The organism is Paraburkholderia sacchari (assembly GCF_000785435.2).
GTDB classification, from domain to species: domain Bacteria; phylum Pseudomonadota; class Gammaproteobacteria; order Burkholderiales; family Burkholderiaceae; genus Paraburkholderia; species Paraburkholderia sacchari.
In genome coordinates this window covers 1,197,256-1,427,941 of record NZ_JTDB02000001.1, presented here as the reverse complement: position 1 = coordinate 1,427,941, position 230,686 = coordinate 1,197,256, and the positions used below count along the sequence as shown (strand labels likewise).

Annotated in this window: 202 protein-coding genes, 4 pseudogenes and 1 riboswitch (1 of these 207 cut by a window edge); of the genes and pseudogenes, 107 read left to right on the top strand and 99 right to left on the bottom strand. The window is 65.1% G+C overall.

Annotated elements, in window-relative coordinates; genetic code table 11:
• Positions 1-11 precede the first annotated feature (11 nt).
• Both NH14_RS06360 and NH14_RS06355 read left to right on the top strand, forming a co-directional pair.
• Complete coding sequence (locus NH14_RS06360; protein WP_035533809.1) at positions 12-689, top strand: response regulator; 678 nt, start codon at positions 12-14, stop codon at positions 687-689.
• A gap of 21 nt (positions 690-710) precedes the next feature.
• A complete protein-coding gene (locus NH14_RS06355; protein ID WP_035533808.1) occupies positions 711-2,096 on the top strand; it encodes a sensor histidine kinase in 1,386 nt (461 codons plus the stop codon).
• Positions 2,097-2,130: 34 nt separating this feature from the next.
• On the opposite strand, the gene NH14_RS06350 is transcribed toward NH14_RS06355, so the two are convergent.
• Positions 2,131-2,751, bottom strand: a complete 621-nt coding sequence (locus tag NH14_RS06350) for an alpha/beta fold hydrolase (protein WP_035533807.1) — start codon at positions 2,749-2,751, stop codon at positions 2,131-2,133.
• A 329-nt stretch (positions 2,752-3,080) separates the two neighbouring features.
• On the opposite strand from NH14_RS06350, the gene hutC reads away from it, so the two are divergent.
• The 6 genes from hutC to hutG all read left to right on the top strand — a co-directional run bounded on the left by hutC (position 3,081) and on the right by hutG (position 10,005).
• Entirely contained in the window at positions 3,081-3,794 is a 714-nt protein-coding gene (gene hutC / locus NH14_RS06345) for a histidine utilization transcriptional repressor HutC (RefSeq protein ID WP_035533901.1), read from the top strand.
• Between the two features lie 265 nt (positions 3,795-4,059).
• A complete protein-coding gene (gene hutU / locus NH14_RS06340; RefSeq protein WP_168727132.1) occupies positions 4,060-5,748 on the top strand; it encodes a urocanate hydratase in 1,689 nt (562 codons plus the stop codon).
• Entirely contained in the window at positions 5,745-6,446 is a 702-nt protein-coding gene (locus NH14_RS06335; RefSeq protein ID WP_052148181.1) for a HutD/Ves family protein, read from the top strand. Before hutU ends, NH14_RS06335 begins: the two co-directional genes overlap by 4 nt.
• Positions 6,447-6,482: 36 nt before the next feature.
• Positions 6,483-7,709, top strand: a complete 1,227-nt coding sequence (gene hutI / locus NH14_RS06330) for an imidazolonepropionase (protein ID WP_035529174.1) — start codon at positions 6,483-6,485, stop codon at positions 7,707-7,709.
• Positions 7,710-7,744: 35 nt separating this feature from the next.
• Positions 7,745-9,145: a formimidoylglutamate deiminase gene (locus NH14_RS06325; protein WP_035529170.1), complete on the top strand. Its 1,401-nt coding sequence runs from the start codon at positions 7,745-7,747 to the stop codon at positions 9,143-9,145.
• 50 nt (positions 9,146-9,195) lie between these two features.
• Positions 9,196-10,005 carry an N-formylglutamate deformylase gene (gene hutG, locus NH14_RS06320; RefSeq protein WP_035529168.1) on the top strand — a complete coding sequence of 270 codons (810 nt, stop codon included), beginning with the start codon at positions 9,196-9,198 and terminating at the stop codon, positions 10,003-10,005.
• Between the two features lie 135 nt (positions 10,006-10,140).
• On the opposite strand, the gene NH14_RS06315 is transcribed toward hutG, so the two are convergent.
• Complete coding sequence (locus NH14_RS06315) at positions 10,141-11,037, bottom strand: LysR substrate-binding domain-containing protein (RefSeq protein ID WP_035529166.1); 897 nt, start codon at positions 11,035-11,037, stop codon at positions 10,141-10,143.
• A gap of 113 nt (positions 11,038-11,150) precedes the next feature.
• Between NH14_RS06315 and NH14_RS06310 the strand changes: the two genes are divergently transcribed.
• A complete protein-coding gene (locus tag NH14_RS06310) occupies positions 11,151-12,788 on the top strand; it encodes a gamma-glutamyltransferase family protein (RefSeq protein ID WP_035529163.1) in 1,638 nt (545 codons plus the stop codon).
• A gap of 31 nt (positions 12,789-12,819) precedes the next feature.
• Here the strand turns inward: NH14_RS06310 and NH14_RS06305 are convergent.
• Positions 12,820-13,125 (bottom strand): annotated as a pseudogene (locus NH14_RS06305) (NAD(P)-dependent oxidoreductase); the annotation flags it as partial.
• A gap of 226 nt (positions 13,126-13,351) precedes the next feature.
• Between NH14_RS06305 and NH14_RS06300 the strand changes: the two are divergent.
• The 4 genes from NH14_RS06300 (at position 13,352) to NH14_RS06285 (ending at position 16,977) form a co-directional block, all read left to right on the top strand.
• Positions 13,352-14,542, top strand: coding sequence for a CaiB/BaiF CoA transferase family protein (locus NH14_RS06300; RefSeq protein WP_035529157.1), 1,191 nt, complete (start codon positions 13,352-13,354; stop codon positions 14,540-14,542).
• A gap of 15 nt (positions 14,543-14,557) precedes the next feature.
• Positions 14,558-15,526 (top strand): hydroxymethylglutaryl-CoA lyase, encoded by a 969-nt coding sequence (locus NH14_RS06295; protein WP_035529154.1) that lies wholly within the window; start codon positions 14,558-14,560, stop codon positions 15,524-15,526.
• 10 nt (positions 15,527-15,536) lie between these two features.
• A complete protein-coding gene (locus tag NH14_RS06290; protein WP_035529152.1) occupies positions 15,537-15,920 on the top strand; it encodes a VOC family protein in 384 nt (127 codons plus the stop codon).
• A gap of 148 nt (positions 15,921-16,068) precedes the next feature.
• Complete coding sequence (locus NH14_RS06285) at positions 16,069-16,977, top strand: LysR family transcriptional regulator (protein WP_035529150.1); 909 nt, start codon at positions 16,069-16,071, stop codon at positions 16,975-16,977.
• A gap of 76 nt (positions 16,978-17,053) precedes the next feature.
• Here the strand turns inward: NH14_RS06285 and NH14_RS06280 are convergent, their stop codons facing one another.
• Positions 17,054-18,502 (bottom strand): MFS transporter, encoded by a 1,449-nt coding sequence (locus tag NH14_RS06280; RefSeq protein WP_035529147.1) that lies wholly within the window; start codon positions 18,500-18,502, stop codon positions 17,054-17,056.
• A 338-nt stretch (positions 18,503-18,840) separates the two neighbouring features.
• Between NH14_RS06280 and NH14_RS06275 the strand changes: the two genes are divergently transcribed.
• The 5 genes from NH14_RS06275 to NH14_RS06255 are packed head-to-tail and all read left to right on the top strand — an operon-like array spanning position 18,841 to position 26,902.
• Entirely contained in the window at positions 18,841-20,127 is a 1,287-nt protein-coding gene (locus NH14_RS06275; protein ID WP_084225641.1) for a TolC family protein, read from the top strand.
• Between the two features lie 10 nt (positions 20,128-20,137).
• Positions 20,138-21,604 (top strand): efflux RND transporter periplasmic adaptor subunit, encoded by a 1,467-nt coding sequence (locus tag NH14_RS06270; protein WP_035529145.1) that lies wholly within the window; start codon positions 20,138-20,140, stop codon positions 21,602-21,604.
• Between the two features lie 6 nt (positions 21,605-21,610).
• Entirely contained in the window at positions 21,611-24,820 is a 3,210-nt protein-coding gene (locus NH14_RS06265) for an efflux RND transporter permease subunit (protein WP_035529142.1), read from the top strand.
• Positions 24,821-24,827: 7 nt separating this feature from the next.
• Positions 24,828-25,511 (top strand): heavy metal response regulator transcription factor IrlR, encoded by a 684-nt coding sequence (irlR, locus tag NH14_RS06260; protein ID WP_035529139.1) that lies wholly within the window; start codon positions 24,828-24,830, stop codon positions 25,509-25,511.
• A complete protein-coding gene (locus NH14_RS06255; protein ID WP_035529135.1) occupies positions 25,508-26,902 on the top strand; it encodes a heavy metal sensor histidine kinase in 1,395 nt (464 codons plus the stop codon). Before irlR ends, NH14_RS06255 begins: the two co-directional genes overlap by 4 nt.
• Positions 26,903-27,022: 120 nt before the next feature.
• Here the strand turns inward: NH14_RS06255 and NH14_RS06250 are convergent, their stop codons facing one another.
• Positions 27,023-27,304, bottom strand: a complete 282-nt coding sequence (locus tag NH14_RS06250) for a DUF4148 domain-containing protein (RefSeq protein WP_035529132.1) — start codon at positions 27,302-27,304, stop codon at positions 27,023-27,025.
• A 336-nt stretch (positions 27,305-27,640) separates the two neighbouring features.
• Here NH14_RS06250 and NH14_RS06245 point away from each other — a divergent pair, with 336 nt between their 5' ends.
• From NH14_RS06245 to NH14_RS06235, 3 genes are read left to right on the top strand one after another with little or no spacing between them, the layout of a single operon-like run.
• Positions 27,641-30,505: a xanthine dehydrogenase family protein molybdopterin-binding subunit gene (locus tag NH14_RS06245; protein WP_035529131.1), complete on the top strand. Its 2,865-nt coding sequence runs from the start codon at positions 27,641-27,643 to the stop codon at positions 30,503-30,505.
• Complete coding sequence (locus tag NH14_RS06240; protein WP_035529130.1) at positions 30,502-31,170, top strand: (2Fe-2S)-binding protein; 669 nt, start codon at positions 30,502-30,504, stop codon at positions 31,168-31,170. Before NH14_RS06245 ends, NH14_RS06240 begins: the two co-directional genes overlap by 4 nt.
• On the top strand, positions 31,167-32,423 hold the full coding sequence (locus tag NH14_RS06235) for a cytochrome c (protein WP_035529127.1): 1,257 nt from the start codon (positions 31,167-31,169) through the stop codon (positions 32,421-32,423). The genes NH14_RS06240 and NH14_RS06235 overlap by 4 nt, the downstream gene beginning before the upstream one ends.
• Positions 32,424-32,539: 116 nt before the next feature.
• On the opposite strand, the gene NH14_RS06230 is transcribed toward NH14_RS06235, so the two are convergent.
• The 4 genes from NH14_RS06230 to NH14_RS06215 are packed head-to-tail and all read right to left on the bottom strand — an operon-like array spanning position 32,540 to position 36,822.
• Positions 32,540-33,292: an aspartate/glutamate racemase family protein gene (locus NH14_RS06230; RefSeq protein ID WP_035529123.1), complete on the bottom strand. Its 753-nt coding sequence runs from the start codon at positions 33,290-33,292 to the stop codon at positions 32,540-32,542.
• Between the two features lie 26 nt (positions 33,293-33,318).
• Positions 33,319-34,734 carry a dihydropyrimidinase gene (gene hydA, locus NH14_RS06225; protein ID WP_035529120.1) on the bottom strand — a complete coding sequence of 472 codons (1,416 nt, stop codon included), beginning with the start codon at positions 34,732-34,734 and terminating at the stop codon, positions 33,319-33,321.
• A 22-nt stretch (positions 34,735-34,756) separates the two neighbouring features.
• Entirely contained in the window at positions 34,757-35,485 is a 729-nt protein-coding gene (locus NH14_RS06220; RefSeq protein WP_035529117.1) for a maleate cis-trans isomerase family protein, read from the bottom strand.
• A gap of 41 nt (positions 35,486-35,526) precedes the next feature.
• A complete protein-coding gene (locus NH14_RS06215; protein WP_035529115.1) occupies positions 35,527-36,822 on the bottom strand; it encodes an MFS transporter in 1,296 nt (431 codons plus the stop codon).
• Between the two features lie 236 nt (positions 36,823-37,058).
• Between NH14_RS06215 and NH14_RS06210 the strand changes: the two genes are divergently transcribed.
• Positions 37,059-37,769, top strand: coding sequence for a GntR family transcriptional regulator (locus NH14_RS06210; protein ID WP_052148180.1), 711 nt, complete (start codon positions 37,059-37,061; stop codon positions 37,767-37,769).
• A gap of 31 nt (positions 37,770-37,800) precedes the next feature.
• On the opposite strand, the gene NH14_RS06205 is transcribed toward NH14_RS06210, so the two are convergent.
• Complete coding sequence (locus NH14_RS06205; RefSeq protein ID WP_035529113.1) at positions 37,801-38,220, bottom strand: DUF3830 family protein; 420 nt, start codon at positions 38,218-38,220, stop codon at positions 37,801-37,803.
• 131 nt (positions 38,221-38,351) lie between these two features.
• Here NH14_RS06205 and NH14_RS06200 point away from each other — a divergent pair, with 131 nt between their 5' ends.
• Positions 38,352-39,056: an NnrU family protein gene (locus NH14_RS06200; protein ID WP_035529111.1), complete on the top strand. Its 705-nt coding sequence runs from the start codon at positions 38,352-38,354 to the stop codon at positions 39,054-39,056.
• Positions 39,057-39,157: 101 nt separating this feature from the next.
• On the opposite strand, the gene NH14_RS06195 is transcribed toward NH14_RS06200, so the two are convergent.
• From NH14_RS06195 to NH14_RS06180, 4 genes are all read right to left on the bottom strand, one after another.
• Entirely contained in the window at positions 39,158-40,426 is a 1,269-nt protein-coding gene (locus NH14_RS06195; protein ID WP_084225639.1) for a serine hydrolase domain-containing protein, read from the bottom strand.
• 14 nt (positions 40,427-40,440) lie between these two features.
• Positions 40,441-41,649, bottom strand: coding sequence for a serine hydrolase domain-containing protein (locus tag NH14_RS06190; RefSeq protein WP_035529110.1), 1,209 nt, complete (start codon positions 41,647-41,649; stop codon positions 40,441-40,443).
• 51 nt (positions 41,650-41,700) lie between these two features.
• The gene (locus NH14_RS06185; protein ID WP_035529108.1) at positions 41,701-42,429 is read right to left on the bottom strand and encodes a maleate cis-trans isomerase family protein; all 729 of its coding nucleotides are present in this window, start codon (positions 42,427-42,429) and stop codon (positions 41,701-41,703) included.
• A gap of 66 nt (positions 42,430-42,495) precedes the next feature.
• Positions 42,496-43,794, bottom strand: coding sequence for an MFS transporter (locus tag NH14_RS06180; protein ID WP_035529106.1), 1,299 nt, complete (start codon positions 43,792-43,794; stop codon positions 42,496-42,498).
• A gap of 207 nt (positions 43,795-44,001) precedes the next feature.
• Here NH14_RS06180 and NH14_RS06175 point away from each other — a divergent pair, with 207 nt between their 5' ends.
• Positions 44,002-44,679, top strand: a complete 678-nt coding sequence (locus NH14_RS06175; RefSeq protein WP_035529104.1) for a GntR family transcriptional regulator — start codon at positions 44,002-44,004, stop codon at positions 44,677-44,679.
• Here NH14_RS06175 and NH14_RS06170 read toward each other — a convergent pair.
• A complete protein-coding gene (locus NH14_RS06170) occupies positions 44,660-44,914 on the bottom strand; it encodes a hypothetical protein (protein ID WP_035529101.1) in 255 nt (84 codons plus the stop codon). The genes NH14_RS06175 and NH14_RS06170 overlap by 20 nt on opposite strands.
• A 182-nt stretch (positions 44,915-45,096) precedes the next feature.
• Between NH14_RS06170 and NH14_RS06165 the strand changes: the two genes are divergently transcribed.
• Positions 45,097-45,366: a MoaD/ThiS family protein gene (locus NH14_RS06165; RefSeq protein ID WP_035529267.1), complete on the top strand. Its 270-nt coding sequence runs from the start codon at positions 45,097-45,099 to the stop codon at positions 45,364-45,366.
• Positions 45,367-45,390: 24 nt separating this feature from the next.
• Positions 45,391-46,518, top strand: coding sequence for a WD40/YVTN/BNR-like repeat-containing protein (locus NH14_RS06160; protein WP_035529098.1), 1,128 nt, complete (start codon positions 45,391-45,393; stop codon positions 46,516-46,518).
• Between the two features lie 111 nt (positions 46,519-46,629).
• Here NH14_RS06160 and NH14_RS06155 read toward each other — a convergent pair whose 3' ends face one another.
• The 3 genes from NH14_RS06155 to NH14_RS06145 form a co-directional block, all read right to left on the bottom strand.
• A complete protein-coding gene (locus tag NH14_RS06155; protein WP_035529095.1) occupies positions 46,630-47,727 on the bottom strand; it encodes a branched-chain amino acid aminotransferase in 1,098 nt (365 codons plus the stop codon).
• Positions 47,728-47,824: 97 nt separating this feature from the next.
• Positions 47,825-49,105 (bottom strand): MFS transporter, encoded by a 1,281-nt coding sequence (locus tag NH14_RS06150; protein ID WP_035529093.1) that lies wholly within the window; start codon positions 49,103-49,105, stop codon positions 47,825-47,827.
• A gap of 17 nt (positions 49,106-49,122) precedes the next feature.
• Entirely contained in the window at positions 49,123-50,601 is a 1,479-nt protein-coding gene (locus tag NH14_RS06145; RefSeq protein ID WP_052148179.1) for a M20 family metallopeptidase, read from the bottom strand.
• Between the two features lie 145 nt (positions 50,602-50,746).
• On the opposite strand from NH14_RS06145, the gene NH14_RS06140 reads away from it, so the two are divergent.
• From NH14_RS06140 to NH14_RS06125, 4 genes are all read left to right on the top strand, one after another.
• Positions 50,747-51,652, top strand: coding sequence for a LysR family transcriptional regulator (locus tag NH14_RS06140; RefSeq protein WP_035529092.1), 906 nt, complete (start codon positions 50,747-50,749; stop codon positions 51,650-51,652).
• 81 nt (positions 51,653-51,733) lie between these two features.
• Positions 51,734-52,438: an SDR family oxidoreductase gene (locus NH14_RS06135; RefSeq protein WP_035529090.1), complete on the top strand. Its 705-nt coding sequence runs from the start codon at positions 51,734-51,736 to the stop codon at positions 52,436-52,438.
• 173 nt (positions 52,439-52,611) lie between these two features.
• Complete coding sequence (locus NH14_RS06130) at positions 52,612-53,256, top strand: DUF1326 domain-containing protein (protein ID WP_035529089.1); 645 nt, start codon at positions 52,612-52,614, stop codon at positions 53,254-53,256.
• A complete protein-coding gene (locus NH14_RS06125) occupies positions 53,253-54,053 on the top strand; it encodes a DUF2182 domain-containing protein (protein WP_035529088.1) in 801 nt (266 codons plus the stop codon). Before NH14_RS06130 ends, NH14_RS06125 begins: the two co-directional genes overlap by 4 nt.
• A gap of 18 nt (positions 54,054-54,071) precedes the next feature.
• Here NH14_RS06125 and NH14_RS06120 read toward each other — a convergent pair whose 3' ends face one another.
• Together NH14_RS06120 and NH14_RS06115 are read right to left on the bottom strand one after the other, a co-directional pair.
• Positions 54,072-54,482 carry a response regulator gene (locus NH14_RS06120; RefSeq protein ID WP_035529086.1) on the bottom strand — a complete coding sequence of 137 codons (411 nt, stop codon included), beginning with the start codon at positions 54,480-54,482 and terminating at the stop codon, positions 54,072-54,074.
• Positions 54,483-54,649: 167 nt separating this feature from the next.
• Positions 54,650-55,297 (bottom strand): response regulator, encoded by a 648-nt coding sequence (locus tag NH14_RS06115; protein ID WP_035529083.1) that lies wholly within the window; start codon positions 55,295-55,297, stop codon positions 54,650-54,652.
• Positions 55,298-55,476: 179 nt separating this feature from the next.
• Between NH14_RS06115 and NH14_RS06110 the strand changes: the two genes are divergently transcribed.
• Entirely contained in the window at positions 55,477-57,081 is a 1,605-nt protein-coding gene (locus NH14_RS06110; RefSeq protein WP_035529082.1) for a sensor histidine kinase, read from the top strand.
• Here NH14_RS06110 and flhC read toward each other — a convergent pair.
• Complete coding sequence (gene flhC, locus NH14_RS06105) at positions 57,038-57,610, bottom strand: flagellar transcriptional regulator FlhC (protein WP_035529081.1); 573 nt, start codon at positions 57,608-57,610, stop codon at positions 57,038-57,040. The genes NH14_RS06110 and flhC overlap by 44 nt on opposite strands.
• A gap of 17 nt (positions 57,611-57,627) precedes the next feature.
• Positions 57,628-57,945, bottom strand: coding sequence for a flagellar transcriptional regulator FlhD (flhD, locus tag NH14_RS06100; protein WP_035529079.1), 318 nt, complete (start codon positions 57,943-57,945; stop codon positions 57,628-57,630).
• Between the two features lie 338 nt (positions 57,946-58,283).
• Here flhD and NH14_RS33395 point away from each other — a divergent pair, with 338 nt between their 5' ends.
• Both NH14_RS33395 and NH14_RS06090 read left to right on the top strand, forming a co-directional pair.
• Positions 58,284-58,712: a hypothetical protein gene (locus tag NH14_RS33395; RefSeq protein WP_237179516.1), complete on the top strand. Its 429-nt coding sequence runs from the start codon at positions 58,284-58,286 to the stop codon at positions 58,710-58,712.
• Between the two features lie 364 nt (positions 58,713-59,076).
• Positions 59,077-59,373, top strand: a pseudogene (locus NH14_RS06090) (helix-turn-helix domain-containing protein); the annotation flags it as partial.
• A 171-nt stretch (positions 59,374-59,544) separates the two neighbouring features.
• Here NH14_RS06090 and NH14_RS06085 read toward each other — a convergent pair.
• From NH14_RS06085 to NH14_RS06070, 4 genes are all read right to left on the bottom strand, one after another.
• Positions 59,545-60,822: an SUMF1/EgtB/PvdO family nonheme iron enzyme gene (locus NH14_RS06085; protein WP_035529072.1), complete on the bottom strand. Its 1,278-nt coding sequence runs from the start codon at positions 60,820-60,822 to the stop codon at positions 59,545-59,547.
• 164 nt (positions 60,823-60,986) lie between these two features.
• Entirely contained in the window at positions 60,987-61,739 is a 753-nt protein-coding gene (locus NH14_RS06080) for a helix-turn-helix domain-containing protein (protein WP_084225635.1), read from the bottom strand.
• A gap of 236 nt (positions 61,740-61,975) precedes the next feature.
• Positions 61,976-62,446, bottom strand: coding sequence for a universal stress protein (locus NH14_RS06075; RefSeq protein ID WP_035529068.1), 471 nt, complete (start codon positions 62,444-62,446; stop codon positions 61,976-61,978).
• Positions 62,447-63,012: 566 nt separating this feature from the next.
• Positions 63,013-63,603 carry an acyl-homoserine-lactone synthase gene (locus NH14_RS06070; protein WP_035529066.1) on the bottom strand — a complete coding sequence of 197 codons (591 nt, stop codon included), beginning with the start codon at positions 63,601-63,603 and terminating at the stop codon, positions 63,013-63,015.
• Positions 63,604-63,772: 169 nt separating this feature from the next.
• On the opposite strand from NH14_RS06070, the gene NH14_RS06065 reads away from it, so the two are divergent.
• Positions 63,773-64,090 carry a helix-turn-helix domain-containing protein gene (locus tag NH14_RS06065; protein ID WP_035529064.1) on the top strand — a complete coding sequence of 106 codons (318 nt, stop codon included), beginning with the start codon at positions 63,773-63,775 and terminating at the stop codon, positions 64,088-64,090.
• Here NH14_RS06065 and NH14_RS06060 read toward each other — a convergent pair.
• Positions 64,074-64,778, bottom strand: coding sequence for a helix-turn-helix transcriptional regulator (locus NH14_RS06060; protein WP_035529062.1), 705 nt, complete (start codon positions 64,776-64,778; stop codon positions 64,074-64,076). The two genes, NH14_RS06065 and NH14_RS06060, sit on opposite strands and share 17 nt — an antisense overlap.
• 518 nt (positions 64,779-65,296) lie before the next feature.
• Positions 65,297-65,611 carry a DUF3005 domain-containing protein gene (locus NH14_RS06055; protein WP_052148178.1) on the bottom strand — a complete coding sequence of 105 codons (315 nt, stop codon included), beginning with the start codon at positions 65,609-65,611 and terminating at the stop codon, positions 65,297-65,299.
• Positions 65,612-65,930: 319 nt separating this feature from the next.
• Between NH14_RS06055 and NH14_RS06050 the strand changes: the two genes are divergently transcribed.
• Together NH14_RS06050 and epsC are read left to right on the top strand one after the other, a co-directional pair.
• Positions 65,931-66,164, top strand: a complete 234-nt coding sequence (locus NH14_RS06050; RefSeq protein ID WP_035529061.1) for a hypothetical protein — start codon at positions 65,931-65,933, stop codon at positions 66,162-66,164.
• Positions 66,165-66,256: 92 nt separating this feature from the next.
• Positions 66,257-67,180, top strand: coding sequence for a serine O-acetyltransferase EpsC (gene epsC / locus NH14_RS06045; RefSeq protein ID WP_035529059.1), 924 nt, complete (start codon positions 66,257-66,259; stop codon positions 67,178-67,180).
• A gap of 61 nt (positions 67,181-67,241) precedes the next feature.
• Here epsC and folE read toward each other — a convergent pair whose 3' ends face one another.
• Both folE and NH14_RS06035 read right to left on the bottom strand, forming a co-directional pair.
• Positions 67,242-67,892 (bottom strand): GTP cyclohydrolase I FolE, encoded by a 651-nt coding sequence (gene folE / locus NH14_RS06040; protein ID WP_035529058.1) that lies wholly within the window; start codon positions 67,890-67,892, stop codon positions 67,242-67,244.
• Positions 67,893-68,013: 121 nt separating this feature from the next.
• A complete protein-coding gene (locus tag NH14_RS06035; RefSeq protein WP_035529056.1) occupies positions 68,014-68,937 on the bottom strand; it encodes a LysR family transcriptional regulator in 924 nt (307 codons plus the stop codon).
• A gap of 258 nt (positions 68,938-69,195) precedes the next feature.
• Here NH14_RS06035 and NH14_RS06030 point away from each other — a divergent pair, with 258 nt between their 5' ends.
• The 5 genes from NH14_RS06030 to pcaC all read left to right on the top strand — a co-directional run bounded on the left by NH14_RS06030 (position 69,196) and on the right by pcaC (position 73,281).
• Entirely contained in the window at positions 69,196-69,897 is a 702-nt protein-coding gene (locus tag NH14_RS06030; RefSeq protein WP_035529054.1) for a 3-oxoacid CoA-transferase subunit A, read from the top strand.
• Positions 69,898-69,912: 15 nt separating this feature from the next.
• The gene (locus NH14_RS06025; RefSeq protein ID WP_035529051.1) at positions 69,913-70,572 is read left to right on the top strand and encodes a 3-oxoacid CoA-transferase subunit B; all 660 of its coding nucleotides are present in this window, start codon (positions 69,913-69,915) and stop codon (positions 70,570-70,572) included.
• Positions 70,573-70,689: 117 nt separating this feature from the next.
• Positions 70,690-72,069, top strand: a complete 1,380-nt coding sequence (locus NH14_RS06020; RefSeq protein ID WP_035529049.1) for a 3-carboxy-cis,cis-muconate cycloisomerase — start codon at positions 70,690-70,692, stop codon at positions 72,067-72,069.
• Positions 72,070-72,073: 4 nt separating this feature from the next.
• Positions 72,074-72,865, top strand: coding sequence for a 3-oxoadipate enol-lactonase (gene pcaD / locus NH14_RS06015; protein ID WP_035529047.1), 792 nt, complete (start codon positions 72,074-72,076; stop codon positions 72,863-72,865).
• The gene (pcaC, locus tag NH14_RS06010) at positions 72,862-73,281 is read left to right on the top strand and encodes a 4-carboxymuconolactone decarboxylase (protein WP_035529044.1); all 420 of its coding nucleotides are present in this window, start codon (positions 72,862-72,864) and stop codon (positions 73,279-73,281) included. The genes pcaD and pcaC overlap by 4 nt, the downstream gene beginning before the upstream one ends.
• Positions 73,282-73,326: 45 nt before the next feature.
• On the opposite strand, the gene NH14_RS06005 is transcribed toward pcaC, so the two are convergent.
• Positions 73,327-73,575, bottom strand: coding sequence for a hypothetical protein (locus NH14_RS06005; RefSeq protein WP_035529041.1), 249 nt, complete (start codon positions 73,573-73,575; stop codon positions 73,327-73,329).
• Positions 73,576-73,769: 194 nt separating this feature from the next.
• Entirely contained in the window at positions 73,770-75,098 is a 1,329-nt protein-coding gene (gene aptA, locus NH14_RS06000) for an omega-aminotransferase AptA (protein ID WP_035529036.1), read from the bottom strand.
• 206 nt (positions 75,099-75,304) lie between these two features.
• On the opposite strand from aptA, the gene NH14_RS05995 reads away from it, so the two are divergent.
• Entirely contained in the window at positions 75,305-76,720 is a 1,416-nt protein-coding gene (locus NH14_RS05995) for an aminotransferase-like domain-containing protein (RefSeq protein WP_035529034.1), read from the top strand.
• Positions 76,721-76,757: 37 nt separating this feature from the next.
• Here NH14_RS05995 and NH14_RS05990 read toward each other — a convergent pair whose 3' ends face one another.
• Entirely contained in the window at positions 76,758-78,185 is a 1,428-nt protein-coding gene (locus NH14_RS05990) for an aminotransferase-like domain-containing protein (RefSeq protein WP_035529033.1), read from the bottom strand.
• A gap of 362 nt (positions 78,186-78,547) precedes the next feature.
• Between NH14_RS05990 and NH14_RS05985 the strand changes: the two genes are divergently transcribed.
• The 3 genes from NH14_RS05985 to NH14_RS05975 are packed head-to-tail and all read left to right on the top strand — an operon-like array spanning position 78,548 to position 82,329.
• Positions 78,548-79,888, top strand: a complete 1,341-nt coding sequence (locus NH14_RS05985; protein ID WP_237179561.1) for an amino acid permease — start codon at positions 78,548-78,550, stop codon at positions 79,886-79,888.
• Between the two features lie 2 nt (positions 79,889-79,890).
• Entirely contained in the window at positions 79,891-81,123 is a 1,233-nt protein-coding gene (locus tag NH14_RS05980) for an NAD(P)/FAD-dependent oxidoreductase (protein ID WP_035529031.1), read from the top strand.
• Between the two features lie 60 nt (positions 81,124-81,183).
• Positions 81,184-82,329, top strand: a complete 1,146-nt coding sequence (locus NH14_RS05975; protein WP_035529258.1) for a branched-chain amino acid ABC transporter substrate-binding protein — start codon at positions 81,184-81,186, stop codon at positions 82,327-82,329.
• A gap of 25 nt (positions 82,330-82,354) precedes the next feature.
• Here NH14_RS05975 and NH14_RS05970 read toward each other — a convergent pair whose 3' ends face one another.
• Positions 82,355-82,972, bottom strand: a complete 618-nt coding sequence (locus tag NH14_RS05970; protein ID WP_035529029.1) for a LysE family translocator — start codon at positions 82,970-82,972, stop codon at positions 82,355-82,357.
• A gap of 225 nt (positions 82,973-83,197) precedes the next feature.
• Between NH14_RS05970 and NH14_RS05965 the strand changes: the two genes are divergently transcribed.
• Positions 83,198-83,998, top strand: a complete 801-nt coding sequence (locus NH14_RS05965) for a hypothetical protein (protein WP_035529027.1) — start codon at positions 83,198-83,200, stop codon at positions 83,996-83,998.
• A 44-nt stretch (positions 83,999-84,042) separates the two neighbouring features.
• On the opposite strand, the gene NH14_RS05960 is transcribed toward NH14_RS05965, so the two are convergent.
• Entirely contained in the window at positions 84,043-84,975 is a 933-nt protein-coding gene (locus NH14_RS05960; RefSeq protein WP_035529257.1) for a hypothetical protein, read from the bottom strand.
• A gap of 347 nt (positions 84,976-85,322) precedes the next feature.
• Here NH14_RS05960 and NH14_RS05955 point away from each other — a divergent pair, with 347 nt between their 5' ends.
• On the top strand, positions 85,323-86,393 hold the full coding sequence (locus tag NH14_RS05955) for a peptidoglycan DD-metalloendopeptidase family protein (protein WP_035529025.1): 1,071 nt from the start codon (positions 85,323-85,325) through the stop codon (positions 86,391-86,393).
• A gap of 190 nt (positions 86,394-86,583) precedes the next feature.
• On the opposite strand, the gene NH14_RS05950 is transcribed toward NH14_RS05955, so the two are convergent.
• Positions 86,584-86,856, bottom strand: a complete 273-nt coding sequence (locus NH14_RS05950) for a hypothetical protein (RefSeq protein ID WP_152617185.1) — start codon at positions 86,854-86,856, stop codon at positions 86,584-86,586.
• A 447-nt stretch (positions 86,857-87,303) separates the two neighbouring features.
• Between NH14_RS05950 and NH14_RS05945 the strand changes: the two genes are divergently transcribed.
• Positions 87,304-88,977, top strand: coding sequence for a phospholipase C (locus NH14_RS05945; protein WP_035529255.1), 1,674 nt, complete (start codon positions 87,304-87,306; stop codon positions 88,975-88,977).
• Positions 88,978-89,098: 121 nt separating this feature from the next.
• Entirely contained in the window at positions 89,099-90,535 is a 1,437-nt protein-coding gene (locus NH14_RS05940; protein WP_035529022.1) for a cytochrome-c peroxidase, read from the top strand.
• On the opposite strand, the gene NH14_RS05935 is transcribed toward NH14_RS05940, so the two are convergent.
• The 7 genes from NH14_RS05935 to NH14_RS05905 all read right to left on the bottom strand — a co-directional run bounded on the left by NH14_RS05935 (position 90,507) and on the right by NH14_RS05905 (position 96,105).
• Positions 90,507-90,764, bottom strand: a complete 258-nt coding sequence (locus tag NH14_RS05935; protein WP_035529021.1) for a hypothetical protein — start codon at positions 90,762-90,764, stop codon at positions 90,507-90,509. The two genes, NH14_RS05940 and NH14_RS05935, sit on opposite strands and share 29 nt — an antisense overlap.
• A complete protein-coding gene (locus NH14_RS05930) occupies positions 90,737-91,525 on the bottom strand; it encodes a c-type cytochrome (RefSeq protein WP_035529019.1) in 789 nt (262 codons plus the stop codon). Before NH14_RS05930 ends, NH14_RS05935 begins: the two co-directional genes overlap by 28 nt.
• Positions 91,522-93,147, bottom strand: a complete 1,626-nt coding sequence (locus tag NH14_RS05925; RefSeq protein WP_035529016.1) for a b(o/a)3-type cytochrome-c oxidase subunit 1 — start codon at positions 93,145-93,147, stop codon at positions 91,522-91,524. The genes NH14_RS05930 and NH14_RS05925 overlap by 4 nt, the downstream gene beginning before the upstream one ends.
• Positions 93,137-93,715 (bottom strand): cupredoxin domain-containing protein, encoded by a 579-nt coding sequence (locus NH14_RS05920; RefSeq protein ID WP_035529251.1) that lies wholly within the window; start codon positions 93,713-93,715, stop codon positions 93,137-93,139. Before NH14_RS05920 ends, NH14_RS05925 begins: the two co-directional genes overlap by 11 nt.
• Positions 93,716-93,799: 84 nt before the next feature.
• Complete coding sequence (locus NH14_RS05915) at positions 93,800-93,982, bottom strand: hypothetical protein (protein ID WP_035529013.1); 183 nt, start codon at positions 93,980-93,982, stop codon at positions 93,800-93,802.
• Positions 93,983-94,028: 46 nt separating this feature from the next.
• The gene (locus NH14_RS05910) at positions 94,029-95,390 is read right to left on the bottom strand and encodes a c-type cytochrome (RefSeq protein ID WP_084225633.1); all 1,362 of its coding nucleotides are present in this window, start codon (positions 95,388-95,390) and stop codon (positions 94,029-94,031) included.
• Positions 95,391-95,433: 43 nt separating this feature from the next.
• A complete protein-coding gene (locus tag NH14_RS05905; RefSeq protein ID WP_052148176.1) occupies positions 95,434-96,105 on the bottom strand; it encodes a c-type cytochrome in 672 nt (223 codons plus the stop codon).
• Positions 96,106-96,611: 506 nt separating this feature from the next.
• Between NH14_RS05905 and NH14_RS05900 the strand changes: the two genes are divergently transcribed.
• The 3 genes from NH14_RS05900 to gudD all read left to right on the top strand — a co-directional run bounded on the left by NH14_RS05900 (position 96,612) and on the right by gudD (position 100,415).
• Positions 96,612-97,340: a FadR/GntR family transcriptional regulator gene (locus NH14_RS05900; protein ID WP_035529011.1), complete on the top strand. Its 729-nt coding sequence runs from the start codon at positions 96,612-96,614 to the stop codon at positions 97,338-97,340.
• A 265-nt stretch (positions 97,341-97,605) separates the two neighbouring features.
• Complete coding sequence (locus NH14_RS05895; RefSeq protein WP_035529009.1) at positions 97,606-98,940, top strand: MFS transporter; 1,335 nt, start codon at positions 97,606-97,608, stop codon at positions 98,938-98,940.
• 113 nt (positions 98,941-99,053) lie between these two features.
• The gene (gene gudD / locus NH14_RS05890; protein ID WP_035529007.1) at positions 99,054-100,415 is read left to right on the top strand and encodes a glucarate dehydratase; all 1,362 of its coding nucleotides are present in this window, start codon (positions 99,054-99,056) and stop codon (positions 100,413-100,415) included.
• Positions 100,416-100,438: 23 nt separating this feature from the next.
• On the opposite strand, the gene NH14_RS05885 is transcribed toward gudD, so the two are convergent.
• Positions 100,439-100,714, bottom strand: a complete 276-nt coding sequence (locus NH14_RS05885) for an H-NS family nucleoid-associated regulatory protein (RefSeq protein WP_052148175.1) — start codon at positions 100,712-100,714, stop codon at positions 100,439-100,441.
• A gap of 140 nt (positions 100,715-100,854) precedes the next feature.
• On the opposite strand from NH14_RS05885, the gene NH14_RS05880 reads away from it, so the two are divergent.
• Positions 100,855-101,928 carry a hypothetical protein gene (locus NH14_RS05880; RefSeq protein WP_035529244.1) on the top strand — a complete coding sequence of 358 codons (1,074 nt, stop codon included), beginning with the start codon at positions 100,855-100,857 and terminating at the stop codon, positions 101,926-101,928.
• A gap of 36 nt (positions 101,929-101,964) precedes the next feature.
• Here NH14_RS05880 and NH14_RS05875 read toward each other — a convergent pair whose 3' ends face one another.
• Positions 101,965-102,669 (bottom strand): cytochrome b/b6 domain-containing protein, encoded by a 705-nt coding sequence (locus NH14_RS05875; protein WP_035529005.1) that lies wholly within the window; start codon positions 102,667-102,669, stop codon positions 101,965-101,967.
• An 88-nt stretch (positions 102,670-102,757) separates the two neighbouring features.
• Here NH14_RS05875 and NH14_RS05870 point away from each other — a divergent pair, with 88 nt between their 5' ends.
• Positions 102,758-103,357 (top strand): TMEM175 family protein, encoded by a 600-nt coding sequence (locus tag NH14_RS05870; RefSeq protein WP_035529003.1) that lies wholly within the window; start codon positions 102,758-102,760, stop codon positions 103,355-103,357.
• A 134-nt stretch (positions 103,358-103,491) separates the two neighbouring features.
• Here the strand turns inward: NH14_RS05870 and NH14_RS05865 are convergent, their stop codons facing one another.
• Complete coding sequence (locus tag NH14_RS05865) at positions 103,492-104,136, bottom strand: DUF4142 domain-containing protein (protein WP_035529000.1); 645 nt, start codon at positions 104,134-104,136, stop codon at positions 103,492-103,494.
• A gap of 535 nt (positions 104,137-104,671) precedes the next feature.
• On the opposite strand from NH14_RS05865, the gene NH14_RS05860 reads away from it, so the two are divergent.
• The 10 genes from NH14_RS05860 (at position 104,672) to NH14_RS05815 (ending at position 115,034) form a co-directional block, all read left to right on the top strand.
• The gene (locus NH14_RS05860; protein WP_035528997.1) at positions 104,672-105,784 is read left to right on the top strand and encodes a porin; all 1,113 of its coding nucleotides are present in this window, start codon (positions 104,672-104,674) and stop codon (positions 105,782-105,784) included.
• An 86-nt stretch (positions 105,785-105,870) separates the two neighbouring features.
• Complete coding sequence (locus NH14_RS05855; RefSeq protein WP_035528994.1) at positions 105,871-106,236, top strand: BON domain-containing protein; 366 nt, start codon at positions 105,871-105,873, stop codon at positions 106,234-106,236.
• 286 nt (positions 106,237-106,522) lie between these two features.
• A complete protein-coding gene (locus NH14_RS05850) occupies positions 106,523-107,275 on the top strand; it encodes an SDR family NAD(P)-dependent oxidoreductase (protein WP_035528992.1) in 753 nt (250 codons plus the stop codon).
• 37 nt (positions 107,276-107,312) lie between these two features.
• Complete coding sequence (locus tag NH14_RS05845; RefSeq protein ID WP_035528990.1) at positions 107,313-108,461, top strand: acyl-CoA dehydrogenase family protein; 1,149 nt, start codon at positions 107,313-107,315, stop codon at positions 108,459-108,461.
• Positions 108,462-108,470: 9 nt separating this feature from the next.
• Positions 108,471-108,980, top strand: a complete 510-nt coding sequence (locus NH14_RS05840; RefSeq protein WP_035528988.1) for a MaoC family dehydratase — start codon at positions 108,471-108,473, stop codon at positions 108,978-108,980.
• A 14-nt stretch (positions 108,981-108,994) separates the two neighbouring features.
• On the top strand, positions 108,995-109,789 hold the full coding sequence (locus tag NH14_RS05835) for a citryl-CoA lyase (RefSeq protein ID WP_035528986.1): 795 nt from the start codon (positions 108,995-108,997) through the stop codon (positions 109,787-109,789).
• Between the two features lie 55 nt (positions 109,790-109,844).
• Positions 109,845-111,038: an acyl-CoA dehydrogenase family protein gene (locus NH14_RS05830; RefSeq protein ID WP_035528984.1), complete on the top strand. Its 1,194-nt coding sequence runs from the start codon at positions 109,845-109,847 to the stop codon at positions 111,036-111,038.
• 9 nt (positions 111,039-111,047) lie between these two features.
• On the top strand, positions 111,048-112,205 hold the full coding sequence (locus NH14_RS05825) for an acyl-CoA dehydrogenase family protein (RefSeq protein WP_052148173.1): 1,158 nt from the start codon (positions 111,048-111,050) through the stop codon (positions 112,203-112,205).
• A gap of 137 nt (positions 112,206-112,342) precedes the next feature.
• Entirely contained in the window at positions 112,343-113,638 is a 1,296-nt protein-coding gene (locus NH14_RS05820; protein WP_035528982.1) for an MFS transporter, read from the top strand.
• 241 nt (positions 113,639-113,879) lie between these two features.
• A complete protein-coding gene (locus tag NH14_RS05815) occupies positions 113,880-115,034 on the top strand; it encodes a CaiB/BaiF CoA transferase family protein (RefSeq protein ID WP_035528980.1) in 1,155 nt (384 codons plus the stop codon).
• Positions 115,035-115,263: 229 nt separating this feature from the next.
• Here the strand turns inward: NH14_RS05815 and NH14_RS05810 are convergent, their stop codons facing one another.
• From NH14_RS05810 to NH14_RS05780, 7 genes are all read right to left on the bottom strand, one after another.
• Positions 115,264-116,085, bottom strand: coding sequence for an SDR family NAD(P)-dependent oxidoreductase (locus NH14_RS05810; protein ID WP_035528978.1), 822 nt, complete (start codon positions 116,083-116,085; stop codon positions 115,264-115,266).
• 25 nt (positions 116,086-116,110) lie between these two features.
• A complete protein-coding gene (locus NH14_RS05805) occupies positions 116,111-116,527 on the bottom strand; it encodes a MaoC family dehydratase (RefSeq protein WP_035528975.1) in 417 nt (138 codons plus the stop codon).
• Between the two features lie 14 nt (positions 116,528-116,541).
• A complete protein-coding gene (locus NH14_RS05800) occupies positions 116,542-116,982 on the bottom strand; it encodes a MaoC family dehydratase N-terminal domain-containing protein (RefSeq protein ID WP_035528971.1) in 441 nt (146 codons plus the stop codon).
• A 53-nt stretch (positions 116,983-117,035) separates the two neighbouring features.
• The gene (locus NH14_RS05795) at positions 117,036-118,223 is read right to left on the bottom strand and encodes a lipid-transfer protein (protein ID WP_035528969.1); all 1,188 of its coding nucleotides are present in this window, start codon (positions 118,221-118,223) and stop codon (positions 117,036-117,038) included.
• A gap of 56 nt (positions 118,224-118,279) precedes the next feature.
• Positions 118,280-119,419, bottom strand: a complete 1,140-nt coding sequence (locus tag NH14_RS05790; protein ID WP_035529240.1) for an acyl-CoA dehydrogenase family protein — start codon at positions 119,417-119,419, stop codon at positions 118,280-118,282.
• A 52-nt stretch (positions 119,420-119,471) separates the two neighbouring features.
• Complete coding sequence (locus tag NH14_RS05785) at positions 119,472-121,358, bottom strand: feruloyl-CoA synthase (protein ID WP_035528966.1); 1,887 nt, start codon at positions 121,356-121,358, stop codon at positions 119,472-119,474.
• Positions 121,359-121,531: 173 nt separating this feature from the next.
• Positions 121,532-124,336, bottom strand: a complete 2,805-nt coding sequence (locus NH14_RS05780; RefSeq protein WP_035528961.1) for a LuxR C-terminal-related transcriptional regulator — start codon at positions 124,334-124,336, stop codon at positions 121,532-121,534.
• Between the two features lie 142 nt (positions 124,337-124,478).
• Between NH14_RS05780 and NH14_RS05775 the strand changes: the two genes are divergently transcribed.
• From NH14_RS05775 to NH14_RS05765, 3 genes are all read left to right on the top strand, one after another.
• Positions 124,479-125,189 carry a GntR family transcriptional regulator gene (locus tag NH14_RS05775; protein ID WP_035528958.1) on the top strand — a complete coding sequence of 237 codons (711 nt, stop codon included), beginning with the start codon at positions 124,479-124,481 and terminating at the stop codon, positions 125,187-125,189.
• A gap of 131 nt (positions 125,190-125,320) precedes the next feature.
• Positions 125,321-127,009 (top strand): GMC family oxidoreductase, encoded by a 1,689-nt coding sequence (locus tag NH14_RS05770; protein ID WP_052148188.1) that lies wholly within the window; start codon positions 125,321-125,323, stop codon positions 127,007-127,009.
• Positions 127,010-127,068: 59 nt separating this feature from the next.
• A complete protein-coding gene (locus NH14_RS05765; protein ID WP_052148172.1) occupies positions 127,069-128,991 on the top strand; it encodes an alkyl/aryl-sulfatase in 1,923 nt (640 codons plus the stop codon).
• A gap of 67 nt (positions 128,992-129,058) precedes the next feature.
• Here the strand turns inward: NH14_RS05765 and NH14_RS05760 are convergent, their stop codons facing one another.
• The 4 genes from NH14_RS05760 to NH14_RS05745 all read right to left on the bottom strand — a co-directional run bounded on the left by NH14_RS05760 (position 129,059) and on the right by NH14_RS05745 (position 133,725).
• Positions 129,059-130,231, bottom strand: coding sequence for an alpha-hydroxy acid oxidase (locus NH14_RS05760; protein WP_035528956.1), 1,173 nt, complete (start codon positions 130,229-130,231; stop codon positions 129,059-129,061).
• Positions 130,232-130,280: 49 nt separating this feature from the next.
• Positions 130,281-131,696: an FAD-binding oxidoreductase gene (locus tag NH14_RS05755; RefSeq protein WP_237179560.1), complete on the bottom strand. Its 1,416-nt coding sequence runs from the start codon at positions 131,694-131,696 to the stop codon at positions 130,281-130,283.
• Positions 131,697-131,714: 18 nt separating this feature from the next.
• Positions 131,715-132,494 carry an ABC transporter substrate-binding protein gene (locus NH14_RS05750; protein WP_035528952.1) on the bottom strand — a complete coding sequence of 260 codons (780 nt, stop codon included), beginning with the start codon at positions 132,492-132,494 and terminating at the stop codon, positions 131,715-131,717.
• 76 nt (positions 132,495-132,570) lie between these two features.
• The gene (locus tag NH14_RS05745) at positions 132,571-133,725 is read right to left on the bottom strand and encodes a pyridoxal phosphate-dependent aminotransferase (protein ID WP_035528950.1); all 1,155 of its coding nucleotides are present in this window, start codon (positions 133,723-133,725) and stop codon (positions 132,571-132,573) included.
• Positions 133,726-134,049: 324 nt separating this feature from the next.
• Between NH14_RS05745 and NH14_RS05740 the strand changes: the two genes are divergently transcribed.
• Complete coding sequence (locus NH14_RS05740; protein WP_052148171.1) at positions 134,050-135,363, top strand: tyrosine-type recombinase/integrase; 1,314 nt, start codon at positions 134,050-134,052, stop codon at positions 135,361-135,363.
• Positions 135,364-135,457: 94 nt separating this feature from the next.
• On the opposite strand, the gene NH14_RS05735 is transcribed toward NH14_RS05740, so the two are convergent.
• Both NH14_RS05735 and NH14_RS05730 read right to left on the bottom strand, forming a co-directional pair.
• The gene (locus NH14_RS05735; RefSeq protein ID WP_202031604.1) at positions 135,458-136,270 is read right to left on the bottom strand and encodes an ABC transporter substrate-binding protein; all 813 of its coding nucleotides are present in this window, start codon (positions 136,268-136,270) and stop codon (positions 135,458-135,460) included.
• A 71-nt stretch (positions 136,271-136,341) separates the two neighbouring features.
• Positions 136,342-137,031: an aspartate/glutamate racemase family protein gene (locus NH14_RS05730; RefSeq protein ID WP_052148187.1), complete on the bottom strand. Its 690-nt coding sequence runs from the start codon at positions 137,029-137,031 to the stop codon at positions 136,342-136,344.
• Between the two features lie 217 nt (positions 137,032-137,248).
• Between NH14_RS05730 and NH14_RS05725 the strand changes: the two genes are divergently transcribed.
• The 6 genes and pseudogenes from NH14_RS05725 (at position 137,249) to NH14_RS05695 (ending at position 142,451) form a co-directional block, all read left to right on the top strand.
• Positions 137,249-138,124, top strand: a complete 876-nt coding sequence (locus NH14_RS05725; RefSeq protein ID WP_035529228.1) for a MurR/RpiR family transcriptional regulator — start codon at positions 137,249-137,251, stop codon at positions 138,122-138,124.
• Entirely contained in the window at positions 138,121-139,134 is a 1,014-nt protein-coding gene (locus NH14_RS05720; protein ID WP_035528947.1) for an isoaspartyl peptidase/L-asparaginase family protein, read from the top strand. The genes NH14_RS05725 and NH14_RS05720 overlap by 4 nt, the downstream gene beginning before the upstream one ends.
• 80 nt (positions 139,135-139,214) lie before the next feature.
• Positions 139,215-139,373, top strand: a pseudogene (locus NH14_RS05715) (ATP-binding cassette domain-containing protein); the annotation flags it as partial.
• A 183-nt stretch (positions 139,374-139,556) separates the two neighbouring features.
• Positions 139,557-140,681, top strand: coding sequence for a DmpA family aminopeptidase (locus tag NH14_RS05705; protein WP_084225627.1), 1,125 nt, complete (start codon positions 139,557-139,559; stop codon positions 140,679-140,681).
• A 3-nt stretch (positions 140,682-140,684) separates the two neighbouring features.
• Positions 140,685-141,503, top strand: coding sequence for a M55 family metallopeptidase (locus NH14_RS05700; RefSeq protein ID WP_035528941.1), 819 nt, complete (start codon positions 140,685-140,687; stop codon positions 141,501-141,503).
• Positions 141,504-141,626: 123 nt separating this feature from the next.
• On the top strand, positions 141,627-142,451 hold the full coding sequence (locus NH14_RS05695) for a GntR family transcriptional regulator (RefSeq protein WP_052148170.1): 825 nt from the start codon (positions 141,627-141,629) through the stop codon (positions 142,449-142,451).
• A 27-nt stretch (positions 142,452-142,478) separates the two neighbouring features.
• Here NH14_RS05695 and NH14_RS05690 read toward each other — a convergent pair whose 3' ends face one another.
• The 6 genes from NH14_RS05690 to NH14_RS05665 form a co-directional block, all read right to left on the bottom strand.
• Complete coding sequence (locus NH14_RS05690) at positions 142,479-143,909, bottom strand: MFS transporter (protein WP_331253411.1); 1,431 nt, start codon at positions 143,907-143,909, stop codon at positions 142,479-142,481.
• On the bottom strand, positions 143,869-145,164 hold the full coding sequence (locus NH14_RS05685) for an MFS transporter (protein WP_035528937.1): 1,296 nt from the start codon (positions 145,162-145,164) through the stop codon (positions 143,869-143,871). The genes NH14_RS05690 and NH14_RS05685 overlap by 41 nt, the downstream gene beginning before the upstream one ends.
• Positions 145,165-145,201: 37 nt before the next feature.
• Positions 145,202-146,026: a GntR family transcriptional regulator gene (locus NH14_RS05680; RefSeq protein ID WP_035528936.1), complete on the bottom strand. Its 825-nt coding sequence runs from the start codon at positions 146,024-146,026 to the stop codon at positions 145,202-145,204.
• A 22-nt stretch (positions 146,027-146,048) separates the two neighbouring features.
• The gene (locus NH14_RS05675) at positions 146,049-146,894 is read right to left on the bottom strand and encodes a TauD/TfdA dioxygenase family protein (RefSeq protein WP_202031571.1); all 846 of its coding nucleotides are present in this window, start codon (positions 146,892-146,894) and stop codon (positions 146,049-146,051) included.
• A 226-nt stretch (positions 146,895-147,120) separates the two neighbouring features.
• Positions 147,121-147,486, bottom strand: coding sequence for a BON domain-containing protein (locus tag NH14_RS05670; protein WP_035529221.1), 366 nt, complete (start codon positions 147,484-147,486; stop codon positions 147,121-147,123).
• Between the two features lie 37 nt (positions 147,487-147,523).
• Positions 147,524-148,645 carry a porin gene (locus tag NH14_RS05665; RefSeq protein ID WP_035528932.1) on the bottom strand — a complete coding sequence of 374 codons (1,122 nt, stop codon included), beginning with the start codon at positions 148,643-148,645 and terminating at the stop codon, positions 147,524-147,526.
• Positions 148,646-148,932: 287 nt separating this feature from the next.
• On the opposite strand from NH14_RS05665, the gene NH14_RS05660 reads away from it, so the two are divergent.
• Both NH14_RS05660 and NH14_RS05655 read left to right on the top strand, forming a co-directional pair.
• The gene (locus NH14_RS05660; RefSeq protein ID WP_035528930.1) at positions 148,933-149,991 is read left to right on the top strand and encodes a beta-keto acid cleavage family enzyme; all 1,059 of its coding nucleotides are present in this window, start codon (positions 148,933-148,935) and stop codon (positions 149,989-149,991) included.
• Positions 149,992-150,023: 32 nt separating this feature from the next.
• Positions 150,024-151,007 (top strand): quinone oxidoreductase family protein, encoded by a 984-nt coding sequence (locus NH14_RS05655; protein ID WP_035528928.1) that lies wholly within the window; start codon positions 150,024-150,026, stop codon positions 151,005-151,007.
• A gap of 125 nt (positions 151,008-151,132) precedes the next feature.
• Here the strand turns inward: NH14_RS05655 and betA are convergent, their stop codons facing one another.
• The 4 genes from betA to speB form a co-directional block, all read right to left on the bottom strand.
• Positions 151,133-152,845: a choline dehydrogenase gene (gene betA / locus NH14_RS05650; protein WP_035528925.1), complete on the bottom strand. Its 1,713-nt coding sequence runs from the start codon at positions 152,843-152,845 to the stop codon at positions 151,133-151,135.
• A gap of 37 nt (positions 152,846-152,882) precedes the next feature.
• A complete protein-coding gene (locus NH14_RS05645) occupies positions 152,883-154,415 on the bottom strand; it encodes a purine-cytosine permease family protein (protein ID WP_052148186.1) in 1,533 nt (510 codons plus the stop codon).
• A 73-nt stretch (positions 154,416-154,488) separates the two neighbouring features.
• Positions 154,489-156,003, bottom strand: coding sequence for an aldehyde dehydrogenase family protein (locus tag NH14_RS05640; protein WP_035529216.1), 1,515 nt, complete (start codon positions 156,001-156,003; stop codon positions 154,489-154,491).
• Between the two features lie 97 nt (positions 156,004-156,100).
• Complete coding sequence (gene speB / locus NH14_RS05635) at positions 156,101-157,075, bottom strand: agmatinase (RefSeq protein WP_035528922.1); 975 nt, start codon at positions 157,073-157,075, stop codon at positions 156,101-156,103.
• 179 nt (positions 157,076-157,254) lie between these two features.
• On the opposite strand from speB, the gene NH14_RS05630 reads away from it, so the two are divergent.
• Complete coding sequence (locus NH14_RS05630) at positions 157,255-158,217, top strand: LysR family transcriptional regulator (RefSeq protein ID WP_084225623.1); 963 nt, start codon at positions 157,255-157,257, stop codon at positions 158,215-158,217.
• Positions 158,218-158,335: 118 nt separating this feature from the next.
• On the opposite strand, the gene NH14_RS05625 is transcribed toward NH14_RS05630, so the two are convergent.
• The 4 genes from NH14_RS05625 to NH14_RS05610 all read right to left on the bottom strand — a co-directional run bounded on the left by NH14_RS05625 (position 158,336) and on the right by NH14_RS05610 (position 162,673).
• Positions 158,336-159,589 carry a D-amino acid dehydrogenase gene (locus NH14_RS05625; RefSeq protein WP_035528917.1) on the bottom strand — a complete coding sequence of 418 codons (1,254 nt, stop codon included), beginning with the start codon at positions 159,587-159,589 and terminating at the stop codon, positions 158,336-158,338.
• Between the two features lie 42 nt (positions 159,590-159,631).
• A riboswitch (glycine riboswitch) is annotated at positions 159,632-159,744 on the bottom strand.
• A gap of 229 nt (positions 159,745-159,973) precedes the next feature.
• Positions 159,974-160,711, bottom strand: coding sequence for an ABC transporter ATP-binding protein (locus NH14_RS05620; protein WP_035528914.1), 738 nt, complete (start codon positions 160,709-160,711; stop codon positions 159,974-159,976).
• A 63-nt stretch (positions 160,712-160,774) separates the two neighbouring features.
• Positions 160,775-161,794 (bottom strand): taurine ABC transporter substrate-binding protein, encoded by a 1,020-nt coding sequence (locus tag NH14_RS05615; protein WP_035528911.1) that lies wholly within the window; start codon positions 161,792-161,794, stop codon positions 160,775-160,777.
• Between the two features lie 24 nt (positions 161,795-161,818).
• Positions 161,819-162,673 carry an ABC transporter permease gene (locus NH14_RS05610; RefSeq protein WP_244143448.1) on the bottom strand — a complete coding sequence of 285 codons (855 nt, stop codon included), beginning with the start codon at positions 162,671-162,673 and terminating at the stop codon, positions 161,819-161,821.
• A 167-nt stretch (positions 162,674-162,840) separates the two neighbouring features.
• Here NH14_RS05610 and NH14_RS05605 point away from each other — a divergent pair, with 167 nt between their 5' ends.
• The 6 genes from NH14_RS05605 (at position 162,841) to NH14_RS05580 (ending at position 169,118) form a co-directional block, all read left to right on the top strand.
• On the top strand, positions 162,841-163,041 hold the full coding sequence (locus tag NH14_RS05605; RefSeq protein ID WP_035528908.1) for a hypothetical protein: 201 nt from the start codon (positions 162,841-162,843) through the stop codon (positions 163,039-163,041).
• An 86-nt stretch (positions 163,042-163,127) separates the two neighbouring features.
• Entirely contained in the window at positions 163,128-164,702 is a 1,575-nt protein-coding gene (pdxR, locus tag NH14_RS05600; protein ID WP_035528904.1) for a MocR-like pyridoxine biosynthesis transcription factor PdxR, read from the top strand.
• 155 nt (positions 164,703-164,857) lie between these two features.
• Positions 164,858-165,262, top strand: coding sequence for a nuclear transport factor 2 family protein (locus NH14_RS05595; RefSeq protein ID WP_035528902.1), 405 nt, complete (start codon positions 164,858-164,860; stop codon positions 165,260-165,262).
• A gap of 146 nt (positions 165,263-165,408) precedes the next feature.
• A complete protein-coding gene (gene xsc, locus NH14_RS05590) occupies positions 165,409-167,220 on the top strand; it encodes a sulfoacetaldehyde acetyltransferase (protein WP_035528901.1) in 1,812 nt (603 codons plus the stop codon).
• A 90-nt stretch (positions 167,221-167,310) separates the two neighbouring features.
• On the top strand, positions 167,311-168,360 hold the full coding sequence (gene pta / locus NH14_RS05585) for a phosphate acetyltransferase (protein ID WP_052148169.1): 1,050 nt from the start codon (positions 167,311-167,313) through the stop codon (positions 168,358-168,360).
• Positions 168,357-169,118 carry a sulfite exporter TauE/SafE family protein gene (locus tag NH14_RS05580; RefSeq protein WP_035528900.1) on the top strand — a complete coding sequence of 254 codons (762 nt, stop codon included), beginning with the start codon at positions 168,357-168,359 and terminating at the stop codon, positions 169,116-169,118. Before pta ends, NH14_RS05580 begins: the two co-directional genes overlap by 4 nt.
• A gap of 1 nt (position 169,119) precedes the next feature.
• Here the strand turns inward: NH14_RS05580 and NH14_RS05575 are convergent, their stop codons facing one another.
• From NH14_RS05575 to NH14_RS05560, 4 genes are all read right to left on the bottom strand, one after another.
• Positions 169,120-170,862 carry a cobaltochelatase CobT-related protein gene (locus tag NH14_RS05575; RefSeq protein ID WP_035528897.1) on the bottom strand — a complete coding sequence of 581 codons (1,743 nt, stop codon included), beginning with the start codon at positions 170,860-170,862 and terminating at the stop codon, positions 169,120-169,122.
• Positions 170,859-171,869: an AAA family ATPase gene (locus NH14_RS05570; RefSeq protein ID WP_035529207.1), complete on the bottom strand. Its 1,011-nt coding sequence runs from the start codon at positions 171,867-171,869 to the stop codon at positions 170,859-170,861. Before NH14_RS05570 ends, NH14_RS05575 begins: the two co-directional genes overlap by 4 nt.
• Positions 171,870-171,916: 47 nt before the next feature.
• Entirely contained in the window at positions 171,917-173,377 is a 1,461-nt protein-coding gene (locus tag NH14_RS05565) for an amino acid permease (RefSeq protein WP_084225619.1), read from the bottom strand.
• Between the two features lie 165 nt (positions 173,378-173,542).
• Positions 173,543-174,958, bottom strand: coding sequence for an NAD(P)/FAD-dependent oxidoreductase (locus NH14_RS05560; RefSeq protein WP_035528894.1), 1,416 nt, complete (start codon positions 174,956-174,958; stop codon positions 173,543-173,545).
• A gap of 324 nt (positions 174,959-175,282) precedes the next feature.
• Here NH14_RS05560 and NH14_RS05555 point away from each other — a divergent pair, with 324 nt between their 5' ends.
• The 3 genes from NH14_RS05555 to NH14_RS05545 all read left to right on the top strand — a co-directional run bounded on the left by NH14_RS05555 (position 175,283) and on the right by NH14_RS05545 (position 179,415).
• Positions 175,283-176,140, top strand: coding sequence for an IclR family transcriptional regulator (locus NH14_RS05555; RefSeq protein WP_084225617.1), 858 nt, complete (start codon positions 175,283-175,285; stop codon positions 176,138-176,140).
• A gap of 199 nt (positions 176,141-176,339) precedes the next feature.
• Positions 176,340-177,977, top strand: coding sequence for a GMC family oxidoreductase (locus NH14_RS05550; RefSeq protein WP_035529199.1), 1,638 nt, complete (start codon positions 176,340-176,342; stop codon positions 177,975-177,977).
• A 118-nt stretch (positions 177,978-178,095) separates the two neighbouring features.
• Positions 178,096-179,415: an MFS transporter gene (locus tag NH14_RS05545; RefSeq protein WP_176329247.1), complete on the top strand. Its 1,320-nt coding sequence runs from the start codon at positions 178,096-178,098 to the stop codon at positions 179,413-179,415.
• A gap of 6 nt (positions 179,416-179,421) precedes the next feature.
• Here NH14_RS05545 and NH14_RS05540 read toward each other — a convergent pair whose 3' ends face one another.
• The 7 genes from NH14_RS05540 to sauS all read right to left on the bottom strand — a co-directional run bounded on the left by NH14_RS05540 (position 179,422) and on the right by sauS (position 188,573).
• Positions 179,422-180,441, bottom strand: coding sequence for a CobW family GTP-binding protein (locus tag NH14_RS05540; protein WP_035528891.1), 1,020 nt, complete (start codon positions 180,439-180,441; stop codon positions 179,422-179,424).
• Entirely contained in the window at positions 180,438-182,117 is a 1,680-nt protein-coding gene (locus tag NH14_RS05535; RefSeq protein WP_035528888.1) for an amidohydrolase, read from the bottom strand. Before NH14_RS05535 ends, NH14_RS05540 begins: the two co-directional genes overlap by 4 nt.
• A gap of 15 nt (positions 182,118-182,132) precedes the next feature.
• A complete protein-coding gene (locus tag NH14_RS05530; protein WP_035528886.1) occupies positions 182,133-183,545 on the bottom strand; it encodes a sodium:solute symporter family protein in 1,413 nt (470 codons plus the stop codon).
• Between the two features lie 102 nt (positions 183,546-183,647).
• On the bottom strand, positions 183,648-183,851 hold the full coding sequence (locus NH14_RS05525; RefSeq protein ID WP_035528883.1) for a DUF3311 domain-containing protein: 204 nt from the start codon (positions 183,849-183,851) through the stop codon (positions 183,648-183,650).
• A gap of 210 nt (positions 183,852-184,061) precedes the next feature.
• Positions 184,062-185,444, bottom strand: coding sequence for an MFS transporter (locus NH14_RS05520; RefSeq protein ID WP_035528881.1), 1,383 nt, complete (start codon positions 185,442-185,444; stop codon positions 184,062-184,064).
• A gap of 67 nt (positions 185,445-185,511) precedes the next feature.
• Positions 185,512-187,131: an AMP-binding protein gene (locus NH14_RS05515; protein WP_035528879.1), complete on the bottom strand. Its 1,620-nt coding sequence runs from the start codon at positions 187,129-187,131 to the stop codon at positions 185,512-185,514.
• The gene (sauS, locus tag NH14_RS05510; protein WP_035528878.1) at positions 187,128-188,573 is read right to left on the bottom strand and encodes an acylating sulfoacetaldehyde dehydrogenase; all 1,446 of its coding nucleotides are present in this window, start codon (positions 188,571-188,573) and stop codon (positions 187,128-187,130) included. The genes NH14_RS05515 and sauS overlap by 4 nt, the downstream gene beginning before the upstream one ends.
• A gap of 217 nt (positions 188,574-188,790) precedes the next feature.
• Here sauS and NH14_RS05505 point away from each other — a divergent pair, with 217 nt between their 5' ends.
• Both NH14_RS05505 and NH14_RS05500 read left to right on the top strand, forming a co-directional pair.
• Positions 188,791-189,555, top strand: a complete 765-nt coding sequence (locus NH14_RS05505) for an IclR family transcriptional regulator (RefSeq protein WP_035528875.1) — start codon at positions 188,791-188,793, stop codon at positions 189,553-189,555.
• A gap of 58 nt (positions 189,556-189,613) precedes the next feature.
• Positions 189,614-190,042, top strand: coding sequence for a DUF3293 domain-containing protein (locus NH14_RS05500; RefSeq protein WP_035529196.1), 429 nt, complete (start codon positions 189,614-189,616; stop codon positions 190,040-190,042).
• 19 nt (positions 190,043-190,061) lie between these two features.
• On the opposite strand, the gene otnI is transcribed toward NH14_RS05500, so the two are convergent.
• Entirely contained in the window at positions 190,062-190,850 is a 789-nt protein-coding gene (gene otnI / locus NH14_RS05495) for a 2-oxo-tetronate isomerase (protein ID WP_035528873.1), read from the bottom strand.
• A 65-nt stretch (positions 190,851-190,915) separates the two neighbouring features.
• Positions 190,916-191,797: a LysR substrate-binding domain-containing protein gene (locus NH14_RS05490; protein WP_035528871.1), complete on the bottom strand. Its 882-nt coding sequence runs from the start codon at positions 191,795-191,797 to the stop codon at positions 190,916-190,918.
• A 199-nt stretch (positions 191,798-191,996) separates the two neighbouring features.
• Here NH14_RS05490 and NH14_RS05485 point away from each other — a divergent pair, with 199 nt between their 5' ends.
• The gene (locus tag NH14_RS05485) at positions 191,997-193,208 is read left to right on the top strand and encodes an amidohydrolase family protein (RefSeq protein WP_035528868.1); all 1,212 of its coding nucleotides are present in this window, start codon (positions 191,997-191,999) and stop codon (positions 193,206-193,208) included.
• Positions 193,209-193,309: 101 nt separating this feature from the next.
• The gene (locus tag NH14_RS05480; protein WP_237179515.1) at positions 193,310-193,453 is read left to right on the top strand and encodes a hypothetical protein; all 144 of its coding nucleotides are present in this window, start codon (positions 193,310-193,312) and stop codon (positions 193,451-193,453) included.
• 22 nt (positions 193,454-193,475) lie between these two features.
• On the opposite strand, the gene NH14_RS05475 is transcribed toward NH14_RS05480, so the two are convergent.
• The 7 genes from NH14_RS05475 to NH14_RS05445 form a co-directional block, all read right to left on the bottom strand.
• Positions 193,476-194,324: a bifunctional allantoicase/(S)-ureidoglycine aminohydrolase gene (locus tag NH14_RS05475; RefSeq protein ID WP_035528867.1), complete on the bottom strand. Its 849-nt coding sequence runs from the start codon at positions 194,322-194,324 to the stop codon at positions 193,476-193,478.
• Between the two features lie 86 nt (positions 194,325-194,410).
• The gene (locus NH14_RS05470) at positions 194,411-195,664 is read right to left on the bottom strand and encodes an amidohydrolase family protein (RefSeq protein ID WP_052148167.1); all 1,254 of its coding nucleotides are present in this window, start codon (positions 195,662-195,664) and stop codon (positions 194,411-194,413) included.
• 168 nt (positions 195,665-195,832) lie between these two features.
• The gene (locus tag NH14_RS05465) at positions 195,833-197,413 is read right to left on the bottom strand and encodes a gamma-glutamyltransferase family protein (RefSeq protein ID WP_237179556.1); all 1,581 of its coding nucleotides are present in this window, start codon (positions 197,411-197,413) and stop codon (positions 195,833-195,835) included.
• Between the two features lie 249 nt (positions 197,414-197,662).
• Positions 197,663-198,199 carry a DUF1097 domain-containing protein gene (locus NH14_RS05460; RefSeq protein WP_035528866.1) on the bottom strand — a complete coding sequence of 179 codons (537 nt, stop codon included), beginning with the start codon at positions 198,197-198,199 and terminating at the stop codon, positions 197,663-197,665.
• Between the two features lie 46 nt (positions 198,200-198,245).
• On the bottom strand, positions 198,246-199,514 hold the full coding sequence (locus tag NH14_RS05455; protein ID WP_176329249.1) for an amidohydrolase family protein: 1,269 nt from the start codon (positions 199,512-199,514) through the stop codon (positions 198,246-198,248).
• A 211-nt stretch (positions 199,515-199,725) separates the two neighbouring features.
• Positions 199,726-200,373 (bottom strand): response regulator, encoded by a 648-nt coding sequence (locus NH14_RS05450; protein WP_035528865.1) that lies wholly within the window; start codon positions 200,371-200,373, stop codon positions 199,726-199,728.
• Positions 200,358-201,518, bottom strand: a complete 1,161-nt coding sequence (locus NH14_RS05445; RefSeq protein WP_084225613.1) for a PAS domain-containing sensor histidine kinase — start codon at positions 201,516-201,518, stop codon at positions 200,358-200,360. The genes NH14_RS05450 and NH14_RS05445 overlap by 16 nt, the downstream gene beginning before the upstream one ends.
• Before the next feature lie 382 nt (positions 201,519-201,900).
• On the opposite strand from NH14_RS05445, the gene NH14_RS05440 reads away from it, so the two are divergent.
• The 4 genes from NH14_RS05440 (at position 201,901) to NH14_RS05425 (ending at position 205,504) form a co-directional block, all read left to right on the top strand.
• Positions 201,901-202,137 carry a helix-turn-helix domain-containing protein gene (locus tag NH14_RS05440; RefSeq protein WP_052148182.1) on the top strand — a complete coding sequence of 79 codons (237 nt, stop codon included), beginning with the start codon at positions 201,901-201,903 and terminating at the stop codon, positions 202,135-202,137.
• Entirely contained in the window at positions 202,137-203,468 is a 1,332-nt protein-coding gene (locus NH14_RS05435) for a type II toxin-antitoxin system HipA family toxin (protein ID WP_035528852.1), read from the top strand. Before NH14_RS05440 ends, NH14_RS05435 begins: the two co-directional genes overlap by 1 nt.
• Positions 203,469-203,711: 243 nt before the next feature.
• Positions 203,712-204,608, top strand: coding sequence for a fructose bisphosphate aldolase (locus tag NH14_RS05430; RefSeq protein WP_035528849.1), 897 nt, complete (start codon positions 203,712-203,714; stop codon positions 204,606-204,608).
• Positions 204,609-204,754: 146 nt separating this feature from the next.
• Positions 204,755-205,504: a transglycosylase SLT domain-containing protein gene (locus NH14_RS05425; protein ID WP_084225611.1), complete on the top strand. Its 750-nt coding sequence runs from the start codon at positions 204,755-204,757 to the stop codon at positions 205,502-205,504.
• Between the two features lie 95 nt (positions 205,505-205,599).
• On the opposite strand, the gene NH14_RS33995 is transcribed toward NH14_RS05425, so the two are convergent.
• Positions 205,600-206,640 (bottom strand): ProQ/FINO family protein, encoded by a 1,041-nt coding sequence (locus NH14_RS33995; RefSeq protein WP_035528846.1) that lies wholly within the window; start codon positions 206,638-206,640, stop codon positions 205,600-205,602.
• Between the two features lie 171 nt (positions 206,641-206,811).
• Between NH14_RS33995 and NH14_RS05415 the strand changes: the two genes are divergently transcribed.
• Positions 206,812-207,624 (top strand): SDR family oxidoreductase, encoded by an 813-nt coding sequence (locus NH14_RS05415; RefSeq protein WP_152617184.1) that lies wholly within the window; start codon positions 206,812-206,814, stop codon positions 207,622-207,624.
• A 44-nt stretch (positions 207,625-207,668) separates the two neighbouring features.
• Here NH14_RS05415 and opgC read toward each other — a convergent pair.
• Positions 207,669-208,326, bottom strand: a pseudogene (gene opgC, locus NH14_RS33385) (OpgC domain-containing protein).
• A gap of 381 nt (positions 208,327-208,707) precedes the next feature.
• Between opgC and NH14_RS05400 the strand changes: the two are divergent.
• The 7 genes from NH14_RS05400 to NH14_RS05370 all read left to right on the top strand — a co-directional run bounded on the left by NH14_RS05400 (position 208,708) and on the right by NH14_RS05370 (position 216,619).
• Positions 208,708-211,092 (top strand): bifunctional salicylyl-CoA 5-hydroxylase/oxidoreductase, encoded by a 2,385-nt coding sequence (locus NH14_RS05400; protein WP_035528845.1) that lies wholly within the window; start codon positions 208,708-208,710, stop codon positions 211,090-211,092.
• Complete coding sequence (locus NH14_RS05395) at positions 211,089-211,874, top strand: SDR family NAD(P)-dependent oxidoreductase (protein ID WP_035528844.1); 786 nt, start codon at positions 211,089-211,091, stop codon at positions 211,872-211,874. The genes NH14_RS05400 and NH14_RS05395 overlap by 4 nt, the downstream gene beginning before the upstream one ends.
• Positions 211,871-212,404: a MarR family winged helix-turn-helix transcriptional regulator gene (locus NH14_RS05390; RefSeq protein WP_035528842.1), complete on the top strand. Its 534-nt coding sequence runs from the start codon at positions 211,871-211,873 to the stop codon at positions 212,402-212,404. The genes NH14_RS05395 and NH14_RS05390 overlap by 4 nt, the downstream gene beginning before the upstream one ends.
• A 29-nt stretch (positions 212,405-212,433) precedes the next feature.
• The gene (locus tag NH14_RS05385; protein ID WP_035528841.1) at positions 212,434-213,291 is read left to right on the top strand and encodes an enoyl-CoA hydratase family protein; all 858 of its coding nucleotides are present in this window, start codon (positions 212,434-212,436) and stop codon (positions 213,289-213,291) included.
• Between the two features lie 16 nt (positions 213,292-213,307).
• Positions 213,308-214,501, top strand: a complete 1,194-nt coding sequence (locus NH14_RS05380; RefSeq protein WP_035529175.1) for an acyl-CoA dehydrogenase family protein — start codon at positions 213,308-213,310, stop codon at positions 214,499-214,501.
• Positions 214,498-214,914, top strand: a complete 417-nt coding sequence (locus tag NH14_RS05375; RefSeq protein ID WP_168727131.1) for a RidA family protein — start codon at positions 214,498-214,500, stop codon at positions 214,912-214,914. Before NH14_RS05380 ends, NH14_RS05375 begins: the two co-directional genes overlap by 4 nt.
• A gap of 67 nt (positions 214,915-214,981) precedes the next feature.
• Complete coding sequence (locus NH14_RS05370) at positions 214,982-216,619, top strand: AMP-binding protein (protein ID WP_035535364.1); 1,638 nt, start codon at positions 214,982-214,984, stop codon at positions 216,617-216,619.
• A gap of 70 nt (positions 216,620-216,689) precedes the next feature.
• Here NH14_RS05370 and NH14_RS05365 read toward each other — a convergent pair whose 3' ends face one another.
• Both NH14_RS05365 and NH14_RS05360 read right to left on the bottom strand, forming a co-directional pair.
• The gene (locus NH14_RS05365) at positions 216,690-217,454 is read right to left on the bottom strand and encodes a ParA family protein (protein WP_035535368.1); all 765 of its coding nucleotides are present in this window, start codon (positions 217,452-217,454) and stop codon (positions 216,690-216,692) included.
• Between the two features lie 203 nt (positions 217,455-217,657).
• Positions 217,658-223,318: an ESPR-type extended signal peptide-containing protein gene (locus tag NH14_RS05360; protein WP_168727130.1), complete on the bottom strand. Its 5,661-nt coding sequence runs from the start codon at positions 223,316-223,318 to the stop codon at positions 217,658-217,660.
• A 474-nt stretch (positions 223,319-223,792) separates the two neighbouring features.
• On the opposite strand from NH14_RS05360, the gene NH14_RS05355 reads away from it, so the two are divergent.
• The 3 genes from NH14_RS05355 to NH14_RS05345 are packed head-to-tail and all read left to right on the top strand — an operon-like array spanning position 223,793 to position 227,327.
• Positions 223,793-224,950, top strand: a complete 1,158-nt coding sequence (locus NH14_RS05355) for a DUF2827 domain-containing protein (RefSeq protein ID WP_035520951.1) — start codon at positions 223,793-223,795, stop codon at positions 224,948-224,950.
• Positions 224,947-226,161, top strand: a complete 1,215-nt coding sequence (locus tag NH14_RS05350) for a DUF2827 domain-containing protein (protein ID WP_084224935.1) — start codon at positions 224,947-224,949, stop codon at positions 226,159-226,161. Before NH14_RS05355 ends, NH14_RS05350 begins: the two co-directional genes overlap by 4 nt.
• Positions 226,158-227,327, top strand: a complete 1,170-nt coding sequence (locus tag NH14_RS05345; protein WP_035520953.1) for a DUF2827 domain-containing protein — start codon at positions 226,158-226,160, stop codon at positions 227,325-227,327. Before NH14_RS05350 ends, NH14_RS05345 begins: the two co-directional genes overlap by 4 nt.
• 61 nt (positions 227,328-227,388) lie before the next feature.
• On the opposite strand, the gene ydiK is transcribed toward NH14_RS05345, so the two are convergent.
• On the bottom strand, positions 227,389-228,453 hold the full coding sequence (gene ydiK, locus NH14_RS05340; protein ID WP_035520955.1) for an AI-2E family transporter YdiK: 1,065 nt from the start codon (positions 228,451-228,453) through the stop codon (positions 227,389-227,391).
• 155 nt (positions 228,454-228,608) lie between these two features.
• Between ydiK and surE the strand changes: the two genes are divergently transcribed.
• Positions 228,609-229,397 carry a 5'/3'-nucleotidase SurE gene (gene surE, locus NH14_RS05335; RefSeq protein ID WP_035520957.1) on the top strand — a complete coding sequence of 263 codons (789 nt, stop codon included), beginning with the start codon at positions 228,609-228,611 and terminating at the stop codon, positions 229,395-229,397.
• A 126-nt stretch (positions 229,398-229,523) separates the two neighbouring features.
• On the opposite strand, the gene NH14_RS05330 is transcribed toward surE, so the two are convergent.
• The gene (locus NH14_RS05330; RefSeq protein ID WP_035520959.1) at positions 229,524-230,303 is read right to left on the bottom strand and encodes a cyclase family protein; all 780 of its coding nucleotides are present in this window, start codon (positions 230,301-230,303) and stop codon (positions 229,524-229,526) included.
• Between the two features lie 200 nt (positions 230,304-230,503).
• Here NH14_RS05330 and NH14_RS05325 point away from each other — a divergent pair, with 200 nt between their 5' ends.
• Positions 230,504-230,686: the beginning of a MarR family winged helix-turn-helix transcriptional regulator gene (locus tag NH14_RS05325; protein ID WP_035520961.1), read on the top strand. Its footprint extends 267 nt past the window's final position; 183 of the gene's 450 nt are visible here — the first part of the coding sequence; it begins with the start codon at positions 230,504-230,506; the stop codon falls past the right edge of the window.

Here is a 230,686-nt window from a genome sequence, read left to right as displayed (position 1 = left end):
GCGCCTCGCCCATGAAACTGCTGCTCATCGAAGACAACCCCACGCTCGTTCACTGGCTCGTCAAGACGCTGGAGGAGCAGGGCTTTGCCTGCGATGCGGTGCAGGACGGCGACGCCGCCGATTCGCTTCTGCGCACCAACGCCTACGATGTCGTGCTGCTCGATCTGAACCTGCCGAAGCTTTCAGGCAAGAACGTGCTGCGGCGGCTGCGCCAGCGCGGCGACGCCACGCCGGTGATGGTGCTCACCGCGAGCGGGTCGATCGACGAAAAGGTGGAACTGCTCGGCAGCGGCGCCGACGACTATCTCGTCAAGCCCTTCGAGGTGCGCGAACTGGTGGCGCGCGTGAAGGTGCTGATCCGGCGGCAGACGCCGGCGCGCGCCAACGAAGTCACTTGCGGCGATCTCGTCTTCGATATCAACACGGGGCGCTTCGCGCTCGGTGGCGCGCCGCTCAACGTGACGCCGCGCGAGCGCACCGTGCTCGAAGCGCTGATGCTGCGTGTGAACAAGACCGTCTCGAAGTCCGCGCTGGCCGACGCGATCTTCACGCTCGCCGACGATCCCAGCGAAGACGCCATCGAGATCTACGTGTCGCGGCTGCGCAAGAAGCTCGAAGGCAGCTCGGCCACCATCGTCACGCTGCGTGGCCTCGGTTATCTGCTGCGCAAGCGCGACGAAGCGAATTAGGCATGTTCGAGGACCCGCGCGATGACGAGTAGCCTGCGCATCCGGCTGTTGTGGTGGATGCTGGTGCCGCTCGGCCTCTATGTGATTTTCACGACCACCTACGAGTATCGCGCGGCGCGCCATACCGCCGATCTCGTGCAGGACGGGCGCTTGCTTTCGTCCGCTCGCATGCTCGCGGGTTCGGTGGAATGGAGCGATGGCGCGCTGCGCGCGAACGTGCCGCCGGCCGCGCTCGAACTGTTCGCGTCGCCGCAGCGCGACCAGGTGTTCTACAACGTCAGCGTGGAAAACGGCCCGCTGCTCGCGGGCATGCCCGATTTCCCGGCTGCGGGCGCGACACCCGCCGTCGACGCGCCGGTCTGGTACGACGCCGCGCTGCACGGCGAGGCGCTGCGCGCCGTGAGCGTGCTGCGCTCGATGTACGACAACGGCCGCATCTGGCGCGTGCGTGTCTCAGTGGGCAAGACGGAGCATTCGCGCGACGCCATGACCACGGCTTTGTGGCGGCCTCAGCTCGCGCGCCAGATCGGCATGGTGCTGCTGGCGGTGGCGCTGGCATGCATCGGCCTCACGTTCGAGCTGCGTCCGCTCATGAAGCTCAAGAGCGAGGTCGCCGACCGTGACCCGATGCATCTCGTGCCGATCCGCTCCGAGGGACTGCATGCGGAGTTGCGGCCCGTTGTGGACGCAATCAACCAGTGCATCGCACGCCTCGGTGCGCAGAACGCCGCGCAACGGCGCTTTATCGCCGATGCCTCGCATCAGTTGCGCACGCCGCTCACGCTGCTGGGCACGCAATTGCAGTACGCGTGCTCGCAGGGGACGCTCGATCCGGCCCTTGCCGAGGTGTTCGCGGCCATGCGCGAGAGCAATCGGTCGATGGTGGCGCTGACCAACAAGCTGCTGTTGCTGGCGCAGGCCGAGGCGTTCGACACGGCGCAGCGGCCCGGCGTGCCCGTGGATATGACGCAACTCGCGCACGAAGCCGTGGAGGGGCTCGTGATGCTGGCCCAGGCGCGCGACATCGACCTCGGTGCGGAGCTGCATGGCGCGGCGTTCGTGTCGGGGCACCGCGAGCTGCTGCGCGCGATGGTGACGAACCTCGTGGACAACGCGCTGCGTTATACGCAGGCCGGCGGGCGCGTCACCGTGAGCGTGCACACGAGCGAGGATGCGGTGACGCTGGAGGTGCTCGACGACGGACCCGGCATTCCCGCCGAAGCGCGCGCCCGCGTGTTCGAGCCGTTTTTCAGGGCCGCGTCGGACACTGAGGGCACGGGGCTCGGCCTCGCGATCGTGCGCGAGATCGCGCATTCGCACGGCGGCGAAGTCGGCCTGGATGCGGGCGCGAACGGACGCGGCGTGCGGGCGCGTGTGCGGCTCGCGCGCTTGCGCGAGCCATCGTGACGCCTGGCATCGCGGCGGCCGTGATTAAAGAAAATTACTCGGCGACGCCCGCCTGCAGGAACTCGTCGACGAGCGGTGCAAGCACGCGCGCATGGACATTTGCAAGGTCGTGGCCGCCGTCGCTCACCACGTCGAGTTCCGCGTTCGGCAGCAATTCGAGCAGCTTTTCGCCCACGCGAAGCGGGCTGACGGGGTCCGCGTCGCCCCACAACAGCATGACCGGCTGCTGGACATACGCGAGTTCGTCCGTGAGGTCCTCGCGCAAGGTGATGAACCAGTCGGGCAAGTGCGGGTTTTGTGAGACGAATTCCTCGCGCCAGTCGCTCGCGCCGAGCGCCTGGGTGTCGATCCCGCCCGAGGTGACGGCCAGCACCAGATGCGTGACGAGCGCGGGCTTGGCCAGCGCGGCGCGCAACGCGAGCACGCCGCCCATCGACTGGGCGATCAGTGCGCTCGGCCGGTCGATCTGCTGCACGACCTGGCGAACCAGATCCTCGAAATTCTCGACCTCGGGGTCTGCGGGGGTGCCGCCGAAACCCGGCCAGGTGAGAAAACGGCGCTCGGCGGGATGCTCGAGCTGGTCCGAGAGCGGTTGCCAGAACGCGGGATCGCCCGAAGCGCCGGGCAGGAACAGAAGTTGGGTGGGAGCGTTCACGTTGGAAGGCCTGTAGCGTGGTTCTCACGGATTCCGCGATGTGCGGGCTCGCGCGCGGCTGCGCCGCCGGGGTGCCGGGGTGCCGTTGGGCGCCGTTGGGCGCCGTTGGGGCGTCGCCGCCGGGGTGGGGAGCCGCCGATCTTAGCACGCGCCCAGGCTCGCGCCGTCCCGCGCGCGGCATCGGCGAAGGTATGGACCAACACGCGCGGCGCGACCCATTGCTGACGGTACAATGTGCCCCGCTCAGGTTGGCAATGCGCGAGCGCGGCGCTCGTACGCAGCCAGGCCGAAAGCCGGGCAGTGCGCCCGCCCATTTCCAGACGACGATTATGCAAAACAAGCCGGCGCGCGGCACGCCTTTGCCCGCATACGAACAGATCAAGCGCCACGTCCTCGCCCAGATCGAAAGCGGCGCGCTCAAGCCGGGCGACGTCGTGCCCTCCGAGACGGAGATGGTCAAGGAGTTCGGTGTCGCGCGCATGACCGTCTCGCGCGCGCTGCGCGAGCTCATGGCCGAAGGCGTATTGAACCGCGTGCGCGGCTCGGGCACGTATGTCGCGCCGCGCCAGTACGAATCGACGGTCTTGCAGATCCGCAATATCGCCGATGAAATCGCCGCGCGCGGCCATCGCCATACGGCGCGCGTGCTCGCGCTGGAATCCAGCGAGGAGCCGACTGCCGTCGCCGCGCTCGAACTCGACGCCGGGCCGGCGTTTCATTCGCGCATCGTGCACTACGAAGAGGGCGAGCCGATTCAGTACGAGGATCGCTACGTCAATCCCGAGGTGTTTCCCGACTATCTCGCGCAGGATTTCACGCTCGAAACGCCGAACAATTACATGGTGCGCCTCGCGCCCATTCAGCGCGCGGAGTTCCGCATCTACGCGCAAAAGCCGGATGCGCACGTGCGTCAGCATCTCGCCATGGAAATCGGCGAGCCTTGCCTGTTGCTGCTGCGCCGCACGTGGGTCGGCAAGCACGTCGCGACTTCGGTGCGGCTTTGGCACCCCGCCTCGCGCTTCCATCTGGCCGGCACCGTCTGACATGGCGCGGCCTCGCGCCGCTGCCAGCATCTTGTCTAGTCAATAAGCGCCATCGTCCGGCGTTCGCTCCCTTCTAACACTTGAATCCCTCGCGGGAAAACCCGCCAGGGTAATTCCCTACGCTTGTTTTATCGAAACGAGTTGTATATACAACTTGGCGGCGGTAGACTAGTTCTCACATTGCAGTGACGCCGTTTCCGGCCATCGCCCGGTACGGGCAGAGAGGCCTGGGCCGCGCAAGAACTTCTATCCCGAGATGAATGCCATGAACCATCCGAACTTCACCGATCCCCGCCTCGACCCGAGCCGCACGATCCGCGCACCGCGCGGCAGCGAGAAGGTGTGCAAGACCTGGCTGGCCGAAGCCGCGTACCGCATGATCCAGAACAATCTGGATCCGGAAGTGGCCGAGCATCCGCACGCGCTCGTGGTGTATGGCGGCATTGGCCGCGCCGCGCGCAACTGGGAATGCTATGACCAGATTCTGGCGTCGCTTAAGGACCTGAACGAAGACGAAACGCTGCTGATCCAGTCGGGCAAGCCGGTGGGCGTGTTCCGCACGCATGCGGACGCCCCGCGCGTGCTGCTCGCGAACTCGAACCTCGTGCCGCACTGGGCCACGTGGGAACACTTCCACGAACTCGACCGCAAGGGCCTCATGATGTACGGCCAGATGACGGCGGGCAGCTGGATCTACATCGGCTCGCAGGGCATCGTGCAGGGCACCTACGAGACGTTCTTCTCGGTGGCGAACCAGCACTTCAAGGGCGACCCGTCGGGCCGCTGGATTCTCACGGGCGGCCTCGGCGGCATGGGCGGCGCACAGCCGCTGGCCGCGACGATGGCGGGCTTCTCGATGATCGCTGTGGAATGCGACGAGACGCGCATCGACTTCCGCCTGAAGACGCGCTACGTGGACCGCAAGGCGAAGACGCTCGACGAGGCGCTGGCCATCGTCGAGGAAGCGAAGAAGACGGGCAAGCCGGTGTCGGTGGGCCTCCTGGGCAACGCCGCTGACGTGTTCGCGGAATGCGTGGCGCGCGGCATCACGCCGGACTGCGTGACGGACCAGACCAGCGCGCACGACCCGATCAACGGCTACCTGCCGCAGGGCTGGAGCGTCGAGCAGTGGCGCGAAGCGCAGAAGGTGGCGCCGGAAAGCATCGTGAAGGCCGCGAAGCAGTCGATGGCGCACCAGGTGAAGGCGATGCTGACGCTGCAGGAACGCGGCGCGGCCACGCTCGACTACGGCAACAACATCCGCCAGATGGCGCTGGAAATGGGCGTGGAGAACGCGTTCGATTTCCCGGGCTTCGTGCCGGCGTACATCCGTCCGCTGTTCTGCGAGGGCAAGGGCCCGTTCCGCTGGGTGGCGCTCTCGGGCGACCCGGAGGACATCTACAAGACGGACGCGAAGGTGAAGGAGCTGATCCCCGACGATCCGCACCTGCACAACTGGCTGGACATGGCGCGCGAGCGCATCGCGTTCCAGGGTCTGCCGGCGCGGATTTGCTGGGTGGGCGTGAAGGACCGCTATCGTCTGGGCCAGGCGTTCAACGAGATGGTGAAGAACGGCGAACTGAAGGCGCCGATCGTGATTGGCCGCGACCACCTGGACACGGGTTCGGTGGCAAGCCCGAACCGCGAGACGGAATCGATGAAGGACGGCTCGGATGCAGTGAGCGACTGGCCGCTGCTCAACGCGCTGCTGAACACGGCGGGCGGGGCGTCGTGGGTGTCGCTGCATCATGGCGGCGGCGTGGGCATGGGCTTCTCGCAGCACTCGGGGGTGGTGATCGTGGCGGACGGCACGCAGGCGGCGCACGAGCGTCTGGGCCGCGTGCTGCTGAACGATCCGGCGACGGGCGTGATGCGTCATGCGGATGCGGGCTACGAGCTGGCGCAGCAGACGGCGCGTGAAGCCGGGCTCAAACTGCCGATGCTGGGCCGATGAGCCTCGCCCGCGAAGTAGACGAAGCGGGCGCCGCGCAGCTCACGCTGCTGCGCGGGGCGGATCTCGTGGCGTCGCCGTGGAAGAACGGCGGCGGCGTCACGCGCGAGATCGCGCTCGCACATTTGCCAGGTGCGTTGCCGGGTCAGGCCGCGGCCGGGTTCGCATGGCGCGTGAGCGTCGCGGACGTCGCGCAGGCAGGCCCGTTTTCGCGTTTCGACGGCGTGGCGCGCACGCTGGTGCTGCTCGAAGGCGCCGGCATGGTGCTCGACGAGACATCGCCGGATGGCGGCGCGCTGGTGCGCACGCATACGCTGACACAAGCGCTCGATGTCGCGCGCTTCGACGGCGAAGCGCCGATCGATGCGCGTCTCGTCGACGGCCCCACGCGCGACTTCAACCTCATGGTGCGTCGCGACGCGGCGCGCGCGCAGTTCGAAGTGTGGCGCGAGAACGTGGCGCGCCGCATCGAGGCCGACACCGTGCTGCTCTATTGCGCACAGGGCGTAGCGTTGGTGCGCGTGAATGGCGGCGAGCCTGCGGCGCTCGCGGCCGGCGACACGCTGCGCATCGACCTGGGCGGCGCGGCGAATGCCACCGGGCGTGCGGTTCGCATCGAAACGCAAGGCGAGGGCGCATTGTTCGCCATCGCACTGGACATCGTGAACGCGCAAGCGGATCGAGAACCTTCGAGAACCTGATAGCGACGCGGCGCCTCGCAGCGCCGCGCAATCTCCATGAACCAGACTGTCTGGCATCACCTGAAGCTGTGCCCGCAGGGCGACCCGCGGCACACCATCGAAGACGCGGCCATCGCCGTCGAGAACGGCAAGATCGCGTGGCAGGGCGCGGCGGCTTTGTTGCCGGCGCAATTCGCGCAGTGGCCGCGCGCAGACCTCAAGGGCGCGTGGGTGACCCCGGGCCTCGTGGATTGCCACACGCACCTCGTATACGGCGGCCAGCGCGCCGATGAATTCGCGCAGCGCCTCGCGGGCGTGAGCTACGAAGAGATTGCGCGCAAAGGCGGCGGCATCGTCTCGACGGTGCGCGCGACGCGCGCCGCGAGCGAAGCGGAACTCTACGCGCAATCGGCCGCGCGCCTCGAACCGCTGCTCGCCGAGGGCGTCACCGCCGTCGAGATCAAATCGGGCTACGGCCTCGAACTTGCCGCCGAGCGCAAGATGCTGCGCGTCGCGCGCCAGCTCGGCGAGCGCTATCCGGTCACGGTGCGCACGACCTTCCTCGGCGCGCATGCCTTGCCGCCCGAATTCGCGGGACGCGCCGACGACTATATCGACGAAGTGTGCGAGCGCATGCTGCCCGCGCTGGCCGACGAAGGCCTCGTGGATGCAGTGGACGTTTTCTGCGAGCGCATCGGCTTCTCGATCGCGCAGAGCGAGCGCGTATTCGAAGCCGCCGCGCGCCGCAATCTGCCGGTCAAGATGCACGCCGAGCAATTGTCGAACAGCGGCGGCGCGGCGCTGGCCGCGCGCTACGGCGCGCTGTCGTCGGACCATCTGGAGTTTCTCGACGAAGCCGGCGTGGCGGCGATGAAGGACGCGGGCAGCGTCGCGGTTTTGCTGCCGGGCGCCTATTACTTCATTCGCGAAACGCAATTGCCGCCGCTCGACTTGCTGCGCCGCTACGAGGTGCCGATCGCGATCTCGACGGACAGCAATCCGGGCACGTCGCCCACGACTTCGCTGCTGCTCATGATGAACATGGCGACCACGCTGTTCCGCATGACGGTGCCCGAGGTGCTGCAAGGCGTGACGCAACACGCGGCGCGTGCGCTCGGCGATGTCGAACGTCACGGCACGCTCGCCGAAGGCCGCCCGGCGGACTTCGCGGTGTGGGACGTGCAATCGCTCGCGGAACTCGCTTACTGGATTGGCCGGCCGCTTTGCGCGCGCGTCGTGCGCGGTGGCAAGACGGTCTTCGAGCGTCGCTCGAATACGAATTGAACGCTTGAATTGAACCCATTAAGCAGGCATCGAACATGAATTCCAACTCACGCGCGCTGTTCGCGGCGCATGCCTGGCTGCCGCAAGGGTGGCGCCGCAACGTGCTGCTCGAATGGGATGCGGCGGGCAACCTCCAGCGCGTCCAGGCCGATCTTCCCGCTGCGCCCGCGGGCGTCGCGCAAGCCGCAGGCCCGGTTATGCCAGGCATGCCTAATCTTCACTCGCATGCATTCCAGCGCGCGATGGCCGGTCTCACCGAATACCGCGCGAACCCCACCGACAGCTTCTGGAGCTGGCGCGATCTGATGTATCGCTTCGCTGCGCGTATCACGCCGGACGATCTTGGCGCAATTGCGCGCTGGCTCTACGTGGAAATGCTCAAAGCCGGCTATACGTCAGTTTGCGAATTCCACTACGTGCATCACGCGCATGATGGGCAGCGCTATGCCCACCGGGCCGAGCTGGCCCAACGCGTGGTCGACGCCGCGGGCGAGACTGGCGTGGGTATGACCATGCTGCCGGTGCTCTATCAGTACAGCGGTTTCGGTTCGCGCGCGCCGCGCGACGATCAGCGCCGCTTCATCAATACGCCCGAGCAACTGCTCTCGATCATCGATGCCGTGCGCGGCGAGCGGCCCGAGCATGGCGCATTGCGCTATGGCGTGGCGCCGCATTCGCTGCGCGCGGTTTCGCAAGCGTCGCTGCGCACGCTGCTCGAAGGACTCGACGCGGCGCTGCCCGGTGCGCCCGTGCATATCCATATCGCCGAGCAAACCGCTGAAGTCGACGCATGCGTCGAGACCGAAGGCGCGCGCCCGGTGCAATGGCTGCTCGACCGCTTCGACGTGAACGCGCGCTGGTGCCTCGTGCACGCCACGCATGTGGATGCGCAGGAGACCCAGGCGCTCGCGAAGAGCGGCGCGGTGGCGGGGCTGTGCCTGACCACCGAGGCGAATCTCGGCGACGGCATTTTCCCGGCGCACGATTATCTCGACGCGCAGGGCGTGTTTGGCGTGGGCTCGGACAGCCATATCGGCGTGGACTGGCGCGCCGAATTGCGCCTGCTCGAATACGGGCAGCGTCTCGTGCGGCGCGAGCGCAACGTGCTGGCTGCGCCCCAGGCGGCGAACGTGGCGGACCGGCTGTTTGCCGCTGCGCTTGCGGGCGGTGCGCGCGCGGCAGGCCGCGCGGTGGGCGCGCTCGAAGCGGGCGCGCGCGCCGACTGGATCGTGCTCGACCCGCAGCATCCCGATCTCGCGGAAAAGACGCCGCAGACGTGGCTCTCTTCGGTCGTGTTCTGCGAGCATGGCGAAACGCCCGTGCTCGATGTCTACACGGCGGGCGAGAAAGTGGTCGAAGGCCGGCGTCATCGCGCGGAGGAGCGCCTTTACGCGGACTATCGCAAGACCCTTGCGCGCCTGCTAGCCGACGCATGAACGCTGGGCGCACAACAATGTGCGCCGTAATCCATTGAACGGACCGACTCATGACAGATCTCTACACCCTCGAGCGCGGCGACGCGCCGCTGCTCGTTTCGATCCCGCATCTGGGCACGTCCATCCCCGAGTCGCTGCGCGGCCAATATACGGATGTCGCCCTGAGCCTCGCCGATACCGACTGGCATCTCGACCGCCTCTATGCCTTCGCGAAGTCGCTGGGTGCGACGATTCTGGGCGCACGCGTCTCGCGCTATGTGATCGACCTGAACCGTCCGCCCAACGACGAGAGCCTGTATCCGGGCCAAACCACCACGTCGCTGTGCCCGACCGAAACGTTCCGCGGCGAGCCGCTCTACCGTGACGGCTGCGCGCCCGACGCCGCCGAGCGTCAGCGCCGCGTGGGAGCTTACTGGCAGCCGTATCACGACGCACTGCGCGCCGAGTTGCAGCGCCTGCGCAGCCAGCACGCGAACGTGCTGCTGTGGGAAGCGCACTCGATTGCGAGCGTGTTGCCGCGACTGTTCGAGAACAAGCTGCCCGACCTGAATATCGGCACGCAGGAAGGCCGCACCGCGCACGCATCGGTGCAGGCGCGCGTCGAGCAGGCTGCGGCAGGCAGCGGATACTCGTGGGTGGTGAACGGGCGCTTCAAGGGCGGCTATATCACGCGCCATTTCGGCGCGCCCGTTGACGGCGTGCATGCGGTTCAGCTCGAAATGTGCCAGTCCACCTATATGAACGAGCACGCTCCGTTCGACTACGCGCCGGCGCTTGCCGACAAGGTCGAGCCGGCGTTGCGAGAGATGGTGGGCGGCGCGCTCGACGCGGTAAAGGCACTGAACGCCGCGATGGCCTGAAGGCGAAAGTTGTGCGCAAAGAAAGCCGGCTCTGGATCATCGATCCAGAGCCGGCTTTTTCCTTTCGGAAATCCCGATTATCGTGCGCGCCGCAGCCTGTTTCGTTTCGTGGAAATGCTCGGCGCCAGCGCCGGGTCAGCGCAGCATATGCGCTAGCGTGTTGAACAGCAGCGTGCGCTTGTTCGACTTGCGATGAATCATGCCTACGCTGCGCATGAACGGCGGATTGCACAGCGGAATCAGCCGCAGGTTGGCATCGTCGTGCCAGTGGCCGTTATGGAGCACGGGCAGCACGCTCACGCCCACATCGTTGCGCACCAGCGAGACGATCGTTTCGATGGAATTGAGTTCGAGATATTCCTGCGGCTTGATGCCGAGTGTGCGCAAGGCGTCGTCGATCACGGCGCCCGTCGGCACACGGCGGTCGAAGCGCAGGAAGCTGCGTTCGCGCAGAATGCTGCGCACCTCGCCTCCCGTCCTGGCTCCCGCCTTGGCTCCTGTCTCACCGCCCGCGGTGGCGCGGCTCGTCACCAGCATGAGCGGCTCTTCATAAAGCGGCGTCCATGCGAGCGATTCGTGCAGCGCGCCGTCCGCATTGCCGACCACTACGGCGAGATCGACATCGCCTTCTTCCACCATGCGCGCGAGTTCCGTGGAGCGCGCCGAGGTGAGCCGCACTTCCAGCTCGGGATGTTCGGTCTTCAGATGCGCGACGGCGAGTGAGAGGGCGCCGATCACCGACACCACCGCGCCAACGATAACCGACCCGCGGATCGCGTCCTCGGCGCGGGCCGGCAACTCGTCGATCAGTTCGAGAATGCGCTCGACTTTCGCGCAGATTTCCCGGCCCTCGCGAGTCAGCGCGACCTGGCGCGCGCGGCGATCAAAGATCTGCCGGCCCAGCGCCTCTTCGAGCCCGCGCATCTGCAGGCTCACAGCCGCCTGCGTGAGCGCGGTCCGTTCCGCCGCGAGGGCGAACGAGCCGCTACGGGCCACGGCGTGCAGGGTACGCAGCATACGCAGGGAAAGCATGGAGAAAAATTTAAGTATCGAAAACAAAATATTAATATTTTTTTGCTCACGCCTTCAAGATAATCAACGCATCGGTATTCCCAACCTTTCTAATCTTTCCTGTCGATACCGCCATGACACGCTTTGACTGGCAGAACCCTTATCCGACGCCGCGCTTGCCGGTGTTCGCCCGCAACATCGTCTCGACCTCGCATCCGCTCGCCGCGCAGGCGGGGTTGCGCATGCTCTGGAAGGGCGGCAACGCCGTGGACGCCGCGATTGCGGCGGCGGCGGCCATCACCGTAGTCGAGCCGGTATCGTGCGGCCTGGGCGGCGACGCGTTCGCGCTCGTCTGGGACGGCGCCCAGCTGCACGGCCTGAATGCGTCGGGCACAGCACCCGCCGCCTGGAACCCCGATTACTTCCGGCGTAAGTACGGCGAGGAAAACGGCCTCGCGATGCAGCCCAAGCGCGGCTGGGATACCGTCACGGTGCCCGGCGTGATTGCAGGCTGGGAAGCGTTGCATGCGAAGTTCGGCTCGCTGCCGTTTGCCGATTTGATGGAGCCCGCTATCGAGATTGCCGAGCGCGGCTACGCGCTGGCGTCGATCGTCGCGCACAAATGGCACGCGGCCATTCCGGAACTGCGCGACCAGCCCGGTTTTGCAGAGACCTTCATGCCGCGCGGCCGCGCGCCCGAGATCAGCGAGCGCGTGTGCCTGCCGGGCCACGCGGCCACGCTGCGGCGGCTCGCTGAACTGGGCCCGCGCGCCTTCTACGAAGGGGAAATCGCCGAGCGCATTGCCGCGTTCGCCCGTGAAGGCGGCGCGGCGCTCACGCGCGACGACCTGCGCAACTATCGCGCGGATTGGGTGGAGCCGATCTCGAAGGAATATCGCGGCTATCGGATGCACGAGATTCCGCCCAACGGTCAGGGCATTGCCGCGCTCATCGCGCTGGGCATACTCGGACAGTTCGACGTGGCGTCGTTGCCGCGCGACGGCATCGAATCGCAGCATCTGCAGATCGAGGCCATGAAGCTCGCCTTCGCCGATGTCTATCGCTATGTCGCCGATCCGCGTTCGATGGACGTGACGCCCGAGCAGATGCTCGACGACACCTATCTCAAGGAGCGCGCGAAACTCATCGACCCGAAGCGCGCGACGCAATTCGACTTCGGCATGCCGAGATCGGGCGGCACGATCTATTTGTCCGCCGTCGATGAACGCGGCATGATGGTGAGCTTCATCCAGTCGAACTACATGGGCTTCGGCTCGGGCGTGGTGGTGCCGGGAACGGGAATCGCGCTGCAGAACCGCGGCTGCGGGTTCTCGATGGACCCGGTCTCGCCCAATGTCGTCGAGGGCGGCAAGCGTCCGTTCCACACCATCATTCCCGGGTTTCTCACGCAGCAGGTGGAGGGCCGCGAAGAGGCGGTCATGAGCTTCGGCGTGATGGGCGGCGACATGCAGCCGCAAGGCCATCTGCAGACGGTCGTGCGCATGCTCGACTACGGTCAGCAGCCGCAGGCCGCCTGCGATGCGCCGCGCTGGAAGGTGAATCGCGATTTCTCGGTCGATATCGAATCGACGCTCGATGCGCAGGTTGCAAAAGAGCTTGCGGCGCGCGGCCACGAGATCAAGAGCATCGACGATCCGTATATGGACTTCGGTTCCGGCCAGTTCATCTGGAAACTCGATCGCAACGATCCCGAGCGCGGCTACGTGGCGGCGAGCGATTCGCGCCGTGATGGGCTGGCCGCGGGGTTCTGATCGCGGCGGCTGATCGGCGAAGCCGAGCGGGTCAATACGGCCGCACGACATTGCGCGGCTGGCCCGCGTAAAAGCCGCTGATGTTGTCGATAAGTTGATCGGCGAGCGCTTGGGTCGCTTCCTCTCTGGCCCATGCCACATGGGGCGTGAGGATGAAGCCCGGGTGGGCGAGCAGCGTGTCGAGCGGCACGCGCTCTTCGCGCGCATCTGCGCTGCTCTGTTGATGCGTCTGTGCGCTGCGCGAGGCGAACAGCACGCGCAGTCCCAACGCGCGCCCCATGGCGGCCGTCGCACGGCCGAGCGCGCCCGCGCCGACGATGCCGAGCGTCGAGCCCGCTTGCAGGTCCACGTCGCCCGGCGCCGGTGCGGTTTGCCCATTGCGATACGCAACTTTCCGATACGGAAAATTGCCGTCCCTATTCTCGCGCCGCGCGCCCTGCGGCATGCTCGCAGGCCGCCCAGCCTTTCCATTTGATCAAGCCAGATTGAGCAAGCGTCGATTTTCAACGCACACGCTCCGCTTCATCATGACGTCCAGAGTCGAAACCCTTTTGGAGACAGTCATGTCACGTCCGCTCACCGGCATCCGCGTTCTGGAGCTTGGGCAACTCATTGCGGGACCGTTCGCGGGGAAAATGCTCGCCGAATTCGGCGCGAGCGTCATCAAGGTCGAGCCTCCGGGCACAGGCGACCCGTTGCGCAAATGGCGCCTGCTGCACGAGGGCACGTCGGTCTGGTGGGCCGCGCAATCGCGCAACAAGCAGTCGCTCACGCTCGACCTGCGCTCGCCCGAAGGGCAGGACGTGATCCGCCGTCTCGTATCGGAAACGGATGTGCTGATCGAGAATTTCCGCCCCGGCACGCTCGAGGGCTGGGGGCTCGGGTGGGAGGCGCTCAGCGCGATCAATCCGGGGCTGATCATGCTGCGCGTGTCCGGCTATGGACAGACCGGTCCTTATCGCGACCGGCCCGGCTTCGGCGTGGTGGCCGAGGCGATGGGCGGGCTGCGCCATCTGAGCGGCGAACCGGGGCGTACGCCGGTGCGCGTGGGCATTTCGATTGGCGATTCGCTTTCGGCGCTCCACGGCGTGATCGGCGTGCTGCTTGCCTTGCGCCATCGCGAGCAGCAAGGCGGCAAGGGGCAGGTCGTGGACGTGGCGCTCTACGAGTCCGTGTTCAACATGATGGAGAGCTTGCTGCCCGAATTTTCGGTCTTCGGCACGGTGCGGCAGCCCGCCGGCAGCAGCCTGCCAGGGATTGCGCCAAGCAACGCGTATCGCTGCAGCGACGGCAAGTACGCACTGATCGCGGGCAACGGCGACAGCATCTACCGTCGGCTGATGGAACTGATCGAGCGCCCGGACCTCGGCAACGACCCGGCGCTTGCGCACAACGACGGGCGCGTCGCGCAGGTCGAGCGCATCGACGCTGCCGTTGGCGATTGGTGCGCGCGCCACACGCTCGACGAGGTGCTGGCCGCGCTCAACGAAGCACGCATTCCGGCCGGGCGCATCTACGACGTGGCGGACATCGCGGCCGACCCTCACTACCATGCGCGCGAGATGATCGTCGAAGATACGCTGCCCGACGGCACCCCGGTCCGCGTACCCGGCATCGTGCCTAAGCTGAACGCCACGCCCGGCGTCATCGAGCACAGCGCCCCCTCGCTCGGCGCGCACACGGACTCGGTGCTCGAGTCCATCGGCGTGGATGCAGCCACGCGCGACGCATGGCGCGCGCGCGGGGTGATCTGAACAGAGGCGAATGTCATGACGAATCAGACGAAAAAACTGTATTTGAACGAAGTCGCCACGCGCGATGGTTTCCAGAACGAAACTGCGTTTATCGACACCGACGACAAGATCGCGCTCATCGATCGACTGAGCGCATGCGGTTACGCGAAGATCGAAGTGACCTCGTTTACCTCGCCCAAAGCGATACCGGCGCTGCGCGATGCCGAGGCGGTGATGCACGGCATCGCGAGGGCGCCGGGCGTCGTGTACACGGTGCTGGTGCCCAATGTGCGCGGCGCCGAGCGCGCGCTTTCGTGCAACGTCGGCGAGGTGAATCTCGTGATGTCGGTGAGCGAAAGCCACAATCGCTCGAATCTGCGCATGACGCGCGAGCAATCGTTCGTGCAACTGGCCGATGTGATCGGTGCCGTGCGCGGCTGCGGCGTGGCCATCAATGTGTCGCTTTCCACGGCGATGGGGTGTCCGATGGAGGGCGAGGTGCCCGCCGCGACCGTGCTCGAATGGATGCAGCGTTTCGCGGAGTTGGGCGTGAACGGCTTCACCCTCTGCGACACGACGGGCATGGCGCATCCGGCCCAGGTTCGCGCGCTGTGCGCGCGAGCGAGCGATGCATTCGGCGCACTGGAACTCACGCTGCATTTCCACAATACGCGCGGCATGGCGCTGGCGAACACGCTCGCTGCGCTCGATGCGGGCATCGTGCGCTTCGACGCATCGCTTGGCGGCCTGGGCGGATGCCCCTACGCACCGGGCGCGACCGGTAATGTCTGTACCGAAGAACTCGTCCACATGCTCGAACTCGATGGCTACGACACGGGCGTGGATCTTGCGGCGGTACTGGAAGCCGCTGCGCGCCTGCCGGGGCTGATCGGACACGACGTGCCGAGCCAGATTCTCAAGGCCGGCCGCCGCCTGGACCTTCATCCGCGGCCCGCCGGCGTGCCGGGCACGCGGGATATGCCGGCGCAGCGCGCATTTTCTTGAGGAGCGGAGCATGGCACTGATCGATCACCTCGACCATCTGGTGGTGACCTGCGTGGACCCCGAGGCCACAAAGCATTTCTACACCGAGGTGTTGCAGATGCAACTCGAGACCTTCGGCGCGGGCCGGATCGCGTTTCGCTTCGGCAACCAGAAGATCAATCTGCACGTGCGGGGCGCCGAATTCGAGCCGAAGGCGCATGTGCCGGCGCCGGGTGCGCTCGATCTGTGCTTCATTGCTGCGGTGCCGCTCGAAGACGTGATCGCGCATCTGCGCAAGGTCGACTGGCCGATCATTGAAGGGCCCGTCGAGCGCACGGGTGCGACGCAGAAGATACGCTCGGTCTCTGTGCGCGATCCCGATTTGAATCTCATCGAGATCTCGGAGCTGATCTGACGATCCGCTACACGGTGTTTCTGATCGGGGAATAACGCTTTCCGATTGCTCTCAGAAAGACGCGCCGTGTGCGCGTCTTTTTCTTTCACACGTGTCGTGAATGCCGCACAATGGCCTCTTCAAACAGCTTTCTTCCAGCGTTTACACCATGGTCAATCCGCTTCATTTCGATCTGCAGTCGCTGCGGGTCTTTCTGCTCGTCGCGGAGCATGGCAGTCTGACCAAAGCGGCCGAGCATGGACAGCTCACGCTTTCGGCGGTCAGCAAACGCATCGCGGAGCTCGAAAGCGTCACGGACTGCGCGCTCTTCATCCGCCGCGCGCGCGGCGTGGAGCTGACCCCGGCCGGGCTCGCATTGCTCGATCATGCGACCCGCGTCATCGACCAGGTCAACCGCATGGCCAATGAGATGGGCGACTACGCGGCCGGCTTGCGCGGGCACGTTCGCATGTGGGCAAATACGTCGGCGATCGTGCAGTTCCTGCCCGTCGATCTCGCGGGTTTCCTCAATGGGCATCCTGGCATCAAGGTAAGTCTCGAAGAGCGCCTGAGCCACGAGATCGTGGATGCGCTCGGCTCGGGCAAGGCCGACATCGGCGTGTTCGCGGACAACGTACCGGCCCCGGGAATCGAGCGGCGCCTGTACCGGCGCGACGAGTTGGTGTTGCTCGTGCCGCAGGGGCATCGTTTTGCACAGCGGGAGATCATCCGTTTCGCGGATACGCTCGACGAAGATTATGTAGGCCTGAGCGACGGCAGTTCGCTGCTCGCGCGCATGACCGACGCGGCGTTCGCCGTGGAGCGCTCGCTCAAGCTGCGCATTCAGGCCTCGAACTTCGACGGCGTGTGCCGCATGATCGAGGCAGGGCTCGGCATTGGCGTCTTGCCGCGCGATTCGGTGAGCGACGAGCGCGGCAAGATCGGTGTTTCCAAAGTGAAACTCAGCGACGCATGGGCGACGCGCACGCTCTGGGTCGGGATGAAGGCGGACAGTGCGCCAAGCTCCGATATCTTGAGTCTGTTCGATTACATGTCGGAGCGTGCCGGAAGCGCCTGACGCACAACAAGGACGCGGCCGCGCGAAGCGCGGCGCGGCCCATGATGCGACTGCGGCCTGGCGCCAGCATCGGGCATCAGACCGGATTGATCTCGTCCTGGCTGCGTCGAGTGGTGAGCGGCCCCAGCGTGCGCAGCGTGATGGCGACGATGGCAAGGGCCACCGAGATCACGCCGAACATCGCGAGCGCACCGTGCTGGTTGAGCACGGGCAGCAGGATGAACGGCAGGGCGCCGCTCACGACGCGCGAGAGCGAGTAGGTGCTGCCGATTGCCGTCGAGCGCACGCTGGCGGGAAAGATCTCCGCCTGGTAGACGTGGTAGGCGTTGCTGAACACATTCGACGCACAGGTGGTCAGGACGCCAAAGCTGATGATCAGGCCGATATGGCTGGAGTAGGCGAAGCCCAGGCCGCACAGGGCAATCGCCACCAGCGAGACGATCACGAGCGTGCGCCGCTCGATCCAGTTGAGCAGTGGCACCGAGAGCAGCGAGCCGATGGGGTAGCCGAGAAACGAGAGCGCGACGAAGAGCGTGCTGCCCGTCACGTCGAAGCCGCGGCTCTTCACCACCACGCCGGCGAGCGTGCCGAAACCGTAATAGCCGAAGCCCTGGAACAGGTGGAAGATGGTGAGCATCAGGTAGCGCTTGCCATACGGCGCGCGGCGCAGCAAGGCGATGCGCTCGCGCAGCAGCAGCGGGTGCTTGCGCTCGCCGGCCTGCGCAAAGGCGGCAGGCATGGCGATACCGGCGCTTTCTGCGAAGCGGCGCAGCGTGGCGTGCGCTTCCTCCACGCGCCCTTGCGCGAGCAGCCAGCGCGGGCTTTCCGGCAGGCGGTGCTTCACGGCTAGCACGAACACCGCGCCAAGACCACCGATCGCGAGAATCACGCGCCAGCCCGTAAGCGCGCCAGCGTGCAGCGGATTGAGCCAGACGGCGAGAAAGCCCACCAGCGGCACGGCCACATACGACGTGGTATAAGCCCACGCGGCAAGGCGGCCACGTCGATCTTTCGGCAGGATCTCGGAGAGGTAGCTGTCGGCGACCGGATAGATCGCCCCGACGCCCACGCCGGTGAGGAAGCGGCAGGCCACGAGCATGGCGGCGTTGACCGAGAACGCGCCGAACAGCGAGAACGCGCTGTACCAGACAAGTGTGAACAGAAACGCGCGGCGCCGGCCAATGCGGTCCGCGAGACTGCCGAGGCACAGCGAGCCGAAGAACATGCCGATGAACGCCGAGGCGAGCAGCAGCTTGAAAGCGGCGCTGTGACTGTCCAGGCCGTATTCGTTCTGCAGCGCCGAGCCGATCGAGCTGACGAGAAAGATCTCGTACATGTCGAAGAACAGGCCGATGCCCACGACCCACACTACGAAGCGATGCAGCGCGCCCACGGGCATTTCGTCCATGAAGTCGCTGAGTGTGATGGTTGCGCGCTCACCCGTTCCGCACCGGGCGGTGGCAGGCGCGGCGGGCGAGCTCTCGCGGGCTGCGGGGGCGCCCAGATCCAAAGGTTGGCTGTTCATCGTGTCTCCAGCTATAGGTATGCCGCGGCTAGCGGTGGGTCTTGTCTTCGACGCAGGGCCGACCAAAGCACTGCGCGGTGGGTGAGGTGCGCCGCATGAATCCCACAGGGACTGGGCGCTGAAAGCAAGTGTGGGAGATTTTCGCCAGTACGAAAATTGCGCATGCTTCAAGCATGCTTTCCTGGCGAGAAAGGCTGTCTGTGTTGAGGCTTGGGTTGAGGGCTGAGTTGAGGCCTGCGGCGGCTACGTGAGATGACAAAAATGTCATTTTCAAATCATGTTTGCATTGCAGCAGGACCGTAGCATCGGCGGCAGGTCATTTTCCATGAAATCCGCCCATGCATCCGCGCCACCTCATTGCCGCCGCGCTTCTTGCGCTGTGCTCTTCCGCGCACAGTCTGTCGCTCGCGGAACCTGTTTCGGCCGCGCAGAACACCCCGCCGGCGCTTTCGCTGGACGACGCGCTCGGCATTGCCGCCGCGAGTAATCCCGTGTTGCGCAGCGCCGTGGCCAGCACTAACGCGTCCAGCGGCGCCTTCATGCAGGCCGGCGCACGGCCGAACCCGAATCTCTCGCTGTTACAGGAAGGTTTGGGCGGGCCGGACCGCACCAGCACTGCCCTCGTCGAGCAGACGATCGAGCTGGGCGGCAAACGCCAGGCGCGGCTCGACGTCGCGTCGTATGGCCGCCAGGCGGCGCTGGCTTCGCTAGACGGGCAGGCGGCGCAGCTTCGCGCGGCAGTGATCACCGCGTTCTACGACATGCTCGCCGCGCAGCGCCAGATGCAGATGGCGCAGGAGTCGGCCGATATCGCGCTGCGCTCGGCGGATATGGCCGACAAGCGCGCCCGCGCCGGCAAGATCTCGCCCGTTGAATCGACCAAGGCGCGCGTGGCCGCCGCCGATGCGCAAATCGCGCTTGCCTCGGCGCGCACGCAGGCCGCGCTGGCGATGGAAAAGCTTGCGAACGTCACCGGAAGCCCGGAAGTGCGCAACCGCACCGTAACGGGCGATCTCGATGCGCTGCCCGAAATCGAGCCATTGCCGGCGTTGCAGTCGCGGCTCGACGAATCGCCTGCGTCGCGCGTCGCGCAGGCCGAAGTGCTGCGCAGCAATGCGCTCGTGAGCGTGCAGAAGGCGCGCCGCATTCCCGATATCACCGTCAGCGCCGGCATGAAGCGGGTCTGGACATCAGGTATTCCGGACAACCAGGCAGTAGTCGGGGTATCCATTCCGCTGCCGATCTTCGACACCAACAAAGGCGCGATTCTGGAGGCGTCACACAACGCCGAGAAGGCGAGCGCGGATCTCGACAGCGAAAAGGCGCGCCTGCAACTGGAGCTTGCGCAGTCGTGGTCGAGCTACGAGAACGCCGCGCAGGAAGGGCGCCGGCTCAAGGATGAGGTTCTGCCGGCCGCGAAGCAGACGCTGGACGCCATGCTGCGTGGATTCGAATTAGGCAAATTCAGCTTCCTCGACGTGCTCGACGCACAACGCACGCTGTTTCAGGCGCAGTCCCAATACGTAAAGGCGCTGAGCGCCGCCCATCAGGCCCATGCCGAAATCGGCCGACTCGTCGGCACGCCTCTCGTCGCGAATGGCAGTGGCGCGACCCGCTTGAACTGAAGGATCGAACATGCTTCCCAAACAGAAGACCGTCGCTGCGGCGACCGCACTCTTGTTTTGCGTCGCTATTGGCGCTTACGCGTTATCGGGGGAGCCGGCCGCGCAGGAAGGCGTGAGCGCTGGCGCGCCCGGCGTGCGCGGCGCCGAGGGGCTCGGGCCTCACGGCGGCCAGATCGCTGCCGACGGCCCGTTGAGCGCGGAGATCGTGCTTGCGGAAAAAACCGGGGACGCGCGCCTGGTCGTCTATCCATTCGTGGATGGCAAGCCGGTTCCCGATCGTGCGACGGTGAGCGCCACGATCACGCGCTACGACGGCTCGCGCGAACTGATGAAGTTCACGGGTAAGGACGGGAAATTTTGCAGTACGACAGGAATTGGCGCGCCGCACGTGTTCGATGCGGCCATCGGCATTCGAATCGATGGCCGCTCTGGTTCGCTCCATTTCTCGCGCGCGGACGGCGCGGTTGCATTGAGTCCATCGCAGATCAAGGCGGCGAATATCGGGCTTGCCACGGTGGGGCCGGCGCAGATTCGCAGCAGCTTCCAGTTGCCGGGCGAAATCAAGTTCAACGAGGACCGGACCGCGCACGTCGTTCCGCGCGTCGCGGGCGTGGTCGAGCGCGTGAACGTATCGATCGGGCAGCGCGTGCAGAAGGGCGAGGTGCTGGCCGTCATCGCGAGCACCGACCTCGCCGACCGGAGAAGCGAACTGCTGACGGCCGAGCGCCGTCTCGCGGCGGCGCGCACCGCATACGCACGCGAAAAGACGCTCTGGCAGGAAAAAATCTCGGCGGAGCAGGACTATCAGCAGGCCCAGGTGCAACTGCGCGAGGCCGAGATAGCCGCTCAGAACGCGCGCCAGAAACTCGCCGCGCTCAATGCCGCTCCGTCCGCGTCCGCGCTGAACCTCTACGAACTGCGCGCGCCGTTCGCCGGCACGATCGTCGAGAAGCATTTGACGACGGGCGAATCCATTGCGGCGGATGCCAATGTATTCGTGATTTCCGATCTGTCTTCGGTTTGGGCGGAAATGGCCGTGCCGGCGCAGCGCCTGAACGATGTGCGGGTTGGGCGCGAGGCCACGGTGAGCGCCTCGGCGTTCGAATCGCGCGCCACTGGTTCGGTGGCGTACGTGGGCGCGTTGCTCGGCGAGCAGACGCGCACCGCGCCGGCGCGCGTGGTGCTCGCAAATCCCGAGGGCGCGTGGCGGCCCGGCCTGTTCGTGAACGTGTCGGTGGGGGCAGGCGAGCAGGACGTGCCGCTCGCCATCCGGGCCAGCGCGATTCAGGAGATCAATGGCGCGGCTTCGGTGTTCGTGCAGTCGCCGCAGGGGTTCGTGGCGCAGCCCGTCGAACTCGGGCGGCGCGACGAACAGAACGTGGAAGTGCTGGGCGGGCTGAAAAGCGGCCAGCGTTATGCGGCGGTGAACAGCTTCGTGCTCAAGGCGGAGCTGGCGAAGGACAGCGTGGAGGAGTGATCGAAAATGTTTGAGCGGTTAATTGGCTTTGCCATCGCGCATCGCTGGCTCGTGATGTTGGCCACCGTCGCGGTGGCGGCGCTCGGCATCGGCAGTTACCGGCAATTGCCGATCGACGCGGTGCCCGACATCACGAATGTGCAGGTGCAGATCAATACCTCCGCGCCCGGCTATTCTCCGCTCGAAGCCGAGCAGCGCATTACCTGGCCGATCGAGACCGCGATGGCGGGCCTGCCGAATCTGCGGGAGACGCGCTCGATTTCGCGCTATGGCCTCTCGCAGGTGACGGTGATCTTCAACGACGGCACGGACATCTATTTCGCGCGCCAGCTCGTCAACGAGCGCATTCAGGAGGCGAAGGACAAGCTCCCGCTTGGCGCGACGCCGTCCATGGGCCCCACGTCGACGGGCCTTGGCGAGATTTTCCTCTGGACCGTGGAAGCCTCGGAAAGCGCGAGGAAGCCGGATGGCAAGTCCTATACGCAAGCCGATCTACGCGAACTGCAAGACTGGGTCGTGAAGCCGCAACTGCGCAACGTGCCCGGCGTCACCGACGTCAACTCGATCGGCGGATACGTGAAGGAGTATCGCGTTGCGCCGAATCCCACGAGGATGATGTCGTACGGGCTCACGCTCGCGGACATCGTGCGCGCGCTGGAGCGCAACAACGAGAACGTCGGCGCCGGGTATATCGAGCGCGAAGGCGAGCAATACCTCGTGCGCGTGCCGGGGCAGGCGCGCGGGCTCGACGACATCGCCAGTATCGTCCTCACCAACGCGGGCGGCGTGCCGGTGCGCATGAAGGACGTCGGACAGGTAGGCGTCGGCCGCGAGTTGCGCACGGGCGCGGCAACCGAAAACGGCAAGGAAGTCGTGCTCGGAACCGTATTCATGCTGATGGGCGAAAATAGCCGCAGCGTGGCGAAAGCGGTGTCGCTGAAAATGGACGAGGTCAACCGCTCGCTGCCGCCGGGCGTGAAGGCCGTGCCCGTTTACGACCGCACAGTGCTGGTCGAAAAAGCCGTGCAGACGGTCAAGAAGAACCTGCTCGAAGGCGCGGTGCTCGTGATCGCCGTGCTGTTCATCTTTCTCGGCAATATTCGCGCCGCGCTCATTACCGCGCTCGTCATTCCGCTTTCGATGCTGATGACATTCACGGGCATGGTCAACGTCAAAGTCAGCGCGAACCTGATGAGCCTGGGCGCGCTCGATTTCGGCATCATCGTGGATGGCGCGGTGGTCATTGTCGAGAACTGCATACGGCGGCTCGCGCACGCACAAGCCTCCGCTGGCAGGCCGCTCACGCGCGAAGAACGCTTCGCCGAAGTGATGGAGGCTTCGCGGGAGGCGCGCCGCGCGCTGATATTCGGACAACTGATCATCATGGTGGTCTATCTGCCGATCTTCGCCCTGACCGGCGTGGAAGGGAAGATGTTCCATCCGATGGCGATCACCGTGGTGATGGCGCTGGCCGCCGCGATGGTGCTCACCGTGACGTTCATTCCGGCGGCGGTCGCGCTGTTCATCGGCTCGCGGGTGGAGGAAAAGGAGAATCGTGTGATGGGCTGGGCCCGGCGCGCCTACGAGCCGGTGCTGGACCGCTTCATGGAGCGCCCGAAGCGCGTGCTGCTTGCCGCGGTGGCCATCGTCGGCGTGACCTTGCTGCTGGCCACGCGTCTTGGCAGCGAGTTCATCCCGAGCCTGAACGAAGGCGATCTCGCCATTTCCGCGCAGCGCATTCCGGGCACGAGCCTCACGCAGTCCGTGGAGATGGAGAAGTCGATCGAAAAGGCGCTCAAGGAGAAGTTTCCGGAGATCGAGCGTGTGTTCGCGCGCACGGGCACCGCGGAAATCGCGGCGGATCCGATGCCGCCCAACGCATCGGACGGCTACATCATGCTAAAGCCGCAGGACCTGTGGCCCGATCCGCGCAAATCGCGCGAAAACCTGGTGAAGGAAATCGAGGCAGTGCTGGCCGAATTTCCCGGCAACGTCTACGAGTTCTCACAGCCGATCCAACTGCGCTTTAACGAGCTGATCTCGGGCGTGCGCAGCGACGTGGCCGTCAAGGTGTTCGGCGACGACATGAACGTGCTCAACACGACGGCCAGCGAGATTGCCGCCGCGCTGCAGAAGGTGGCGGGCGCCACCGAGGTGAAGGTCGAGCAGACCACGGGCCTGCCGGTGCTCACGATCGAACTGGATCGCGACAAGCTTGCGCGCTATGGCGTGAGCGTGGCGGACGTGCAGGACACGGTGGCGGCGGCCGTGGGTGGCCAGAAGGCGGGCACGTTGTTTCAGGGCGACCGGCGCTTCGATATCGTGGTGCGTTTGCCGGAGGAGTTGCGCTCCGATGTGGAGGCCATCAAGCGCTTGCCCATCGCGCTGCCGGTTAGTGGGAGCGCTGCGGCAACGACAGCGGCGCCGGCTATCGCGCTCGCGCCCTACGTGCCGCTCGCCGAACTCGCGACAGTGAAGATCGGGCCGGGGCCGAATCAGATCAGCCGCGAAAGCGGCAAGCGCCGCGTGGTGGTGACGGCCAATGTGCGCGAGCGCGACGTGGGCTCGTTCGTGGCGGATGCGCAGGAGCAGATTCGCCAGGGCGTCCAGGTGCCGGCCGGCTACTGGATCTCATGGGGCGGACAATTCGAGCAATTGCAAAGCGCGAGCGAGCGTCTGAAAATCGTCGTGCCGGTTGCGCTGCTGATGGTTTTCGTCCTGCTCTTCATCATGTTCAATAACGCCAAGGACGGCCTGCTCGTGTTCACGGGCATACCATTCGCGCTAAGTGGCGGCGTGGTGTCGCTGTGGCTGCGCGGGATTCCGCTCTCCATCACGGCGGCGGTCGGTTTCATCGCGCTTTCCGGCGTGGCGGTGTTGAATGGCCTCGTGATGATTTCCTTCATACGGAAACTGCGCGAAGATGGAGCCGATTTGCCCAGTGCCGTGCGCGATGGCGCGCTCACGCGGTTGCGTCCGGTGTTGATGACGGCGCTGGTCGCTTCACTAGGCTTCCTGCCCATGGCGTTCGCCACCGGCACCGGCGCGGAGGTGCAGCGGCCGCTGGCCACCGTTGTGATCGGCGGCATTCTTTCTTCCACGGCGCTCACGCTGCTGGTGCTGCCCGTGCTGTACCAGGTCGCGCATGCGGGCTCGTTGCGCGGGCTGGCGCGCGAATCGCTCAAAATGGGAAGCTTCAGTTTAAAACGCAGGTAAAACGCACATGCGCATATTGATCGTCGAAGACGAACCGAAGACAGGAAAATACCTGCAGAAAGGCCTTTCCGAGGCGGGCTACGTGGTCGACTGGGTGGAGGACGGCGTGAGCGGCCTGCACCAGGCGAGCACGGAGGACTACGACCTGATCGTGCTCGACGTGATGCTGCCCGGGCGCGACGGCTGGAGCGTGATCGAAGCGCTGCGCCGGGAGCGCTCCACACCGGTGCTGTTTCTCACGGCGCGCGACGACGTGGGCGACCGCGTCAAGGGCCTCGAACTCGGCGCCGACGACTACATGGCCAAGCCTTTCGACTTCGTCGAATTGCTGGCGCGGGTGCGCTCGATTCTGCGGCGCGGGCAGCCGCGGGAGGCCACGACCCTGAGCGTGGCCGACCTCCATCTGGATCTCACGCGGCGCAAGGCCACGCGCCAGGGCAAGACCATTCTGCTGACGTCGAAGGAGTTCTCGCTGCTGTGGCTGCTGATGCGCCGGTCCGGCGAAATCCTGCCGCGCGCGACCATCGCCTCGCAGGTCTGGGACATGAATTTCAGCAGCGATACCAACGTGGTGGACGCCGCCATCCGGCGGCTCAGGGTGAAGATCGACGACCCCTACGAGACCCGGCTCATCCACACGGTCAGGGGCATGGGTTATGTTCTCGAAGAGCGGGACGCCGTCGATTCATGATCAAGCACTTGCTGCCCACGACGTTGCGCTCTCGCCTCACGGTACTCATCGTCATCTCGACTTCCGCCATTCTCGCGCTCAGCGGATTCGCGCTCTATCAGGCGCTCAAGACGCGCATCGACAGTACCGCGACGCAGGAACTCGTGACCACCATGATCGCCCTGGAGGAGCATCTCGCACGTGTTCAGGACACCGATGAAATCGTGCGGAAATCGGAAGTCTGGATCGACCAGCTTCACGGCCATCAACGGCTCGATCTCGGGCTGTTCGACGGGGAGGGCAAGCGGATTCTCGAAACGCAGTACTTTGTAGGTTACGCACCCGTTGTGGAGGGACCGCTGCCAGGCAAGATGATCATTCGGGCGGACAAGGACTCGAAGCGCCGCTATGTTGCTTCGCGCGTGACGCTGCGGGGCACGGCCCATGAAACGGTGCGCGTCGTGATTCAACTGGACGAATCGGGCGACTACGCGCTGCTGCGCGGATACGCCTACACGATCGTCGCGATCGAGGTGCTCGGGGTGCTGCTTGCGGCGGCGCTCGCGTACGGCATCGCGATGCTCGGCTTGAGCCCGCTGCGGCAACTCGTGAAGCGCGCGGAGGAGATGTCCACGGCGCGCCTCGCGCAGCCCATGCCGGAACTCGACACCGCCGGCGAATTGCGGGAACTGGGGCGCGCGTTCAATGGAATGCTGGCGCGGCTGAACGAATCGTTTGTCCGGTTGAGCCAGTTTTCGTCGAATCTCGCGCACGACATGCGCACCCCCCTGACGAACCTCGTGGCGGGCGCCCAGGTGGCGCTCGCGCAGCCCCGAACCGCCGAGGAGTACCGTGGCATCGTCGAATCGAGCATCGACGAATATCAGCGGCTCTCGCGCATGATCGAAGACATGCTGTTTCTCGCGCGCTCCGAGAGCGCGCAGCATCCGCCGGGGTTGCGCGATCTCGACGCCGTACAGGAAGCGCGGCGCGTGGCGGGCTATTACGAGCCCATGGCCGAGGACGCCTCGGTTGAACTGGAGGTGCGCGGCGCGGGCAGAGTGCAGGCCGATCTCATGCTTTACCAGCGGGCGCTGAGCAATCTGGTTTCCAATGCGCTTGCGCACGCGCCAACCGGATCGAAAATCGTTATAGAGTGCGAATCATCGGGATCGGGAACGATGGTGAGGGTGTCGGATACGGGCCCGGGCATCGACGCCGCGCATCGCGAGAAGATCTTCGAACGCTTCTACCGCGTCGATCCTTCGAGGAACAATTCCGCGTCGGGAACGGGTTTGGGGCTCGCCATCGTCAAGTCCATCATGGAGAGCCATGGCGGGACCTGCGGCGTCGAGAGCCAGCCCCATGTCCGCACGACGTTCTGGCTGTACTTTCCGGCGCGCCGGATCTAGCCAGCCATAGCTGCAATAGCCGGCAACAGCCGGCAATGTCCGGCAAAAATGGCCGCATCTAGCGGCCGCGCGGTGTGACGGCGCGGCCGATTGCGCTTGAGCCTGAACTACCGTCGAACCTTAGTGCGACGCCATCTGATCGTGCTGATCGACTGCAGTCGAAGGCTCGTTGCGATGCGTGCCGGCCGCATGGCGCGCCTTGTTTTGCGCGATTTGCTGCGCGTTCGGCGGGTACTTCGTCGGGCTCGATTGCGTGAGGCCGTCGTGGCGGGCCTGAATCAATTCCTGCTGGACCTCGGCGCGCGTTTTGCCTTGGGTCTGCGTCTGCGCTTGCGCTGCTACCGAAGTAGCGCCTAGTGCTGCGGCAATGGCGACGAGAGCAATCGGGAACTTCGCGTTCATGCTGAATCTCCTTCTCTTTGGACTTCCGCAACGGGGAAGCCGGGGTTGCACTTGCTCGCTTCCTCGCTGGAAGCTGCGTTCAATATGACGGTTGAGCGGTGCGCTAACGTGATCGCAAGATGACGTTTTCGTAGGAAAAGGGAGCGGGGCGCGACACCGCCGGAAGCTGCGCATATCGCGTAAACCCTTATGAAACGGGCTTTATAAGCGCAATAATAAGTTCCACATGTGGCGGTCGCTATGGGCTCGGGCGGGCGCGGATGCCAGAATGCGGGCCGCTCCGCAAGGCACAGACTGTCGCCTTCGCGAGTCGCGCACGCACCTGGAGGTCCCCTCATGAAAAACCACGGCCTGTCACGGCGGGGTTTTCTCAAAGCCAGCATGCTGGCGGGCGTGGCGGTATATGTGGCGCCTTTCGGCAGCCGCGCATTCGCTGCCCTTTTCGAAGAAAAACTCCTCACACCGGTCAAATGGGATGCCGCCAACGGCACGCCCAAGTTCCGCATCGACGGCATCGCCAAAGTCACGGGCTCGAAAATCTTCGCACGCGATATTCGCGCGTCGGACATGCCCCACTGGCCCCAGCAGCAGGCACACGCGCTCATCCTGCGCGCGACCCAGGCCGATCGCCTTTACGAAGGCTTCGACCTGACGCTGCTCGGCGACGATCTCAAGCCCGATCGCATCGTCACCGCCGAGGACCTCGTGCGCGATGGCGTGGCGTTCCCGGCCTTCTACGGCGAGGACATGCTGCTGCCCGCGGGCAAGACGCCTGCCTATCTGGGCCACGCGGTCGCGATTCTCATCTATCACGATTTCGCGCGCTTCCGTTTCGCGAAGAACCTGCTCAAGTTCCGCGACGACGTGATCCGCTACGGCGCGGTGACCGGGCCGCTCGAACGCGATCCGTGGGGGACCTTCCGCTACGTGCGCGTGGGCGGCAAGACGCCGTACGACGACGACGTCTATTCGAGCCTCAAGGACGCGCCGATTTTCCCGAGCTCGATGCGCAAGCATCAGCCGGTGTGGCCGGACGCCAACGCGCACGGCAAGGTCGACGAGCAGGGCATGGCCTGGGCGGCCCAGATCTCCGACGAACTCGATCACGCCTCCGCCGACTCGCTCGTGTTCGACCGCGAGTACAACACGCAGTCGATCGACACGGCCGCGCTCGAACCCGACAACGCGAACGGCTGGTACGACGCCGCCACGCAGTCGCTGCACCTCGTGGTGCCGACGCAGTCGCCGCTCGAAGTCGCGCAATCGGTTGCCGAAATGGTTGCGAAGGGCCGCTACCCGGTGAAGCAGCTGTTCCTGCATCCGTGCTACACGGTGGGCTATGGTTCGAAGGACCACTTCAACGTGCCGTACTACGGGCTCGTGGCCGCGCTCTACGGCGACGGCCGCCCGGTGCGTTTCGCGAACGACCGCTACGAGCAGTTCCAGACTTCGCTGAAGCGCCACGCGTTCAAGATGCATTACCGCATTGCGGTCGACCGCAAGACGGGGCTGCTGCAATCGTTCAAGGGCGACTTCGAGGCCAACGGCGGCGGGCGCTGCAACTTCTCGCCTTCGGTGGCGATGGTGGGCGCGACGGCCGCGCAATCGATCTATTACTTCCCGAAGAACGACTTCGCCTCGGTGGCGATCGCCTCGCGCGCGATCGACGCGGGCTCGGCGCGCGGCTACGGCACGCTGCAGAGCATGGCGGCGACCGAAATGGCCATCGACGAAATCGCCGCGCAGCTCGGCGTCGACCCTATCGATTTCCGTCTAAAGAACGCGCTGCGCTCGGGCATGAAGAACACCCAGGGCGCGATTCCTGCTGGCGCGATCCGCGTGGACGAGGTGTTGGAGCGCGCGAAGGTGCATCCGCTGTGGACGCAGCGCGCGAAGCGCAAGGCCGAGTACGAAGCCGCGCATCCGGGCAAGCGCTACGGCGTGGGTTTCGCCTGCGTGCAGAAGGACTTTGGTACGGGATCCGAAGCATCGTTCGCGAAGGTCGAAATCGACGAGAACGGCGCTATCACGCTCCATCACACGGGCGCGGAGATTGGCACGGGCATGTCGACCACCCAGGCCGTGGCCGTGGCGAAGTGGCTCGGCAAACCGGCGGCGGATATCCGCGTGGCGGTGACCGACTGGCCCGATCTGCCGATGGTCACGAGTGGCGACCCCTACCTCATGAGCCAGGCCGATCAGGACCGTCTGAGCGCGAACCCACGCTGGACGCCGAATATCGCCTCGCCATCGAGCGCCACGAACTCGGCGTTCTACTTCACACACAGCACGCGCGAAGCCGCGCGCGCGGTGTTCCGCTACGGCCTGTGGCCGGCGGCCATGTCGATCTGGACGCAAGGTCTGGGCGGCGGCCAGGCCGCGCCGCTCGTCGTGCGCATCGAAGATGCGCGCTGGGTGGACGGCAAGCTGACCGCGGCGGGCCTCGAGCCGCTGCCGCTCGAACGGCTCGCGAAACAGGCGCATGCGCTGGGCCTCGCGACCGGCGCGGTCGTGCACGTGTTCAATCGCTGGCAATGGGCCGAAGCCGAATTCGATGTGGGCGGCACGGTCGAGCGTCTGCCGATCGACGGCCTCTCGCTGCGCTATGCGAAGGCTGGTGCCGGCGAAAACGGCAAGCCCGCAGCATCGCTGACGCCGGCTGCGCACGCCGCGCTGCCCTCCACGGCGAACGGCTATCGCGTGCTGGACCGCAAGCGCGCGTTCATCCCGCCGATGAGCCGCAACAACGCGGCGGTGACCTATTACAGCGCGGTCGGCACGCTGGTCGAACTGGCCGTGCATGAAGCCACCGGCAAGGTGGAGCTGCTCACGCACCATTCGATCATGGAATGCGGCAACCAGATCTCGCCGCAGCTCGTTTCGGGCCAGTTGCAGGGCGGTCTTGCGATGGGCATCGGCCATGCGCTGCACGAGTATCTGCCGCTCTACGAGGACGGCCCCGGCAACGGCACGTGGAACTTCAACCGTTACCACCTGCCGCGCGCCTCGGACGTCGCCGTCTGGACGCAAACCGGCGAAGTGCTGCCGGCGCTCTCGGAAACCGATCCGCCCAAGGGTATCGCCGAAGTGGTGATGATTCCCGTGGTGGGCGCGGTCGTGAACGGCGTCGCGCACGCCATCGGCCATCGCTTCACCGACTTGCCGGTGACCCCGCAAAAAATCCTGGAGGTGCTCGCATGACGCTCGCCCAATCCGCTGGATCCGCGGCCAGCGCCAGCGCCGCCGTGGCTGCTTCGCAGTCAGCCCCGGCCGCACAGCCGGCCTCGCAGCCCGCGCCCGTCGAGCGCCCGCTCGTGCAGTACAAGCCGAAAGCGCTTGCGCTCACCATCAACGGCAAGGCCGTCGGTCCGATGCAGGTGCCCGAGGGCATCATGATGATCGAGTTTCTGCACGAGTACGCGGGCCTGACCGGCTCGCGCCTCGGCTGCGGGCAGGGCGTGTGCCACGCGTGCGTCGTGATCCTCGACAAGCCGGACGGCACCAGCGAGGAAATGCGCACCTGCATCACCGGCGCGCACTTCTTCAACGGCCGCACGATCCGCACGGTCGAAGGCCACGCGAAGCGCAACGAGGCTGGCGAGGTGGTTGAGTTGTCGCCCATCCAGCAGAAGTTCCTCGATCACTTCAGCTTCCAGTGCGGCTACTGCACGCCGGGCTTCGTCAACGCGGCAACGGTGCTGCTCGAACGCCTCAAGCGTGAGCCCATCAACAAGGCCGATGTGGAAAGCACGATCATGGCCGCGCTCGACGGCCACATTTGCCGCTGCACGGGCTACGTGCGCTACTACGAGGCGGTCAAGGACGTGGTGATGAGCACGCCCGGTCTCGTGAAGGACGCGGCATGAAGCGCGCGCTCCTCAACCGGCTCGCGCACGGCGTGTTGCTCGCCGCCTGTGCGCTCACGCTCGCGGCCTGCGGCCGCGAAGAATCGTCCACTTCGGGCGCGGCGTTCACGCCCACGCCCGAGCAGGTCGCGCGCGGCCGCTACCTCGTGAAGGCCGCCGACTGCGCGGCGTGCCACACCGCGAAGGACGGCGCGCCGTTCGCGGGCGGCGCGGCGCTGGCCTCGCCGTACGGCACCTTCTACGGCTCGAACATCACGCCCGACAAGGATCACGGCATCGGCAAGTGGAGCGCCGACGACTTCTACGCCGCGCTCCACGACGGCAACGCGCGCGGCAAGCGGCTCTATCCGTCGATGCCGTATACGTCGTACCGTCAGCTCTCGCGCGCCGACGCCGACGCGATGTACGCCTGGTTGATGACCGTGAAGCCTGTCGCGGCCGATGCGCCGGCGAACGAGCTGAAATTCCCGTACAGCATGCGCTTCGGCATGGCGCTGTGGGACGTGCTGTTCCTGAAGGACACGTTGCCCGATGCTTCGGCGGGGCAATCGGCGGACTGGCAGCGCGGCCGCTATCTCGCCAACGCGCTCGGACACTGCGCCGAATGCCATACGCCGCGCGACGTGTTCGGCCGGCTCGTGGATGCGAAGCCGCTCTCGGGCGCAGCATTGGGCCGCGTGGTCGCGCCGGACATCACGCCTGCGGGCCTCGCTGGCCGCGGCTGGAACGGCGCCGATTTGCAGACGTTTTTCAGCGTCGGCATCGCGCCGCAAGGCTCGGCATTCGGCGAGATGTATCCGGTCGTGCACTTGAGCACGCAGTACCTGAGCAAGGACGACGTGCGCGCGCTGTCGGTCTATCTGCTCGGCGACATGGCGCCCGCGCCGCAGCCGGTGAAGGCCGTGGCCGCCGACACCGCGCAACTGGCGGCGGGCCGCTCGGTCTATGTGGCCGTGTGCGCGGGCTGTCACGGGCTGGCGGGCGAGGGCAAGCCGCACGTGGCGGTGCCGATGAACGGCAACTCGACGGTGCGCCAGGCCGATCCGCACAATCTGCTCGTGGCGATGCTCGACGGCATCGATACGCAGCACTTTGCGGGTCTGGAAAGCATGCAGGCGATGCCGGCGTTCGCGTCCACGCTGAGCGACGACGAGCTCTCGCAACTGGCGAACTACCTGCGCGCGACGTGGGGCGGGCAGAACGCCAATGTTGCCGCCGCCGATGTGAAGGTGTTGCGCGAGCCGTCGCATTAGGCTTTGCAGTTCAGCGCGGCATCAAGCGGTGTACGCGCTAGCCAAAAAAAAAGCGGGCCTCGATATTTTCGAGGCCCGCTTTTTTGTGCGCGTTAGTCCGTGCGTTAATCCGCGTATCAGTCCGTCTTCCTGCTGCTCAACAACCGCTCCAGCGCTTCGGGCAGACCACGGTTCGGCTTGACCGGCGGTTGGGCGAAGCTGCCCTTGGTCGCCTTTTTCGGGTTCAGGCGGATCAGGCCTTCAAGCTGGGTAATCGAGCTCGACACGCCATCGACCACCGGCACCGGCAGTTCGTGACGAATCTCGCGCGCAAGCCCTGCGAGCGGCGCGCCCGCGATGATGATGACATCGGCGCCGTCGTTCTCGACCACTTCGTTGCACAGCGCCTTCAGTCGTTCCGCGTAATCCTGCTGCACGCTGCCGATATCGCGCAGCGGTTCTTCGAGCGCGCGAATGCTCGCGAGCCGGTTGCCCAGATGGCTGCGCTCAACCGTCTCGCGATACCACGCCTTGATGCGCGGCGAAATCGCAATGATCGAGAAGCGCTGCCCCAGCGTGGCGGCGGTCATCAGCGACGCTTCGGTCAGCCCGACCACCGGCACGTCGAGCAGTTCCTTGATGCCCTGGAGTCCCGGGTCGCCGAATGCCGCGACCACCACGCCATCGTAAGTGCCCGCGCGCTCGGCCGCCACGCACGAGGTCGCGTACGCGCCCACCAGCGACTCGAAGCGCGTCTCGATGTACGCGACGCCGAACGGCGCGGTCGCCACTTCGATCTCGGTGCCGGGCGAAGCGCTGCGCTTCGCTTCGGCCTCGATCAGCGCCGAAACGCTCTCGGAAATATTGGGGTTGATCACGAGGATCTTCATGGTGCGCTCCAATTTCAGCGGTCGATTCAGAGGTCGAGATACTGCGGCTTGCCGGCCGGGAGAAACTGGCCGCGGCCCGCTTCGGGCTCCAGATAGCGGCCGTCCTCGACCAGCAGTTCGCCGCGCGACAGGCAGTGCTTCGGCCAGCCGTGCACGGTGCGGCCCTCGTACGGCGTGTAGTCGACGTTGTGGTGCAGCGCGTCGTTCGCAATGGCGACTTGTTTGGCCGGGTCCCACAGCACGATGTCGGCGTCGGCGCCCACCGCGATGGTGCCCTTGCGCGGATACAGGCCGTACAGCTTCGCGGGATTCAGCGAAGTCAGCTCGACGAACTTGTGCAGCGACAGCTTGCCGTGGCTCACGCCGTCGAACAGCAGCGCGAGACGGGTTTCGATGCCGGGGATGCCATTCGGAATGTGCTCGAACGAGACTTCTTCGCCGCCGGGCTTCTTGCCCTGCGGGTCGTCGAACGAGAACGGCGCGTGGTCGGACGAGAACACACTGAAAATGCCGCGCTTGAGCGCGCTCCACACCGCTTTCTGGCTCGACGTATCGCGTGGCGGCGGGCTGCAAACGCACTTGGCGCCGTGATAGCCGTCGTCGTGGCCGAGATCTTCGGCAGTCAGATACAGATACTGCGGGCAGGTCTCGGCATAGATGTGGAGGCCGCGGCGCTGTGCCCATTCGATCTGCTCGATCGCATCCTGGCCCGAGACGTGAACGATCAGGATCGGCACGTCGACGAGTTCGGAGAAGGCGATCGCGCGATGCGTCGCTTCGCGCTCGACGGCGGCGGGGCGCGAGAGCGCGTGATACTTCGGCGAGTGCTTGCCTTCTTCCGTGAGCTTGTCGGTCAGCCATGCGATGCAGTCGGAGTTTTCGGCATGCACCATGACCAGCGCCTGGTTGCGGCGCGCCACGTCCATCACTTCGAGGATCTCGCGGTCGCTGAGCTTGAGATCGTCGTAGGTCATGTAGATCTTGAACGACGTATAGCCCGCCGCGATCAGTTCGGGCAGCTCGCGCTCCAGCACCTCGGGAGTGGGATCGGAGACGATCAGGTGGAACGCGTAGTCGGTGACCGCGCGGCCATCGGCGCGGCGATGATAGTCGGCCACCGCGGCCTTAAGCGATTGGCCCTTTTCCTGCGCGGCGAACGGGATCACCGTGGTGGTGCCGCCGCACACCGCGGCGCGCGTGCCGCTCAGGAAGTCGTCGGCCATCTTCAGCCCTTCGGGCATGGGCTGATCGAGATGGCAGTGCGCGTCGATGCCGCCGGGCAGCGCCAGCAGGCCGGTTGCGTCGATCTCGCGCGCGCCTGCGCCCAGCTCGCGGGCCAGCGCCACGACGACGCCGTTCTTCACGCCGATATCGCAGTTAAAGCGCTCGGACGCGGTCACCACGTCGGCATTGCGGATGACGAGGTCGTATTCGGTTTTCATGGCTGTCGTCATGGCAAGTCCCTCACGCAACTTCGGTAAACAAGCGGCCCCAGCCCTCGAGCCGGGTCGTATCGTAGCCCGCGAGCTTCAGCGACTTCCACACCACGGTGGAGATCGTGTCGTAGAGCGGGAGGCCGTGCTGCCGCTCCACTTCGTCGGCCAGATGCGCGGCGTGCAAATTGGTGCAATAGGTGACGATTGCTTCGGGGCCCTGGGCCGCGACTTCGCGAATCTGGGTGAGCAACGTTTCCTGGGTTACTTCGGAGAACTGGAAATTCACCTTCAGGCCCAGATGGCTTTCGGAAGAGCAGTCGATGCCGTTCTCGCGGTAATTGGCCACGATCTTCTGCTGGACTTCCTCGATGTATGGGCTGACCAGGCCAAACTTGTTCACGCCGGTCTTAACCAGAATTTCGTTGAGCGCCAGAATCGAAGTGGTCGCGGGAATGCCGGTCGCTTCTTCGATTTCACGGCACAGGCGGCGGTCGCTCTCGAAGCCGAGCCAGCCCGACGACGTGCCGTTCCAGGCGATCACGTCGACCTTGGCGTCGGCCAGCAGGCGCGCGGCCTGAATGATGTTGGTGGTGTCGAACTGACCGAGCGCCTGCTCGGACAGCGAAATCTCGGTCACGGTGAAGCGCGAGAAATGGGCGCTGACGCCGGGCAGTTGGGCCACCATCGCGCTCGTGATGGGTTCGAGCGCGGTGTTGGACGAAGGGGTCAGCATGCCGAGCAGGACGCGTTTGCTCATGATGAAGTCTGCAATCAGTCAGTTACTAAATTAGTGAAAGCTCAAACAGGCAGCTTGCGTTCGTAGTCGATCATGGTCGAGCAGACGAACAGGCCAGCGCCCGCGGCGGCGAAGAACATCAGGGCCAGGAAATAGGAGCCGGTAGTCTGCACGATCAGGCCGACGATGATCGGTACGAGCACGCCGCCGATATTGCCGCCGAGATTCATGAAGCCGCCCAGAAAGCCGACCTTGTTGCGGGTGCCGAGGATCGAAGGCAGGCACCAGTACAGGCCGCACCAGCGCAGGAAAAACAGCGTGGAGGCGAGCAGCACCACCACCGTTACCGGATCGCGCACATAGGCGACAGAGAAGATCGATGCCGTGGCCAACACGGCGGCGATGCCGAACAGCGTGCGCATCACGCGATTGGGCGAGCCGCCCGCGGCCTTCCACTTGTCGGCGATCCAGCCGCCCACCAGTTCACCCACGAAACCGCTGAAGAAGATGGCGAAGCTCGCGCCGCCCATCTGCTGGATATTGAAGCCGTACGACTTGTTCAGATAGTTCGGCATCCACGTGAGCAGGCCGTAGAACAGCGAATTGAAGCACATCCAGCCGAAGAACATGCCCCAAACCGAGCGGTACTTGAAGAAGTCGAGGCTGCGGCCGCTCGCATCGATCGGCTCTTCCGCATGCTCTTCCCGCAGCGCGGCTTCGAGATAGTCGGCTTCGGCCTCGTTCACGGCCGGATGCTCGCGCGGGTTGTTGCGGATGTAGTACCACGCGAACAGGCCTGCCAGCATGGTGCCCACGCCGGCCACCACGAACGAGGTGCGCCACGAGCCGAACTCGCTGATCAAGCCGGAAATGATTACCGCGCCCAGAGCAGCGCCCAGCGGCGCGCCGCCGTCGAGCAGGGTCGCGCCGCGGCCGCGTTCGTGGCGCGTCATCCACATGGTGTTGAGCTTGCCGCCGGCCGGGTAGATCGGCGCTTCCGACGCGCCCAGGCCCAAACGGGTGAGGATCAGCGCCGTGCTCGTCGTGCAGATCGCGGCGATACCCTGGAAAAAGCCCCAGAACAGCGTGGCGAACGCGATCACGATGCGCGGCTTGAAACGGTCAGCCAGCATGCCGCCCGGAATCTGCATGAATGCATAAGTCCAGAAGAACGAGCTGAGAATCAGCCCCTGCACGCCGGGGGCGATGTTGAATTCCTTGGCGATCAGCGGCATGGCGACGGACAGCGAGGCCCGGTCCACGTAGTTGATCGAAATAAGCATCAACATGATCAGAAAGATTCGCCAGCGTACGCCGGTCCTCGCCTCGGCCTGCACGGCCGCATTTGCGGTTCGCATCGATGTCTCCTCCGTACGCCTGGTCACGGCCTTCGGGTTTCATGTGTGTGGCCGGACCGCTTTCGGCCCGGTGCGCTGTCTGCGCAAACGCAGTATATGATTTCTAATTATAAATTACAAGTTTTATAACTATATGATTTTATTGAGTTTTAATTTTTGTGGATAGTCGAGGGGGAGTGTAGGAAAATTAAGCGAAGACGGAAGACACGAACGAAAGCAAGCAGGAAGCAAACGACATGGACACGAAGGCACTACCGGCGGACACACGCAAGCGCATCAGCCTGCGCGGCACGGGGATGTACGCGGCAATCGCGGAGCGGTTGCGCGAGATGATTCTGGAAGGGGAATTGCCGCCCGGCGAACATATCGACGAGAAAGCGCTGTGCGAGCAGTTCGACATCTCCAGAACGCCGCTGCGCGAAGCGCTCAAGACCCTCGTGACCGAAGGGCATGTGACGCACCGGCAGCACATGGGCTTTCAGGTCGCGCCGATCAACAAGGACGAGATCGCCGCGATCTTCGAGGTGCTGCACGGGCTGGAGGAAATCGCGGGACGGCTCGCCGCGCAGCGCATCGACGACAAGCAGATGAAGGTGCTGCTGGAGCGCCACCACGCGATGGAAGCGTTTCATCGCGACGGCAAGCGCACGGCTTACTACCGCGCCAATCAGAAGGTGCATCAGCAGATCGTCGATGTCGCGAACAATCCGGTGCTATCCGATTTGTATGCTTCACTGATGAGCAAGATTCACCGTGCGCGCGGTGCGGCCAATGCCGATGTGTTCCGCTGGGCCGAATCGCTCGGCGAACACGGCGCGATCCTGGAGGCGCTGGGCAAACGCGACGGCGCGAGCCTCTCGCGGCTGCTGCGCGAGCATTCCGAGCACACGGCCGCGGAAGTCATGAAAGTGCTGCAGCCCGCGGGCGAGGCGGGCCGGCGCCGTTAGTCGTTAGTTGTCAGCCGTCAGCCGTCAGCCGTTAATCGTCGGCAAGCGTAAACTCGATGTCCTGCGCACCTTCCCACAGCACGAGTTTGCCGAACGCCTCCAGATGCTCGTGGCCTTCGAGCAGCGTAAAGAAGTGGTTGCCGGCAAGCTGCCCCATCTTGCTCGCAAAGCTCGAACTGCCATAGACGAACAGGAATTCGGTTTCGCTGAAGCCGCCGGGGTACAGCAGAATATCGCCGCGCGATGCGTGGCTCGTGTGGTTCTCGAACGTGAGGCCCGTATCGAAGTCGCCCAGCGGGATCCACACGGCTTCGCCGCTCCAGCGCGAATGGATCACCTTGTTCCTGAGCGGCAGCAATTGCAGGAAGCGCTCGCAGGTGCGTGGCGCGCGTTCTTCTTCCAGCCGGCCGACGAAGCGGTACGGGCCGGCGTTCACGATGATCTTTTTCATGTTGTCCTCGAAAGTTGGGAGTAGTCTTCGATACGCCACACGCTGGCGCTAATCTTGCCGGGTTCGCATTTGTATGCGCGCGCATCGAACCCTGACGAATCGCTGACGATATGACCTGAGGAGCCACGCTCATGCCAAGCCCTGATGGAAGCATCACCGCAGTCGTGGCGGCGTCCGCCGCCTTCGTGGGCAGCCACTTCATCCTGTCCCATCCATTGCGCAAGCCTTTGGTGGGCGCGATCGGCGAGGCCGCGTTCCAGGGCATCTACTCGCTGGTCTCGTTCGCGACGATCGGCTGGATGATCGTGGCCTACCGGCGCGCGCCGCTGACCGAGCCGCTCTGGGCGGTCGGCAACGGCCTCTGGGCCGTGGTGACGGCGGTGATGCTGATCGCCTCGATTCTGCTGATGGGCTCGCTGATCCGCAATCCCGCGCTGCCCACGGGCGGCCGGTCCGGCGCGTTTCCCGAGACGGCGCACGGCGTCTACGCGGTCACGCGTCATCCGATGATGTGGGCGTTCGCCCTTTGGGGGCTGTGTCATATCGCGGTGTATCCGGTCGGGAAGAACATCGTGGTTGCGGTGGCGATGATCGTGCTCGCGCTGGTCGGCTCCGCCTTGCAGGACCGCAAGAAGGAGCGCCTGCAACCCGAGCAATGGCCCGCATGGGAGGCGAAAACGAGCTACCTGCCGTTCGCGGCCATCGCGGCGGGCCGTGCGCGGCTGGGCGGCTTCGGCATGCACGCGCTGGCGGGCGGACTCGTCGTCTGGCTCGTCGCGACCTGGGCGCATCGGCCGATTGCCGGCATGGCCGCAGGCATCTGGCGCTGGTTCTAGCGGTAACTTTAGCGCCAACGTTAGTGTCAACTTCAGTGGCAAATTTAGCGCGGGTTCCGGCGTGGCCGCGCGAGCGCGTCGCGCGGCGGGGCGTCAGCCACTTATAGCTTCGGCTTGTCGGTCGGGTCCATCGACGTGCCCGGAATGCCTTGCGTGCGCGCGCTCACCTCCAGTTCCTGCGCGAGCGCCTGGCGGCGCGCGTCGCTGGGCTTCGCGTGCTGCGCATTGTCGAGCGCCGGAACGATATAGCCGCTCACCATCTGCCGGAACATCTGCACGTTCTTCGCGTCGCGCAGGCCGCCTTCGATCGGCAGCATGCTCGTCATCACGATCACCGTGTTGCGCTTGGGCAGCACCGTGATGAACTGCCCCTTGAAGCCCATAGCATCAAACTCGGGCTCGCTCTGCACGATGTTGTTGACCCACCAGTAGTAGCCGAAGTAAGGCGAAACGGCCGGCGTCGTCATCTGCGCGATCCACTGCTGCGGCACCACCTGGCGGCCCTGCCAGCGGCCATGATCGAGCACCAGCATGCCGATCTTCGCCATGTCCACCGCGCGCAGCCGCAAGCCCCAGCCCGCCGAGACCAGACCCTTCTGGTCGGCGCGTTCCCAGGCCGCGTGCTGCATGCCGAGCGGCTCGAACAGGTGCGCTTGCGCATACTGTTCGACGGGCGCGTGCGCCGCCGCGCTCAACATGGCCGAAGTCAGGATCGGATTGATGTCGGTGTATTCGAATTCCGTGCTGGGCGCGACCTTCGGTTTGGTTGCGGCCGCAAGCTTCAGGCGATCGGGCGCCGTGTAGTAGATGGGATCGTCCTTGGGGCGGAAGTCGTAATGCAGGCCGCTCGACATCGACAGCACGTGGCGCAGCTCGATGTTGCGCTTGTCGGCGAAGTCCGCGCGCAAGTCGGGGCGCCATGCGCTCAGCTTGTCGCCCACCGAATCGTTCAGGCCGATCTTGCCCTGGTCGACCAGGATGCCCGCGACCAGCGACGTCACCGACTTGGTCACGGAATACAGCTCGTAGTTGGCGTTGCGCGATGCGCCCGCGCCGTAGCGCTCGAAAATCAGCTTGCCGTCTTTCACCACGAGCAGGCTGTAGACGTCGAGCTTCTGGTCGCGTATCCATTGCGAGAGACGCACGAGCTCGCTCGAATCGACGCCCACGTCCTCGGGCGTAGTGGATTCAATGCCGGCTTCTTGGAGCGGGGCGCTCGCTTGCTGCGCGCTGGCCGCGAACGGCACGAGCGCGCTCGCGCCGAACACAAGCGGCGCCACGCGCGCGAGCAGCGCGCGCAGCACCGGCGATGCAGGCCGTGAACGGGACGGCGAAAACACGGGGAGCGGCGGGACCGTCTGGATTGTCATCGTCGCGGTTTCCTTCAGGTTTCAGGGGCGTCGTTGAATGCGGTGGCCGTGCCAGGAACGCCTTGGGTCTGGCGGCTCCTTTCGAGTTCCTCATGCAGCGCCTGGGTTTTCGCGGCGGTCTGCGCCGGTTTGCTCGCGGGCGAGAGCGCGGGAAGAATGTACTCGTTGACCATGCGCCGATATTGCTGGAGGTAGGTCGCGTCGCGCAGCCCGCCTTCGGTGGGCAGCAGGCTCGTCATCACGACCACGGCGTGCTGCTTGGGCAGCACCGTGATGAATTGCCCCTTGAATCCCATCGCGCCGTACTCGGGCTGGCCTTTCTCGACGACGTGCTGAATCCAGCAGTAATAGCCGTAGTCGGCGGCGGCGGGCGAGGGCGTCGCCATCTGCTTGATCCATGCGGCGGGCACGACCTGCTTGCCGTGCCAGCGTCCGCCGTCGAGCAGCAGCATGCCGATTTTGGCCATGTCCACGGCGCGCAGGCGCAGTCCCCAGCCGCCCGAAACCGCGCCGGTTTTGTCCGCGCCGCTCCAGCGGTAATGCGACATGCCGAGCGGCCCGAACAGCTTCTCGCGCGCGAACTGGTCCTCGGGCTGTTGCGCGGCGATCGAAACGGCCGTGCCCGTGAGCACGGGATTCACGTCGATATAGTCGAAGTGCGTGCCGGGCGCCGTCCCGGTGGCGCGGCTCGTGACCGCGACGCGCAGCCGGTCGGGCGCTTCGTAGTAGAGCGGGTCCGTGCCTTCGCGCGTCTGATAGCTGAGGCCGCTTGACATCGACATCAGGTGGCGCAGCTCGATGTTCTGCTTGTCGGCGAGTTCGCTTGCGAGGTCGGGGCGCGCCTGGGCGATCATGGGCGCTGCTTTCGTCGACGGGCTGAGCTTGCCTTCGCCCACCAGGATGCCGGTGAGCAGCGCGGTAATCGTCTTCGTGACTGAGTACAGCTCGTAATTGTTGTCGCGCGTGAGGCCGTCGCTATAGCGCTCGAACACGATCTTGCCGTCCTTCACGACCACGAGGCTGCGTACGTCCATCTTGTCGTTGCGCAGCCATTGCGACATGCGAACGAGCGGCGCCGAATCGACGCCGACCGATTCGGGTACCACAGTGGGCATGTCCTGCGATGCCGGACGGGTGGCGCCGGAGGCATGCGCCGCGTGCGCCGCCGAGCCGGCGACGATCGCCGCAGCCGCCATCCTGCACAACGTTTGAGGCACTCTCATCGATTGCTCCTTGTTCGTTTTGCTTAATAACGCAGCGCGCTCGCCCGGTCCTTAAACGACTTCGCTGAACAGACGCCCCCAGCCCTTGACGCTGCGGGTGTCGTAGCCGGCGAGCTGGAGCGACTTCCAGACCACCGTGGAGATCGTGTCGTAGACGGGAATGCCGGTCTCTTCCTCGAGCGCCCGCACGAGATGCGCGGCCTTCAGGTTCGTGCAGAAGGTCGTGATCGCGCGCGGCTTGGCGGCGGCTACGGCAAGAACCATCTCGCGGATCTGGTCGGCCGTGACTTCGGAGAACGAAAAATTGACCTTCAGGCCCAGATGACGCTCGGCAATGCAGTTCAGACCTTCGCTGCGGTAGTTGGCGACGATTCTTTCCTGCACCTCTTCGAGGTAGGGCGTGACGAGGCCGAAATCTTCGGCGCCAGTCTTGCGCAGGATCTCATTGAGCGCGAGCACGGAGGTCGTGGCGGGGATGCCGGTGACCTCGGTGATGCGGCGGCATAAACGCTCGTCGGCTTCGAAACCGAGCCAGCCCGAGGACGTGCCGTTCCAGCCGATCACATCGACCTTGGCGTCGGCGAGCAACTCGGCGGCTTGCAGGATTTTGGTGTCGTCGAACTGGCCGAGCGCCTGGTCCGAGAGCGAGATCTCCGTCACGGGAAAACGTGCGAAGTGCGCGGAGACATCGGGCAGGCCCGCGACCATCGCGCTCGTGAGCGGCTCGAGCGCAGTATTGGACGACGGCGTGAGCATGCCGAGAAGAGTGCGCTTGTTCATGTCGATATCTAAAGATGAATAATTGAATAAATGAAGCGGGAGGCAGCGGACCGCGTTAATAAAGATTCAAACTGGAATCTTCTTTTCGTAGTCGATCACGCTCGAACACACCAGCAGGCCGACGCCGGCCGCCGCGAAGAACATCAGCGCGAGGAAGTACGAGTGCGTGAGCTGCACGATCGCGCCGACGATGATCGGCACCGAAATACCGCCGATATTGCCGCCGAGATTCATGAAGCCGCCAAGGAAACCGATCTTGCTGCGCGTGCCGAGCGACGACGGGATGCACCAGTAAAGACCGCACCAGCGCAGGAAAAACAGCGTGGTCGAGAGCAGCGCGACTACGGCGACCGCATTGGTCACGTAGGCGACCGAGAAGATCGATAGGGTAGCGATCACCGCCGCGATGCCGAACAGCGTGCGCATCACGACATTGGGGCGACCGCCCGCGGCCTTCCACTTGTCGGCGATCCAGCCGCCGACCAGCTCGCCAATGAAACCGCTGAAAAAGATAATGAAGCTCGAACCGCCCATCTGCTTGATGTCGAAGCCGTGCACCATGTGCAGGTAGTTCGGCATCCACGTCAGGAGTCCGTAGAAAACCGTGTTGAAGCACATCCAGCCGAAGAACATGCCCCACACCGAGCGGTACTTGAAGAAGTCGCTCGTGCGGCCCGAGAGCGAGGCCGGTTCGAGCGCCGCGTCTTGTGCGTGCGATTCCTCGATATAGGCGGCTTCCAGTTCGTTCACGCCCGGATGTTCGCGCGGCGTATTGCGCACATAGAACCACGCGAGGATGCCGGCGAGCACCGTGCCGATGCCCGCGACCGCGAAGGCAAGACGCCACGAGCCGAGCATGGCGATGAGCCCGGTGATGAGGATCGCGCCGAGCGCCGCGCCCAGCGGCGCGCCGCCGTCGAGCAGGGTCGCGCCGCGGCCGCGTTCGGTCTGCGTCATCCAGAGGGCGTTGAGCTTGCCGCCCGCGGGCATGATCGGCGCTTCCGACGCGCCAAGACCCAGACGCGTGAGCAGCAGGGCCGGGGCGTTCGTGCACAGCGCGGCGATGGCCTGGAAGAAGCCCCAGAAGACAGTGGCGCAGGCGATCACGATGCGCGGCTTGAAACGGTCGGCCAGCATGCCGCCCGGAATCTGCATGAACGCATAGGTCCAAAAGAACGAGCTGAGGATGAGCCCTTCCATGGCCGGACCGACGTCGAACTCCTTCGAGATCAGCGGCATGGCGACCGACAACGACGCACGGTCGATGTAGTTGATCGAAATGAGGCTCAGCATGACCAGAAAAATCTTCCAGCGCACGCTGGACTTGTGGACCGCCATGGCGGCCACACCGGATGTTGTTGACATGAACAGCTCCTGGGAGAGGCGGATGTTTTCATGGCGTCGCGCAACGTCCGACAGAGTATAGGATTAAGAATCTATAATTACAAATACACTAACTCATTGATTTTTATAAAATCATGCAAAAATACAGGGTATGTACCAGGGTCATGTTAAGCTCTTGCCATGAATAGTCAGTCGAATAGCTCCCCTCTGTTGTTGCGCACTCGCGGCATGGCCGCGGAGGTCGCCGCGCGCTTGCGCGTCATGATCGATGAAGGCGAGATGCCGCCGGGCGCGCGCATCGACGAAAAAGAAATGTGCATGGCGTTCGACGTGTCGAAGACGCCCTTGCGCGAGGCGCTCAAGGTGCTGGTTTCGGAAGGGCGCGTGACGCACCGGCAATACATTGGCTACCGCGTGGCGGCGATCGACCTCGACGACCTCGCCAGCACCTTCGAGATGCTGCACGGCTTCGAAGCGATGGCGGGGGCGTTGTTGCAGCAGCGCGTGAGCGTCGCGCAGGTGGCCGCCATCGCGGCGAAGCACCGGCGCATGGTGGAATGCCACCATGCGGGCGAGCGGCTAGCGTATTTCCAGCTGAATCAGCAGGTGCATCAGATGATCGTGGATGCGGCCGGGAATCCGGTGCTTTCGAATATCTACGCGACGCTGATGGCGAAAGTGCATCGCGCGCGCGGCGCGGCGAATACCGATGTGTTGCGCTGGTCGGAATCGATGGTTGAGCATGATGCGATTCTGGCTGCGCTTGAAGATCCTGCGCACGCTGATTTACCGCGGATTTTGCGCGAGCATTCGGAAAAGACGGCGAGCGAGGTGCTGGCCGTGCTGCATCGGGCGCGCGCCGGTGCGCCTGCTGCGCGGGACGAAGTTATCGCTTCATGCGCTTGAGCACGAGCAGGCACAGCGCCGGCACGTGAACGATGCCCATGCCGCACGCGATCACGGCCCACGGCGGCGCGGCCGGACCGGTCAGCATCGCGCTCACCACACCGAACCCCAAACCCACGAGCAGCAGCGACGCATGCGCGATGAGCCGTTTCGGCCCTCGGGGCGTGAAGCGAGGAAGGCTCGCGTGGACAAAGACGACGATCAACAGGGCGAGTGTGGCGACCAGCGGGGCCATGGGGGTCCTGGGGTTGGAGAGTTTCTTGAGCTTGCGGTGATGAACCGTTCGCGAGTCCGGACATCATGTGCGATTGTGCCAGGATTGGCGGCGGGCGCGTAGCTGCCTGCATGGACTCGCCCCGCAAATCGCCTAAACTACAAAACCGGCGGCGACGGACTTTGCCGCGCCGCCGCACCGCCATGGCCCACATATTCTTCGCTGCCTCGATACAACGGCATGTCGCGACGCCCGAGCGCGAGATCGACGCGCACACGCTGGGCGAAGCGTTCGAGGCCGTTTTCGCCGCGCAGCCGAGGCTGCGCGGTTACATTCTCGATGATCAAGGCGCACTGCGGCGGCATCTGTCCGTGTTCGTGGATGGCCAACCCGTGCGCGACCGGCAACATCTTTCCGATACCTTGAGCGAGGCTAGCCGCGTCTACGTCGTTCAAGCGTTGTCGGGCGGGTAGATATCCGCCCAGGAGACATTCCACATGAGCGATCGATTACTTGTCGCCACACGCAAGGGACTGTTCGTACTGCAACACGATGGCGCGGGCGGCTGGACGTACGGCGCGCCGCATTTCGCGGGCGAGCCGGTGAGCATGGTGCTACCGGACTCACGCGACGGGACGCTTTACGCCGCGCTCAATCTCGGTCACTTCGGCGTGAAGCTGCACCGGCTGCGCGCGGGCATGACCGATTGGGAAGAGTGCGCGGTTCCGGTCTACCCGCCGCAGCCGCCCGAGGAGGCGCGCGCGAGCAACGGCTCGAGCGACGCTGAGCCCCGCCCGCCATCGCCACCCTGGACGCTGCAGCAAATCTGGTCGCTAGAGACGGGTGGCCCGGACGAGCCGGGTGTGCTGTGGGCAGGCACGATTCCCGGCGGACTGTTCCGCTCCGGCGACGGCGGCGACTCCTGGGAACTCAACCGCGCGCTGTGGGACCGCCCGGAGCGTCCCGAATGGTTCGGTGGCGGCTACGACGCACCGGGCATCCATTCCGTGGTGGTCGACCCGCGCGACAGCCGTCACGTGACCATTGGCATATCGTGCGGCGGCGTGTGGCAGACCGTCGATGGCGGCGCGAACTGGCAACTGAGTTCCGAGGGCATGGAAGCCGATTACATGCCGCCTGAGCGGCGCGGCGAAGCCAACGTGCAGGACCCGCACCGCGTCGTGCAATGTGCGGCGAACCCCGATGTGCTGTGGACGCAGCATCACTGCGCGATCTTCCGCTCGACCGACGGCGCGGCGCACTGGCAGCGCATCGAAGCGCAGCCGTCGAGCTTTGGCTTCGCGGTAGCCGTGCATCCGCGCGAGCCCGATACCGCATGGTTCGTGCCGGCCGTGAAGGACGCCTGCCGTGTGCCGGTGGACGGCAAGTTCGTGGTCACGCGTACGCGCGATGGCGGCCGCACGTTCGAGCGCTTCTCGAACGGTTTGCCGCCCGCGCCGGCCTATGACCTCGTGTATCGGCACGGGCTTGTCGTCGACGACTCGGGCACGCGTCTCGCGATGGGGTCCACCACCGGCGCGCTCTGGACTTCCAGTGACGGCGGCGAAAACTGGCGCCTGGTTTCCGCGCATTTGCCACCGATTTATTGCGTGCGGTTTGGGTGAGGATTCCTGATTAAAATTCCGATTCGATGTCTGTAATAGACAGGTGTGCAGTGCATTTGCGCGTGTGGTTGAGCGGGGCGCTCAGCGTGCTTGAGCGCCCCCGAAAAGGTATTACCCCTTCACATTCCAAACCCAGCCCGCCGGATCTGCAATCTTGCCGCGCTGAATGCCGGTGAGCAGCGTACGCAACTGACGCGTGACTTCTCCCTCACCGCCATCGCCAATCGAGAACTCGCCGCCCGCATGACGCACGGTGCCGATCGCCGTAACAACCGCCGCCGTGCCGCACGCGAACGTTTCCTTGATGCGGCCCGACGCGGCGCCATCGCGCCAGTCGTCGAAGGAAATGGGCGTTTCGTTGACGGTCAAGCCTTCCTTGCGCGCCAGCTCGATGATCGACGCGCGCGTGATGCCCGGCAGGATCGTGCCGGAAAGCGGCGGCGTGACGAGCGAGCCGTCGTCGAGCACGAAGAACACGTTCATGCCGCCGAGCTCTTCGATCCAGCGATGCTGCGCGGCGTCCAGGAACACCACCTGATCGCAGCCATGCGCCGACGCCTCGGTCTGCGCAATCAGGCTGGCCGCATAGTTGCCGCCGCACTTGGCCGCGCCCGTGCCGCCCGGCGCCGCGCGCGTGTACTGGTCCGAGACCCAGACCGTGACCGCCGACTTGCCCGACTTGAAATAGGGACCGACCGGGCAGGCGATCACGCAGAAGATGTATTCGCTGGCCGCGCGCACGCCGAGGAAGCTCTCGTTGGCGAACATGAACGGGCGCAGGTAGAGGCTGCCGTCGCCGCCCGGCACCCAGGCGCGGTCGATGTCGACGAGCGCCTCGACGGCGCGCAGGAACAACTCTTCGGGCAGGTCGGCCATCGACATGCGCGCCGCCGAGTTGCGGAAGCGCTTGGCGTTTTCCTGCGGGCGGAACAGCGAGATCTGGCCGTTTTCGCCGCGATACGCCTTCATGCCCTCAAAAATTTCCTGTGCGTAGTGCAGCACGGCGCAGGCCGGGTCGATCTGGAACGGGCGGCGCGCTTCCACCTTGGCGTCGTGCCAGCCGATGCCTTCCGTCCAGCGGATCGTGACCATGTGATCCGTGAAAACGCGTCCGAACACCGGATTGGTCAGCCGGGCGGCGATTTCATCGGCCGGCGTGGGATTCGGGTGCCGTTCCACGGCGATTTCAAGGGGACGGGGGGTGTTCATTTGCGTCGTCTCTCGCGGTTATTGATCGAAAAAGCCCAGGCCGATGTTCTACCAGATATCGCGGGGTTCGGCGAATATTCGGAGAGAATTGTCCCTTTTAAGCCGCCGCCTGCTGCGAAACCGGGCCCGTCACTTTCACGCGGCTAACATAGGCGAGCGCGGCGAGGCTGATCATGGCGGTTGCGATCAGCCAGTAGCCCGGCGCGCTCTTGTCGCCGGTGGCGCTGAGCATCCACGTGACGATTGCCGGCGTGAAGCCGCCGAACACGGTAACGCCGATGTTGTAGCCGATCGACATGCCCGTCGCGCGCGTCGCGGCCGGAAAGATTTCGGCCATGAGCGCGGGCAGCGCGCCGAAATAGATCGATTTCAGCAGCGCGAGCCACGCGATCAGCACGAACAGCGGCAGCACGTCCGAATGGCTCGTGGCCCAGGCAAAGCCGGGATACGCGCTGATGAGCAGCAGCACCCCCACGCAGGTCATTTGCGTGCGGCGGCCGATGCGGTCCGACAAATACCCCGCGAACGGCGTCACGACCGTGAGAATCACGCCGCCCACCATGGTCGCCGCGAAACCTGTCGCCGCGGGCAGGTGGAGCTGGCGGATCGCGAAGGTCGGAATGTACTGGAGCAGATAGTTGACCGCCGTGGAGACGGTCAGCAGGCCGATGGCCGTGAGCACGAGGCGCTTTTGCCGGGTCAGCACGTCGCGCACGGGCGTCTCGGTGCGCTCGGCGCGCTTGAAGTCCTCGGCGTCGTCGATGTAGCTGCGCAGATAGAGGCCCACCGGACCAATCAGCAATCCGAAGAAAAACGGCAGGCGCCAGCCCCATGCCGCGAGATCGGCGGGCGTCAGGATGCGCGCGAGCCCGAAGCCGAACGAGGCCGCGAGCAGCGTCGCGAGGCCCTGCGTCGCGAACTGCCAGCTCGCGAAGAAGCCGCGCCGGTGCGGGGCATGTTCGATCAGCATGGCGGTCGATGCGCCGAACTCGCCGCCCGCCGAGAAGCCCTGGATGAGCCGCGCGGCGAACACCGCGAGCGGCGCGGCCAGGCCAATCGCCGCGTAGTCGGGAATCAGCGCGATGATGGCCGTGCCCACCATCATGAGGCTTACCGAGAGCATCATCGCCGCTTTGCGTCCGCGCAGGTCGGCGTAGGCGCCCAGCACCGCGCCGCCGATCGGCCGCACGAGGTACGAGGCGCCGAAGGTGCCGAACGTGAGCAGCATCGAAACGGTTTCGTTGACGGCCGGAAAGAAGTGCTTGCCGATATACACCGCGAAGAACCCGTAAATGGCGATGTCGAACCATTCGAGCGCGTTGCCGGCGGAGGTGGCGATGACGAGCCTGACGAGGCTCACGGGTTTCCTGGCGGACATGTTGGCGGGCCTTTTTTTCAGAGCAGGGCGTCGGAGGATTGCGGCGCTTGCGGTTTCGATGGGGCTTGCGGGCTGGTTGCGGCCGTACCCGCGGCTGCACCTGCGGCGAGGCGCGCGGCGTCGTCGCCAAGGTCCCACCAGAGTCCGGCCATCACGGCTAGCGCTTCGCGCGCCACCGAGCCGAGCAGATGCTCGTTCGGCGCGTGCTGCGCGCAGGCGGGATACGAGTGCGGGATCCAGAGCGTCGGCAGGCCGAGCGTGTACGCGAACACGTCGTTGGGCACGGTGCCGCCCAGGTTCGGCAGCAGCGCGGGCTTTTTGCCCGTGGACGCGCGCAGCGATTCGAGCGCCCAGTGCACCCAGGCGTCGTCGGGGTCGAGGCGCGTGGCCGCCGATATCTGCGTGACGCGCACTTTTACGTCGCTGAAGCCGAGCCGCGCGAAATGCGCTTCGAGGTGTTCGCCCGCGTGTTCGGCGTCGGTGCCCACCACGAAGCGCAACTGGCAGGTCGCCTTGGCCGTGGGCGGAATTGCGTTGACGGGCGCGTCGGGATTGCCGGCCTTGAACGCGAGCACTTCGAGCGTGTTCCAGGCAATCACGCGCTCGGTGGGCGTGAGGCCGGGCTCGCCCCAATCCGGGTCGATTGCGGGGGCGTCCTCGTCGCCGCCGAGCACGATGTCGGCGAGCGCTTCGCGCACGCTCGCCGGAATCGGCGGCGGGCGCAGGCCGTCCACGGCGATGGCGCCGCGCGCGTCGACGAGGCTCGCGATCGCGTGCGAAAGCACGATGGCCGGATTGCGCAGCGCGCCGCCCCAGTTGCCTGAGTGATGCGCGCCTTTGCGCAGGTCGACGAGCAACTCGAAGGTCACCCCGCCGCGCGAGCCGAGGAATACCGTGGGCCGCTCGGCCAGCACGCGCGGGCCGTCCGAGGCGATGAACACGTCCGCCGCGAGGGCGTCACGATGCGCGGCGCAAACGTCGTCGAGGCCCGGCGAGCCGATTTCCTCGCCGGTTTCGAAGATCAGTTTCACGTTGTAGCCGAGCTTGCCGCCACGCGCGTCGAGCACCGCGGCGAGCGCCGCGAAGTTCACGGAGTGCTGGCCCTTGTTGTCGGCGGTGCCGCGCCCGTACCAGCGGTCGCCTTCCACGGTGACCGTCCAGGGCGCGAGGCCTTCGCGCCATTGTTCGTCGTAGCCGCGCACCACGTCGCCGTGACCGTAGGTCAGCACGGTCGGCAAGGCCGGGTCTTCGATGCGCTCCGCGATCAGCATCGGCGCGCGCGTGGCCGCCGGATTCTCGACGATGCGGCTCGCGAAGCCGAGCGGGGCGAGTGCGGGCGCAACTTCATCGGTGAGATAGGCGCGCACGGCGTCGGCCTGCGCGGGATTCTGGCTTTCCGTGCGAAAGCCGACGCGGCGCTGAAGATCGGCGAGAAACGCGCCGCTGTCATAGGTGCGCAGCGCGCGGTCGATGGAGATTTGTCGGGATTCGGTCAAGGGGCTTCTCTCTGGCTCGCACGGGAAACTGCAATAAATTGCAGGCAATGCAGCCAGTCTAGGAAGACCAAAAATTCGCAACAATTTCAATATTTGCAGTTAGCATTGCCAAAACGGCAACGCGCCGCATTGAACGGATCAGCCCATGCTTCATGGAATTGCTTTGCGCTACTTCGTCGAGGTCGCGCGCACGGGGTCGCTGGCGGCGGCGTCGGAAAACCTGCACGTGGCCGTCTCGGCCATCAGCCGGCAGATCAGCAAGCTCGAGCAGGACGTGGGCACGGCGCTGTTCGAGCGCATGCCGCGCGGCATGGTGCTGACCGAGTCGGGCGAGCGGCTGGCCGGGCACGCGCGGCGCGCGCTGCTCGAAGGCGACGCGGTGCTCGCTGAAATCGCCACGGCGCAAGCGCTCGGCAGCGGCATCGTGCGCATCGGCTGCACGGAGGGCTTCACGCGCTCGTTCCTTCCGCATGTGCTGGCCGAGCACCATGCCGTTGCGCCGCAGGTACATTTTCATCTGCGCTCGGGTACGCCTTCGCAGGTCGAGCAGTGGGTGGCCACCGGCGAGGTCGATCTGGGGCTGTCGTTTTCGAGCGGAGATCCGGCGAAGGTCCAGGTGGAATACAGCGCCGAGTCGCCGGTTTGCGCGCTGGTCGCGCCCGGGCATCCGCTGGCGCGTCACGCGTCGCTCACGCTCGCCGATCTGCGCGACTATCCCATCGCGCTGCTCGGGCGCGGCAATACGGCTCGCCAGTTGTTCGACGAATGTTGTGCGCGCCATGGCATTACGCTCGAACCCATTCTCACGAGCAACAATTCGAGCGCCTTGCATGCGTTTGCTTCGCTGGCCGGAGCAATTACGCTGGGCAGCAAGCTCTCGCTGGCGGGACTCGGCAGCGATCTCTCGCTGATCGCCAGGCGCCTGGACGAACCGCTGCTCAACCAGCGCAGCCTCTGCGTGACGACTATGCGCGAGAGACGGCTTTCCCGGCCGATAGAGGGGGTGCTGAAAGCGTTGATCGCGGAGATCGAAAGCGCGTCCTCAGTGTGAGCAGGTTTTGGCTTCTTTTCGATACGTAGCGCATTTTGTGCGCATATTCTGGGCGTGGCCCAATATTCGGAGATTGACACCATGACAGTGGAAAAAGTGGCAGTGGTTACCGCGGGCGGCAGTGGCATGGGCGCGGCCGCCGCGCGGCGCCTGGCCGCCGACGGCTTCAAGATTGCAATCCTTTCGTCCTCGGGCAAAGGCGAGGCGCTGGCGGCGGAACTCGGCGGCGTGGGCGTGACGGGCTCGAACCAGTCGAACGACGACCTTCGCAAGCTCGTCGACCTGACCATGTCGCGCTGGGGCCGCATCGACGTGCTGGTGAACAGCGCGGGCCACGGTCCGCGCGGCCCGCTCCTCGATATCTCCGACGAAGACTGGCATCGGGGCATGGACACCTACCTGATGAACGTGATTCGGCCCACGCGTCTCGTTGCGCCTATCATGCAGAAGCAGCAGGGCGGCGTGGTGATCAATATCTCCACCGCCTGGGCTTTCGAGCCGAGCGAGATGTTCCCCACCTCGACCGTGTTCCGCGCCGGCCTGGCGTCGTACACGAAGCTCTTCGCGGACACACAGGCCAAGTACAACATTCGCATGAACAATGTGCTGCCGGGCTGGATCGACAGCCTGCCCGCGCAGGAAGCGCGCCGCGAAAGCGTACCGCTGCAGCGCTATGGAACGAGCGAGGAAATCGCGGCCACGATTGCGTTTCTGGCCTCCGATGGCGCGGCCTACATTACCGGCCAGAATATTCGCGTCGATGGCGGCGTGACGAAATCGGTTTGATAACGCCGGTCTGAATCCATGTGATTGGAACCCGTGACGCGCGGAAAATAGCCGCGCGCCACGGCTTTGACTTTGCATGGTGCGTCCACTAGATTCAAATCACGCAGCCCAGCGTGCCACACGTTTTCATCAAGCAAATCAAAGGGCAACGCGCCGGTGACAGGAGAACGACCGTGATTTCCTGGGAAATCCAGGGCACCGAGTTGATCAGCTGCAATTGCTCATACGGTTGCCCTTGCCAGTTCAACGCGCTGCCGACTCGTGGCTGGTGCGAGGCCATGGGAGCGATATCGATCGCCGAAGGCTTCTACGGCGATGTGCGGCTCGACGGCGTCAATATCGCAGTGGTATTTCAATGGCCCGGGGCGGTTCACGAAGGCCGGGGAAAGTGCCAGCCGATCGTCGACGAACGGGCCAGCCCCGAGCAACGCGACGCCATCCTGAAGATCATGACCGGTCAGGATACCGAACCATTCGCCACGATGTTCGCGGTCTACTCGTCGACGATCGAGCAGGCGTTCGAGCCGATCTTCACGAAGATCGATTTCGAAGCCGATGTCGATGCGAGGCGCGGCCGGGTTCATGTCGAAGGCGTTTTCGACCTCGTCGGCGAGCCGATTCGAAATCCGGTGTCCGGCGCCGAGCATCGCGCGCGCATCGACCTGCCGAACGGTTTCGAGTACGAAATTGCCGAAATCGGTTCGGGCTCGGGCCGCTCGCAAGGCAACATCGCGCTGCAACTGGACGGCACCTATGCGCAGTTCGCGCGCCTGCACCTGAATAACCAGGGGCTGGTCCGGCATCGCGCCGCCGCATGAACCCGGTCGCTAGCTGGCGTGGCCATGCGGTGACGGCGCCTGGCATTGCTGGCTGGGCCGGCATCGCCGGCGTGGTGGCGGCATCGTGGTACTACGTGTGGACTGGGGCGGGCACCGGCATGTCGGCGCTGGCCATGACGGCGGCGACGCTGTTCCCGCACCGGCTCGACAGCGCAGGCGCCATGGCGCTGTCGCTGCCCGCCGTGATCGTCATGTGGTGGATCATGATGATCGCGATGATGACGCCCAGCGCGTTGCCGCTGATCCTGCTGTATCGCCGTGTGATCCGGCATCGCGGCGCATCGGAATCGCATACCGCCGTGCTTTCGCTGTGTCTTCTGGCCGGCTATCTCTGTGCGTGGCTCGCGTTTTCGATTGGCGCGTCGTGGCTGCAGATGATCCTGCAACCGCGCGGTCTCATTTCGGCAATGATGCTGTGGTCGAAGAGCGCGGTTCTTTCGGCGGTCGTTCTCGCGATGGCCGGTATCTATCAGTTCACGCCGCTCAAGCGCGCTTGTCTCAAGCAATGCCGCTCGCCGGTCAATTTCCTGATCGGGCATGGGCGCCCCGGCGTCGCGGGTGGCTTCCTGCTCGGCGTGCGGCACGGGATGTACTGCGTCGGCTGCTGCTGGCTGCTGATGGCGCTGCTATTCGTCGGCGGCGTCATGAACGTGCTGTGGATCGCCGCGCTCTCGCTGATCGTTTTCGTTGAAAAGGTTCTGCCTGGCGGCGAGCGCATTGGTCATGCACTGGGCGTGGCGTTGATCGTGTGGGCGGGCGCGACGCTGCTGGTGTAAGCGATGCGTCGCGCAAGGCTACAGCACCGTACGCCGGCGGTGCGCTTCGGCCAGGCGCTCGATGGCCCTGCGGGCCTTGTCGATCTCCTGAGTCTTGTCGAAGAAATAATGTGCACCTGCCGCCTGGCAGGCTTCGCGAAAGGGCTGGCTCGATTGATTGGTCAGCACCATCGTGACGACCGGCGGCCCGCGGCGGGCGAGTGCCGATATCAACTCGATCCCGTTTGCGTCGGGCAAGCGCAAGTCGGTAATCACGACAGCGGGGCGGCAGGCGGCGATGCATCTTAGTGCAGTCTGGATGTCCTCCGCTTCGCCAACGACGCGGACCCCGTCGATCGTATGGAGCAACGCCGCGATCCGGCGGCGCAGCGATGCCGAGTCTTCGACGAGGAAGACGGTCAGTTCTTTCGGTGAGACGTTCGCATCCATGTGCAGAAGTATCGGGCCCGCCATCGCGCAAGGGAATCGGCGGCGGTTGAACTTCGGGTAGGCGAAATGGAAGTCGTGTAGGCGGATTCCTACCCGATCGGCATAGAAGCCACGCCGCCGCGCCAGACCGGGTCGCGCCAGACCGGGTCGCTCTAGACCGGGTCGCGCTAGACCTCGTCGTTGTCCTCGAATAGCTTGTGGCGCATCGCATAGCGCACGAGCGCGGCCTCGTGCGGGACGCGCATTTTTTCGAGGATGCGCGTCTTGTAAGTGCTGACCGTTTTCGCGCTCACGCAGAGCGCCTGAGCGATTTCGGTGATGGTCTCGCCGGCGGCCAGGCGCCTGAACACGTCGAACTCGCGGTCGGAAAGACGCTGGTGAGGCAGCGCGTCGGCCGGTTCGTTCAGGCTCTGCGCGAACTGCTCGGCCATTGCGAGGCTCACATACACGCCGCCTGCCGCCACCTTGGTGACGGCCGAAACCAGTTCCGCGCCGGCGCTTTCCTTGGTCAGGTAGCCGGACGCGCCGGCCCTGAACGCCCGCACCGCGTATTGCTGCTCGGCGTGCATGGTCAGCACGAGAATGCGCAGTTCGGGCTTTTCTTCCTTGATCTGCTTGATCAACTCGACGCCGTTGCGTCCCGGCATCGACAGATCGAGCAGCAGCACGTGTGCCGGGGTCGAGCGGATCAGCGCGATCGTGCTCACGCCGTCGCGCGCCTCGCCGACCACGTCGAACCCGCTGGCGTTCTGCAGGATATGGCGGAGACCGTCACGCACGAGCGCGTGGTCGTCGGCGATCAAAACCTGGGTCATGGGTGGGTGTCCTCCAGCTGTGCCGCTGGTTGCGGGAAAGCCAAGTGATGTTTGCGGCGAGCCGCTGTGGATCATCCCGCTGCGGATAATTCTGTTGCCAGGAGGCAGTATGCAATAGTTGCCTTCGACATGCATCCTCTGCTCAAATGCCTTCTCCTGATTCATTTCCAGGCAGGCGCATGGGTCGCGATCGAGACGACGGCAACCAGATGTTTCTTTCGACCTTGCCCGCGGGGCGCAGCGAGCGGCGGCTCGCGCTCACGGTCATCTTCGCGAGCTGCGCGCTGTTCGCGGTATTTGCGCCGTTTGCGAAGCGTCCGCTGCCGGTGGTGGGGGCGTTCATCCCGATCTACGAATCGGCGCTGGTGATGAACGACCTGATTACGGCCATGCTGCTGTTCGGCCAGTTCAATTCGCTGCGCTCGCGTGCGCTGCTCGCCCTCGGCAGCGGCTATCTCTTCACCGCCGGCATGACTATTGCACATGGCCTCACGTTTCCGGGCCTGTTCGCACCCGCCGGGTTGCTAGGTGCCGGCACGCAGAGCACCGCGTGGATCTATATGTTCTGGCACGCCGGTTTTCCCTGCTTCGCTACGGCCTATGTGCTGCTCGGCAAGGCCGCTCACGGTGATCGCCGCGCCATGCCAGGGCGTTCGGCGCGCGCATCGATCGCGTTGTGCGTGCTGGCCGTGGCGGCGCTCGTTTGCGTCCTGACCGTCTTCGCCACGGCGGGCCAGGCGCTGCTGCCCGATCTCCTCGTGAACGGACGCTTTACCTGGGCGTACCGCTGGGTGATTGGCGCGGTGTGGCTGGCGAGCCCGTTCGCGCTCGCCATTCTATGGCGGCACGGCAAGCGCACGGCGCTCGACATGTGGCTGATGGTCGTGATGGTGGCGTGGATGATCGACATCGCGCTTGCCGCGATGCTCAACCACGGCCGCTTCGATCTCGGGTTCTATGCAGGGCGGATATATGGCCTGCTGGCGGCGAGCTTCGTGCTGATCGTGCTGCTGGTCGAGAGCGGCACGCTCTATGCGCGGCTCGTTGCGCTCACGCGCCGCGACATGCGCCGGGATATGCGCGAGCGCATGCGCGTGAAGGAGTTCGAACATCTGGGGCACCTCTCGGCGGGCATCCAGGCCGCGCGCGAGGAGGAGCAAAAGCGCATCGCGCGCGAACTGCACGACGATCTCGGACAGCGGCTGACCGCGTTGAAGATCGACCTGACGATGCTCGAAAGCGATCTCGACGACCGCGCGATGGCGCCGGTGCTGCGCGGCCGGGCACGCTCGATGATGACGTTGATCGACGAAACCGTGAGATCGGTGCGCCACATCGCAGCCGGGCTGCGTCCGATCGTGCTCGACGACCTCGGGCTCGTGCCGGCGCTCGAATGGCTCGCCGGCGATTTCGAAAGCCGCAATGGGATCGCGGTGGATCTGGTCATCGACATCGACGATCTGCATATCGATTCGGCGGCGGCCACGGCGATGTACCGGATCGTCCAGGAAGCGCTCACGAACATTGCAAAACACTCGGAGGCCACCGAAGTGCAGGTCGAGGTTGTGCTGGACGGCGATGCGTGCCGCATCGGCGTGGCCGACAACGGGCGCGGCTCGGCGGCCGGCGCGATGCACAAGGAGCAGTCGTTCGGTTTGCTCGGCATGCGCGAGCGGGTCCGGCAATTGAACGGCGCGGTGTCTGTCGATACGGCGCCGGGCGAGGGATTTCGCTTGTCGGTCAGCCTGCCGGTGAGCGCTCTGAATCGAGAGGAACCGGCATAGGGCGGGGCGGCTTGGCCTTCGCGCGCTTGCCCGCGCGTGAAGGCGGCTGGCAAATCGCACAGACCTTGCCCTCCGGCGCATCGTACTTGTGGATCACGAACTTGCCCGCGCAGCGGCGGCATGAAGTCAACTGCAGGATTGCGCCGTTGAAGAAGCGCACCAGCGTCCAGGCGCGCGTCAAATCGAGTTGCATCTCGAGACCGTTGTGCGCGCAGTGTTCCCGATACAGGCGAAATCCCTTGGTCAGCGCGTCGAGATGCGAGCAGCCCGCCGAGTCCTTGAGAAACACATACGTGTTGTAGAACAGCGAGGCGTGGATGTTGGCCTGCCACGTCATGTACCAGTCGGCGGACGACGGCAGCATGCCCTTTGGCGGCGATTCTCCCTTGATCTCGTGGTAGAGCCGGATCAGCCGATCGCGCGGCAGTGCCAGCTCGCTTTCGAGCACCTGCATCCGTGCGCCGAGTTCGATCAATGCGCTTGCGCGCACCACTTCCCTTGCGTCTTCGATGATGCTCATCCTGGTCATGGCTCGCCTCGGTCCAGTCACGCGAACTGTTCGGCGGGCTGGCCCGCGAGCAGCACGGCTGCATGCGTGTGCGCGATATCGATGTGCTTCGCGGGCGCCGCCAGCACGGACAGCATCTGGTGGTCGTTGATGCGGAAGAAGCACAGCAACTGATTGCAGGCCGCGAGCTTGACGATTTGCGCGAGCGTCAGTCCGGCCAGCAGGTCGGCCACCTGCCCGGACAGGCCGAGCCGGAACATACCCGCCGGGCGGTCGTCGCGCAGCAGGCGCTGTGCAAGCGCGAGGTAGGACAGGTTGAGTTCCTGAATGGACTGCAGAGTATCGGCGCTATTCATGATGTTCCCCGCTCAAGGGCTACTTCGATATGTCTCCCGGCAACCTGCTGGCGCTGGCGCGAACGTGTGTCGCTCGGGTGACGGAAGTATTGCTTTGGCGGGGGGCAAATGAAATCAGCGGCCAGCGAACTTGATGTAGTCGCAACAGTAGTGCTGTCAGCGTTTTCCTACATATGTAGACGAATTCAGGGCGGCCAGCGATACACCCCGATGCCGTTGCTCTTGAAGTTGTTCTTCGTGATGACGTATTCGATGGTTGGCGGCCGCATCGGGTATTGCAAATATTTCATATTGCGGAATGATGTCGCGTATGCCAGAAAAATCTGCGGCGACGCAGCATGAGGGAATTGCATATAGGCGAATGTGATTTCACATTGCAATATAATTTATGCATCTCATTGATTTTAATGAATTTTATTTCCTGCAACTTCCAGCGGGCAGGAAGCCGCGAACGATATTTATCCCAGTACGCTTTATCCATGGCGAACGTTCGCGCGTTCCGGAATTTTCCAAACCTGTGGAGAGACAAGATGGTGCACGTTTATATAGAACCCGTGCCGAAGGGACAGTGGGGCCCTATTGATGGATACCGCATTGAAACCCAGGATGGGACGAAGCTTTCGGGAGAACTGCTCCGCTCCGAGCGACTGGCGGTGAACGAAGCAAGGCTGCATGGCTACGTGCCGCTGCTTGCGACGGTGCGCATACCGGACAAGGCCGTTGCGGAGCACTGGAAGCCCGCCGGTAAAACGCTCGTATCGGTTTGATATCGATGCGGATACGGCATACTCGCGCGCACTTTCCGCCCGCATGGGCGCAAAGTGCGCGTTCGAAGTGTCGAAGTGCCGTTTCGTGTTAGCCCACGTTTTTCATGCCACTACGTTGGGACCTCCGCGATCGCCTCAGTCCAGGCCGCCCTGGCTGGCGGCGAAGACGGCTCGCGCGCGAGGTCTACGGAGTGGCGCTGTCCGGCGACGACGGCGGTGAGGCGCTCGTGCATGAGCTGTTTGCGCAGCTTTGCGAGCGTTATCCGCCGTTGAAGGTCGCCTCGTGCGAGCGAATCAAGGAGCGATGAGATGGCCCGAGTGCTCGACTACGCGCGGTGAAGCGCAGATGACTCCGACCGGGGCGATGCAGCGTTGTGGCACGTCGATGCCGATCTGGCAGGCTGTTGCGTTCATCGAGAGCGCGTTCGCGCAGCGGGTTACACTCGCGACGCTCGCCAAGGACAGCGGGCCTGAGCGTGTCGCGCTTTCCGACGCTCGTTCGTGAGCAAGTCGGCATGTCGCCGCATCGATACTTGTGCCTCGTTCGGGTACGCCGTGCGCAGCAGATGCTGCGCGATGGCGTGCCGCCCTGCGAGGTGGCGGCAGAAGTCGGGTCTTCGACCAGAGCCATTTGGGACGCCATTTCCGGCGCACGCTGGGGGACGACGCCGGGGTATTATGTCGGGCGTTGCTCGAAAACGGTCGGTGGTTTAGACACCGATCAGCCTTACGATTTCGCGCAGTGGCTAGCCACACTGTCGCGTCGGTCCTGATGGTCTATTGGGGCCGGCGCTCGGGCCGCCCGATTACATGTGCCCACTTACTTGATTATTCAGTTGCGCACGCAACGAAATCCCGCATAAACATACTGATAGTGCGGCTGAAACCAGTTGCGGAACGTAGGACGGATCATGCAGCCCGCGGTGCGCGCGGAACCGCCTTTCATCGAATAATGCTGGCCGTCAAAGAAGTTCGCCGAATAACCTTCGTAGAACGGAAACGGCTCGAATCCGGGCAGCGGGCCGAATGGCGTCGAAGTCCATTCCCAGCCGTTGCCGTATAGCCCTTCCACACCCCACGTGCTCGCGCTGTCCGGTGTCGCATCCACAGCAACGGGGTTCCAGCTCCGGAAGTCGAAATTGTCGGTGGCGCCTGGCAGTGCGCCGTGCGCCGCGCGCTGCCATTCGGCCTCGGTCGGCAGCCGTGCGCCGCGCCAGCGCGCGAAGGCGCTGGCTTCCGCCTGGCTCACATAGACCGGCCATGCGAGCGGTAGTGCGATATCCTCGAACATGGTGCGCAGACGCCAGCCGTCGTCGGCGCGGACCCAGAAGACCGGATGTTCGATGCCTTCGGTTTCCTGCCACGCCCAATCGGCGTCATTCCACAACGCCTTGCGCCGATAGCCGCCATCGGCGATGAATTCGAGCCAGGCACCGTTGGTCACCATAAAGCGGTCGATCTCGAACGCGGCCACCTCCACCTGTTCTTCGCCGAACTCGTTGTCCCAGCCGAAGACGCCGCGCTCATGCGTCATGCCGAGTTCGGTGCGGCCTGCCGGAACGCTCATCATCGACGGCGTCGCAACATAGAGGTGATCGGCGATGTCGCGTGCCGAGGCGGGGGCGAGCTTCTGTGCGAACGGCAACTGATGAAGCATGTAAGAGAGCGTTTCAACATGCATCAGGCGATGCTCGATGGCCACGTTCAGCAATTGGGCGCCGGTATCGTGCTGGGAGACAGTGGCCGGCAAGTCGAGCGTGGCGAGCTGCGCATCGATGCGGGCGCGGGCGTCGCGAGCATAGTCGCGCACTTCGGCAAGGCTGGGCCAGTCGGCGGGCGTGTCGGTGGGCAGCGCGCCATCGACGGGGTCGATGCCGAACGCGAACAACTGGTCCAGACGTGGATCGGCGGACGGCAGGTCGAACAGGCGTTTGTCGAACAGATTACGGTCGAACGCTTCGAGATGGCCGATGTAAAACACGATGCGGTGGCGCTCGCGAATCGGGCGTTCGTAGAGGAATTCGGGCTTGACGACGGCAAAGAGCGCGTCGCTGGCGGAGCGTGCCTGGGCGAGTCGTGCGACGAGTGTGGGCGGGGACGGGAGCTGCATTGCGGCGAGTCTCCTGATTGGGGCGGTGAACGAACTTTACCGCTGCGCAGGAGCCGTGCCAACGCTGTTACGCGCCGCCGGGCGGGATTGCGTGAATGGGGGATTCGAGAGACACACAAGACCGCGCGCCGCCAGCAGGGGCGGCGCACGCGAGGGCCTCTCGTTTACAAATGGCGCAGGCCTTCGATGTCGATGATGCGGATGAGCTTGCCCTGTGTGTCGATCAGTCCGCGCTTTTGAAATCTTGACAGGGTTCGGCTGACCGTTTCGAGCGTCATGCCGAGATAGCTGCCCATGTCCTCACGCGTCATGCGCAGGTTGAACTCGGCGTACGAATAGCCGCGCTGGCCGTTGCGCTCGGAGACGTCGAGCAGGAAGGCCGCCACGCGTTCGTCGGCGGACAGCGAACCCAGCACCATCATCTGCGACGATTCGCGGATGAGTTGCTCGCTCATGAGCCGGTGCAGGCGGTCCTGCATGGCGCCGGTTTCGCGGCAGAGGTGCTTGAGCGCCGAATAGGGGATGATGCACACCGAGCTGTCTTCGAGCGCCACCGCGCTGCAAGTGTGGAAGTCGGTGCTGATGCCGTCGATACCCAGCGGGTCGCCGGCGAGGCGCAGGCCCGTGACCTGCTCGCGGCCGTCGCGGTGCGCCATGACGGTTTTCAGCGATCCGGAACGAACCGCATAGAGCGTGTCGAACGGGTCGCCGGCGCGATAGAGCGCTTCGCCGCGCCGTATGCTGCGCGCATTGCAGATAAGCGCTTCGAGCTTCGGCAGATCGTCGGGTGCAAGCCCTTGAGGCATGCACAGATGACGCATTGCGCAACTGGAGCAACGCGCGGAAGTACGCGGGCTCGCAGGAGAATTACGACTGGCACGGCGCACAGTGTGCGACACGACGGTAGGGGTCAGCATTGGCTTGCTCCTGTAATCGATTTTGGGAGCATTGTCACACCGCGCTTAAATCTTAAAATGGCGGCAAAACGCCGCGCATATGAGATAGATCCGCTTGCGCCTTGTCAGAAGCCGGTTTCGCGGCAAGTGATCAGGCTCAAGCGGATTCAAAAAGGTGGGAATTCGAGCGTTATCTTTTAATTCTTGGCCATTCGGCGCTTCTTATCCGGATGGTTAGCCGAACGGCTATCAGATGGCTATTCGGCATCCGTAGCGGACACACCAGCGGCAGAAGGAATCAACAGGACCGGCAGGGTCGATTGGCGCACGCAGCGCTCGGCCACGCTGCCGAGAATCAGCCGCTGAAAACCGCGCCGCCCGTGCGTGCCCATCACGATCAGGTCGGCGCCGTTCGCCTTCGCCGCATTGAGCACGAGCGTGGGCACGTCCTCGAGCGAGGACGCCTCGCCGGTCAACATTTCGCCTTGCACGCCGCGCTCGCGCAGCACCTTGTTCATGTGGTCCGCGAGTTCCTTGCCCTGAGCGATCATCTGATTGCGCAGGATGGACGGATCGTAGCCCGGCGCATCGAAATACATCGGCGTGTTTTCGATTACGTAGAACGGTTGCAGCGTCGAACCCATTGCCTTCGCCAGTTCGAGCGCGGCGTCGAATGCGCGGCGCGACGTTTCGCTGCCGTCGACCGCAACCAGAATGCGTTGATACATGGAGCCTCCGCTAGTGTGGAATTGCACGGATTCGGGCAATGCCCGACCGTGATCTTGTGCTGTGTTTAGCCAACTGTAAAAAGCTTAAATGATTGCTCAGAAAATTGCAGTGCCGCAGTATGAAAAATGGAATGTGCTAGAAGGAATATCAAAAAAATCGCGTCGGAATGTGGCGTGTTGCCGTCTCGGACTGCTTCGGCGCTGTCGGTATGCAGGATGTAGGACGGTGACTTGCTTGGCACGAACATCGTGGCGACGATCGTGAGGCATCGCTATGCGACGGGCGTCGGAGACGCGCTCGCAGTACTGGGCTGGGGCGCCCGGCGCCGCGCGCTGGCAGCCGCAGCTCGCGGATCTGCGGTGCTGATCGACTCCGGCCAGCGCGCCGATAGCCTTACATGAAGGCTGTGCGTGCGCTGCATCGCCCCAGGGATTTGGATGGCGGCTCGCTGACTGCAACGGCGTTGGCCGCCCTTGGCGTTATTTGTCAGACAAAATAAAAAATCGTCTGGCCCGATGCCGTGAGTCGTCGCGCAAAAAAGTGGGCGACAGGACGGCTGCGGGTCTCAGGCCGCGACGGCCATCGGTCCGAAAAGGGCGTTGCGGGTTTGCGCGCCCACTGAAATTTCCAACGCGACAGCGTTTTCCACGCCAATGCGCACGGGCGCGCCGAGCCGCGAAACTTCGATGCCGGTGCGGCGCAGCAGCCGCTCGATCGGCGTGGTGGTGACGGTCACATAGCGCGAAATGCCCATGCGGTCGGCAAACGAGACCAGCGAGTGGATCGCATGCATGGTGACGTCGGCAAAGCCGAACGCGTGGTCGTTGCCCGACTCGATGGCAAACCGGCTGAGTTCCCAGATATGCCGGCCGGCCGGCGCCGCCTGGCCGTGCAGCAGCTGCGGGAAGGTGTCGCGCAGCATGTTCGGCCCTTCGGTCGGCATCAGGCGCCAGCAGCCACGCACCTTGCCGTCATTGTCCTGGATCAACATATAGTGGGGCCCGAGCGCGTCGTACCCGTCGATTTCCATTCCAGCGATGGTGGGAATATCCCAGCCCATGCGGTCGCGAAACACGCGCGCGCGCAGCCGGTACATCTCATTGATATCTTCGTTGTCGAATTCCTGGCGTAGTCCGATCCGAATCGCAGCTTGCATGACAACTCTCCCGTGTGCGTGTGGAGGTAGCGGTATGGATCGAAGCTATGCGTTATGAATATAAAAAAACACCTATCAAGATAGGTAGGTGCGCGGGGAGTGTCAGTTCTGGAGAATGGCTGGGCGGCAGTCACTCATCAGGCATATCTCTGACACAGCGAGAATCAATATGGAACTTCTGGACAATCATCAATGGCAGGCGGGCGCGAACTCCTCTCACACCGGAGGGGACCTGTCGTCGGTAATCGACCGTGTCCTGATCATCGCGTATCGGAAGAAGAAGAAAGAGAGCCAGCGCCGCTTCTGGGCGCGGTTTGGCGTGACGCAGTCGCGCGGCAGCCGGTTCGAGTCGGGTGCGGAGATTCCGCCGCCGGTATCGATCCTGCTGGGGCTGTATTTCAACAAGACGATTTCGGACGGCGATCTGGGCCGTGCGGAGCGTGTGCTTCGCCGCACGGATGCGGCCATGCTTAGCCCGGGTCAATAAGACCCATCTGGGTTGCAATCACGGCTGCCGCACGCCGTGAATTTACGCCGAACTTCCCGCGAATGTTCTTCATGTGGAAGTTCACCACGGCCTCGGAGCAATTCAGGATGTGCGAAATTTCCCAAGTGGACTTGCCGAGCGCAGTCCACTTGAGGCATTCCTTTTCGCGCGGCGTGAGCTTGGGAATCAGCGACTGGGCGTGATCGTTCAGGTGCCGCTGGCTTGTGTCGAGCACGAGATCCCGCAGCAACACGAGATTCGGCAGCGCACGGTCCACGTCCTGCCAGAACGCGTCAGACGGACTGGCGTCGTTGACGAAGCACAGCATGCCCGCCTCCTGGCGCGGGCCATGGATTGGCAGTGTAATGCCGGCACGCAGCCCGTGCGAGCGGGCCTCTTCATACATCGATTGCTGCTGCTCGGTAGCAAATAATTCTGGTGACCAGATAAGCGGCGCCGAGCGCGTCGTGCAATGCGCGACCACCGGGTCGAAATACGCCATGCCGTGGTCGTTATAGGCCTGCCGCCAGACGTTGGAATAATTGGTCCGAATGAACGCGTCCTCGAGCCGCATGCCTGGGCGCGGCAGGATGGCCAGCATCACCTGGCCGAAACCCCATGAGGCGGCGAGCCGAGACACCGCCTCGAACCACGCCGCATCTTCGGGCGCGTCGAGCACGGATGACATCTGCTCAATGTAATGTAGAGGCACGTCAACACTCTCCATCGGCGGTGGGCCAGACCGCAAGCGGCGTCTGGGCAGGCTGCCGCCTTGCTTCTTGTGATGTAACAATTTATCACTAAATTCCGCCGGGCTCGTCTTTTTCTCCCCGCGGCAAAGGTCTTGCGCCATGGGTTTCCGCCTGCCCCTCGAGAGCAATCTCGTGCTTGTTCCTCAAACACAGAAAAAAACGTACCGATTTTTCGGCATAAAGATCAGTCGCACTGGGGCGCGGAATAGATTTTGGCATTTATTGCTTCATTTGATGAATGAGTTCGTCCGAATAGGTATAAAGCCGGGCAATATGTTTCGCGTGAACTTGAAAGATTGTTAATGCCTATGAACGCATTTTTGTGCGATCAGTATTGAATCGGCGCATACTGCGCATGAATTGTGCTAATTGCATGAATTTACGAACTCACGGGCGCATTGCTGCTCGCCTGGCGAGACGCGTCCGCCAGGCGTTTTAGTGCATGTAGTGCGAGTCAGGGTTTGCGGTGCAGCTCGACCACGCGCGTCGGGCGCATATGGTTGATGGCGAAGTGAATGCGTCCCGGGCTGCGGCGCTGGCCGGGCTCGCGCGGGTCGTCGAACTGCTCGCCTGGGCCGTACGCCAGCGGCTCGGCCATGCCCATGTCCACCGCCTCGAAGCCCGTTTCGAGCGCGAACGGCATGCGATGCGCGATGCTGCGGCTGTCGAAGCCCGCGAAACCGTCAGGCGCTTCCGGCACGCTATTGTCGAGCGACGCGTTGCTGGTCGTGACTTCGTCGGGGTGATTGCTGAGGTTGGAGTCGTTCATGGTGTGTCCTCCGTGGGATAGCCAATGAAGAACCAGATGCACCAATCAGATGCACCAAACTGCATCATGAGGTGTTCCAAACGCACCGGATGCGAACCCGGAATCCGGCGGAATTGCAAGTCTGTGCGCCAGGAGAACGCCTCCAGTGATCCAGATTTTTTTCGTTGGATCGGCGTATTTAGTGGGAGTATGATCCTCTTTCAACGAGTTGGCGCGCATAAGAAGTAACGGCTGAAGCGATAGCCGAGTTGTGGCTTTGCCGCACGATCCTGTACGCGCTCACAATAACGGACAAAGCAGTCAGGGGCGGATGAGACACATGCACTTCGACGCTGCATTCACGCATCGCGGTTATTTGCTCAATTGTGCGCCGGCGCGCGCCGGCGATGGCACGTATCAGCCTTATGTGGTGATCTCGCGCTCGAGCGACGGCGAACTCGTTGCCAATCGTTTTTTTCCAGCCGAATTGCGCTTTTCCGACGAAGCCGCCGCCATTGCCCATGCGCGCGACTGGGCGGTGCGCTGGATCGACGCGAGCAGCATCACGCTCTGAGGCGGCGCTTGCGGTGCCCGGCGGACTATCGCGAAAAGCGGTAATCTCTGGGGTCGATACACTTCCTGGCGGCGCCGTCCCGCAGCTTCATCATGTCCAATGCCGCTTACCCCGACTGGGGCCTCGAACAGATCGTCACCGATCTGCGCGCGTCGCGCGAAGAGCTTCACCGAACCCGCCATCCGCTCGGCATTCGCGAACTGCCGTCGCGTGACGGCGTGATCAACATTGTCGCCGGCCTGCGTGCCGTGCTGTTCCCCACGCACTATGGCGCCCCCGACCTGACGGACGAAAGCGTCGACTATTACGTCGGCCATACGCTCGAAAGCACGCTGCGCCTGCTTGCCGAGCAGATTCGCCGCGCGCTGCGCTTCCTGCCCGAAAACGCCGGGGCCGGCGACGAGGTGCTGCGCAAGCGCGCCTTCGACATTGCCCGCGAATTCGGTCACCAGCTCCCCGGCATTCGTGCGCTGCTCGTGAGCGACATTCAGGCCGCGTTCACGGGCGACCCCGCTGCGCAGCACATCACCGAAATCCTGCTTTGCTATCCCGGCGTCTGGGCCATGACGCATCATCGGCTTGCGCATGCATTGCACCGGCTCGGCGTGCCGCTACTCGCGCGTTTCATCAACGAAATCGCGCACTCGGCGACAGGCATCGACATTCACCCGGGCGCGCAGATCGGTCCGAGCTTCTTCATCGACCACGGCACGGGCGTCGTGATCGGCGAGACGGCGATCATCGGCGAGCGCGTGCGCGTGTACCAGGCGGTGACGCTGGGTGCGAAGAGCTTCGCGGCCGATCTCGACGGCACGCTCGTGAAGGGCAATGCGCGCCATCCGATCGTCGAGGACGACGTGGTGATCTACGCCGGCGCGACGATTCTGGGCCGCGTGACGATCGGGCGAGGCTCGGTAATCGGCGGCAATGTGTGGCTCACGCACAGCGTGCCGCCGGGCAGCAGCGTGCGCCAGGGCAAGATCCGCGAAATCGCCAGTGACAGCGGCGCGTCTTGAGGGACGCCGAAGAGCCACTGAACATCTGTCTGCGCTGGCCCGAGCGCGCCTCGGGCCTCAGTCAGGTATTGGGTACGCTCATCACGCCCGGATTGCCGACGATGGCCAGGAATTCGCGGCGTGTGGACGGGTCGCTGCGGAACGTGCCGAGCATGCGCGAGGTCACCATCGTCACGCCCGCCTTGTGCACGCCGCGCGTCGACATGCATTGATGTGCCGCTTCGAGAATCACGCCCACGCCCTTGGGCTGGAGTACCTCATTGAGCGTGTCGGCGATCTGCGCGGTCATCTTTTCCTGAATCTGCAGGCGCTTGGCGAAGGCGTCGACGAGCCGCGCGAGCTTCGAAATGCCCACCACGCGATGCTCGGGCAGATACGCCACGTGCGCGCGGCCGATAATCGGCACCATGTGGTGTTCGCAGTAGCTTTCGAAGCGGATGTCTTTCAGCACGATCATCTCGTCGTAACCGTCCACTTCCGAGAAGGTGCGCGACAGGATCTCGCGCGGGTCGTGGTCGTAGCCCGCGAAGAATTCTTCATAGGCGCGTACGACGCGCGCCGGCGTATCGATCAGCCCTTCGCGCGCGGGGTCGTCGCCGGCCCAGCGCAGCAGCACGCGCACGGCGTCTTCCGCCTGCTCGCGCGATGGCCGGCCCGCGCCGGTCTTCGGTTCTTTTGGGGTGTTTTCTTCGGTTTTCTTTGCATCGCTCATGCATCGGCTCCTGTTATGTGGGCCACGCCGCGGCGACGCGTTCCACCAGCGGCCATTGTTTCATGATTTGCGCGCATCGGTGCATGGCGGCGTGCGCTCCCATGCACCGATGCGCGCTTCTTCATTTGGGCCATTCGTCCATCGCGTCATTGAACAGTTCGGCCACCACGCGGCGCAGCCATTCGCCGCGCGGTGCATTGTGATACTTGCGATGCCAGTGCTGCTTGAGGTCGAAGCGGGGCAAGGGCAGCGGTGGCTCCACTAGCGCGATCGAGGCATGCTCCGAGACATAGGCGAAGCCGATTGCATGCGGCACCGTGGCAATCAGGTCGGTGCGCGTGAGAATGAACGGCAGGCTCATGAAGTGAGGGGTTTCGAGCACGGCGCGCCGGTGCAGGCGCTTCTTTTCCAGGAAGCGTTCGAGCACTTCCTGGCTGCGGCCCTCGGCGCGCACGACGGCATGCCCGAGTGCAAGAAACTGCTCGAGCGTCAGGGGCTTGCCGGCAAGCGGATGGTTGCTGCGTATCAGGCAGATGAACCGATGCGTGAAAAGGCGCTGCTGGAAAAAGTTGTTGCCACCGAGGTCGGGGAAGTAGCCGACGGCCAGATCGATGTCTCCCGATTCGAGGCCGCGCTCCACCTGGTTGTGCGGCAGCGAAACCGAGCGCAGATTCGCGTTGGGCGCCCGTTCGGCAAACACCTGCAACAGGCGCGGCAGGAACACGATCTCACCCACGTCCGAGAGCGCGATCGAAAACGTATGCGTGCTGGTGGCCGGGTCGAAGTCGTGGGCTTCGAGCATGCCTTTTTCGATACGGATGAGCGCGTCGCGCGCGGCCGGAATGAGGCCGAGCGCGCGCGGCGTAGGTTCCATGCCGTGCGAGGTGCGCACGAACAGGGGATCGCCGAAATATTCACGCAGTTTGCCAAGCGCCGTGCTCACGCGCGGCTGGCTCACGCCCAGCCGCTCGGCGGCGCGGCTCACGTTGCGGGTTTCGTCCATGGCGACGAGGTAGGGGATCAGATTGAGGTCGAGCTCTTGCATGGGGAGGGGCGTGCGTGGGCAGACAGATGCACTATATCGAAATCGAATAACCCCTAGTGCATGAATTCGAATGCGCGATACCCGCGCCTCGCCATGCATTCGACTGCCGCATCAGGAACTCCCGCCTTGACAAGTCCACATTTCGGCTCCGATAATGCGCTGAACGTTCGCTAAACGAATCAGTGTTCGTATATAGAACTTTTTTCGCGATCAAGTGGCGTGGGCTTTCCGCGGTGCGCATCGCTTTCAGGAACAGGCATGATCAACAAGATTTTCGATTCGCTTCAAGCCGCCGTCGCCGACGTGCACGACGGCGCCACGGTGATGATCGGCGGCTTCGGCACGGCCGGCATGCCCGCGGAACTGATCGACGCGCTGATCGCGCAAGGTGCGCGCGAGCTCACGATCGTGAACAACAACGCGGGCAATGGCGATACCGGGCTTGCCGCGCTGCTCAAGGCCAAACGGGTGCGCAAGATCATTTGCTCGTTCCCGCGCCAGACCGACTCGTATGTGTTCGACGCGCTTTACCGCGCCGGCGAAATCGAGCTCGAACTCGTGCCGCAGGGCAATCTGGCCGAGCGCATCCGCGCGGCGGGCGCCGGCATCGGCGGTTTCTTCACGCCCACGGGCTATGGCACGAAGCTGGCCGAAGGCAAGGAGACGCGCCTGATCGACGGCCGCCAGTACGTGCTGGAGTCGCCGCTGCATGCCGACTTCGCGCTCATCAAAGCCCATAAGGGCGATCGCTGGGGCAACCTGGTCTATCGCAAGACCGCGCGCAACTTCGGCCCGATCATGGCGAGCGCGGCCAAGGTCGCCATCGCGCAGGTTTCGGAGGTCGTCGAACTCGGCGCACTCGATCCCGAAAACATCGTGACGCCCGGCATTTTCGTGCAGCGCGTCGTAGAAGTGCCGCAGGCGGCGCATCAATCGCTGCAAGCCGGCCAGGCCGCCTGAGTGAGGAGTCAAGAAATGAAACGGTTGAATCGCGATGAAATGGCTCAACGCGTGGCTCAGGACATTCCTGAGGGCGCTTATGTGAATCTCGGCATTGGCGTGCCGACGCTGGTGGCCAACCACCTCGACCCGAGCAAGGAAATTTTCCTGCACAGCGAGAACGGTCTGCTCGGCATGGGCCCGGCCCCGGCGCCCGGCCAGGAAGACGACGAACTCATCAACGCGGGCAAGCAGCACGTCACGCTGCTGACAGGCGGCGCGTTTTTCCATCACGCGGATTCGTTCGCGATGATGCGCGGCGGCCATCTCGACTACTGCGTGCTCGGTGCGTTCCAGGTGTCGGTGAAGGGCGATCTCGCGAACTGGCACACCGGTGCACCCGACGCCATTCCGGCCGTGGGTGGCGCGATGGACCTCGCACTCGGCGCGAAGCAGGTGTTCGTCATGATGGAACTGCTCACGAAGCAGGGTGAAAGCAAGCTCGTGAGTGAATGCTCGTATCCGGTGACGGGCGTGGGCTGCGTGGGCCGCATCTATACCGACCTCGCCGCGTTCGACGTCACGCCCGAAGGCCTCGCCGTGCGCGAGATCTATTCCGACATCGACTTCGATGCGCTGCAAAAGCTTGCTGGCGTGTCGTTGATCGACGCGACGCAGAACCGCCGCGCGGCGTAAACTGCTGCAAAGCAGTTTATTGCATGAAGCCCCGCGTGGCGCGATCCCCGGCTGCACAGTGGCCGGGCGTCGCGCCATCTGTGTTTGCGCGCATCCCTATTCGATTCATTCCGGTCCATGATTGAACGTCTGACGAGCCTGATCTGCGGCACCGAGCCGATGAACGCCGTGTGGTCTCCCGCCGCTACGCTGCAGCGCATGCTCGACGTGGAGGCGGCGCTGGCGCGCGCATCGGCCGCGCATGGCGTGATTCCGCGTACGGCCATTGCGGCAATTGTCGCGGCGTGCGAAGCGAGCCAGCTCGATGCCGATGCGCTGGCGCGCGATGCCGCGATGGGCGGCAATCTGGCAATTCCGCTCGTCAAGCAACTGACCGCGCGCGTGAAGGCCGCCGATCCCGAAGCTGCCAAATACGTGCATTGGGGCGCGACGAGCCAGGACGTCATCGATACGGCGACCGTGCTGCAATTGCGCGATGCACTCGCACTGATCGAGACCGGCATCGACGCGACCTGCGCGAAGCTCGCCGACCTCGCGCGGGTGCATCGCGCAACGCCCGCAGTGGGGCGCACCTGGCTTCAGCAAGCGCTGCCGATAACGCTCGGCCTGAAGTTCGCGCAATGGCTCGATGCCATGCTGCGTCACGGCGAGCGCCTGGCAGCGTTGCGCGAACGCGCGCTCGTGCTGCAGTTCGGCGGCGCTGCGGGCACGCTCGCGAGCCTGCGCGAAGCGGCGCCGCAGGTGAGCGCGGAGCTCGCGAGGGAGCTCGGGCTTGCCGCGCCCGCGCTGCCCTGGCATACGCAACGCGACCGCATTGCCGAGGCCGCGTCCTTCTTCGGCATGCTGATCGGCACGCTCGGCAAAATCGCACGCGATATCTCGCTGCAGATGCAAACCGAGGTCGGCGAACTGGGCGAGCCCGCGGCGGCGGGCAAGGGCGGTTCTTCGACCATGCCGCACAAGCGCAATCCGGTGGGTTGTGCGGCAGTCCTTACGGCTGCCGCGCGCGCGCCGGGACTTGTCGCGACGGTTTTTGCGGGCATGGTGCAGGAGCACGAACGCGCGCTCGGCGGCTGGCAGGCCGAGTGGGATGCACTGCCGGATCTTGCGCGTCTCGCGGGCGGTGCGCTTGCGCAGATCGAGCAGATCGCAGGCGGCCTGGAAGTGCGGCCCGAACGCCTCGCCGCCAACCTGAGCGTCACGCACGGCCTGATCCTTGGCGAGGCGGTGATGCTCGCGCTCGGCGACCACATTGGCCGGCTCGATGCGCATCATCTAGTTGAGCACGCATCTAAAACGGCGGTGCAAACCGGGCGCACGCTTTATGACGTGCTCGCGGCCGATCCCGCCGTCACCCGACATCTGGACGAAGCGCGCCTGCGAGCGCTGCTCGATCCGGCCAATTATGTGGGGCAGGCGCATGCCTTTGTCGACGCGGTGCTCGCGTCGTACGCGCATCGCGTTTCCCATTCACCATCGCAGAATCATCAGGAGTAAACGCATGCCTCATGCAGCCGTCAACGACACCCAGTTGTTCTACCGCATCGACGGTGCGTGGAACACCACCGCGCCGTGGCTCGTTTTGTCGAATTCGCTCGGCAGCGACGTGTCGATGTGGACGCCCCAGCTTGCTGCATTCTCGAAGCATTTTCGCGTGCTGCGCTACGACACGCGCGGCCACGGGCATTCGGCGGCGCCGGCGGGCCCGTACACCATCGAGCAGTTGACCGGCGACGTGATCGGCCTGCTCGACCACCTCGGCATCGAACGCGCGCATTTTGCCGGCGTTTCGATGGGCGGCCTCACGGGCGTGGGTCTCGGCGCGCGCTTTGGCAATCGCATCAATCGCCTCGCACTGTGCAACACAGCGGCGAAGATCGGCACGCCCGAAGTGTGGCTGCCGCGCGCGGCGAAGGCACGCAATGAAGGCATGCGCGCGCTCGCCGACGCCGTGTTGCCGCGCTGGTACACGGCCGAATTCATGGCGCGCAATCCGCTCGTGATCGACCAGGCTCGCGACGTGTTCGTTCATACCGATGCCGATGGCTATGCTTCGAACTGCGAAGCGATCAACGCCGCCGACCTGCGTGGCGAGGCCGCGTCGATCAAGGCGCCGACGCTCGTGATCTCGGGCACTCACGACGTGGCTGCCACGCCCGCGCAAGGCCGCGAGCTCGCGGAGTCGGTGCCGGGCGCGCGCTACGTCGAACTGAACGCGTCGCACATTTCGAACGTCGAGCTGGCGGACGAATTCAACCAGACTGTGCTGGGCTTCCTGCTGGAGTCGAAATGAACGAAGACGAGCGCTACGAAGCGGGGATGAAGGTGCGTCGCGCGGTGCTGGGCGACGCGCACGTCGACCGTTCCATCGCCAATCGCAATGAAGTGACAGAGGAGTTCCAGAAGCTCATCACGCGCTACGCGTGGGGCGAGATCTGGACGCGCGAGGGCCTGCCGCGCCATACGCGCAGCCTGCTCACGATCGCCATGATGGTGGCCCTCAATCGCGGCGAGGAGCTGGCGCTCCATCTGCGTGCCGCGAAGAACAATGGCGTGACGCGCGACGAGATCAAGGAGGTCTTGCTGCAGACCGCCATTTACTGCGGCGTGCCTGCCGCCAATTCGGCGTTCCATCTTGCCGATCGCATCTTCCGCGAGCAGGACGGCGCGCCCTCTGGTGGCGCGCCCTCTGGCAGCGCGCAGGACTGATCCTGCATTGCGTGGCGCGCAGCACGCGCGCCACGTTTTCGTCTTTCACTCCTCGGCATTGAGTTCGGCCACGTAGCGCCGCAGCACCGCGAGCACGGCGGCGTCTTCGGCGCGGCTCGCTTCGTCGCTGGCCGATCCCGCATCGTCTTCTTCGCCTAGCAGCGCGGCCGGAGCCGCGAACGTGTCGACTTGGCGGCCATCGCGGAACACACGGATTTCATGCGTCGATGCGAGATATTCCGCTACCCAGTGGACGCCTTCGATATGCGCGCCCATACGGATCGGTGTCTTCATTGCTCTTCCTCCGGCCGCCTGCGAGCGGCATGGCAGTGTCGATAAACCAACGATACGCCGATGCCGCGCGCCGTGCGCGTGCGAGTGTGCATAGAAAAGCAAACTGAAAGCGTCGGGCGAAAAAAACGGCCCGCGAGCGTTTAGCTCCGGGCCGCCTGGCTGCGCGCACAGTTTGCGCGCGCGAATTGCCTTCGTTACTGGACGTTCGCCAGCACCTCGCGCACCGTGCCGAAGAGACGCTCGATCTCTTCCTCGGTGACGATGAGCGGCGGCGAGAACGCGAGAATATCGCCCGTGAAGCGGATCAGCACGCCCGCCTCGAAGCACTTCACGAACACTTCATAGGCCCGCGCGCCCGGCGCGCCGTCGCGCGAATCGAGCTCGATGCCCGCGACGAGGCCGAGATTGCGGATGTCCTTCACATGCTTCGCATCGCGCAGCGCGTGGGCTGCCGCTTCGAACTTCGGCGCGAGGCTGTGCGCGCGTTCGAAGAGCCCCTCGCGGCGGTAGAGGTCTTGCGTCGCGATCAGCGCTGCGGCAGCGAGCGGGTGCGCCGAATAGGTGTAGCCGTGGAACAGTTCGATGGCGCCCGGCGCGCCGCTGTTCACCACCGTGTCGTGGATCGTGCGGCTAACGGCGACGCCGCCCATCGGCACGGCCGCGTTGTTGATCGCCTTGGCCATCGTGATGATGTCGGGCGTCACGCCGAAATATTCGCTCGCCGTGGCCTTGCCGAGGCGGCCGAATGCCGTGATCACCTCGTCGAAGATCAGCACGATGCCGTGCTTCGTGCAGATGTCTCGCAGGCGTTGCAGATAGCCTTGCGGCGGGATCAGCACGCCGGTCGAACCCGCCACCGGCTCCACGATGACGGCCGCGATGGTCGACGCGTCGTGCAGCGCGACGATGCGTTCGAGGTCGTCGGCGAGGTGGGCGCCCCATGCGGGCTGGCCTTTCGAGAACGCGTTGTGTTCGAGGTCGTGCGTGTGCGGTAGATGATCGACGGCGGGCAGCAACTGGCCCGACCAGGTCTTGCGGTTGCCGCCGATGCCGCCCACCGAAATGCCGCCGAAGCCCACGCCGTGATAGCCGCGCTCGCGGCCGATCAGCTTGGTGCGCTGGCCTTCGCCGCGCGAGCGGTGGTAGGCGAGGGCGATCTTGAGCGCCGTGTCGACGGACTCCGAACCCGAGTTCGTGAAGAAGATGCGGTCGAGCCCGGCGGGCATGATGTCGGCGATGCGGCGCGCGGCTTCGAAGGCGAGCGGATGGCCCATCTGGAAGGTGGGCGCGTAGTCGAGCGTGCCGGCTTGCTGGGCGATGGCGGCGACGATTTCCTCGCGCGCATGGCCGGCGTTCACGCACCACAGACCTGCGCTGCCGTCGAGCACTTCACGGCCGTCGCTCGTGCGGTAGTACATGCCCCTGGCCGATTCGAGCAGGCGCGGCGCGGCCTTGTACTGGCGGTTGGCGGTGAACGGCATCCAGAACGACGACAGGTCGTCGATGACGGGGCGCGAAGTCATTGTTTCCTCCAGTGTCGACCGGGTTTGGCGCGTGAGCGCATGCTCCGGTTGCATGCAACAGGGTTGCGGTTGTGATTTCACTCACTCTAGCCTCCGGATTTGGACGACGGCATATACAGTCTCTATACTGCGCTGATAACCGTGCTGGACAATTTGCTGCAACTGTATTGGTCGGCATGCATGAACCTGCATCACCCACTTTCCCGATGATCGAACTCGAACTGCAACGCGGCCGCGCCGCTCCCACCACGCTCGTCGAGCAGATCGTGAACGGTTTTGCTCACGCGATCGAAGCGAATGCACTGCGCTCGGGCGCGCTGCTGCCTTCGGTGCGGCAACTGGCGCAATCGCATGCGCTTTCCACCTATACAGTGACCGAGGCGTACAACCGGCTCGTCTCGATGGGGCTCGTGGTGGCGCGGCGCGGCTCGGGCTACCGCGTGGCGCAGCGCGAGGCCGCGCCGCGCCCGAGCGCGGCGGCGTGGCAGCCGCCCACGCTCACGGCCAACTGGCTGCTCTCGGATGTGTTCGCCGACCATTCCGTGCCGATCAAGGCGGGCTGCGGCTGGATGCCGAGCGAGTGGATCAACGAGACGGGGCTGCACCACGCGCTGCGCGCGACGAGTCGAGTGCCGGCGGTGCGGCTGGGCGATTACGGGCACCCCTACGGCTTCGCGCCGCTGCGCGAGCGCATTGCCGCGCAACTGGACCGCCAGGGCCTGCCGGTGGAGGTCGGCAACGTGTTGCTTACGCAGGGCGCGACCCAGGGGCTCGATCTGATCGTGCGCACTTTGCTGCGTGCGGGCGACACGGTGCTGGTGGAGGATCCGGGCTACTGCAACTTATTGCAGATCCTCAAGCTCGCCGGGCTCACGGTGCATGGCGTGCCGCGCACACCGGCCGGGATCGATCTCGAAGTGCTGGAGCAGCAGGTGACGGCGCATCGGCCCAAGGCCATTTTCGTGAACACGACGCTGCAAAATCCTACCGGTGCAACGTACTCAATGGCGAATGCATTCCGCTTGCTGCAGATCGCCGAGCGCGAACGCATCTGGGTGGTGGAAGACGACGTGAGCCGCGAGCTCGCGCCGCCAGGCGCGCCGCTGCTGGCCGCGATGGAAGGGCTGCGCCGCGTGGTCTATGTGGGCGGCTTTTCGAAAACGGTGACGCCTTCGCTGCGCTGCGGCTACGTGGTCGCCGAGCGCGACGTCCTGCGCGAGCTGGCGCGCGCGAAGATGGCGGTGGGGCTCACTTCATCGGAGACGATCGAGCGCATCGTCGACAAGGTGCTGGTCGAAGGGCGTTATGCGCACCATGTCGAGATCGTGAACGAGCGCCTGAAGGCCGCGCATGCGACGCTGGAGGACCGGCTCGACGCGCTGGGTCTGGAACCGTTCTGCCGGCCGCGCGCGGGGCTGTTCATGTGGGTGCGCCTGCCGGTGGAGGCCGCGCGCGCCGGCGCGATCGCCACGGCGGCGCTGGCCGACGGCATCTGGCTCGCGCCAGGCTCCTATTTCCGCGCCGACGACGCGGCCAGCGCCTGGTTCCGCTTCAACGCGCCGTATTCGCTCGACGACGCGCTGTGGCGGTTCATCGAGCGGGTGGGTGCTCACGCGTCGTGAAGCGCGGCCGTCCCGCGCGGCACATCCGTCGCAGATCCTAGATCGTCCCGAATAACGCCCGTGGCCGGTCGCGCAGCGTGCGCGCGAGAATCTGCAAGGCGCGGGCCAGTTCTTCACGCGAACTCGCGCACGCGAGGTTGATCCGTACGCCGTGCTCGGTGGTCGAGCGATCGACCGCAAACGCCGATGCCGGCATCGTGCTCACGCCGCGCGCCTGCGCGTTGGCGGCGAAATCGTCAGATCGCCAAGGCTCGGGCACGCGCAACCAGACGAACATGCACGCGGGGTCGCTGTTGAGCAGTTCCTGCGGCAGCAGCTCGCGCGCGAGCGCCTGGCGCGCCTGAAGCTCCACACGCTGCGCCTCCAGAATGACTTGTGCGGTCCCGTCCTCGATCCAGCGCGTGGCGATGAGCGTCGAGAGCGGCGCGGGCATCCACGCGGTCGTGCGCACGGCTTCGGCGGCCAGCGCAGCGCCGTGCGGCGGCGTCAGCAGATAGCCGATGCGCAGCCCCGGCGCCAGGACCTTCGAGGTGGACGCGATATGGTAGGTCAGCTCGGGGCACAGGCTCGCGATGGTCGGCAGGCGCTTGCGCAGGAGCGGCCCGTAGACGTCGTCTTCGATGATGGCCACGTGATGCCGCCGCGCGATCTCCGCGAGCGCGAGCCTGCGTTCGAGGCTCATCGTGACGACGCTCGGGTTCTGCAGATTCGGCACGGTAAAGATGGCCTTGACGCGCATGCGCTTGCACGCGTCTTCCAGATGCTCGGGCAACAGCCCGTCGGCGTCGCTCGGGATGCCGACGAGTTCGAACTGGAACGCCGGCGCGAGCGCCTTGAGACCGTAGTAGGTGAGTTGGTCCGAGAGAATCACGCCGTCGTGGCCCATCAGGCTGCTCAGGACGGCGTAGAGCCCGTGCTGCGCGCCGCTCGTGACGACGAGATTCTCGGCCGAAGGCGTGAAGCCGGGCGCGGCGATCCATTTGGCGCCCGCCGCGCGCGCCCATTCGGGACCTTGCGGCGGCTGGTACTCCTGAGTTTCGGCAAAACGCGGGTCGCGCGAAATGACGGACATCGTGCGCGCGAGCTGCGTGAGAAATTCGCCAGTCGCGGGGCGGTTGACCGTCAGGTCGATCACGCCGTTCGTGCCTTCGCCCGAGGCTTGCGCATTGCGCTGCGAACTCGCCTGCACGGCCGGCATCGCGCCGCCGGTGACGATCGAGCCGCGCCGCTTGCTCGCGACGATCAGGCCGCGGGCCTGGAGCTCCTTGTAGGCGCGCGAAACAGTCGACACGTTGATGCCCAGCTCGATCGCCAGATCGCGTTGCGGCGGCAGCCGGCTGCCGGGCGGGTAGTGTCCGCTGCGGACCTGCTCCTCGAGATTGCGCGATACCTCGAGGTAGGTGGCCTGACGCCCTTTTGTATGGATGCCGCTCTCAGGTTTTGTCTGGTTTTTGTCCACTTTCATTCAAATAATAACTCCATACAAAACTCGGCGTCCCGCCACTGTCAGCTGCCGATGCTCGTCCTACGAGAACCTTGCTGCATCTTAAATCCAATATCCTTCCGTGTGGGAACGGATTTTCCTGACTTTTGACCGACTGGCGGGAGTGGCGCCAGGGAAATTCCTGATCTCCACACAAAGATATTTCAATTGCACACAAAAAACTATTGTGTGAGTATGAATCCACAGTTTTGTTTGGACACGGATGCAGTGCAACACGCACTGTAGTACATGAGGAGATGCTCGTGGCAATTTTGCAATCCACGTCGCCGTCCGGCGAACAATCCACCCAGCTCGGCCATTCGCTGCGCAAGCGGCACGTGACCATGATCTCGCTCGGCGGCATCATCGGCGCGGGGCTATTCGTCGGCAGCAGCGCCACCATCAGCGCCATGGGGCCAGCGGCGTGCCTGAGCTATCTGCTCGCCGGCATCGTCGTGCTGTTCGTGATGCGCATGCTCGGCGAGATGGCCCTCGCGCATCCGGGCGTGGGCTCGTTCACCGAGTTCACGCGGCTGGGTCTGGGCGACTGGGCCGGCTTCACGAACGGCTGGCTCTACTGGTACTTTTGGGTGATCGTGGTCGCCGTCGAAGCAGTGGCGGGCGCCGGCATCCTGCAGCGCTGGATTCCGGCGCCGGTTTGGGTGATCGGGCTCGTGCTGCTCTCGGTAATGACGGCGGTGAACCTGCTGTCCGTCAAATCGTATGGTGAATTCGAGTACTGGTTCGCGTCGATCAAGGTCGCGGCCATCATCGTTTTCATCGTGGTGGGCGCGAGCTATCTGTTCGGCTTCAGCTCGTGGCACCAGACAGCGGCGCATCTCTCGGGAGACCGCGGCTTCATGCCATTTGGCGCCATGTCGATTTTCGCGGGCGTGCCCACGGTGATCTTCGCGGTGGGCGGCGCGGAAATCGCCACGATCGCGGCGTCCGAGTCCGACGATCCCAGCCGCAACGTGGCCTCGATGACGCGCTCGGTCATCTTGCGCGTCATCACCTTCTATGTGGGTTCGCTGTTCGTGATTGCCTGCATCGTGCCGTGGGCGCAGATCAAGGTCGGCTACTCGCCGTTCGTTGCCGCGCTCGAGACGATGCACATCCCCGGCGCCGCCGACATGATGAACGCGATTGTGCTTGTAGCCGTGCTCTCGGCACTCAATTCCGGGCTCTATGTTTCCTCGCGCATCGTGTTCCGGCTCGCCGAACGCGGCGACGCCCCGCGCGCGATGCTCAAGCTTTCGCCCACCCGCGTGCCGCGTCTCGCGGTGCTCGCGAGCAGCGTGGTGGGTTATGTGGCCATCGTCGCGGCCATCGTCTCGCCGCAAGGTGTATTTCTCTATCTCGTGAACGCCTCGGGCGCGGTGATGCTGTTCGTCTACCTCTCGATCGCGATCTCGCAGATCGTGCTGCGCCGCCGACTGGAGGCGCAAGCGCCCGAGCGACTCACGCTCAAGATGTGGCTGTTCCCGTGGTTGTCGTGGGCCGTGGCTGCGGCGATTGCGGGCGTGCTGATTGCGATGGGCTTCGACCACGCGCTCTCCAGTCAATTGATGGCGAGCCTCGCGAGTCTCGCGGTGGTGTCGCTCGCGTACATGGTGGCGCGCAGCCGCGCACGAATGCGCCACCCGCACGGCTTTGGTGAACCTGCAACGAACTGGAAGGAATAACCATGGCTCGAGTGGCTGTCATCGGCGCCGGATTCGTTGGACTTTCCTGTGCCTGGTGGCTCATGCGCGATGGGCACCGCGTCACGTTGTTCGACGCGCAGGGCCCGGGCGAGGGCGCGTCGTATGGCAATGCAGGCACGTTTGCAAACTACGCGTGCATTCCGGTCAACAACCCGGACGTGTTCCGCAATCTGCCGCGATTTTTGTTCTCCACGACAAGTCCCTTGCGGATTCGCTGGCGCGATACGCCCACGCTCGCGCCCTGGCTCGCGCGCTTCCTGCTCGCCGCCACATCGCGCCGCTACGAATCGAGCGCGAGGGCGCTCGCGCAAATGCTCGCGCGCGCGTTCGAGGGCTATCGCGAGATGCTCTCGGCAAACGGGCTTGGCGCATTCGTGCGTGAACGCGAATGCCTGTATCTGTACTCGAGCGCGGCCTCGTTCGAGGCCGCGCAACCGTCGCTCGCGCTGCGCCGCTCGCTCGGCGTGCAGTTCGACACGCTGGAGCGCGATGGGATCGGCCAACTCGAACCGCGTCTCGCGCCGCTGTTCGAGCGCGGCACGCTGTTCGGCGGAAGCTGGTTCTTGAGCGACCCGCGCGGTTTTCTGCGGATGCTGCATGCTTCGCTGCTCGAGCGCGGCATGGAATACAGGCAGGTGGAAATCGAGTCGATCGCAACCGACGCGCGTGCAGTCAAGCTGATGGATGTTGCAGGTGCCGCGCACGACGCCGAGCGCGCGATCGTCTGTGCGGGTTCGCGCTCGGGGCGCTTCGCACGGCAATGCGGCGACGCCGTGCCGCTTGGCACCGAGCGTGGCTATCACGTGCGCTTTCCGGGCACCTCGGGGCTGATCTCGCGGCCATGCGGCTGGGCCGAGCGCGGTTTCTACATGACGCCGATGGAAGGCGGCATTCGCGCGGCGGGCACGGTCGAGCTGGCCAGCCACGAAGCGGGCAAGAACGCCAATCTGCTCAGGCTGCTCACGAAGTCGGCGCAGGCGGCGCTGCCTGGCCTGCCCGAACCGGACAGCGACTGGCTCGGCTTTCGTCCGAGCCTGCCGGACGGCTTGCCGGTCGTGGGGCCGTCCAGCCGCACGCCCAACGTGATCTATGCGTTCGGCCACCAGCATCTTGGCCTGACGCTTGGCGGCGTGACCGGCAGCGTGGTCGCCGACCTCGTTGCGTGCCGCGAGAGTCCACTCGATCTCGCGCCCTATAGTCCTCGGCGTTTTTAATCAGTTTTTCTAACGATTTTCTTCAACCACCGCTACAGTCTTCAGAAGAGGATGAGCATCATGAACCGTCGCACTTTGATCATCACGATGGCCCTTGGGCTGATATGTGCGCACGCCTCGTCGTACGCAGCCGATCCGCAAGTCGTCAAGATCGGCTTTGCGGGACCGATCACCGGTCCGGTCGCGCGCGTCGGCAAGGATTTGCAGTACGGTGCGCAACTCGCGCTGGACGAAGAAAACGCTAAACATCCCACCATCGGCGGTAAGCCGGTCAAGTTCGAGCTAGACGTCCAGGACGATCAGGCCGACCCGCGCACCGCGATCCAGGTCGCGCAAAAGCTCGTGGACGAAGGCGTGGTTGGCGTGATCGGTCACTACAACTCCGGGTGCAGCATCCCGGCCTCGGCGGTCTATCACAAGGCGAACGTGGCGATGATCACGCCAGGCTCGACCAATCCGGCGCTTACCCAGCAGGGCTTTGCGAACGTGTTTCGCACCATGGGCAATGACGGCATCGGCGGGGTGATTGCCGGGCGTTTCGCGGTGGAGCAGTTGAAGGCGAAGCGCATCGGCATCATCGACGACCGCACCGCGTTCGGCCAGGGGCTCGCGGACGCGTTCGAAAAAGGCGCGAGGGAGGCCAGCGGCAATATCGTCGACCGCGAGTTCACCAACGACAAGGCGGTGGATTTCCGCGCGATTCTCACGACGCTCAAGCAGAAGAACGTCGACATGATCTTCTTCGGCGGGCTGGACGAGCAGGGCGCGATGCTCATCAAGCAGATGCGCTCGCTCGGCATGCAGGCGCACCTGTTCGGGGCGGGTGCGCTCAAGAGCAACGCCTTCCTGCAGATTGCCGGTCCGGCGGGCGAGGGTGCGCAGGATCTCGAACCCGGTCCCGCGCTCGACAAGCTGCCTTCCGCGCAGGCGTTCGCGAAGCGCTACAAGGCGCGCTTCAGTCAGGATGTCGAACTGTATGCGCCGTTTGCCTACGACGCAGCGCTTGCGATGATCAAGGCGATCAAGGACGCCGACTCGCTCGATCGCGCGAAGATCGTCGCGAGCTTTCCCAAGGTCACGGTGACGGGCGTGACCGGGAATATTGCATTCGATCCGCACGGCGATCTGATCAAGCCGCCCTATACGTTGTTCGAAGTGCAGCAGGGGCAGTGGAAGAGCCTGCGCACGGTGGGCGGCAACGGCTGAACAGACCGCCTCGGCACAAGCCGCTTCAGCGCTGCAGCAGATGCGCGAACAGCGGATACATCGAAGCGACGAGCGCCAGCGCCATGGCGATATTGAACAGGCGCAGGCGGCGCGGGTCGCCGAGGAAGCGGCGCATGCCGGTGCCGAACGCGGCCCACAAGCAAATGCAGGGCAGGCCGATCACGTAAAACAGCGCGGCCATCACGACGGTGTTGACGCCGAAGTCCGCCGAGAGGCGGATCGTGGTGGCCGCGGTGAGCACCATCATCCATGCCTTCGGGTTGATCCACTGGAACGCGATGGCTTCGTGAAAGCGCATGGGGCGGCGCTCGCCGCCCTTTTCCTTGAGCATGCCCGAGGTGCCGATCTTCCATGCGAGCCACAGCAGATACGCGACGCTCGCGGCTTCGAGCGCCGTGTAGAGCCAGGGCACGTGACGGAAGATTTCGCCGAGGCCGAATCCCACCGAGAGCATGAGGACGACGACGCCCGCGCTGATACCGAGAATGTGCGGCACCGTGCGCTTGAAGCCGAAATTGACGCCGGAGGCGAGCAGCATGGTGTTGTTGGGGCCGGGCGTGATGGTCGTGACCACCACGAAAAGCATGCCGGCAGGCAAGGCGCTGAGCATTTCGGGCAGCATGGTGCGATGGCTCCAGAGACAGGGCGGCGATCACTCATGATCGCGGCGATTGACTGGCAGCCAGTTTAGCGAGGCTGGTCGGTACAGTACCGGTACAGATGCGCACACGAAAACCGGTACGGAGCGGACTGAAAATCCGCCAATAACGTTCTTGACCACGGGAAGAAATCGCCGGTATCGTCGTCGGGCAGCGTATCCGCCACAACGAGTGAGGGAGACTCCGCCATGCCGATCAACGTCCAGAACTGTCGCACCCAACCCACCACGGTGTCGCTCGGCAATTTCAACGGCGGGAATTTCATCCCGGCGGTGATGGGCTTGCACCGCCACTACACGGCGGCGAACTGCCTCGTCGCCCTGAATCCAGTAATGAATCATGGCGTCGGCATCAGCGGCGTCACGAGCCTGGACCCGCAGGCCAATCCTGGCGGCGATACTTACTTCCTGCCTTTCGCGACCAACGAGATCACGTCCATCGTGCTGCCGGCGCCCGGCGGGCCCGGCGTGCAGCAGTCGTTCCTGACCACCAATCTTTCCGGCTGCATGATCTATGTCGATCGTGTGCAGGGCGTACCCGGATCCATCGTCGTCTACCATGCCAACAACCAGGCCAACGCGCCGGGCGGCAACCTGGGCGGGCAGCAACCGGCGCTGGAACTGCCGGCCTGCACCGCCGAGTTGAACCGGCTATACAACCTGGCGCGCGCCAACCTCGCGGCGGCGCCCAACAACCTGAACTTGATACCGGCGGGTAATGTGGCCAAGCCGGCCTACAATGCGGGTGCCCGGGCCGAGGTGAACCGCAAGATCGGACAGGCCCGCACGAACGTGGAATTCACCGGCGGCACGATCGTGTTCGGCCGTGTGAACGGCGCAAACTGGGAGCTTTTCTGGGCGACCTACGGCAGTTGCGAATACGACCGCCCCGCCTATGCCCCCAAAGGCTGGTTCGGACATGGTCACCGAAACCCGACCACCAGCGCGAACCCCAATTACCGGATGCTGGGATCGGCGCAATTTGTCTGAGATGGCATCAGTGATGCCGCGCGCTGTGCGAACTACGGGGCAAACTACTGGGCGGTTTGCTGACGTTGATACTCGTCGTGCTTCATTTGCATGTAGTCGGCGCGGCTGACTTCATGCAATTGCCGCTGATACTGCTCCGTCGCATCGAACCAGTCGGCGAGCCGTTTGTCGAGCTGGGCGTTGGGCGGGCTGGAGAGCGCGCCAAGATAGGCCTCGATGGCGAGGTAGTAGCGCATGGTATTGCGCTCCACCAGACCGCGCATGCCCCCGATGTATCGCGGCTCGTTCGTCGATGGATCGAGGGTGGAGGAGAAGCCGACCTTGCCGCTCCCGATCGTCCCCAGATAGGTTTTCATCGCGAGCCGTCCCGCCGTGCCATAACCGTAGGCGTAGGTCAGATGGATAAAGGTACGGCGATTGTCCACGGGCACCGCCTCGAGCGCGATCCGGTAGTCTTTCGTGCCAATTGGTCCTGTGGCGGCGGTGAGTTCCACGCGAAAATAATCTGGCATGCTAACTACAGGGCGATAGTCGAACTGCACCCGGTAGGACGAGGAAAGCGATTCCTCGGTTTTCTTGCCGATATTCACGGCAAGAACCGTACCGCCAGCGCCGGTCGAAGCGTGGCAGTACTTGGTGTTCAAGTGCAGGATCAATACGTCGCACCAGTTGGCGGGACCTCGATCCGGGTCGTTGAGCGTACCGTCGACCGTCTTGAAAGGGTAATTGACCACGCCGTAAATCTCGCCGTTGAGCGCTGACGGCAACTCTTTGGATTCGAGGTACAACGGCCGCTGAAACGGGTTGTGCGCGAGTTGTTGCGTCAGACTTTGATATTTGCTGCGCAGGCTCGCGGCTCTGCCGTCCGCCTCGGCGAAGGCGCTCTGGCACAGGAAGCAGAGCACCACCGTCATCACGACTATTCGCCACGGTCGGATCCGCCGGTTGTCTGCTGGAAGTTGGGCGTGTTTGCTCATGGCCTTCATCCTACCTTGACCGAGGTTCCGGCGCGCCGAATCCGGGGCAAGTCGGGGCGCGCCCCCGCGCCCCCGCGCCCGCCGCCGAACCCGCCGAATCCCCCGAATTCATTGCCACTGCGAAAGCAGATGTCAGGTACTGCGTGTAATTACTACCGAACTGCTGCGAACAATGCGGTAAAAATGGGGAATTAACGTTATTTGCCATTCTTAAGATTCGTTTAAGAAATCTGTCATACGCTCGCCCGTTCCGCCCATCGGTGTCGCAACGGCGCCGGTGTCGCTGTCAAAGCGGCGCGCTGCGCGCGGCTTTGCGCCAGCCATCCGTACCCAGTTTGTTTCCGTAGATGTCCAAATTCGTATCGACGACGCCGCAGGGAGTCGCGGGCAAAGCGATGCTCGTGGCCGCGCTCAGCACCGCGTGCACGGCGTGGCTGTCGCATCAATTGCCCAGGCCCGGCGCCGAGATTTCGCTGCACGCGTCCGACGAAATCCCCGATCGCGCCGCGCGAGAATCGGTTACGACCCCGGCTGCCGCCGCGCCGGTTTTCGTTGGCCCGCCGGTTCCTGCTTTCCGTGTCGCGTCCGCCGAGGTTACGCAGAACTTCGCGGCGACAGCCGACCAGTTGGGCGTTGGCGCCGCCGTGGCCGCGCGGCTCGCCCGTGCGCTCTCGGGGCAGCTCGACGTCGAGCACGATTTGAAGCCGGGCAGCGAGATGCGCCTCGTGTTCCGCAACGGCGCGGCGAGCGCCGCGCGCGCATTCACTGGAGCCGCACCGGCCGCAGGCCTCGCGGCCCAAGGCGCGGCAGCCGGCTCCGCAGCGCAGGACGAACCGCCCGTTGCGGTACGCATTTCCACCGGCCAGGACGCGCACGATGTGTTCCTGTACCGCAAGCTGGACGGCAAGGCGTTCTACTACAGCGCCGACGGCCAGCCGGCCTCGCCAACCTTCCTGCGCTATCCGGTCGACTACACGCGCATCTCGTCGGACTTTGCGCCGGAGCGGCTCGATCCCGTCACGCACCGCTGGGCGCCGCACGAAGGCGTCGATTTCGCCGCGCCCGTGGGCACGCCCGTGCACGCGACCGCGCAGGGCACGGTGACGTTCGTGGGCTGGCAGACCGGCTATGGCCGCGTTATCCAGATCAAGAATTTCGGCGATTTTTCGACGACCTTCGCGCATCTCTCGCGCTTCGCGAAAGCGTTGCGCGTGGGCAGCGAAATCCGCCAGGGCCAGGTGATCGGGTACGTGGGCAGGACGGGCTGGGCGACCGGGCCGCATCTGCACTACGAGGTCCACGTGGATAACGTGCCGCAAGACCCGCTCACGGTCGATCTGCCGACCCGTACGGCCTTGAACGGCGAAGACATGGCGCACTTCGCGCAGCAGGTCCAGAAACTCACGCCGATGCTGTGAGCGCCCCGGCGCGGCCCTGGCGGGCCGCGTGCTCGCGTGCTAATCGACTAGCGCGACGACGCACGAGCACCCGGGAGCTCTACGATATCGCGCCCGAACTGCTTGCGCCGCCGCAGCGCGTGGCGGAGCTGCTGCGTGCCACGGTGCGGTGAGGCGCGCCGGCTGCGCATCACCGGTTTATCAGCACGGTTCAATGACCGGAAAACGGATGGCACTGCGAACGAGTCTCGCATGCTTTGCCGGTGCGTTGGCCAGCGGCGCTCTGCGTGTCGGACGTACCGCCGTACGACATGTCGGTGGCGGCCTGGGCCGAGGCATTGGCGTCACGGATCATCATTTGATGCGCGCGTTGCTGCGAGGCGGGCTCGTCGTTCGTCTGCGCCGTGGCAGGCGCGCCGGCCACGAGGGCCGCAAGGGCCGTCAAGCAGGCGGCGATCATCGCCAAACGGATCTTCATCTCCACACTCCTTCCTGAACGCGATGTCAGGACGACCCGACGCGCGCATGGCGCTGCGCCATGCGCGCTCGAGCGTAAGCCGGGATGCCGGCGCTGGGGCCGAGCTGCCGGACGTGTTATCGAACCTGCCATCGACGACGGGAACAGGTCCTGGCTGCCTTACACGGCAGGCAAGCCTCCGCGGGCTCGGGAGGCGGCGCAGCGTGGCGCGGCGCAACAAGGAGGAGATGGCGTGCGCGCAGAGAACGTCCGCGCTGCACTTTCTGTTATAGCTCGCGCGCGAGAGAGTGCAACGGCGGGTGCGTGGCTTTCGTAGCTGAAATGAAGCGAAAGCTTAAGGAAATGAGATGGTCGTTTTGGGGTCATGCTCGGGTGGTTTAATGCGTGCGCCTTGAGCAAACCCAATTCGCCAACCCAATTCAGAAATCGATGGAGCCCCACAACATGGACTGCATGTACAGACGGGCCTTACTCGCCGTGTCGTGCGTTGGACTGGCCGCCACGCTGTTCGCGTGCGGCAGCAGCAATTCGTCGAATCCGCCGGCCGTGTCCACGCAGGACGCGCTCGCAACCGCCACGCCGATCAAGCACCTCGTGGTGATCTACGGCGAGAACGTCTCGTTCGACCACTACTTCGCAACTTATCCCAACGCCACGAACCCGTCGGGCGAGCCGGCCTTCACGGCTGCCGCGGGCACGCCGGCCGTCAATGGGCTCTCGGGCGCGCTGCTCGCGGCGAACCCCAACTTCACGAATACCGCCAATGGCGCGGACGCCGCGAACCCGTTCCGCCTCGACCGCACCCAGGCCGCCACCGCCGACCAGAACCACGCTTACACGGCCGAGCAGCAAGCCGCCAACAACGGCGCGCTCGACCTGTTCCCGAAGTACACCGGGCGCGGCACGAGCGGCGGCGCGGGCGCGTTCGGCACGAAGGGCCAGGTGATGGGCTACTTCGACGGCAACACGGTCACGGCGCTGTGGAACTACGCGCAAAAGTTCGCGATGAGCGACAACGCCTGGACCACGACCTATGGTCCGTCCACGCCTGGCGCGCTCGAAGTGGTGGCGGGCCAGACCAACGGGTTCCAGATCGTGGTCTCGTCGAAGCAGCCGGCCACGGCCACTACTTCGTCGTACTACATTAATGACGGTGCGGGCGGCCTCACGATGATCAACGACGTCGACCCCGGCTACGACGTGTGCTCCAGCACCACCGACACGGGCATGATCAACGCGAAGAACATCGGCGATTTGCTGAACGCGAAGCAGATCACCTGGGGCGGCTTCATGGGCGGCTTCAACCTGCAGACGACCAACGCGAACGGCACGACGGGCTGCAAGCGCAGCACGGTCGCGACCGCCGTGAATGCCGCCACGGCCGACTACATTCCGCACCACAACTGGTTCCAGTATTTCAAGTCGACCGCGAACCCGCAGCACACGCGCCCGAGCTCGACGGCCGCGATCGGCTCGAGCCTGGAAACGGACGGCAAGACGGCCGAGCCCGCGAACCATCAGTACGATTCCGACGACTTCTTCGCCGCCGTGAAGGCCGGCAACTATCCGTCGGTGAGCTTCCTGAAGGCCCCGGCCGCGCAGGACGCACACGCGGGCTACTCGGACCCGCTCGACGAGCAGCAGTTCGTCACCAAGGTCGTGAACTTCCTGATGCAGCAGCCCGACTGGCAGAACACCGCCGTGGTCGTGACCTATGACGACTCGGACGGCTGGTACGACCATCAATACATGGCGCCGGTGCATTCGTCGATGGCCTCGGCCGACCAGCTCAACGGCAATGGCGTGTGCGGCAGCGGCACCCAGCCCACGGGTGTCGCGGGCGCGCCGGTCAACGGCCGCTGCGGCCCGGGCACGCGCATTCCGTTCGTGGTGATCTCGCCGTGGGCGAAGGCGAACTATGTGGATCACACCTTCATCGACCAGGCCTCGGTGGTGCGCTTCATCGAAGACAACTGGCTCGGCGGCGCGCGTCTTGGCGGCGGTTCGTTCGATGCCGTGGCGGGCGACATGCGCGGCATGTTCGATTTCGCGGGCAAGGGCAATCTGCCGGTTCTGTATCTCGACGGCGCGCAAGGCACGCAGTTGAGCGCCGCGCCGGCGATGTGACCGGCGCTTGAGGTCCGCAAAGGCGCGCGCAGCGCGCCTTTATGCCGTGTGGCCGTGTGGCGCATCCTCGCGTTTCGCCCATGGCCTTTCGGTTTTCTGGTTCCGCGAGGAACAAGGCAATATGTCCGAGTTTTCGTCGTCTTCTTCTCCTGCATCGTCATCGGCCAGCGTCAAGGCGAAGGCCGCGCGCCATCGGCTCATACTACCGCGCGCCGCTGCCGCCTTTGTGGCTGCCGTGCTGGGCTTCGGTGCCTACGCCCTGGCGTTTCCGGCCAGTGTGCCCGCGCCCGTGGGCGCCATCGTCGAGAACCTTACCGGCGCCAATCCGCATCCGGTCGTGCTGCAGCGCCCGCCCGTGGCGCCGCTTTCGGCCATGGCGCAGCTCGGCAAGCAGCTCTTTTTCGATCCGGCGCTGTCGGCCTCGGGCAAACAGTCGTGCGCCTCGTGCCACAGCCCCGCGCATGCCTATGGCCCGCCCAACGGGCTCGACGTGCAGCAGGGCGGACTCGCGATGACGCGGCAGGGCTATCGTCCGCCGCCGTCGCTCATGTATCTGTATCGCCAGCCGAATTTCAGCATCGGCCCCGATGCCGGCGAAAGCGACGACGCGCCCACGGTCGCCCAGCAGGCCACGGCCGCCGCGAATGTGATCAAGTCGCAGAAGACCGCGGGCGGTCCGTCGACCTCCACGGAAATGGTCCCGCAAGGTGGCCTGTTCTGGGACGGCCGCTCCGATACGCTGCAACAGCAGGCCTATGGCCCGCTGCTCAACCCGGTGGAGATGGGGAACACGAGCGTCGACGAGGTGGCCGGGAAACTCGAGCAAGCGTCGTACGCGCAGCGCTTTACAGAATTATTCGGACCGCGAATTTTTAGCGACCGCAAGCTGCTGGTTTCCGAAGCGATGTTCGCGATCTCGCGCTATCAAGTGGAGGATCCGTCGTTCCATCCATACAACAGCAAGTACGACCGCTGGCTCGAAGGGCGCGCGCGTCTCACCCGCGCCGAATTGCATGGCCTGCGCCTCTTCAACGATCCTGGCCGCGCGAACTGCGCGGGCTGCCACCTCTCGAAGCCGGGCAAGGATGGCCTGCCGCCGATGTTCACCGATTACCAGTACGAGGCGCTGGGCGTGCCGCGCAACCGCAAGCTTGTGCAGAACCGTGATCCGCGCTTTTACGATCTGGGCGTGTGCGGGCCGTTCCGCACGGATATGCGCGACCAGACGCAGTACTGCGGGATGTTCCTCACGCCCACGCTGCGCAATGCGGCTACGCGCACGGTGTTCTTCCACAACGGCATCTATCACGACCTCGACCACGTGATGGCGTTCTACAACGAGCGCAACACCGACCCGGGCAAGTTCTATCCGCGCGATGCGCACGGCAAGATCGACAAATACGACGATATCCCGCCGCAATACCGGAACAATGTGGACGTGACCGACGCGCCGTTCGACCGCAAGTTCGGCGAGAAGCCCGCGATGAGCGACGAGGATATCCGCGACATCGTGGCGTTCCTGAAGACACTCAACGACGATCCGTTGCCGCCGAATTAGCCGAATTAGCCGAGCTAGCCGAAACCTTCGCCTTGACCTGATTGCGGCCAGCCTGTTTCGCCGCGTATAGCTCTTCATGGGCCGCGCGCGGGTCGCGAATCGAGTCGAGCGCTTCGGTCAGGATCAGGTCGTAGACGCCGAAACTGTCTTCGAGATGCGTGGATACCAGCGAGACGAGCGTTTCCGAGGTTTGCCGCGCCGTTACGGACGTGCGCCGCCCGCGTACCACGCGGCCGCCGTGTCGATTTCCTCGGGGGCCATGTTGCGCGCGATATTGCGCATCTGCTCGGAAATGTCGTTGTGGCGCGTGCCGTCCGCGAAGGCCGTGAGCTGCGCCTTGGTGTAGGCCGCCGGCATGCCGTCGAGCCAGGGAGTGCCCACCTTGTGGTCGACGCCGCCGTGGCACGAGGCGCACGCCGGAATATTGCGCATCGGCGCGCCCAGCGCGACGATTCCCGGCGGCGTGCCGCTCACGCGCGCCGCGGGCGGCAGCGAGGCGTAGTAGGCCGCGAGATCGCGCATGTCCTGGTCGGAGAGATTTTGCGCCATCGGCGTCATGACCGCGTTCTTGCGCGCGCCGCTCTGAAAGTCGAGCAGTTCCTTGTACACCGCGCTCGCGAACTGGCCCGCGAGATTCGGCGAATTGGCCTGGCTCATGCCCTGCGGGCCGTGGCACATCGTGCAGCGCAGCGAGAGCGTGGCGCCGCGCCCGATCGACAGGGTGCTGGCGTTATCGAGCATGTGCGGCGTGAGCTCGACCGTGCTGACCTTGTAGCCCGGCGTGATCGCGGCGCCCCCCTGAGACCACTGGCGCGGCACGCCGGCCGCGCTGCAGATGGCGTTCCAGATGCCCTGGAACTGCGCATCGCGTTGCGCGGAAGGCAGCCAGACGAAGCCGATCAGCGCAGCGCCGACGAACGCGAGTATCGTCGCGCCCACGCTCGCGCGGAACCACACATTGCGTAAGGTGAACAGGCGTTCTTCGCTCATCGCGGCGCTCCAATCGGAATCGCGGGCACGGCCGTGTTGGGTGTCGCGAGCAGTTGGGCGATGGGGTAGCCGTAGTTGGTGATCGTGAGGGCGATCATCAACACGACCCACAGCGCGAAACCGTTGAGCGCGCGCGGCAGCACCGGCGATTCATGCACGGGCGCGCTGAAGCGGTATTCCTCGGGCGTCTGCACCGGGCTGCGATGGCCTTGCAGCAGCACCACGAAGAACAGGATTGCGGAGATCACGAGTATCAGCCCGCCCACCGCCGAGGCGGTCACGAGGCTCGCCTGCGCGGCCAGCGCGGGATCGCTGTAATCGAAGTAGGCCATGCGGCGCGGCATGCCCATGATGCCCACCAGATGCCACGGAAAGGTCGTCACGATCATGCCGATGAACCATAGCCACAGCTGCCAGCGCATGAGCCGCCAGTTGGTGAGCGCGCGGCCCGTGAGCTGCGGCCACAGATCGTAGGCAATCGCGAAGTACATGATGACGATCGCGCCGCCGAAGATAAGGTGGAAGTGGCCCGTGATCCATTGCGTGTTGTGGACGGGCTGATCGAGCTGATAACTCATGTTGATGAGCCCGCCCGCGCCGCCGAAGCCGAGCATCACGAACGAGAACGCCACGGCGAGCATCTGCGGGTTCTGCCACGGCAGCTTGGCAATCCAGCCGAACACGCCCTTGCCGCCGCGCAGCCGCCCGGCGATTTCGACCGAGGCGCAGATCGTGAAGACCGTGAGCAGCGTGGGCACCGACACGAGCGCCGTGAACACCGACTGCACGAACTTGAAGCCCGAACCCACCTGCGGATCGGTGAAGAGGTGGTGCAGGCCGATCGGCATGGCCACCACGAGGAACAGGATGAACGAGATGCGCGCCATCGAATCGCTATAGAGCCGGCCGCCGATCGCGCGCGGAATGATCGTGTAGTAGCAGATGTACGCGGGCATGAGCCAGAAGTAGACGATGGCGTGCAGCGTCCACGAGAAGAACACGCGTGCGAGACCCGCGTCGATGGTGCTGCGCCAGCCGAGCGCGACGGGCAGGATCTGGAACAGCACTTCGATGGCCGCGCCCACGGCGGTCCAGCCCCACAGATATGCGCCCGCGGTGGTCGCGAACATCGCGAGCGGCACCGGCTTGCCGGGGTTCGCGCGCTTCCACGCGGTGAAGTTCACGCCCATCAGCGCGACCCACACCCACGAGCCCACCACCACGAACACGACGCCGATGTAATAAAACGCATTGGCGATCATCGGCGGATAGAACGTGTAGAGCACTGAAGCGCGGCCGAGCGCGACTGTCACGGAGGCGGCGACGGCCCCGAGCGCGAGCAGGATGAACCCGAGCCATGCCCAGCGCGCACCGATGAGCGGGCGCTTGAGCGAGAGTTCGGTCACGGCGTAGCCGAAGCCCATCGCAATGAGCGTGGGGAACGCATAGCCCATCACGGTGCCGTGCTCGGTCACGGAGCGGTAGTAGAACTCGGGATCGCGCAGCCACGGATGCAGCGGGCTGCGCACGAGCATCTGCCACGCGCCGAGCAGCAGCGCGACCCCGAACAGGATGAACGCGAGCCAGAAGTGGGCGAGCACGAGTCGCTTGTTATTTAACACAGCTCAGTCTCCGCGAATGGTTCTCCGGAAGGGCGGCCATCTTCATGAAGGCGTCGCGGTCGACGACCTTCACGTGCGCCCACATGCCCTGGTGGCCTGTGCCGCAATATTCGTGGCACGGCATCGTATGGTCGCCGGGCTTGTCGAAGGTCGTGCGGAAGGTGGAGACGTAGCCCGGCTCGACCATCGAATTGAGGTTCGTGTCGGTCACGAGAAAGCCGTGCACGACGTCGGCGCTGGTGGCGCGGAAGGTGATGGGCGCGCCCGCCGGCACCACGATGCATTGCGGCGTGAACGAGTACTGCTGCGCGAGCACGCGCACCGTGACCGAGCCGTCCGGCTCGAGCGCGCTGCCGAGATTGGTTTCGACGAATTCGCCCGAGACGTGCAGCGTTTCCGGGTCGATGGTCTCGACGCGCGACGGCGGCATCATGGCCCAGTGCAGGCCGGTGTAGACGGTCATCGCCACCAGCACGAGAACGAGCGCCACCATGAGCGTGGCCCAGCGGCGCTCCACGCGCGCGGCCACTTCGGCGCTGGCATGGGGATCGGTTGGATGCGTGGACATGTGGACGGTTGGCGCGAGATTGAGTGAGTGGGTTGCCGGCGGATTTCCCGGCTATTCATCGCAGTTATTCATGCTCGCTCGCAGTTATTGAATGACGCCGCGAGGCAGGAACACCAGGAAGTAGAACGCAAACCAGATCGCGGCCACGATGGCCGTGGCAATGCCGGCGAGCGCGAGCGCGCCGCACGGCCCGCGGCGCACGATCTCGTCGATCTGCTCGTGCTGGGCGGGCGCGCCCGGTTGTTGAGGAACGGGTGTTTCTATCATCACGGCCTCAGCTTGAAGATTCGCAACGGCGGCTCAAATAAGCGGCTCAGAACAGCGGCGCCGAGCGAAGCGCGTTCACTTCGTGCCCGGACACCGGCGTGCCATGGTTGCCCCATGCCGTGCGGATATACGTGACCACGGCGGCCACTTCCTCGTCGGACAGCAACTGCGCGAACGGCGGCATGCCATAGGGCATCGGGTTCTTCTTCGTGCCCGGCGCATAGCCGCCGTTGAGCACCATGCGGATCGGGTTCACCGCCGAATTCATCTGGATCGACTGGTTGTTCGCGAGCGGCGGGAAATGCGGCAGCTTTCCCTGGCCTTCGGACGCGTGGCATGCGGCGCACTGCGTGTCGTAAATCTTCTTGCCGAGCGGCGAGAGACGGTTGGCTTCCTCGGTCACGAACTGGCTCTTGGGCGACTTGTCGACTTCGCCCGAATGGCCCGGCAGCGACTTCAGATAGACGGCCACGGCGCGCACGTCGTCTTCGGTGAGGTACTGGAAGCTGTCGTAGACGACCTCGGCCATCGGCCCGTACACGGCGCCGCGCTTCGAGACGCCCGCGTGCAGCAGATCGACGATATCGTCGATGCTCCAGTCGCCGAGGCCCGCTTCCTTGTTCGACGTGAGCGAAGGCGCATACCAGTTCTGCAGCGGAATCAGGCCGCCCTGGAATTCCTTGGACGCGGTGTTGCCGCCTAGCGCGTTGATCTCCGTGTGGCACATCGTGCAATGCCCGAGACCTTCCACCAGATACGCGCCGCGATTCCATTCCACGGACTGCTTCGGATCGGGCTTGAACTCGCCCGAGCGGAAGAACAGCGCACGCCAGCCGATCAGAAGCTGGCGCTGGTTATACGGAAAGCGCAGTGTATGCGGGCGATTGGGCTGATTGACCGCGGGCGTGGAAAGCAGATACGCGTAGATCGCATCGGAGTCGGTGCGCGTGACCTTGGTGTACGAGGCGAACGGCATCGCGGGATAGAGCAGCGTGCCGTCGCGCGACTTGCCCTCGTGCAGCATGCGGTAGAACTCATCGGCGCTCCATGCGCCGATGCCGTATTGCTTGTCCGAGGAAATATTCGGCGTATAGAGCGTGCCGAACGGTGTTTCCATCGGGCGGCCGCCGCCGAACATCTTCTGCGAAGGCACCGTATGGCACGCGATGCAGTCGCCCGCGCGCGCAAGATATTCGCCGCGCACCAGCAGCTCGGCATTGCTTGCCACCGGCTTGGCGTTGGCCATTGCCGCGGCGGCGGCGGCGCTTGCGGCATCCGCCGAATTGGCCGCGGGCGCGCCGCTTTGCGCATGCGTGAGCGCGGTGCCGGCGCACAGGAGCGCGGCGCTCAGCGTCACGGTGCGGGCGACGCGCGCGGCCAGCGTGGGCGTCGACGGTATGGCCGGCATTGTTGGCAGGAGGGATCGAAGTTTGCGCACGTCGAGGCCTCGGCTAGTTGTGGGCGCTGCCGCATGCGAGCGGCAAGGGCGCGGGCGCGGCGGGCGCTGGATTGGCGGGCGCGGGCTGCGACGCGAGCCACGCGGCGATGGCCGTGATGTCGCGTTCGGCGAGACGCGAGGCGATGTCGTGCATGCAGTCGGGGCTTGCGGCGCGGCGCGTGCCGTAGCGGAATGCGCCCAGCTGTGCGCTGATGTAGTCGGGGTGCAGGCCCACGAGGCCCGGAATGGCGGGCTGCATGCCGGTGAGCGAGGCGCCGTGACAGGCCGCGCACGCAGGCACCTTGCGGTTGGGCGCGCCGTTCATGACGAGCGATTTGCCGAGCGCGAGCGTGGCCGCATCGACCTTGGGCGCGGCGGGCGGCGGGTAGGGCGGACGCTCGTGCGCGAAGAACTCGGCCATCTGCTTGAGATACGCATCGGGCAGATACGCGAGCAGATAGTTCATCGGCGGATAGCTGCGGCCGCCGTCGCGAAACGCGATGAGCTGGTTGTAGAGATAGCCGGCGGGCTTGCCGGCGAGGCGCGGAAAGTAGTCGTTGTCGGTGCCTTCGCCGTGCGCGCCGTGACATGCGGCGCAGCCCATCACGCGGGCTTGCATCGTGTCAGGCGCGGGTTCCGCGGGCGGGGCCGCGAACGACGCGGCGCACGGCAGCGCGAATGCCATGGCGCAGAGGACAACGCGGACGATGCGGTTTCTCAATGATTCCCTCGTTGCGGATTGTGGACGGCATGTACGGCACAAGCGCGATGCGATTCGATATCAGTTGAGGCGTCGACCGGCGTGGTGACTTGCGTCCCGGTGCGCATCTTCTTTGGGGACATTATCGTTAAAAAACGCGATCTGTCGAGTGAACGTGTACAAATTATTTACCGAGGTTTTTTCGGGCAGCACTTGTATAAGGACGTTTGCTAACGCATCGATTATTTGGATGTATTGCGGCCCGCATCAATAAATATGGAATCCAAATTAATTAGCGCTGACGCTTTTTCCCTTGGAGGAAAGCTTGCGAGCAGGTATGCCGGTTACCATGCGGGCACACACGGTTGTCCGATGTCTCCGGAGCGCCCGCGAACCGGGCAAATCCCCGCTGTTTCAAGACGTGCGGCAGCAGGCGTCCGGTTGTCCGACGACGTATAATGAAACGAAATTCGCATTCCAAGGAGAGGACGATGGCCGAGCCGAGCGCCGCGCCCATACCCGCCCGCAGTCGCAATCTTGCCGAGCAGGCCGTCAATTACATCAACGAGCAGATCGCTTCGCGCACCTTGAAGCCCGGCGACAAGCTGCCGACCGAAAGCAGTCTCATGAGCACGCTGGGCGTGAGCCGCACCGTGGTGCGCGAGGCGATCTCGCGGCTGCAGGCCATGTCGGTGATCGAAACGCGCCATGGCATCGGCAGCTTCGTGCTGGAGCCGCGCCGCGAGCCGCTCGATCTCGAAGTCGTGCCCGCGAGCACGCTCAACGATCTGCTCTCGGTCCTGGAGTTGCGCATCAGCCTGGAAACGGAATGTGCGGGACTCGCGGCGCAGCGCGCGAGCGAGCGCGACATTGCGGCGATTCGCGCGGCGCTCGATGCGATTTCGGCGGCCGCGCGCGCAGGCGGCGACAGCGCGGGCGCCGATCTGCAATTCCATGTTTCGGTGGCGCGCGCCACCGGCAATCGTTATTTCGTCGACATCCTCACGCAGATGGGCGCAGCGCTGATTCCGCGCCATCGCATCGATTCGGCCGGCATCGCGCACAGCGATCCCAAGGCTTATGCCGAACTCGTGAACCGCGAGCACGAGAGCATTTTCGACGCCATCGCGAGGCACGATTCCGAAAGCGCGCGCGCCGCGATGCGCATGCATCTGTCGAGCAGCCGGGAGCGGCTGCGGCGGGCGGCGGAGAGGGCTTGAGTTTGCCCGCCATCTCACAGGTTTACTTCGCGAGATGAGTCGTCGTACAACATGGGCGGTTCAGGGATGCTCGGGACGGGTCCACGCATCGTTATGCTCAAAAGCGCCCGTAGTCATAGAGGCTTCGGAGTGAGCAAAGGGTAAACACCCCATTGGGGTGATCGTACAACATCGCTAAAATGTCATCAGACAACGTACCACGCTGAGCCGCGACGATGCCGATCCGCCGGCCGGGGCGCGCAGCGTGAAACTGGAGACAACTTCGATGTCCACTCTGTCCGATCACAGCGAAGACCTGCTGGACTCCGCCAGCGCCAAGGTGAAGCGCCACGTCCTGCCGCTGTTCCTCATCATGTTCATCGCGAACTACATCGACCGCGTGAACGTCGGCTTCGCCGGCGCGCACATGAAGGCCGATATCGGTCTTTCGGCGGCGGCATACGGGCTGGGCGCGGGGCTGTTCTTCGTCGGCTACGCGCTCTTCGAAGTGCCGTCCAACATCCTCATGCAGAAGTACGGCGCGCGCGCCTGGCTCACGCGCATCATGGGCACGTGGGGCATCGTCGCGGCGTGCATGGCGTTCGTGCGCAACGACACCTCGTTCTACGTGCTGCGCTTTTTGCTAGGCATCGCGGAAGCGGGCTTCTTTCCGGGCGTCGTCTATTACTTCGCGCAGTGGCTGCCGCAGAAGGAGCGCGGCAAGGCCGTGGCGATCTTTCTCGCGGGCTCGGCGTTCGCTTCGGTGCTCTCCGGCCCGGTCACGGGCGCGCTGCTTTCGGTGCGCGGCCTCGGCCTCGCCGGGTGGCAGTGGATGTTCCTGATCGAAGGCGCGTTTTCCGTCCTGCTGTGTGGCGCGAGCTGGCTCATGCTGAAGTCGCGCATCCGCGACGCGCACTGGCTCTCCAGCGCCGAGCAGAGCGCGCTCGAAACCTGCATGGCGAAAGAGCAGGCCGAGCGCGTCGCCGTAACGGGCGCGCATGTGCCGGTCATGCGCCTGTTGCGCGACCCGCAGATTGTGCTGTTCTGCTTCCTCTATTTCGCGATCCAGCTGACGATCTACGCGGCCACCTTCTGGCTGCCCACCATCATCCGCAAAATGGGCGGCCTCACGGATTTCCAGGTGGGCCTGTACAACACCATTCCGTGGATGATCGCGATCGTCGCGATGTACTGCTTCGCGCTGCTCTCCGCCAAATTCCGTTTTCAGCAGGCCTGGCTCGCAGTCGCGCTCGTGATCGCCGCGTGCGGCCTGTTCGCCTCGACCTCGGCGAACCCGGTGTTCTCGTTCGTCGCGATCTGTTTCTCGGCGATCGGCTTCAAGGCGGCCTCGTCGCTGTTCTGGCCGATCCCGCAGGGCTATCTCGACACGCGCGTGGCGGCTGCCGTGATTGCGCTCATCAATTCGCTCGGCAATCTGGGCGGCTTCTTCGCGCCGGCCACATTCGGCTATTTGCAGCAGCATACGGGCTCGATCGCGGGCGGGTTGTACGGTCTCGGCGCGACGTCGCTGATCGCCGCCGCACTCGCGTTCCTTGCGCGCAATAAGCCTTCGCGTCGCGCCTTTGCCGACGAGGCGCCGGTGCGGGGCGGCGCGCGCTGAGCCGGGCTCGCCGCGCGGGCCGATGCACGGATGCAGCGAAGCTGCCCGGGCGCTCCGATTTGTCATGCTTGTCAGGCGCAATATGGCGCCGCATTTCCAGAGGTGATGCTTCCATGTCTACACAGAACGTCCGGCCGAATGTCGCGCCGAGCGCCACGCCCGTCGTGACCGAATTGCGAGTCGTGCCCGTCGCGGGCCGCGACAGCATGCTGATGAATCTCTCCGGCGCGCACGGCCCGTTCTTCACGCGCAACGTCGTGCTGCTGCGCGACAGCGCAGGAAACACGGGCGTAGGCGAAGTGCCGGGCGGCGAGTCGATCCGCAAGACGCTCGACGATGCGCGCGCGCTCGTGGTCGGCCAGTCGATCGGCAATCTCCAGGCAGTGCTCAACACCATGCGCAAGGAGTTCGCCGACCGCGACGCAGGCGGCCGCGGCCTGCAGACTTTCGACCTGCGCACGACGATCCACGCCGTGACCGCGCTCGAAGCGGCGCTGCTCGACCTGCTTGGGCAGCATCTGGGCGTGCCGGTCGCCGCGCTGCTGGGCGAAGGGCAGCAGCGCAGCGAAGTGGAGATGCTCGGTTACCTGTTCTTTATCGGCGATCGCAACAAGACCGATCTGCCCTATGCCAGCGGCGCCGATGGCCGCGACGACTGGGAGCGCCTGCGCACCGAAGCGGCGATGACGCCCGAGGCCATCGTGCGTCTAGCGCAAGCCGCGCAACAGCGCTACGGCTTCAACGACTTCAAGCTCAAGGGCGGGGTGTTGGCGGGCGACGCGGAAATGGAGGCGGTCACGGCGCTGGCCGAGCATTTTCCGCAGGCGCGCGTGACGCTAGACCCGAACGGCGCGTGGTCGCTTGCCGAAGCGATTCGCCTGTGCCGCGACAAGCACGACGTGCTCGCCTACGCGGAAGACCCGTGCGGCGCAGAAAACGGCTATTCGGGCCGCGAGGTAATGGCCGAGTTCCGCCGCGCGACCGGCCTGCCCACGGCCACCAACATGATCGCCACCGACTGGCGCCAGATGGGCCACGCGATTCAACTGCAATCGGTGGACATTCCGCTGGCGGACCCGCACTTCTGGACCATGCAGGGTTCGGTGCGCGTTGCGCAGATGTGCAACGACTGGGGCCTCACGTGGGGCTCGCACTCGAACAATCACTTCGACATTTCGCTCGCGATGTTCACGCACGTGGCCGCCGCCGCGCCCGGCAAGATTACGGCGATCGACACGCACTGGATCTGGCAGGACGGTCAGCGCCTCACGCGCGAGCCGCTGCGGATCGTAGGCGGCAAGGTGCAGGTGCCGCAGAAGCCCGGCCTGGGTATCGAGATCGACATGGACGCGCTGGAGCAGGCGCACGCGCTCTATCAGCAGCACGGTCTGGGCGCCCGCGACGACGCCATCGCCATGCAATACCTGATTCCCAACTGGACCTTCGACAACAAGCGTCCGTGTCTCGTGCGCTGAGCGCGCAATACCGCCGCGCGGCTTTAATGCCCGGCCGAGTCGCCGAACAGATCGAAGTTGGCGTGGTCGGCGGCTTGCGCCGCAGCGCCGTCTTGCGCGACGGTGCGCTTGCGCCGCGTACCTTGCCGCGAACTTTTTTGCCGGCGCGGCTTGCCGAACAGATCCTCGGGCGTGAAGCCGAATTCGGCGATGGCGGCGCGCGCAGCCGCCAGTGCTTCTTGAGCCGCCTCCGCGCGCATCGCCTCGATGCGCGCGTCCAGTGCGCGTTTTTCCGCGAGCAATTCGAGGTAGGTAGCCATCTGCAGTCTTTTGGAATGGAGTGAAAGGAGCGGTAGATTTTACGTCATGCGCCGCGCGCCGTGCGAGGCATGGAGCTTGCTGCACGCATCGCCTTTCGTGCTCACTCCATCGGGCTTTCCGCATGATTGCATCGCGTTTGCTGTCCCGGCGCCGGCTCATCGCCGCTGCATTGTGTCCGCTCTTCATGACAACCGGTTGCGCATGGTTCGGCCCGCATCTGCTGCGCACCGACCAGGTCGATTACGAACGCGCGCTCGGCGACGCGAAAAAGCGCGAGATGCTCGCAACCGTCGTTGGCCTGCGCTTCGGCGATTCGCCCTCGTTCGTGGCGGTGAGCCAGATCATCGCCTCGTACACGTTCGAAGCGAACGCGGGCGTGCTCGCCGAAGGCGGGTCGAGCGCGGCGGGCACGAGTTTCGGCCAGGCGAGCGCGGGCGCCTCGTATTCGAATCACCCGACCTTCACGTTCGTGCCCACCACGGGCGAGGCGCTGGCCACCGGCTATATCCGCCCGCTGCCGGCTGAGTTGCTGTTGCCGCTCGCCGATAGCGGCGTGCCCATCGACCTGCTGCTGCGCCTATCGGTGCAATCGATTGGCGGGCTGCAGAATGCCGCGCCGCTCGGCGGTCCCGATAGCGATGGGAACCCCGGTTTCTTCGCGCTGCTGCGCGCGCTGCGCCGTTTGCAACTCGCGGGGCAGCTCACCGTGAACTACAAGCCGGCCGCGCACGACCAAGTGGCGCGCGTGACGATGACGCTCGGCAGCGACAATGCGCCGCCCGGCACGGCCAAAGACCTCGCCGAAGTGCGCCGGCTGCTGCGGCTCTCGCCAGCCGTGCGCGAATATGCGGTGGGGTATGGTCCCGCGTCGGGCAACGGCCGCGCCATCAACATCGTGACGAGATCGGTGATGGGCATCCTGACGAACCTCGGCGCGCAGATCGCGGTGCCCGAAGACGACGTCAAGCGCGGCGCTACCGTGCCGACCGTGCATCTCGTCGGCGGCGAGACGCGGCCCACCATCGTCGTGCACGTGGGCAAGAAGCCGCCGCACGATGCCTACGCAACGGTCGTCTATCACGACACCACCTACTGGATCGACAACGACGACTTCGATTCGAAATACGCGTTGACGGTATTGCAGAACGTCATCGCGCTCGCGCAGGCCAATCAGGATCAGAAGGCGCCGATACTCACGGTGCCGGCAGGCTAGGGCGCGTTGCCGATATCGACACGCGCGGGCGGGTATTCACAGATACGCGGCAAGCAGCGCCGTCACTAGCGCGGCAGCCGCCATCAGCAGCGCCGCGAGCCAGAGCGAGGCGCGCCGTGGCGCGCGCACCGTCGCGGGCAGGCGCTTCGCGCCCGTCACCATCGGGCCGAGCAGATTGTGACGCTTGACGAGCGCATAGACCGCGATCGCGCACACGTGCAGCACGACCGCCGCGGCCAGCAAGTCCCATCCATAGGCGTGGATCGCCGCGATTGCATTGGCGACGGAGGCGGGGACGAGTTCGGAGAGCGGGCCTTCGTCGGCGATATCGTTGTAGTCGTACAGGCCGGAGAGCGTCTCTACGAGCAGCAGCGCGAGCAGGAGCAGCACCATCCAGCCGCCTGCCGCGTTGTGGCCGACCTGCACGTCGGGCTCGCGGCGCGCGAGATGGCGCAGATGCCGCCACGCGGCCGCCGGCGTCGCGACAAAGCGGGCAAAGCGCGCGGTCTCGCTGCCGAAGCAGCCCCACAGCAAACGGAACAGCACGAGCGCGAGCAGCGTCTCGCCCGCCCGCACGTGCAGTTGCATCCAGTTCATGCGCTGCGAAACATAAGCGATGGCCACGAGCAGCACGGTCAGCCAGTGAAAGAGCCGCACGGGCAGATCCCAAACGTAAACGCGGCGAACGCGGCGCGCGGGCGAAGCGCCGGGATCGAGCGAGGTGTGCGGCCCTGCATCCATGGCATTTCCTCTATGTGGCGGCTCGCGTGCGAGAGCACTTTCGGCCATACTTGCGCCAGCTTTACCCGACCCTCGAATTGCGAAGCCGATGAACAAGAACCGACTCGAAGCGTTCAGCGATGGCGTGCTCGCCATCATCATCACCATCATGGTGCTGGAACTCAAGGTGCCGCACGGCGAAGACCTCGCGGCGCTCGTGCCGCTGTGGCCGACCGTGCTCAGCTATATCTTGAGCTTCATGTATGTCGGCATCTATTGGAACAACCACCATCATATGCTGCACGCCTCGAGCAGCGTGAACGGCACGGTGCTGTGGACGAATCTGCATCTGCTGTTCTGGCTTTCACTGCTGCCGTTCACCACCGGGTGGATGGGCGAAAACCATTTCGGGCGCTGGCCGACCATGCTCTATGGCTTGAACCTGCTGCTGTGCGCGATCGCCTACGTGATTCTCCAGGGCGCCCTGGTGCGCCATCACGGCGCGCAAAGCGCGCTCGCGAAGGCATTGCGGCGCGACCTGAAGGGCAAGGCGTCGGTGGCGGGATATGTGCTGGGGATGATAGTCGCGGCGCTGGGGTGGCCGCATATCGGCACGCTGTTTTTCGCGGCGGTGGCGTTGTTGTGGTTCGTGCCGGACCGCCGCATGGAGCGGCTCGTGATGGTCGCGCACGAGCAGCCGAAAGAATAAAAATGGAATAAAAAACGGAATAAAAACGGGCCCGGTTCGGAAGACCGGGCCCGTTCTGTCCGCGTTACAGGTCAACTACAGGTCAACTACAGGTCAACTACAGGTCAACTGCAGGTCAACTGCACGCAGGCCAATCAGCTGGCCATATGCTTGCGCTGCGCGAGTTCCTTCGCCTTGGCGATGTCCGCCTGAATCACGGGCAGGCCTTCGGTCGCAACCTTCTTCAGACCCGCATCGCGGCCCTCGGCAATTTCCGCCTGGAAGGCCGACAGCGCTTTTTGCTGGCCGCCCAGCGCGACTTGCTCGATATACGCCTTGTCGAAGTCGGCGCCGCGCAGATTCTTGATGCTGTCGAGCACGGCGGTATCCGGGTCGTTGCGCGGCACGTCCACGCCGCGCGGGCTTGCGGCGCGCATCTCGTTGGAGAGCTTCGTGTAGTCGGCGACGATCTTCTCGGCGAATGCCTTCACTTCACGGTCGCTCGAACGCGAATCGGCAATGCGCGCGGCGTCGCGTTGCGTAGCAACGGTTTGCGTGCCGTCCGCGATGAACGCCTTGTCGGAGCCATGGAGCTTTGCTCCGGCGGCCGCCGCATTGGTCGTAGCGGTTGTGGAGGTCGTGCCGGTAGAGCTGGCCGCGGCGGCGGTGGCCGCGTTGGTGCCAGCGTTGGCAGCGGTAGTGCCGGCGGGCGCCGTGGTCTGGGCGTTGGCGCCCAGCGAAAGGACAAGCAGGCCGGCAGCGGATGCAGTGGCGAGCGAAGCAAGCGAGAGGCGAGACATACGAACTCCTTTCGTGAATTATCGGTTTCGCAAACGAGGCCCGGCGCAATGCGATGTGCATGTACTGCGCGTGGCAAGGTTCGCGACCGCTGCACGAGTGTGTTGCGCAACGGTCTGATGAATTCTAGAAAGGCTCGACGCGTACAGGTGAAACGAGGTGAAACGGTGGCGTCGCTTCTGTAACGGTTGGTAAAGCCGTTGGATGCGGACGTTGGATGCGGTCGTGGGAGCAAGGCAGCGAAATCGTGAGATTGGCCGATCGCGGCCCGAGCTTGACGATGTTCGTATAAGGCGTGAGCGCGCGCGCCTCCTTTCCAACGGCGGCAAGCCGGCTCGCCAGTACCCATCCCCGCGTCGTCCGCGAAGCTTGCCTTGCGGGGGGCTGCCGCATTCGGGTATTCCCGTCCCACCCCGTTCGGGTAGGTCAGCCAATTTCCCCCGCTGCCACACTCCGCTCCGTCCATTGAAGTGCGCAAGACGGATTTCACATGCGCCGCGTCGGGGCGACGAGGCGAACATAAAAGAGGAGACGTGCATGCGATTGATCAGACAGGGCATCTGTGGCGCGGCGATGGCGGTGGCCGCCGGTAGCGCCGCGGCGCAATCCAGCGTGACGCTATATGGCGTGGTTGACGTTTTCATGCAGTATCTGGACAACGGCGGCAACCATTCCTATTCGCAGCGCAGCGGCGGCAATAGCGGTTCGATGTTCGGCTTGAAGGGCGCCGAGGATCTCGGCAACGGCGTCAAGGCGGCATTCGACATCGAAGGCGGATTCAACAGCAATAACGGCGCACTTTTCGCCGATACCACCGCGCTTTTCTACCGGCAGGCGTGGGTCGGGCTGGCGAGCGACAAGTATGGCTCCCTCACGTTCGGCCGCCAGTATCAGCCGACGTTCTGGATCATCTATCCGACTGATCCGTTCCGCGCCGACGAAGTCTTGTCGCCGCTGTCTGCGGCTGTGTTCACCGTCGACCGCAACACGCTGGCCACCCAGGCCGTCTCGGGCCGCACCAGCAACTCGGTGCTCTACAAGTCGCCCAATGTCGGCGGCTTCAATCTCTATGCGATGTACGGTTTTTCCGCCACCGTCACCCAGCCGGTGCCGCAGACCACGGGCAATATGCTGGACGTGGGCGCGTCGTACTCGGGCTATGGCCTGTACGCGGGTCTGGCCTACCAGTACGCGCATCCGGGCACCGCGAATCTGGGGCTCCCCGCGCCGGTGGGCCTGTTGGGCACCGAGCATTACTCGGCCGCGCTCGGGTATCGCATCGGCATCGTCAACTTGCAGTTCAACTATGCCTATCACCGGCCGCACGATGCGGCGCCGAATTCGCTCGATGCGCGGCTCGGCCTCGGCCATTCGTACAGCATGCTGGAATTCGGTGCAACGATTCAGGCCACCGCGGCCGATGCCATCGAAATCGCCGGCTTCGAGCGCAACGTGCGCGGCGCGCATGACAACACACCAGGTGTTCAGATCGGCTACGACCATAGCCTGTCCAAGCGCACCGCACTTTACGCGCGCGCTGGCTACATGAAGAACAACGGAACGGCGACGATGAGCTGGCCGGGCGTGTCGGTGACCTCGAGCGGTACGACCCAGGTACTCGCGGTCGTGGGCATGACGCACCGCTTCTGATTCAGATGCGCCGCTTGCAGCGCGCGCGGCGCGCAAGGTCGCCGCGCTGTGAATTCACGAGCAATCTTGACGAAGGAATGACCCGTATGAAAATGATTCGAATTGGCCTGGCATGGGGCATGGTCGCGGGCGTGGCCGTCTCGTTCAACGCGTACGCGCAGGACGGCGCTTCGGCGCCGGGCGTCTCGACTTCGGGCGTGGCCACGGCGAGCGCCGCGAGCGCGCCGCCCTCGAAGGCCGCCGACCGGGCGTTGCGCAGGCGCATATTGAATGCGCTCGACAAGACGAAAGGACTGCAGACGAGTGGCATCACCGTTCGCGTCCACGATGGCGCGGTGATCCTGCAGGGCTGGGTGCCGGAGCAGGCGCAAATCGACAAGGCTACGCAGGTCGTTAGCACGGTTCAGGGCGTGACCTCGGTGAAGAATACGCTGACGCTCTCCACGTTCTGACACATCTGTGGTTCGTGGTTCGGTCTCACACAGAAAAGCACCTCGTCGAAGGTGCTTTTCTGCTTTATGGGGCACAGGCCCGATGGCCTGATTCGCCGCCACCCGCGCGCCTCCCCACCCGATTCGCCCTTCCATCCCCCCCGTCCTCCGCATTGAAGCCGCGAACGCGAACCCGTAGTCTTTCCATACCTTGGCCGGATGCGGAAATCAGCTATCCCGGCCCGACAAAAACAAGCCGGCGCGCAACCACGCGCGTGTGGCGCAGGACCAGAATGGAGGAGCAGACATGGATCTCGGAATATCCGGCAAGGCGGCGCTCGTGACCGGCAGCGGCCGAGGCATTGGCGCCGAAGTGGCGCGCATGCTTGCACAAGAAGGCGCACGGGTGGTGATCTCGGACATCGATCTCGCCGCCGCGCAGCAGGTGGCTGGCGAGATCAACGCGTCGGGCGGGCAGGCGATTGCGGTGCGATGCGACGTCTGCGATCGCGACGCGGTGGCGGGCATGGTCGAGCAGGCCGCCTCAGCGTTCGGCGGCGTGGACATCCTCGTGAACAATGCCGGATTCAATAAGGACCGCTATCTGACGAAAATGGACGAGTCCGAATGGGACGCCGTCGTCGACACCATCCTCAAGGGCGCGTTCCACTGTAGCCGTGCGGTGCTGCCCGGCATGATGGCCCGCAAGTGGGGGCGCATCGTCAACATTGCTTCGCGCTCGGTGTTCGGCAATCCTGGTCAGACCAACTACAGCACGGCCAAGCTGGGGCTCGTCGGCTTCACGCGCGCGCTGTCTCTCGAGCAGGCGAAGTTCGGCATCACCGTGAACGCGATTGCGCCGGGCTTCATCGAAACCGAACTCATGCGCGCCAACCCCACCTACGAAACGCTGCGCGACAACGCGCTGGCGAAGAATCCGGTGGGTTTTCTCGGCGTGCCTGAAGACATTGCCTCGTCGGTTGCCTTCATGGCTTCGGAGCGGGCGCGCTATATCACCGGCGTCACGCTTTACGTGACGGGCGGACGTTTTTCTTCGTAACGCCCGCGTGTGCGTTGCGTAACAGAGAGGTCAACAGATGGACTTTGAATTCGACCCGGACCAGGTGGCGCTGCGCGACAGCATCCGCCGCTATATGCGCAAGGAAGTTGCGCCCCGCATCGACGCCTGCGAGAAGGCGCGCCACATCCCGCTGGACGTGCTGGCCGGCATGAGCCAGTTCGGCTATATCGGCGGTCTTCTGCCGGAGGAGTCGGGCGGCATGGGGCTCGACTTCGTCACGTGGGCCATGATGCTGGAGGAAGCCGGTTACTTCTGGGGCTCGTTGCGCACCATCGTCAATATCACCAACGTTTTTCTGCGGCTGGTGAGCCAGTACGGCACGGAGCAGCAGAAGGCGCATTTCCTCGCTCCGGTGCTCGCATCGGAAAAAGGCGCGTGCGTGGCGTTCAGCGAGCCGAATCACGGCTCGAACCCGGCGGGCGTGGAAACGCGAGCCGAGGACAAGGGCGACCATTACCTGCTCAACGGCACCAAGCTCTGGATCACCAATGGCGTTGCCGCCGATTACGTGATCGTGCTGGCACGCACGCATAGCGCGACATGCGATGGCGGTCATTCGCTGTTTCTCATCGACAAGGCGGCCACGTCAATCGAAGCGCGGCTGGTCGACAAAATGGTGCTCAAGGGTTCGGGCACCTCGGAATTGTTCATCGATAATGTACGGATTCCGAAAGAAAATCTTCTCGGCGCCGAAGGCTCCGCGCTCAAGGCCATGGCGATCGGCCTCAACTATGGCCGCATGAATATCGCCATGGGCGCTGTGGGCGCGGCGCAGGCCGCGCTCGACCTCTCCATCGAGTACGCGAAGACGCGCAAGCAGTTTGGCAAGACCATCGGTCAGTTCCAGCTCGTGCAGAAACACATTGTGGACATGATGGTGCGGGTCGAGGCCGCGCGCGCACTCGGCTACAAGGCCGCGGCGTCGCTGCAGAAGGGCTTGCCCTCGCGCATCGAATGCTCGATTGCGAAGCTCTACGCCGCTGAAGCGGCTCATGAAGTGGCGAAGATCGCCATTGCCGTGCATGGCGGGCTGGGCTATTCGACGGAGTATCCGCTGGAGCGCATTTTCCGCGACACGAGCGGCGGCGTGATTCCGGAAGGCACGGCCGAGATCCAGACGCTGATCGTGGGCCGCGAAGTGCTGGGCATGTCCGCGATCGTATAGGGGCGAGCGATGACGAACACACAGGAGATCGCGCCGCAAGCCATCGGGGCGCTGCGCTACTACTGGGAAGACATGACGCCGGGCCTGCAGTTCGAGACCGCGAGCCGGACCGTGACCGAGGCCGACGTGGTGAGCTTCGCGGCCCTGAGCGCCGACTACAACCGCGTGCACGTGGATGCGGATTACGCCGCCGGGACGTCGTGGGGCAAGCGCATCGCCCACGGCATGCTGGTCGCTTCGATCCTGTCGGGGCTCAACACGCGCACGGTGGTCAATCAACTGCTCGAACCGTCGCTGATCGGCATGCTGGAGGTGAACTTCCGCTTTCCGCGTCCCACGCTGATTGGCGACACGATCAAGGGCAGCATCGAAGTCTGCGGACGCCGCGAAACTTCGGACCCGGCGCGCGGCATCGTGGAGTTTCGCCGCGTCGCATTCAACCAGAAAGGCGAGGCCGTGTGCGAGTGCCTCGTAAAGATGATGGTGAGCCGCCGGCCGGCTGCCGCCGAAGCGCATTGAATACGGAACGCATCATGATCAAGACTGAAATCGGTTACACCACGATCGACAAAATCACGGTTCGCGGCAAGGACTTGTCGAAGGAGATTCTCGGCAAGCTGGACTTCGTCGAAACGATGATGTTGACCATCTTGAACCGCGTGCCGGACGAGCGCGAAAAGCGCATGGTCAACCTGATTCTCGTGACGGCCTGCGATCACGGCCTCACGCCGAGCGCGATGAGCGCGCGCCTGACTTACCTTGGCGCGCCCGAGGCGATGCAGGCCGCCGTTGCGGCGGGCCTGCTCGGCGCGGGCAGTGTGTTCCTCGGCACGACGCAGAATTGCGCCGAGATGCTGGTCGAGGCCGCGAAGGATCTGGACGACGACGCCAGCGACGAAGCCATGCTGGCCTGCGCCCGCGCAACGCTGCAACGCACGAAGGAAAAGAAGCAGCCGATCTACGGCGTGGGTCACCCGATCCATGTGAACGGCGATCCGCGCGTGGCGACGCTCGCCGAGGCCTCGCGCGAGAACGGTTGCTTTGGCAAGCATTGGCGGCTGATGCTCGCGATCGAACAGGTATTGCGCGACGAACTTCACAAGCGGCTGCCGATCAATGCGGTGGGCGCGATCGGGGCCATCGTCGGCGACATGGGGCTGGACCCGCTGCTCGCGCGCGGCTTCATGCTCGTGGGGCGCGCGGCCGGGTTGATCGGCCATCTTTATGAAGAGCGCCAGCAGCCCGTGGGTCAAGCGCTGTGGGACCTCGTGCTGAGCCAGGATCCGCGCAACGAACTTCCCGTTCGCAAGCCGAAGCAGGGCGCGTAATGCCGCGTCCGGCGCCACGCTAATCTGGACTCCATATGATCATCAGGGATTGGACATGAACCTCAATTATTCCCCCGAGGACATCGCCTTCCGCGACGAGGTGCGGCGCTTCGTCAGGGCGAATCTTCCGGATGCGATCCGCGACAAGGTGCTCGGGCACCAGCATCTCGAACGCGAAGACTTCGTGCAGTGGCAGCGCATTCTGCACGCGCGCGGCTGGGGCGCGCCGGGCTGGCCGGTCGAATTCGGCGGCACGGGGTGGACCACGCTGCAGCGTCACCTGTTCGAGGTGGAGTGCGCGGTGGCTGGCGCGCCGCGGCAGATGCCGTTCGGCTTGAGCATGATCGGGCCGGTGCTGATGAAATTCGGCAATAGCGCGCAGCACCAGCGTTTTCTCGCGCGCATCGTCGCGTCGGAGGACTGGTGGTGCCAGGGCTACTCGGAGCCCGGCGCGGGTTCCGACCTTGCGTCGCTCAAGACGCGCGCGGTTCGCGAGGGCGACCACTACGTGGTGAACGGCCAGAAGACGTGGACCTCGTATGCGCAGTACGCCAACTGGATTTTCTGCCTCGTGCGCACCGACTCGCAGGCAAAGCCGCAGGCCGGCATCTCGCTGTTGCTGATCGACATGAACACGCCCGGCATCACCGTGCGGCCCATCGAGACGCTAGAAGGCGCGTGCGACGTCAACGAGGTCTGGTTCGACGACGTCAAGGTGCCGGTCGAGAATCTCGTCGGCGAGGAAAACGCGGGCTGGACCTACGCGAAGTATCTGCTGGGTCACGAGCGCACTGGCATCGCGGGCCTTGGCAACTGCCATCGCGAGATGCAGTTGCTCAAGACCTTCGCGACCGGCGCGCGGGCCGGCGGGCAGCCGTTGATCGACGATATGCGCGTGCGCGAGCGCATCGCGCGGCTCGAAATGGAGATCATGGCGCTCGAAATGCTGCTGCTGCGCGTGGCGACCCAGGCGCGCAGTAAGGGCGCGGGCGCGGAGGCGTCGATCCTCAAGATTCGCGGCTCGGAGCTTCAGCAGGAGATCGCGGCGCTGCAACTCGACGTGATGGGGCCCGACGCATGGCCCTACGCGCCGTCCTGGCTCGCGGGCGGCTACGACGGCTGGACGCCGGCGCCGGCTCACGCGGCGGCGGTGACCGGCAATTATCTGGAGTTGCGCAAGCCGACGATTTACGGCGGCACGAACGAAGTGCAACGAGAGATCATCGCGAAAGCGATCCTCGAACAGTGAGGCACGAAAATGGACTTTTCCTATACCGATGAGCAGCGTCAGCTTGCCGACACGCTGCGGCGCTACGCCGAAAACGAGTACACGGTCGAGCATCGCCGCAAGGTGGCGCGCGAGCACGACGGGCTGTGCCGCGCCGCGTGGCGCACCTATGCCGAGTTCGGCCTGCTGGCCCTCACGGTGCCCGAGGCATACGGCGGCTTTTCGGGCAGCGCCGCCGACATCTTCGTTGTGCAGTACGAAGCAGGCCGCGCGCTGCTGCTGGAGCCGCTGATCCCGAGCAGCGTGGTGAGCGCGGGCATGATCGCGGCGCACGGCAGCGAAAGCTTCAAGGCTCGCTGGCTGCCGGCGCTGGCCGACGGCAGCAAGATCGTCACGCCCGCATGGCAGGAGCGCAATGCGCGTTTCGATTTCGACCGGCCGCAAACCATTGCCTCGGCGCTGGGCGACGGCTATCGGATCGATGGCGGCAAGCTGCACGTATGGCACGGTGGCGCGGCCGATGCGTTCATCGTTCCGGCCTGGAATCCGGCCGTCGAAGCGGTGACGCTGTTCATGGTGGACGCGCACGCCCAGGGCGTGAGCGTGCGCGCGTACCCGACCGTCGATGGCCAGCGCGCCGCGGAGGTCACCTTCGAGTCGGTCATCGTGGCGGCGTCGGACGTGCTCGGCGATCCGCGCAAAGGCGCGGTCATACTCGAAGCCGGTCTCGATAGCGGCATCGCGGCGCTGTGCGCGGCCTCGGTGGGCGCCATTGATCAGCTCATCGGCACGACAGCCGAGTACCTGCGCACGCGGCGTCAGTTCGGCCAGCCGCTCGCCGCGTTCCAGGCGCTGCGCCACCGGCTTGCCGACATGCAGGTTCAGAAGGAGCTTGCGCTTTCCATGACGCATCTGGCCGTGGCCGCCATCGATGCGTCGACGCCGGCCGAGCGACGGCGCGCCATCAGCGGCGCCAAGGCAATGGTGGCGAGGGCCGCGCGCTTTATCGGGCAAAATGCGATTCAGTTGCATGGCGGCATTGGCGTGACCGCCGAGCTGGTGGTGGGCGACTACTTCAAGTTCCTCACGGCGGCGGGGCAGATGTTCGGCGACGCCGATCATCACACGGACCGCTTCGCGCGCACGGTGGCGGAGGATTGCGGATCCGCGCCCGCGTTCGCGGGGTGATGCGGTGACTTGGTGACAATGAGGCGGCGGCGCGAACGCATCCGGGTCGCGCCGCATGTGCATGGCGCCTGCTGCCCAGGCGCGGACGCGCCTTCAATCGGCAGGGTGGCCAGCAGGTCCGGCAAACAGGAAATTTCATGAGCGATTCCATTGCATATCGGCGCGGCGCGGCATGGGGCACGGCAGCCATGCTGACGTGCTTCATGCTGATCAACTTTATCGACAAGATTTCCCTTGGGATGGTGGCCGTTCCCGTGATGGCGGAGTTGCATCTCTCGCCTTCCGAGTTCGGCGTGATCGCCGGCAGCTTTTACTGGCTGTTCTCCGTCTCCACGGTGATTGTCGGGTTTCTCGCCAATCGCGTGCCCACTCGCCTGCTACTGCTGGCGATGGGCATCAGTTGGGCGATCCTGCAGTTGCCGATTGCGTTCGCCAGCAGCGCAGCGGCGATTCTCGTCTGCCGCTTGCTGCTGGGCGCCGCCGAAGGGCCGGCGTTTCCCGTGTCGGTTCATTCGCTCTACAAATGGTTTCCCGACTCGAAGCGCAGCTTGCCTGTCGCGGTGGTCGTGCAGGGGGCGGGTGGCGGGCTGTTGCTCGCGGGGCTGCTGATTCCGCTGGTGAACCAGCATTGGGGCTGGCGCGCCAATTTCGTGATTCTCGGCGTGGCCGGCGCGCTCTGGAGCGTGCTGTGGCTGTGCTGTGGCCGAGAGGGGCCGATTGGCGCGGCGTCCCGGCGCGAGGGCAAGGTCGATGCCGCTGATACGGCGGAGCGTCTGCCGTACCGGCGCATGCTGTTCAATCCGTCCGTGCTTGGCGTCTTTCTGTTCAGCTTCGCGGGCTACTGGACGCTTGGCCTCACCATGACCTGGCTGCCCGCGTATCTGGAGAACGGCTTGGGTTTCAGCGCGATCGCGGCCGGCCGGTGGTTTGCGGTCGTGGTGGTGACCGCGATGCCGGTCACCATCGGCTTGAGCCTGCTGTCGCAGCGTCTGCTGCGCGGCGGGGCGTCAAGCCGTCAGGCCCGCGTGGTGCTCGTGAGCTTGGCCATTCTCGGCGCGGCGGCGCTGTTGTGCGTCCTCGCGTTCGTGCCGATGGCGCCCGCGCGCAAGGCGTGGATATTCGCCGTGGCGGGCGCTTTGCCGCCCATCGCCATTGCGCTCGCGCCGGCCATTCTCGCGGAGATGGTGCCCGACCGTCAGCGGGCGAGCATGATCGCCATTCTTACCGCGGTGGGAAATCTGGCCGGTGCGGTGGCTCCGGCCGTGATCGGCCGACTGGTGCAGGCGCGCGGCATTCATGACGCGCATGGCTATGAACTGGGTTTCGTGTGCGGGGCGGCGCTGCTTGTGCTTGCAGCCGTGGTTGCGTTGCTGTGGCTGCACCCGGATCGATCGAAGCAAGCCTTGGTCCGTCTGGAGACAGCGGCAAGCTGAAAGACCAGCGGGCATCGCCGGGCAGCGCGGCGGCAGTCGGGGAAGACCCGCTGCCGCCTTTTGCGTTTACGTGCGCGGCGAGGTCATGGGCTGCGCGCATGCTTCGGGCGTTCCACTCCAGACGGGTGGGGCCGTCGAGCGTGCCGGTCTGGTTTACTGGACCTGTCGGACACGCGGCATTGCCGCAATCGTCATGCGTGTGCGCGTGATCCGCAACAGTCACGAACAAGGAGGAGCAACGATGGGTGTTTTGAGCGGAGTACGGGTTCTGGAATTCGAAGCGATCGGGCCTGGTCCGTTCGCGGGCATGCTGCTCGCGGACATGGGCGCGGACGTGTTGCGCATCGACCGCCCCGAGGCACCGGCCGATCTTGGCCCCAAGGTCAACGGCAAGCACGTGAGCGTGACGGGGCGCGGGCGCCGCTCGATCACACTCGATCTCAAGCAGCCCGAAGCAGTTGAAGCCGCGCTCGAACTGATGGCGCAGGCCGACATTGTGATCGAAGGGTTTCGCCCAGGCACGATGGAGCGTCTCGGCCTTGGCCCGGACACGGCGCTCGCCCGCAATCCCAAGCTGGTCTACGGCCGCATGACCGGCTGGGGGCAAACCGGGCCGCTCGCGGCGCGGGCGGGGCACGACCTCAACTACATCGCGCTGGCCGGCGTGCTCTCCGGCATTGGGCGGGCCGACGCCGCGCCGGTGCCGCCGCTGAACCTCGTGGGCGACTTCGGCGGCGGCGGCATGCTGCTCGCGCTCGGCGTGGTCGCCGCGCTGTTCAATACGCAGCGCGGCGGTGCGGGCCAGGTCGTCGACGCGGCAATGGTGGAAGGCGCGGCGCAGCTAGGCGCGAACGTGTGGGGCCTCATTGCATCGGGCAACTGGCGCGAGTCGCGCGCCAGCAACCTGCTCGACGGCGGCACGCCCTGGTACGACAGCTATCGCACGCGCGACGGCCAGTACATGGCGGTTGGCGCGGTCGAGGCGCGCTTCTACGCGCAGTTGATCGAGAAGCTCGGGCTGGCTGGCGAGGCGCTGCCGCGCCAGCATGACCGCGACGGCTGGCCGGTGCTGCGAAAGCGCTTCGAAGAGGTCTTCCTCACCCGCACGCGCGACGAGTGGTGTGCCGTATTCGACGGCAGCGATGCTTGCGTTGCGCCGGTGCTGGGTTTTTCCGAGGCACCCGCGCATCCGCAGCAGCGTGCGCGCGGCAGCTTCGTCGAAGTGGGGGGGGTGGTTCAGCCCGCGCCCGCGCCGCGTTTTTCGGCCACGCCATCGGCGGTGCGCGGCCCATCGCCCGAACGCGGGCAGGCGGGCCACGCTGCGCTGGTCGACTGGGGGTTCGACGCGGGCGCGATCGGGCGTTTGAGGGCGCTGGGCGTGGGTTACAAGGAGTGAGACAGAACGGGCACGCGAGTGGATCGATTGCGGTCGTGATGCTCGTGTAGCCTGGAAGCTGCGCCAGTAGTGGAACCTGAGAGCATCGAGGCGGGCATGAGGCGAACACGCCATGTGCCCGCCGTTTTTTTCGGCCCTCGCTTCGACTCGATGTGCCCGGACGAAAAAAAACCGGCTGACTTGCGTCAGCCGGCAATCCTGAAACTGGAGATCAATCCACGGTTTGCGTTTACTGCAGGTTGCCCGCAACGGCGATCGTCTGGCCCGTGATGTAGTTCGATTCGGGCGAGCAGAACAGATACACGCCGCCCGCGGCTTCCTCGGGCGTGCCGCCACGGCCGAGCGGGTTGCGCTGTGCGTGCGTCTTCAGCATTTCCGCGTTCAGGCCCACGCGAATGTCGCGGCCGTCGATCTTGACGGTCTGCGCCTGTTCGGTGCTGACCGTCATGCGCGTATGGATCAGGCCGAACGCCACGGCGTTGACGTTGACGTTGAAGCGCCCCCATTCGCGCGCGAGCGCGCGCGTCATGCCGATCACGCCGGCCTTCGCGGACGAGTAGTTCATCTGGCCCGCGTTACCGTTGAGCGCCGACGTCGACGAGATGTTCACGATCTTGCGGTACACCTCGCGGCCCGCTTCCTTGTCGGCGGCGTGCAGCGCCTTGATGTGCGGATACGCGGCCCGCAGGATGCGGAACGGCGCCGTCATATGACAGTCGAGCACGGCGTACCACTGCTCGTCGCTCATCTTCTGGATCACGTCGTCCCACGTGAAGCCCGCGTTGTTGACGATGATGTCGATGCCCTGAAACGCATTCATCGCAGTGCTGACGAAACGATCGCCGAAGTCGGGCGCCGCCACGTTGCCCACGCAGGCCACGGCTTGCGCGCCGTTGGCCTTCAGTGCTTCGACCGTTTCCTGCGCCGGTTCGGCGTCGAGATCGTTGATGACGAGGCGCGCGCCTTCGCTTGCGAGTTTTTCAGCGATGGCCCGGCCGATGCCGCGGCCCGAGCCGGTGACGAGCGCCACTTTGCCGTCGAGTTTGCCCATGTTGCATGTCTCCTGGTAATGAGGGTTAAAGCGCGACCACGGCGTCGCCCACGACGCGCGGTTCGCCATACTGGTTGGCGGTCTGGATTTCGAGTCGCACGCGCTTCTCGCCATCCGCTTCGAACTTCTCGACCACGCGCCCAGTGCAGGTGATCTGGTGGCCGAGATGCGTGATGCCGACAAAGCGCACGCCGAACTGGCGCAACTGGCGCTGGTCGACCCACTGCGTGAGCAGGCGGCCGAGCCAGGCCATCGAAAGCATGCCGTGCGCGAACACATCGGGCATGCCCGCGCGGCGCGCGAAGTCGATGTCGATGTGCACGGGGTTGTGGTCGCCCGATGCGCCGGCAAACAGCGCGAGCGTGGTGCGGTTCACCGGCGGCAGCGCAAGCGGCGGCAGCGTGTCGCCAACCTGCACCGTGTCGTAGTTCAGCTGGGTCATGACGTCTCTCCGGTTCAGCCGTTGCGTTGCACCAGCACGCCGCGCAGGTCGGCGACGTGCTCGCCGCGCTGGTTCGTCACGCGCGTTTCGCGCACGACGAACTGCAGCGCGCCGCCTTTCTTGTCGTAGATGTCGGCGATGCGCGATTCGAAGCACAGCACGTCTCCTGCGTAGGCAAGGCGGTGATAGGTGAACGATTGCTCGCCGTGCAGAATGCGCGCGAGTTCGATGCCCAACTCCTGGCGCCAGCCCGTGTCCGGCTGCTGGAATTCCAGCGAGAACAGGAACGTGGGCGGCAGGGGCAGCGACGGGTGCCCCGCGTCGCGGGCCGCGGCTTCGTCGAAGTAGACCGGGTTGGTTTCGCCGGTCGCCTTTGCGAAGAAGCGCAACTGGCCGGCTTCGGCCACGGCGCGGTAAGCCGGGATGGTCTTGCCGATGTGCTGCTTGTCGATCATGAGGTTCGCTCCTTGCCTGTGTGCGGCGTCGGCGGGTTGACGCGCGCTTTCATTCAGGCGGTCTTTTCGTAGATCGTGGCGACGCACGCGCCACCGAGTCCGATGTTGTGTGCGAGGGCCAGCTTCGCGCCTTCCACCTGGCGCTGGTCGGCCGTGCCGCGCAGTTGGTGGGTGAGCTCGTAGCACTGCGCGAGACCGGTCGCGCCAAGCGGATGGCCCTTCGAGAGCAGGCCGCCCGAGGGATTCGTGACCCACTTGCCGCCATAGGTGTTGTCGCCGTCGTTGACGAGCTTTTCGCCTTCGCCTTCGGCGCACAGGCCCAGCGCTTCATAGGTGAGCAATTCGTTCTGGGCGAAGCAGTCGTGCAGTTCGATCACGTCGATGTCCTGCGGGCCGACGCCAGCTTGTTCGTACACCTGATTGGCTGCGAGGCGCGACATGTCGAAGCCCACCACGCGGATCATGTCGCGCGTGTCGAAGGTGCTCGGCAGGTCGGTGGTGATGGTTTGCGCCGCGATCTTCACGTCCATGCGCAGGCCGCGCTTTTTCGCGAATTCTTCCGATACCACGATGGCCGCCGCACCGCCGCAGGTGGGCGGGCAGGCCATCAGGCGCGTGAGCACGCCTTCCCACAGCACCGGCGCGGCCAGCACGTCCTCGGGCGTCACGATGTTGCGGAACACCGCGAGCGGATTGCGCGCGGCGTGCTGGCTGGCTTTGGCGCGAATCTTCGCGAACGTCTCCAGCTTGGTGCCGTACTTCTGCATATGCGCGCGGCCAGCGCCGGCGAATTGGCGGATGGCGCTCGGCAGATCGTGACGATCGACGAGTTCGTCGGTCAGCTTGAGCGCGCGTTCGAGTGCGCGCTCGCGGTCGTTCCAGTGGCCGACCAGCGGACCCGGCTGCATGAATTCGAAGCCCACGGCGATCGCGCAGTCCACCGCGCCGCTTTGCACGGCCTGGCGCGCGAGGAACAACGCGGAGGAACCCGTCGAGCAGTTGTTGTTGACGTTGATGATGGGAATGCCCGACAGGCCGACGTGATAGAGCGCCTTCTGGCCGCTGGTCGAATCGCCGTACACGTAACCGGCATAGGCCTGCTGCACGTCGCTGTATTCGATACCCGCGTCGGCGAGCGCGTCGCGTGCCGCGATGGCGCCCATCATGTCGTACGTTTCGCTCGTACCGGGCTTCTTGAAGGGGATCATGCCGACACCGGCGACATAGACATTACGGCTCATGGGGGAAGCTCCTTCGGGTGAACTGGATCGAGGGTTGATCGATGATGAATCGGGACTCAAAGGCTGCGCGCAATGAGTTCGCGCATGACCTCGCTGGTGCCGCCGTAAATGCGCGTCACACGTGCGTCGACGAATGCGCGGGCGACCGGATACTCGAGCATGTAGCCGTAGCCGCCGTGCAACTGGACCATCTCGTCGAGCGCCTTGCCGAGCGCCTCGGTGGCGAACAGCTTGGCGACGGCGGCTTCTTCCACGGTGAGACGCCGGCGCATGTGCTCGCCGAGGTAGTGATCGACCAGCAGGCGCGCGGCCACGGCCTGCGCCTTGATATCGGCGAGCTTGAATTTCGTGTTCTGGAAATCCCACACGGTCTGGTTGAACGCGCGGCGATCCTTCACGTAGTTGATCGTATGTTCGAGGCAGCTTTCGAGGCGCGCGGCGGCGGCCACGGCAATCGAAAGGCGCTCTTGCGGCAGTTCCTGCATCAGGTAGGCGAAGCCCTTGCCTTCTTCGCCGAGCAGGTTGCCGACTGGCACGCGCACGTCGTCGAAGAACAGCTCCGAGGTATCCTGGGCGTGCTGTCCCAGCTTTTCGAGCTTGCGCCCGCGCCGGAATCCCGGACGATCGGTTTCGACCACGATCAGGCTCACGCCGCGCGCGCCGGCGGCCGGATCGGTCTTGCAGACCACCACCACGAGATCGGCGTTCAGGCCATTGGTGATGAAGGTCTTGCTGCCGTTGATCACGTATTCGTCGCCGTCACGGATGGCCGTGGTGCGCGCGGCCTTCAGGTCGCTGCCCATACCGGGCTCCGTCATCGCGATGGCGAGAATCTGCTCGCCGCGGCAGATTTTCGGCAGCCAGCGTTGTTTCTGCTCTTCCGAGCCGATGCGCAGGATATAGGGGGCGACAATGTCCGAGTGCACGCCGAAGCCGAGCCCGCTCACGCCGGTGGCGGTGATTTCCTCGTTGAGCACGGCCGCGTGGCCGAAGTCGCCGCCGCCGCCGCCGTACTCGGCGGGAATGGTGACGCACAGCAATCCTTCGCGGCCCGCCTTGAGCCAGGTTTCGCGGTCGACCAGGCCGGCGCGGTCCCACTCGGCCTGCTTCGGCAGGCATTCGCGTTCGATGAAGCGCCGCACCGTGGTACGGAGCATTTCGTGGTCCTCACGAAATACGGTTCGCTGGATATTCATGTCGATCATCCTGAATCGGTGTGGGTTGTCCCGGTTGTTTTTTACGAAGCGATCAGTGCGCGCGGGCGACGTGGTCCGCGGGCGTGTTCTCGAACAGCGCCGCGACCAGGTGGGCGCGCCGGGCGCGGGTGAGCGCCTGGTTGACGTAGCCCTTGTCGGCGATCTCGCCGGCGTCCATCGAAGGCGGCTCTTCCATGAGCATCAGTCGTTGCACGCGCAGGCTGGCCGCATGGGCGCCGCTGCCGCTGCCGGCGAGCCGGCGCTGGAGCTCCGCGACCAGTGCCGGATGCTTCGCGAGCGCCGCCATGTCGAGCCCGTCGAGCTCAGGCAAGACGCGCTTGCACGCGGCGGCGTTGGGCCACGCGAGCGCCGCGAGGTAGTCGTGATCGTGGCCGCAGATCACCGCGTCGCTCAGCAGCGGCGCGCACTGTTCGAGCAGCGCGAGGCGCACGGCGCCGGTGCGCACCCAGGTGCCATTGGCGAGCTTGAAGTCTTCGGCCACGCGGCCGGCGAACACCATGCCGGCGGCCGGATCGGGGGGAGCGACGAGGCGCACGGCATCGCCGAGGCGAAAGAAGCCTTCGTCGTCGAATGCGGCGGCGGTGAGTTCGGGCTGGGCGATATAGCCGCCGAAGATGTGGTCGCCGCGCATGCGGAACTCGTAGCGCCCGTCGCCGCCTTCGAGCCGGCAGAGCTTGACTTCGACGCCGGGGACCGGCGTGCCGATGTTGCCGGGCGATTCGGTGGGCCAGCTGCAATAGGTGCCCATGCCGGTTGTTTCAGTCGAGGCCAGACCCGAGCAGAACATGATGCGCTCGCCCACGGTCTGCACCGCCACGCGCTCGATGCGCTGCCAGACGTCGACCGGCAGACTCGCGCCGCCGTAGCCGAAGCAGCGCGCGTTCGCGAACAGGCTGCGGGCCAGCGCGGGATCGCGCTCCAGTTCGTTGGCCAGCACGGCCCAGGCGGACGGCACGCTCGTGAAGATGGTGGGGGACACTTCGCGCAGATTGCGCACGGTGCGCTCGATCATGCCTGGCAGCGGGCGGCCGTCATCGATGTAATGCTGCGCGCCGAACTGGATCGAGCGGCCGAGGTTCAGCACGCCGCCCAGGCCGTGGTGCCATGGCAGCCAGTCGAGAAACACGGGCTGCGCGTCGTTGAGCCAGCCGAGGTTGTCCGCGTAGTACGACGCCACCGCATGGAAATTGCGGTAGGTGAGCGCGACGCCCTTGGGTACGCCCGTGGAACCCGAGGTGAAGAGCACGCGCGCGGTGTCGTCGCGGCGCAGGGCGGCATGCGCGCGCGCCACGGCCGCGAGGCGGGCTTCGGTGAGCGGCGTGGCGGCGAGCTGTTGCCAGCTCAGTTGCCCGGGTTCCTGCGAGGCGACGGCGATCACCGTCGCGTTGTAATGGCTCAGCGCCTCCAGCGCGCGAGTCAGCGCGGGTGTGGCCTGCACGAAAATCGCGCCGGGCGGCACCAGTTCGGCCACGCCCTTCAAGCGCGCAAAGTCCTTGCTAAGCGTTGCGTAGGCGGGCGAGACGGGCGCCGTGGGAATGCCCACGTATTCTGCGGCGAGCAGCAGCACGGCTTGCTCGATCGAATTGCCGGACAGCAGCATGACCGGGCGCTGCTGGCCGAGCCCCAGTTCGAGCAGCCCGGCCGCCACGGACTGCACCTGCTGCCACAGCGTGCGCCAGTCGATCGAACGCCACGCGCCGTGCGCGTCGCGTTCGCTGAGCGCGGGCGTGTCGCCGCGCTGGGCGGCCCAATGGGGAATGAAGCCGGCAAAGCTCAGGTGCGGCAGCGCGGCCGGTTTGCTGGCCGTGCGCAGGATTAGCGTGCCGTCCGCGCGGTGCTCGACCTGTATCTGGCGCTCCGGGAACCGCGCAGTGCGCCAGGGCGCGGCTGCGAGGTCGGGTTCGGCTGCCATGTTCATTCGCCTGTCTCCTTGGATTTTTCGCGGCGGCGGGCGCAAGGCGCCGCCGGCCGGTTGTTCATTTGAGGCGGTCGGCGCCGGGTCCGGCATGGCGCGTCACCATGGCGTCAGATTAGTGATTGCGAGGGGCGCGGAACCCACCCAGGGCGGGTGGCGGGTGCCGGAATCGGTGATCAGGGCATCAGGCCCAGATCGCGCATGCGCGCCACGGCCTCGTCGCGGCTCGAGACCCCAAGCTTCCCGTAGATGTTCCGCAGGTGCCACTTGACGGTTTCCGGCGAAAGGCCCAGTGTGCGCGCGATTTTCTTGTTCGGCAGCGCCTGCGCCAGCAGACTGACGACGGTTGCCTCGCGTTCGCTCAGCGGTTCGGCGATCAGTTCGCCCTGGCGCGCGGCCGCGCGCGGCGAGGCGGCGGCCGTGGCGGCCATCACACTGCGCTGGGCGCTTTGCAGCCGGTTCAGATAGAACGTCAGCACGGGATCGCCGGGGTGGGCATCCACGCTTTGATGGATCAGCTTGAGCGCGCCCGGATCGGTGTCCAGCAGGCTGCGCACGAGCCCGAGACGGTGGCCCCGGCGCAGGGCCGAGAGCGTCAGCGCCTGGGCGGCGTCGGTGCGCTCGCGGCGCGCCTCGACCGTGGCGAGCTGCATTTCGATGCAGGCCACGTGCCGTTGCCAGCCGCGCGAATCGGCCAGTTCGATCAGCATCTCGAGCTGGCCGGCGGCCTTGTCGAATTCGCTGTGCGCGATATGCCAGTTCGCGCTGGCGCGGCCAAAGGCCATGCGCACCTCGGCCAGCCGGCTGTGCTCTCCCGGCAGCACCCGGGCGACGACCTCCTTCAGGCGGGTCAGCGCCTGATCGGCCGCCTCGTACTGGCCGCATTGCAGGTGCCGCTGCATCTGCTCAGCCAGGCTATGGGCGCGCAGCCGGAACAGGTTGTGCTGGGCCGCGTAGTCCTCCAGACGCTGCAGCCACGCGAACGAGTCGAGCCGGTGTCCGGCCAGCCAGTGCACCGCCGAGAGCACCGTGGTCACGCGCAGCACGGAATCGGGAATCGACACGCGTTCGAGCACTTCGATGCGCGACTCCAGCAGCTTGCGCGCCGCGTCGAGTTCGTTGAATTCATAGAGCACCTCGCCGAGCAAGGCGGCCGCGAGGCACGCCGCTTCGGCTGCGGCGGTTCCGCGCGCATCGGCTTCGGTCAGCGTCTCGCGGCAAATGCGCTCGGTTTGCAGGTACTTGCCTTCCAGCGCATAGCTGAAGCCGATCAGGCAGCGACCATTAAGGATTCCAGACGAAGTGCCCATGAGGGCCATGCCGTCGACCATCGGCGGCGGTGAGTCGAGTTGCACGCGGCGGGCCCGTTCGTAATCGCCACGGTGCATGTAGAGCCACGACAGCGCGTTGTTGCGCGCGCCGCTCGCGATGCCGTCGGCATCGGGCGGCGTATGCAGCAACTGCGGCAGGATGCTCATGGCCGCGTCTGTATCGTCGAGCTGGATCGCCAGCGCGGTTTCGGCCAGCGTGAGCCGGTAGCGCGAATAGCGATCGGTTTCGGGAATCTCCGCCTTCAGCGCGGCGATGTCGCTCGCGCACGCGTCGTACTCGCGGGTGTAAAGCCGCAGGTGCGCGAGCCAGAGCCGCAGGCCCGGGTGGCGCCGCACCTGGTCGAGCGGGAGCAGGCGGATCAGCCCGATGACCTTGCGCAGTTCGCCGCGCGCCTGCAGCGAGCGCGCCACGCTCAGGACCAGGCCGGCGGCCGCTTCGGCCTCGCCGGCTAGCAGCGCATGCCGCACCGATTCGTCGGGCCGGTCGTGGGCGCCGAACCAGCGAGACGCGGCGAGATGCACCTCGCGCTGCTGCGCCTCGTTGCGGGTGCGGAAGCGGCGCAGCAGGATTTCGCGAAAGAGCGGATTGAGGCGGTGCCAGGTTTCGGCATCGTGGCCTTTGGCCGTGGTCGTGAACAGGTTGTCGGACGCGAGCTTGGCCAGCAGCGCCGGCACCCTCGCGGCCGGCAGCGCGTTGCCGGCTAGCGCGACGCACAGGCTCGAGCAGAATTGCGTGCAAACGGCAAGCCGCTCCAGCAGATCGACGGCGTCCGGCTGCAGGTGCGAGAGCACCTCGCGCTCGAAGTAGCCGGCGAAGGCTCGCGCATCGTGAAGCCGGGTGCGCGCATGCGTGTCGGGGGACAGGATTTCGGAAACGGCCAGCTTCTTGCGCTTCATCTGCAGGGCGACGAGCTCCAGCCCGGCGACCCAGCCGTCGGTGATTTCGTGAAGCTGCCGCGCATCGCGCGCGTCGATGCTGCCCAACTGCGTGCGCAGGAACAGTTCCGACTCCGCCGCCGAGAAGCGCAGCTCGCGCATGTCGAGCTCCAGCACCAGCCCCTGGTCGCGCAAGCGCCCGAGCGACAGCGGCACGGCGCTGCGCGACACGATCGCGAGATGGAGGTTGGCGGGCGCGTAATCAATCAGCCATTGCAGGGCTTCGTGAATCTGCTCGTCGGCGATCTGTTCCAGGTTGTCGAGCACGAGCACCAGTTCGCGCCCGTGTTCGGCGATGCCGGTGGCGAGCGCAATGATGGTGCGCTCCACCATCTCCGAATCGATGCCGCGGCCGCCCAGCATCAGCGCCTCGCGGCTGATGCCCGGCGCGACCTCGGCCAGGCTGCCGGCGAGATGATCGAGCAGCGTCGCGGGGTCGTTGTCGGCGCTGCCGCAGGCGAGCCACGCCACGTCGAAGCCCAGCGACAGCAAGGATTCGCGCCAGGACAGCAGCAGGGTGGTCTTGCCGCATCCGGCCGGGCCTTGGGCGACGATGCAGCGTTTGCGCCGGGCATTCACCAGTTGGGTGATGAGCCGCTCGCGCGCCACGGCGCGGCCGGTGCTGCGTCGTGGCAGCGCACGGCCGCCCGCACTGGCGTCTTGCTGGCTGGGGGCAGGCTCGGGTTCGAGCCCTGAATCAGTTTCGTGCAGCATGATGCGCCTTCCGTTCAAGCATGAGCGCGATACTGCCACAGCCTCTTATAACAGGTCAACAAGCTGTTATAACAGGTATATAATGCCGCACGTCATCTCCCTACCTTGTACATTTGGGCGCGCGCGTCCATTGGAACTTGCCGTGTCCGAACCCCGTTTCAAGCAGATCGAGAAGGAACTGCGCCGCCGCATTCTCGACAACCACCTGTCGGCAGGCATGCAGTTGCCGTCCGAGGCCGCGCTTATGGAGGAGTTCGGCGTCAGCCGCATCACCGTGCGGCAGTCGCTCGCGGGGCTGCACGCAAGCGGGTTGATCGAGAAGGTCAACGGCAAGGGCAGTTTCGTGACGAGGCCGGAGCAAGAAGCCAACTTGGGCCCGCTGACCGGCTTTTACGAAGCGGCGCGCGCGCGCGGGAAAACGGCGCATGGCAAGCTCGTCTCGGTTCGCGAGATCAAGGCGCCGGATTTCGCGCGCGACGCGCTGGGCCTCGACGCGAATGCGCGCGTGCTCTGCGCGAGCACGATCCGCATGCTGGATTCGATGCCGGTTGCCTGGTTCCGCGTCATGGGCGCGCCGCCGCTGATCGAGGCGCTGGTGCGCGAGGACATCGAAACGAATGACGCATCGACGATTCTCGAAAACCGGCTGGGCTACCGCCTGAAAGACCTGCAAGCGGAAACGAGCGCCATCGCGGCTGGCTCGCAACTCGCGCAGCGCCTCGATATCGCGGTCGATGCGCCGGTCTTGCGGATTCGCTGCACGCCGTATGACGCGCGAGGGGAAGCCGTCTGCTGCTCCGAGTTTTTCCTGCGCGGCGACGTTTTCTCCTACCGCTTCAAGTTGAGCCGCTAGCGGCCCCACCCACCCGAGTTTTTCGCGCGGCCACCCGATTCATGCGTTGAAGTCGCCGATAGCGCCACGTACGCTTGCCGGACTGCTCGCCCGCGCGTGCGGCGGGAAAGAACATCGATATTGGAGACGACATGAATGAATCGGCTCGCCAGCCCGTGCCCGCCGGCGATAACGATGAGTACGACTACATTGTGGTCGGAGCGGGGTCGGCCGGCTGCGCGATTGCGAGTCGCCTTGCCGACACGCCCGGAGTGACGGTCGCGTTGCTCGAAACGGGTCCCGACGATCATCACTTCCTCGTCAGCACGCCGGTAGGCGTCGCAAAACTCGCCGTGGCGGAGGGGCCGCGCAACTACGGCTATCGCACCGTGCCGCAGCCGGCGCTGAACAATCGCTCCTCGTTTCAGCCGCGCGGCCGCGGCCTTGGCGGCAGTTCGTCGATCAACGGCATGCTGTACATTCGCGGCCACCGCAACGACTACGACCGCTGGGCGCAACTGGGCTGCGCGGGCTGGAGCTATGAGGAGGTGCTGCCGTATTTCATCCGCGCCGAGGGCAACGAGCGTTTCGCGCGCGGGCCAGCCAATCCCTGGCACGGCGTGGACGGCCCGTTGTACGTGAGCGATCAGCGCTCGCTGAGTCCGTTCAGCCAGCGCTTCATCGATGCGGCGCGGCAACTCGGCATGCCGCTCAACGACGACTTCAACGGCGAGCACCAGGACGGCGTGGGCCTGTACCAGGTCACGCAGCACAACGGCGAACGGTGGAACACCGCGCGTGCCTACCTGCATCGCGGCAACGCGGCCGACACGGCGTTCAACGGCGGCCGCGCCGGGCTCGCGGTCATGACCGGCACGGTCGCGTTGCGCGTGGAGTTCGAGCAGCAGCGGGCGAGGGGTGTGCGCGTCGTGCGTGATGGCGTCGAGCGATCGCTGCGCGCGCGGCGCGAGGTCATCCTGAGCGCGGGCGCATTCAACTCGCCGCAACTGCTCATGGCTTCCGGCGTGGGGCCTGCCGCGCATCTGCGCGAACTCGGCATTCCGGTTCGGTGCGATTTGCCGGGCGTGGGCGAGAACCTGCAGGACCACATTGACGTGACGATCCGAAAAGAGGTGCCGTCGGCCGATTTGTATGGGTATTCGCTGCGCAATATCGTGCGCATGATTCCGGAGCTGATGCGCTATCGGCGCGACCGCTCGGGCATGTTTTCGTCGAACGTGATCGAGGCGGGCGGCTTCACGCGCACGCGCCCCAATCTGGCCGAGCCCGATCTCCAGTTCGCCTTCATCCTCGCGCTGGTTGGCAGCCGCGGCAAGAACGCCGGCAAGAAAGCGCCGCCCGGCTATAGCTGCCACGCCACCAATCTTCGCCCGCAAAGCCGTGGCGTGGTGCGGCTGCGCTCCGCCGACATGCGCGAAGCGCCGCTGATCGACCCGCGCTACCTGAGCGTCGAATCCGACATGGACAACCTCGTGACCGGCGTGCGCCTCACCCGCAAGATCTACGCGCAGCCCGCGCTCGCCGAGGCCGGCGGCCGCGAACTCTTCACCGATGACTTCGGGCCCGGCGAGGGCGACGAACAGGCGATCCGCGCGTATATCCGCGAGCACGCCGACACGCTGTTCCATCCCGTGGGCACCTGCAAGATGGGGGTGGACAGCATGGCCGTGGTCGATCCGGCGCTGCGCGTGCGCGGCGTCGAAGGCCTGCGGGTGGCCGATGCCTCCGTCATGCCCACGCTGATCGGCGGCAATACGAACGCGCCAACCATCATGATCGCCGAGAAGGCGGCCGACCTCATTCGCGCATCAGCGCATTGATGCGCGGCGCCCGGCAGCGCGACGAGCGCGGTTGCCGGGCGAGCGCAGGAGAAAATACGATGCACAATCAGGATTCCAAAGAAATTGCCTTCACGCCGCTTCCGGCCAGCGCTTCGACGCTTGCCGCGCACCAGCGCGCCTTGAGCGAACTCCCGCTGGACGATCCGCAGGAGGAAGCCGACGCGCTGCGTGGCTTTATCGGCACGGTGCCGGACGCCGAGGTGCGCGGCGACTATGGTCAAATCGTCTGGAGTCTGGCCGACTACGCGTTTCTCGACGAACCCGAGGCGCCGGCAACGGCCCATCCGGCCTTGTGGCGTCACGCGCGGCTCAATACGCTGCACGGCCTGTTCAAGGTTACCGAGCGCATTTATCAGGTGCGCGGCTTCGACGTTTCGAACATCACCTTTATCGAAGGCGACAGCGGCCTGATCGTCATCGACCCGCTCACGTGCAAGGAAACCGCCGCTGCCGCGCTGAATCTGTACTTCAAGCACAGGCCGAAGCGCCCGGTCGTGGCGGTGCTCTACAGCCACAGCCATGCCGACCATTTCGGCGGCGTGCGCGGCGTCACGACCGAAGCGGACGTGAAAGCAGGGCGGACCGCGATCATCGCGCCGGCGGGCTTCATGGAGGAGGCCGTGGCCGAGAACGTGCTCGCGGGCACCGCGATGATGCGCCGCTCGCAGTTCCAGTTCGGGCATACGCTGGCCCGCAACGCCTGCTGCCAGATCGACGCCGGCATGGGCAAGACCATGCCGCGCGGAACCATCACGCTGATTCCGCCGACGCAACTGATTCGGGAGATGACGGAAACGCATGTCATCGACGGCGTGGAGATCGTGTTCCAGCTCACGCCCGAAAGCGAGGCGCCCGCGGAGATGCATTTCTATTTTCCGCAGGAGCGCGCGCTCAATCTGGCCGAAAACGGCACGCGTTCGCTGCATAATCTTTGCCCGCTGCGCGGCGCGCAGGTTCGCAATGCCCAGCTATGGTCGCGCTACCTCGGCGACTCGCTCGAACGGTTCGGCCGTGAGGCGACGGTCGTTTTCGCGCAGCACAACTGGCCGACCTGGGGCAGCGAGCGCATCACCGGATACCTCGAAGCCCAGCGCGATCTCTACAAGTACCTCCACGACCAGACCGTGCGCATGATGAACCACGGCATGACCGCGCCGGAGATCGCGGAGGCCATGCAATTGCCCGATTCGCTGCGCGCGCTGTGGCATGCGCGCGGATACTACGGGACCGTGTCGCACAACGTGAAGGCGATCTACCAGCACTATCTGAGCTGGTACGACGGCAACCCGTCGAACCTGCATGCCTTGCCGCCCGAGATGGCTGCGCCGCGTTACGTCGAGTACATGGGCGGCGCGCAGGCCATGCTCGAACGAGCGCAGCGCGATTTCGAGAACGGCGAGTATCGCTGGGTGGCGCAGGTGATGAATCATCTGGTGTTCGCGCAGCCCGCGCTTCGCGAGGCGCGCGAGCTTGGCGCGGCGGCGCTGGAGCAGATGGGCTATCAAACCGAATCCGCAACGTGGCGCAACGCGTTCCTGCTCGGTGCGCGCGAATTGCGCGAGGGGAACTGCAGCGGGACGCAGTTCGCGAGCCGTAGCCGCGACATGGTCTGCGCGATCACCGAAGAGATGTTCTTCGACTATCTGGCCGTGCGCGTGGATGGGCAGCGCGCGCAGCATCTGAGCATGCGCATCGACTGGGTGTTCACGGATCTCGGCAAGCGCTTCGCGCTGAATCTCCAGCACGGCGCGTTGACTTGCTCGGCATCGAGCGCGCTGCCGTCGCAGGTCGAGGTCGCGATGACGCGCGACAAGCTCAATCAGATCCTGTGCGGCGAAACGGGCTTCATGGAGGCGCTGCAGGACGGCAGCATCGCGGTGCAGGGCGACGGCAGCCTGTTCAAGAAGCTGCTGGGCACGCTCGACCAGTTCAAGGGCGAATTCAACGTCGTCGAGCCTTGATCGAAACGGCGGGGGCGCGGGCAGGGCGGTGCGACTGCCCGCGCTTCGGCCACGGGCGCGGCGGGTGTTATGCGATCGCTATACCGGCGAGCTGGTCGAGATTCGCACACCCAAGCTGCGCGAGCCCGTTGTCGATTTCGTTGCGCATGATCTCCAGCGCGCGCAACGCGCCGCGCTCGCCCGCCGCCGCCACGCCGTAAAGCGTGGCGCGCCCGAGCAGCACGCCCTGTGCGCCAAGACGGCGCGCCTTGAGCGCATCCATTCCGCGCCGGACGCCGGAGTCGAGCAGAATCTCGGCGCGTCCGCCGACCGCATCGGCGATGGCGGGCAGCGCCGCAATGCTGGGGATCGCCGCATCGAGCTGCCGGCCGCCGTGGTTCGTCACCACGATCGAGTCCACACCGCAGCGCACGGCCTGCGAGGCGTCGTGCGCGTCGAGAATGCCTTTGAGGATCAGCGTGCCGTTCCAGCGTTCGCGCAGCCATTCGACGTCGCGCCACGCGAGCGTCGTGTCCATCTGGCGCTCGATCCACTCGGCCGCGTCGAGCGCGCTCGCGCGTTTGCCGATGAAGCCGTCGAGATTCTCGAAGCGCGGCAGTCCCGGCGCGTACACGTTGGCGAGCCAGCGCCAGCACGTTGCGGTATTGAGCAGGTTCCGGAAGTCCGGCTTTTTGAAGCCACGATAATTGCGCGCTTCCCAGTTGCGGTTGCCGTATACGGTCGCGTCGGTGGTCAGCACGAGCGACGTGTATCCCGCATCGCGGGCGCGCTGCATGAGTTCCAGCGTGCATTGCCGGTCCTGGAACATGTAGAGCTGGAGCCAGCGGGGCGCATCGGGCCACTTGCGCGTGGCCGCTGCGACACGCTCGATGCTTGCGCTCGCAAGCGTTGCGAGGCAGAACGGCACGCCGCTTTGAGCGGCTGCTCGCGCCAATGCGATATCGGCATCGCGCCACAGCATGCCGTTGAAACCGGTCGGGCCGACCGCCATCGGCGCTGCTGAATAGCCGCCCTTGAACGGCGTTTCGATCGAACGAACCGAGACGTCGCGCAACGTGCGCGGCACGAGCCGAAGCGACTCGAACGCCGCGCGATTCGCGTGGACGCCGAGTTCGTCCTCGGCGCCGCATTCGAGGTATTCGAGCGCGAAGTGGGGCAGACGCCGCTGCGCCATCGCCTGAAGATCGGCAATCGCGACCGCGCGGGCGGGATTGCGTCCGCTGTAGAGCTTGCGTTTCATGTAGGTGTACGTCCCAATCGGGTCAAGCCGCGTCAAGCGCTACTGCCGCTCAAAGGACCTTTCCCGGATTCAGGATGTGCAGCGGATCGAGCGCTGCCTTCAAGCGGCGCATCAAGCCGATTTCGGCATCGCTGCGCGTGCAGGCCAGGTATGGCCGTTTCAGCACGCCGATTCCATGCTCCGCCGAAATCGATCCGCCCATGTCCTGCACGACGCCGTAGACCGTGCGATCGAGTTCGTGCGCGAGCGCCTCGTCGAGTTCGGCAAGCGACACGCCGATATGCACGTTGCCGTCGCCGACGTGCCCGAAGAACAGGCACACCACCTCCGGCCAGCGCGTGCGCAGCGCGGCCTCGCAGCGTTGCGCGAATTCGCCGAGCTCGCCGGTCGGCAGGCTCACGTCGAAATTGATGAGGTTCGGCAGGGCGTCGATTGCGAGACCCTCGCGCAGCAGCCACATATCGCGCGCCTGCCGCTCCGAAGTCGCGAGCGCCGCATCGTCGACGAGCCCCGCTTCGAAGCAGTCGCCAAGGCATGTTTCGAGCATCTGCGCCGCATCGCCGCCCGGCGCGCTCGTGGCGCACTCGATCAGCACCGCGAAACCATCCTCGCCGGCAAACGGTGCGGTGACATCGGGCGTGTGGCTGCCAACATACCGGTAGAACGACGGCCACATCGCCTCGAAGCTGACGATCTCCTGCACCGCGCGCATCCGGTCCCAAAGCCGCACCACGGCATCGTAATCGGCGACGCGGCACATCGCGGTGGCAGGGGGCGCAAGCTTCGGGCGCAGCCGCAGCACCGCGCGCGTGATGATCCCGAGTGTGCCTTCGCTGCCGATAAACAACTGCTTGAGGTCGTAGCCGGTATTGTTCTTCAGCACCCGGCTCAGCGACGACACGACCGTGCCGTCGGCGAGCACGGCTTCGAGCCCGAGCACCTGCTCGCGCATCACGCCATAGCGGATCGCGCGCGTGCCGCCCGCATTGGTGGCGATAGCGCCGCCGACCTGGCATGAGCCGCGCGCGCCGAGGTCGACGCCGAACGTGAAGCCGGCCGCTTCCGCGGCTTCCTGAACCACCTGTAGCGGCGTGCCGGCGCGCACGGTGATTGTGCCGGCCGCGGCATCGATCGACTCGATGCCGGCGAAGCGTTCCATCGACAGCACGATTTCGCCGCCAAGCGCCACCGCGCCGCGCGCGAGGCCGGTTAGTCCGCCCTGGGGCACCACCGGTTGCTTGAGCTTCGTGCACAGCGCGAGCGCGCGCGAGACGTCGTCGACGCTGCGCGGCCGCACCAGCGCGCGCGGCCGCGCGCCGGGCGCTTCGTTGTACGCGGTGAAGTAGTGCGGATCGATATCGGCCGATCGCGTGACGATGTCCGCGCCGAGTTCGGCAATGAGCGCGGCGTCGATCGCGCGCGCGTCCACTGCCGCGTGGCCCGGTTCACCGCACGCGGCCGCCATATCGTGAATCGGCATGCGTTACTCCGCGGCAATGTCCGCGTTGCCGAAATACTTCTGGCCGAGCGACTTCACGGTGCCATCGGCCTTCAGCTTGTCGATCGCCGCATTGAGCTTGTCCTTCAGCGCCGTGTCGCCCTTGCGCAGGCCGAATGCGATGCCGGCGCCGAGGATCTTGTCGTCGCGCACCGCGCCGCCCGCGAACGCGAAGCCCTTGCCCTCGGGGCGGTCGAGGAAACCGGACTGGCCCGACGGCGCCTGCACGAGCGTGGCGTCCACACGGCCGGCGGCCAGATCGGCGTAGGCCTGGTTCTGATCCTGGTACGACACGACCGAAACGCCCGCGGACTCCCAGTGCACCTTCGCATAGGTCTCCTGAACCGACGCCTGCAGCACGCCGACGCGCTTGCCCTTCAGCGATGCGGGCGTCGGCTGCAGGCCGCTGCCCGCGCGCGCGATCAGCATCGTCGGCACGCGGTAGATGACGTGCGTGAAGTCGATAGCCTCGCGGCGTTTGTCGGTCGCGTTCATGCCCGAGTTGATCGCGTCGAACTTGCGGCCGTTCAGGGCCGGGATCAGGCCGTCGAACGAGGTCTCGACCCACGTGCACTTGAGCTGCGCGGTCTTGCACACGGCGTTGCCGACGTCGATGTCCATGCCGACCAGCTGGCCGCTCGGCGACTTCGATTCGAACGGAGCATATTCGGCTTCGAGGCCGTAGCGCAGCGTATCCGAACCGGCAAGCGCCGCGCCGGAACCGAACGCGCAGGCGAGGGCGAGGCAAATTTTCAGGTGTTTCATCGTGATTTACTCTTCCAGGTCCAGGGAATGTCAGTGACCGGCGCATGCTTGCCCCGCCGGCGATCCAACCGTCACATCAAATGCTGCAAAGCCGCCGCGCGCCTTCCACCAGCGTCGCATCGTCCTTCGAGAAGCTGAGCCGGATTACACCATTGTCGGTGCCGTCCGTATAGAACGCGGACAGCGGAATCGTCGCGACGCGCGCATCGCGGATCAGACGCAGCACGAAGTCGCTGTCGCGCTCGTCGGAAAAATGCCGGAAACGCGCGAGCATGAAAAACGAGCCTTCGCTCGGCAGCAACTCGAAGCGCGAACCTTCGAGTTCGCGCGCGAGCAAGTCGCGCTTGCTTTGATAAAACGCGGCCAGGCCGAGATAACTGGCGGGCTGCGCGAGCATTTCCGCGAACGCGAACTGCATGGGCGTGTCGGCCGCGAACACCATGAACTGATGCACCTTGCGGATCTCGTCCATCAGCTCGGCGGGCGCGAGCATATGGCCGACGCGCCAACCGGTCACGTGGAACGATTTGCCGAACGACGACACGATCACGCTGCGCTCCGCGAGTTCGCGGTGCCGCGCCATGCTTTCGTGCCGCGCGCCGTCGAACACGACATGCTCGTACACCTCGTCGGACAGGATCACGATGTCGCTCTCGCGGGTGAGGCGCGTGAGCTGGGCGATGTCGTCGGCGGAGAAAACCGTGGCGGTCGGGTTGTGCGGCGTATTCACGATGATCATGCGCGTGCGCGGCGTGATCGCGGCGGCAACCGCGTCCCAGTCGACGCGGAAATGCGGCGCCACGAGCTTGACCGCCACCGGCGTCGCGCCCTGCATCCGCACGATCGGCGCGTAGCTGTCGAACGAGGGCTCGAAATAGATCACTTCGTCGCCGGGGTGCACGAGTGCGCTGATCGATGCATAGAGACCCTCGCTCGCGCTTGCGATCACCGTGATTTCGGTGGACGGATCGTAACGTGTGCCGTACAGGCGCTCGGTTTTCTCGGCGAGCGCGTCGCGCAGCGCGCCGACGCCGGCCATCGGCGCGTACTGGTTGTGGCCGTCGCGCATCGCGCGCGCGACGCCTTCGACTAGCGCCGGATCGGGTGCGAAGTTCGGTGCGCCTTGCGAGAGGTTCAGCGCGTCGTGCTCGGCCGCGAGTTGCCCGATCACGGTGAAGATCGTGGTGCCGACATCGGGCAGCTTGGAACGGGGTACGGTGGCGCTTCGCATGAATTCTCCTTCTGGATCACGTACCCCGAAACTGTATGCGGACCAATATCGGACGCCAATCGACTAATTTGCATGATGGGCATGAGTTAAATGCATGCCGGGGATGGTTGGGTGGGCAACCGATGTCTGAATCTGCCTTGATCGTTGATAATCCAACGTAATATGTATGAAATAAAACTATCTACGTAAATTAATTCACATTATGCATATAATGGGGAATTGACGGAATTGGAGGGATCGATACAATATTCAGACCGCCGTGCCTCGCCCGGCGCCGCCAAACGTGGCCCAAACCGTGATCCCAAACACCCGCCAGGAACCTCGATGAGCGCGGAAAACTCCCTGCCAGTTTTGCCTTTGCGGTACGCCTCGGCGCTCCAGCTACGCGCGGCCCAGACCACGGGCGGCGTCGGCGCGAACCTCGGTGACACCGAGCGCCGGCAGATCCGCGCGGAAACCGACCTGGAAGCCATTTCCCTGTGGCTGGCCAACTATGTCGAAAGCCCGGCCACGCACGCGAACTACCGCAAGGAAGCCGACCGTCTGCTGCTCTGGGCGCTCGCTCAGGCGCTCAGCGGACCCGGCATGATCGTGCAGGAAGACCTGCGCCTGTTCCGGGAATTCCTCGCCGCGCCCGACCGGCGCAATCCCATCTGGACGGTGATCGCCGAGCTAAAGCCCGTGTCGTCGCTGACGCACGAGGATCTCGCGCGCTACCGGCAATTCCTCGCCGATCCCCAGCCGGTCTCGACGTGGGTCACGGAAGGCGGCGCCCGGTACGCCACGGACGATCCGCGCTGGCGCCCGTTCGCTGGCCGGCTCGAACCGGCCAGCATCAAACAGGCCGTGGTGATCCTCGACAGCATGTTCGGCTGGCTGGTCGAAGCCGGATATCTGCGCGGCAATCCGCTCGGCCTGCTGCGGCAGCGCCGGCGCCGGCCGGCCCAGCGGGTCACGCGCTATCTGCCGGCCGTCATGTGGCAGCACGTCAAGGACTACGTGGCCTCCATGCCGGAGCCGGACCCGCGGCAACGGCGCGACAAGGCGCGCGCGCGGTGGCTCACCACCCTGTTCTATCTGCTCGGTCTGCGGATCTCGGAAGTTGCCGCGGGCACGATGGGCAACTTCGTGCGCGAACTCGGCACCGACGGCACGCCGCGCTGGTGGCTGGAGGTCGTGGGCAAAGGGCTGAAGTACCGGCGCATCCCGGTTTCCCAGGAACTGCTCGCCGAGCTGATGCGCTATCGCGAGGCGCACGGCCTCGCGCCGTTGCCGGCGCGCAACGAACTGACGCCCCTGCTGCTGCCGTTTCGCCAGCGCGCCGGCAATGCTTCAGGCGACGGCGTCGACCGCAAGACCGTGCATAACGCGATCAAGGCGGTGTTCGCCAAAGCGGCGGACTGGACCGAAGCCCGGGGCGGCGAGTATGCGGATCACGCGGACCACATTCGCCAGGCGTCCGCGCACTGGCTTCGGCATACGGCGGCGTCGCACATGCTGGACAGCGATCTGGACCTGCGCACGGTGCGCGACAACCTCGGCCACGATTCGATCAACACCACCAGCCAGTACGCGCACGAAGAGGACGACCGCCGCCACGATGAAACGACCGGGAACCACCGCATGAACTGGCGTTAATGCTCGATGCGCGGTCCCCGAGGACGGCTCGCGCGAGTCCGGGCGCGCCCGCGCGAAGTATCGCGCAGGCAGCCGGACATCGAAAACGCGCGACTTATTTTCCGTAGATATCGAAATCGAAATACTTCCGGGCAACCTTGTCGTACGTGCCGTCCTTGTGCATGTCGGCAAGCGCCTGATCGATCTTCTCCCGCAAATCGCCATCGTCCTTGCGCATGCCAATGGCCGTGCCGTTGCCGAGAATCTTCGGATCATCAAGCGTCGTGCCGACGAACGCAAAATCCTTGCCGCGCGGAGTATTCAGGAATCCCAGGTTGGCATGCACCTGGTCCTGCACGGATGCATCGAGCCGGCCCGAAATCAGATCCGCGTAAACCAGATCCTGGTTCTGGTAAGGGACGATCGTAGCTCCTGCCGGCTCCCAGTGCACGCGCGCGTAGGTCTCCTGAATCGAGCCCTGCTCCACGCCGATCCGCTTGCCCTTCACGCCTTCCGGCGTGGGCAGGATCGTTGCGCCCTTTCTCGCGACCATGCGGTCGGGCGAATGGGCGACCTTTGTCGAGAAAGCGATCTGTTGCTCGCGTGCAGCCGTTTTCGACATCGTCGATAGAATGGCGTCGAATTTGCGCGCCTTCAGCGCGGGGATCATGCTGTCAAAATCCTGCTCGACCCACACGCATTTCGCGTGCAAATGCTGGCAAATTTCGTTGCCGAGGTCGATGTCGAAGCCAACGAGCTGCCCGTCGGGCGCTTTTGATTCGTAGGGCGGATAGCTCGCGTCAACGCCGAAGCGGATCGTCGACCAGGTTTTCGCTTGCACACCCGTTGCCGACGCGGCGAACAGGGCAATGACCAGGGCTGTGGAAATTCTTTTCACTTCAACTCCTCGTAGATAGGGAAATTGCATTTTTTGCGCTGCGTTTTGTTGCACTTTTGACTTCGGTATCCTGAGCATTGGAGGTGCCGATCCAACGCCTCTCAACCTTCGACTCCATAGGCGCGCCGCGCCAGTACGTCCGCCGGATCGACCAGCGTCCATTCGCGCGCCTCCTCCACGGACGGCAGCGCGAGCGGGATTTCGGTGCAGGCCATGACGAGGGGCAGCGCGCCATGCCGCCGATACAGCGCGCCCGCCGCCGCGCCGAAGCGCTCCCGCGCGATTTCGGGCCTGCCCGCTTTCACGCCTTCGTAGATCCCTTCCATTAGCGTCTTTCGCTCCTCGGGCAGCGGCAGCACGTACTGGATACCGCTTTCGTCGAAGGCGTCCTGGTACAGCCCCATCCGGTAAGTGCCCTGCGTCGCCAGCAAGACCGCTGCGTCCACGCCGCCGGCACGCAGATAGGCGGCCGTCTCCTTCGCGATATGCAGCAGTTCCACGCCCTCCCGGCCGCGCTGCAATGCGGCGTGCCAGGCGTGCGCGGTATTGCAGGCAATCGCGATCGTTTGCGCACCCACGGCGGCCAGTTGTGCAATTGCGCGCTCCATGCCTTCGAGCGGTTGCGGCGCGTCGCGCTCCAGCAATGCGCGGCTGCGGTCCACCACCGGGACCTGCACGAGCCAGTGCTCCGGAAACGACTGATCGACGACAGGCGCGCCGGCCGCGCGCAGATGCCGTTCGCACGCCTCCAGAAAAAGCCTCACGAAATCGACGCCGGCGGCCGGCCCCATGCCGCCGAGGATGCCGACCGGATGGCCTTGCGTTCGCAGCGGCCCTTGGCTCGCCGCGGTTGCGGGACAATGGCCGCCGGGTGAAATGGGAGCGGAATTCATCGTTTGTCTCCGGCTCTGCTCCAGGGTTAGCCCTAATGAAAATCAATTTTCTAGATATATATTCTGGCGAAAATCTACTTACATGCGCAAGCCCCAAATCGAAACATTGCCGCCGATGAGCCAGTCCGACCTTTCCGTCGTCGAGCGAATTGCCGAGATGCTGCCGGCCTTGAGCGATGCTCACCGGCGCCTCGCCGACTATGTGCTCGCCAAGCCGTTCAAGGTCGCCGTCATGACCATCGACGAGCTCGCGAGCGCGTGCGAGGTGTCCAACGCGACGGCCAACCGCTTCGTGCGCCGGCTGGGCCTGCCGGGCTATCCGCAGTTCCGGGCGCTGCTCGCGCAAGGGTTCGAGGAAGCGCTCGCGCCGGTCGAGCGTCTGCGGCTGGAGCGTTCCCGGACCGCGTCGGCCGCGGACATTTTTGCGGCCTCGCTGTACGAGGATCAGCGCAATTTCGAGCTCACCCGCATGTCGCTCAGTGCTGAGCAGTGCGAAAAAGCCGTGCAGGCCGTGATTGGCGCGCAACGCATTTTCATCATCGGTTTTGGTTCGAGCGGCTACCTCTCGGGCCTCCTGCAGCGCAACCTCGCGGTGCACTGCGATCTGGTCCAGAGCCTTGCCACGCTCGGCGGCGTATCGGAAGCGGCGCGCCAGGCGTCGCGGCTGCGCAAGGGCGATCTCGTCATCGCCATCTGCTTTCCGCGCTATCTGGCCGACACTGTCGCGCTGGTGAAAACCGTGCGCGCCAACGGCATCAGCGTGCTTGGGCTGACCGACAAGCCCACCTCGCCGCTCGCCAGGCACGCGGACATCTGCCTGTATGCGCGCAGCGAGCGCCAGTATCTGTCGAACTCGGAAACGGCCGTGCTCGGCCTGATCGAGGCCTTGTCGGCGGCGGTCGCGCACCGCTGTGCCGACTCACTCAAGGACGTGGCTCAACTGACCGAATCGGTCATGCCATGGCTCACTCATAGGGACGACAAAGCATGACCCAGGCGGCACAAGCAGTACTCGCGATTCATGGCGGCGCCGGCGCAATCGCGCGCGCCGAAGCCTCGGACGAGGTGCGCGCGGCTTACGAAACGGCGCTGGCCGGGATCCTCACGAATGCCGGACGCATTCTGGAGCAAGGCGGCAGCGCGCTCGATGCGGTGACCGAAGCGGTGCGGCTGCTCGAGGAATGTCCGCTCTTCAACGCCGGACACGGCGCGGTGTTGACTAGCGCCGCCACGCATGAGCTCGACGCCGCGATCATGGACGGCCGCAACCTGAAAAGCGGCGCCGTGGCGGGCCTGAAGACCGTGCGTAATCCGGTGCTCGCCGCGCGCGCGGTCATGGAGCACAGCCAGCACGTGATGTTCGTCGCCGAGGGCGCCGAGGCGTTCGCGCAGGCTCAAGGACTCGAGCGCGTGGCGCCCGACTTCTTCTCGACGCCGCTGCGCCGCGAACAGCTCGAGCGCGTGCAACGCGCGGAGTCCGGCCAGACCGCGCTCGATCACGACACCGGCTCGAACGGAGCAAGCGGCGGCGTGCCGCTCTCCTTGCCCGCTGACCGCCAGAAGGACGCGCCGCTCGACGAAGACCGCAAGCTCGGCACGGTGGGCGCCGTGGCGCTCGACGCGCACGGCAATCTGGCTGCCGCCACCTCGACCGGCGGCATGACCAACAAGCAGCCCGGCCGTGTGGGCGACTCGCCCATCATCGGCGCGGGCTGCTATGCGAACAATCGCACCTGCGCGGTTTCCACCACCGGCACCGGCGAAATGTTCATCCGCATGGTCGTGGCGCACGACATCTCGGCGCGCATGGAGTATGCGGGCGCTTCACTCGAAGAAGCGGCGCATACGGTGGTGCACGAAAAGCTCCCGCAAATCGACGGGCGCGGCGGCCTCGTCGCGATCGATGCACAGGGCAACGTCGCCATGCCCTTCAACACCGAGGGCATGTATCGCGGCTTCATCCGCGCCGGGCAGGCGCCCGTTGTCGCGATCTACGCATAAATCGAACGCCGACTTTTCGCCATCTCCAGCTTTCCTGCACAAGCCCTACGATGAGTCATTCAGTCGCCCCATTCGCGGATATGCCGCGCAACCGCGTCGTTCAGGTTAACGAACTGAGCGTCGAATTCCGGGGATCCGAACGCACGGTCCACGCGGTCAAGCATCTTTCCTTCCATGTCGATAGCGGCGAGACGCTCGCCATCGTCGGCGAATCGGGCTCGGGCAAGTCGGTCACGTCGCCGACGACCGCGCTGCCGCACGTGGCGATTTTTCCGGCGCTCGCGATTTTCCTGACCGTGCTCGCGTTCAACCTGCTCGGCGACGGCTTGCGCGACGCGCTCGATCCCAAACTCGATCGATGATGTCCGGCGGCTTCGCTAATTCCCTATAGCTCCCGCGCGAGTCATCCGCACAATAAACCCATGTCCGTACAACAACCGCCGGCCCACGCGGCCGGCATTCCCTCCCCGTGCTCCGGCGACGCGCCGCGAGTGGGCGTGCTTCCATCGGGGCCGCGCGATTCGATAGGCGACGTGGCCGGCGTGCGCGTGGGCCACGCGACGCTCCATGACGGCGCGCATCAGACCGGCGTGACGGTGGTCGTCCCACACGAGCGCGACGCCTTTCTCCACAAGACGCCAGCCGCCGCCGCGATCATCAACGGCTTCGGCAAAAGCGTGGGGCTCATGCAGCTGGAAGAGCTAGGTGTGCTCGAAACGCCCATCGCATTGACCAATACGTTCTCCGTCGGCACGCTGGCCGCCGCGCAAATTCGCGCCGCCGTGAGCCGCCATGGCGAGATCGGCCGCAGCTGGCCGACCTTGAACCCACTCGTGTTCGAGTGCAACGACGGCTACCTCAACGACATTCAGGCGATGGCGATTGGCGCGGAGCACTACGCGCAAGCTTGCGACGCCGCCGCGCCGGAGTTCGCGCAAGGCTCGGTTGGCGCGGGGCGCGGCATGAGCTGCTTTGGCCACAAAGGCGGCATAGGCTCGGCGTCGCGCGTCGCCACGCTCGACGACCGGCGCGAGTTCGTCCTTGGCGCGCTCGTGCTCGCGAACTTCGGCCGCCTGGAAAACCTCACCATTGCCGGTCAGCCGCTGGGCCGCAAGCTGGCCGCTCTCAAGCACGAAGCCCACGACGACAGCAGCGGGCCGGAGAAAGGCTCGATCATCATGATCCTCGCCACCGATGCGCCGCTCGACGTGCGCCAGCTTGCTCGCGTGGCGAAGCGCAGCGCCGCCGGGCTTGCCCGCACGGGCTCGGTCTACGGCCACGGCAGCGGCGACATCGCGCTGGCCTTCAGCTCGGCCTGGCAGATTCCGCATCTGCCCGACACGCCGATGCCGGCAGTGAGCATGCTCCACGAAACGCAGTTGGACGCGTTGTTCGAGGCGTGCGCCGAGGCCGTGGAGCAGGCCATCGTGCACGCCATGTGGCGCGCCGCTTCGGTGACGGGCCGCGACGGCCACCACCGCCGCTCGATAACGGAGGCCCTGCCCGACTGGCGCCGCCTCTTCGACATGAAGTCCAGCGAGAACTGAGCCTTGAAGATTCTGATTTCCACCGATATCGAAGGCGTGGCCGGCGTCACGCACGCCGAGCAAACGCACAGCGGCAACCCCGAATACGAACGGGCGCGCGCGTGGATGACCGACGAGGCGAACGCCGCCATCCAGGGCGCGTTCGAGGGCGGCGCGACGCAGGTGCTCGTCAACGACTCGCATGGCAGCTTTCGCAACCTGCTGCTGGACCGGCTCGATGGCCGCGCGCAAACCATCACCGGCAAGCCGCGCTATCTCAGCATGATGACGGGCGTGGAGCTCGGTTGCGATGCCGTCTACATGCTCGGTTATCATTCGCGCGCGCAAACCCAGGGCGTGCTTGCGCACACCATCAATAGCTTTGCATTCCGAAACGTGTCCGTGAACGGCCAGCCATTCGGCGAGGCGCATCTGTATGGCGCGCTGGCCGGCGAGTTTGGCGTGCCGGTGGCGCTGCGCTGCGGCGACGACGTATTCCTCGCGGAGACGGCCCCGGCGTTTCCTGGTTCGATCGGCGTGCAGACCAAGCGCGCTCTCGGCAACGGCGTGTGCCTGAGTCTCGCGCCGGAGCGCGCCTGCACCCTGATCCGCGAGGCCGCGAAGGCTGCCGTCGCGAACATCTCGGACTTGCGTCCGTTCAAGGTCGCGGGCCTGATCGAGTGCGAGCTGACGACGCAAACGCCGGCGTTGGCCGACTTGTTCTGTCAATGGCCGCAGTTGCAGCGCACCGAGGCCAGCGCTCTGCGCTTTAGCGCCGAGAGCATGCAGTCCGCGGTGCGGATGCTCAACTCGCTCTCGGCCATGTCATTCATGTTGCGATAAGGCTGCCCTCGTTCGTTGTGCAGCACCCGTACGGAACGCCAGAAAATTTTTGTCGACACTACTATGCCGCCGACTATAATCCGAGACGGGTAAATCCGACGAATATCGTTTCCGCTTGGCGCCATGGCCCGAAATAAAACACAAAATCTGCCCGATCTTTCCGCGCTTCTCACGCCGAAAAATTCCCTGATGCTGGCGGTCGAGCGCGCGGTGCTGCGCGGGCAGGACTGGGCGGCCGCATCGGTGCCGATTGCCGAGCAGATCGCCGCGCGGCTGGCCGGGGTCATTACGCTCGACCTGGTGAAATCCGGGCAACGCCTGCTGGAAGCGGATATTAGCGAAGTGCTGCACGTGAGCCGCGCGCCTGTGCGCGAAGCGCTGCGCATACTCGAGCGGGACCGCCTGGTCGAGTTCCAGGCCCGGCGCGGAGCGATCGTGACGGCGCCCGATGAAAACGAGCTGCGGGATATTTTCCGCGTGCGCAGCGTACTTTACGTCACGATGCTCGAACAGGTGGCGCGCGAGAATCCCGCGGAGCTCGAGGCATTATTGACCGAGTATGTACCGAGGCTGGCCAAGGCGGCCGACGAATCGGTGGACGCCTATGCCGTGGAAAGCTTCCAGTTGAATTTCGCCACCATCAGTCTGTGTCACAACCGGCTGCTGGTCGATATCCTGCACTCCATCTCGTTGCGCACGTTCCGTTATGTCCGGCTGGGAATGGTGGCGGCGCCTCAATCGATGCGCGCCTCCCTGAAAGTCTGGCGCGCGCTTCAGAAGGCCGCCATCAAGCGAGACAGCGAGCTGCTGCTGAGTCTTGCCACTTCGCGCCTGGACGAGGCAAGGGATGCGGCTGTTAGTGCGATTGCGGCCAAGCCCGCTGGCGGTCGCAGCACGCGGGCTGCGAAAACTTCGGCCGCCAAAGGGAAAGCCGCCCCCGCGCAATAAGCGGCTTCCTTGGGCCGTACCCTGAACTCAGGCCGCAGTGCCGGTGCTCAGGGTATCGGCGAGGGCCGGCGCCGCATCCCGTTGGACCTCGGAGATCCTGGCCGCGTCGGTGTCGTAGCTGCGCATCGCGATGACAAAAAAGACCGCGGCCAATCCGCTGCACAGCGGAATGAAGGTGAGCGCGTGCTGCAAACCCCAGCGGTCCGATAAGGCGCCCGCGAGAACGGGGCCCACGGCCAGGCCAAACACGTTTTGAAACAGGGAAAGCACGGCCGCGCCGGTCGAGCGCACACCGGGATGAACGACGTCCATGGCGACGCCCGCAACCACGCCGACGGTACAGTTCATGAAAAAGCCGCCAAGAACGATCAGCTTGAACTGGATAGCGGCGGCGTAAGCGCCGCCGAACGCCGCCACGAAGATCACCGCGGTAACGAGGCAGAGCGCGGAGAGCGCCGGCAACTTGTTGCGCGGTTGGCGACGTGTCAGGCGCCCCACCACAAAGCCCCAGAGCGTGCAGCTAACCGCGCCGACCAGTACCACCAGCGCCGCCGCCTTGCCCGCGGCCTCCGGGGTCATGCCGTGAAAGCGGTTCAGGTAGCTGGGCAGCCACGACCACATGGCCGATACGGTGATCAGTTGAGCCGACGCGCCGGCGCACACCCACAGCAGCGTGCGCGTGCGCGCCAGCGCGCCGAAGATGCGCTTGAGCGTCAGCCCGAGCGACTGATTGGCCGCGTTCGGGTCAGGCGTGAGCGCCACCGTCTTGTAGTCGCGCACGAGCAGGTAAAACAACGCGAGCACGAGCCCCGGCACGCCGACCACCCCGAAGGCGGCTTTCCAGCCCCATCTGGCCGCGATCATCCCGCCCAGCACCACGCCCAATACCGAACCCAGCGATGGCGCGGCATAGAAAGCGCCGAGCGCGGCGCTGCGCAAGGACTTGGGGAACAGCGTCGAGATCAGGGCGACACCTACCGAACCATAGCCGGTTTCACCCAGCCCAACCACCGCGCGCGCCATGAACAATTGGGTGTAGTTGGCCGTGAACATGCATGAGATCGTAGCCAGACTCCAGGTGACGGCCATGACAACGATGCTCTTCACGCGGCCCATGCGGTCCGCCACCAGCGCTACCGGCACTCCCCCCGCCCCTACCACGATCGATACGACCGAGACGAGCGAGCCCAGTTGCTTGTCGCTCAGATGCCATTCGCTCTTGATGTGAGGAAATAGCGAAACGATCACCTGCCGGTCGATAAAATCGAAGAACATGAGCGCGAAGGTCATCGCAAAGGCAAACCAGACCTGCCGCCTGCTCGTCAGGTAACCGGTGTTTTCGCTGGCCCCGCGCGCCTCGTGGTCGTTGGGTATCACGTTCATGGTTGTCTCTCGGGATTGGTGAAATACGCAACGCTTAAGCGCGTCGTGCTTCAGCGATATGGCAACGCCGGCCAATGAGGTACACCGCGAGCGGCAGAACGGCCGCGAGCGGAAGCCAGCGCAATGCGCCTTGAAGCCCTACCGCGTCCGCTACCACGCCAGTGACAAACGGACCCGCAGCGAGACCCAGAATATTGTTGAAGAGCGTGAGCGTCGCGAATGCCGAGCCATGGATTGCCGGCGGTGTAGCGCCCGCAATGATCGCGCTACAGGTGCCGAATGAACTGGCGAGAAACAACACCGCGGGTGCGAGGAGCGCGAGCTGCAGATTGCCCGGCGGCAAGCGGAACGCGATGGCCAGCAGGACGCCCAGGAGGAGGCAATAGGCAACCGCCATGTTCCAGCGCTTGAGCGAAGAATCGCCGCTGATCCGGTCGGTTACCACGCCGCACAGAAATTGTCCCAAGCCGCTGACAAGGACAAGGCCCGCCGCCGCCACGGCCGCCTTGCTGACAGGCATGCCCCAATAGCGATTCAAGTAGCTGGGCAGCCACACGAAAAGCGTACCCTGAATGAAGATCTGCAGCGCACTGCCGAGGTACGCACAGAGTACCGAGCGTGACGGAAACAGGCCGGCAAATAGCGCACGTGGCGTGAGTTTCACAGGTTCATGCAGGGGCGTTGCTTTTGCTTCGACTGGATGCGTGTGGGCGAGCCTTTTTTCCGTCACGACAATGGCGTAAATAATCACCAGCGCAAAACCGAAGATCGCCATGAGCGCCATCGAAGAACGCCAGCCAAAGCGGGCCGCAATGATGCCGGAAACCGAAACGCCGAGCACCGACCCAAAAGCAGCGGCAGACGTAAAGCCGCCGGCAATGGTCGAGCGCAGATTTCCCGGAAAGATGCTCATCAGCATGGCGAGTCCGACACTGCCGTACGCCGCCTCGCCAACACCCACGAAAATGCGCGCGACGAGCATCTCGTGGTAACTGCTCGCAATCGCACACCCGAGCGTGGCCAGACTCCAGAGCGCAGCCATCAGGGCGATGCTTTTGGCACGCCCCCAGCGGTCCGCAATCAGCGAAAACGGCAGGGTCAGCACGCCGACCGCCAACGGTACCATGCCGCTAATCGAACCGAGTTGGGTGTCGGAAAGCCGCCACTGGACTTTCAATATTGGAAACAAGGCATTGAGCGCCTGCCGCGACATGTAGTCGGAAAGCAAGAGGCAAAACATCAATGCGAATACCACCCACGCGTAGGCTCGCGCGTCACGGCCAACCGTACTCGACTCAGTCGTTACTGAGTTAACTGTATAAAGGGTCAATTTTGTCTCCTCCGGCCGCGAATGATTTATGGCGGCATTAATTGAATGGCACGTGCATGCGCTCCGGGCCGCGCGGTCTTTCGCTTACGGCAAGCCCGCTTTCAGCCGGCTCCCCGATAATGGCGCGTATGGCAGCGTCCCTTGCGGTATCCAGACGCGAGGCCGCAAGGCTCAGCAGTTGTTGGTTGTCCCGCTTGAGCGCAGCCCTGTGCAGATCGTTCCAGTCCCTTAACGACGCGAGAATCGACTGGGGCGCCGCTACGAATCCCAGTCGGACATAACGCAGGATCCGCAATGACAGTGAATGCAGGAGGTCGACTAGCAGCCGGTTTGCGCACAAACTCACGATGGCGAAATTCAGAAGAAAACTTTCTACTGCGTAGGCGTCGGCCGACTCCGCGGCTGCCTTGGTTAATCTGGGCATATGCAGGGTCAGCAACGCCTCGAACCCGGCCGGGCTTTCGCTCGCCACCTGTTCGAGCATCGTGAGGTAAAGCACGCCGCGCACGCGGAAAATATCCCGAAGCTCGTGCTGATCGGGCGCCGTCACGATTGCCCCGCGCCGGGCCTGAAACTCGATCAAGCGATCCCGCTCGAGCATGCGCATCGCTTCGCGCACGGGAGCGCGGCTGACCTGCAGTACCTCGCTGATATCGTTCTCCAGCAAGCGCTGCCCTGCTTTCACCAGGTCCAGCGTAATGACCCCGGCCAGCCGGACTGCGATCTGCTGCGCAATCGGCGCCGCGGCATACACGCCATCCTGCCCGCGCAGCACCGCTCGCTCGACGGCCAGCATCAGGGAATTTTTCGGCGTGAGCAGCGTGAAAAAATCGGGAAGGTTTGGGGTTCTGTTTCGGGCCATGGCACAGGAATACGCAAATTGCTCAGTAAGGCGTATCGCCCTCGATGCCCGCTCGCTCCATTTTGCGAGGCGCCGGCCAGTAATCCATGACCGCGTAGTGCTGCGTGGAGCGGTTGTCCCACACGGCAACGCTATTCGGCTTCCAGCGGAAACGCACCTGATATTCTGGAATCGATGCCTGGCTCTGCAGATAATTCAGCAGAAGACTCGCGCCCGGCGTCTTGTCCAGGCCGTAACGCACGTTCTCGGCGGTGTGGTAGTTGACGAAATGCGTTGTGAAGCTGCTGACGTACAGGATCTTCTCGTCCGTTTCCGGGTGCGTGCGCACGACGGGATGTTCCACCTCCGGATTCTGCGCCGCGAGTTTCTTTCGCTCTTCGGGATCCATTACCGCGCCGAACGAGTGCTCAATGCTGCTTTTCGCTCTCAGTCCCTCGATGCGCTTTTTGACTTCTTCAGGCAGTTGCCTATAGGCCTCGACCATGTTGACCCAGATGGTGTCGCCGCCCACGTCCGGGCACTCGACACAGCGGAGCACGGCTCCCATTGAGGGATTAGGCCGCCAAAGCCCGTCGGTGTGGTAATTGTTCTCGTAAGGGTTCTTGGCTTCCGACCGGTAGATGCGCACGAGCCCCGGGTGTTCCGGATCGCTACCCGCAACCGGATGATCCTCGAGTTTTCCGAACCTGCGCGCAAACGCGACATGCTCCTCCCGCGAGAGATCCTGGTCGCGGAAAAAAAGGACCCGATGCTTTAGCAGCAGCGCCTTGATTTCCGCAAACAGCGATGCATCCCGGGATGCGGCGCCGAGGCTCACGCCGGCCACTTCCGCGCCGATGCATGCCGTCAATCTTTCTACTTTGATCATGAACCCTGTCTCCTTGTGTCTGTGGGATTTCGACAGCATTCCCACGGCCGCCGCTACATGCCGGGAGGCCCGCTTGCCCCGCGAAACCGTGAAATTTGCTGCCCTGGTTGCTGATCAAGATAGCAGCAATATTTATTTATGTCGACATAAATTGACAGGTTCCGGGGCAGTGGCTGGCAAGACGTGTCCGGGGCCGATCTCATCCATCGGCCCCGGCTTGCGTCTCCTACTGGCCGAACGGCCGCTGCACCGTGAGCTTGCTTGTCACTGAGGTCACCCCCGGGACGCCCTTCACGACCTCGATAACGGTGCTGATCTGCGAAGCGTCCGAAACGGTTCCGCTGATCGTCACGGCGCCGCTTTTCGCAGTGATGCCGATGTTGCCCGCGTCGATCTCCTTATGCTTCGCGAGCGCTGCATACACCTTGCGCTTTAGCGCGCGATTTGCCTGGCGTGCGGTTTTGGCCGTCGAGCCCCCAGACGCATTGAGCGCCGCGCCGGCCGATGCCCCAGCCGGCATCCCGTCCTGCGCCCAGGCGCTGATCAACACCGTTGCAATCGCGACACCGAGTGCCGCTCTGAGTCCGTTCATCGACTTCATCGTTGGTCTCGCTTTCGTGCTCAAGTCATCAAAAGTTATGGCGCAGACCAATCATGGCCGCCGTGGTCGATACGCCCGGCGCAACGGGCTGGCCGTACATGATCGTCTGGTTCATGGCGCCGCGGTTGGCGACATATCCGAGCTGCGCCGAAATGATCGTCCGCTTGGACAGGCTGTAATCGGCGCCCACCGCATATTCGCTCGAATGGTTCGCCGAATGGTTGCGGTCCTTCAGATAATAGAACCCGGACGTGACCCTGAAGTATGGAGTGAACTGATAGCCGAGTCCTCCCGAGATCATTTCGTAATCCGATAGTTTAGTGTTCGAAGGATTCTTGCCGATGCCGTATGACGCCGACACCGAGATCCCACGGAACGTGTACTTCGCGCCGAAATAGTAGAAGCGGTTGTTGTCGAGCCCGGTTGGCGTGGCCGCCGCGAGATTCGTGTCGTGGGCGTTGTAGTAGACGGCGGACAGATTGAGGCCGTAGTTCGAGTACCGGAGCACCGCGGATTCGCGGGTGCCGCCCTGGAACTGGCCCGGCACGCCCCCCGGAGCGTACTCGAGCGCGGCCGACGCGCCATGGAATTTCGGCGACTGGTAGACCAGCGCATTGCTGTCGTACAGCGCGCCGATCGGCACGTTCGTGTTCGTGCCCGGCCAGCCTGCGGCCTGGTTCAGCCCGAGCCAGGCGCCCAGGATGCTGCCGAAGTACTCGGCAGCGCGAACGTCGGTATCGGCCATCGCATAGATCATGGGGGTGTACTGCCGCCCGGCGTCGAAGGTGCCGAACGGCCCGGAGACGCCAACCGTCGCCTGCTGGTTGAACACCGCGGTAGCCCCGGTCGTATCGCCCAGTCCGAGCTTGCCGTTGCTGCTGTTGAACACGCCCTGCAACCGGAAGTTGACCTTGTAGCCGCCGCCGATGTCCTCGGTCCCCTTGATACCCCAGAAGCTTCCGTAGAGGCTGCCGTCCTTGATGCCGAACACATGCCCGTTGTTGTGCGCGTTCGGCGCGAACGACGACGCAGCCGTGCTTTGATAAAAAAGGCCCGAATCAATCGCGCCGTACAACGTGACCGACGATTGCGCATGCGATGCACTGGCGAATACCACGAGCACTGCTGCGCCGCCCAACTTCAATTTCATTGACGTCTCCTCTGCTCTTGTGATGGCCTGGCAAGCCCGGCCGGATACGGACAGCGCGATCATCGTGCAAATTTGTTGATGTCGACATTAATGTTTATACCGAGTCGATCCGGCAAGCAGAGCAAGGCGTCGCTTCGAGGCAACAAATTCTCATTTTATATTTATGTCGACATTATTGTTTGGCGAGGATACACTCCGACCCACAGTGCCCTCGCAACGGCCGCACTCGTCCTGCGAGGAAACCGGTGTTCTGACGACCTCACATCTCAACCAGGAGATCCATCACCATGAACTTTCTTGACGGCCACCTGTATCCCGAGAACCAGCAGCCTCTGATCATCACCGCCGCGCCCTATGCGCCGGGCTGGATTCCCTCGGATTTTCCGGAAGACATTCCGGTCACGATGGAGGAGCAGATCCAGAAGGCGGTGGATTGCTACGAAGCGGGCGCCACCGTGCTGCATCTGCACGTGCGCGAACCCGACGGCCGGGGCAGCAAGCGCCTGTCCATGTTCAATGAGTTGATTGCCGGGGTGCGCGAGCGGGTGCCGGAAATGGTGATTCAGGTGGGCGGCTCGATCAGCTTCGCGCCTGAGTCCGAAGGCGAAGCCGCCAAATGGCTCAGCGACGACACGCGCCACATGCTGGCCGAACTCGATCCCAAGCCCGACCAGGTGACGGTGACCGTCAACACGACACAAATGAATGTGACGGAGCATGCCGGGGTGGATGATTTCAGGGGTGTTTCGCGAGGATTCCCGAATCTTTACGCCACCTACAAGGACATGATTGTTCCCTCGAATCCCAGCTGGGCCGAGGAGCACATTCGGCGACTGTCGGCCGCCGGAATCCAGAGCGAATTTCAGGTCTACAACATCAACAGCTTCGAGACCATCGAGCGAATGATCCGGCGCGGCGTGTACAAAGGACCGCTGGTGATGAACTGGGTGGCGATCAGCGGCGGCATGGATCAGGCGAACATCTTCAACCTCGCCAACATGTTGCGCGCGGTGCCCGATGGCGCAGTGGTCACGGTGGAAAGCTCGGTGCTCAATGTGCTGCCCATAAACATGATCGGGATCGCGCTGGGCCTTCACGTACGCTGCGGCATCGAGGATGTGCTCTGGAACCAGACCCGCACGGGCAAGATGAGCTCCGTCGAGCAGATCAAGCAACTGGTGCGTATTGCCGGCGAACTCGGCCGCCCTATCGCGACCGCGCAACAGGCACGCGAGATCATGAAAATCGGCGTCTTCTACGACACGGCGGAAGAAACGCTGCACGCCAACGGCTTCGCGCCCAATCGCAACGGCGGCAACCAGGGCTTCCTGCGCAAGCCAGACTGAAGCCTTCAAGGAAACATCGAACAGGAGACAGTATGGCAAAAGTCGTCAAGTTCTACGAAACGGGTGGCCCCGAGGTTCTGCGTTTCGAAGACGTGGACGTGGCAGAGCCGGGGCCGGGCGAAGTACGCATCCGCCACGTGGCGGTGGGTCTGAATTTCGCCGATACATACTTTCGCGGCGGTACGTATGTGGTCCCGCTGCCTGCCGGCCTCGGCAACGAGGCTGCCGGCGTGGTCGAGGCCGTCGGCGCCGGCGTGACTCATCTCGCGGTAGGCGACCGCGTGAGCTACACGGGCTTCATCAACACGCTGGGCGCATACAGCACAGAGCGGCTGATTTCCGCCGAATTGTTGATCAAGTTGCCGGAGGGCATCAGTTGCGAGTCAGCCGCGGCAATGACAATGCGAGGCCTGTCCGCCGCCTACCTGCTGCGCCGCATCTACCCTTTCAAGGCGGGCGACGCCGTGCTGCTGCACGCGGCCGCGGGCGGAGTTGGCCTGATTGTTTCGCAATGGGCCAAACTGCTCGGGCTGACAGTGATCGGCACCGTTTCCACCAGCGCCAAGGCCGAAATCGCGCGCGCACATGGCTGCGATCATACGATCAACTACAGCCACGAAGATGTGGCCAAACGCGTGCGGGAGTTGACCGGCGGAGCGGGCGTGTCGGTGGTATTCGACAGCGTCGGCAAGGATACCTTCATGTCCTCGCTCGACTCGCTCAAACGCCGCGGCTTGATGGTCTGCGTCGGCACCGCATCCGGCAAGATTCCGCCATTCGATCCGCAAATTCTCGCGCGCAAGGGCTCGGTGTATATGACTCGCCCCGGACTCGCCGACTACATCGCCGATCCAGCAGAAAAGGCGGAACTGGTCGACGAGCTATTCGGCCACGTAGCGTCCGGCCGCATCCGCATCGAGATCAACCAGCGTTATGCGTTGCAGGACGCAGTGCAGGCACATCGGGACCTCGAAGCAAGAAAAACTACGGGATCCTCTATTTTCGTGGTGGAGTGACGTTTCCCGAAACGGGCCGAAACCGCGCCGAAACCGCGAAACCCGGGATCAATGCAAGGTCGTCCGTCGTTCGCATGGAACACGACATTCTTGCCTCGATCGTAGGGTTCGCGGTTCGCTTTGCGTTACAACTGCGTATCGCTGTACTCGGCTCGATACAACTGCCGCTTGGGTGCACGCGTACGCTGCTGGGTCTCCCAGCCCTCGGCGAGCCCCACTTCGGCATTCGACGGAGGCAGCATCGGCTTGCCGCGCACGAGATCGGAGGCGCGCTCGGCAAGCATGATGGTCGGCGCGTTGAGGTTGCCGTTGGGCTCGGTCGGAAACACCGACGAGTCGATCACGCGCAAGCCCGTCATGCCACGCACGCGCAACTCGGAGTCGACGACGGCCATGTCGTCCTCGCCCATCCGGCACGAACCGCACGGATGCATCGTGCTTTCCAGATTCGCCCGAACGAAGGCGTCGATTTCGTCGTCGGTTTGCACGCCGGGGCCCGGCGCGAGTTCGACATCGCGGAAACGGTCCATCGCCGGCTGCCCGATGATCTCGCGCGTGAGCCGCACGCAGCGCCGGAAGCCCTCGCGGTCCTCTTCGCGGTCCAGATAATTAAAGCGAATCTCGGGGTGCGCGTACGGGTCGCCCGATGTGAGGCGCACATGGCCCCGGCTCTTAGGCTTGTTCGGTCCGGTCAGCACCATGAAACCGTGACCCTTGAACGGCTTGTCGCCGTCGTAGCGCATTGCGGCAGGTAGAAAATGGAACTGGATATCGGGCCAGCGCAGCCCTGCCTCGGAGCGGATGAAACCGCCTGCTTCGAAATGGTTGCTGGCGCCAAGGCCATCCTTGAACAGCAGCCAGCGCAAACCGATCAGGAACTTGTGCCAGGGGTCCATCTGGCCGTTGAGCGTGACCGGTTCCTTGCAGCCGTACTGGATATAGATCTCGGCATGATCCTGCAGATTCATGCCAACGCCGGGCAGCGCGTGCTTGACCTCCACGCCGGCCGCACGCAATGCGTCGGCAGGCCCGATGCCCGAGCGCTGGAGCAGATGCGGCGAGCCGATCGGCCCCGATGAAATCAGCACTTCGGCGCGGCAGCGCGCAGTGTGCGTGACGCCGCCCCGGTCGTAGACCACCCCGACCGCGCGCTTGCCCTCGACGATCACCTGCCGCGTCATCGCATTCGTGACCACGTGCAGGTTGGGACGGCTCATGGCCGGGCGCAGATAGGCGTTCGCGGTGGACCAGCGCACGCCGTCCTTCACCGTCATGTGCATCGCGCCGAAACCTTCCTGCATGTGCCCGTTGCAGTCGTCGGTGCGGATGTAGCCGGCCTGCACGCCCGCCTCGATCCATGCGCCGTACAACGGGTTTTTCATGTTATTGCCGTTGTTGGTCGAGAGTGGTCCGCTCGAGCCGCGATACTGGTCGCCGCCGAACTTGTAGCTTTCGGCGCGGCGGAAGTACGGCAGGCAGTTGCGGTAGCCCCAGCCGCGCGCGCCCAGTTCCTCCCACTCGTCGAAGTCATAAGCATGGCCGCGAATATAGACCAGGCCGTTGATCGACGACGATCCACCCAGCACCTTGCCGCGCGGGCAATGCAGTTGCCGTCCGTTCAGATGCGGCTCCGGCGCGGTCTGGTATTTCCAGTTGAACTTGCGCGTGTTCATCGGCATCGAAAACGCGCTCGGCATCTGGATGATGATGCTGCGATCGCTGCCGCCGTATTCGAGCACCAGCACGCTCACGGATGGATCCTCAGTGAGGCGGTTGGCCAGCACACAGCCCGCCGATCCCGCACCCACGATGATGTAGTCGTATTCCCGGCTTTCCATGATGAATTCCCGATTCGTTATCCTGACGATATCGCGCTCAGAAGCGCTGTTCGCCCGTGGTGTACTGAGGCATGGTCTTTTCGATGTGCGAGATCAGCGCGTCCTCGCGGCGCAGATCGAGCGAGCGGCTCAACAGGTAATACGCGATGCCCGAGACGAACAGCCCGACCAGCCACGCGAGGTCCACGCTACCCATCGCCCGCGCCAACGGGCCGACATAGACTTCGTTGGCGCCGTCGAAAATGCAGAAGAACGGCACCATGGCGGCGAAGCCAATGGCATACGACATCAGGCCGCGCGCGCCCCACATGCCGTAGATGTTGTCATGCGGCATGAAGAAGTGCGGGATCGCGTAGCGGCCCTTGCGCACGAAGAAGTAGTCGGTGAGATTGACGGCTGTCCACGGCACGAGGAAGTAAAGCATCACGACGAGATAGATGTTCAGGACCGAGAGCCCCCTGCCAGACGTATAGATGCTGAGCGCAACGCCAAGCTGGAGCACCACGACAAAGAGAATCGCCAGCACGCGCACCCGGGGCGTAGGCTCGATCTTCCTGAACGAATCGAGGCCGGTGATTGCCGTGAGTTTCGCGCTGTAAATGTTCATCGCAATCACGGGAAGGAACGCCACGATCGTGACCGCCACCACCACGCTGCCGAGGCGCGGCGACAGATCGCTGCCCACCTGGTTGAGCGCCACCAGCACATCGGTGGCGTGCAGGTGGTCGCCGAGCCAGCCGCCCACCGCGATCATCCACGCCCCCGAGAGCGACGCGCCGAGGAATACAGCGGCGATCAACCGGCCGCTGGGCGTGTTCTTCGGCAGATAGCGCGAATAGTCCGACACATAGGGCGCATAGGCGATGTTGTAGCTCGCGGCAGCGGCAAACTGCGTGATGAACCCGGTCAAGGTGAAGCCAAGCGGCGCGGGCGGCGGCGTGCCGGGCAGCGCCGCCGGCAGCGGCAGATCGGGCACCCAGTGCATGAGCACCGCCAGTGTGACGAAGCCATACAGCGGCAGCGAGAGATACAGCGCCCATTTGAAGCTGCGATGCATCCAGTCATGCCCGAGAATCGCCAGAATCGCCGCCGGCACGGTGACGACGAGCGCCACCTTGAGCGGGTCCCAGCCGAACAGCGCCTTGAGCCCCTGCATCATCAGCACGAGGTTCACGATGTTGAAGCCCGCGAACACGAACAGCGTGGCGAGCAGCACGAGCACCACGCCGCGATAGCCAAACTGCGCGCGCGACTGAATCATCTGCGGCAGACCAAGATGCGGCCCCTGCGAGCCGTGAAACGCCATGAACAAGGTGCCGAACATGATGCCCAGCGTGCCGGCGACCGTGGTCCATAGCGCGCTGAGCCCGACGCTCGGCCCCACGAAGCCAATTGTCATGGTGAAGAACGTGAAGTTGCCGAGAAACCAGAACGGTCCTTGGTGCGATAGCCGGTCAGTTCGTTCGCTCTCCGGAATGAAATCGATCGAATGCCCTTCGATCGCGCCCTGCTCGCCGGCGGCGGCCGTTGGCGCTGCGATCGTTGCTGCGACTCTGTCGTGTGCTTCCATCGTGTGCCCCATGTCGTAATGGACGATGCTGCGTAAAGATAAGCTTGGATGAGATGCGAGGGCGACCCTCGCCCTACGCGTCGTTCAGCGTGATCCAGACGGCTTTGGTCTCCATCAGCGAGTCGAGCTGCTCGGCGCCGAGGTCCTTGCCGAAGCCCGACTCCTTGAAGCCGCCGAACGGCATCGCAGGATCGATCGTGCTGTGTGCGTTCACGTAGACGCTGCCCGCGCGCAGCTTCGGCACCAGCGCATGGACACGGTTCAGATCGCGCGAATAAATCGCCGCGGCGAGTCCATAGGGCGTATCGTTGGCGAGCGCGATCGCCTCGTTCAAATCGTCGAACGGCGCGCTCACGAGCACGGGGCCGAAAATCTCCTCCTTCACAATGCGCATATCCGGACGGCAATGCGCGAAGATCGTTGGCTGAACAAAATAACCGGAGCCTTCCACGTTGCGACCGCCGTACACCAGTTCCGCGCCCTCGCGCCGGCCTGTTTCGATCCAGGACGTCACGCGCGCTTTTTGCTGCGCCGAAACCAGCGGGCTGATGAAGCAGTCGCGATCGAGACCCGGCGCGATCTTGAGCGTGCGCGTGTAGTCGATAAGCGCGGCGAGAAAGCGCTCGTGCACGCCGCGCTGCACGTAGAGGCGGCTGCCCGCGTCGCACACCTGCCCCGAGTTGAAGAACATGCCATTGGCCACCGCGCGTGCGGCGCCCTCGACGTCCGCGTCGTCGAGCACGAGCACCGGGGACTTGCCGCCCAGTTCGAGCGTGATGCGCTTGACGCCGTCGACCGCTGCGCTGCCGACGTCGCGCCCCACCGCCGTGGAGCCGGTGAACGTCACTTTGTCGATGCCGGGGTGGCGCGCCATTGCAGCGCCGATCACATTGCCGCGCCCGGTCACCACGTTCACCACGCCATCGGGAATGCCGGCTTCCTTCACTAGCTGCGCGAAGCGCAAGGTCGAGAGCGAGGTCAGCTCCGCGGGCTTGATCACCGCGGTGCAGCCCACCGCGAGCGCCGCGGCCAGCTTCCACGCCAGGGTTTGCAGCGGGAAATTCCAGGGCACGATGATGCCGACCACACCCACCGGCTCCTTGCGCGTATAGGCCAGGTAGTGGCCGGGCAGCGAAGGCTCGACAGTGCGGCCGTGCAGCTTGGAAGCCCAGCCCGCGAAATAGCGATACGTATCGATGGTGCCCTGGATGTCCACGTCGCGCGCATTCGCCACCGACTTGCCGACGTCGATCGACTCGATCTCGGCGAGTTCGTCGGCGTGGGCTTCGATGAGATCGGCGAGGCGGTGCAGCAGACGCTCGCGTTCGAGCGGCTTCAGACGCCGCCACGCGCCGCCGTCGAATTGCGTGCGCGCCGCCGCGACCGCGCGATCGAGGTCGGCGGTCGTGGCGAGCGGAATCTGCGTGATGACGCCTTCGGTGGAGGGCTCGACCACGTCGAGCACTTCGCCCTCGCCGCCCGCCACGAACGCCCCGTTGATCAGCATGCGCTGTGGCTGCTCGAGAAAGCGCCGCGTCTCCTCGCGCACGCCGAATTGCTCCAGATAGTTTCGTACGATGGATTCCATCGTTGTCTCCTGATATCGCGCGGCGCCGTGCGGGCGCATCGCGCTTTCATTTTTGGGTGCCGTTGCCGGCGTAAATGCTGCAGATACCGTCGATGACTCAGCGCGGCCGCTGGCTGCGCGCGTGAAAAATGAAGCCGATGGAATTCAGCAGCAGTTGCGCCGCGAGAATCGGCGTGACGCCCGCCGGATCGTATGCGGGGGCCACTTCCACGAGGTCCATGCCCACGACGTTGCCGTGACTGCGGCGGGCAAGCCCCTGGATGATTTCGAGCACCTCGTAGTAGGTGAAGCCGCCGTGGCTCGGCGTACCCGTGCCCGGCGCAATGGACGGATCGAAGCCGTCGATGTCGATCGTGATGTAGTAGGCGCGGCCCTCGGGAATGCGTTCGAGCACGCCTTGCGCGCCAAGCCGGCGCACGTCGCGCACGGACATGATGTCCGAGCCCGCTGCGCGCGCCGCATCGTAATCGCTGCGGTTCGACGAAGAAACGTTGCGGATGCCGAGTTGCGTCATGCCGCTGATATGCTGCATTTCCGAGGCGCGCCGCAGCGGATTGCCGTGGCCGTAGCGCACGCCATGGCGCTCGTCGACGAAATCCAGATGCGCGTCGAAGTGCACGATGTGAATCGGGCCGCGGCCTTCGAACGCCTGAATCACGGGCGCGTGAATCGAATGATCGCCGCCCAGCGTGATGGGCATCGCGCCGTTCGCGAGGATCTTGCGCACCGCGCTTTCGATGTTGGCGTTGCTCGCGGCCATGTCGGTGTGGACAATGTCGGCGTCGCCCACGTCCACCATGCGGACCTGATCGCGCGTCAGATAGAGCGCGTCGTCTTCGTGGTCGTATGCGCCCGCGTGGCCGAACGAGAACAGCGTGGAGGCTTCGCGGATGCTGCGCGGCCCGAAGCGCGCGCCCGAGCGCCATTGCGTGCCCATGTCGTTGGGGGCGCCAAGAATCGCCACGTCGGCGTCGATGCGGTCCCAGTCGAGGCAGACTGGCGATTTCGCGAAAGTGCAATGTCCAACGAACGGCAAGTCCAGCCGCCCGCTTTCATACGTATTGCCCGGCATGAGTGTCTCCGTGTGTAATCGATCCGCTGGCTGATCCAGCCCGTAATCGGTGAACGACCCGGTTTCTGCCGGGCCGCCGCTTTGAGACACTATGTGCGTATTATTTTTGACCAAAAATCCCGGGTATCAGATATTCATATCGGAATATCCGAAGCAAGCGATCAGGGAGAACGCGGGCAATGATGCAACTGCAGGACGTCGATCTCAAACTGCTCAGGGTTTTCATGCATGTCGTGCGCTGCGGCGGCTTCTCCGCGGCCCAAGCGACTCTGAACGTGAGCCAGTCGACCATCAGCGAGCAGATGACCACGCTGGAAACGCGCCTCGGCCTCAAGCTGTGCGAGCGCGGACGCGGCGGCTTCCGCCTGACCGAGCACGGCCTTGCCACCTATGAGGCGGCCCAGCGCCTGCAGGTGGCCGTGGAGGCGTTCTGCATGGACACGGATGCGCTCAAGCAACATATCGCAGGCAGGCTCTATCTGGGCATCATCGACAATACGGTGACAGACCACGCCTCGCCGTTGCCGCGAGCCTTGCAGAAGTTTGTCTCGCGCGGTGACGACGTGCATGTCGACGTTTACGTCGGCACGCCGGCGGAACTCGAAGAGCGCGTGCTCGACGGCCGGCTCCATGTCGCCATCGGCCACTTTCCGATCCACGTGCCGGGGCTCGCCTACACCGAGCTTTATCTCGAGCCCGATGGGCTCTATTGCGGCAAGGGCAATCCCCTCTTTGCCGACGCACGGGAAAACGGCATTCCGATAGAAGCCATCGCCGCGAGCCGCATCGCCGCGCGCGGCTACTTGCAGCAGCACGATCTGAAGATGCTGAGTGCGAGCAAGGCCGCGGCGACCGTCGACAACGTCGAGGCTCAGGCGATCCTGATTCTCTCGGGCGCGTATATAGGATTCCTGCCCAATCACTACGCGGCTCGCTGGGTCGAGCGCGACGAGATGCGGCGCATCGGACCTGGGCAGTTCGGCATGCAGTCGCCGTTTTGCGCGGCGACGCGCCGGGCTTCAGCCGTACCTTCGATTTTGCAGGCCTTCATGGTGGACCTGCACGAAGTCTGGGTGCATGAACACGCAGACCGGCACGCGGACCAGCGCGCAGACGAAAAGCGGCCTGCGCCGCGCAAATAGCCGCCGATAGCCGTTCATAGCCACGCCGCCCGCGTGCTCACGCGGGCGGCCATGGTGTGCTGCGGCCCATTCAAGCAGCTAATTCAAGCAGCCAAGTCAAGCGGCTATGCCGTGCCGCTCAGGCGGCCGCGAAGCGAACACCCCGCTCACTGCCCGCCATGCCCTCGATCAGCGCGGCGACGTTCTCCGCCGTTGCCGCCGACAGCGTCCAGCCCAGGTGCCCGTGGCCGGTGTTGTAGAACACGCCCGGCATGCGTCCCCGGCCGACCTTCGGCAGCATGCTCGGCAACATGGGCCGCAGTCCCGCCCACGGGATCACGCGCGAGGTGCTGACCTGCGGGAACAGGCGCCGCGTCCACTCGACGAGCGGCGCAACGCGGTCCGCGCGAATGTCCCGGTTAAAGCCGTTGATTTCGGCCGTGCCGGCCACGCGGAAGCGGTCGGCGCCCAGCCGGCTCGTGACGATCTTGGCGCTCTCGTCGAGCAGGCTGACCCATGGCGCCGCGCGCTGGCTCGTCTCGTCGTCGAGGCAGACGGTGATCGAATAGCCCTTCACTGGATACACGTTCACGTGGTCGCCCAGCATCGACGCGAATGTGCGGCTGTTGACGCCTGCGCAAACGACGATGCGCTCGAATCTTTCGTCATGCGAAGCACCCTGCTCCGCCGCCGATACGGTAAAAGCCCCGTCCGAATCACGCCGAATCGCCGTGATCTGCGTGTCGTGGTGGAACTTCACGCCGTGCCGCACGCACGCTTGCGTCAGGCCGCGCGTGAACTTGTGGATATCGCCGGTCGAATCGGAGGGCGTGAAGAAGCCGCCGTAAAACGCGCCTTCCAGCGTGGGCTCGATCTGCAGGATCTCGGCCGCCGTCACGGGCCTGCGGTCGAGTCCGCCTTTGTTCAGGATGGCATTGACCTTCGCGGAAGCGTCAAAGCTCTTGCGGTCCCGGAAGATGTGGAGGATGCCGCGCTGTTCCAGGTCGAATTCGATCCCCTCCTTGCGTGCGGTCTCGAACAGGTGCTCGCGGGCCGCGATGGCGAGGCGCACTGTTTCGAGCGTGTTCGCCCGATAGTTCGGAATCTGCCGCAGGAACTCGGCCATCCACGAGTATTTGTGCCAGCCCGGCAGCGGGTTCACGAGCAGCGGCGCGTCGCGCGTGAGCATCCAGCGCAGGCCTTTGAGAACGGTGGCGGTGCTGTTCCAGACTTCGGCGTTGCATGCGGAGAGTTGGCCGCCGTTCGCAAACGAGGTCTCCATCGCGCTGTAGCGATGGCGTTCGAACACGGTAACGCGAAAACCGCGCTTTGCAAGGGCGTAAGCGGTCGTGACGCCGGTAATCCCGGCGCCAATGATGGCGATTCGTGACATGACATGGTCCAGATTAGATTGAGCACTGTCGTTTCCGACACCTGTGCCCCATCTGTCCATGTACCTGAGAGTTTCTTTCCGGGCGGGCGCTGGACGCGCCCGTGCGGAAATCTCCTTCGGTGGGCGCGTTCGCGCCGCTCTCCAGATGTTCTCGCTGCAGGGTCCTTGTGCCTGAGAGTTTCCGGGGCGGTTGCTCCGTCGGCGCCGTCAGGTGCTTTCGCAGTGACGGTCTCTCCCGCTGCAGCTCGTCGAACAGCGCAACGATAGCGGGCCGTTATTGCGGTGGCAAGCGTTTTTTCGAAGCCCCCATGCGGGCGGGCTTCCGGTGTGCTTCGGGTCTACTTTGGGTCTGTTTCCGGTCCGCCTCGATACGCGGCGCATCAATCAATGCGAAAGAATCCCCATCGCAGTTTTCTTCAACTCCAGAAAATGCGGCTCGAACGCGACATCCGGCGTGCGCGGGCGCTCCAGCTCGATGGGCACGTCGAGCGCCACGCGCCCCGGCCGCGCCGAAAGCACTACAAGCCGCGTACCAAGAAAGATCGCTTCATCAATGTCGTGGGTAATGAACACGATCGTGCAATGAAGCTGGTCCCACAACGACGTCAAGAACGTCTGCATGGAACTGCGCGTCTGCGCGTCGAGTGCGCCGAAGGGCTCGTCCATCAATAGCACCTTCGGCTTCATGACGAGCGCGCGCGCAATCGCTACGCGTTGCTGCATGCCGCCCGACAACTCATAGGGCTTGTGTTTGGCAAACGATTCCAGGCCGATGATCTTCAAAATCTCCGCGGAATCCTTGCGCCGCTGCGCCTTGGACACTCCATGCAGTGACGGCCCGAACTCGATGTTTTCTTCCACGGTGAGCCACGGAAACAAACCGGCCTGCTGGAACACCACGACTCGGTCGGCGCCCGGCTCGTCCTTGACCTCGCCATCGATATAGATGGTGCCCCGCGAGGGCGACGTCAGACCGGCCAGCAGGTGCAGCAAGGTCGTTTTTCCGCAGCCGGAAGAGCCGAGCACGGTGATGAATTCGCCGCCCCGGAAACTCAGATTGATGTTTTCCAGTGCCGTGGTGGCGCCGAAGGTCTTGTACAGGGAATCGATGACGATGTTCAAGTTCGTCTCCTGATCGACGGTCAGACCGTCAATGGATCAATGCGCGAAAGACTAAATGCGGAGTCAATGCGCCAGCGGTTTCGCATACTGCGGCGCGACATTCGCGTCGAAGTTCGCCGGCACGGACGTGATGCGCCCTATCGAGTTGAGCACCTTTGCGGTATTCACGAGCGTCTGGTACGTGGCCGAGGTTTTCACGCCTGCGTCGATGCCCATCACCTTGGGCGTGGTCTGGTCAGCGCCGGAGAACAACTCGTAACCGGCAAGCTCGCTCGTCGCGACCGGCACGGTCACGCCCGTGGCCTTCGCCATTTCGGCGATGGCCTGGTCGCGATTCTTCATCGTCACCTGATAGCCAGCGTCGAGCGCCTTGACGAAGCCAGTAACCAGGTCCGGGTGCGCTTTCGCCCATTCCGCGTTGGCGATGCAGACGTTGTAGCTGGAAGCTTCGCGCGGCAGGTCGCCGTCGGTCTTGATGGCCTTGCCGCCCGCTGCGCGCAACGCGCTGAAGACCGGATCCCAGACGATGGCCGCGTCAATCGCGCCGGTCACCCACGAGGTGCGCATCTGCGGCGGCGCCATGTTGACCTGCGTGACCGACTCATACGGCACATGCGCCTGCGCCAGGAAGGTCGCGAGTTCGAAGGAGGCCTGCGAGCCGGCCACGATCGCGATCTTCTTGCCTTTCAGCCCCGCTACGTCGTGGATGCCGCTATCGGGCTTCACCACGATGCCGGCCGCATTCGTGTAGCGCTCCTGGTTGTACACGATGGCCATTGGCAGGCCCTGGGCGATGGCGGTGACGAGCGGCGGCACGCCAAGCCCGCACATGAACGTGAGGCTGTTCGACGCCAGCGCGCTCATTGCCGCCGGGCCCGAGCTGAAGAGCTTGTACTGAACGTCGGCGTTCATATGCTTTTCGAACAGATGCTCGGCCATCGACACCATGTACGGATCGGCGCCGTTGTCCTCGTAGCCGATGATGACTTCGGGCTTGCCCTGGGAGTAAGCCGCGCCCGGCACCAGGCAGCTGCTGGCAAGCAGCGCCGCGCTTACGCCAAAGATCCATTGCATCTTTTTCATTTTTCGTCTCCTCGGATGACCCGATCAGTTATGTCCGCGCCACGGAACGACTATGTTTTCGATCTTGCGAATCGCCAGCTCCATTGCATACCCGATCAACCCGATGATCACGATGCCGACGATCACGATGGCAACCTGCAAGGCTTGTCCTGCGAACTGCACGAGCCAGCCCAGCCCGCTGCTTGCCGCGATCAGTTCCGCGGCCACGAGACAGGTCCACGCCACGCCGATGCCCACGCGCATCGAGGTGAAGATTTCCGGCATGGCCGAGGGCAGCACGACCTTGCGGAAGATCTGCGCGTTGGTCGCGCCGAGCGTGCGCGCCACCGAAATGCGCAGCGCCGGCGTGCTTTTCACGCCCGACATGGTGCCGATGATGATGACCGGAATGGTGCCGACCAGAATGAGAATGGCCTTGGGCAATTCGCCGATGCCGAACCACACCACCAGCAGCGGAATATAGGCAAGCGGCGGAACCGGCCGGACGAATTGCAGCAGCGGGTCGATGATGTCGAATACGATCTTGTTTCGCGACATCAGGAGGCCAACGGGGACGCCGATCACAATCGCGCCGACAAAACCCACAACGATGCGCAAGCAACTTACTAGGATGTCGCTGACGAGCGACTGTCCGCCGTAACCGTTATGGACGATGTCGACGAAGGCTTGCCACACCGCTATCGGCGAAGGGAGCGCAAAGGACGGGAAAATACCGGCTTTCGATACGGCCTGCCAAAGCACGACGCAGATCGCGAGAACGGCGGTCGTGAGCCACCAGGAATTGAGCTTGCCATGTCCGCGCCTTATCTTGATCACTGGCTCGACAGGCGTGTCGGCGGGATGCTTCATCATTTTCGTCAGTCTGGGTAAGGCTTTCACCGCCGTCTCCTCAAGTTGAAATGCAATCAGCTCGCCGCGGAACGCTTTTTTTCACCATTTTTTTAATCTGCGTTTCGCCCGTTGAGTCAAGGATTCTCAATCAATAAAACGGCGGGTAGTACCACGCGGGAAGATCCGATGGAGCCAGCGCCAGATGAACTGGCTCCATGGATTCCTTCGATTATTCGAACGGCGCTAGCAATCCGCGCGCCCGGCCGCTGCTCGCGCTGCGCCGCAGCAACGGCGGCGCCCGCCCGCGCGGCGGGAAGCTTCTCGAAAGCGCGGTGAGGCAGGTTCATTGCGAATCGTCGCTCCGAAATTTACCTAATCGACTCGAAAGACACCTATTGAATATTGTGGGCCGATAATGGCCGAATGTCAGGTCGATTTATCGCCCTCGCAAACAGGCTTCACCGCCAGACTTTCACCGCCCTCACCCACTACAGGAGCAAGCATGCCGACCCGCACCCCGTCCGCCCTTTGGGCCCAGCAGTTTCGACGGTCACCGGAGTCGAAAACCAGTCTGCAGCACCAGATTCGCGAGATGCTGGTGGCCTCCATCCTCGACGGACAACTGCCGCCCGACGCCGCGCTGCCGTCGAGCCGCGAGCTGGCCGAACAGCTTGGCGTCGCCCGCAATACTGTCGTGCTCGCCTATCAGATGCTCGTCGAGGAAGGCTATCTGGTCTCGCGCGAGCGCAGCGGCCACTTCGTCAACCCCGCCATGCTGGAGGGCCTGCACGGCGTGACGGTGCAAAAGCAGGCGCAGCAGCGCGTGCACCAGCGGGAGCAGCAGCGCGCGGATCAGGCCGTCGCGGTAGAGCCCAATGGTGCGGCGTCGCCTTTGTCGCCGGTCTGGAAATCGCGCATCCAGCGCTCGCCCTCGGCCCAGCGCAACATCGTCAAACCCGCCAATTGGCAGAACTACGCATATCCGTTCATTTACGGGCAATTCGACCAATCGCTATTTCCCACCAACGACTGGCGCGAGTGCTGCCTGAAGGCGCTGTCGATCATGGAGATCCGCAACTGGGCGCCCGACCTGATCGAACGCGACGACGAGTCGTTGATCCAGCAGATCCGCACGCGGGTGTTGCCGCGGCGCGGCGTGTTCGCGATGCCCGAGGAAATCATCATTACGAATGGCTGCCAGCAGGCGCTTTATCTCATCGCCGACTTGCTGTTCGGAAAAAACACCACGGTCGGCTTCGAAAATCCGGGATATCCCGATGCCCGCAATATCTTTGTGAACCGCAAGGCGAATCTGCTCGAACTGCCGGTAGACCGCGAAGGGATCGACCCGGTGCGCCAGGCCGACTCGCTTGCGCGTTGCGATTACGTGTTCGTCACGCCGAGCCACCAGTGCCCGACCACGGCCACCATGCCCATCGAGCGCCGCCGCGCGCTGCTGGAACTCGCCCAGCAGCACGACTTCGTCATCATCGAAGACGACTACGAGAGCGAGAACACCTTCTCCGGCACGCCGCATCCAGCCTTGAAGAGCCTCGATACGGCCGATCGCGTGATCTACGTCGGCAGTCTTTCGAAGACCTTCGCGCCTGGCCTGCGTCTGGGCTATGTCGTCGGTCCGCCCGAGCTCGTGCGCGAGCTGCGCGCGCTGCGCCGCCTGATGGTGCGGCACCCGGTGGCCTATATCCAGCGCGCCTTCGCCACCTTCCTCGCGCTCGGGCATCACGACGCGCTGCTGCGCCGCCTCGCCCACGCCTACAAGGAGCGGGCGCGCGTGCTGATGGCGGCGCTCGACACGCATTTGCCCGAAGTGCGCTATGTGCCGATCGGCGGCGGCGCGTCGTGCTGGGTGCAGGGCCCGCCCTGGCTCGACTCCGCGCGCCTCGCCGACGACGCGCGCGAAGCCGGCATCCTGATCGAACCCGGCGGCGTATTCTTCGCCGACGAGGTCGAACACAGCCCGTGGTTCCGCATGGGCTTCTCCGCCATCGAGCTCGACAAGATCGAACCCGGCGTGCGCGCGCTTGCGCAAGTCGTGCGTCTGCAGCGTCCCGCCTGAGCGTTCCCGCCGCTCCCCGCGTCTGCCTGCGCGCTGGCCCAGGCGAAAGATTCGCACTGGTGCTACCGCGCCCGACGAGCAAACCATAACGTGTCGATATACCGTGCCGTACGCGAGTTCTCGCGCACGGCCCCGGCTTTCAACTGGAGACACGTATGGCAGATACGCTCAGCGCTCAACCCACCGTCACGGCCGACACGCTGGCCGCCTTTTCCGATGCCTTCAACCGTCATGACGCCAATGCGCTGATGGAATTCATGACTGAAGACTGCGTATTCGACGCGGCTGGCGGCCCCGAAGTCTACGGCACCCGCTTCGTGGGACGCGAGGCGGTGCGCGCCGCCTTCGAAGCGGTCTTTCGCACCTTTCCAGACGCCCACTGGGGCTCGGGCCGCCACTACGTCGCGGGCGATCGCGGCGTGTCCGAATGGGTGTTCACGGGCACCCATGCAGAAGGCTGGCGCATCGAAGCCGAAGGCTGCGATCTCTTCGAGTTCCGCGACGGACGAATTGCCGTGAAGCGCGCGTTCCGCAAGGAACGCCCGAAGCTTCCGGCGTGAGTCCGCGCAACGCTCGGGCGTTTTGAAACGAATCGTTCCATTTCATTTCAGTTTTATCCACTGAACACAGATTTCCTTGACCCTCACGGGACGCCGAATAGCATCGAATACACGGCATCCCGTCAAACGACAACCGGAGACAGTTGATGAGCGAAAAGACCTCGACCCAGGCGGCCAGCGGCCCGCAGGACATGACCCCGTCCGAAGCCTTTGTTGAAACCCTCGCGGCCAACGGCGTGACCGACATGTTCGGCATCATGGGCTCCGCGTTCATGGACGCGATGGACATCTTCGCGCCCGCCGGCATCCGCCTCATTCCAGTCGTTCACGAGCAGGGCGCGGCGCACATGGCCGATGGCTACTCGCGCGTATCGGGCCGCCACGGCGTGGTGATCGGCCAGAACGGCCCCGGCATCAGCAATTGCGTGACCGCCATCGCGGCGGCTTACTGGGCCCACAGCCCGGTCGTGATCGTCACGCCCGAGGCGGGCACGATGGGCATCGGCCTCGGCGGCTTCCAGGAAGCGAATCAACTGCCGATGTTCCAGGAGTTCACGAAGTACCAGGGCCACGTGACCCACCCCGCGCGCATGGCCGAATACACGGCGCGCTGCTTCGACCGGGCGATGTCCGAAATGGGCCCGACCCAGCTGAACATTCCGCGCGATTATTTCTACGGCAAGATCAAGGCCGAGATTCCGCAGCCGCGCCGCCTCGACCGCGGCCCCGGCGGCGACGAAAGCCTGAACGCAGCGGCCGATCTGATCGCCAGCGCGAAGTTCCCGGTCATCATCTCGGGCGGCGGCGTCGTGATGGGCGACGCGGTCGAGGAATGCAAGGCGCTCGCCGAACGCCTCGGCGCGCCGGTCGTCAACAGCTACCTGCACAACGACTCGTTCCCGGCCAACCATCCGCTCTGGTGCGGCCCGCTCGGCTACCAGGGATCGAAGGCCGCCATGAAGCTGATCTCGCGCGCCGACGTTGTGATCGCGCTGGGCTCGCGTCTCGGACCGTTCGGCACGCTGCCGCAACATGGTATGGACTACTGGCCAAAGGACGCGAAGATCATCCAGATCGACGCCGACCACAAGATGCTCGGCCTCGTGAAGAAGATCTCGGTGGGCATTTGCGGCGACGCGAAGGCAGCAGCGCAGGCGCTCACCGAGCGTCTCGCGAACCGCACGCTCGTGAGCGACGCCACGCGCGGCGAACGCGCCGACCAGATCGCGAGCGAAAAGGCCGCGTGGGAAAAAGAGCTCGATTCGTGGACGCACGAGCGCGACGCCTACAGCCTCGACATGATCGAAGAGCAGAAGCACGAGCGCACGCCCACGGGCGGCGAGTATCTGCACCCGCGCCAGGTGCTGCGCGAACTGGAAAAGGCGATGCCCGAGGACGTCATGGTGTCCACCGACATCGGCAACATCAACTCGGTCGCCAACAGCTATCTGCGCTTTAACAAGCCGCGCAGCCTGTTCGCCGCGATGAGCTGGGGCAATTGCGGCTACGCGTTCCCGACCATCATCGGCGCGAAGGTGGCCGCGCCCCACCGCCCCGCGATCTCGTATGCGGGCGACGGCGCCTGGGGCATGAGCCTGATGGAAACGCTCACCTGCGTGCGCCACAACATTCCGGTGACCGCCGTGGTGTTCCATAACCGCCAGTGGGGCGCGGAGAAGAAGAACCAGGTGGACTTCTACGATCGCCGCTTCGTGGCGGGCGAGCTGGAAAGCCCGAGCTTCGCCGGCATTGCGAAGGCGATGGGCGCGGAAGGCATCGTCGTGGACAAGCTCGAGGACGTGGGCCCGGCGCTCAAGCGCGCAATCGATCTGCAGATGAATCACGGCAAGACGACCATCGTCGAGATCATGTGCACGCGTGAACTTGGCGATCCGTTCCGCCGCGACGCGCTCTCGAAGCCCGTGCGTATGCTCGACAAGTACAAGGACTTCGTCTAAGCGGCAAGCAGCGGCCCGCGCGCGTCCACCCGGCGCGCGCGGGTTTTTCACGTATGGATGTTGCCTTATTTATCTGAATCCCATGAAATCATGAAAGCCCTGAACCGCATCGTCGAAAGCGCCCGCCAGGCTCCCATGCGCATCGTGCTTTGCGAGGCCGAGGACGCGCGCGTGCTCGCCGCCGCGGCCCGGGCGAGCCAGGAAGGCATCGCGCGCATCATGCTGGTTGGCCAGCCGGACGCCATCCGCGCCGCCGCCGCGCGCGAGTCCGTCGCCCTTGGCGAGATTGCGCTGATCGACCCGCAAACCAGCGCCTGGCGCACCGCGTTCGCCGAAGAACTCGTCGCGTTGCGCGGCGCCAAGGGTATGACGCCCGCGCTCGCGCGGGAAGAAGCCGCGAAGCCGCTCGTCTTTGCCAACCTGATGGTGCGTCTCGGCCACGCGGACGGCTCGGTGGCCGGCGCCGTCCACACGAGCGCCGACGTGGTGCGCGCGGCCATTCAGCTGATCGGCGTCGAGCCGTCGTTCAAGCTCGTATCGAGCTTCTTCCTGATGATGCTGTGCGAGCCGTTTCACCGCTATAAAGGCGGGCTGATTTTCTCCGACTGCGCGCTCGTGGTGGACCCCGACGCGGCGCAGCTTGCCGAGATCGCGATGGCCGCCGCGGACAGCGCGCGCAGCCTGCTGATGGAAGAGCCGCGCGTGGCGATGCTGTCGTTCTCGACGAGCGGCAGCGCCCACCACGCGAGCGTGGACAAGGTGATCGAGGCGACGCGCCGCGTGCACGAGCAGCGCCCCGCGCTGTGCGTGGACGGCGACGTGCAACTCGACGCGGCACTCGTGGCCGAGATCGCCGAGCGCAAGATCGAGCATTCGCAGTGCGGCGGCCACGCGAACGTACTGGTGTTTCCGAATCTCGACGCGGGCAATATCGGCTACAAGCTCGCGGAGCGGCTCGGCGGCGCGAAGGCCATCGGCCCTCTGATGCAGGGCCTCAACCGGCCCGCCAACGACCTTTCGCGCGGCTGCTCGCCCGAAGACATCTATTACGTGATCGCCACCACGGCGGTCCAGGCGCAAGCGGCCCAGGCGGCCCGCCCGCGCCCCGCTACCCACTCGCAGGAACCGCACGCAGCATGACGCATGAGAAGGTCCTGGCGCTGATCGCCGTGATTGGCGCCGCCAGTTATTTTCAGACGATTACCGGCTTCGGCCTCGGCATGATCGTCATGGGCGCAACCAGCGGCTTCAGCCTCGCGCCCATCGCCAGCATCGCTACCCTGATGAGTCTCGTCACGCTTGCCAACAGCGCGGCCGCGCTGCCCGGCAAGCTACACCATATCGACTGGCGCGCCGTGGGCGCTGCGACGCTCGGCGTGCTGCCCTCGGTCGTGGTGGGCGTGCTGCTGCTCGATTACCTGAGCACGGCGGCTTCGGGCGTGCTGCAACTGCTGCTAGGCGCGGTCGTGCTGTATGGCGGCCTGAGCGCCGCGTTGCGGCCCGCGCCGCTCGCGCAGCGTTCAGGAGACCGCAGCTTTTTCGTGAGCGGCGTATGCGGCGGTTTGCTGAGCGGCATGTTCGGCGTGTCGGGGCCGCCGCTCATCTTCCAGTTCTATCGCCAGCCGCTCAAGCTGATCGAGATTCGCTGCGCGCTGATCGTGATTTTCACGGTGACGTCGCTCACGCGCGTGCTGTTCAGCGCCTGGGAAGGCGCGCTGCCCGCCTCGATCTGCATCGAGGCCGCGCTGGCCGCGCCGGTCGTCATGTTGATGACGGTCGCGGCGCGCCACTACCCGCCTCCGCTTTCCTCCATCGCGATGCGCAGGCTCGCGTTCGGCGTGCTGATGGTGATTGGCGCTTCGCTCGTGCTCTGCGCGGTGAAGGAGATGATCGGCTGAATCAAACCGAATGAGCCGCCTGGCAGCGCCCGATCCATCGCGCGAGCCCGATCAGCCGCGCCATGTCGAGCGCCTCGCCCGAGTCGATCGCCACGCAGTACGAATAGTACGGGCTGAGATCGAGTCCCACGCCCAGCCCGATCACATCGACGTCGCGCATGGCCTCGTGCTTCGCCACGACTTCCTTCAGGTGATTGTCCAGATAGAACGCGTCGTTCATCTGCGCCGTTGCCGTGTCCATCGGGCTGCCATCGGAAACCACCACGAGAATGCGGCGCGCCTCGGTGCGGCTCGCGAGCCGCGCGCACGCCCATTCGACGGCCTCGCCGTCCACGCCCTCGCGAAACAGGTCCGCCTTGAGCAGCGCGGCGATGGCCGGGCGAGCGCGTCGCCAGCTTTCGTCGGCGGATTTGAACACCATGTGGCAGGTCTCGTTCAGGCGTCCCGGATGCGGCGGCCGCCCGTTCGCGAGCCAGTCCGTCCGCGCGCGCCCGCCGTTCCAGGCCTGCGTCGTGAAGCCGAGCACTTCGGTGGCGATGCCCGCCTGCTCGCACGCGCGCGCGAGCAGATCGGCCATCATCGCCACGGGCTCGATGTGCGCCTTCATGGACCCCGAGCAGTCGATCAGGAAGCCCACCACGCAATCGCTGCGCGGCTCGTATCGTTCGCGCCGGAACACGCGCCGCTCGGCTGGCGAGCTGACGACTTGCGCGAGGCGCCGGCCGTCGATGCGGCCGTCTTCCTCGCCGAACAGCCAGCCGTCGCGCTGCGGCACCGCAATCGCCATCTGGAGCACGCGCGCGAGCCGCGCGACGTTGATGTTGCAAGCGGCGATGCGCTCGTCGAGCCGTTCGCGGTACTCGCGCAGCAGCGCCTCGCGCACGTGCGAGGCGGGCCGGATTTCGCGGTCGTACTGCGTCGTCCAGGCGCGATAGCCGTCGATGGCATCGGCCAGCACGCGGCTCGTGCCGCTGGTCGCGAGCGCGGGCAGCTCGACGCTCGTTTCGTCGAAGTCGACCCAGAGCGAGAACGACGTCAACGCGTCGTCGGGCGCGCGGGCTTCGCTGTCGTCGTCCTGGGCGTGGGCCGCGCGCGCGTCGTCGAGCATCGCCGCGATGCGCCGCGCCAGTTCCAGCGCATGCGCCGCGTAGGCGCGCTGGTCGGCGCGATGCGCGCGCAGCCCGGCAAGCTGCACGCCGATCGCCGGCACGATGCCGGCGCGTGTCGCCTCGATCAGATCCTCGGTGTCTTCGAGCACGGGCCAGCCGGTCACGCGCGACCACACGATCTGCGCAACCGTATAGAGCAGGATGCCGAGATGGCCCTCGCTCATGCCCGAGCGGAACCAGGCGCGCGACCACGTTTCGAAGCGGTGTCGCAAGTTCTGCGCGAGTCCCGGCATGCCTGGCGGCAGGCACGCCTCGCAGCGCACCTGCTCGAATAGCTCGAACAGCAGGCGCTCGACGGAGTCCTCGGGACACAACCGCCGGTGCAGCGCGGCATCGGAAAGGAGCAGCCGCAGCGCGGCGGCGTCGGCGGCGCCGCGCTGCGAGGGGAAGTCGTCTTCGTAGGCGTTGCTGCGCAGATGCGGGGCATGGAGCGGCAGCGGCCGCAACTCGCGGCACAAGCGGCCGCCGCGATAGTGAAGCGCGGCGTCGCCGGTGAGCGCGCGCACGGCGGCCGCGCAGAGCGCCTCGTGCCGCAGCGCGGCGCGCACGGCTTCGGGCGTGGGCGTGGCGCTCACGTACGCGGCTCCGGTTCGTCGCCATCGTCGCTGCCTGGCTCGACACGCAGTTCGACACGCAGTTCGACATCAAAGCAGCGCTGGTAATACTCGGCCACGACGGGCCGCTCGGCCTCATCGCACTTGTTCAGGAACGTGAGCCGGAAGGCCAGCGCGGGATCGCGGAAAATCTGGCAGTTCTCGGCCCAGTCGATGACCGTGCGCGGCGACATCAGCGTGGAAAGATCGCCGCTCGCGAATCCCTTGCGCGTGAGCGCCGCCATGCTGATCATCGAATCGACGAGTTGCCGGCCCGCCTCGTCGTCCATCTCCGGCACGCGCGCGAGCACAATGCCGGCCTCCTCCTCGCGCGGCAGGTAGTTGAGCGTCGCGACCACGTTCCAGCGATCCATCTGTGCGTGATTGAGCATCTGCGTGCCGTGATAAAGGCCGTTGAGATTGCCGAGGCCAATTGTGTTGGTGGTCGCGAAGAGCCGAAAGTGCGGATGCGGCCGTATCACGCGATTCTGGTCGAGCAGCGTGAAATTGCCGTCGCGTTCGAGAATGCGCTGGATCACGAACATTACGTCGGGGCGGCCGGCGTCGTACTCGTCGAAGATCAGCGCGACCGGGCGCTGGAGCGCCCATGGCACGATGCCCTCCTGAAACTCGGTGACCTGGCGGCCGTCGCGCACCACGATGGCGTCCTTGCCGACCAGATCGAGGCGGCTGATATGGCCGTCGAGATTCACGCGCACGCACGGCCAGTTCAGGCGCGCCGCGACCTGCTCGATATGCGTGGACTTGCCCGTGCCGTGCAAGCCCTGCACCATCACGCGCCGGTTGCGCGTGAAGCCGGCCAGAATCGCGAGCGTCACTTCGGGGTTGAAGCGGTAGGCTTCGTCGAGATCCGGCACATGGGCGTCGCGTTCGCTGAACGCGGGCACCATCAGGTTCGAGTCGAAGCCGAATCGCTCGCGCACCGACACGATGCGGTCCGGCCCCTCCATCGCGCGTTCCGTCGTCATGTCGTTCTCCCTTTCGTCTGGCTTGCGTTCCGGCTCATTCATCGACCTCATTCGCCAAAGTTTCCTGCGCCGCCGGCATGCGACAACTTCGCAAAGCCCGCGCCGTAATCGAGCGCGCGCTCACGCTTGCGCGCACGGCGGTGCAGCCACGCATAGGTCACGAGCAGCACGGCGAGGCTCGCGACGCCGAGCCACAGCGGCTTGCGCTGCTCCGGAATAAAGGCCATCGCCACCAGAATGCCGACCATGCCGATAATCGCGACCCACGTGAGGTATGGGAAGCACCACATCCGCACGCGCAGCTCCCCGACTGCCGCCTGATCGAGGCGCTGGCGCAGGCGCAGTTGCGACAAGGCGATCAGCAGATAGACAAAGATCGCGACCGTGCCATACGAGTTGACGAGGAACGCGAACACCGTATCGGGCGAAACATACGACATCACGACCGAGATATAGCCGAACACGGTGCCGAGCAGGATCGCGCGCACCGGCACGCCGCGGCGGTTCACCTTGGCGAGCGCGGCGGGCGCGTCGCCGTGGCGGGTCAGCGCGAACAGCATGCGCGAGGCCGCATAGAGTCCCGAGTTGAGCGCCGAAAGCACGGCGGTCAGCACGATCGCGTTCATGATGTTAGCGGCGGCCGGCAGCCCCATGACTTCGAGCGCGCTCACATAGGGCGTGGCCATGCGCGCCGAATTCCACGGCACGAGCGCGACCACCAGCAGCACCGAACCCACGTAGAACACCAGCACCCGCGTGATGACCGAGTTGGTGGCCTTCGCGACGGCCTTGGCCGGCTCGCGCGCTTCGGCGGCCGCAATCGTGACGATCTCCGCGCCAAAGTAAAAGCCGGTTGCCGCTACCGCACCGCTCAACACTGGCCCGATGCCCTTCGGCATGAGGCCGCCATGGCCGAGCAGCGTCGGCAATACGGCGGTCGTGTGCAGCGACGCAGGCCACAGCCCGAGCACATACAGCCCGCCAAGAAACAGGAAGACGATGATGGCCGCTACCTTGATCGACGAGAACCAGAACTCGAACTCGCCGTAGCTGCCCACCGAGATCAGGTTCGTCGCGCTCAACAGCACGAGCAGCACGAGACTGATGATCCAGGCTGGCGCATCGGGTAGCCAGAACTGCACGAGCTTCGCGCCCGCCACCGCTTCCACGGCGACCACGATCACCCAGAAATACCAGTACATCCAGCCCGTGAGGAAGCCCGCGAGCCTGCCGGGCCCGCGCCAGGTGGCGAACGCGAGCCGCGCATATTCGTAGAACGAACCGACCGCGGGCATCGCGCAGGCCATTTCGCCGAGCATGCGCATCACCAGCACCACGAGGCCGCCGGTGATGAGGAACGAGAGCACGGCGGCGGGTCCGGTCTGCTGGATCACAACGCCGCTGCCAACGAACAGGCCAGCGCCGATGACGCCGCCTAGCGCGATCATCGTCATGTGGCGCTGCTTGAGGCCGCATTTCAGTTCCTGGTTATCCATAGAAGGTTGCATGTCGTCTCCTGAGATTCAACTCCGGGTTTGCATGAAGGTACGGTGCGGCGCGCTATGCGCGCCGCCCGGAGGGAGGTTCAAGGTTGTTATTCGCTTCGCGATCCGAACGGATTTTCCGCGGATCGTCTGCAGATTGACGGCGTGGCCGCTGTTGCGCCTCGCCGATCAGGGCTTCTCGTCGCGCCTGAAGTACTGCAGATAAAGCATGCGCTGGCCGATGCGCCTGAACGGCGCGAACGGGTGGCCAGGCAGTGGCGTGGTGAAAATCGGCAAGGTTTGCTGCGCGCCCTTGCCTGCGATGCGCTCGGCCAGCCGGCGCCCGGCCTGCTGCGAATATGACACGCCATTGCCGCCGTAGCCGAGTGCGTAAAACACCGATTGCCGCGGATCGGGCTGGCACACCCGGGGCATCATGTCGTGGCTCACGTCGACCCAGCCCCACCACGAGTAGTCGATCTCCACGCCGCGCAGCGCCGGGAACTTGCGCGCCATGCCTTCCTTGAGCAGATCGAGGTGGCGCGGATTCGGCGCGTCCTCGCCGGTGATCGCGCTGCGGCTGCCGATCTGCAGCCGGCGATCGGGCAGGAAGCGATAGTAGAAGCGCAGCGTGCGCGTGTCCGTGAGCACCTGGGTCGTGCGGAAATTGCAGGCCGCGATCTCGGCATCGGTGAGCACGCGCGTGACCATCGAGTTCGAGAGGATCGGCATGATCTTGCTATGCAGCGTGGGATGCAGCGTCTGCGCCGTGTACGCGCCGGTAGCGATGCCCACCGCGCGCGCCCGCACGACGCCGCCCGGCGTGCGCAGATGATGCACGCCGTTGATGGTTTCCCATCCCATCACCGGGCTGCTCGTGTGGACCTTGGCGCCCGCTTCGCGCGCGAGGCGCAGATAGCCGAACGCGAGCTTCAGCGCGTGTATGCCGATTCCCTCGGGCTCGTGCAGCGCGCCACACGCCTCGTGATCGTTGATGAATTCGCGGCGGAAGGTTTCGGCGCTCAGCAGCTCAGACGGGTAGCCGAACACGTCCTTCCACACCTTCGCTTCGGCGGCGAGCTTGGCCATGATGCGGGGCCGGTGCGCGATCAGGAAGTGGCCGCCCGGCTGCGGATCGCAGTCGATTTCGGCGACGAGTTCCTTGAAGTGATTGAAGCCCTGCTGGATCTCATCGTGCATTTTCAGCGCGACGTCCTTGCCCCAGCGCTCGATCCATTGCGAGCGCGAGAGGCGTCCCGAAGCGTTCTGCCCCTGCCCGCCGTTGCGGCTGCTGCAGCCCCAGCTGGTGCGGTTCGCTTCCAGCACCACGGCCTTGATGCCGTGCTCGCGGGCGAGGCACAGCGCGGTGGCGAGACCTGTATACCCCGCGCCGATGATCGCGACGTCCACGTCGAGGTCCTTCGTGACGGGGCCGTCGTCGGGCGGCGGGCTGCCTGCCGTGCCGACCCAGTAGGTCGGCGCATAATCCTTGCCGATGCCCGGGCCCGGCGACACGAGCGGGTCGTAGGTGGGGTCGTACTTGGTGGACGCGGCGTTCCGTGCAACAAAACCAGCCGCGGCGGGATCGACGGTGCTGTATCCCATGATCAACCCTCCACAGTTTTCGTGGAGACGGTTGTGAGAGCGGGTGCTGCCGACTGCCTGTTCGTCATGCTTGTCTCCTGTATTCATTTTTCGCTCTGTTGGAAAAATTCTAGGCAGACGCGCATGGCGCAGGTAGAGCCAGTGGTCCAGTATCGCCTGGTACAGCAGGCGAAAACCGCACGGCGTATTCGGGTAATCCGCTACATAACCGCATGAACTTTCCATCGATACTGAAAAAAGGCCGGAAAGTCGAACAATTCGTTTCATTTTCGGCTTGCGACGGATATGCCAGATGCGTTGGCGCCACCCCTATGGAGGAGATCGATGCGCAGCACAGCGCCAGAGAGCGCACAAAGTGCACTAAGTGCACAAAGCCGCCCCCCTGCTCCGCGCGAAGAATCGTCGACCGACGAAGCCCGCGTGCTGCGTGCGCTCGTGGTGCTCGAACAGCTGGCCTCGGCGGGCCAGCCGTACACGCTCTCGCAGTTGTCCGCGCGGCTGCATATCCCGAAGGCGACGCTGCTGCGGCTCATCGATTCGCTGGAAACGCGCGGCTACGTGATCCACATGCCCGATTCGCGCGGGCACGACCGCAGCATCGCGCTGGGCCCGCGCGCGGCGCAGCTTGCGCTCGCCACGCTCGCCAACAACACCTTCACGCGCTCGTGCCGCGTGCTGCTGCGCGCACTCGCGGAAACGCTCGGCGAAACCTGCAATCTCACCGCGCTCGACGGCGACCGCGTGCTCTACATCGAGCGCGTGGAAACCACGGAGCCGCTGCGCATGGAGATGCGTCCGGGCATGCACGTGCCGCTGCACTGCACCGCGAGCGGCAAGCTGTTTCTCTCGCAGATGACGATGCTCGAGCGCAACACGCTGCTCGAACGCCTCGTGCTGACGAAGATGACGCAGCGCACCCTGACGACCCCGAAGGCGCTCGCGGCCGAACTCGACCAACTCGCGGTGCGCGGCATCGGCATCGACAACGAAGAGTTCGTGCGCGGCATGGTCGCTATTGCGGTGCCGGTGCGTGAACCCGACAACAAGCGCGTGCTTGCCGCGCTGGCCGTGCATGCGCCCACCGCGCGCGCCACGCTCGAAGAACTGCTGGAGTCGGTGGAGCGTATGAAGCAAACGGCGAGCAAGCTCGCGCCCTTGCTCCAGGGACTGTCTCTGCCATGAACGCGCGCGCCGCCGTTTCGGCGGCGAAGCATGCGCCCTCCTCGATGGTCTTCTGATCCCGTTTCGGCAATTTCCGTTTCACTTTCGGCCTGCGCGCACGACCGGCGCTTGCGGTCGTCCTCCCCATCCACGACATTGATCCCAAAAGCGGCGCGTCATGCACGTCATGCCGCTCCGGAATTTCGAGGAGACGGGATTCATGGACCACGAGGTCGACTACCTGATCGTCGGCGCCGGATCGGCCGGATGCGTACTGGCCAACCGGCTCAGCGCCGACCCGCGCAACGCGGTGCTGCTGCTCGAAGCAGGCGGCGAAGACAATAATCCGTGGATTCACGTGCCGGTCGGTTATTTCAAGACCATGCACGATCCCAAGCTCGACTGGTGCTATCGCACGGAAGCGGACGAAGCCGTGGCGGGCCGCCAGATCGACTGGCCGCGCGGCAAGGTGCTGGGCGGATCGAGTTCGCTCAACGGCCTGCTCTACGTGCGCGGCCAGCGCGAGGACTACGACCGGTGGGCCGCGCTCGGCAATCGCGGCTGGAGTTACGCCGAAATCCTCCCTTACTTCAAGAAGTCCGAAGATCAGGAGCGCGGCGCGAACGCCTGGCACGGCGTGGGCGGCCCGCTCAAGGTGTCCGATCTGCGCCTGCGCCGGCCCATCGCCGATCATTTCATCGCGGCTGCGCAGGAAACCGGCATCCCGTTCAACGACGACTACAACGGCGCGGTCCAGGAAGGCGTGGGCTATTTCCAGCAGACGGCGTACAAGGGCTTTCGATGGAGCACCGCGAAGGGCTTTCTCAAGCCCGCGCGCAAACGCAGCAATCTGATCGTCGAAACGCGGGCGCAGGCGTGCCGGATTCTGTTCGAAGGCCGCCGCGCCGTGGGCGTGGAATATCTGCAAGGCGGCTGCGTCAAGCGCGCGCGGGCGCGTGTCGAAGTCATCCTGGCTTCCGGGGCGATCGGCTCGCCGCAGCTTCTGCAAAACTCGGGCATTGGCCCCTCGCGCGTGCTGGACAAGGCAGGCGTGCCCGTGCTGCACGAGCTGGCCGGCGTAGGCCAGAACCTCCAGGACCATCTCCAGGTGCGGCTCGTATTCCGCACGCGCGAACGCACGCTCAACGACGAGGTCAATAACCCGCTGCGCAAGGCGTGGATCGGCCTGCAATACGCGCTCTGGCGCACCGGGCCGCTTACGCTGGCCGCGAGCCAGGTCGCCATCTTCACGCGCTCGAACCCGACGGTCGAGCGCCCGGACATCCAGTTCCACATGCAGCCGCTGAGCGCCGACAAGCCAGGCCAGGGCGCGCATCCGTTCTCGGCGTTCACGGCGTCGGTCTGCCAGCTTCGGCCGCATAGCCGGGGCAGCGTGGAAATCGCCTCGGCCGACCCGCTCCAGTACCCCGCGATTCGCGCCAACTATCTGTCCGATCCGCGCGACCACGCGGTCGTGATCGGCGGCATTAGGGTGGCGCGCCGCATCGCCGCCGCGCCGTCGCTCGCGCCGCACATCATTTCCGAGTTCGTGCCGGGCGAGCAGTACCAGACCGACGACGAACTGCTGGACGCCGCGCGCCGCTTCAGCCAGTCGATCTATCACCCGGCCGGAACCTGCAAGATGGGCGGCGACGCAATGGCGGTCGTGGACGAACGCCTGCGCGTGCATGGCATTGCGGCGCTGCGCGTAGTCGATGCATCGATCATGCCGGAGTTGGTTTCCGGCAATACGAACGCCCCCGTGATCATGATCGCGGAGAAAGCCGCCGACATGATTCTCGAAGACCACCCCGCCCTCGCCGCGCCGCAACACGCGTACGCCGAGGCGCACCCCTGAAGCAGGAAAACGCAGAAGCATCAGGAAACCCGTGCAGAAAATAAAGGATCGCTAAAGAACCAGCCGGCATTTCAAGGAACCGCACCGCACCAGGTGCGCCCACAAAGGAGATAGCCCTATGAACGCATTGCCCAGCACCGACGCCAGGCAGATGAGGCGCGTGGTGGTCGCGAGCCTGATTGGCGCGACCATCGAGTGGTACGACTTTTTCCTCTACGGCGTAGTCGCCGGCATCGTGTTCAACAAGCTGTATTTCCCGAGCGGCGATCCGCTCATTTCGACCATGCTCGCCTACGGCACCTTCGCGGTGGGCTTTCTGAGCCGCCCGCTCGGCGGCATCGTGTTCGGCCATTTTGGCGACCGGCTCGGGCGCAAGAGCATGCTGATCCTGACGCTTTCGATCATGGGCGTCGCGACGGTCTTGATCGGCACCGTGCCGACCTTCGCGCAGATCGGCCTGTGGGCTCCCGCGCTGCTGCTGGTCCTGCGCATCGCGCAAGGTCTCGGTCTGGGCGGCGAATGGGGCGGCGCGGTGCTGATGTCGTTCGAGTACGCGCCCGAAAGCAAGCGAGGCTTCTATGCGAGCATTCCGCAAATCGGCCTCGCGATCGGGCTGTGCCTCGCCTCGGGCGTGGTCGCGCTGCTTTCTTCGGCGCTCAGCAATGCGCAGTTTCTCGCGTGGGGCTGGCGGCTGGCGTTCTTCCTTTCGTTCGCGCTGGTGGCCATCGGCATGTATATCCGCCTGCGCGTGCTCGAAACACCCGAGTTCGAACGCGTGAAGCAACAAGGCGCGGAGATTCGCGTGCCGATCTTCGAGGTGCTCGGCCGCTACCCCGGCAACGTGCTCGCGGGCATGGGCGCGCGCTTTATCGACGGCGTGTTCTTCAACGTATTCGCCGTGTTCACGATTGCTTACCTCACGCAGACCATCAAGCTCTCGCGCACCGACGCCCTGCTCGCCGTAATGGCCGCCGCCTTCACGATGATCTTCACGATCCCGTTCTTCGGCCGCCTCTCGGACCGCATCGGCAGAACCCGCATTTACTTCTGGGGCTCGCTGTTCACGGGCTTTTCGTCGTTCTTCGGCTTCTGGCTCATGAAGCATAGCGGCGGCTCGCCCGTGCTCGTATGGATCGCCGTGATCATTCCGCTCGGCGTGATTTACGCTTCCGTGTATGGGCCGGAAGCGGCGCTGTTCGCGGAGCTATTCGACGCGAACGTGCGCTATTCCGGCATCTCGTTCGTCTATCAGTTCTCCGGCATCTTCGCGAGCGGCATCAGCCCGATCATCGCGACGTGGCTTTTGCAGCGCAATGGCGGCGATCCGTGGCTCATCTGCGTCTATACGATGTTCGCGGGTCTTGTGAGCGCGCTCTCGGCCATGTGGATGGGCCGCCACCGCCATGCGCGGCAGATGGCGATAAGCGGAGCGCGGTGAGCGGTTTTAGTGAGCTGCGACATGCCGCGCCGTCTGGCGGCATGCGAGCAGCCCGTCTCGCAAGTTTAATTCGGTTTCCGAATCGATGAAGCCAATGAAGACGAGTACGCCATCCCCGCCTCCCGTTGCATGCTCGCCCAAGGTGGGCGGCGTCATGCGCAGCCGGCGGGCCGCGACCTGGCACACGCGCGTGCTGACACCGCCCTCGGCATCGGCCACGCGCACGAAGCCTTTCGCGCGCAGGATCGTGCGCGGCAGCGCCTTGAGCCACGCGCGCAGGCGCGCCTTGTCCAGCACCTCGGGCACGGCCAGCGTCACGCTTGCAAAACTGGGGAACGCGCTGGAGCCCGTTCCAATCGGCTGATGCTGCCAGCGCCTCGCGTCGGCGAGCGCGAGCGTTTGCGGTACGCTCGCATCGAACAGCAGCGCGGGCGGCACGCGCCCGTGATCCGCGGCCACGACGATGTCGGTGGCCGCGAGCGCGCGCACGTCCGAGACCGCGCGCTCGCGCGACTCGGGCGCCACGAGATCGAGTTTCGTGACGATCACCGCGCTCGCGCTGTCGATCTGCTGCTGCGCCATCGCGCCCACCAGTGGATCGACCAGCGTGCGCACGAACTCGGGCGCGTCCACTACGACGAGCACGGCAGTCAGCCGAAACGCGCCGTTGAGCAAGCCCACCTGGGCAATCCTGGCCGGGTCCGACACGCCGCTCGCCTCGATCAGCAGCAGGTCCGGACGCTCTTCGCGCGCGGCCAGACGCGCGAGCGCGTCGGCGAGCGCGCCGCCGATCGTGCAGCAAATGCAGCCGTTGTCGAGTTCGATCACGTCGTCGCTGCGCGCGCGAATCAGGCGGCCGTCGATGTTCACCGCGCCGAAGTCGTTCACGAGCACCGCGATGCGCTTGCCGTGCGGCGCTTCCAGCAAATGATTGATCACCGTGGTCTTGCCCGCGCCGAGATAGCCGCCGATCACAGCGAGGTCGATCGGTGCGCGCGCATTCGGTGGTGTGGCGAGCGCGTTCATGATCGCGGGGCGCGCATGATGCGTCCGCCGAGCACCGTGCCCCATACGGGCACGTCTTTCAGGCGCTCGGGCGCGCAGGTGCTGGGGTCTTCGTCGAGCACCGCGAAATCGGCGAACTTGCCCACCTCGATGCTGCCGATCAGATGATCGAGCCGCAGCGTATAGGCCGCGCCCAGCGTGATCGCGTGCAGCGCCTCGCCGACGGTGATCCGCTCGGCCTCGCCCAGCACGCGCCCCGACGCCGTCTCGCGCCGCACCGCGCACCATGCCGTGAACAGCGGGCTCAATGCCGTGATGGGCGCATCCGAATGCAGCGCGTAGGGAATGCCCATGCGCTGCGCCGAGCCGGCTGGGTCCATGCGGTTGGCGCGGTCGGGGCCCATGGTCTGGCTGTAGTGCGCATCGCCCCAGTAGTAGATGTGATTCGCGAAGAAGTTCACGCACAGGCCCAGCGCGCGGATGCGCCGCAATTGCGCGGCATCGGCCATCTGGCAGTGCTGCAGCGTGTGCCGGTGATCGGGCCGCGGGTGCCGCGCGAGCAGCGTCGCGAGCGCGTCGATCACGACCTCGGTCGCTTCGTCGCCGTTGGTGTGAATGTGCAGTTGCAGCCCCGCGCAATGGTATGGCTCGAACACCTCGACCAGCTGCTCCGGCGGAATCAGCCACAGGCCGTTGGGCTGCCCGCCCGCGTAGCCGGGCCAGCGCACGCGCGCCGTGAAGCCCTGGATCGAACCGTCGACGATGAACTTCACCGGCCCGAAGCGCAGCTTGTCGGTGTTGCTCTTGATCGCTTCCAGCACGCCGGCCGCGCCTTGCGCGGGATTGCGCTGCGGCGCGAACGCGGGCACGATGCGCACCGGGTAATCCGGGTCGGCGGTCACGCTTTGCAGCGTCTCATTGCCGAGCGGCGAGAGGTCGTTCACGAGATCGGTGGCGGTGGTGACGCCCGCGAGTTGCGCGACGCGGCCGAAATTCCAGACCGCGTGCGGCTTTTCGCTGGCCGCGATCGCGAGCTTGCCGCCAATCACCTGGTAGACCGGGAACATCGCGGCGAACTCTTGCAGCTCGCCCGTCGGCTGGCCTTGCGCGTCGCGCGCGATGCCGTCCACGTCGGTGTCCTCGTCGATGCCCGCGAGCGCGAGCATCGCGCTGTTCACATTCATCAAGTGCACGCTCGCATGGAGGATCGCAATCGGGCGGCCCGCGCAGACCGTATCGAGTTCGCGCGTCGTGAGGCGCGCCGCGCCGAAGTAGATCGGATCGAAGCCCCACGCGAGCAGCGGGCCGTCTTCGGTCATCGCGCGTTCGGCTTGCGCGAGGCGATCGAGCACGGCGTCGAGCGTGCGCAGGCCGCGCCACAGCGTACCGTCCGGGCCGCGCCTGTCGTAATAGCCCACGTAGACCGCATCCCACACCGCGCCTTCCATCAGGTGGCAATGGCCTTCCACGAGACCGGGCATCAGCACCTTGTCGCGCAGCGTGTCGTCGCGCGTGCAGGCGCTGTATTGCGCCTCCCAGCGCGCGGCGTCCTCGCTCGTGCCGACCGCGAGAATGCGGCCCTCGCGCACGGCCACATGCGTCGCGTGCGGCTGGCCGGGATTGAGCGTGAGAATGCGGCGTGCCGAAAAAACCGTGACCGGCGCAGACGGCGTGGCAGACGATGCGTGCGGATTCATTGAGAGGCTCAACTCCTATGAATGATGGTGAAGCGAATCGGGCATGGCATAGCGGTCGCCGGACGGGCGCATCAGGAGATGCGCGACGAACACCACGAGCACGTTCACGCCAAGGCACACGAGGCCGAGATTGATGCCGCCAAAGCCGATGTGCAGCGTATAGAACACGATCGCGAGCACCTGGCCGCAGACGATGCCGGCCGCCACCGCGCCGGGCCGCACGCGGCGCTTCGCGAGCAGGATCAGCATGCCGGGGAGGAACTGCGTGATGCCGTAATACGTCAGGTTGATGAGCAGGAGCATGAGGTTGGGCGTGAGCAGCGTGGTGGCGATGGACACCAGCAGGTAGGCCACGATCACGAATTTCGCCGCGCGCTTCTGGCGCGCCTCGGGCAGGTTCGGGATCAGATTGCGCGTGACGATCGGGCCAATCGCGAGGCAGATGCCGGCCAGCACGAGCAGCCCCGAGAGCGCCGCGCCCGCCGCGACGAGGCCGAGCAGCCAGTCGGGCAGCAGATGGACGGCGGCCGCGAAGAAGGCGTCGTTGGGCGAGGCGAGCTTGAGGTTCGCGCTGATCGCATAGTACGAGGCCACCACGAGAAACGGATACATCAGCATGTAGAGCGGCATCGCGATCTGGGTGCGGCGGATCGTGTTCGGCCCGCGCGCCGTGAAGAAGCCCTGCGCCGCGAACGGCATCATGTAGAAGCCGAGCGCCTGAAACAGCATCGTGCTCATGGAAAAGCGCAGTTGCGGCGGCGTCATGGCGTTGCTCACCTGCTGGCTCGCGGCGTGGAAGACCTCGTGCGTGCCGCCGGCCATCCACGCGGCGGCCACGCCTGTCACGACAATCGCGAGCAGCATCAGAATGTCTTTGAGCACGGCGATCCAGGCCGAGGCGCGCACGCCGGAAATGGCGATATAGGTGAACGCGAGCGCCGCGCAAACCACGATGAGCCAGACCGGCTGAACGTGCCAGCCGAGTCCTTTGAGCGCTGCAACGAGGCCCGTGAATTGCAGCTCGCCCCACGGAATCAAAAACAGGATCGATGAGCCCGCAACGATCAGTTCGAGCGCGCGGCTGCGGTAGTGGCCTTTGAAAAGATCTGCCTGCGTAATGGCGTTGTGCTGCTTGCCGATCTCCCAGATGCGCGGCCCGATGAAATACCCGATCGGATAGGCCAGCAGGATGTAGCCGAGAAACCAGACGCCATAGGTCGGCCCTTTTGCATAAATGCCACCCGGAAAGCCGACCATCGTGCCGATGCTGTAGATCTCGCCGGCCGTCAGGAAGAACACGAGCGCGGTGCCGAACTGGCGCGACGCGACGAAGAAATCGTGCACGCTCTGCTTGCCGTGGCCGCGCCGCGAGCGAATGGCGAGGTACAGCGAAAAGGCGATCAAAAGCGAGAAAACGAGTGTGGACATGCGCGGCTCTCCAGGGGGGAGACGGTGGGACGGGCGGCGGGGTCGGCGGCAGCGGGCAGAGCCGGTCTGCGCAGCTGGGAGTGAGAGGCGCTGGTGCGCGCGCTAGCTCTCGCTCGCGTAGCGGTGCCGGTCAAAGAAGTGCCAGCAGATGAACAGGCACCCGGAGGTCAGGAGAAACCAGCTGAAAATCCACGCGTAGATGAACGGCACGCCAAAGACGTAGCGGTCCGGCTGCGCCGCCACCCAGGGCAGCGCGCCGATGACGCCCAGAAAAGGAAGGCCGATTCCGATCAGATACCTGAGCATCCTTGTCTCCTGTCGATCGGAGTTCGTGCTTCAACACTCACTCCGATCCCATGCAAAGCTTGAGCTTTGGCGCCTGGCCCTTGTCCCGGGCCAGGCGCATCGAGCCAACTGGTTGCTTCGAGTATCAGTCGTCAAAAACGGGTACGGATAGTGCCAGATGCGGACTATCGATGAGTCCAATTCCAATGCCGCTGCGTTAATGTCACGGCATCAACGCCACCAGCGCAGCGGCCGCCGCAGCGTGTGCCGTTCCAGCCGCACCGTGGGCATACCGTCGAGGAACGCGAAGGCGCCCGCGTCCTGCGCACCCATGCGCCGCTCGCGCTCCTCGTCGGCTTCGACCGTGCGCGAGGTATCGATGAAGAGCGCGGCGACGATGCCGAGCGCCAGCAATCCCGCCGAGATCATGAACGGCACGTTATAGCTGCCGGTATGCTCGATGAGGTAGCCGAACACGACCGGCGAGACCATGCCCGCAATGCCGAAGCCCGTGTTCATCATGCCGCCCGCCGTGCCCGCGTACCTGCCCGCGATGTCGAGCGGCAGCGTCCACAGCACCGGATTCGTGATCTCCAGGAAGAAGAACGACGCGGAGAGGAACAGCACCGCGACCACCGGGTCGGAGGCGGACACCATCGGCAACAGGAACGCGAGCGAGCCGCCCATGCCCGTCACCAGCACCGCGCAGCGCGCAAAGCGCAGCCGGCCGGTCCACTTGAAGAGCCGGTCGGAGACCACGCCGCCCAGCGTGTCGCCCACCACGCCGGCCAGCAGCGGCAGCGCCGTGAAGAGCGCGAGATGCTTGAGGTCGAAGCCGCGCGCCTCTTTCAGATACGACGGCAGCCAGGTCAGGTAGACCCACAGCAGCCAGCCGTAGCAGAAGTCCACGAAGGTGACGAGCCACATGCGCCGCACGAGCTTGCGCCACGGCGTGGCCGCGCGCCTGGCGCGGTCGCAGTCGCCCTTGCGATAGCCGATCTCCGCGGTTTCCTCGGGCGTTATGCGCCGGTTCTGCTCCGGCGAGTTCGTGAACACGCGCAGGTAGAGCACCGTCCACAAGAGGCTCACGATGCCGAGCAGGATGAACGCGTCGCGCCAGCCGCCCGCGGCCACCACGGCGAGCACGAGCGGCGGCGTAACCGCGCCGCCGAGGCGCGCGAAGCTGTGCGTGATGCCCTGCGCGAAACCGCGCTCGCCCACCGGCATCCAGTACGTGAACGCGCGCGTGGCGGTGGGAAACGCCCCGCCCTCGCCCACGCCGAGCGCGAAGCGCAGCCCGACCAGCATCGCGATGCTGCCGGCGAAGCCCGTGGCCAGCGTTGCCGCGCCCCAGATCAGCGAGAGCACGGTGAGCACGAGCTTCGGCCCGAACTTGTCCGAGAGCCAGCCGCCGATGATCTGCATGGCCGCATAGGGATACGCGAATGCGGAAAACACGAGCCCGAGCTGCACCGCGCTCAGACCCATTTCCTGGCGGATCAGCGGTCCCGCGACCGCGATGTTTACGCGGTCGATGTACGAAATGAAGTACATCAAACACATGACCGCGAGAATGATGTGGCGCGTCTTTACGCGCTGCGCGTGCTGTTTCATGTCGTCGTCTCCTGAGTCCCTCTTTATGGTGTCGTTGACCTGCTGCATCTCGGCGTGCAGGCGCGCGTCAGCCCGAGGGCGTCACGAGCTTGAGGCGCTGAACCTTGCCCGAGGGGCCGCGCGGCAGCTCGCTCACGAAGCGGAACTCTCTGGGCGTCTTGTAGCGGCCGAGCTCGCGCAGGCAGTGCGCGCGCAGGTCGGCCGGGTCGGGCGCGCCCTGCCAGTGGGCGTCGCGCGGCACCACGAACGCGACGATCTCCTGCCCATAGGCGGGATCGGGCACGCCCACCGCCGCCGCATCCAGCACGCCCGGGTGCCGCAGCAGCGCCTCGTCGATCTCGCGCGGCGCGATGTTCTCGCCGCCCTTGATGATCAGCTCCTTCGAGCGGCCGTTGATATAGAAATAGCCCTCGTCGTCGCGATAGCCAAGGTCGCCGGTTCGCAGCCAGCCGTCGACGGTGAAGGCTTTCGCCGTCTCCTCGTGACGCTTGTAGTAGCCGCGCATGACCTGCTCGCCGCGCAGCACGATCTCGCCGCACTCGTGCGGGCCGCAGACGCGCCCGTCGCGGTCGATCACGCGTGCCTCACTGCCCGAAGGCAGACCGATGCTGCCGATCCTGCGCCGCGAAACATCATACGGATTGCTGAATACCGGCGCGGCGGTCTCGGTCATCCCCATGGTCTCGATCACGCCGATGCCAAAGCGCGCCTCGAACGCGCGGTGATGATCGGCCGGCAGCGCAGCCGATGCGCTCCGGCAAAATTTGAGCGCCTTGAGGTCGAGCCCGGCTGGCTCGTCGCCGTCGAGGAGATAGGCGATGATCGTCGGCACCACGTTGATCCAGGTGCAGCCGTGGCGGGCGGCGTCGCGCCAGAACGTGCGCGCCGAAAAGCGCGGCGGCAGCACGACCGATCCCGCGTGCCAGAGCGGCGCGAGCAAGGTCACGACGAGGCCGTTGATGTGGTAGAGCGGCAGCGAAGCGAGCACGCGGTCGTCGGCAGCGAGGCGGTGCTCGATGCTGATGTTGCGCGCGTTCGCATGGAGGTTGTCGTGACTCAGCAGCACGCCCTTGGGCGCGCCGGTCGTGCCCGAGGTGTACATCAGCAAGGCAATGTCGGCGCCCGTGGGCACGGCGGGTTCGGGGCGAGAGAGATCGGGTTCTGACGCGGCGTTCGCTTCATCGGCGGCCGCCAACTCCGGCACGCGCAGTGAGGGCAGCACCGGCAGCGCAACCGCATCCGGCTCCGTATGCACGAGCGCAATCTCTCGCGTCACGCCCTGCTTGCGCAACGCGGCCAGCGCGGCAGTGAGCGCGCCGCTGGTCTGCGTGCTCGTGAAGATCATCCGCGTATCCGAATGCTCGATGACGTAGGCGAGCTGGGTCGTCTGGCAAAGCAGATTGAGCGGATGCGCGATCAGGCCGCTGTACATCGCGCCGAGCAGCAGCGTGGCGGTCTGGATGCCGTTGCCCATCAGCACCGAAACAACGTCGCCGGGCTTGAGGCCAGCCTCGCGAAAACGGAGGTCGAGGGTCTGGCAACGGTCGAGCAGCGCGCCGAAGGTGAGTGTCGCGCCGTCTGTGTGGTTAGTTTCGCCTTCATCGGGCGCAGCCAGCATAAACGGCTTGTCCGGATACTGCGCGGCGCGCGCCTCGATCAACGCGCGGATCGTCGTGGGCGCGCTCATTGGCCGAATCTCCGGAAATAGTCGCCGAGCAAGGCGTCGACCTCGGGAACCTGCTCCTCGATCGGGAACGCCACGCGCGTGATGTTCAGGTACTGGCGAAAGCCGAGATTGTCCGAAAAGTTATTGCGTCCCCAGGTGCCGCAGCCCATCGAGAGCGAAAACGGCAGGCCGTTGTCGAAGTTGCCGCCGGTCGCGAAACAATGCGCCTGGTTGACGATCACGCGCGCGACCGGCAGCGTCGCGCCGAGCGTCTCGGCTTCGTGCGGCTCGGCCGTGTGCAGGCCGACCGAGTGGCCCGCGCCCATATACGCGTAGAGGCTGCGCACGAGGTCCGCCGCGTCGCTGAAATCGCGCGCGCGGTAGACCGTGAGCACGGGCGCGAGCTTTTCGCCCGAGAACGGATGGCTCGCCCCGACGCCGCACTCCTCCACCATGAGGAATGCGCACGCGTTAGTTGCCAGCTCGTCGAGACCGGCGGTGTGCGCGATCTGCGCCGCCGATTTCGCTGTGCAGCGCGCCGAGAGCTTGCCGTCGGTCCACATCGCCGCCTGCAGCCGGGCCTTTTGCTGCGCGTCGAGCAACACGCCGCCGCAGGCCGCGAGTTCGCGCAGCATCGCGTCATAAACGGCATCGCAGATGACGACGCTGTTCTCCGACGAGCAGCTCGTCGCGTTGTCGAAAGTTTTCGACGCGGCGATCTTGTGCGCCGCATCGCGAAGATTCGCCGTGCGCGTGACAATCGACGCCACATTGCCGGCTCCCACGCCAAAGGCCGGCGTGCCGCTGGTGTAGGCCATGCGCACGTTCGCCTGCGAACCCGTCGCGACCACGAGGTCGGCTTCGCGCATCAGCGCGGCGGTGGCGGCCTTGTCCACCGGCGCGGGCAGCATTTGCACGAGCGCCGGGTCCAGCCCCGCTTTCGCGAACTCGGCGTGAATGAAGCCGATCAGCCGCTCGCATACGCCATGCCCCTTCGGCGAAGGCGCGACAATTACCGCATTGCCGCATTTGAGCGCGTTGATGATTTTGTTGGCAGGCGTTGCGGCCGGATTCGTCGATGGCGTGATCGCCGCGACCACGCCGACCGCGCGTGCGATCTCGACGATGCCCGTCGCCTCGTCTCGCGCAATCACGCCGCAAGTCTTTTTGCCATGCAGGTCGCGCAGCAGCCCGAGCGTCTTGCGGTAGTTCTTGCGGAACTTGTCTTGCGCGTTGCCGAGCCCGGTGTCGCGCACCGCCTGCTCGGCCAGCTCGCGGTTGCGGCCCGGTTCCATGATCGCCCACGCCGCGGCGGCCGCAGCGGTATCGAGCGTTTGCTGGCCGGCGAATTCGAACGCTTGTTGCGCAGCGCGCGAGCGCGTAACCAGCGCATGGAGTTGCGCTGCCTGGGCGTCGGTTTGGCCCGCGCCAGTGGCCGGAATTGCGGTGTCCCTCACATTCATCGACGAGCTCCGGTTGAATCGTTGGCTGTCTTGCCAATCTATTCATCGGCGCGCGAATGCGAGTCCCGATTCCCGCACAATCCGCGACACACGATGGCCAAGGCTCGGAAAATTCAATTTTCGGGACTTTTACCAGTCCCGAAAAATGCACTGCGCGATGCAAAATAACGTCGGAGGTTGCGCAAACCGCACCGCACAACCGATACAGGAGACTCGCGTGTCCACATCGAACCAGTCGAATGCGGCGGCAGTCCGCGCGTTTCGCGTTCTGGAAACGCTCGCCGAGGCGGGCCGTCCTTTGGCGATGATGGAACTCGTCGAGGCGCTCGGTTTGCCCAAGCAGACCGTGCATCGCATCCTGGCCCAGCTCACCGATGCGTGGCTCGTCACGCGCGGCGCCAATGACAAGCTATACGAGTGCTCGGCGCGCGTCAGAACGCTGGCGGTGAACGTGCTCATGCACGCGGGGCCGGCGGCGGCGCGGCATCTGCTGCTGGAGCAGCTGGTCGAGAAGATCGGCGAGACCTGCAACCTGACCACGCTGGCGGGCAACGACGTGATCTACGTCGATCGCGTGGAGACCGAGTGGCCGCTGCGCATGCATCTCCAGCCGGGCTCGCATGTGCCGCTGCACTGTTCGGCAAGCGGCAAGCTGCTGTTGAGCTTTCTGCCCAAGGAACGCCGCGAGCGCATGATCGAAACGCTGCCGCTGCGCGCCCATTCGGAACGGACGATTACCGACCGCGACGTATTGCGCAAGGAACTGGCGCTCACGCGGCGTCGCCAGCTGGCGATCAATAATCAGGAGCATCTCCAGGGCTTGATCGCGATTGCCGTTCCCGTGATGCTCGACCGCAACCGGGCGTGCGCGGCGATTGCGGTTCAGGCGCCGGTCGGGCGCTTGACGCTGGATGATCTGCTGGCGTTCGTGCCTGATTTGAGGCGCGCCGCAGTGGAGACGGCGAAGACGTTTCGGGAGTGAGGCCGTGGCTAGCGCGTGTATGCCTTTTTCGAAGCGTTGGCCGATAACCGGAGATTTCGTGTTCCCAGACTCAAACATCCCGCGCGAGACGATCGACGCGTACCTCGAAACGCACTACGAGGTACTGGGCGACGCGCCTGCAACGCTGCGTCCCGGCGAGTTCAACGCCGCGCTTCGCGCACTCCATGAAGCCCGCCACGTCGCCTGTAGCGCGTTCATCACCGCCTGCAATCCGCTGAGCGAAGGCCTCGACTCCGAAACCAACGCGGCCCGGCAAGCGGCGCTCGCACGCGAACTCGACGCCCTCGGCTTCGCGTACGTCGAGGGCATCGGTCAGCATCCGTCGAACCACTGGCCCGGCGAGGCGAGTTTGCTGGTGCTGGGCATCACGCTCGACGCCGCAAAAGCGCTAGGCGACAAACACCAGCAGAACGCCATCATCTGGTGCGGCGCCGACGCGGTGCCCCAACTGATTCTCCTGCGCTAATTCAATTCACTGCGTCAATTCATTGCGCAGCTTGCAGATACGGGCGCAGCCAGCCCAGCCCATCGGAGGTGGCCGCCTTCGGCCGGTACTCGCAGCCGATCCAGCCGCCATAGCCGAGCGCGTCGATCACATCGAACAGATAGGGATAGTTGAGTTCGCCCAGATCCGGTTCGTGCCGCTCCGGCACACCGGCAATCTGGATATGGCCGATGCCGGCGATGTCGCGCTTGAGTTTCATCGCGAGGTCGCCTTCGACGATCTGGCAGTGGTAGCAGTCGAACTGCACGCGCAGATTCGGCGCGCCCACTTCGCGGCAAATGGCCTGCCCTTCGTCCTGGCGGTTGAGGAAATAGCCGGGCATGTCGCGCTGGTTGATCGGCTCGATCAGGATCTGGATGCCGTCGCCGCGCGCGGCCTCGGCGGCCCAGGCGAGATTGCGCAGATAGGTTTCGTGGTGGCGCGCGCGGTCGCCGGCCACGCCAACGAGGCCCGCCATCACATGCAGTTTGTCGTTGCCGATCGTGCGCGCGTAGTCGATTGCGGTCTCGACCGAGCGGCGAAATTCGTCCTCCCGGCCAGGCAGCGAGGCCAGGCCGCGCTCGCCCGCGGCCCAGTCGCCGGGCGGCGCGTTGAAGAGCGCCTGCACGAGGCCGTTGCCGTCGAGGCGCGCGCGGATTTCGGCGGCCGGGTGCTCGTACGGAAAGAGATACTCGACTGCGCGAAAGCCGTCGCGGGCGCAGGCGGCGAAGCGCTCGAGGAACGCGTGCTCGTTGTACATCATGGTGAGATTCGCTGCGAAACGCGGCATGGCATCAGCTCCGGCTGGAAAACGAGAAATAAGGATGGAGGCATACGTGCCTTCAGTACGGGCCTTCAGCGCCGCGGCTTGCCGATCATGCGCGACATCGCCCGGGCGAGTTCCTTCACGACCGTGTCGGCGGTGGGCCGGTGCAGCAGCGCGAGGTCCATGGTTTCGATCGCGGGCAGCCCGCTCTTTTGCGTGAGCACGACGTGATCGGCGGTGACCGAGCGCAGCGGCAGCAGGCTGATGCCGAGCCCGTCGGCCACGGCCGCCTGGATGCCGCTCAGGCTCGAACTGATGAAGCTCATGCGCCAGCGCCGCCCTAGCCCTTCGATTGCGTTCGTCATGTCGTCGCGATACAACCCGCGCGGCGGGAACGCCACCAGCGGGATCGGGTCGAGCTGGAACGAGGGGTTCTTCGCGCTGTCGATCCAGCGCAGCTGCTCGGGCCAGCTCGCCACGGCCTCGCGGCTGTTGCGCCGGTGCTTCACAAGCGCGAGATCGAGGTCGCCGCGATCGTAGTTGCGTTCGACGTCGCGGCTCAAGCCGCTCGTGACTTCGAGTTTTACTTGCGGGTGCTCGCGGGTGAAGGCCGCGAGCATATGCGTCGTGGGCCCGCCGACAAAATCCTCGGGCACCCCCAGGCGCACCGTCAAGCCAACGGTCGCCCCCGCCAACGACTCGAGCATTTCGTCGTTGAGCGCGAGCATGCGCCGCGCGTAGGCGAGCAGCGTCTCGCCGGCGTCGGTCGGGCGCACGTCGCGCGCGCCGCGCTCGAGCAGCTTGTGCCCCGCCATGTCCTCCAGGCGCTTCACTTTCTGGCTCACTGTCGATTGCGTCGAATGCAGCCGCGCCGAAGCCGCCGTGAACGTGCCGCAATCGGCCACCATGACGATGGCCTTGAGCAGGTCCAGATCGAACAGCGGCCGATGCCCTCCTGGGTTGTTTTTCATCGGACTATTTGGTTTTCGAATGGGATGGCGTCTTCTATCACGTAGCGTGAAGGCTGGCAATCCGGCTCGTAATCAGGCTCGTAATCAGGCTCGCAGTCGGACCAACAGTCGCGCTGGCAATCGCCGGCTATTCGCTGGCAAACTGGGGAGATCGACGCCGCGCGCTGCGCGGCCCCATGGTCACTACTGTGGAACCAGCATGATCTCTGCTGCCCGTCCTCTCCTCATTACCAACGTCCGCCTCTCCGATGACCCGAGCGGCCAGCCGGTGTCCGTCTCGGTTGCCGGCGGGCGCATCGAGGCGATTGGTCCAAAACTCGCGAACCTCGCGCCGCCGCCCGCCGCCATCGTCGAAGACGGCGGCGGCGCGCTGCTGCTGCCCGGTTTCGTCGAAGGCCACACGCACCTCGACAAGACCCTCTGGGGCCAGGACTGGTATGTCAACGAAGTCGGCCCGAATCTCACCGACCGCATCGCGAACGAACGCGCGTTCCGCAAAACCTCGGGGCACGATGCGGGCGTGCAGTCGCTCGCGCTGTCGCACGCGTTCCTTGCGGCGGGCACGACGCGCCTGCGCACCCACGTCGATATCGACACCGACGCGGGCCTGCGCTACCTCGAAGGCGTGCTCGCCACGCGCGACGCGCTGGCCGAGGTGCTCGACATGCAGATCGTCGCGTTCCCGCAATCGGGCCTGCTGATCCGGCCCGGCACCGGGAAGCTGCTCGACGATGCGCTCGCCGCCGGCGCGGACGTACTGGGCGCGCTCGACCCGGCCCTGATCGACGGCGATCCGGTGGGCTCGCTCGACGCGACTTTTGCGCTGGCCGAGCGTTACGGCAAGCCCATCGACATTCATCTGCACGAACCGGGCGAGATCGGCGCGTTCACGTTCAAGCTGCTGCTCGACCGCGTGGAGGCGCTGGGCATGCAAGGGCGGGTGGTGGTCAGCCATGCGTTTTGCCTCGGCGCATTGCCGGAACCCACGGCGCTGCTCGAACGGATCGCACGCCTGCGCGTGGCGCTGCTCACGAGCGCCCCGCCCTCGCGCCCGGTGCCGCCGCTCAAGCGCTGCCGCGAGCTGGGCATCACGATCTTCGGCGGCAACGACGGCATCCGCGATACATGGACGCCGTACGGTGCGCCCGACATGCTCGAACGCGCGATGCTGATCGGCATGCGCTACGACCTGCGGCGCGACGACGATCTGGCGGCCGCGTTCGATTGCGTGAGCGCGGCGGGCGCGCAGGGCTGCGGTTTCGCCGATTACGGCCTGCACGCGGGCGCGCGCGCGGACCTCGTGCTGGTGGACGCTGATACGCTTGCGCACGCGGTGGTCGCGCGGCCCGTGCGCAAGCTGGTGGTGGCGAACGGGCGCATCGTCGCGCGCGACGGCGTGCTTGCCGAATAACCCGCGAAAGAGGATCCACATGGACCATCGAGAGCACGCGGGCGTGCTGATCATGCACGGTTGCGTGATTACGGTCGACGCCGCGAAGGCGTTGTTGCTCGATGGAAGACTACCGCGTGTTGTCGGTCGACGAAGCGGAGATTCTGGAGGGAGTTCAGGCCGCTGCGGAGCGCATGCTCGAGCGCAGCGGCCTGCGTCGCCTGCTGGATATGCCGGCGACGCCATGGCGGCCCAGCCACGATTGAGCGGCTGGCCTGAAGCCGGCTATCAGGCCTTGCGCTTCGGCTGCTGGCCGAGCGTGAGCTTCACCGTGCGGTTCACGTCCTTGTACAGGAGGTAACGGAAGCGCGACGGGCCGCCCGCATAGCAGGCTTGCGGGCAGAATGCGCGCAGCCACATGAAGTCGCCGGCTTCGACTTCCACCCAGTCCTGGTTCAGGCGATAGACGGCCTTGCCTTCGAGCACATAGAGGCCGTGCTCCATCACGTGCGTTTCGGCGAACGGAATCACGCCGCCCGGCTCGAACGTGACGATGTTCACGTGCATGTCGTGGCGCATGTCGCTCATGTCGACGAAGCGCGTCGTGACCCAGCGGCCTTCGGTGCCGGGCATCGGGATCGGCTCGATGTCGCGCTCGTTCGTCACGAAAGCTTCGGGCATCCCCACGCCTTCGACTTCTTCGTAGTGCTTGCGCAGCCAGTGGAAGCTCGCAACGGCGCCGCTGCGGTTGTGCAGCGTCCAGTTCGTGCGCGGCGGAATGAAGGCGTAGCCGCCCGGCACGAGCTTGTGCTGGACGCCGTTGAGCGTGAGCTCGAGCTCGCCGTCGACCACGAAGATCACGCCTTCAGCGAGATCGTCGAGTTCGGGACGGTCGCTGCCGCCGCCGGGGCTCACTTCCATGATGTACTGCGAGAACGTCTCGGCAAAGCCGGTCAGCGGACGCGCGAGCACCCACAGGCGGGTCTTTTCCCAGAACGGCAGGTAGCTCGTGACGATGTCACGAATCACGCCCTTCGGGATGACCGCGTAGGCTTCGGTGAACATGGCGCGATCGGTCAGCAATTCGGTTTGAGCCGGATGGCCGCCTTTCGGTGCGTAGTAAGGACTGGATGACATTCTCTATGCTCCGTGAGGATTTGATGTCACAACTTCAAAGACGAGGCCGCGCGCGGACATCGCGCGCGCGAGGGCGCTCGGGATAGTTAGCCGCGCTGGCCGGATGCAGCCGGCGCGGTTTCGAATTTCGTGCGGGGCGTATTGCCACTCTCGCCACTCTCGCCACTCTCGCCCCAGAACTGCCCGCTCCGTACGATGACGCGTTCGGCGGGCGCGGCTGCCACGGCTGCGGCTGCGTTCGGCGCCTTGACGATCACGAACGACGCCTCGTTGCCGACCTTCAGGCCGTAGTCGCGCTTGCCGATCACGGCCGCGCCGGCTTCGGTCGCCATGTCGAGCGCCACCAGCAGTTCCTGGTCAGTATAGAACCCGGAGCGATAGCCAAGGAGCATGGCGCGCTGCAGCATGTCGCCGTTGCCGTACGGCCACCAGGCGTCCTGAATGTTGTCGTTGCCGCTGAACACGCGCACGCCGGCGGCGCGCAACCGGAGGATTGGCGGGAAGGCGCGGTCGCCAGGCGCGTTGGTCATGATCGATACGCCGGCGGCGGCCAGCGCGTCGGCGATGCGCGCGACGGCGTCCGCGTCCACGTCGCCCAGCGCATAGGCGTGGCTGACCGACACCCTGCCCTCCAGGCCGGCTGCGCGGGTGCGCGCGGCAATGCGGTGAAGCTGCTCGATGCCTTGTTCGCCGGCTTCGTGCAGATGAATATCGATCTTCACGCCGCGCTTTTGCGCGATGCCGAAGACGATGTCGAGCTGGCCGTCGGCGTCTCCGTCGAGCGTGGTCGGGTCGATGCCCCCAACCACGTCGACGCCTTCTTGCGCGGCGGCGTCGAGCACGTCAGCGGTGCCCGGGCACGACACCACGCCCGCTTGCGGAAACGCCACAAGTTCGATGTCGATGATGCCGCGCCATTTTTCGCGCGCTTCCATCACGGCGTGAAGGTGGGTCAGGCCGGTCGTGGCGTCCACGTCCACATGGCTGCGCATGGCGATGGTGCCGAACGAGGCTGCCTGGCGGAGCAGCGCGTCGGCGCGCTGGGCAATCGGCGCGGCGCTTGCGAGCGCGGCTTTTTCGTCGGCGAGGCGCTCGCGCAGCGTCGCGGCGACGCGATGCGGACGCCAGCGGTCGCCGAGGAAGCTTTTATCGAGGTGGATATGGCCGTCGACGAAACCCGGCAGCACGAGGTGCCCCTGGAGGTCGACGATTTCGGCGGCGCCGGTTTCGGGGTGCGCGGCGCCAAGGCTGGAAATGCTGGCAAAGCGTCCATCGCGTACAGCGAGATTCAAGGGCTGGCCGTCAGCGCCTACGGCATTGACGAATACGCGATCGAACATGATGTCTTTGTCTCGGCAATTCAGGACCCACTCAACGCGTTGCGGTCTGCGTGGCGCTCGCTGCGCGGCGGGGGCCCTATCAGGGAGTGAATGCCGACACCTTATCCGATGCCCGTATTATCGACAAATTAAATGTTGAAATGCTCGCCATTCATTTTGTCGATACCTCTACAGCCCGAGCGCGCGCCCGTCGCTGCGCGGATCGTGGGCGCCCGTCATGTGCCCGTCCGCGCCGATGCGGATCGCGCCGGGGTGCCCGGCCAGTTGGCTTTGCGCGGGAATGGGGCTCATCTCGTGGCTGCGCGCGGCCAGCTCGTCGAACACGCGCGCGCCTGCGTCCTCTTCGAGCTTGAGGCTGTCGCGGCTGTCCGAGAAGGTCTTGCCGAGCAGAAAGCGCGGGCGGCCGAGCGCCGAGAGCGGGTCCATGTCGTAATCGATCAGGCGCGTGAGCACGGCCGCGAGCGTCTGCGGTTGCCCGTCCGCGCCCTGGGTGCCGTACAGCAGGTGCGGGCGGCCCGCCTTCAGATACATGCCGGGGTTCAGCGTATGGAACGGCCGCTTGCCGCCGCGCAGCACATTGGGGCTCTTCGGGTCGAGGCTGAACGAGGCGCCGCGGTTGTGCCACAGGATGCCCGTGTCGCCGGCCACCACGCCGCTGCCCCAGTCGAAATACACGGTTTGCAGCATGCTCACGCTGTTGCCCTGCTCGTCGGCCGCGCCGATATACACGGTGTCGCCGTGCTTGAACGTGTGCGGCCAGGGCATCGCGTGGCCCATGCGGATACGGCGCGCATGCGCGTCGAGTGTCTGCGCCGACAGCATCTGCTCGACCGGCACGTCGACGAAATCGGGATCCGCGACGTAGCGGTCGCGGTCGAGAAACGCCAGTTTCACGGCTTCGACGAGGACGTGATAGTAGTCGGCGCTGTTCTCGGGAATCGAGGCGAGATCGAAGCGATCGAGAATGCCCATGATTTCGAGCGTGGTCACGCCCTGGGTCGGAGGGCGCAGGCCCAGCAGTTCGCCGCCGCGATAGCCCACGCGCAGCGGCACTTCCTCGCGGGCCGTCGTGCGGGCCAGGTCGTCGAGCGTGAGCGGCGAGCCTGCCTGCTTCAGGCCGGCGGCAACCCGCTCCGCCAGTTCGCCTTCATAGAATTCGCGGCCGCCGTGCGTGGCGATGCGCTCGAGGCTGCGCGCCAGTTCGCGCTGGACGAACTGTTCGCCGGCCTGAGGGATGCGTCCGTGCGGCATGAAGACTCGCGCGAAGCCCTCCCAACTCGCGAGTTCGCCGGCGCGCAGCGTTTGCCAGAACTGCTGCGAGGGCGTTACGGGAAAGCCGTTGGCAGCGTATTCGATGGCGCGCGAAAACAGCGACGACCAGTTCTGCTTGCCACCCCACGCGCCCTTGCTAAGCGAATAAGCCTTGTCCCAGACCGCGACCGAGGCGCCGGTCGTCAGCGCTGCGCCGGGCCCGCGCACCGGAATCGCGCCTGTGTAGCCGGACGTTTTCGCGGCGGCCTGGCCGATGCCGGAGAGTGTATGTACATGGCCCTCGCGGTCGCTGATCACCATGAAGGCGTCGCCGCCGAGCCCCGTGAAGTGCGGGTAAGTCACGCTCAGCACCGCGCCAATCGCGATGGCCGCTTCGATCGCGTTGCCGCCCGCGCGCAGCACCTCGCGCCCGGCTTCGCTCGCCAGTACGTGCGGACTCGTCACCATGCCGCGCGACGAGCGCGCAAGCCGGGGCATTTCGACCGATGGGCCGGGCGTGCGCGCGACGCTCGCTTCGAGGGTCACTTCGAAGGTCACTTCGAGGCTCACGTCGAGGGCCGCTTTTTCGTCGAGCAGCGCCTGCCGCGCCATCGTTTCTTCGATGTCCGTATCGGTGTCAACCTGGGCTTGCGCTACGAGCGTCATGGTGCTTTCCCTTTGCATTTATCGCTTGTGCCGCGGACAGCCGGTGCGCTGCCGCGGCCCTTCGTGTGTTCCAGGCAGTCCTCAGACTTCCGGCTTCCAGCCCTTCCACCAGCGGTGCGTGGTGACTTCGGGCGCCGAGTAGCGCTCCTTCACCCAGGCATAGGCCGGTCCGAGCGCGTTCATCGCAATCGCCGCAAGCAGGGCCATGAACGGGTTGTGCGCAACGGGGCCGAAGCCGCCGAACAGCGTGCCGAAATACGTCGCAAACCCGAAGAACATGCCCGGGATGAAGTTGAACATGACGAACTGGCGGGCCAGCGACATCATCAGGCCGTTCAGCGTGAAGAGAATCGCCATTTGCGCAAGCAGCAGCGTGTTGCCGCTGAATTGCCGCGACGCCTGCTCGAAGCACAGGACGATCAGGAATGCGAAGAACGAGCCGACCGGCAAGGTGGGCCAGATGCGCTTGAGGTTCTTCGCGCTCGGCCCGCCCATCGCGAAGGTCGCGGCCCAGCTGATGAAAATGGCCCACGGCGGCAAGTGCAGCGGCAACATGGCGATCGGTATCGTCGTGACTGCAAGGGCTGATGCGACGACTTCCGCGGGTAGCTTCTTCATGCTTGTCTCCTTGAGTTTTTGAATGAACGAGCAGGTTCGGTTCACATCAGGCACAGCAACACGAATGACGGTGGATTTCGCAGTGGTGAGTGGTGACCACCGTAATGCGGCCGCGCTTGATGACCCACAGCCGCGGCGGGATGTCGAGCAGCGCATCGGCTACCCTGAAAGTGTCGAGAATGACGAGATCGGCCTGCTTGCCCACCGCGATGCCGTAGCCGTGCTCGATCCCGATCGCGCGCGCGGCGTTGTGCGTGCCCATGTCCAGAATCGCCTGCTGGTGCTCCGGCACGCCGAACTGGGCCACGTGCGCGAGCATGTTGCCGATTTGCAGCATGTCGGCCTTGCCGAACGGCGTGAACGCGTTGCGCACGTTGTTCGACGAATAGGCCACGTTGACGCCCGCGTTATGCAGGGCCTTGACGGGCGTGAGGCCGCGCCGCTGGTTGTGCGTGTCCTTGCGGCCGCCCAGGTAGAGGTCGGTAGCGGGCAGCGTCACGATGCTGATGCCCGCTTCGCGCATGCGCTCGATCACGGGCTTGAGCGCTTCCTCGTCGAGCGCGCCGAGGCTCGTGACGTGCCCGAGCGCCACCCTTCCCTGATAGCCTGTTTCGATGGTCTTTTGCGCGATGTACGAAATCGCGGCGAAGCGCGGGTCGGTGGTGTCGTCGGCGAAATCGGCGTGCATGTCGACCGGCACGTCGAAGCGCTGCGCGAGTTCGAACACCATGTCGATGTGGCGCTGCGTGTCGGCCCAGTTGAGTTCGTTGTATGGGCAGCCACCCACGACGTCCGCGCCCATCTGCAATGCTTCGACCATCAGCTCGTGCGTGCCCTGGGACTTCAGAATGCCCTCCTGCGGAAACGCCACGATTTGCAGATCGAGCAGGTTTTCGTATTCGCTTTTCAGTTCGAGCAGCGTCTCCACGCCGATCAAGCCTTGAATCAGGTCGACGTCGGGATGCGCGCGCACGGCAACGGTGCCGTTCTTCACCGCCATGTCGAGCACCTGGCGCGAACGGTCGAGCACGTCGTTGCGCTCCTGCTTGCTCTTGAGCACGCCCGTCACGCGAATCGCCTCGTCGAGCGTGCCGAAGCGGGCCGGCAGACGGCGGTGCAGGAGCGCCTTGTCGAGATGCATGTGAGCTTCGATCAGCCCCGGAATGGCCGCGCGGCCGCCCGCGTCGATGACTTCGTCCGCCGATGCATCGATGCCCGCTTCGAGCGCCACTATGTGCCCGTCACGAATGGCGATGTCGACAGGCGGTTCGTCGTCGCGAACGCAGACGTTGTTGATCAGAAGGTCCACATGCATGATCGGGTTTCCTTACGTAATGGGTCGGCCGCAAGCGTGCGCAGTCGCAGCCCGGCACCTCGTTCAGGCGCTGCGGCCCTGCCTGGCGGCGGTCCGCAACGGCTTGCGCGTTATAGACAGATTAGGGGTGCGGCCTTGCGTCTGGCATCGGGATCGGCTGGTTTTGGTCCAGGGATTTTCCGAGACGCGCCGCACAAAGGAGATGCCGGAGTCAGATGTCCGTGCCGGCGACGACGAGGCCGTGCTGGATCGCATAATGGACGAGCCCGGCGGTCGACGGGATTTCCATCTTGTCGAGGATGTTGGCCTTGTGGGTGCTGACGGTTTTGCTCGACAGCGAGAGGCTGTGGGCGATGTCGTTGATGCTGCTGCCCTCGACGAGCATCTGGAAAATCTGGAACTCGCGCGGCGTCAGAAACGTATGTGGAAACGCGCTGGCGGGCTGCTGCAACTGCTTGACCAGCTTCTCGGCTACGAGCGCCGAGACGATCGTGCCTCCGCGCGCGACCTTGCGGATTGCGCCTATCAGCTGATCGGACTCCGCGTTCTTGGTCAGGTACCCGGCCGCGCCCGCGCGGATCGCCTGAACAGCGTATTGCGACTCCCGGTACATGCTCAGGACCAGCACCGGCAGCGCCGGGTGGCTGGCCTTGATCTGCTGGATCAGCGCGATGCCGCTCTTGCCCGGCATCGACATGTCGAGCAGCAGTACGTCGATGGCCGTGCTGCGCAGTTGCTCGACGACGTCGGTGCCGTCGACGGCTTCGGCCGCCACCTCCATGTCGGGCACCGTGGAGAGGATCCGTTTCAGACCGTCGCGAATGATCGCGTGGTCGTCGGCGATCATGATGCGCATGATGGGCTCGCGTCGTTGGCAACTGCGTTTGCGGCGGTGCGGGTAACGGGGGGGTCAACCGGGCCCGACACGGCATCGGCCGCCGGGTTGTCCGCTGACGAGCGCAGCGGAATGCAGACGCTCACGCGTGTGCCGTGGCCGGGACGGCTCGTGACCTCCAGTTGCCCGCCCAGCATCAGTGCGCGTTCGCGCATGCCGAGCAGGCCGAGCCTTGGCCCGTTCGCGGCATGCGAGGTGTCCATGCCGCGGCCGTTGTCGGCAATCGCGAGGTGGCAGTGATTGTCGTGTGCGTCGAGTTCGACCACCACGCGCGAGGCCCGCCCGTGGCGGCTCGCATTCGTGAGCGACTCCTGGACGATGCGGAAGATGGCGATGCTGCGCTCCGCATCGAGCTCGCCAAGCAGCGTCTCGGTCATGTTCAGCCGCAGATCGCACGGCAGCCCGGTGCGCTGCGTGAACGATTCGGACAGCCATTCGAGCGCCGCGTGGAGCCCCAGTTCGTCCAGCACCGGCGGGCGCAGATCGGACGCGATGCGGTGCACGGCATCCATCGTGGTGTCCACCAGATTTTTGAGCATGCCGATGTGATCGATCTGCCCGAAGGTCAGCGCGCGCGCCTGGGTTTCCAGATAGTTCAGGCCGAGCCGCAGCCCACTCAGCAACTGGCCGAGTTCGTCGTGCAGCTCGCGCGAAATGCGCGAGCGCTCGGTTTCGCGCACCGACTGCAGCCAGGCGGAAAGCTCGCGCAACTGCGAGCGCGAGTCGCGCAGCTCCGTTTCCGTGCGCTTGAAGTCGGTGATGTCGCGCGAGATGCCGACCGTGCCGACGATGCACCCGTGCGCGCCGCGCACCGGCATCTTGACGGTGTCGAACCAGAGCAGCTTGCCGTTGGGGCCGGGGCGCCGTTCCTCGTAGCGACGGCGCTTGCCGCTTTCGAGCACCGTGCGGTCGGTGTCCAGATACACCTCGCCCAGTTCCGGCGACCAGACCTGGTCGGGCGTGCGGCCGATGATGTCCTGCTCGGGGCGTCCGCACGCTTCCATGAACGCTTCATTGACGAGGACGTAGCGCGACTCGGTGTCCTTCAGCCATGCCTGATCCGGGATGTTATTCAGAATGGCCCGGTGTAATTCGCCATGGTTCTCCACGACTGCTCCTCGCAAGGGACACGATGGAGGCCCGCAGGAACGCACAGCGCGCTCGACCGGGCTCCGAATGTATGCAATATATCAACCCGGTCAGGATCACGCGCCTCTAGTTTTCCCGCATATTCCTGGATTGCAGGAATTCATGATTTGTTTGTCTGATTCATCTCCGCGCCTTGCCTGCGACGGCGTCTCCCGTATTGCGTCGGTACAGCCTTAAGGCTGTAAATTTCAAGTACAACTTAAAGCCTGTATTTTTCATTTACAGCCTTAAGGTTGTATTTCACATTTACAGCCTATAGACTGTGAACTGACCTTTATCACGTCACCGCAGCAGGAGCCTCGCGTGGACTATTTGCTCAAGACCGTCAGCCAGTTGCGTCCCATGCTGCTGGGCTTTCGCAAGCAAGCCGGCCTCACCCAGGAACAGGTCGCGCAGCGCCTCGGCATCTCCCAGCAAAGCTATGCCGCTTTCGAAGCGCACCCCGAGTCCGCGAGCGTCGACCGGCTGTTTCGCGTCCTGCGGCTGTTCGCGGTCGAAATGCGCCTGTCCGCCCCCGCTGCCGCCCAAAGCGCGGCCCCCAAGCCCGGCGCGAAGCCGCGCAAACGGGAGGACTGGTAATGGCGCGCGCCCGTCAGACGAGCCGGCTCGACCTGTGGATGAACGGCCTGCCCGTCGGGTACTGGGAGGTCGTGCGCGGCGTGGAGCGCCTCGCGTATTTCGAAACCTGGCGCGACGACGAGCAAGGCCGGCCGCTCTCGCTCTCGTTGCCCTTCACGCCGGGCAACCAGCCGTTGCGCGGCGCCGCCGTGGCCGACTACTTCGACAACCTGCTGCCCGACAGCGAGCGCATCCGGCGCCGCATCGCGGCGCGCTACCGCACGGCCGGCACCACGCCGTTCGAGCTGCTGGCCGTGCTTGGGCGCGACTGCGTGGGCGCGCTGCAACTGCTGCCCGCGGGCGAGGAGCCGTCGGGCCTCGAAACCATCGAAGGCAAGCCGCTCGCGACGGCCGACATCGCCCAGCTGCTGCGCGACACCACCGCTGTGCCGCCGTTCGGCGAGCACGAGAGCGTGGGCGACCTGCGCCTCTCGATTGCCGGCGCGCAGGAAAAAACCGCCCTGCTGCGGCACGAGAATCGCTGGCTGCTGCCCACGGGCAGCACGCCCACCACGCACATCCTGAAGCTGCCGCTCGGTCTCGTCGGCAACATGCGCGCCGACATGCGCACGTCGGTCGAAAACGAATGGCTGTGCGCGAAGATCGTCGCGGCTTTCGGGCTGCCGATCGCGCCCTGCGAGATCGCCCGTTTCGAGGACGCGAAGGCGCTCGTGGTCGAGCGCTTCGACCGCCGCATGGCGCGCAATGGCGGCTGGATCGTGCGCCTGCCGCAGGAGGATCTGTGCCAGGCCACGGGCACGCCGGGCCTGCACAAATACGAGGCCGACGGCGGGCCCGGCATCGAGAGCGTCATGACGGTGCTCGGCGGCTCCGTGCGCCGCGAGGACGACTGCCGCCATTTCTTCCTGGCGCAACTGGTGTTCTGGCTGCTCGCGGCCACCGACGGCCACGCCAAGAACTTCAGCATCGCGCATCTGCCGGGCAGCCGCTACGCCGCCACGCCGCTTTACGACGTGCTCTCGGCGCACCCGATCATCGGGCGCGGGCGCAATCAGCTTGCGGCGCAGCGCGCGAGCCTCGCCATGGCCGTGCGCGGGCGCAACGCGCATTACCGCATCGCGCAAATCTTGCCGCGCCACTGGATCGCCCAAGGGCAGCGCGTGGGGTTCGCCGCCGCGCAGGTCGAGGCGATGATGGAAACGGTGGCCGGGGCAACCGAACGCGTGATCGGCGAAGTCGCCGCCCAGCTTCCCGGCGACTTTCCGCTCGATGTGGCCGAGTCGATATTCGAGGGCATGCGCAGGCTCGCAAAGGTCTTGAAGGCTGCCTGAGCCGGGGCGGGCGCTGAATTTGCTACTCCGGCAGCCGGACCCGCCGGGCGCGCGAGTGGCGCTTGCCGCACACATCGGCCGAGACGCTGCCGCGTTGCGCCAGTACACTCACCGGACCGGGTGCGGGCCGAATCGGGCTCCCTGATTGGCTCCACTCTGGCCCCACTCGCCGGTCCCGCCACCGGGCCCCAATAACCGCGCCATGCGCGAGCAGCGCCGGCGCCTGATTCGGGAGGTTTGAACATGGCCAACGACACAATGCTGCAGCAGATGCGCGCCAAGCCGGGATTCATTGCCGCGCTCGACCAGAGCGGCGGCTCGACGCCTGGCGCGCTGCGGCAATACGGCATTCCGGAGAGCGAGTACAGCGGCGACGCCGAAATGTTTCGGCTCATGCATGAGATGCGCGTGCGCATCATTAGCGCGCCGGCCTTCACGGGCGCGAAGGTGATCGGCGCGATCCTCTTCGAGCAGACCATGGACGGCCAGGCGCACGGCAAACCGGTGCCCGCATTCCTTTGGGAAGAGCGCGGCGTGGTGCCCTTCCTCAAGGTCGATAAAGGCCTCGAAGCCGAGGCCGACGGCGTGCGGCTCATGAAGCCGATGCCCGGCCTCGACGCCTTGCTCGACCGTGCATTGAAAGCCGGCATCTTCGGCACCAAGATGCGCTCGGTAATCGAGCATGCGTCGCCCGCGGGCATCGCCGCCATCGCGAAGCAGCAGTTCGAGGTGGGCGAACAAATCGGCGCACGCGGCCTCGTGCCGATTCTCGAACCCGAGGTGTCGATCAAGGCCCCGGACAAGGCGCAGGCCGAAACGCTGCTGCGCGACGAACTCCTCGAGGGGCTCGACGCCCTGCCCGCCTCGCGCAACGTCATGATCAAGCTGACGATCCCCGACACACCCGACTTCTACAAGCCGCTCATCGACCACCCGCGCGTCGTGCGCGTGGTCGCGCTCTCGGGCGGCTATACGCGCGCCGACGCGTGCCGGCGGCTGGCGGCCAATCACGGCATGATCGCGAGCTTCTCGCGCGCGCTCATCAACGACCTGACCCGGCAGATGAGCGATGCGCAATTCGATGCCGCGCTTGCCGCGAGCATCGACGAAATCTACAAGGCGTCTGTCGAGAAAGTCTGAGCGCTGTTTGAGCACCGTCAGCGCGAAGCGTTTTGAGAAACACAGCCGGGCCACGCCCCGGCTGTGTTTCTTTCTGGCCGGCTATACTGTGCGCCTTTCATTCGTTCACCTGTTGTTTGTACACGAAATCACGAAAGGGACCGGCCATGAGGCGGTTACTCTGCCTGCTCGTCATGCTGCCTGGCCTTGTGCAATACGCGGCGGCCCAGCAGCCCCCAGCAGACGACAAGAAGCTCCCCACCTACCTGAGCCAGAAGTTCGGACTGGCCAAGGACAAGGCTGCCCAGATCTCGATGGCCGTCACCACGGCTGCCGAAAAATACTCGCTGCCGCCCGCGGTACTGCTCGCCATCATCTCGATCGAATCGCGCTTTCGCGAGAAGGCGCGCGGCTCGAACAACGCGACCGGGCTCATGCAGGTGGTGCCCTCGGCGCACCGCAGTTTGCTGCACAACGTGAAAGATCTCACGGACCCCGAGGTCAATATCGATGTGGGTTCGTCGATTCTCTATGGCTACCAGCGCGCGGCCGGCGGCGATCTCGACGCGGCGATGAAGAACTACGGCGGCTCGAAAGCCTATGCGGAAAAGATTCGTGTGCGCGCGGCCGAATTCAGCCGCGTGCTGAATGCCGCGAGCGCGCCGCAAGCGGGTGCTGATGCAACGGATGCGCCGGCAACCTTCAGCGACGCCTTCTCTGCCGACATGAGCGGCGATGTGCCCTCAAGCGGCTTGCCGCCGGCTTCCGCCACGGCGGTGAAAACGGCAGCGGCAGCGCAAAATTCCGCGTCATCGCCCGCCCCCTCCGTCGCGGCGGCGAGCGCCCCGGTTGCCGAGGCGTCGGCCATGCGCGGCGTGCTGGAAACGCGCAACAACGCGCGCTCGCGTGAACGCTGAAGATTCAGCCGCGCTGAGAATCGATATTCCGGGGTAGTACGCATCGAGCGCCCAGCGCCGGCAATGCCGGGGCTGGGCGCTCGATGCGTTGTCGTTCAGCTATGTGTCGCGGGTGCTTCGCCGTTGCTTTCAGGCGTTTCGCCGGCCGCTTCGGGGGCTTGCGCCTGTGCCGGTTCAGCCGCTTCAACTGCTGGTTGCGGCGCGGCCGCTGCGGGATCCTGCGCGGGCGTGCCCGCATCGGCTGCCGCAGGCGCTGCAGCAGCCTGCCCGGCTTGCGCCGCTTGCTGCGCGTTTTCCTGCTCCTTGGCGCGCGCCTCGGCCTTGGCCTTCTGATGCGCGAGCGCCGCCTTGGCGCGGCCGACATGCGACGGGTCGATGCCGGGGCCTTCGGACACGCTGCCGTCCAGCTCGTAACGCGAGCCGCCAACGGCCACGCGCTCGTGATAGCGCGGATGATTCACGTGGCGCTTGAGCACGGCGACGATCAGCGTGCGCTCGTAATCGGGATGGCGCGCGACGAGGTCCTCGACCACGCCGATCTTCAGCGGCAAGCGCTCGCGGAATGCCGGATAGTGCTTCGCGAACACGTTCCAGACCGCGTTGAGCTGGCGATTGCGTTCGATGCGCGCCTTTTCGGCCTCGCTCAGATTGGCCATCGACTGCTGCTGGCGCGCCGGTCGCTGGCGCTGGCCGCCGCGCTCGCCATCGTGCGGACCGCGCGGGCCGCGCGCCGGGCGGGACTGCTGCCCCCGCGCTTCATGACCCTTTTCGGCCGCCCCGGCACCCTCGCCAGCCGGCTTGCCCTGCGCCTGGCTGCGCTGCTGCTGGGGACGCGCGCGCCCTTCGCCTGCGCCGCCGCCGGAGCGGGGGCCTTTGTGGCCTTGAGCGCCCTGCGGACCTTTGGGGCCGTTATGACCCTTGTGGCCGGGCGCGCCCTGGGCGCGCCGTTGCCCCTGGGCGCCGTTCTGCGGCTCGGACTTTGCGCCCGCCCGGTTTCCTTTGGACGCGTGCCGGCCTTGCGGCGACTGCGCCTGTTCTTCGGTAGGCTGTCCGGTACCCAGGCCCATGCTCTTCTTGATTTCCAGAAGCCCGTCTTTGAAGCTCAGGGTACGGCGTTGTTGCGATGCGGCTTTCACGTCCAGATCTCTTCCTTATTGGATCGGACGCTATGATACCGAATTCGCGCGGCCTGTTTTGTTCCGGCACGCCAGATCCCGGTTTTGGACCGGCTTGCACGACCGTCCGGCGCGACCAGTCCGGTTGACGCGAAGCCCCGAAATACCTCCCGCGCGATGCCGGCACAGCCCATGCGCATCGCGCTTTTCCTGCTGACCATGACCGCTCCCACCATGACTTCCTCACCCGTCCGCGCCATCGTGACCGGCCATTCCCGTGGACTTGGCGCCGCCCTCGCAGAACTGCTGCTGGCGCGCCAGATCGATGTGCTCGGTCTCGGCCGCAGCGCGCATCCCACGCTGGCCGCGCGCGAACCATCGGCGTCCAAGGCGCAATTCCAGCAAGCCGCGCTCGAGCTTGGCGATTGCGCCGCGCTCGAACGCTGGCTCGCGAGCGGCGCGCTGCGCCAGTTCGCGCACGGCGCGCAGTGCGTGCTGCTGTTCAACAATGCGGGCACCGTCGAGCCGATCGCGCCGCTCGGCGCCCAGGACGCGGGCGCCATCGCTCGCGCGATCACGCTCAACGTTGCGGCGCCGCTGATGCTCGCCAACGCGCTGGCATCGAGCGAAGCCTCGGGCGACGCGCAGGACCGCCGCATCGTGCACATTTCGAGCGGCGCGGCGCGCAACGCCTACGCGGGCTGGAGCATTTATTGCGCGACCAAGGCGGCGCTCGACCATCACGCGCGCGCGGTGGTGCAAGACGCGCGGCCCAACGTGCGCATCTGCAGCGTTGCGCCGGGGGTGGTGGACACCGCCATGCAGGCGACCATCCGCGCGACCAGCGACGAGAAGTTCCCGCTGCGCGAGCGCTTCGAGCAACTGAAGGAAGGCGGCCAGCTCGCTTCGCCGGAACAGGCGGCGCGGCAATTGATCGATTACGCGCTGAGCGATGCGTTCGGCGCAACGCCGACCGCCGACGTGCGCGAACTCGCCAGGGGCTGAAAGAAGTCGATCTCGCGCGCCGCTCATGCGGGCGTGCTGCGTCTTTACGTGAGAGCCACGCGCGCCCGCTCCCCCTTCCATCGCCGCGCGCCGCCGGCCAGCACCAGCAGCGCGCCGATCGCGAGCAGATCGCCCGCGAGCCGCGCGGGCCACAAAGCGTTCACATGCGTTGCCCGCAGCAGCGTATCGATCGCATTCGACACGAGCGCGCCGCCGACGAAGCACACGAGCCCCTGCTGTCCCACGGTGACCACACCTGGCAAGCGCCGCGCGAGCCAGCCAGGCCACCGCGCCAAAGCTCACGATACGCAGGCTCGCGAGGTTCTGCTTCATGTAGCCCGGCTGCGGTTCGAGGTCGACGAACAGCTTCATCGCGGCGAACAGCACGACGAGCGCGCACGCGAGCACCGTGAGCGTGCGGCCCACGCGCGAAATCTGAAACGCCGCCGAAACGGGATAGAGCCGGCACAGCAGGCCGAGCATGAACATCGCCTGCCACGCGAACGGGTTGAATGGCCAGTTCGAGCCTGGCACGGCGGGCAGATAACGCACGAGCCAGCAGCCGCCCAGCCAGATGCCGAAGCTGCTCAGCAGCGCGACGTCGGGCGCGCGCCGCGCGAGCGGCATGATCGCGGGCAGCGCGAGCACGAGAATCACATAGAGCGGCAGAACCCCGGCCAGATACGGTTGATCGCGAAACACCGCGACATTGGAAAAAGTCGATCTCGATCGATCGCTTCGATGTCTGACTCATCAATCCAGGCTCCCGATCGGAGTGGGTTTGCAATTTCATCAGGATGGCTGATCATTTGCGCAGCGTTAGATGGCGGCGCGTGCGTGAAAGGGTTTCGTAACGGCTCGGCGCTGCGGCTGCTACCAATCACAATGCCAAGCGAATTCAATGCCAGCTCGACACACCACGTCGGCCACCAGCATAACTCCAGCATCGCATGGTCCGCTGCGCGCCTGCTGGTTCCGCTCTTGGCCGCCCACGCCAGGGCTTTCCCGGTACCCAGCACAATTACTTGACACCTAAAGTAATTCGGCCTACTCTGCCGTTGCAGACTGACCAAGGGAGCGAACATGCGAATCGTTTGTATCGGTGGCGGGCCAGCCGGACTCTATTTCGGCCTTTTGATGAAGCGTCGTCATCCGGACTACGAGATCACGGTGATCGAGCGGAACCGCCCGTACGACACGTTCGGCTGGGGCGTGGTGTTTTCAGATCAAACGCTCGGCAATCTGCGCGCGGCCGATCCGGAAAGCGCGGACGAGATCCTCGACGCGTTCAACCACTGGGACGACATCGAGATCCATTTCCGCGGGCGCTCGATTCGTTCTTCGGGCCACGGCTTCTGCGGCATCGGCCGCAAGCGTCTGCTGAACATCCTGCAAGCGCGCTGCGAGCAGCTTGGCGTGAAGCTCGTCTTCGAGGCCCAGATGAGCGACGACGACGTGCAGGACGCCGACCTCATCATCGCCGCCGACGGCCTGAACAGCGCCACGCGCCAGAAGTACGCGGCCACCTATCAGCCCGACATCGATCTGCGCGATTGCCGCTTCGTGTGGCTCGGCACCTCGAAGCTGTTCGACGCCTTCACGTTTGCTTTCGAAGAAACCGAATTCGGCTGGTTCCAGGCGCACGCCTACCGCTTCGACGACAGCACCTCGACGTTCATCGTCGAAACGCCCGAGCATGTATGGAAGGCCGCGGGCCTCGACGAAATGAGCAAGGAAGACAGCATCGCGTTCTGCGAGAAGCTGTTCGCGCGCTATCTCGACGGCCATGCCCTGCGCTCGAACGCGGCGCATCTGCGCGGCTCGTCGCAATGGATCCGCTTCCCGCGCGTGGTGAGCCGCGAGTGGGTGCACTGGAAGACCGGCGCGAACGGCAAGCAAACGCCGGTCGTGCTGATGGGCGATGCGGCGCATACCGCGCACTTTTCGATCGGCTCGGGCACCAAGCTCGCGCTCGAAGACGCCATCGAACTCGCCAACAGCATGGAGGCGCATCCGGGCGACCTGCGCGCCGCGCTCCATCACTACACGAGCGTGCGCAGCGTGGACGTGCTGCGCATCCAGAACGCTGCGCGCAATTCGACGGAGTGGTTCGAGCACGTGGACCGCTACGCGAAGTTCGAGCCCGAGCAGTTCGCGTATTCGCTGCTCACGCGCTCGCAGCGCATCTCGCACGAAAACTTGCGCGAGCGCGACGCGCATTACCTCGGCGGCTTCGAGTCGTGGCTCGCGGCGCGCGCGGGCGTGGACGTGCAGGCGCGCGCGGCCGCCGGCCAGCGCGCCGCGCCGCCGATGTTCACGCCGTTCAAGGTGCGCGGCGTCACGCTCAAGAATCGCGTGGTGGTCTCGCCGATGGCGCAGTACTCCGCTCGCGACGGCGTGGCCGGCGACTATCACCTGATGCATCTGGGCGCGCGCGCAATGGGCGGCGCGGCGCTCGTGATGACCGAGATGACCTGCGTGTCGCCCGAAGCGCGCATCACGCCCGCCTGCCCCGGCATGTATGCGCCCGAGCATCTGCAGGCGTGGCGGCGCATCGTCGATTTCGTGCACGCGAACTCCGATGCGAAGATCGGCATCCAGCTCGGTCACTCGGGCGCCAAGGGCTCGACGCGGGTGGCATGGGAAGGCATCGACCAGCCGCTCGACGAGGGCAACTGGCCGCTCGTTTCCGCGTCGCCACAGCAATATCTGCGCGGCGTGAGCCAGCATTCGCACGCGGCCAGCCTCGAAGAATTGCAGGAAATCGAGGCGCAATTCGTGCGCTCCACGCAGATGGCCGCCGAGGCCGGCTTCGACTGGCTCGAACTGCACTGCGCGCACGGCTATTTCCTGTCGAGCTTCCTTTCGCCGCTCACGAACCAGCGTACCGACGAATATGGCGGCTCGCTCGAAAATCGCCTGCGCTATCCGCTCGAAGTGTTCAAGTCGATCCGCGCCGTGTGGCCCGACGACAAGCCCATTTCCGTGCGTATTTCCGCGCACGACTGGGTCGAAGGCGGCATCACGCCCGACGACGCCGTGCAGATCGCACGTGCCTTCAAGGCAGCTGGCGCGGACATGATCGACGTTTCGTCGGGTCAGGTCAGCAAGGAAGAAAAGCCCGTGTATGGCCGCATGTTCCAGACGCCGTTCGCGGACCGCATCCGCAACGAAGCCGGCATCGCGACCATCGCCGTGGGCGCGATCTCGGAGGCCGATCACGTGAACGGCATCATCGCGGCGGGTCGCGCCGATCTTTGCGCGGTGGCGCGCCCGCATCTCGCGAATCCGGCGTGGACGCTCAACGAGGCCGCGAAGATTGGCTACTTCGATGTGAAGTGGCCGAATCAGTACGCGGCGGCAAAGACCCAGCTCGAACGCAATATCGAGCGCGAACGCGCGGCGGCGGCCGCAGTTGCGGGGCTCTCCCCGCTCGAACGCGCCCAGCGCGCGGAAGGCACGGTATGAGCATGAGCGACGAAACGTTGAAGGATCGCCACGCCGTCGTGACGGGCGGCGGCAGCGGCATCGGCGCGGCGACGGCCGCCGCGCTGCTGCATGCGGGCGCGCGCGTCACGCTGATGGGCCGCGACGCGGCGAAGCTCGAAGCGCAACGCGAAGCGTTGGGGGGCGGCGCGCGCGTCGCCTGCGTGAGCGTCGACGTAACCGACGAACACGCCGTGAACGACGCGTTCGCGCGCGCCGCCGAAGGCCTTGGCGCGATCGACATCCTCGTGAACAACGCGGGCCAGGCCACGGCTTCGCCGTTCGCGCAAACCGGGCTCGATCTCTGGAAGCGCATGCTCGACGTGAACCTCACCGGCGTGTTCCTCTGCACGCGCGCCGTGCTGCCGGCCATGCTCGCGCGCAAGAGCGGCCGCATCGTCAACGTGGCGAGCACGGCGGGCCAGGTCGGTTATCCGTATGTGGCCGCGTATTGCGCGTCGAAGCACGGCGTGATCGGCATGACGCGCGCGCTCGCGCTCGAAACGGCCACGCAGGGCGTGACCGTGAACGCGGTATGCCCCGGCTATACGGAAACGGAACTGCTGCAGGCCTCGCTCGACCAGATCACGCGCAAGACCTCGCGCAGCGAGGCCGAGGCGCGTAGCATCCTCGTGCGCCACAACCCGCAGCAGCGCTTCGTTCAACCGGAGGAAGTCGCCAACGCGGTGCTGTGGCTGTGCGCGCCCGGGTCGTCCGCGATCACCGGGCAATCGATATCCGTTTCCGGTGGAGAAATCACATGACATCGCCCGTGCCGAAGCAGAAGACGCGCAAGGGCGTCGCCAACCCCGCGGAAAACGTTGTCGACATGGAGATGAGCACCGGCGCCGACAGCCACATGGGCCTGCGCCTGTGGCTGCGCCTGCTCACCACGACCAACCTCGTGCAAGCCGAGTTGCGCCGCCGCCTGCGCAGCGAATTCGACACCACGCTGCCGCGCTTCGACTTGATGGCGCAGCTCGAACGCCATCCCGAAGGACTCCGGATGACCGAGCTGTCGCGCCGCCTGATGGTCACGGGCGGCAACGTCACCGGCATCACCGATCAACTGGAAAAGGAAGGCCTCGTGGTGCGCGACGCCGACCCCGAGGACCGCCGCTCGATTGCCGTGCGCCTCACGCCCGAAGGCCGCGCCGCGTTCGACCGCATGGCGGCCGCGCACGAGCAGTGGGTGGTGGAAATGTTCGGCGGCCTCTCGCTCGACGAGAAGTCGAAGATGCACGAGCGCCTCGGCAAGCTCAAGCAACATCTGCGCGACAGCCTCGAAGGCTGAGCGCGCCCCCAAGCTAAAGGAGACATACCTTGACGACAGAACGCTCCAGCGCGGACGCGCTGTTCGCGGGCAACCGCGTGACGCTGGCCAGCTACGAGGCGAAGCACTTCGGCTGGTCGGTCGAGGGCCGCGTGGCGACCATCACGCTGAACCGCCCCGAGCGCAAGAATCCGCTCACGTTCGAATCGTATGCGGAATTGCGCGACCTGTTCCGTCAACTTGCCTACGCCACCGATGTGAAAACCGTCGTGCTGCACGGCGCGGGCGAGAACTTCTGCTCGGGCGGCGACGTGCACGACATCATCGCGCCGCTCATCGACTTGCCGATGCCCGAACTGCTGATGTTCACGCGCATGACCGGCGACCTCGTTAGGGCCATGCGCCATTGCCCGCAGCCGATCATCGCCGCGGTGGACGGCGTGTGCGCGGGCGCGGGCGCGATCCTCGCGATGGCATCCGACATGCGCTATGCGACCGCGCGCAGCAAGCTCGCGTTCCTGTTCACGCGCGTGGGCCTCGCGGGCTGCGACATGGGCGCGTGCGCAATCCTGCCGCGCATCATCGGCCAGGGCCGCGCGGCCGAACTGCTCTATACCGGACGCTCCGCAAGCGGCGAGGAAGGCCACGCATGGGGCTTCTATAACCGGCTGTGCGAACCGGAAGCGCTGCTCGCCGAGGCGCAAAAGCTCGCAGCCGATCTCGCGGCGGGCCCGACCTTCGCGCACGGCATCACCAAGACGATGCTGCACCAGGAATGGACCATGAGCATCGATGAAGCCATCGAGTCGGAAGCGCAGGCGCAGGCGATCTGCATGGCGACGCGCGATTTCGGCCGTGCGTATGACGCCTTCGCGGCGAAGACGCGCCCGGTTTTCAAGGGAGATTAAGACAGTGAATACGCAACTGAGCGCAGCGGCTGAACAGAATTTGCATGGCGCGCTCGCGTGGCCGTTCTTCGAAGACCACCACCGCGCGCTCGCGACCGGCGTCGAGGAATGGGCGCGCGTGCATCTCGCACATGTGCCGCACGATAACGTCGACGACACATGCCGCGCGCTCGTGCGCAAGCTCGGCGCGGCGGGCTGGCTGCGCTACGGCGTGGGCGGCAGCGCCTGGGGCGGCCACGGCGACACCATCGACACGCGCGCCGTGTGCCTGCTGCGCGAAACGCTCGCGAAGCATTCGGGCCTCGCCGACTTCGCGCTCGCGATGCAGGGCCTCGGCTCGGGCGCGATCTCGCTCGCGGGCACTGACGCGCAGAAGTCGCGCTACCTGCCGCGCGTCGCGAGCGGCGAAGCGCTCGCCGCGTTCGCGCTCTCCGAGCCGAACGCGGGCTCCGACGTTGCCGCGATGGCGCTGGCCGCGCGCGCCGATGGGCACGACTACGTGCTCGACGGCGAGAAGACGTGGATCTCGAACGGCGGCATCGCCGACTTCTATGTGGTGTTCGCACGCACCGGCGAAGCGCCGGGCGCGCGCGGCATCAGCGCGTTCATCGTGGACGCCGACACGCCGGGGCTCGAAATTGCCGAGCGCATCGACGTGATCGCGCCGCATCCGCTCGCGCGCCTGCGCTTCGCCGGCGCGCGCGTGAACAAAAGCCAGATGCTGGGCGCGCCGGGCGAAGGCTTCAAGATCGCCATGCGCACGCTCGACATCTTCCGCACCTCGGTGGCCGCCGCGTCGCTCGGCTTTGCGCGCCGCGCGATGGACGAAGGCCTCGCGCGCGCCGCGTCGCGCCAGATGTTCGGCCACACGCTAGGCGATTTTCAGCTGACCCAGGCAAAGCTCGCGCAGATGGCGCTCACCATCGACAGCAGCGCCCTGCTCGTCTATCGCGCCGCGTGGCTGCGCGACCAGGGCGTGAGCGTCACGCGCGAAGCCGCCATGGCGAAGTGGCATGCGAGCGAAGGCGCGCAACAGGTGATCGACGCGGCCGTGCAGCTCTGGGGCGGCATGGGTGTGCAAAGCGGCAACATCGTCGAATCGCTCTACCGCGAGATTCGCTCGCTGCGCATTTACGAAGGCGCGACCGAGGTTCAGCAACTGATTGTCGGACGCGACCTGCTCAAGGCCTATCACACGGAACATTCATGAAAAAAGCCCTTCTTCCCGCAGGCTGGGTCAAGCCGCGCGGTTATGCCAACGGCGTCGCCGCCGTGGGCACCCAGGTCTATATCGCCGGCCAGATCGGCTGGGACGAGAACGCGCGCTTCACGAGCCGCGAGTTCGGCGCGCAAGCCGTGCAGGCGCTGCGCAACATCGTGGCCGTGCTCGACGCAGCGGGCGGCAAACCCGAGCATCTGGTGCGCATGACCTGGTACGTCACCGACAAAAAGGAGTACATGGCATCGCTCAAGGAGATTGGCGCGGCGTTTCGCGAGCTGATCGGCGACTACGACATCGCCATGAGCGCCATCCAGGTGGTCGCGCTCATGGAGGACGAGGCGAAGGTGGAAATCGAGGCCACGGCCGTGATTCCCGACGACGCCCGCTTATCCAGCCAATAAGCGAGCCAATAAGAGCCAGGCAACAGAACCCCCTACAAGGCTGTGCGCAGCCAAGCCGGAGATCATCATGCAACCGACCGCTCACGTCGATACCTTTGCACGCGATAACCTGCCGCCCGAATCGCAGTGGCCCGCGTTGCTTCTCGACAATCCCGACGTCGCTTACCCCGCGCGTCTGAACTGCGCGGCCGAGTTGCTGGACCGCGCCATCGAGGCCGGGCATGGCGCGCGCCCGGCCATCTGGTCCGAAGTCGACGGCAAGCCGCAAGCGACCACCTATGCGCAATTGCGCGAACGCGTGGACCGCAGCGCCCACGTGCTGGTGGAGGACATGGGCCTGAAGCCCGGCAATCGCGTGCTGCTGCGCGGCCCCAATACGCTGCAGATGGCCGTTGCGCTGCTGGCATCGTTGAAGGCCGGGCTCGTGGTGGTGCCCACCATGCCGCTGCTGCGCGCGAAGGAACTCAAGCAGATCATCGACAAGGCGAGCGTGAGCGCGGCGCTGTGCGACGTGCGTCTCGCCGACGAACTCGCGCGCTGCACCCAGTCCGACGACGAATTCTTCTGCGCAAATCTCGCGCAAGTGCGCTACTTCCACGACGACGCGCCCGGCAGCCTCGAAAGTCTCGCAGCCGCCAAGCCGGCCGAATTCACCGCATGCGACACGGCCAGCGACGACGTCTGCCTGATCGCGTTCACGAGCGGCACCACGGGCACGCCGAAGGGCTGCATGCAGTTCCACCGCGACGTGATTGCGATGTGCGACCTGTTCCCGCGCCACGTGCTCAAGCCCACCGCGGACGACGTGTTTTGCGGCACGCCGCCGCTAGCGTTCACGTTCGGGCTGGGCGGCCTGCTCTGCTTCCCGCTGCGCGTGGGGGCCTCGACCGTGCTGATCGAAAAGCTCACGCCCGCGCTGCTGTTGCAAACCATCGAGCGCTTTCGCGCGACCACCGTATTTACCGCGCCTACCTTCTACCGGCAGATGGCGCCGCTCGTGAAGGACTACGACATATCGACCTTGCGCCAGACCGTATCCGCGGGCGAGGCGCTGCCGCAGGCGACGCGCGACTTGTGGCGCGAAGTAACCGGCATCGAAATGATCGACGGCATTGGCGGCACCGAGATGATCCACATTTTCATTTCCTCGGCGGGCGGCGACGTGCGGCCCGGCTCGATCGGGCGCGCGGTGCCGGGCTATGTGGTGCAGGCGCTCGACGACGACATGCAACCGGTGCCGCCCGGCGTCACCGGCAATCTCGCGGTGCGCGGGCCCACTGGCTGCCGCTATCTGGCCGACGAGCGGCAGAAGAAGTTCGTGCGCGACCGCTGGAATTTGCCGGGCGACGCCGTCACTATCGACGCCGACGGCTACGTGTTCTACCAGGCGCGAGCGGACGACATGATCGTCTCGTCGGGATACAACATCGCGGGCCCCGAGGTCGAGACCGTGCTGATGCAGCATCCCGCCGTGGTGGAATGCGGCGTGATCGGCGTGCCCGACGAATTGCGCGGCCAGGTGGTGAAGGCCTTCGTGGTGCTGCGCCCGGGCTTCGAGGGCAACGACGCCATGGTGGCCGAGTTGCAGGCCTTTGTGAAAAACGCGGTGGCGGCCTACAAGTACCCGCGCCTCATCGCGTTCATCGATGCGCTGCCGCGAACCGAAACCGGCAAGCTCAAGCGCTCGGTGTTGAAGACCATGTGAGTGCGCCGAACCCCGGCGAAGCGTCGGGCGAGGTCCGCTGTGTGGACGCGGCGGCCCCCGCGCAGCACCGCTATTGCGTCAGTTCCTGATGCAAGGCCCGATATTCGCGCGAGAGCTTGTGTCCTGGGTCGAGGTGAACCACGGGAGTCGCCTGCTGATGCGATTCGCGGATCTTCACGGATGAGGACAGCCGCGAAGCCAGCACCGGCAAGCCCTCGCCGATCAGCTCGTCGACCAGTTTCTGAGGCAGGCTTGCACGCGGCTGAAACTGGTTGATGACGATACCCTCCACCTCCAGCGCGGCGTTGTGATCCTGCTGGATCTCCTTCACGTTTTCGAGCAGCGTGTAAAGCGCGCGCCGGGAGAAGTCGTCGCAGTCGAACGGAATGAGGCAACGCTCGACGGCGATCAGCGCGGCGCGGGTGTAGAAGTTCAATGCCGGCGGCGTGTCGATATAAACCGCGTCATACATGTCGAGCTCGTTGAGCGCATCGCGCAGCTTGTAGATCTTGTAGCGCGATTCCAGTTTGCCGTGCAGCGTATCCAGGTCGGCATGACCAGGCATGATGTCGAGATTTTCAAACGGCGTCGGATGAATGAACGACGTCACGTCCACGGGTTTGAAGCTGAACGTCAACGCGGTTTCAAAGAAGCTCGCGACGGTGGAGCGCGCCTCGCCTGCTTGCGCGCCCAGCAGGTACTGGGTTGAATTCGCCTGCGCGTCCAGATCGATGACCAGCGTTCTCAGCCCTTCGCTGGCGCTAATTGCAGCAAGATTGCAAACGATCGTCGACTTCCCTACGCCACCTTTCTGATTGAATACGACACGCCGCATGCTCGTCTCTCGAATGGAAATTTCTAATAGAGCCGACAGCATACATGAACGTTGCTGCACTGCCGCATGCGAACAATAAGGTCGGGATTGAATGGCCGGATGGAATCGTTTCCAGCCGCGCGATGGAACCGTGGAAATAAAAAACGGGCGACCGTTGCCGGCCGCCCGTGGATTACCGCACTGCTACCTCTACCGCTGCTGGCTTACCACTTCCAGCCCACCCCCGCGTTCACGCCCACATCGTGGCCCGTCGTCGAGACGCCGGCGCCATAGCCCCAGCGGCCATTGCCCGACAAGCCCTTGAAGTTCACCGCAACCGCGCTGTAGCCCTGGTACGAACCGAAGCCCACGCCCACCGTCTTCTCGCCGGCGTTGAGCGACGGCAGATACGTGCCGCTCATGGCCATGGCGAGCGCCGTGCCGGCGTAGGCCGTGCGCGCCACGTTGTTCACGTTGCTCTGCACGCTGCCGAGCTGCGAGACCGTTGCTGCATCGGTCGGCGCCACGCCCGCCGCGATGTTGGTGAGGCGTCGCTCCGTGCCCTGCGCACCGAACGAGACGGTGTTGTCCTGGTCAGCGACCGAGCCCTGGCCGATGGCCACCGAGTTGTTGCCCGGAGCGGAGGCGCCATAGCCCACTGCAACCGAACCCGCACCCGAGGCACGCGAGTTCACGCCCACCGCCGTGCCGTTATGGCCCGCGGCGATCGAGCCCGCGCCGACTGCCACGGTGTTCGCGTTTGCCGTCGTGGCACGGTAGCCCATGGCCGTCGAGTTGTCGCCGGTGGCGTTGGCGCTCGAACCGTAAGCCGTTGCGCCTTCGCCGTTGGCGGTCACGCACAGACCCGAACCCGTTGCGTCCACACCGTTCACCGACGAGCAGTTCTGCACGCTGGCGTTCTGGATCGCACCGCCCGTCGCGCCACGCGTCTGCACCGTGCCGTCGTTGTTCATGCCGCCGGCCAGCGTGCCCATGAAGGCGTTGCCCGAGGCGTTCGCCGCGTCGACCATCTGGACCACCGGCGCAATCGTGGTGGACAGCGAGCTGACCTGCGAGCTGACCGTCGAGAGGCCGGTCGACAGCGAGGACATGCCCGTCGAAGTCGAGGTCGACAGATCGCTCACCGTCGACGACAGCGAGCTGACGCCGCCGGAGCTGCTCGAAGCCGCCGTCGAGAGGCTCTGCAGGCTGCTATTGGTCGTGTCGATGCTGGTCGACAGCGAGTTGAAGCCAGCCGACGTAGCCGTCGACAACGAGTTCAGGTTGGCGTTCGTCGTATCGATGCCGGTCGAGAGCGAGGCAACGCTCGACGAGGTCGACGTCGACAGCGAATGCAGGTTGCTGTTGGTCGTGTCGATGCCGGTCGAGAGCGAGGCCACGCTCGACGACGTGGACGTCGACAGCGAATTCAGGTTGCTGTTGGTCGTGTCGATGCCGGTCGAGAGCGAGGCAACGCTCGACGAGGTCGACGTCGACAGCGAATGCAGGTTGCTGTTGGTCGTGTCAATGCCGGTCGAGAGCGAGGCAACGCTCGACGACGTGGACGACGACAGCGACTGGACGCCGGTCGAGAGCGAGGCGACGCTGGACGACGTGGACGTCGACAGCGAATGCAGGCTGCTGTTGGTCGTGTCTATGCCGGTCGAGAGCGAGGCTACGCTAGACGAGGTCGACGTCGACAGCGAGTTCAGGTTCGTGTTCGTCGTGTCGATGCCCGTCGACAGCGAGGCCACGCTCGTAGAGGTCGAGGTCGACAGCGAGATCACGACGGTCGACAGCGAAACCATGCCGGTCGAGAGCGACACCACGCCCGTGGACAGAGAGCTCACGCTGGTCGAAGTCAGCGTGGACAGCGACGAGAGACCCGTCGACAGATCCAGGTAGCCCGTGGACGTCGAAGTCGAGAGCGAGTCGAGCATGCTGTTGGTCGTATCGAGACCGGTCGACAGCGACGAGAGACCCGTGGAGGTCACGGTCGAGAGCGAGCTGAGGCCCGTCGAAGCCGAGGTCGACAGCGAGTCGACGCTGGTCGAGAGCGACGCGGCGCTCGTGGAAGCCGACGTGGACAGCGAGTCGACGCCCGTCGAGAGGCTCGACAGGTTGCTGTCGGTGGTCGAAAGGCCGGTCGACAGCGAGGACAGACCCGTGGAGGTCACGGTCGAGAGCGAGCTAAGGCCCGTAGATGCCGAAGTCGACAGCGAGTCGACACCCGTCGAGAGGCTGGCCAGGTTGCTATCGGTGGTCGACAGACCGGTCGACAGCGAGGACAGACCCGTGGAAGTCACGGTCGACAGCGAGCTTAGACCCGTCGAAGCGGAAGTCGAAAGCGTGTCGATGCTGGTCGAGAGCGAGCTGGCGCTCGTCGAAGCCGAAGTCGACAGCGAATCGACGCCCGTGGAGAGGCTGGTCAGGTTGCTATCGGTGGTCGACAGACCGGTCGAGAGCGACGAGAGACCCGTGGAGGTCACGGTCGACAGCGAGCTGAGGCCCGTCGAAGCGGAAGTCGAAAGCGTGTCGATACCAGTCGAAAGCGAGCTCAGGCCCGTCGAGGTCGAAGTCGACAGCGTGTCGACGCCGGTGGAGAGGCTGGCCAGGTTGCTATTGGTGGTCGAGATGCCCGTCGAGAGCGACGACAGCCCCGTGGAAGTCACCGTCGACAGCGAGCTGAGGCCCGTCGATGCCGAAGTCGACAGTGTGTCGATGCCGGTCGAGAGCGAGCTCAGGCCCGTCGAGGTGGACGTCGACAGTGTGTCGAGGCTCGTCGAAAGCGAGCTGGCGCTCGTCGAAGTCGACGTGGACAGCGAATCGACACCGGTTGAGAGGCTGGCCAAGTTGCTATTGGTTGTCGAGAGACCCGTCGACAGCGAGCTGATGCCCGTCGAAGCCGAGGTCGACAGCGTGTCGACACCTGTGGAGAGGCTGGACAGGTTGCTATCGGTGGTCGACAGACCGGTCGACAGCGAGGACAGACCCGTGGAGGTCACGGTCGACAGCGAGCTCAGGCCCGTCGAAGCCGAAGTCGACAGCGTATCGATGCTGGTCGAGAGCGAGCTGGCGCTCGTCGAAGTCGACGACGAGAGGCTGGCCACGTTGCTGTTGGTGGTCGAGAGACCGGTCGAGAGCGAGGTCAGACCGGTGGAGGTCACGGTCGACAGTGAGCTGAGGCCGGTCGAAGCCGAAGTCGAGAGATTGTCGATCGCCGTCGACAGCGAGCTCGTGCCGGTCGAGGTCGAGGTGGAGAGGCTCGTGAGGTTACTGTTGGTGGTCGACAGACCCGTCGAGAGCGAGGACAGACCCGTGGACGTCGTGGTCGACAACGAGCTGAGACCCGTCGATGCCGAGGTCGACAGCGTGTCGATGCTGGTCGACAGCGAGCTGGCGCTCGTCGAGGTCGACGACGAAAGGCTCGCCACGTTGCTGTTGGTGGTCGAAAGACCCGTCGAGAGCGAGGTCAGACCCGTGGACGTCGTGGTCGACAACGAGCTGAGACCCGTCGATGCCGAGGTCGACAGCGTGTCGATGCTGGTCGACAGCGAGCTGGCGCTCGTCGAGGTCGACGACGAAAGGCTCGCCACGTTGCTGTTGGTGGTCGAGAGACCGGTCGACAGCGAGGTCAGACCCGTGGACGTCGTGGTCGACAACGAGCTGAGCCCCGTCGATGCCGAAGTCGACAGCGTATCGATGCTGGTCGACAGCGAGCTGGCGCTCGTCGAAGTCGACGACGAGAGGCTGGCCACGTTGCTGTTGGTGGTCGAGAGACCGGTCGACAGCGAGGTCAGACCCGTGGACGTCGTGGTCGACAACGAGCTGAGACCCGTCGATGCCGAAGTCGACAGCGTATCGATGCTGGTCGACAGCGAGCTGGCGCTCGTCGAAGTCGACGAGGAGAGGCTGGCCACGTTGCTGTTGGTGGTCGAGAGACCGGTCGAGAGCGAGGTCAGACCCGTGGACGTCGTGGTCGACAACGAGCTGAGGCCGGTCGATGCCGAGGTCGACAGCGTGTCGATGCTGGTCGAGAGCGAGCTGGCGCTCGTCGAAGTCGACGACGAAAGGCTGGCCACGTTGCTGTTGGTGGTCGAGAGGCCGGTCGAGAGCGAGGACAGACCCGTGGACGTCACGGTCGACAGCGAACTCAGGCCAGTCGATGCCGAAGTCGAGAGATTGTCGATTGCCGTCGACAGCGAGCTCGTGCCGGTCGAGGTCGAGGTGGAGAGGCTCGTGAGTTTGCTGTCGGTGGTCGACAGACCCGTCGAGAGCGAGCTCAGGCCCGTCGATGCCGAGGTCGAGAGATTGCCGATCGCGGTCGACAGCGAGCTCGCGCTCGTCGAGGTCGACGTGGAGAGGCTCGTGACGTGGCTATCGGTGGTCGAGAGGCCAGTCGAAAGCGAGCTCAGGCCCGTCGATGCCGAGGTGGAGAGGCTGCTGAGATTGCTATTGGTCGTCGAGAGGCCGGTCGAGAGCGAGCTGATACCCGTCGAAGCCGAGGTCGAGAGCGAGCTGACGCTCGTCGAAAGGCTCGAGTCGCTCGTGCTCAACTGGGCGACCGTCACCGCATCGTGCGGCGCGGCACCGTCCGCGACGTTGGTCACGCGACGCAGTTCGGTTGAGTTGCCGACCGAGACTTCGGCCGCGGGCGCGGCCGAGCCGGTGGCATAGGCGGCGCCCGTCGGGGCGGCCGCGCCGGTCGTGCTGTTGGCGCCGATCGCCACGCTGTCCGCATAGGCGGCGTTCGCGTTCGCGCCGATTGCCACGGCATTCGTTGCGCCGGCCGTCGTGGCGCTACCGAGTGCAACCGCGCCGACACCGTTGGCGGTCGTCGTCAGACCGAGCGCGACCGCGCCGTTGCCCACCGCCTGATTGGCGCTGCCGAGCGCTACCGCGCCGTCGCCTGTCGCGCTTTGCGCACGGCCGATGGCCACCGCGCCGCCCGCGGCGGTCGTGCTATTCGCATTCGTGGCGGCCGAGCCGATCGCCACGTTCTGCCCCGTCGCTCCCGCTACAGAACTGTCGCCCTGGGCGATGCCGTAAGCGCCACTCACCGTGGCCGAGCGGCCGAGCGCGATGCCGGACGTCGCCGTGTCTGCAACCGACGCCTGCGGGCCCATGGCGATGGCCGACGTGGCGCCCGCTGCAGCTTGTGTGCCAATGGCGATCGCATCCGTCGCGCTGGCGGTTGCATAGGTACCGAATGCATAGGAGCCTTGGCCCGATGCGGTGGAGTTGATGCCGATCGCATTCGAGCCGCTACCCGAGGCCTTGGCGCCCCACCCGATGGCGCTCGTGCCAACGCCCGTGGCTTGTGCACCGCAACCAGTCGCGAACGAGCCATTGCCGGTTGCAAGCGTGTTCGCATTGGTGCCCGTTTGCGCCGACCCGCTGGAAACCGCAACGTTACCTAGGGTCTGTGCACCCGTCCACGTGTTGATGCCGCCGGACTGTCCCGGACCCTTGTTGGAGATTGCGCCGTACGAAAGCTGGGTGGTCTGTGTGCCGAAGCCGTACAGACCGCCCGTGTAGCTTGCTCCAGTACCATAGATCATGCTGGATACGCTGTTCGCCCCGGCGGGACTCAGCATGCCGCAGTCGATTGCGCCAACGAGCGCGACACCGTTGAACGAAGCCGAAATGGTGTTCCCGTAATACGTATAGGTGGCCGCGCCGTCGACCGCCTGATTGCTGCCATTGGCGACTACGTGAGCCGCAAGCGCGGGCACCGAAACGGCCATGCTAGCCGCTACGCAGAGCGCCGTCAGCACCCGGCTGACCTTCGGCTTGCTCCGTTTCCCTCGTGCAGAAGTCAGCTCGGATACAGCAACCCAGGCGCCCAGCGCCTCATTCCATACACAGCGATATGCCTTGTTCATGACACCCTCGGGTCAGTCTCTTGAGCCTTCTCCGGCTCCTTGAATTCGGTTTTTTTAACCGGCCAGACGTTTCCGCTTTTGGTTCGGAAATCGATATTGCAAGCATTCCATCCGGCACTGACCCGCTCTATAGAAATCCTTCTAATACCCCTGGACGCACCCCCTCTATCGAATTTGTCCTAGCCGCACAGCCCACTGCAAGGCTGAAAAGTGCGGTTTTTTAGCACTTTACCCACCAAACTTTTAAATTTTTATAAATCGCCAATCTAGTAATTGACGCAAATAAGCCACTCCCCTCACTTTCGAATTTTTACGGCACGGTTGGCCATCTAAAAATCAACCGCACCCCTTCGCGATTTAAATTCGAGATATTCGAATTATTCCGATATCGACACTTCCAGCACCGGCGCAAACTGCCTCTCATAGCGCGTCCCTGCAATTTCATCCCCCGCGCCAATACACGGAAAACACATCATGAGAATCGGCATTTCGGTGCTCAGTCACGAGGGCCAGAGCATCTGGCAGAACGGGCTCGGCCAAAACGTCATCTTCATTACACAAGCTTTCCAGCGGCTACCGTTCGTGGAGTCGGTCGTCCTCATCGATGTCGGCAGCGAACGGAGCTTGCCGCAACCGGTCGACGCCATCGCACCGGGGTTGACCATCCTCACCCAGCAAGAAGCCACCGACGCCGTCGACGTGGTCATCGAGATGGCCGGTGCGCTCGACAACGCCTGGCTCGATCTGATGCGTGCGCGTGGCCGCAAGGTGGTCTATTACTGCTGCGGGCAACCGTACGTGGGGCTCGTGGAGCCGGTGGTGTTCAACAAGCCCGTGCACACTTCGCGCCCCGACCGCTGCGACGAAATCTGGGTGGTCTCAAAGGACCGCCTGCACGTGCCGATGATGCGCACGCTGCACCGCTGCCCCGTGCACGTGGTGCCGTACGTCTGGCATGCGGGCTTCCTGCAGGCGCGCATCGCCGAGCTGGCCCAGCACAACCTCGAGTACGGCTACGACACGCAGCGCAGCCGCAGCGCTCGCGAAGCCGCCGGCGGCGCGCTGCGCGTGGCGATCTTCGAGCCGAATATCTCCGTGGTGAAATGCTCGAGCATTCCAATGCTGGCCTGCGACGAGGCCTATCGCGCCGACCGCGCAAGCGTCGCCGCGCTGCATGCGCTCAACACGCTGCACATGAAAGATCACCTGACGATGCTGCACTTGGCCAACTCGCTCGATCTCGTGCGCGAGCATCGCGCCACCTTTCATGGCCGCCACGATATCGCGGGCTTCATGAGCCAGCACACGGATGCCGTGGTCGCGCATCAATGGGACAACGACCAGAACTACAGCTATCTCGACGTGCTGTACGGCGACTACCCGCTCATTCACAACTCGCCGTGGCTCGCCGGCTTCGGCGCGGGCTACTACTATCCGGGCTTCGACGCTCACGAAGGCGGCCAGCAACTGATTGCCGCCGCGCGCACGCACGACGCCGGGCTTGCCGCGTACCGCACACGTACGCGCGCCGTGCTCGACGCAGTTGATCCGTATAACGAAGAAAATCTGCGTGGCTATGCGCAGCGCCTGCAAGCGCTCGTTGAGCACGCCCCGCTCCGGAGGTCCGTATGAACACGCCCGCAACCGCCCAGTCGCCTGCTCAGAATACGATTCAGCCGGCATCCTCGCAGCGCCGCCGCGCCGCGTCCACGCCACGCGGCCTCAAGGTCGGCGTGTCGCTCTTCGTGCGCAAGGGCGAGCAGTCGCTGTGGGAAAACGGCATCTTCCAGAACTGCCTGTTTCTCGTGATGCTGCTGCGCAAGATTTCCTCGGTGGCCGAGGTCTATCTCGTGATCGGCGGCGGCGACGGCGATCTCGACGATGCGCGCCGCTTCATCAAGGACGCGCCCGCGCCGATCATCGACATGGCCGACGCGGCCACGCGGCTCGACTTGATGATCGAAATGAGCGCACAGCTCGACCGCGCGTGGATTGCCAACTTTCGCGATCGTGGCGGCAAGGTCGTGTCGATGCGCGTGGGCAACGATTATGTGATCGACATCGAGCGCATGATCTTCAATCTGCCGCACGCGCTGCTCATCAGCGGCGCGCACTACGACGAGATCTGGACCCTCGCCGAGTACGAGACCACCTGCATGCCGTACTACCGCAGCGCCATGCGCGCGCCGGTGCGCATCATGCCTCACCTGTGGACCCCGCTCGTACTCGAGAAAGCGGCTGCCGCGCTGCCCGAAGGCCAGCATTTCGGCTACGAGCCGGGCCGCCGCCGCTGGCGCGCGGGCATCTTCGAGCCGAATATCTGCATGGTCAAGACCAGCCAGATTCCGATGCTGTGCTGCGAGAGCGCGCACCGCGCGAATCCCGATGCGCTCGAACACGTATGGGCCTACAACACGTTCAAGTCCAAGGAGCACGCGGGTTTTCGCAGTTTCGCCAATAGTCTCGACATCGTGCGTCACGGGCTGACGTCGTTCGAAGGACGCTATCCGTTCTATCAGGTCATGGCGCGGGACGTGGATGTGGTCGTCACGCATCAATGGGAGAACCCGCAGAATTACCTGTACTACGAAGCATTGCACGGCGGCTATCCGCTCGTGCACAACTCGCACCTGATCGGCAATTGCGGTTATCGCTATCACGATTTTGACTGCGAAGAAGGCGGGCAAGCCTTGTTGCACGCCGTCGCCACGCACGACAACAACCTCGATTCGTACCGGCGCGATGCGCAAGCGTTCCTGGCGACGCTGCACCCCGAGTATGCCGCCAACGTCCACGCCTACGGCGCCGCCATTGCCGCGCTGTTCGAAAAGGAAGCAGCATGAGCACCGCCACGCACAACAGCAATAACCAAGCCAAAAACCTCAGAATCGGCATCACGATCGGGCTGCATCAGCCCAACGAAACGCTCTGGAACAACGGCATCAAGCAGAACGCAGTGTTTCTCGCCGACACGCTGCGGCACTGCCCCGGCGTCGCGAGCGTCACGCTCGTGAACACGACCGCCGTGCCGGTGACGCGCGAACTGCCGTGGAGTCTCGAACGCTGGCCCACACGCGCATTCGACGAGGCGAAGGACGAACTGGATCTCGTGATCGAACTGGGCGGCCAGCTCGACGGCGAACGCACCGCGTGGCTGAAGTCGCGCGGCGTGCGGCTGGTGTCCTACTGCTGCGGCTTCGAGTACATCCACGCCACCGAGGGGATGCTCTTCAACAAGCCCATGTGGAACGGCAATCTGTTCGTCAACCAGCGCTACGACGACATCTGGATCATTCCGCAAGTGGCCGGCAACAGCCAGTCCTACCTCGAAGTCCTGCGCCGCACGACGGGGCGCGTCGTGCCGTTCGTCTGGAGTCCGGTGTTTCTCGAAGAGCGCACCCGCGCGCTGCCCGGCGGCGGCGTGTACGCGCCGCGCGACGAAGGCCGCGCGCCGGCCAGGCTCACGGTGATGGAGCCCAACATCAACGTCGTGAAATTCTGCCTCTACCCCGCGCTAATCGCGGAACTGGCCTACCGCGAGCGCCCCGAGGCTATCGAGTTGCTGCAGGTGACCAATGCGCTGAAGCTCGCGCAGGAGAACCGCGATTTCATCGCGCTGATGAACCAGCTCGATATCGTGCGCGAGCACAAGGCGCTGTTTCTCGGCCGCTACGACACGCCGACCTTCCTCGCGCAGAACACCGACGTGGTGGTTTCGCACCAGCTGGAAAACCCGCTGAATTATTTCTATCTGGAAGTGTGCTGGCAAGGCTACCCGCTCGTGCACAACGCCACGCTATGCCGCGAGCTCGGCTACTACTACGAGGCCAACGACGCCCATGACGGCGCACGGAAACTGATCGAGGCCATCGACGCGCGCGGGCGCGACACCGCCGGCTGGCGCATGCAGCAGCGCCGGGAAATCGCGCGTTTCCTGCCGTTCAACGAGCGGGTCGTGAAAACGTATCAGGCACTGCTCGATGAGTTGATGGCGCGGCCGCTGCGGTGAAGGCTGGCAGGCGGCCGCGATTGAAGGAATTGAGAGGATGGGAGAACGTTGAAGCGCGATTTCAGGCGGACGCGGCTGGCGTCTTGCTCATCCAGGCCGTCAGCAATGCCGACGACACCGCGAGAATCACCGGCCCGATAAAGAGGCCGACGATGCCGAACGCGAACATCCCGCCCAGCACGCCGGAGAGGATCAGCAGCATCGAAAGGTTCACGCCGCGCCGGATCAGCGCCGGGCGCACCACGTTGTCGAGCATGACGACCATCACCGCCCAGACCGTGAACAGAATCGCCACCACGTGCGAGCCGTTCATGAACAGCCAGACAATGCCGCCGATCAGCGGCAGGCCCGGGCCGATTTGCGCGAGGCACAGCAGCAGCATCAGGGCGGTGAGCACGCCCGCGCCCGGCACGCCGGCGACCGCGAGGCCAATGCCGCCCAGCGCGGACTGCAGCACCGCCGTGACGACGATGCCGAGCGCGACCGCGCGAATCGAAGCCCCCGCGAGCTTCACGGCCTGAGGGCCCTGGGTGGGCGAGATGCGCGCCGCGAAGCGCGTGATGAAGGCCGCCGCCTGCTCGCCCTGCGAGTACAGGATGCCCGTGATGACGATCGTGACGAGCATGTGCATCACGAACACGCCCACCGATGCCGCGTGACCGATCAGCCAGTGCGCCGCGATCGTCACATAGGGCTGGAGCTGCGCGAGCAAGCCGCCCGGGCCCGCGTCCGAGAGCGTCTGCCATTCCTTGGCCGCGCGCGAGCCCAGCACGGGTATATCGTGAATCCAGCCCGGCGGCGGCGGCAAAGTGTACTCGGGCAGCTTGCGGATCAGATCCATGATCTCGCTGGCGTGCACCGCAAGCGTCGAGATCGCTTCATAGAGCGGCAGGACAATCACGAATAGCAGGATCAGCAGCATGATGAGCGTCGCGAGCCAGCGCCGCTTGCCCACGCGCCGCTCGACGGCGAGCATCGCGGGCCATGTCGCGACCACGATGGTGGTCGCCCAGATCAGCCCCGGAATGAACGGGCGCATGACGTACAGGGAGCCGACCGTCAACGCGCAGAGAATCGCGACGACAAACAGTACGCGAGCAATATCTGGCAGGTCTTGCGACTTCACGGGGTCTCCTCGCGGCAGGCAGGCCGCATTCGGCAAATTAACGAGCCGCTAGTCTATCCCGGATGGCCCATGATCCGGCGCGAAATAGCGCGCCATCCGCCTCTTGCTCCCCTGAATCGGCCGATAATAGCCGTCCACCTACAACGAGACCTGCCATGTCCTCCACCGACTCGAAACTGCCCTGCGTGCTCCTCACCAACGACGACGGCATCGACGCGCCCGGCCTCGCCGTGCTCGAAGGCGTCGCCGCCGAACTCGCGCACGAAGTGTGGGTGGTCGCGCCCGAGCACGACCAGAGCGGCACGTCCCATTCGATCAGCCTGCACTCGCCGCTGCGCGTGAGCCGGCGCGGCGAGCGCCGCTTTGGCGTGCTCGGCACGCCCGGCGACTGCGTGGTGATGGCGGTGCGCCATCTGATGGGCGACGTGACGCCCGCGCTCGTGCTCTCGGGCATCAACCGCGGCGCCAATCTCGGCGTGGAAACGATGTTTTCGGGCACGGTGGGCGCGGCCATGACGGGTCTGCTGCTCGGCCTGCCGTCGATCGCGCTGAGCCAGACCTTCCGCGACCGCGAGCATGTGCGCTGGGACACCGCCCGCGCGCTCGCGCCGGACGTGATCCGGCGCCTCGCGGCGATTTCGCACGAGGTGCCGGTGTGCCTGAACGTGAATTTCCCCGATGTGGACGCGAGCGCGGCGGGACCGCTCACCGTCACGCGCCAAGGCGTCGGGCTCGTGCAGGGCATCGACGTGGTTCCGCAAATCGATCCGCGGGGGATCGAATATCACTGGCTGCGCTTCACGCGCGGCCCGCGCGAGAACGGCCCGGATTCGGAAACGGCCGTGATCAGCTCGGGGCGCATTTCGGTCACGCCGCTCAATTTCGAGCGCACCGACGAGCGCACTTTCGCGGTGCTCGCGCATGCGCTGGGCGCGGGCCGCTGAACCACGCTCGAGAAAACGCCGGGCCGCCCCAAGTTTTCTCGAGCCCCCTCGGGGGGGCTGACGCGAAGCGGCAGGTCTGGGGGCGCTCAGTCAGCCGCTGGGCCGCTGCTGCGGCGGCGATTCAGCTCAGTCCTGCACCAGCGCGAGCACGCGCAAGGGGCTGCCCGAGCCGGCCTGGATCTTCAGCGGCGCCGAGACGATCACCGCGCCCGTGGGCGGCAGCTGGTCGAGATTGCGCAGGCACTGCAGGCCATAGCGGTTCGAACCGTGCATGAGCGTGTGACACGGATACGGCACGGGCCAGGCGTAGGCCTGCCCCGCGTCGGTATTGATGGTCTCGACGCCGAAGCCGTGAACCTCGCGCTCGTGAATCAGCCACTCGACCGCTTCCTGGGTTGGCCCCGGCGTGTGCGCGCCGTCTTCGCGCAGGTTCAGAAACTCGGCCGGATCCGTGCGCTTCGACCAGTCCGAGCGCAGCAGGACCCACGCGCCCGCGGGAATGCGGCCGTGGCGCGCCTCCCACCCCTGCAGAAAGTCCACCGTTAGCAGCCAGTCGGGATTGGCGGCCACTTCGGCGCTCGCGTCCAGCACCACGGCCGGCGCGATGAAATTTTTCACGTCGATGGTGTCCACGGCGTTTTGTGCGTGGTCCTTGCCGGAAATCCAGTGCACCGGCGCATCAAAGTGCGTGCCGGTATGCTCGCCGCACGAGAAATTATTCCAGTACCAGCCAGGCCCGCGCTCATCGTATTGGCTGATCTTCTCCATCTTGAACGCCCACACCTGGCCGAATTGCGGCGGCAGTTGCAAGGCCGGAAAATCGGGCGAAAGCGTTTGCGTGAGATCGACCACGCGCACACGGCCGCTCGCCAGATCAGTGGTCAGTTGCTCCAGACTGCTCGTCATGTTGGGCTCCTCTGCTCGTTCAACTGCGGGTGTGCCGGGCCATCGCCATGCACGCCAAAATTATCTTTAGACCTAAATCAATTCAAAATCATGGTTAACCCCTTTTCCCCTTTAGGAAACAAGGGGACGGGTGCGGGGCTCGTGGTATGTTTGCGTTCCGGCGGAGGTCGTCCACGCTCCGCAGCCCGTCAATTTCCCGTATGAACCCGTCTTCTCCCAACAGCTTTGTCGACAGCTACACGCCGGCGCTGCTCGCCCAGGTCAGCCAGCTGATCTCCGGCGAATTTCACGTGATCGTGCAGGCGGCCGGCTTCGAGATCTCCGATTGGCGCGTGCTGTCCACGCTTTCCGATGGGAAAGCCATGAGCATCGGCCGCCTCGCG

Coding starts and splice junctions, on each gene's coding strand:
- NH14_RS05460 (WP_035528866.1), bottom strand. CDS start 198,199: ATGAAGAAGCTACCCGCGGAAGTCGTCGCATCAGCCCTTGCAGTCACG.
- folE (WP_035529058.1), bottom strand. CDS start 67,892: ATGAGCGATGCAAAGAAAACCGAAGAAAACACCCCAAAAGAACCGAAG.
- NH14_RS06070 (WP_035529066.1), bottom strand. CDS start 63,603: ATGCAAGCTGCGATTCGGATCGGACTACGCCAGGAATTCGACAACGAA.
- NH14_RS05595 (WP_035528902.1), top strand. CDS start 164,858: ATGGCAGATACGCTCAGCGCTCAACCCACCGTCACGGCCGACACGCTG.
- NH14_RS05670 (WP_035529221.1), bottom strand. CDS start 147,486: ATGAACGGACTCAGAGCGGCACTCGGTGTCGCGATTGCAACGGTGTTG.
- NH14_RS06175 (WP_035529104.1), top strand. CDS start 44,002: ATGGCCGCGGAGGTCGCCGCGCGCTTGCGCGTCATGATCGATGAAGGC.
- NH14_RS05795 (WP_035528969.1), bottom strand. CDS start 118,223: ATGAGCCGTAATGTCTATGTCGCCGGTGTCGGCATGATCCCCTTCAAG.
- pcaD (WP_035529047.1), top strand. CDS start 72,074: ATGCCTCATGCAGCCGTCAACGACACCCAGTTGTTCTACCGCATCGAC.
- NH14_RS06160 (WP_035529098.1), top strand. CDS start 45,391: ATGAGCGATCGATTACTTGTCGCCACACGCAAGGGACTGTTCGTACTG.
- NH14_RS05545 (WP_176329247.1), top strand. CDS start 178,096: ATGAACGCATTGCCCAGCACCGACGCCAGGCAGATGAGGCGCGTGGTG.
- NH14_RS06235 (WP_035529127.1), top strand. CDS start 31,167: ATGAAGCGCGCGCTCCTCAACCGGCTCGCGCACGGCGTGTTGCTCGCC.
- NH14_RS06315 (WP_035529166.1), bottom strand. CDS start 11,037: ATGCTTTCCCTGCGTATGCTGCGTACCCTGCACGCCGTGGCCCGTAGC.
- NH14_RS06115 (WP_035529083.1), bottom strand. CDS start 55,297: ATGACCCAGGTTTTGATCGCCGACGACCACGCGCTCGTGCGTGACGGT.
- NH14_RS05735 (WP_202031604.1), bottom strand. CDS start 136,270: ATGCAATTTCCCTATCTACGAGGAGTTGAAGTGAAAAGAATTTCCACA.
- NH14_RS06295 (WP_035529154.1), top strand. CDS start 14,558: ATGACGAATCAGACGAAAAAACTGTATTTGAACGAAGTCGCCACGCGC.
- NH14_RS05750 (WP_035528952.1), bottom strand. CDS start 132,494: ATGAAACACCTGAAAATTTGCCTCGCCCTCGCCTGCGCGTTCGGTTCC.
- NH14_RS05825 (WP_052148173.1), top strand. CDS start 111,048: ATGGACTTTTCCTATACCGATGAGCAGCGTCAGCTTGCCGACACGCTG.
- NH14_RS06185 (WP_035529108.1), bottom strand. CDS start 42,429: ATGAACAAGCGCACTCTTCTCGGCATGCTCACGCCGTCGTCCAATACT.
- pdxR (WP_035528904.1), top strand. CDS start 163,128: ATGCCGACCCGCACCCCGTCCGCCCTTTGGGCCCAGCAGTTTCGACGG.
- NH14_RS05850 (WP_035528992.1), top strand. CDS start 106,523: ATGGATCTCGGAATATCCGGCAAGGCGGCGCTCGTGACCGGCAGCGGC.
- NH14_RS05870 (WP_035529003.1), top strand. CDS start 102,758: ATGAACAAGAACCGACTCGAAGCGTTCAGCGATGGCGTGCTCGCCATC.
- NH14_RS05345 (WP_035520953.1), top strand. CDS start 226,158: ATGAGCACCGCCACGCACAACAGCAATAACCAAGCCAAAAACCTCAGA.
- NH14_RS05525 (WP_035528883.1), bottom strand. CDS start 183,851: ATGCTCAGGTATCTGATCGGAATCGGCCTTCCTTTTCTGGGCGTCATC.
- NH14_RS05725 (WP_035529228.1), top strand. CDS start 137,249: ATGAGCCAGTCCGACCTTTCCGTCGTCGAGCGAATTGCCGAGATGCTG.
- NH14_RS05800 (WP_035528971.1), bottom strand. CDS start 116,982: ATGATCGACAAGCAGCACATCGGCAAGACCATCCCGGCTTACCGCGCC.
- sauS (WP_035528878.1), bottom strand. CDS start 188,573: ATGAATGTGAGGGACACCGCAATTCCGGCCACTGGCGCGGGCCAAACC.
- NH14_RS05675 (WP_202031571.1), bottom strand. CDS start 146,894: ATGATCAAAGTAGAAAGATTGACGGCATGCATCGGCGCGGAAGTGGCC.
- NH14_RS06165 (WP_035529267.1), top strand. CDS start 45,097: ATGGCCCACATATTCTTCGCTGCCTCGATACAACGGCATGTCGCGACG.
- hutI (WP_035529174.1), top strand. CDS start 6,483: ATGAACCAGACTGTCTGGCATCACCTGAAGCTGTGCCCGCAGGGCGAC.
- hutG (WP_035529168.1), top strand. CDS start 9,196: ATGACAGATCTCTACACCCTCGAGCGCGGCGACGCGCCGCTGCTCGTT.
- NH14_RS06300 (WP_035529157.1), top strand. CDS start 13,352: ATGTCACGTCCGCTCACCGGCATCCGCGTTCTGGAGCTTGGGCAACTC.
- NH14_RS33395 (WP_237179516.1), top strand. CDS start 58,284: ATGAGGGAATTGCATATAGGCGAATGTGATTTCACATTGCAATATAAT.
- NH14_RS05790 (WP_035529240.1), bottom strand. CDS start 119,419: ATGAATATCCAGCGAACCGTATTTCGTGAGGACCACGAAATGCTCCGT.
- hutU (WP_168727132.1), top strand. CDS start 4,060: ATGAACCATCCGAACTTCACCGATCCCCGCCTCGACCCGAGCCGCACG.
- NH14_RS05995 (WP_035529034.1), top strand. CDS start 75,305: ATGATCGAACTCGAACTGCAACGCGGCCGCGCCGCTCCCACCACGCTC.
- NH14_RS06110 (WP_035529082.1), top strand. CDS start 55,477: ATGGGTCGCGATCGAGACGACGGCAACCAGATGTTTCTTTCGACCTTG.
- NH14_RS05780 (WP_035528961.1), bottom strand. CDS start 124,336: ATGCTGCACGAAACTGATTCAGGGCTCGAACCCGAGCCTGCCCCCAGC.
- NH14_RS05730 (WP_052148187.1), bottom strand. CDS start 137,031: ATGGGGCCGGCCGCCGGCGTCGATTTCGTGAGGCTTTTTCTGGAGGCG.
- NH14_RS05765 (WP_052148172.1), top strand. CDS start 127,069: ATGCACAATCAGGATTCCAAAGAAATTGCCTTCACGCCGCTTCCGGCC.
- NH14_RS05720 (WP_035528947.1), top strand. CDS start 138,121: ATGACCCAGGCGGCACAAGCAGTACTCGCGATTCATGGCGGCGCCGGC.
- NH14_RS05625 (WP_035528917.1), bottom strand. CDS start 159,589: ATGTCACGAATCGCCATCATTGGCGCCGGGATTACCGGCGTCACGACC.
- NH14_RS05955 (WP_035529025.1), top strand. CDS start 85,323: ATGTCCAAATTCGTATCGACGACGCCGCAGGGAGTCGCGGGCAAAGCG.
- NH14_RS05695 (WP_052148170.1), top strand. CDS start 141,627: ATGGCCCGAAATAAAACACAAAATCTGCCCGATCTTTCCGCGCTTCTC.
- NH14_RS05395 (WP_035528844.1), top strand. CDS start 211,089: ATGAGCATGAGCGACGAAACGTTGAAGGATCGCCACGCCGTCGTGACG.
- NH14_RS05515 (WP_035528879.1), bottom strand. CDS start 187,131: ATGAGCGCGCCCACGACGATCCGCGCGTTGATCGAGGCGCGCGCCGCG.
- NH14_RS05605 (WP_035528908.1), top strand. CDS start 162,841: ATGGATTCCTTCGATTATTCGAACGGCGCTAGCAATCCGCGCGCCCGG.
- NH14_RS05840 (WP_035528988.1), top strand. CDS start 108,471: ATGACGAACACACAGGAGATCGCGCCGCAAGCCATCGGGGCGCTGCGC.
- NH14_RS05865 (WP_035529000.1), bottom strand. CDS start 104,136: ATGTCTCGCCTCTCGCTTGCTTCGCTCGCCACTGCATCCGCTGCCGGC.
- NH14_RS05530 (WP_035528886.1), bottom strand. CDS start 183,545: ATGTCCACACTCGTTTTCTCGCTTTTGATCGCCTTTTCGCTGTACCTC.
- NH14_RS05360 (WP_168727130.1), bottom strand. CDS start 223,318: ATGAACAAGGCATATCGCTGTGTATGGAATGAGGCGCTGGGCGCCTGG.
- NH14_RS05805 (WP_035528975.1), bottom strand. CDS start 116,527: ATGACCCAGCTGAACTACGACACGGTGCAGGTTGGCGACACGCTGCCG.
- NH14_RS05875 (WP_035529005.1), bottom strand. CDS start 102,669: ATGGATGCAGGGCCGCACACCTCGCTCGATCCCGGCGCTTCGCCCGCG.
- NH14_RS05660 (WP_035528930.1), top strand. CDS start 148,933: ATGAACTTTCTTGACGGCCACCTGTATCCCGAGAACCAGCAGCCTCTG.
- NH14_RS05760 (WP_035528956.1), bottom strand. CDS start 130,231: ATGAAACGCAAGCTCTACAGCGGACGCAATCCCGCCCGCGCGGTCGCG.
- NH14_RS05810 (WP_035528978.1), bottom strand. CDS start 116,085: ATGGGCAAACTCGACGGCAAAGTGGCGCTCGTCACCGGCTCGGGCCGC.
- NH14_RS05835 (WP_035528986.1), top strand. CDS start 108,995: ATGATCAAGACTGAAATCGGTTACACCACGATCGACAAAATCACGGTT.
- NH14_RS06065 (WP_035529064.1), top strand. CDS start 63,773: ATGGAACTTCTGGACAATCATCAATGGCAGGCGGGCGCGAACTCCTCT.
- NH14_RS06280 (WP_035529147.1), bottom strand. CDS start 18,502: ATGAACAGCCAACCTTTGGATCTGGGCGCCCCCGCAGCCCGCGAGAGC.
- NH14_RS06180 (WP_035529106.1), bottom strand. CDS start 43,794: ATGTCAACAACATCCGGTGTGGCCGCCATGGCGGTCCACAAGTCCAGC.
- NH14_RS05860 (WP_035528997.1), top strand. CDS start 104,672: ATGCGATTGATCAGACAGGGCATCTGTGGCGCGGCGATGGCGGTGGCC.
- NH14_RS05985 (WP_237179561.1), top strand. CDS start 78,548: ATGATCTCGCTCGGCGGCATCATCGGCGCGGGGCTATTCGTCGGCAGC.
- NH14_RS05535 (WP_035528888.1), bottom strand. CDS start 182,117: ATGAATCCGCACGCATCGTCTGCCACGCCGTCTGCGCCGGTCACGGTT.
- NH14_RS05990 (WP_035529033.1), bottom strand. CDS start 78,185: ATGAAAGTGGACAAAAACCAGACAAAACCTGAGAGCGGCATCCATACA.
- NH14_RS06170 (WP_035529101.1), bottom strand. CDS start 44,914: ATGGCCCCGCTGGTCGCCACACTCGCCCTGTTGATCGTCGTCTTTGTC.
- NH14_RS05565 (WP_084225619.1), bottom strand. CDS start 173,377: ATGCAACCTTCTATGGATAACCAGGAACTGAAATGCGGCCTCAAGCAG.
- NH14_RS05930 (WP_035529019.1), bottom strand. CDS start 91,525: ATGAGCGAAGAACGCCTGTTCACCTTACGCAATGTGTGGTTCCGCGCG.
- NH14_RS06060 (WP_035529062.1), bottom strand. CDS start 64,778: ATGTCATCCGTGCTCGACGCGCCCGAAGATGCGGCGTGGTTCGAGGCG.
- NH14_RS05375 (WP_168727131.1), top strand. CDS start 214,498: ATGAAAAAAGCCCTTCTTCCCGCAGGCTGGGTCAAGCCGCGCGGTTAT.
- NH14_RS05665 (WP_035528932.1), bottom strand. CDS start 148,645: ATGAAATTGAAGTTGGGCGGCGCAGCAGTGCTCGTGGTATTCGCCAGT.
- NH14_RS05900 (WP_035529011.1), top strand. CDS start 96,612: ATGGCCGAGCCGAGCGCCGCGCCCATACCCGCCCGCAGTCGCAATCTT.
- NH14_RS06005 (WP_035529041.1), bottom strand. CDS start 73,575: ATGAAGACACCGATCCGTATGGGCGCGCATATCGAAGGCGTCCACTGG.
- NH14_RS06285 (WP_035529150.1), top strand. CDS start 16,069: ATGGTCAATCCGCTTCATTTCGATCTGCAGTCGCTGCGGGTCTTTCTG.
- NH14_RS06230 (WP_035529123.1), bottom strand. CDS start 33,292: ATGAAGATCCTCGTGATCAACCCCAATATTTCCGAGAGCGTTTCGGCG.
- NH14_RS06135 (WP_035529090.1), top strand. CDS start 51,734: ATGACAGTGGAAAAAGTGGCAGTGGTTACCGCGGGCGGCAGTGGCATG.
- NH14_RS06050 (WP_035529061.1), top strand. CDS start 65,931: ATGCACTTCGACGCTGCATTCACGCATCGCGGTTATTTGCTCAATTGT.
- NH14_RS05615 (WP_035528911.1), bottom strand. CDS start 161,794: ATGAAAAAGATGCAATGGATCTTTGGCGTAAGCGCGGCGCTGCTTGCC.
- NH14_RS06265 (WP_035529142.1), top strand. CDS start 21,611: ATGTTTGAGCGGTTAATTGGCTTTGCCATCGCGCATCGCTGGCTCGTG.
- NH14_RS06075 (WP_035529068.1), bottom strand. CDS start 62,446: ATGTATCAACGCATTCTGGTTGCGGTCGACGGCAGCGAAACGTCGCGC.
- NH14_RS06120 (WP_035529086.1), bottom strand. CDS start 54,482: ATGGATGCGAACGTCTCACCGAAAGAACTGACCGTCTTCCTCGTCGAA.
- NH14_RS06270 (WP_035529145.1), top strand. CDS start 20,138: ATGCTTCCCAAACAGAAGACCGTCGCTGCGGCGACCGCACTCTTGTTT.
- aptA (WP_035529036.1), bottom strand. CDS start 75,098: ATGACTTCGCGCCCCGTCATCGACGACCTGTCGTCGTTCTGGATGCCG.
- NH14_RS05490 (WP_035528871.1), bottom strand. CDS start 191,797: ATGAAAAACAACCCAGGAGGGCATCGGCCGCTGTTCGATCTGGACCTG.
- NH14_RS05830 (WP_035528984.1), top strand. CDS start 109,845: ATGAACCTCAATTATTCCCCCGAGGACATCGCCTTCCGCGACGAGGTG.
- NH14_RS06360 (WP_035533809.1), top strand. CDS start 12: ATGAAACTGCTGCTCATCGAAGACAACCCCACGCTCGTTCACTGGCTC.
- hutC (WP_035533901.1), top strand. CDS start 3,081: ATGCAAAACAAGCCGGCGCGCGGCACGCCTTTGCCCGCATACGAACAG.
- NH14_RS06215 (WP_035529115.1), bottom strand. CDS start 36,822: ATGCGAACCGCAAATGCGGCCGTGCAGGCCGAGGCGAGGACCGGCGTA.
- NH14_RS06325 (WP_035529170.1), top strand. CDS start 7,745: ATGAATTCCAACTCACGCGCGCTGTTCGCGGCGCATGCCTGGCTGCCG.
- NH14_RS06035 (WP_035529056.1), bottom strand. CDS start 68,937: ATGCAAGAGCTCGACCTCAATCTGATCCCCTACCTCGTCGCCATGGAC.
- NH14_RS05905 (WP_052148176.1), bottom strand. CDS start 96,105: ATGGCATTCGCGCTGCCGTGCGCCGCGTCGTTCGCGGCCCCGCCCGCG.
- NH14_RS05550 (WP_035529199.1), top strand. CDS start 176,340: ATGGACCACGAGGTCGACTACCTGATCGTCGGCGCCGGATCGGCCGGA.
- NH14_RS05975 (WP_035529258.1), top strand. CDS start 81,184: ATGAACCGTCGCACTTTGATCATCACGATGGCCCTTGGGCTGATATGT.
- NH14_RS06355 (WP_035533808.1), top strand. CDS start 711: ATGACGAGTAGCCTGCGCATCCGGCTGTTGTGGTGGATGCTGGTGCCG.
- NH14_RS06055 (WP_052148178.1), bottom strand. CDS start 65,611: ATGAACGACTCCAACCTCAGCAATCACCCCGACGAAGTCACGACCAGC.
- NH14_RS06030 (WP_035529054.1), top strand. CDS start 69,196: ATGATCAACAAGATTTTCGATTCGCTTCAAGCCGCCGTCGCCGACGTG.
- NH14_RS05705 (WP_084225627.1), top strand. CDS start 139,557: ATGTCCGTACAACAACCGCCGGCCCACGCGGCCGGCATTCCCTCCCCG.
- NH14_RS05785 (WP_035528966.1), bottom strand. CDS start 121,358: ATGAACATGGCAGCCGAACCCGACCTCGCAGCCGCGCCCTGGCGCACT.
- NH14_RS05470 (WP_052148167.1), bottom strand. CDS start 195,664: ATGTTCGATCGCGTATTCGTCAATGCCGTAGGCGCTGACGGCCAGCCC.
- xsc (WP_035528901.1), top strand. CDS start 165,409: ATGAGCGAAAAGACCTCGACCCAGGCGGCCAGCGGCCCGCAGGACATG.
- NH14_RS05920 (WP_035529251.1), bottom strand. CDS start 93,715: ATGTCCACGCATCCAACCGATCCCCATGCCAGCGCCGAAGTGGCCGCG.
- hydA (WP_035529120.1), bottom strand. CDS start 34,734: ATGAAAACCGAATACGACCTCGTCATCCGCAATGCCGACGTGGTGACC.
- NH14_RS06190 (WP_035529110.1), bottom strand. CDS start 41,649: ATGAGAGTGCCTCAAACGTTGTGCAGGATGGCGGCTGCGGCGATCGTC.
- NH14_RS05400 (WP_035528845.1), top strand. CDS start 208,708: ATGCGAATCGTTTGTATCGGTGGCGGGCCAGCCGGACTCTATTTCGGC.
- NH14_RS06290 (WP_035529152.1), top strand. CDS start 15,537: ATGGCACTGATCGATCACCTCGACCATCTGGTGGTGACCTGCGTGGAC.
- NH14_RS05630 (WP_084225623.1), top strand. CDS start 157,255: ATGATGCAACTGCAGGACGTCGATCTCAAACTGCTCAGGGTTTTCATG.
- NH14_RS05655 (WP_035528928.1), top strand. CDS start 150,024: ATGGCAAAAGTCGTCAAGTTCTACGAAACGGGTGGCCCCGAGGTTCTG.
- NH14_RS06275 (WP_084225641.1), top strand. CDS start 18,841: ATGCATCCGCGCCACCTCATTGCCGCCGCGCTTCTTGCGCTGTGCTCT.
- NH14_RS05980 (WP_035529031.1), top strand. CDS start 79,891: ATGGCTCGAGTGGCTGTCATCGGCGCCGGATTCGTTGGACTTTCCTGT.
- NH14_RS05645 (WP_052148186.1), bottom strand. CDS start 154,415: ATGGAAGCACACGACAGAGTCGCAGCAACGATCGCAGCGCCAACGGCC.
- NH14_RS05435 (WP_035528852.1), top strand. CDS start 202,137: ATGGCGCGCGCCCGTCAGACGAGCCGGCTCGACCTGTGGATGAACGGC.
- NH14_RS05640 (WP_035529216.1), bottom strand. CDS start 156,003: ATGGAATCCATCGTACGAAACTATCTGGAGCAATTCGGCGTGCGCGAG.
- NH14_RS05970 (WP_035529029.1), bottom strand. CDS start 82,972: ATGCTGCCCGAAATGCTCAGCGCCTTGCCTGCCGGCATGCTTTTCGTG.
- NH14_RS05745 (WP_035528950.1), bottom strand. CDS start 133,725: ATGCGAAGCGCCACCGTACCCCGTTCCAAGCTGCCCGATGTCGGCACC.
- NH14_RS06200 (WP_035529111.1), top strand. CDS start 38,352: ATGCCAAGCCCTGATGGAAGCATCACCGCAGTCGTGGCGGCGTCCGCC.
- NH14_RS05960 (WP_035529257.1), bottom strand. CDS start 84,975: ATGAGCAAACACGCCCAACTTCCAGCAGACAACCGGCGGATCCGACCG.
- epsC (WP_035529059.1), top strand. CDS start 66,257: ATGTCCAATGCCGCTTACCCCGACTGGGGCCTCGAACAGATCGTCACC.
- NH14_RS06085 (WP_035529072.1), bottom strand. CDS start 60,822: ATGCAGCTCCCGTCCCCGCCCACACTCGTCGCACGACTCGCCCAGGCA.
- NH14_RS05415 (WP_152617184.1), top strand. CDS start 206,812: ATGCGCATCGCGCTTTTCCTGCTGACCATGACCGCTCCCACCATGACT.
- NH14_RS05945 (WP_035529255.1), top strand. CDS start 87,304: ATGTACAGACGGGCCTTACTCGCCGTGTCGTGCGTTGGACTGGCCGCC.
- NH14_RS05915 (WP_035529013.1), bottom strand. CDS start 93,982: ATGATAGAAACACCCGTTCCTCAACAACCGGGCGCGCCCGCCCAGCAC.
- NH14_RS05965 (WP_035529027.1), top strand. CDS start 83,198: ATGCCGATCAACGTCCAGAACTGTCGCACCCAACCCACCACGGTGTCG.
- NH14_RS06245 (WP_035529131.1), top strand. CDS start 27,641: ATGAAAAACCACGGCCTGTCACGGCGGGGTTTTCTCAAAGCCAGCATG.
- NH14_RS06220 (WP_035529117.1), bottom strand. CDS start 35,485: ATGAGCAAACGCGTCCTGCTCGGCATGCTGACCCCTTCGTCCAACACC.
- surE (WP_035520957.1), top strand. CDS start 228,609: ATGTCCTCCACCGACTCGAAACTGCCCTGCGTGCTCCTCACCAACGAC.
- otnI (WP_035528873.1), bottom strand. CDS start 190,850: ATGCCGCGTTTCGCAGCGAATCTCACCATGATGTACAACGAGCACGCG.
- NH14_RS06310 (WP_035529163.1), top strand. CDS start 11,151: ATGACACGCTTTGACTGGCAGAACCCTTATCCGACGCCGCGCTTGCCG.
- NH14_RS05350 (WP_084224935.1), top strand. CDS start 224,947: ATGAACACGCCCGCAACCGCCCAGTCGCCTGCTCAGAATACGATTCAG.
- NH14_RS05555 (WP_084225617.1), top strand. CDS start 175,283: ATGCGCAGCACAGCGCCAGAGAGCGCACAAAGTGCACTAAGTGCACAA.
- NH14_RS06210 (WP_052148180.1), top strand. CDS start 37,059: ATGGACACGAAGGCACTACCGGCGGACACACGCAAGCGCATCAGCCTG.
- NH14_RS05465 (WP_237179556.1), bottom strand. CDS start 197,413: ATGCCCCGGCTTGCGCGCTCGTCGCGCGGCATGGTGACGAGTCCGCAC.
- NH14_RS06250 (WP_035529132.1), bottom strand. CDS start 27,304: ATGAACGCGAAGTTCCCGATTGCTCTCGTCGCCATTGCCGCAGCACTA.
- NH14_RS05845 (WP_035528990.1), top strand. CDS start 107,313: ATGGACTTTGAATTCGACCCGGACCAGGTGGCGCTGCGCGACAGCATC.
- NH14_RS05440 (WP_052148182.1), top strand. CDS start 201,901: ATGCTGCTGGGCTTTCGCAAGCAAGCCGGCCTCACCCAGGAACAGGTC.
- NH14_RS05455 (WP_176329249.1), bottom strand. CDS start 199,514: ATGCATGTGGACCTTCTGATCAACAACGTCTGCGTTCGCGACGACGAA.
- NH14_RS05680 (WP_035528936.1), bottom strand. CDS start 146,026: ATGGCCCGAAACAGAACCCCAAACCTTCCCGATTTTTTCACGCTGCTC.
- NH14_RS05520 (WP_035528881.1), bottom strand. CDS start 185,444: ATGAAACAGCACGCGCAGCGCGTAAAGACGCGCCACATCATTCTCGCG.
- NH14_RS05480 (WP_237179515.1), top strand. CDS start 193,310: ATGGAAGACTACCGCGTGTTGTCGGTCGACGAAGCGGAGATTCTGGAG.
- pcaC (WP_035529044.1), top strand. CDS start 72,862: ATGAACGAAGACGAGCGCTACGAAGCGGGGATGAAGGTGCGTCGCGCG.
- NH14_RS06195 (WP_084225639.1), bottom strand. CDS start 40,426: ATGACAATCCAGACGGTCCCGCCGCTCCCCGTGTTTTCGCCGTCCCGT.
- NH14_RS05940 (WP_035529022.1), top strand. CDS start 89,099: ATGTCCGAGTTTTCGTCGTCTTCTTCTCCTGCATCGTCATCGGCCAGC.
- NH14_RS05485 (WP_035528868.1), top strand. CDS start 191,997: ATGATCTCTGCTGCCCGTCCTCTCCTCATTACCAACGTCCGCCTCTCC.
- NH14_RS05820 (WP_035528982.1), top strand. CDS start 112,343: ATGAGCGATTCCATTGCATATCGGCGCGGCGCGGCATGGGGCACGGCA.
- NH14_RS06140 (WP_035529092.1), top strand. CDS start 50,747: ATGCTTCATGGAATTGCTTTGCGCTACTTCGTCGAGGTCGCGCGCACG.
- NH14_RS05330 (WP_035520959.1), bottom strand. CDS start 230,303: ATGACGAGCAGTCTGGAGCAACTGACCACTGATCTGGCGAGCGGCCGT.
- NH14_RS05430 (WP_035528849.1), top strand. CDS start 203,712: ATGGCCAACGACACAATGCTGCAGCAGATGCGCGCCAAGCCGGGATTC.
- NH14_RS06255 (WP_035529135.1), top strand. CDS start 25,508: ATGATCAAGCACTTGCTGCCCACGACGTTGCGCTCTCGCCTCACGGTA.
- NH14_RS06025 (WP_035529051.1), top strand. CDS start 69,913: ATGAAACGGTTGAATCGCGATGAAATGGCTCAACGCGTGGCTCAGGAC.
- NH14_RS05885 (WP_052148175.1), bottom strand. CDS start 100,714: ATGGCTACCTACCTCGAATTGCTCGCGGAAAAACGCGCACTGGACGCG.
- NH14_RS06150 (WP_035529093.1), bottom strand. CDS start 49,105: ATGTCCGCCAGGAAACCCGTGAGCCTCGTCAGGCTCGTCATCGCCACC.
- NH14_RS05755 (WP_237179560.1), bottom strand. CDS start 131,696: ATGGCGGCCGCGTGCGGTGAACCGGGCCACGCGGCAGTGGACGCGCGC.
- NH14_RS05570 (WP_035529207.1), bottom strand. CDS start 171,869: ATGACGACGGAACGCGCGATGGAGGGGCCGGACCGCATCGTGTCGGTG.
- NH14_RS05580 (WP_035528900.1), top strand. CDS start 168,357: ATGACGCATGAGAAGGTCCTGGCGCTGATCGCCGTGATTGGCGCCGCC.
- speB (WP_035528922.1), bottom strand. CDS start 157,075: ATGCCGGGCAATACGTATGAAAGCGGGCGGCTGGACTTGCCGTTCGTT.
- NH14_RS05895 (WP_035529009.1), top strand. CDS start 97,606: ATGTCCACTCTGTCCGATCACAGCGAAGACCTGCTGGACTCCGCCAGC.
- NH14_RS05855 (WP_035528994.1), top strand. CDS start 105,871: ATGAAAATGATTCGAATTGGCCTGGCATGGGGCATGGTCGCGGGCGTG.
- betA (WP_035528925.1), bottom strand. CDS start 152,845: ATGGAAAGCCGGGAATACGACTACATCATCGTGGGTGCGGGATCGGCG.
- gudD (WP_035529007.1), top strand. CDS start 99,054: ATGTCTACACAGAACGTCCGGCCGAATGTCGCGCCGAGCGCCACGCCC.
- NH14_RS05355 (WP_035520951.1), top strand. CDS start 223,793: ATGAGAATCGGCATTTCGGTGCTCAGTCACGAGGGCCAGAGCATCTGG.
- NH14_RS05365 (WP_035535368.1), bottom strand. CDS start 217,454: ATGCGGCGTGTCGTATTCAATCAGAAAGGTGGCGTAGGGAAGTCGACG.
- NH14_RS05815 (WP_035528980.1), top strand. CDS start 113,880: ATGGGTGTTTTGAGCGGAGTACGGGTTCTGGAATTCGAAGCGATCGGG.
- irlR (WP_035529139.1), top strand. CDS start 24,828: ATGCGCATATTGATCGTCGAAGACGAACCGAAGACAGGAAAATACCTG.
- NH14_RS05475 (WP_035528867.1), bottom strand. CDS start 194,324: ATGTCATCCAGTCCTTACTACGCACCGAAAGGCGGCCATCCGGCTCAA.
- NH14_RS05910 (WP_084225633.1), bottom strand. CDS start 95,390: ATGCCGGCCATACCGTCGACGCCCACGCTGGCCGCGCGCGTCGCCCGC.
- pta (WP_052148169.1), top strand. CDS start 167,311: ATGAAAGCCCTGAACCGCATCGTCGAAAGCGCCCGCCAGGCTCCCATG.
- NH14_RS06155 (WP_035529095.1), bottom strand. CDS start 47,727: ATGAACACCCCCCGTCCCCTTGAAATCGCCGTGGAACGGCACCCGAAT.
- NH14_RS06020 (WP_035529049.1), top strand. CDS start 70,690: ATGATTGAACGTCTGACGAGCCTGATCTGCGGCACCGAGCCGATGAAC.
- NH14_RS05540 (WP_035528891.1), bottom strand. CDS start 180,441: ATGAACGCGCTCGCCACACCACCGAATGCGCGCGCACCGATCGACCTC.
- NH14_RS05370 (WP_035535364.1), top strand. CDS start 214,982: ATGCAACCGACCGCTCACGTCGATACCTTTGCACGCGATAACCTGCCG.
- NH14_RS05740 (WP_052148171.1), top strand. CDS start 134,050: ATGAGCGCGGAAAACTCCCTGCCAGTTTTGCCTTTGCGGTACGCCTCG.
- NH14_RS05770 (WP_052148188.1), top strand. CDS start 125,321: ATGAATGAATCGGCTCGCCAGCCCGTGCCCGCCGGCGATAACGATGAG.
- NH14_RS06240 (WP_035529130.1), top strand. CDS start 30,502: ATGACGCTCGCCCAATCCGCTGGATCCGCGGCCAGCGCCAGCGCCGCC.
- NH14_RS06335 (WP_052148181.1), top strand. CDS start 5,745: ATGAGCCTCGCCCGCGAAGTAGACGAAGCGGGCGCCGCGCAGCTCACG.
- flhC (WP_035529081.1), bottom strand. CDS start 57,610: ATGACCAGGATGAGCATCATCGAAGACGCAAGGGAAGTGGTGCGCGCA.
- NH14_RS06080 (WP_084225635.1), bottom strand. CDS start 61,739: ATGCTGACCCCTACCGTCGTGTCGCACACTGTGCGCCGTGCCAGTCGT.
- NH14_RS06125 (WP_035529088.1), top strand. CDS start 53,253: ATGAACCCGGTCGCTAGCTGGCGTGGCCATGCGGTGACGGCGCCTGGC.
- NH14_RS05425 (WP_084225611.1), top strand. CDS start 204,755: ATGAGGCGGTTACTCTGCCTGCTCGTCATGCTGCCTGGCCTTGTGCAA.
- NH14_RS05390 (WP_035528842.1), top strand. CDS start 211,871: ATGACATCGCCCGTGCCGAAGCAGAAGACGCGCAAGGGCGTCGCCAAC.
- NH14_RS05560 (WP_035528894.1), bottom strand. CDS start 174,958: ATGGGATACAGCACCGTCGATCCCGCCGCGGCTGGTTTTGTTGCACGG.
- NH14_RS06205 (WP_035529113.1), bottom strand. CDS start 38,220: ATGAAAAAGATCATCGTGAACGCCGGCCCGTACCGCTTCGTCGGCCGG.
- flhD (WP_035529079.1), bottom strand. CDS start 57,945: ATGAATAGCGCCGATACTCTGCAGTCCATTCAGGAACTCAACCTGTCC.